The sequence below is a fragment of the Pseudomonas triclosanedens genome, from assembly GCF_026686735.1.
Lineage (GTDB): Bacteria > Pseudomonadota > Gammaproteobacteria > Pseudomonadales > Pseudomonadaceae > Pseudomonas > Pseudomonas triclosanedens.
Genome location: NZ_CP113432.1, coordinates 4,661,024 through 4,888,653, shown reverse-complemented (window position 1 = coordinate 4,888,653; position 227,630 = coordinate 4,661,024). Strand labels below are relative to the sequence as shown.

General features: G+C 64.7%; 202 protein-coding genes, 1 tRNA gene and 5 pseudogenes (2 of these 208 running past the window's edge). 120 read left to right on the top strand and 88 right to left on the bottom strand.

The window, feature by feature from the left end; genetic code table 11:
* The 19 genes and pseudogenes from OU419_RS22600 to OU419_RS29075 all read right to left on the bottom strand — a co-directional run.
* A protein-coding gene (locus OU419_RS22600; protein WP_254470524.1) for a mannose-1-phosphate guanylyltransferase/mannose-6-phosphate isomerase crosses the window boundary here: on the bottom strand, positions 1-221 show its start. It extends 1,222 nt beyond the left edge of the window; only the first 221 of its 1,443 coding nucleotides appear in the window; the start codon lies at positions 219-221; the stop codon falls past the left edge of the window.
* 182 nt (positions 222-403) lie between these two features.
* On the bottom strand, positions 404-1,054 hold the full coding sequence (locus OU419_RS22595; RefSeq protein WP_254470525.1) for an alginate O-acetyltransferase AlgF: 651 nt from the start codon (positions 1,052-1,054) through the stop codon (positions 404-406).
* A gap of 81 nt (positions 1,055-1,135) precedes the next feature.
* Positions 1,136-2,311: an alginate O-acetyltransferase gene (locus tag OU419_RS22590; protein WP_254470526.1), complete on the bottom strand. Its 1,176-nt coding sequence runs from the start codon at positions 2,309-2,311 to the stop codon at positions 1,136-1,138.
* Between the two features lie 13 nt (positions 2,312-2,324).
* A complete protein-coding gene (locus OU419_RS22585) occupies positions 2,325-3,887 on the bottom strand; it encodes an MBOAT family O-acyltransferase (RefSeq protein WP_254470527.1) in 1,563 nt (520 codons plus the stop codon).
* Between the two features lie 324 nt (positions 3,888-4,211).
* Complete coding sequence (locus tag OU419_RS22580) at positions 4,212-5,324, bottom strand: mannuronate-specific alginate lyase (RefSeq protein ID WP_254470878.1); 1,113 nt, start codon at positions 5,322-5,324, stop codon at positions 4,212-4,214.
* A 36-nt stretch (positions 5,325-5,360) separates the two neighbouring features.
* Positions 5,361-6,773, bottom strand: coding sequence for an alginate O-acetyltransferase (locus OU419_RS22575; RefSeq protein WP_254470528.1), 1,413 nt, complete (start codon positions 6,771-6,773; stop codon positions 5,361-5,363).
* 12 nt (positions 6,774-6,785) lie between these two features.
* Positions 6,786-8,417 (bottom strand): mannuronan 5-epimerase AlgG, encoded by a 1,632-nt coding sequence (algG, locus tag OU419_RS22570; protein ID WP_254470879.1) that lies wholly within the window; start codon positions 8,415-8,417, stop codon positions 6,786-6,788.
* A gap of 161 nt (positions 8,418-8,578) precedes the next feature.
* Positions 8,579-10,012: an alginate export family protein gene (locus OU419_RS22565; protein ID WP_254470880.1), complete on the bottom strand. Its 1,434-nt coding sequence runs from the start codon at positions 10,010-10,012 to the stop codon at positions 8,579-8,581.
* Positions 10,013-10,113: 101 nt separating this feature from the next.
* The gene (gene algK, locus OU419_RS22560) at positions 10,114-11,511 is read right to left on the bottom strand and encodes an alginate biosynthesis TPR repeat lipoprotein AlgK (RefSeq protein WP_254470529.1); all 1,398 of its coding nucleotides are present in this window, start codon (positions 11,509-11,511) and stop codon (positions 10,114-10,116) included.
* Between the two features lie 13 nt (positions 11,512-11,524).
* Complete coding sequence (locus tag OU419_RS22555; protein ID WP_254470530.1) at positions 11,525-12,694, bottom strand: PilZ domain-containing protein; 1,170 nt, start codon at positions 12,692-12,694, stop codon at positions 11,525-11,527.
* 36 nt (positions 12,695-12,730) lie between these two features.
* Complete coding sequence (gene alg8, locus OU419_RS22550; protein ID WP_254470531.1) at positions 12,731-14,212, bottom strand: mannuronan synthase; 1,482 nt, start codon at positions 14,210-14,212, stop codon at positions 12,731-12,733.
* 213 nt (positions 14,213-14,425) lie between these two features.
* Positions 14,426-15,736 (bottom strand): GDP-mannose 6-dehydrogenase, encoded by a 1,311-nt coding sequence (gene algD / locus OU419_RS22545; protein ID WP_254470532.1) that lies wholly within the window; start codon positions 15,734-15,736, stop codon positions 14,426-14,428.
* A 957-nt stretch (positions 15,737-16,693) separates the two neighbouring features.
* Positions 16,694-17,473, bottom strand: a complete 780-nt coding sequence (gene yaaA / locus OU419_RS22540) for a peroxide stress protein YaaA (protein ID WP_254470533.1) — start codon at positions 17,471-17,473, stop codon at positions 16,694-16,696.
* 100 nt (positions 17,474-17,573) lie between these two features.
* Positions 17,574-18,209 (bottom strand): DUF2931 family protein, encoded by a 636-nt coding sequence (locus OU419_RS22535; RefSeq protein WP_254470534.1) that lies wholly within the window; start codon positions 18,207-18,209, stop codon positions 17,574-17,576.
* An 11-nt stretch (positions 18,210-18,220) separates the two neighbouring features.
* Positions 18,221-18,859, bottom strand: coding sequence for a DUF2931 family protein (locus tag OU419_RS22530; RefSeq protein ID WP_254470535.1), 639 nt, complete (start codon positions 18,857-18,859; stop codon positions 18,221-18,223).
* Positions 18,860-18,870: 11 nt separating this feature from the next.
* The gene (locus OU419_RS22525; RefSeq protein WP_254470536.1) at positions 18,871-19,503 is read right to left on the bottom strand and encodes a DUF2931 family protein; all 633 of its coding nucleotides are present in this window, start codon (positions 19,501-19,503) and stop codon (positions 18,871-18,873) included.
* 11 nt (positions 19,504-19,514) lie between these two features.
* A complete protein-coding gene (locus OU419_RS22520; protein ID WP_254470537.1) occupies positions 19,515-20,147 on the bottom strand; it encodes a DUF2931 family protein in 633 nt (210 codons plus the stop codon).
* A complete protein-coding gene (locus OU419_RS29080) occupies positions 20,144-21,295 on the bottom strand; it encodes a phospholipase effector Tle1 domain-containing protein (protein WP_408004965.1) in 1,152 nt (383 codons plus the stop codon). Before OU419_RS29080 ends, OU419_RS22520 begins: the two co-directional genes overlap by 4 nt.
* 372 nt (positions 21,296-21,667) lie before the next feature.
* Positions 21,668-23,707: pseudogene (locus OU419_RS29075) on the bottom strand (type VI secretion system Vgr family protein); the annotation flags it as partial.
* Between the two features lie 449 nt (positions 23,708-24,156).
* Here OU419_RS29075 and OU419_RS22510 point away from each other — a divergent pair.
* From OU419_RS22510 to ubiT, 10 genes are all read left to right on the top strand, one after another.
* Complete coding sequence (locus tag OU419_RS22510) at positions 24,157-25,548, top strand: PhoH family protein (RefSeq protein ID WP_254470539.1); 1,392 nt, start codon at positions 24,157-24,159, stop codon at positions 25,546-25,548.
* Between the two features lie 198 nt (positions 25,549-25,746).
* Positions 25,747-26,232: a cyclic pyranopterin monophosphate synthase MoaC gene (gene moaC / locus OU419_RS22505; RefSeq protein ID WP_254470540.1), complete on the top strand. Its 486-nt coding sequence runs from the start codon at positions 25,747-25,749 to the stop codon at positions 26,230-26,232.
* Positions 26,229-26,477 (top strand): MoaD/ThiS family protein, encoded by a 249-nt coding sequence (locus OU419_RS22500; RefSeq protein WP_254470541.1) that lies wholly within the window; start codon positions 26,229-26,231, stop codon positions 26,475-26,477. The genes moaC and OU419_RS22500 overlap by 4 nt, the downstream gene beginning before the upstream one ends.
* 4 nt (positions 26,478-26,481) lie before the next feature.
* Positions 26,482-26,934: a molybdopterin synthase catalytic subunit MoaE gene (moaE, locus tag OU419_RS22495; RefSeq protein WP_254470542.1), complete on the top strand. Its 453-nt coding sequence runs from the start codon at positions 26,482-26,484 to the stop codon at positions 26,932-26,934.
* 221 nt (positions 26,935-27,155) lie between these two features.
* Complete coding sequence (locus OU419_RS22490; protein WP_254470543.1) at positions 27,156-28,670, top strand: C69 family dipeptidase; 1,515 nt, start codon at positions 27,156-27,158, stop codon at positions 28,668-28,670.
* A gap of 113 nt (positions 28,671-28,783) precedes the next feature.
* Positions 28,784-29,338 carry a molybdenum cofactor biosynthesis protein B gene (gene moaB, locus OU419_RS22485; RefSeq protein WP_254470544.1) on the top strand — a complete coding sequence of 185 codons (555 nt, stop codon included), beginning with the start codon at positions 28,784-28,786 and terminating at the stop codon, positions 29,336-29,338.
* Entirely contained in the window at positions 29,335-30,570 is a 1,236-nt protein-coding gene (locus tag OU419_RS22480) for a molybdopterin molybdotransferase MoeA (protein WP_254470545.1), read from the top strand. The genes moaB and OU419_RS22480 overlap by 4 nt, the downstream gene beginning before the upstream one ends.
* 55 nt (positions 30,571-30,625) lie before the next feature.
* Positions 30,626-31,621 carry a ubiquinone anaerobic biosynthesis protein UbiU gene (gene ubiU, locus OU419_RS22475; protein ID WP_254470546.1) on the top strand — a complete coding sequence of 332 codons (996 nt, stop codon included), beginning with the start codon at positions 30,626-30,628 and terminating at the stop codon, positions 31,619-31,621.
* A gap of 10 nt (positions 31,622-31,631) precedes the next feature.
* Positions 31,632-32,522 (top strand): U32 family peptidase, encoded by an 891-nt coding sequence (locus OU419_RS22470; RefSeq protein WP_254470882.1) that lies wholly within the window; start codon positions 31,632-31,634, stop codon positions 32,520-32,522.
* Positions 32,516-32,989: a ubiquinone anaerobic biosynthesis accessory factor UbiT gene (ubiT, locus tag OU419_RS22465; RefSeq protein WP_254470547.1), complete on the top strand. Its 474-nt coding sequence runs from the start codon at positions 32,516-32,518 to the stop codon at positions 32,987-32,989. The genes OU419_RS22470 and ubiT overlap by 7 nt, the downstream gene beginning before the upstream one ends.
* A gap of 136 nt (positions 32,990-33,125) precedes the next feature.
* On the opposite strand, the gene OU419_RS22460 is transcribed toward ubiT, so the two are convergent.
* The 3 genes from OU419_RS22460 to OU419_RS22450 all read right to left on the bottom strand — a co-directional run bounded on the left by OU419_RS22460 (position 33,126) and on the right by OU419_RS22450 (position 36,283).
* A complete protein-coding gene (locus OU419_RS22460; protein WP_254470548.1) occupies positions 33,126-33,494 on the bottom strand; it encodes a putative zinc-binding protein in 369 nt (122 codons plus the stop codon).
* Positions 33,495-33,770: 276 nt separating this feature from the next.
* Entirely contained in the window at positions 33,771-34,424 is a 654-nt protein-coding gene (gene narL, locus OU419_RS22455; RefSeq protein ID WP_254470549.1) for a two-component system response regulator NarL, read from the bottom strand.
* Complete coding sequence (locus tag OU419_RS22450; RefSeq protein ID WP_254470550.1) at positions 34,421-36,283, bottom strand: histidine kinase; 1,863 nt, start codon at positions 36,281-36,283, stop codon at positions 34,421-34,423. The genes narL and OU419_RS22450 overlap by 4 nt, the downstream gene beginning before the upstream one ends.
* A 173-nt stretch (positions 36,284-36,456) precedes the next feature.
* Here OU419_RS22450 and OU419_RS22445 point away from each other — a divergent pair, with 173 nt between their 5' ends.
* The 9 genes from OU419_RS22445 (at position 36,457) to OU419_RS22405 (ending at position 49,634) form a co-directional block, all read left to right on the top strand.
* Positions 36,457-37,758, top strand: coding sequence for a nitrate/nitrite transporter (locus OU419_RS22445; RefSeq protein ID WP_254470551.1), 1,302 nt, complete (start codon positions 36,457-36,459; stop codon positions 37,756-37,758).
* Positions 37,759-37,770: 12 nt separating this feature from the next.
* Positions 37,771-39,174: a NarK family nitrate/nitrite MFS transporter gene (locus OU419_RS22440; RefSeq protein WP_254470552.1), complete on the top strand. Its 1,404-nt coding sequence runs from the start codon at positions 37,771-37,773 to the stop codon at positions 39,172-39,174.
* Positions 39,175-39,312: 138 nt separating this feature from the next.
* The gene (locus tag OU419_RS22435) at positions 39,313-43,092 is read left to right on the top strand and encodes a nitrate reductase subunit alpha (RefSeq protein ID WP_254470553.1); all 3,780 of its coding nucleotides are present in this window, start codon (positions 39,313-39,315) and stop codon (positions 43,090-43,092) included.
* An 11-nt stretch (positions 43,093-43,103) separates the two neighbouring features.
* The gene (narH, locus tag OU419_RS22430; RefSeq protein ID WP_254470554.1) at positions 43,104-44,639 is read left to right on the top strand and encodes a nitrate reductase subunit beta; all 1,536 of its coding nucleotides are present in this window, start codon (positions 43,104-43,106) and stop codon (positions 44,637-44,639) included.
* A gap of 5 nt (positions 44,640-44,644) precedes the next feature.
* Positions 44,645-45,397, top strand: a complete 753-nt coding sequence (narJ, locus tag OU419_RS22425; protein WP_254470555.1) for a nitrate reductase molybdenum cofactor assembly chaperone — start codon at positions 44,645-44,647, stop codon at positions 45,395-45,397.
* A gap of 2 nt (positions 45,398-45,399) precedes the next feature.
* Positions 45,400-46,086, top strand: a complete 687-nt coding sequence (gene narI / locus OU419_RS22420) for a respiratory nitrate reductase subunit gamma (RefSeq protein WP_254470556.1) — start codon at positions 45,400-45,402, stop codon at positions 46,084-46,086.
* 102 nt (positions 46,087-46,188) lie between these two features.
* A complete protein-coding gene (locus OU419_RS22415) occupies positions 46,189-47,007 on the top strand; it encodes a peptidylprolyl isomerase (protein WP_254470557.1) in 819 nt (272 codons plus the stop codon).
* 115 nt (positions 47,008-47,122) lie between these two features.
* Complete coding sequence (gene moaA, locus OU419_RS22410; RefSeq protein WP_254470558.1) at positions 47,123-48,109, top strand: GTP 3',8-cyclase MoaA; 987 nt, start codon at positions 47,123-47,125, stop codon at positions 48,107-48,109.
* A gap of 748 nt (positions 48,110-48,857) precedes the next feature.
* Positions 48,858-49,634: an ABC transporter substrate-binding protein gene (locus OU419_RS22405; protein ID WP_254470559.1), complete on the top strand. Its 777-nt coding sequence runs from the start codon at positions 48,858-48,860 to the stop codon at positions 49,632-49,634.
* A 398-nt stretch (positions 49,635-50,032) separates the two neighbouring features.
* Here OU419_RS22405 and OU419_RS22400 read toward each other — a convergent pair whose 3' ends face one another.
* From OU419_RS22400 to OU419_RS22360, 9 genes are all read right to left on the bottom strand, one after another.
* Positions 50,033-50,662: a helix-turn-helix transcriptional regulator gene (locus OU419_RS22400; protein ID WP_254470560.1), complete on the bottom strand. Its 630-nt coding sequence runs from the start codon at positions 50,660-50,662 to the stop codon at positions 50,033-50,035.
* An 84-nt stretch (positions 50,663-50,746) separates the two neighbouring features.
* A complete protein-coding gene (locus tag OU419_RS22395; RefSeq protein ID WP_254470561.1) occupies positions 50,747-51,877 on the bottom strand; it encodes an NAD(P)/FAD-dependent oxidoreductase in 1,131 nt (376 codons plus the stop codon).
* Positions 51,878-51,890: 13 nt separating this feature from the next.
* Positions 51,891-52,835, bottom strand: coding sequence for an ornithine cyclodeaminase family protein (locus OU419_RS22390; protein ID WP_254470562.1), 945 nt, complete (start codon positions 52,833-52,835; stop codon positions 51,891-51,893).
* A gap of 240 nt (positions 52,836-53,075) precedes the next feature.
* Entirely contained in the window at positions 53,076-55,034 is a 1,959-nt protein-coding gene (locus tag OU419_RS22385; RefSeq protein ID WP_254470563.1) for a methyl-accepting chemotaxis protein, read from the bottom strand.
* 295 nt (positions 55,035-55,329) lie between these two features.
* The gene (gene rhlB, locus OU419_RS22380; protein WP_254470564.1) at positions 55,330-56,865 is read right to left on the bottom strand and encodes an ATP-dependent RNA helicase RhlB; all 1,536 of its coding nucleotides are present in this window, start codon (positions 56,863-56,865) and stop codon (positions 55,330-55,332) included.
* A gap of 128 nt (positions 56,866-56,993) precedes the next feature.
* The gene (locus tag OU419_RS22375) at positions 56,994-58,151 is read right to left on the bottom strand and encodes a dipeptidase (protein ID WP_254470565.1); all 1,158 of its coding nucleotides are present in this window, start codon (positions 58,149-58,151) and stop codon (positions 56,994-56,996) included.
* Between the two features lie 89 nt (positions 58,152-58,240).
* Positions 58,241-59,179: a GGDEF domain-containing protein gene (locus tag OU419_RS22370; protein WP_254470566.1), complete on the bottom strand. Its 939-nt coding sequence runs from the start codon at positions 59,177-59,179 to the stop codon at positions 58,241-58,243.
* Positions 59,180-59,330: 151 nt separating this feature from the next.
* Positions 59,331-61,223: an acyl-CoA synthetase gene (locus OU419_RS22365; protein ID WP_254470567.1), complete on the bottom strand. Its 1,893-nt coding sequence runs from the start codon at positions 61,221-61,223 to the stop codon at positions 59,331-59,333.
* A 30-nt stretch (positions 61,224-61,253) separates the two neighbouring features.
* Positions 61,254-61,907 (bottom strand): alpha/beta hydrolase, encoded by a 654-nt coding sequence (locus OU419_RS22360; RefSeq protein WP_254470568.1) that lies wholly within the window; start codon positions 61,905-61,907, stop codon positions 61,254-61,256.
* A gap of 578 nt (positions 61,908-62,485) precedes the next feature.
* On the opposite strand from OU419_RS22360, the gene OU419_RS22355 reads away from it, so the two are divergent.
* The 5 genes from OU419_RS22355 (at position 62,486) to pcsA (ending at position 67,947) form a co-directional block, all read left to right on the top strand.
* The gene (locus tag OU419_RS22355) at positions 62,486-63,514 is read left to right on the top strand and encodes an amino acid ABC transporter substrate-binding protein (RefSeq protein WP_254470569.1); all 1,029 of its coding nucleotides are present in this window, start codon (positions 62,486-62,488) and stop codon (positions 63,512-63,514) included.
* 120 nt (positions 63,515-63,634) lie between these two features.
* Positions 63,635-64,819, top strand: a complete 1,185-nt coding sequence (locus OU419_RS22350) for an amino acid ABC transporter permease (RefSeq protein ID WP_254470570.1) — start codon at positions 63,635-63,637, stop codon at positions 64,817-64,819.
* 10 nt (positions 64,820-64,829) lie between these two features.
* On the top strand, positions 64,830-65,930 hold the full coding sequence (locus tag OU419_RS22345) for an amino acid ABC transporter permease (RefSeq protein WP_254470571.1): 1,101 nt from the start codon (positions 64,830-64,832) through the stop codon (positions 65,928-65,930).
* A gap of 272 nt (positions 65,931-66,202) precedes the next feature.
* Positions 66,203-66,979 carry an amino acid ABC transporter ATP-binding protein gene (locus OU419_RS22340; RefSeq protein WP_192435274.1) on the top strand — a complete coding sequence of 259 codons (777 nt, stop codon included), beginning with the start codon at positions 66,203-66,205 and terminating at the stop codon, positions 66,977-66,979.
* A 251-nt stretch (positions 66,980-67,230) separates the two neighbouring features.
* The gene (pcsA, locus tag OU419_RS22335) at positions 67,231-67,947 is read left to right on the top strand and encodes a phosphatidylcholine synthase (RefSeq protein WP_254470572.1); all 717 of its coding nucleotides are present in this window, start codon (positions 67,231-67,233) and stop codon (positions 67,945-67,947) included.
* Positions 67,948-68,041: 94 nt separating this feature from the next.
* Here the strand turns inward: pcsA and OU419_RS22330 are convergent, their stop codons facing one another.
* Complete coding sequence (locus tag OU419_RS22330; protein ID WP_254470573.1) at positions 68,042-69,025, bottom strand: GlxA family transcriptional regulator; 984 nt, start codon at positions 69,023-69,025, stop codon at positions 68,042-68,044.
* A 112-nt stretch (positions 69,026-69,137) separates the two neighbouring features.
* On the opposite strand from OU419_RS22330, the gene OU419_RS22325 reads away from it, so the two are divergent.
* The 4 genes from OU419_RS22325 (at position 69,138) to OU419_RS22310 (ending at position 71,693) form a co-directional block, all read left to right on the top strand.
* Positions 69,138-69,620, top strand: coding sequence for a nuclear transport factor 2 family protein (locus OU419_RS22325; protein ID WP_254470574.1), 483 nt, complete (start codon positions 69,138-69,140; stop codon positions 69,618-69,620).
* Between the two features lie 73 nt (positions 69,621-69,693).
* A complete protein-coding gene (locus OU419_RS22320; protein ID WP_254470883.1) occupies positions 69,694-70,395 on the top strand; it encodes a glutathione S-transferase C-terminal domain-containing protein in 702 nt (233 codons plus the stop codon).
* Positions 70,392-70,694 (top strand): GIY-YIG nuclease family protein, encoded by a 303-nt coding sequence (locus OU419_RS22315; protein WP_254470575.1) that lies wholly within the window; start codon positions 70,392-70,394, stop codon positions 70,692-70,694. Before OU419_RS22320 ends, OU419_RS22315 begins: the two co-directional genes overlap by 4 nt.
* Before the next feature lie 63 nt (positions 70,695-70,757).
* Positions 70,758-71,693, top strand: coding sequence for a glutathione S-transferase family protein (locus OU419_RS22310; protein ID WP_254470576.1), 936 nt, complete (start codon positions 70,758-70,760; stop codon positions 71,691-71,693).
* Here OU419_RS22310 and OU419_RS22305 read toward each other — a convergent pair.
* From OU419_RS22305 to OU419_RS22295, 3 genes are all read right to left on the bottom strand, one after another.
* On the bottom strand, positions 71,674-71,907 hold the full coding sequence (locus OU419_RS22305; protein ID WP_254470577.1) for a DUF4344 domain-containing metallopeptidase: 234 nt from the start codon (positions 71,905-71,907) through the stop codon (positions 71,674-71,676). The genes OU419_RS22310 and OU419_RS22305 overlap by 20 nt on opposite strands.
* 127 nt (positions 71,908-72,034) lie before the next feature.
* Complete coding sequence (gene yejK, locus OU419_RS22300; RefSeq protein ID WP_254470578.1) at positions 72,035-73,042, bottom strand: nucleoid-associated protein YejK; 1,008 nt, start codon at positions 73,040-73,042, stop codon at positions 72,035-72,037.
* A 118-nt stretch (positions 73,043-73,160) separates the two neighbouring features.
* Positions 73,161-74,525 carry a TAXI family TRAP transporter solute-binding subunit gene (locus tag OU419_RS22295; protein WP_254470579.1) on the bottom strand — a complete coding sequence of 455 codons (1,365 nt, stop codon included), beginning with the start codon at positions 74,523-74,525 and terminating at the stop codon, positions 73,161-73,163.
* A 133-nt stretch (positions 74,526-74,658) separates the two neighbouring features.
* On the opposite strand from OU419_RS22295, the gene sbcD reads away from it, so the two are divergent.
* The 4 genes from sbcD to OU419_RS22275 all read left to right on the top strand — a co-directional run bounded on the left by sbcD (position 74,659) and on the right by OU419_RS22275 (position 80,577).
* On the top strand, positions 74,659-75,879 hold the full coding sequence (gene sbcD, locus OU419_RS22290) for an exonuclease subunit SbcD (RefSeq protein ID WP_254470580.1): 1,221 nt from the start codon (positions 74,659-74,661) through the stop codon (positions 75,877-75,879).
* Positions 75,876-79,325, top strand: a complete 3,450-nt coding sequence (locus OU419_RS22285) for an AAA family ATPase (protein WP_254470581.1) — start codon at positions 75,876-75,878, stop codon at positions 79,323-79,325. Before sbcD ends, OU419_RS22285 begins: the two co-directional genes overlap by 4 nt.
* 38 nt (positions 79,326-79,363) lie before the next feature.
* Positions 79,364-79,783 carry an aminoglycoside 6'-N-acetyltransferase gene (gene aac(6'), locus OU419_RS22280; RefSeq protein ID WP_408004964.1) on the top strand — a complete coding sequence of 140 codons (420 nt, stop codon included), beginning with the start codon at positions 79,364-79,366 and terminating at the stop codon, positions 79,781-79,783.
* A 146-nt stretch (positions 79,784-79,929) separates the two neighbouring features.
* The gene (locus OU419_RS22275; protein WP_268172238.1) at positions 79,930-80,577 is read left to right on the top strand and encodes a Dps family protein; all 648 of its coding nucleotides are present in this window, start codon (positions 79,930-79,932) and stop codon (positions 80,575-80,577) included.
* 67 nt (positions 80,578-80,644) lie between these two features.
* Here OU419_RS22275 and OU419_RS22270 read toward each other — a convergent pair whose 3' ends face one another.
* Entirely contained in the window at positions 80,645-80,914 is a 270-nt protein-coding gene (locus OU419_RS22270; RefSeq protein WP_254470583.1) for a YheV family putative zinc ribbon protein, read from the bottom strand.
* Complete coding sequence (gene prlC, locus OU419_RS22265; protein WP_254470584.1) at positions 80,914-82,959, bottom strand: oligopeptidase A; 2,046 nt, start codon at positions 82,957-82,959, stop codon at positions 80,914-80,916. Before prlC ends, OU419_RS22270 begins: the two co-directional genes overlap by 1 nt.
* 90 nt (positions 82,960-83,049) lie before the next feature.
* Between prlC and OU419_RS22260 the strand changes: the two genes are divergently transcribed.
* On the top strand, positions 83,050-83,592 hold the full coding sequence (locus OU419_RS22260; RefSeq protein WP_254470585.1) for a gamma carbonic anhydrase family protein: 543 nt from the start codon (positions 83,050-83,052) through the stop codon (positions 83,590-83,592).
* Positions 83,593-83,622: 30 nt separating this feature from the next.
* Here OU419_RS22260 and OU419_RS22255 read toward each other — a convergent pair whose 3' ends face one another.
* Together OU419_RS22255 and OU419_RS22250 are read right to left on the bottom strand one after the other, a co-directional pair.
* On the bottom strand, positions 83,623-84,441 hold the full coding sequence (locus OU419_RS22255; RefSeq protein WP_254470586.1) for a PA3715 family protein: 819 nt from the start codon (positions 84,439-84,441) through the stop codon (positions 83,623-83,625).
* Positions 84,442-84,461: 20 nt separating this feature from the next.
* The gene (locus OU419_RS22250; protein WP_254470587.1) at positions 84,462-85,697 is read right to left on the bottom strand and encodes a dienelactone hydrolase family protein; all 1,236 of its coding nucleotides are present in this window, start codon (positions 85,695-85,697) and stop codon (positions 84,462-84,464) included.
* 153 nt (positions 85,698-85,850) lie between these two features.
* On the opposite strand from OU419_RS22250, the gene OU419_RS22245 reads away from it, so the two are divergent.
* Positions 85,851-86,396 carry a hydrolase gene (locus OU419_RS22245; RefSeq protein ID WP_254470588.1) on the top strand — a complete coding sequence of 182 codons (546 nt, stop codon included), beginning with the start codon at positions 85,851-85,853 and terminating at the stop codon, positions 86,394-86,396.
* Positions 86,397-86,547: 151 nt separating this feature from the next.
* Positions 86,548-86,937: a hypothetical protein gene (locus OU419_RS22240; RefSeq protein WP_254470589.1), complete on the top strand. Its 390-nt coding sequence runs from the start codon at positions 86,548-86,550 to the stop codon at positions 86,935-86,937.
* Here the strand turns inward: OU419_RS22240 and rlmF are convergent.
* The 5 genes from rlmF to OU419_RS22215 all read right to left on the bottom strand — a co-directional run bounded on the left by rlmF (position 86,846) and on the right by OU419_RS22215 (position 92,525).
* Complete coding sequence (gene rlmF / locus OU419_RS22235) at positions 86,846-87,832, bottom strand: 23S rRNA (adenine(1618)-N(6))-methyltransferase RlmF (protein WP_254470590.1); 987 nt, start codon at positions 87,830-87,832, stop codon at positions 86,846-86,848. The genes OU419_RS22240 and rlmF overlap by 92 nt on opposite strands.
* Before the next feature lie 59 nt (positions 87,833-87,891).
* Positions 87,892-88,470 carry a VTT domain-containing protein gene (locus OU419_RS22230; protein WP_254470591.1) on the bottom strand — a complete coding sequence of 193 codons (579 nt, stop codon included), beginning with the start codon at positions 88,468-88,470 and terminating at the stop codon, positions 87,892-87,894.
* Between the two features lie 10 nt (positions 88,471-88,480).
* Positions 88,481-88,777 carry a winged helix-turn-helix domain-containing protein gene (locus OU419_RS22225; protein WP_254470592.1) on the bottom strand — a complete coding sequence of 99 codons (297 nt, stop codon included), beginning with the start codon at positions 88,775-88,777 and terminating at the stop codon, positions 88,481-88,483.
* A 22-nt stretch (positions 88,778-88,799) separates the two neighbouring features.
* A complete protein-coding gene (locus tag OU419_RS22220) occupies positions 88,800-90,629 on the bottom strand; it encodes an SLC13 family permease (RefSeq protein WP_254470593.1) in 1,830 nt (609 codons plus the stop codon).
* Between the two features lie 240 nt (positions 90,630-90,869).
* Positions 90,870-92,525 carry a thiamine pyrophosphate-binding protein gene (locus tag OU419_RS22215; RefSeq protein WP_254470594.1) on the bottom strand — a complete coding sequence of 552 codons (1,656 nt, stop codon included), beginning with the start codon at positions 92,523-92,525 and terminating at the stop codon, positions 90,870-90,872.
* A 239-nt stretch (positions 92,526-92,764) separates the two neighbouring features.
* Here OU419_RS22215 and OU419_RS22210 point away from each other — a divergent pair, with 239 nt between their 5' ends.
* Complete coding sequence (locus OU419_RS22210; RefSeq protein ID WP_254470595.1) at positions 92,765-94,669, top strand: M14 family metallopeptidase; 1,905 nt, start codon at positions 92,765-92,767, stop codon at positions 94,667-94,669.
* 62 nt (positions 94,670-94,731) lie between these two features.
* Here OU419_RS22210 and OU419_RS22205 read toward each other — a convergent pair whose 3' ends face one another.
* The 4 genes from OU419_RS22205 to OU419_RS22190 all read right to left on the bottom strand — a co-directional run bounded on the left by OU419_RS22205 (position 94,732) and on the right by OU419_RS22190 (position 100,220).
* The gene (locus OU419_RS22205) at positions 94,732-97,581 is read right to left on the bottom strand and encodes a valine--tRNA ligase (protein WP_254470596.1); all 2,850 of its coding nucleotides are present in this window, start codon (positions 97,579-97,581) and stop codon (positions 94,732-94,734) included.
* Between the two features lie 194 nt (positions 97,582-97,775).
* Positions 97,776-98,144 (bottom strand): DNA polymerase III subunit chi, encoded by a 369-nt coding sequence (locus OU419_RS22200; protein WP_254470597.1) that lies wholly within the window; start codon positions 98,142-98,144, stop codon positions 97,776-97,778.
* A 19-nt stretch (positions 98,145-98,163) separates the two neighbouring features.
* Positions 98,164-98,592, bottom strand: a complete 429-nt coding sequence (locus OU419_RS22195; RefSeq protein ID WP_254470598.1) for a DNA polymerase III subunit chi — start codon at positions 98,590-98,592, stop codon at positions 98,164-98,166.
* A gap of 140 nt (positions 98,593-98,732) precedes the next feature.
* The gene (locus tag OU419_RS22190) at positions 98,733-100,220 is read right to left on the bottom strand and encodes a leucyl aminopeptidase (RefSeq protein ID WP_254470599.1); all 1,488 of its coding nucleotides are present in this window, start codon (positions 100,218-100,220) and stop codon (positions 98,733-98,735) included.
* A gap of 190 nt (positions 100,221-100,410) precedes the next feature.
* Here OU419_RS22190 and lptF point away from each other — a divergent pair, with 190 nt between their 5' ends.
* Both lptF and lptG read left to right on the top strand, forming a co-directional pair.
* Complete coding sequence (gene lptF / locus OU419_RS22185) at positions 100,411-101,535, top strand: LPS export ABC transporter permease LptF (protein ID WP_254470600.1); 1,125 nt, start codon at positions 100,411-100,413, stop codon at positions 101,533-101,535.
* Positions 101,528-102,595 carry an LPS export ABC transporter permease LptG gene (gene lptG / locus OU419_RS22180; RefSeq protein WP_254470601.1) on the top strand — a complete coding sequence of 356 codons (1,068 nt, stop codon included), beginning with the start codon at positions 101,528-101,530 and terminating at the stop codon, positions 102,593-102,595. The genes lptF and lptG overlap by 8 nt, the downstream gene beginning before the upstream one ends.
* A 58-nt stretch (positions 102,596-102,653) precedes the next feature.
* On the opposite strand, the gene OU419_RS22175 is transcribed toward lptG, so the two are convergent.
* Positions 102,654-103,166 (bottom strand): RDD family protein, encoded by a 513-nt coding sequence (locus tag OU419_RS22175; RefSeq protein WP_254470602.1) that lies wholly within the window; start codon positions 103,164-103,166, stop codon positions 102,654-102,656.
* A 184-nt stretch (positions 103,167-103,350) separates the two neighbouring features.
* On the opposite strand from OU419_RS22175, the gene OU419_RS22170 reads away from it, so the two are divergent.
* Positions 103,351-104,901 carry an EAL domain-containing protein gene (locus OU419_RS22170; RefSeq protein WP_254470603.1) on the top strand — a complete coding sequence of 517 codons (1,551 nt, stop codon included), beginning with the start codon at positions 103,351-103,353 and terminating at the stop codon, positions 104,899-104,901.
* 590 nt (positions 104,902-105,491) lie between these two features.
* On the opposite strand, the gene OU419_RS22165 is transcribed toward OU419_RS22170, so the two are convergent.
* Positions 105,492-105,578 (bottom strand) — tRNA-Leu (locus OU419_RS22165).
* A gap of 109 nt (positions 105,579-105,687) precedes the next feature.
* On the opposite strand from OU419_RS22165, the gene queA reads away from it, so the two are divergent.
* From queA to OU419_RS22135, 6 genes are all read left to right on the top strand, one after another.
* On the top strand, positions 105,688-106,731 hold the full coding sequence (queA, locus tag OU419_RS22160; RefSeq protein WP_254470604.1) for a tRNA preQ1(34) S-adenosylmethionine ribosyltransferase-isomerase QueA: 1,044 nt from the start codon (positions 105,688-105,690) through the stop codon (positions 106,729-106,731).
* A 12-nt stretch (positions 106,732-106,743) separates the two neighbouring features.
* Positions 106,744-107,862 (top strand): tRNA guanosine(34) transglycosylase Tgt, encoded by a 1,119-nt coding sequence (gene tgt, locus OU419_RS22155; protein WP_254470885.1) that lies wholly within the window; start codon positions 106,744-106,746, stop codon positions 107,860-107,862.
* 36 nt (positions 107,863-107,898) lie between these two features.
* Positions 107,899-108,240, top strand: coding sequence for a preprotein translocase subunit YajC (gene yajC, locus OU419_RS22150; RefSeq protein WP_254470605.1), 342 nt, complete (start codon positions 107,899-107,901; stop codon positions 108,238-108,240).
* Positions 108,241-108,305: 65 nt separating this feature from the next.
* Positions 108,306-110,168 (top strand): protein translocase subunit SecD, encoded by a 1,863-nt coding sequence (gene secD, locus OU419_RS22145; RefSeq protein WP_254470606.1) that lies wholly within the window; start codon positions 108,306-108,308, stop codon positions 110,166-110,168.
* Positions 110,169-110,178: 10 nt separating this feature from the next.
* Positions 110,179-111,096, top strand: a complete 918-nt coding sequence (secF, locus tag OU419_RS22140; protein ID WP_254470607.1) for a protein translocase subunit SecF — start codon at positions 110,179-110,181, stop codon at positions 111,094-111,096.
* Positions 111,097-111,255: 159 nt separating this feature from the next.
* On the top strand, positions 111,256-111,792 hold the full coding sequence (locus tag OU419_RS22135) for a glycine zipper 2TM domain-containing protein (RefSeq protein WP_254470608.1): 537 nt from the start codon (positions 111,256-111,258) through the stop codon (positions 111,790-111,792).
* A 106-nt stretch (positions 111,793-111,898) separates the two neighbouring features.
* Here OU419_RS22135 and suhB read toward each other — a convergent pair whose 3' ends face one another.
* Positions 111,899-112,714, bottom strand: coding sequence for a type III secretion system regulator SuhB (gene suhB / locus OU419_RS22130; protein WP_254470609.1), 816 nt, complete (start codon positions 112,712-112,714; stop codon positions 111,899-111,901).
* A 147-nt stretch (positions 112,715-112,861) separates the two neighbouring features.
* Here suhB and trmJ point away from each other — a divergent pair, with 147 nt between their 5' ends.
* From trmJ to OU419_RS22025, 21 genes are all read left to right on the top strand, one after another.
* Positions 112,862-113,641 (top strand): tRNA (cytosine(32)/uridine(32)-2'-O)-methyltransferase TrmJ, encoded by a 780-nt coding sequence (trmJ, locus tag OU419_RS22125; protein WP_254470610.1) that lies wholly within the window; start codon positions 112,862-112,864, stop codon positions 113,639-113,641.
* Entirely contained in the window at positions 113,634-114,410 is a 777-nt protein-coding gene (cysE, locus tag OU419_RS22120; protein WP_254470611.1) for a serine O-acetyltransferase, read from the top strand. Before trmJ ends, cysE begins: the two co-directional genes overlap by 8 nt.
* Positions 114,411-114,549: 139 nt before the next feature.
* Positions 114,550-115,041, top strand: a complete 492-nt coding sequence (iscR, locus tag OU419_RS22115) for a Fe-S cluster assembly transcriptional regulator IscR (protein ID WP_254470612.1) — start codon at positions 114,550-114,552, stop codon at positions 115,039-115,041.
* Positions 115,042-115,069: 28 nt separating this feature from the next.
* Positions 115,070-116,284 carry an IscS subfamily cysteine desulfurase gene (locus OU419_RS22110; protein ID WP_254470613.1) on the top strand — a complete coding sequence of 405 codons (1,215 nt, stop codon included), beginning with the start codon at positions 115,070-115,072 and terminating at the stop codon, positions 116,282-116,284.
* A 27-nt stretch (positions 116,285-116,311) separates the two neighbouring features.
* On the top strand, positions 116,312-116,698 hold the full coding sequence (gene iscU / locus OU419_RS22105) for a Fe-S cluster assembly scaffold IscU (protein WP_009616164.1): 387 nt from the start codon (positions 116,312-116,314) through the stop codon (positions 116,696-116,698).
* Positions 116,699-116,726: 28 nt separating this feature from the next.
* Positions 116,727-117,050 carry an iron-sulfur cluster assembly protein IscA gene (iscA, locus tag OU419_RS22100; RefSeq protein WP_254470614.1) on the top strand — a complete coding sequence of 108 codons (324 nt, stop codon included), beginning with the start codon at positions 116,727-116,729 and terminating at the stop codon, positions 117,048-117,050.
* An 8-nt stretch (positions 117,051-117,058) separates the two neighbouring features.
* Positions 117,059-117,580, top strand: a complete 522-nt coding sequence (gene hscB, locus OU419_RS22095; protein ID WP_254470615.1) for a co-chaperone HscB — start codon at positions 117,059-117,061, stop codon at positions 117,578-117,580.
* A gap of 45 nt (positions 117,581-117,625) precedes the next feature.
* On the top strand, positions 117,626-119,485 hold the full coding sequence (hscA, locus tag OU419_RS22090) for a Fe-S protein assembly chaperone HscA (RefSeq protein ID WP_254470616.1): 1,860 nt from the start codon (positions 117,626-117,628) through the stop codon (positions 119,483-119,485).
* A gap of 6 nt (positions 119,486-119,491) precedes the next feature.
* Positions 119,492-119,830, top strand: coding sequence for an ISC system 2Fe-2S type ferredoxin (gene fdx / locus OU419_RS22085; RefSeq protein WP_254470617.1), 339 nt, complete (start codon positions 119,492-119,494; stop codon positions 119,828-119,830).
* 14 nt (positions 119,831-119,844) lie between these two features.
* A complete protein-coding gene (gene iscX / locus OU419_RS22080; protein WP_017522288.1) occupies positions 119,845-120,045 on the top strand; it encodes a Fe-S cluster assembly protein IscX in 201 nt (66 codons plus the stop codon).
* A 250-nt stretch (positions 120,046-120,295) separates the two neighbouring features.
* On the top strand, positions 120,296-120,727 hold the full coding sequence (gene ndk, locus OU419_RS22075) for a nucleoside-diphosphate kinase (protein WP_015478499.1): 432 nt from the start codon (positions 120,296-120,298) through the stop codon (positions 120,725-120,727).
* A gap of 27 nt (positions 120,728-120,754) precedes the next feature.
* Positions 120,755-121,903: a 23S rRNA (adenine(2503)-C(2))-methyltransferase RlmN gene (gene rlmN, locus OU419_RS22070; protein WP_254470618.1), complete on the top strand. Its 1,149-nt coding sequence runs from the start codon at positions 120,755-120,757 to the stop codon at positions 121,901-121,903.
* Positions 121,904-121,918: 15 nt separating this feature from the next.
* Positions 121,919-122,677, top strand: coding sequence for a type IV pilus biogenesis/stability protein PilW (pilW, locus tag OU419_RS22065; RefSeq protein WP_254470619.1), 759 nt, complete (start codon positions 121,919-121,921; stop codon positions 122,675-122,677).
* Positions 122,674-123,690 (top strand): RodZ domain-containing protein, encoded by a 1,017-nt coding sequence (locus OU419_RS22060; RefSeq protein ID WP_254470620.1) that lies wholly within the window; start codon positions 122,674-122,676, stop codon positions 123,688-123,690. Before pilW ends, OU419_RS22060 begins: the two co-directional genes overlap by 4 nt.
* 1 nt (position 123,691) lies before the next feature.
* Positions 123,692-124,804, top strand: coding sequence for a flavodoxin-dependent (E)-4-hydroxy-3-methylbut-2-enyl-diphosphate synthase (ispG, locus tag OU419_RS22055; RefSeq protein ID WP_254470621.1), 1,113 nt, complete (start codon positions 123,692-123,694; stop codon positions 124,802-124,804).
* A gap of 18 nt (positions 124,805-124,822) precedes the next feature.
* Positions 124,823-126,112 (top strand): histidine--tRNA ligase, encoded by a 1,290-nt coding sequence (gene hisS, locus OU419_RS22050; RefSeq protein WP_254470622.1) that lies wholly within the window; start codon positions 124,823-124,825, stop codon positions 126,110-126,112.
* A 25-nt stretch (positions 126,113-126,137) separates the two neighbouring features.
* Entirely contained in the window at positions 126,138-126,782 is a 645-nt protein-coding gene (locus tag OU419_RS22045; RefSeq protein ID WP_254470623.1) for a YfgM family protein, read from the top strand.
* Between the two features lies 1 nt (position 126,783).
* A complete protein-coding gene (gene bamB / locus OU419_RS22040) occupies positions 126,784-127,926 on the top strand; it encodes an outer membrane protein assembly factor BamB (protein ID WP_254470624.1) in 1,143 nt (380 codons plus the stop codon).
* A gap of 83 nt (positions 127,927-128,009) precedes the next feature.
* The gene (gene der / locus OU419_RS22035; RefSeq protein WP_254470625.1) at positions 128,010-129,497 is read left to right on the top strand and encodes a ribosome biogenesis GTPase Der; all 1,488 of its coding nucleotides are present in this window, start codon (positions 128,010-128,012) and stop codon (positions 129,495-129,497) included.
* A gap of 81 nt (positions 129,498-129,578) precedes the next feature.
* A complete protein-coding gene (locus OU419_RS22030; RefSeq protein ID WP_254470626.1) occupies positions 129,579-130,727 on the top strand; it encodes a pyridoxal phosphate-dependent aminotransferase in 1,149 nt (382 codons plus the stop codon).
* Entirely contained in the window at positions 130,715-131,509 is a 795-nt protein-coding gene (locus OU419_RS22025; RefSeq protein WP_254470627.1) for an amidohydrolase, read from the top strand. Before OU419_RS22030 ends, OU419_RS22025 begins: the two co-directional genes overlap by 13 nt.
* Before the next feature lie 127 nt (positions 131,510-131,636).
* Here the strand turns inward: OU419_RS22025 and OU419_RS22020 are convergent, their stop codons facing one another.
* Positions 131,637-132,590 carry an aldo/keto reductase gene (locus tag OU419_RS22020; RefSeq protein ID WP_254470628.1) on the bottom strand — a complete coding sequence of 318 codons (954 nt, stop codon included), beginning with the start codon at positions 132,588-132,590 and terminating at the stop codon, positions 131,637-131,639.
* A 333-nt stretch (positions 132,591-132,923) separates the two neighbouring features.
* Between OU419_RS22020 and dapA the strand changes: the two genes are divergently transcribed.
* Both dapA and OU419_RS22010 read left to right on the top strand, forming a co-directional pair.
* The gene (gene dapA, locus OU419_RS22015) at positions 132,924-133,790 is read left to right on the top strand and encodes a 4-hydroxy-tetrahydrodipicolinate synthase (protein ID WP_254470629.1); all 867 of its coding nucleotides are present in this window, start codon (positions 132,924-132,926) and stop codon (positions 133,788-133,790) included.
* A gap of 65 nt (positions 133,791-133,855) precedes the next feature.
* The gene (locus OU419_RS22010; RefSeq protein ID WP_254470630.1) at positions 133,856-134,188 is read left to right on the top strand and encodes a DUF5629 family protein; all 333 of its coding nucleotides are present in this window, start codon (positions 133,856-133,858) and stop codon (positions 134,186-134,188) included.
* A 133-nt stretch (positions 134,189-134,321) separates the two neighbouring features.
* On the opposite strand, the gene OU419_RS22005 is transcribed toward OU419_RS22010, so the two are convergent.
* The gene (locus OU419_RS22005) at positions 134,322-134,798 is read right to left on the bottom strand and encodes a hypothetical protein (RefSeq protein ID WP_254470631.1); all 477 of its coding nucleotides are present in this window, start codon (positions 134,796-134,798) and stop codon (positions 134,322-134,324) included.
* 89 nt (positions 134,799-134,887) lie between these two features.
* Positions 134,888-136,558, bottom strand: a complete 1,671-nt coding sequence (gene leuA / locus OU419_RS22000; RefSeq protein WP_254470632.1) for a 2-isopropylmalate synthase — start codon at positions 136,556-136,558, stop codon at positions 134,888-134,890.
* A gap of 397 nt (positions 136,559-136,955) precedes the next feature.
* On the opposite strand from leuA, the gene OU419_RS21995 reads away from it, so the two are divergent.
* The 5 genes from OU419_RS21995 (at position 136,956) to OU419_RS21975 (ending at position 142,233) form a co-directional block, all read left to right on the top strand.
* Positions 136,956-137,408: a DUF2946 domain-containing protein gene (locus OU419_RS21995; protein ID WP_254470633.1), complete on the top strand. Its 453-nt coding sequence runs from the start codon at positions 136,956-136,958 to the stop codon at positions 137,406-137,408.
* Between the two features lie 107 nt (positions 137,409-137,515).
* On the top strand, positions 137,516-139,612 hold the full coding sequence (locus OU419_RS21990) for a TonB-dependent copper receptor (protein WP_408004906.1): 2,097 nt from the start codon (positions 137,516-137,518) through the stop codon (positions 139,610-139,612).
* A 69-nt stretch (positions 139,613-139,681) separates the two neighbouring features.
* Entirely contained in the window at positions 139,682-141,052 is a 1,371-nt protein-coding gene (locus OU419_RS21985) for a PepSY-associated TM helix domain-containing protein (protein WP_254470635.1), read from the top strand.
* 129 nt (positions 141,053-141,181) lie between these two features.
* Positions 141,182-141,670 carry a copper chaperone PCu(A)C gene (locus OU419_RS21980; protein ID WP_254470636.1) on the top strand — a complete coding sequence of 163 codons (489 nt, stop codon included), beginning with the start codon at positions 141,182-141,184 and terminating at the stop codon, positions 141,668-141,670.
* A gap of 2 nt (positions 141,671-141,672) precedes the next feature.
* Complete coding sequence (locus OU419_RS21975; protein ID WP_254470637.1) at positions 141,673-142,233, top strand: GNAT family N-acetyltransferase; 561 nt, start codon at positions 141,673-141,675, stop codon at positions 142,231-142,233.
* Between the two features lie 49 nt (positions 142,234-142,282).
* Here the strand turns inward: OU419_RS21975 and OU419_RS21970 are convergent, their stop codons facing one another.
* The 4 genes from OU419_RS21970 to xseA all read right to left on the bottom strand — a co-directional run bounded on the left by OU419_RS21970 (position 142,283) and on the right by xseA (position 145,968).
* On the bottom strand, positions 142,283-142,690 hold the full coding sequence (locus tag OU419_RS21970) for a ribosomal maturation YjgA family protein (protein ID WP_254470638.1): 408 nt from the start codon (positions 142,688-142,690) through the stop codon (positions 142,283-142,285).
* Complete coding sequence (locus tag OU419_RS21965; RefSeq protein WP_254470639.1) at positions 142,690-143,526, bottom strand: M23 family metallopeptidase; 837 nt, start codon at positions 143,524-143,526, stop codon at positions 142,690-142,692. The genes OU419_RS21970 and OU419_RS21965 overlap by 1 nt, the downstream gene beginning before the upstream one ends.
* 300 nt (positions 143,527-143,826) lie before the next feature.
* On the bottom strand, positions 143,827-144,582 hold the full coding sequence (locus OU419_RS21960) for a M15 family metallopeptidase (RefSeq protein ID WP_254470640.1): 756 nt from the start codon (positions 144,580-144,582) through the stop codon (positions 143,827-143,829).
* A 6-nt stretch (positions 144,583-144,588) separates the two neighbouring features.
* Positions 144,589-145,968 (bottom strand): exodeoxyribonuclease VII large subunit, encoded by a 1,380-nt coding sequence (gene xseA, locus OU419_RS21955; protein WP_254470641.1) that lies wholly within the window; start codon positions 145,966-145,968, stop codon positions 144,589-144,591.
* Between the two features lie 207 nt (positions 145,969-146,175).
* Here xseA and guaB point away from each other — a divergent pair, with 207 nt between their 5' ends.
* The 5 genes from guaB to OU419_RS21930 all read left to right on the top strand — a co-directional run bounded on the left by guaB (position 146,176) and on the right by OU419_RS21930 (position 153,167).
* Positions 146,176-147,645 carry an IMP dehydrogenase gene (gene guaB / locus OU419_RS21950; protein ID WP_254470642.1) on the top strand — a complete coding sequence of 490 codons (1,470 nt, stop codon included), beginning with the start codon at positions 146,176-146,178 and terminating at the stop codon, positions 147,643-147,645.
* An 82-nt stretch (positions 147,646-147,727) separates the two neighbouring features.
* Positions 147,728-149,305 carry a glutamine-hydrolyzing GMP synthase gene (gene guaA / locus OU419_RS21945; RefSeq protein WP_254470643.1) on the top strand — a complete coding sequence of 526 codons (1,578 nt, stop codon included), beginning with the start codon at positions 147,728-147,730 and terminating at the stop codon, positions 149,303-149,305.
* 312 nt (positions 149,306-149,617) lie between these two features.
* Positions 149,618-151,021 carry a multicopper oxidase family protein gene (locus tag OU419_RS21940; protein WP_254470644.1) on the top strand — a complete coding sequence of 468 codons (1,404 nt, stop codon included), beginning with the start codon at positions 149,618-149,620 and terminating at the stop codon, positions 151,019-151,021.
* Complete coding sequence (tadA, locus tag OU419_RS21935; protein ID WP_302328844.1) at positions 151,009-151,542, top strand: tRNA adenosine(34) deaminase TadA; 534 nt, start codon at positions 151,009-151,011, stop codon at positions 151,540-151,542. The genes OU419_RS21940 and tadA overlap by 13 nt, the downstream gene beginning before the upstream one ends.
* Before the next feature lie 368 nt (positions 151,543-151,910).
* Positions 151,911-153,167: an aromatic amino acid transport family protein gene (locus OU419_RS21930; protein WP_254470645.1), complete on the top strand. Its 1,257-nt coding sequence runs from the start codon at positions 151,911-151,913 to the stop codon at positions 153,165-153,167.
* Positions 153,168-153,229: 62 nt separating this feature from the next.
* On the opposite strand, the gene mltF is transcribed toward OU419_RS21930, so the two are convergent.
* Positions 153,230-154,702: a membrane-bound lytic murein transglycosylase MltF gene (gene mltF / locus OU419_RS21925; protein ID WP_254470646.1), complete on the bottom strand. Its 1,473-nt coding sequence runs from the start codon at positions 154,700-154,702 to the stop codon at positions 153,230-153,232.
* A 289-nt stretch (positions 154,703-154,991) separates the two neighbouring features.
* Between mltF and purL the strand changes: the two genes are divergently transcribed.
* The 3 genes from purL to OU419_RS21910 all read left to right on the top strand — a co-directional run bounded on the left by purL (position 154,992) and on the right by OU419_RS21910 (position 159,764).
* The gene (gene purL / locus OU419_RS21920; RefSeq protein ID WP_254470647.1) at positions 154,992-158,888 is read left to right on the top strand and encodes a phosphoribosylformylglycinamidine synthase; all 3,897 of its coding nucleotides are present in this window, start codon (positions 154,992-154,994) and stop codon (positions 158,886-158,888) included.
* An 86-nt stretch (positions 158,889-158,974) separates the two neighbouring features.
* A complete protein-coding gene (locus OU419_RS21915; protein WP_254470648.1) occupies positions 158,975-159,247 on the top strand; it encodes a CDGSH iron-sulfur domain-containing protein in 273 nt (90 codons plus the stop codon).
* 199 nt (positions 159,248-159,446) lie between these two features.
* The gene (locus OU419_RS21910; RefSeq protein ID WP_254470649.1) at positions 159,447-159,764 is read left to right on the top strand and encodes a Nif3-like dinuclear metal center hexameric protein; all 318 of its coding nucleotides are present in this window, start codon (positions 159,447-159,449) and stop codon (positions 159,762-159,764) included.
* A 50-nt stretch (positions 159,765-159,814) separates the two neighbouring features.
* Here OU419_RS21910 and OU419_RS21905 read toward each other — a convergent pair whose 3' ends face one another.
* Positions 159,815-160,315 carry a L,D-transpeptidase family protein gene (locus OU419_RS21905; protein WP_254470650.1) on the bottom strand — a complete coding sequence of 167 codons (501 nt, stop codon included), beginning with the start codon at positions 160,313-160,315 and terminating at the stop codon, positions 159,815-159,817.
* Between the two features lie 52 nt (positions 160,316-160,367).
* Positions 160,368-160,919: an NUDIX hydrolase gene (locus tag OU419_RS21900; protein ID WP_254470651.1), complete on the bottom strand. Its 552-nt coding sequence runs from the start codon at positions 160,917-160,919 to the stop codon at positions 160,368-160,370.
* Positions 160,920-161,058: 139 nt separating this feature from the next.
* On the opposite strand from OU419_RS21900, the gene OU419_RS21895 reads away from it, so the two are divergent.
* From OU419_RS21895 to OU419_RS21875, 5 genes are read left to right on the top strand one after another with little or no spacing between them, the layout of a single operon-like run.
* Positions 161,059-161,655, top strand: coding sequence for a CoA pyrophosphatase (locus OU419_RS21895; protein WP_408004905.1), 597 nt, complete (start codon positions 161,059-161,061; stop codon positions 161,653-161,655).
* Between the two features lie 41 nt (positions 161,656-161,696).
* On the top strand, positions 161,697-162,224 hold the full coding sequence (locus tag OU419_RS21890) for a gamma carbonic anhydrase family protein (protein ID WP_254470652.1): 528 nt from the start codon (positions 161,697-161,699) through the stop codon (positions 162,222-162,224).
* On the top strand, positions 162,217-162,405 hold the full coding sequence (locus OU419_RS21885) for a DUF1289 domain-containing protein (protein ID WP_254470653.1): 189 nt from the start codon (positions 162,217-162,219) through the stop codon (positions 162,403-162,405). The genes OU419_RS21890 and OU419_RS21885 overlap by 8 nt, the downstream gene beginning before the upstream one ends.
* A gap of 37 nt (positions 162,406-162,442) precedes the next feature.
* Positions 162,443-163,624, top strand: a complete 1,182-nt coding sequence (purT, locus tag OU419_RS21880; RefSeq protein WP_254470654.1) for a formate-dependent phosphoribosylglycinamide formyltransferase — start codon at positions 162,443-162,445, stop codon at positions 163,622-163,624.
* Positions 163,621-164,349, top strand: coding sequence for an SGNH/GDSL hydrolase family protein (locus OU419_RS21875; RefSeq protein WP_254470655.1), 729 nt, complete (start codon positions 163,621-163,623; stop codon positions 164,347-164,349). The genes purT and OU419_RS21875 overlap by 4 nt, the downstream gene beginning before the upstream one ends.
* Before the next feature lie 39 nt (positions 164,350-164,388).
* Here OU419_RS21875 and OU419_RS21870 read toward each other — a convergent pair whose 3' ends face one another.
* From OU419_RS21870 to OU419_RS21860, 3 genes are all read right to left on the bottom strand, one after another.
* Positions 164,389-165,702, bottom strand: a complete 1,314-nt coding sequence (locus OU419_RS21870; RefSeq protein ID WP_254470656.1) for an MFS transporter — start codon at positions 165,700-165,702, stop codon at positions 164,389-164,391.
* Positions 165,703-165,988: 286 nt separating this feature from the next.
* Positions 165,989-167,284, bottom strand: a complete 1,296-nt coding sequence (locus tag OU419_RS21865; RefSeq protein ID WP_254470657.1) for an HlyC/CorC family transporter — start codon at positions 167,282-167,284, stop codon at positions 165,989-165,991.
* A 49-nt stretch (positions 167,285-167,333) separates the two neighbouring features.
* Complete coding sequence (locus OU419_RS21860; RefSeq protein ID WP_254470658.1) at positions 167,334-168,134, bottom strand: cytochrome C assembly family protein; 801 nt, start codon at positions 168,132-168,134, stop codon at positions 167,334-167,336.
* A 221-nt stretch (positions 168,135-168,355) separates the two neighbouring features.
* On the opposite strand from OU419_RS21860, the gene ffh reads away from it, so the two are divergent.
* The 6 genes from ffh (at position 168,356) to OU419_RS21830 (ending at position 172,368) form a co-directional block, all read left to right on the top strand.
* Positions 168,356-169,729, top strand: coding sequence for a signal recognition particle protein (gene ffh / locus OU419_RS21855; RefSeq protein ID WP_254470659.1), 1,374 nt, complete (start codon positions 168,356-168,358; stop codon positions 169,727-169,729).
* Between the two features lie 142 nt (positions 169,730-169,871).
* A complete protein-coding gene (rpsP, locus tag OU419_RS21850; protein WP_192291507.1) occupies positions 169,872-170,120 on the top strand; it encodes a 30S ribosomal protein S16 in 249 nt (82 codons plus the stop codon).
* Positions 170,121-170,134: 14 nt separating this feature from the next.
* Positions 170,135-170,662 carry a ribosome maturation factor RimM gene (gene rimM, locus OU419_RS21845; protein WP_254470888.1) on the top strand — a complete coding sequence of 176 codons (528 nt, stop codon included), beginning with the start codon at positions 170,135-170,137 and terminating at the stop codon, positions 170,660-170,662.
* Between the two features lie 3 nt (positions 170,663-170,665).
* The gene (trmD, locus tag OU419_RS21840) at positions 170,666-171,409 is read left to right on the top strand and encodes a tRNA (guanosine(37)-N1)-methyltransferase TrmD (RefSeq protein ID WP_254470660.1); all 744 of its coding nucleotides are present in this window, start codon (positions 170,666-170,668) and stop codon (positions 171,407-171,409) included.
* Between the two features lie 44 nt (positions 171,410-171,453).
* Positions 171,454-171,804, top strand: coding sequence for a 50S ribosomal protein L19 (gene rplS / locus OU419_RS21835; protein WP_045210463.1), 351 nt, complete (start codon positions 171,454-171,456; stop codon positions 171,802-171,804).
* A gap of 150 nt (positions 171,805-171,954) precedes the next feature.
* Positions 171,955-172,368, top strand: coding sequence for an acyl-CoA thioesterase (locus OU419_RS21830; RefSeq protein WP_254470661.1), 414 nt, complete (start codon positions 171,955-171,957; stop codon positions 172,366-172,368).
* Between the two features lie 47 nt (positions 172,369-172,415).
* Here OU419_RS21830 and OU419_RS21825 read toward each other — a convergent pair whose 3' ends face one another.
* Both OU419_RS21825 and OU419_RS21820 read right to left on the bottom strand, forming a co-directional pair.
* Positions 172,416-173,093: a hypothetical protein gene (locus tag OU419_RS21825; protein ID WP_254470662.1), complete on the bottom strand. Its 678-nt coding sequence runs from the start codon at positions 173,091-173,093 to the stop codon at positions 172,416-172,418.
* A 97-nt stretch (positions 173,094-173,190) separates the two neighbouring features.
* Entirely contained in the window at positions 173,191-175,035 is a 1,845-nt protein-coding gene (locus OU419_RS21820) for a cation:proton antiporter (protein ID WP_254470663.1), read from the bottom strand.
* Between the two features lie 98 nt (positions 175,036-175,133).
* On the opposite strand from OU419_RS21820, the gene xerD reads away from it, so the two are divergent.
* The 5 genes from xerD to OU419_RS21795 all read left to right on the top strand — a co-directional run bounded on the left by xerD (position 175,134) and on the right by OU419_RS21795 (position 180,296).
* Entirely contained in the window at positions 175,134-176,030 is an 897-nt protein-coding gene (xerD, locus tag OU419_RS21815) for a site-specific tyrosine recombinase XerD (RefSeq protein WP_254470664.1), read from the top strand.
* A gap of 160 nt (positions 176,031-176,190) precedes the next feature.
* Complete coding sequence (locus OU419_RS21810) at positions 176,191-176,919, top strand: DsbC family protein (RefSeq protein ID WP_254470665.1); 729 nt, start codon at positions 176,191-176,193, stop codon at positions 176,917-176,919.
* A gap of 173 nt (positions 176,920-177,092) precedes the next feature.
* Positions 177,093-178,397 (top strand): homoserine dehydrogenase, encoded by a 1,305-nt coding sequence (locus tag OU419_RS21805; protein WP_254470666.1) that lies wholly within the window; start codon positions 177,093-177,095, stop codon positions 178,395-178,397.
* A 51-nt stretch (positions 178,398-178,448) separates the two neighbouring features.
* A complete protein-coding gene (thrC, locus tag OU419_RS21800) occupies positions 178,449-179,858 on the top strand; it encodes a threonine synthase (protein WP_254470667.1) in 1,410 nt (469 codons plus the stop codon).
* Between the two features lie 156 nt (positions 179,859-180,014).
* Positions 180,015-180,296 (top strand): DUF3509 domain-containing protein, encoded by a 282-nt coding sequence (locus OU419_RS21795; protein ID WP_254470668.1) that lies wholly within the window; start codon positions 180,015-180,017, stop codon positions 180,294-180,296.
* 55 nt (positions 180,297-180,351) lie between these two features.
* Here OU419_RS21795 and OU419_RS21790 read toward each other — a convergent pair whose 3' ends face one another.
* The gene (locus OU419_RS21790) at positions 180,352-181,551 is read right to left on the bottom strand and encodes a CaiB/BaiF CoA transferase family protein (protein WP_254470669.1); all 1,200 of its coding nucleotides are present in this window, start codon (positions 181,549-181,551) and stop codon (positions 180,352-180,354) included.
* Between the two features lie 258 nt (positions 181,552-181,809).
* Here OU419_RS21790 and OU419_RS21785 point away from each other — a divergent pair, with 258 nt between their 5' ends.
* The 7 genes from OU419_RS21785 (at position 181,810) to OU419_RS21755 (ending at position 188,764) form a co-directional block, all read left to right on the top strand.
* A complete protein-coding gene (locus tag OU419_RS21785) occupies positions 181,810-182,988 on the top strand; it encodes a GGDEF domain-containing protein (protein WP_254470670.1) in 1,179 nt (392 codons plus the stop codon).
* A gap of 73 nt (positions 182,989-183,061) precedes the next feature.
* Positions 183,062-183,601 carry a YaeQ family protein gene (locus tag OU419_RS21780; protein WP_254470671.1) on the top strand — a complete coding sequence of 180 codons (540 nt, stop codon included), beginning with the start codon at positions 183,062-183,064 and terminating at the stop codon, positions 183,599-183,601.
* A gap of 144 nt (positions 183,602-183,745) precedes the next feature.
* A complete protein-coding gene (gene recJ, locus OU419_RS21775) occupies positions 183,746-185,461 on the top strand; it encodes a single-stranded-DNA-specific exonuclease RecJ (RefSeq protein WP_254470672.1) in 1,716 nt (571 codons plus the stop codon).
* 192 nt (positions 185,462-185,653) lie between these two features.
* Complete coding sequence (locus tag OU419_RS21770; protein WP_254470673.1) at positions 185,654-185,974, top strand: transcriptional repressor; 321 nt, start codon at positions 185,654-185,656, stop codon at positions 185,972-185,974.
* A gap of 90 nt (positions 185,975-186,064) precedes the next feature.
* Entirely contained in the window at positions 186,065-187,171 is a 1,107-nt protein-coding gene (locus OU419_RS21765) for an NADH:flavin oxidoreductase/NADH oxidase (RefSeq protein WP_254470674.1), read from the top strand.
* Positions 187,172-187,315: 144 nt separating this feature from the next.
* Positions 187,316-187,645, top strand: coding sequence for a hypothetical protein (locus tag OU419_RS21760; protein WP_254470675.1), 330 nt, complete (start codon positions 187,316-187,318; stop codon positions 187,643-187,645).
* An 81-nt stretch (positions 187,646-187,726) separates the two neighbouring features.
* The gene (locus tag OU419_RS21755) at positions 187,727-188,764 is read left to right on the top strand and encodes a zinc-dependent alcohol dehydrogenase family protein (protein WP_254470676.1); all 1,038 of its coding nucleotides are present in this window, start codon (positions 187,727-187,729) and stop codon (positions 188,762-188,764) included.
* A 15-nt stretch (positions 188,765-188,779) separates the two neighbouring features.
* Here OU419_RS21755 and OU419_RS21750 read toward each other — a convergent pair whose 3' ends face one another.
* From OU419_RS21750 to OU419_RS21700, 12 genes and pseudogenes are all read right to left on the bottom strand, one after another.
* Complete coding sequence (locus tag OU419_RS21750; RefSeq protein ID WP_254470677.1) at positions 188,780-188,998, bottom strand: hypothetical protein; 219 nt, start codon at positions 188,996-188,998, stop codon at positions 188,780-188,782.
* A gap of 778 nt (positions 188,999-189,776) precedes the next feature.
* The gene (locus OU419_RS28935) at positions 189,777-190,607 is read right to left on the bottom strand and encodes a cache domain-containing protein (protein WP_408004963.1); all 831 of its coding nucleotides are present in this window, start codon (positions 190,605-190,607) and stop codon (positions 189,777-189,779) included.
* 33 nt (positions 190,608-190,640) lie between these two features.
* Positions 190,641-190,931: pseudogene (locus OU419_RS29070) on the bottom strand (methyl-accepting chemotaxis protein); the annotation flags it as partial.
* Between the two features lie 205 nt (positions 190,932-191,136).
* A complete protein-coding gene (locus OU419_RS21740) occupies positions 191,137-191,613 on the bottom strand; it encodes an ester cyclase (protein ID WP_254470678.1) in 477 nt (158 codons plus the stop codon).
* An 86-nt stretch (positions 191,614-191,699) separates the two neighbouring features.
* Positions 191,700-193,562, bottom strand: a complete 1,863-nt coding sequence (locus OU419_RS21735) for an FAD-dependent oxidoreductase (RefSeq protein WP_254470679.1) — start codon at positions 193,560-193,562, stop codon at positions 191,700-191,702.
* Between the two features lie 343 nt (positions 193,563-193,905).
* Positions 193,906-195,330, bottom strand: a complete 1,425-nt coding sequence (locus tag OU419_RS21730) for a gamma-aminobutyraldehyde dehydrogenase (protein WP_254470680.1) — start codon at positions 195,328-195,330, stop codon at positions 193,906-193,908.
* A gap of 104 nt (positions 195,331-195,434) precedes the next feature.
* Entirely contained in the window at positions 195,435-196,241 is an 807-nt protein-coding gene (locus OU419_RS21725) for an ABC transporter permease (RefSeq protein WP_254470681.1), read from the bottom strand.
* Positions 196,231-197,181, bottom strand: a complete 951-nt coding sequence (locus OU419_RS21720) for an ABC transporter permease (protein ID WP_408004904.1) — start codon at positions 197,179-197,181, stop codon at positions 196,231-196,233. Before OU419_RS21720 ends, OU419_RS21725 begins: the two co-directional genes overlap by 11 nt.
* Position 197,182: 1 nt before the next feature.
* Positions 197,183-198,211 (bottom strand): ABC transporter ATP-binding protein, encoded by a 1,029-nt coding sequence (locus OU419_RS21715; RefSeq protein WP_254470682.1) that lies wholly within the window; start codon positions 198,209-198,211, stop codon positions 197,183-197,185.
* Between the two features lie 190 nt (positions 198,212-198,401).
* A complete protein-coding gene (ydcS, locus tag OU419_RS21710; protein ID WP_254470683.1) occupies positions 198,402-199,547 on the bottom strand; it encodes a putative ABC transporter substrate-binding protein YdcS in 1,146 nt (381 codons plus the stop codon).
* Between the two features lie 120 nt (positions 199,548-199,667).
* Positions 199,668-201,122, bottom strand: a complete 1,455-nt coding sequence (locus OU419_RS21705) for a gamma-aminobutyraldehyde dehydrogenase (RefSeq protein ID WP_254470684.1) — start codon at positions 201,120-201,122, stop codon at positions 199,668-199,670.
* A 270-nt stretch (positions 201,123-201,392) separates the two neighbouring features.
* A complete protein-coding gene (locus tag OU419_RS21700; protein ID WP_254470685.1) occupies positions 201,393-202,304 on the bottom strand; it encodes a LysR family transcriptional regulator in 912 nt (303 codons plus the stop codon).
* 264 nt (positions 202,305-202,568) lie between these two features.
* On the opposite strand from OU419_RS21700, the gene OU419_RS21695 reads away from it, so the two are divergent.
* From OU419_RS21695 to OU419_RS21680, 4 genes are all read left to right on the top strand, one after another.
* Positions 202,569-203,285, top strand: a complete 717-nt coding sequence (locus OU419_RS21695) for a tellurite resistance TerB family protein (protein ID WP_254470686.1) — start codon at positions 202,569-202,571, stop codon at positions 203,283-203,285.
* A gap of 140 nt (positions 203,286-203,425) precedes the next feature.
* Positions 203,426-204,154, top strand: coding sequence for a DUF533 domain-containing protein (locus tag OU419_RS21690; protein ID WP_254470687.1), 729 nt, complete (start codon positions 203,426-203,428; stop codon positions 204,152-204,154).
* Positions 204,155-204,284: 130 nt separating this feature from the next.
* Positions 204,285-204,767, top strand: a complete 483-nt coding sequence (gene eco, locus OU419_RS21685) for a serine protease inhibitor ecotin (RefSeq protein ID WP_254470688.1) — start codon at positions 204,285-204,287, stop codon at positions 204,765-204,767.
* 84 nt (positions 204,768-204,851) lie between these two features.
* A complete protein-coding gene (locus OU419_RS21680; RefSeq protein ID WP_254470689.1) occupies positions 204,852-205,397 on the top strand; it encodes a DUF4256 domain-containing protein in 546 nt (181 codons plus the stop codon).
* A 5-nt stretch (positions 205,398-205,402) separates the two neighbouring features.
* On the opposite strand, the gene OU419_RS29065 is transcribed toward OU419_RS21680, so the two are convergent.
* The 6 genes and pseudogenes from OU419_RS29065 to OU419_RS21655 form a co-directional block, all read right to left on the bottom strand.
* Positions 205,403-206,107 carry a methyl-accepting chemotaxis protein gene (locus OU419_RS29065; protein ID WP_408004962.1) on the bottom strand — a complete coding sequence of 235 codons (705 nt, stop codon included), beginning with the start codon at positions 206,105-206,107 and terminating at the stop codon, positions 205,403-205,405.
* Positions 206,108-206,308: 201 nt separating this feature from the next.
* Positions 206,309-206,365 (bottom strand): annotated as a pseudogene (locus tag OU419_RS29060) (hypothetical protein); the annotation flags it as partial.
* A gap of 1,467 nt (positions 206,366-207,832) precedes the next feature.
* The gene (locus OU419_RS21670; protein ID WP_254470691.1) at positions 207,833-208,300 is read right to left on the bottom strand and encodes a BRO-N domain-containing protein; all 468 of its coding nucleotides are present in this window, start codon (positions 208,298-208,300) and stop codon (positions 207,833-207,835) included.
* A gap of 273 nt (positions 208,301-208,573) precedes the next feature.
* Positions 208,574-208,699 (bottom strand): annotated as a pseudogene (locus OU419_RS21665) (LysR family transcriptional regulator); the annotation flags it as partial.
* Positions 208,700-208,773: 74 nt separating this feature from the next.
* Positions 208,774-208,899, bottom strand: a pseudogene (locus OU419_RS21660) (LysR family transcriptional regulator); the annotation flags it as partial.
* Positions 208,900-208,973: 74 nt separating this feature from the next.
* Positions 208,974-209,879, bottom strand: a complete 906-nt coding sequence (locus OU419_RS21655; RefSeq protein WP_254470692.1) for a LysR family transcriptional regulator — start codon at positions 209,877-209,879, stop codon at positions 208,974-208,976.
* 124 nt (positions 209,880-210,003) lie between these two features.
* Here OU419_RS21655 and OU419_RS21650 point away from each other — a divergent pair, with 124 nt between their 5' ends.
* The 3 genes from OU419_RS21650 to OU419_RS21640 all read left to right on the top strand — a co-directional run bounded on the left by OU419_RS21650 (position 210,004) and on the right by OU419_RS21640 (position 214,104).
* Positions 210,004-211,668 carry a GMC family oxidoreductase gene (locus OU419_RS21650; RefSeq protein WP_254470693.1) on the top strand — a complete coding sequence of 555 codons (1,665 nt, stop codon included), beginning with the start codon at positions 210,004-210,006 and terminating at the stop codon, positions 211,666-211,668.
* Between the two features lie 388 nt (positions 211,669-212,056).
* Positions 212,057-213,679, top strand: a complete 1,623-nt coding sequence (locus tag OU419_RS21645; RefSeq protein WP_254470694.1) for an MFS transporter — start codon at positions 212,057-212,059, stop codon at positions 213,677-213,679.
* Positions 213,680-213,819: 140 nt separating this feature from the next.
* Positions 213,820-214,104, top strand: coding sequence for a hypothetical protein (locus OU419_RS21640; RefSeq protein WP_254470695.1), 285 nt, complete (start codon positions 213,820-213,822; stop codon positions 214,102-214,104).
* A gap of 71 nt (positions 214,105-214,175) precedes the next feature.
* On the opposite strand, the gene OU419_RS21635 is transcribed toward OU419_RS21640, so the two are convergent.
* From OU419_RS21635 to OU419_RS21625, 3 genes are all read right to left on the bottom strand, one after another.
* Positions 214,176-214,562: a hypothetical protein gene (locus OU419_RS21635; RefSeq protein WP_254470696.1), complete on the bottom strand. Its 387-nt coding sequence runs from the start codon at positions 214,560-214,562 to the stop codon at positions 214,176-214,178.
* Between the two features lie 68 nt (positions 214,563-214,630).
* Positions 214,631-216,253, bottom strand: coding sequence for a methyl-accepting chemotaxis protein (locus OU419_RS21630; protein ID WP_254500510.1), 1,623 nt, complete (start codon positions 216,251-216,253; stop codon positions 214,631-214,633).
* Positions 216,254-216,410: 157 nt separating this feature from the next.
* Positions 216,411-216,848 (bottom strand): YqaA family protein, encoded by a 438-nt coding sequence (locus OU419_RS21625; RefSeq protein WP_254470698.1) that lies wholly within the window; start codon positions 216,846-216,848, stop codon positions 216,411-216,413.
* Positions 216,849-217,037: 189 nt separating this feature from the next.
* Between OU419_RS21625 and OU419_RS21620 the strand changes: the two genes are divergently transcribed.
* From OU419_RS21620 to lysS, 9 genes are all read left to right on the top strand, one after another.
* Positions 217,038-218,657 (top strand): methyl-accepting chemotaxis protein, encoded by a 1,620-nt coding sequence (locus OU419_RS21620; protein WP_254470699.1) that lies wholly within the window; start codon positions 217,038-217,040, stop codon positions 218,655-218,657.
* A complete protein-coding gene (locus OU419_RS21615) occupies positions 218,632-219,144 on the top strand; it encodes a chemotaxis protein CheW (RefSeq protein ID WP_254470700.1) in 513 nt (170 codons plus the stop codon). Before OU419_RS21620 ends, OU419_RS21615 begins: the two co-directional genes overlap by 26 nt.
* Positions 219,141-220,397 (top strand): CheR family methyltransferase, encoded by a 1,257-nt coding sequence (locus OU419_RS21610; RefSeq protein ID WP_254470701.1) that lies wholly within the window; start codon positions 219,141-219,143, stop codon positions 220,395-220,397. The genes OU419_RS21615 and OU419_RS21610 overlap by 4 nt, the downstream gene beginning before the upstream one ends.
* Positions 220,390-221,076, top strand: a complete 687-nt coding sequence (locus tag OU419_RS21605; RefSeq protein WP_254470702.1) for a chemotaxis protein CheW — start codon at positions 220,390-220,392, stop codon at positions 221,074-221,076. The genes OU419_RS21610 and OU419_RS21605 overlap by 8 nt, the downstream gene beginning before the upstream one ends.
* Positions 221,073-223,349 carry a hybrid sensor histidine kinase/response regulator gene (locus tag OU419_RS21600; protein WP_254470703.1) on the top strand — a complete coding sequence of 759 codons (2,277 nt, stop codon included), beginning with the start codon at positions 221,073-221,075 and terminating at the stop codon, positions 223,347-223,349. Before OU419_RS21605 ends, OU419_RS21600 begins: the two co-directional genes overlap by 4 nt.
* Positions 223,346-224,353 carry a chemotaxis response regulator protein-glutamate methylesterase gene (gene cheB / locus OU419_RS21595; RefSeq protein ID WP_254470704.1) on the top strand — a complete coding sequence of 336 codons (1,008 nt, stop codon included), beginning with the start codon at positions 223,346-223,348 and terminating at the stop codon, positions 224,351-224,353. Before OU419_RS21600 ends, cheB begins: the two co-directional genes overlap by 4 nt.
* Before the next feature lie 8 nt (positions 224,354-224,361).
* Positions 224,362-225,384, top strand: coding sequence for a response regulator (locus tag OU419_RS21590; RefSeq protein ID WP_254470705.1), 1,023 nt, complete (start codon positions 224,362-224,364; stop codon positions 225,382-225,384).
* A 141-nt stretch (positions 225,385-225,525) separates the two neighbouring features.
* Positions 225,526-226,621 (top strand): peptide chain release factor 2 gene (prfB, locus tag OU419_RS21585; protein ID WP_254470706.1). Its coding sequence is split into 2 segments (ribosomal slippage): positions 225,526-225,597 and positions 225,599-226,621, totalling 1,095 coding nucleotides; the frame shifts between segments, so codons are not numbered across the junction.
* Between the two features lie 81 nt (positions 226,622-226,702).
* Positions 226,703-227,630 carry the 5' portion of a lysine--tRNA ligase gene (gene lysS / locus OU419_RS21580; RefSeq protein ID WP_254470707.1) on the top strand. It continues 593 nt past the right edge of the window, so the window shows 928 of its 1,521 coding nt (coding positions 1-928); it begins with the start codon at positions 226,703-226,705; its stop codon lies beyond the right edge, outside the window.

Sequence of the window (227,630 nt, the reverse complement as noted above, 5' to 3'; positions counted from 1 at the left end):
GTCTTGAGGCTCAGCGCTTCAAGCTGCTCCTGGACGATGAAGCGGTGTTCCAGGTTGCTGACCACTACCGGCGCTTCCATGCCGTCGAAGACCAGGCGTTCGAGGGTCTGCTGGAACAGGGTGTGCTCGCCGGTAAGAGCGAGGAACTGTTTGGGATACTGCTTGCGGGAAAGAGGCCAGAGTCGCGAGCCGCTGCCACCGGAAAGGATTACTGGGATCATCGGGTTTCTCCTAAAGCGTTTGCGTACTGTGGGCCGGACCGCTTCATGCGGACCGGCGTACCGTTTGGGTGACCTCTCCTGTGCATGCCGTGGTTGCGGTGCACGGGTCTTGCTGCCGGTGTGGGGCCGGTCTTGTTGTTCTCTCGGGGGGCGTACTGCGGTGCCGCTCCCGTAGGCTTGGATCAGTCCGCCTTCACCGGACGCTTGACCCACACCGGGTTCAGCTTGGCGCCCTCGCCGGTGATGTAGAGGCAGACCACTTCGCCGCGCTCCAGGGTGACTGGCTTGAGATCGCTGACTTTCTTCGCGCCGTCGAACAGCGCCAGGTTCACTTTCACCGGGTTGATCTCGCGGTCGCCGTGGGTCTGCGGGGCGACATTGCTGACCACTTCGGTCTTGCCGTCGGCGGTCTTGAGGGTCAGTGCCTTGCCGCTGAGGTTCTGCACGCGGACCAGGGCCTTCTGCTTGTTGCGGAACGGCGGCTCGGGCACCAGGCGCGGCTGGCCGCCGGGTTGGCTGACGAGGGTGTAGTAGGCATCCGGGTCGAGCTTCACCGGCAGGCTCTGGCTGCCGACCTTGGCGGTGTAGTTGCCCGGCGGAAGGAACTTGAAGTCGCTGGACCCCAGCGGCGAGACGTCGTTCAGAGTGGCATTGCCAACCGCGACCGACAGCTCGGAGCTGCCTGCGTTGTAGGCCCGCACGAAGGCCGAGCCCTTGGGTGCCTGCGGCCCGTAGAGCGCGCCTTCACCGCCGGCGAAGGCGCCGAGGGATGCACTGCCCAGGGCGAGGGCGAGGGCGGACGACGTCAGGGTGCGAATGGTCAGTCGGTTCATGGTGTGGTACCTCCGTCTTTTCTCTCGTATGGGCACGGCAGGTGCCCAGTTCCGGCGCGCGATGCGCCGTGGATGTTGCGATCAATGACCGGCCTGGTTGGCGGCCAGGCGTTCGTCTCGGTTGCCCTCCGCGCGCAGTTGCGCCAGCCAGTCCTGGTTGAACTGGCTGAGGTCGCTGTGCATCGGCAGGTAGCGTTCGGGGAATTCCCAGACCAGAAGCCGCGCGGGCTTTCGCTTGAAGCCTTCGTCCTGGAGGAGTTCGAGCATCGGTTCCAGCGGACCTTTGCCTTCCTTGGCGTAGTTGATGACATCCGCCGATAGCGCCTGCTTCAGCGCGCCGGCGAAGTTCCAGTTCGGGTTGGCGCTGTAACTGGTGCCGACCAGCGCCACCTGCGGCTGGGCGCTGTCGCCGAAGAGGTCGCCGTCGGCCGCAGGGGCCGCTTCCTCGGCGGGATGGGTCTGGCGTTGCTGCAACTGGTCCTGGGGCGGCAGCAGGCTGGTGAACAGCGGGTCCAGCGGCAGGAAGGTCAGCAGGTCTCCCTTGTGCTGCCCGGTCTTGCCGGCTTCGGTCACGAATGCCTGGACGGGCAGGTCGGCGCCCTGGCCGTTGCGGATGCTCTCGCCCAGGCGCTGGGCCACGGCTTCGGCGCCCAGTGGGGTCCAGTGAGTGTCGGTGCGCAGGAATACCTGGCCGTTGTCCTTGGCGCGTTCCAGGGTTTCCAGCAGTTCCGGTGCTGCCATGCCGGCCTGGCGGGCGCGCTGGAGGAAGTCGGCATAGAGCGTCGCGTGCAGGGTCGCCGGCTGTTCCTTGCCGAGGTATTCGGGGTAGAGGCGGGTCTTGGCCGGGATGATCGCCAGCACCAGCTTAACGCCACGGCGCTCCAGCTCCTGCTGCACGCCGCGCACCAGCGCCCAGTTGTCTTCGAGCTGGCTGGCGCTGGGTTCGGGCTTGAACTCTTCGTCGGTGAACAGCCAGCCGTCCTTGCCGATCACCACGCCGGGCCGGCCTTCGTCGAAGACGGTGTAGTCCAGCGCGGCCCAGAGGTTGGTGCCCAGGCGCTTGATGGGGAATTGGTCGTCGTAGTGGCCTTCGAAGGCGTGGGCCAGCTTGCCGTTGAGCACGGTGGTGCCCTCGGCGGCGGAGAAGCTCGGGAAGGACTTCAGCGACCACCCGGAAAGGCCCAGCAGCAGGCCGCCGAATGCGGCGATGTAGGCGTACTGGAGAGGTTTGGCGATTCTCTTGGTATCTACTGGCATGGTCGGGCCTCGCTCAGAACTGGAAGTAGAGGAACGGCGAGTAGCTCTGCGCCGAGAGCTTGAGCACCGAGGCAGCGAATAGCAGGAGCAGGGCCAGGCGGGTCGCCAGCACCGGCAGGCGGGTCATCCAGTGCGGCTGGTAGACGGCGGCGCCGCCGGGCGAATAGGCGATGGCCGCCGGATCGTCCTGGGCCGCCGCCGGTGGGCGCGGCTGGGCGCTGGCCGGGCCATCGGCCTCGACCTGTTCGGCCTTCGCCGCCGCCTTGGGCGCCTTGTCCTGCATCGGCTGGTTGTAGAACTGGCGGATGCCGAAGTACGCCAGCACGAGGTAGGCGATGATCAGGGTGCCGACTTGCAGGCCGGTGAGGTTGGCGCGGCCCTGTTCGGAAAGGCTCCAGTCACCGAAGCTGAACATGGCGTCGTACATGCGCCAGGCGACGTGCAGGTTCTCTGCGCGGAAGATCACCCAGCCGACGATCACCAGCAGGAAGGTGAATGCCCACTTCAGCGGGTTGAGCACGCGCGGAGCCGCGTTCACGCCCAGCGCGCGCTCGATGGCCAGCCACACGCCATGCCAGGCGCCCCAGATGATGTAGGTGACGTTCGCGCCGTGCCACAGGCCGCCCAGCAGCATGGTGAGGATCAGGTTGCGGTAGGTCTGGAAGGTGGTGCCGCGGTTGCCGCCCAGGCTGATGTACAGGTAGTCGCGCAGCCAGGTGGACAGGCTGATGTGCCAGCGCCGCCAGAACTCGGTGATGGACTGGCTGATGTAGGGCTGGTTGAAATTCTCCATGAAGCGGAAGCCCATCATCAGGCCCAGGCCGATGGCCATGTCGCTGTAGCCGGAGAAGTCGAAGTAGAGCTGTGCGGTATAGGCCAGGGCACCGAGCCAGGCGTCACCGGTGCTGGGGTTCTGCAGGGCGAAGCAGTGGTCGGCCACCGCCGCCAGGGTGTCGGCGATGAATACCTTCTTGACGAAGCCCTGCATGAAGCGCGTACAGCCTTCGGCGAACTTGTCCACGGTGTGGGTACGGTGGTTGAACTGGTCCACCAGGTCGCGGAAGCGCAGCACGGGGCCGGCGATCAGGTGCGGGAAGATCGCCACGAACGCCGCGAAGTCGATCAGGTTGTGCGTGGCCGGGGTGTCGCCGCGGTACACGTCGATGATGTAGCTGATCGACTCGAAGGTGTAGAAGCTGATGCCGATCGGCAGCAGGATGTGGGTCAGCACGAAGGGCTGCATGCCCAGCGAGGTGATGATCTCGTTGAGGCTCTCCACGCCGAAGTTGGCGTACTTGAAGTAGCCCAGCACGCAGAGGTCGACCATCACGCCGAGGATCAGCCAGCGCTGCGCGGCCTTGGTGCGCACGCCGGCGGCGCCGATGCGCAGGCCGATCCAGTAGTTGAACACGGTGACGCCGGCGAACAGCAGGAGGAAGTCCACCCGCCACCAGGCGTAGAAGATGTAGCTGGCGACCAGCAACAGGAGGTTCCGGTAGCGGTTCCCGCTCAGGTAGTACAGGCCGAGGAATATCGGCAGGAACAGGAACAGGAACACGTTGGAGGAAAAGACCATTCCGCGTCTCTCTCTGGAGCTTCAAATCAAGGACCGCTCCAGCCCTTCCGGCGTCTTCTCGACGCCCTGAGGAAAGGCCGGGGCAACCCGCCAATTCCTCCCCTGGTATTGCTCAATCTGCTGCGCCCGCCCGCGTCTTTGTTGCGTGGGTCGGGTGGTGTTTCTCGCCGAGGCTTCGGCGTTGGGGGCCACTGCGGACTCCCTGTTCTGGTAGGGCGAATAACGCGAAGCGTTATCCGCCGTGCTGTGGTGCCAGCTCCTTCGGCGGATAACCGCAAGCGGTTATGCGCCCTACGTGAAGCTCCTACGGGGACGGGCGCTGCTTCAGCTCCCCGTCCCCTGACGGGTGAAAACCTTGGTCACTTCACCCCCCAGGCGGAAGCTGTTGAACGGCTCCATCTTCTTCTTCCAGTCCTGGGTCTTCGGCGCGCAGCTATAGAGCGCGCAGTACGGCTCCAGCCAGGCGAACTTGCTGTTCTCCTTCAGGTCGCCCATGTCCTGGTCGTTGCCGGTCTTCTCGTCGAAGGCTTCCTGGTCGTCCACGCCTTCCATCACGCGGTTGGCCAGGCGCTGCAGGGCGCCGTTGTTTTCCTGGCGCAGGTCGACGCCGTTCACCTGGGCGAAGGCGGCGATCATGGTCAGCGGCGGCAGCGAGTAGTTGTGGTACGACAGGGCGCGCTGGCGGCGCTTGAGTTCGTTGGGCAGGTAGCCATCGGCGTCCACCTGGTTGGCGGCGACCTTGAACTCCTGCACGGACCAGTCGAACAGGTCGCGGCGGTTGGTCACCACGGCGGTGGACATCACTGACCAGGCGGCCCAGTAAGAGTGGTTGTTGATCTTCTTCAGCGGCAGGTCGCTCCAGTCGCGCACCACCTGGCTGCCGAGAGTGCTGAACCAGTTCTCGATCTCCCGCGACTGCTCGCCGTAGCTGGCCAGCGGGCGGCTGCTGGAGAACTTCAGGCGCATGTAAGACGACGACAGGCTGCCCAGCGCCCATTTGCGCATGGACTTGCCGGTGTGGTTGTAGTCGGTGCTTTCCAGCGCGCCGGCTTCAGCCCAGGACGTCAGCCAGTTCATCGCGCAGTCCAGGTCGCCCTTGTTGCCGCTGCGCATGTACTGGGTGATCAGCTTGCTGGTGCCGCGCTCCATGTCGGTGATGTCCTTGATCTGGCTGCGGAACTCCTTTTCCGCATCCGCATTCAAGGTCGCGCGCGCCGAGTCCGAGCCCTTGTACTTGCTGGTAAACACCAGGCTGCCGGTATAGGGCGTGGGGGTGGCCGGGCAGCTATCGGAATCCTTCTTGCTGCCCTTGTCGCCCACGGCGCCGAAGTAGCCCGGCGGTGGTACGAGGTCGGCAGCGTGCGTCGTCTGTCCGCCGAATAGGGCGCCGAGCACAGCGACACCCAGGCCGATGCGGGCGATGGTGGGAGTCTTGATCTTGCGTAGGATGGGCATGGCTTTCGTCCTCCGCTATCAGTTGGCGGCCACGGAGGCCGACTTGGCGCCGGGCGTCGGGCAGAGCTTGGCCTCGACCTCCAGGCCCGCCGGCATGTCGTCCGGTGCCTCGATTTCCAGAGAGAGGAACTGCTGGTTCGACCAGTCCTCGTCGTTGCGCAATTCGAAGACGTAGCGTCCGCCGGTATCGACGGCCTTGGACTGCTCGATCTTCAGTTGCTCGCGGCGCCCGTTCATGTACCAGATGGTGTTCTTCAGCTCGTGGATGCCGGGGTCGGAGTAGGTGACATCGGCGGTGTAGCCGCCCGAGCGGATCGGCAACGCGCCGCTGTTGATCAGCACTTCGTTGCTGCCAGGGTGCAGCTTGACCTTGCGTACCAGCGCCGGCTTGCCGTTGGCGCAGCCGTTGTCCACCAGTGGCATGGCCTGGCGGTAGAAGCTCTTCTGCGCCATGTCATAGTGGGTGGCGAATTCCCAGATGAGGATCTTTGGCGGCTTGTCGTGGAATTCCTTGCTGCTCATGTAGGCCAGCAGCGAGCTGTCGAAGCCGCCGCCGGAGACCGCGTTGTTGAGGATGTCGACCTTGCCGAACTCTTCGAGGAAGCCGGCGAAGTTGTATGCCGGGCCGCTGTTGGAGGTGCCGACCAGTGCTACCTGCGCATCGCCGCCTTCACCGAACAGGTCGCCGCCGCCGGAGTCGCCCACCGGCTCGGTCTCGAAGCGGTCGACGTACTGCGGTGCGTAGCTGCTGCCGCACAGCTGCGCGGCGGCCTTGTGGAAGGTGCCCAGCTTGGACAGCAGGCCCACGCGCTTGCTCTCGAATTCCTTCTTGGGAATGTCGTTGTAGGCGGGGATTTCCTTCAGCGTCTGGGCGACGATCTTCGCGCTGCGCATGGCGCCGTACGGGGTCCAGTGGTGGTCGCCCTTGAAGTAGTAGGGATGTTCTTCCTTCTCGTCGAACAGCGGGGAGAAGTCCGGGGTGTAGATGCCCGCCTTGCGGAACTGGGCGATGGTCGCCTGGTAGTTCTTCTTCGCCAGTTCGAAATTGAAGCTGGCCTTTTCCTGCGGGTTGAGCTTCTCGCGGTTTACCAGGCCACGGGTGGGCTGGTAGACGACGACGAGGTCGATGCCCTTGCGCTTGAGTTCGTCGCGCAACTGCTTGAGCTCGCGCCAGCCTTCGGGCGTGGTGCCGAAGTCGGTGCGCAGGTCGTAGGTGGTACGGAACAGCCAGTCTTCCTGGGCCGGCACCAGGTGGGTGAAGAAGCCCAGGTACTTGGTGTTGTAGGCCGCCTCGTTGGCGGCGGTCGGGCACAGCCCGGCGGCCGGCTGAGCGGTATAGCTCGGCGCATCGGCGGCCCAGCCCTGGTGGGCGAGCAGCAGGCCGGCGGTGAGACCCGACAGGCGAAGCAGGTGGTTGGTCAGTCGTTTCATGATCGCGCGTCCTCAGTTCTGCAGTTCGGCCTGGCTTTCCACCGGGTCGATCAACACGGCCTTCTGCTGGCGCACCAGCAGGTCGAAGATCTGGTCCTGCTTCTCGCCCAGTACGCCGTTGAAGGAGATGCCGGAGGATTTGGTCGGGCCGAGCATGGCCACCTTGTAGAGTTCCAGCGACAGCGGCGAATCCACCGACAGCGGGCCCGATCCGTTACCGGCCAGCTTGCCGCCGACCACGATCAGAGAAACCTTGGTGTCGAAGGGATCGAGGTCGATGTTGCGGTCGGTATTGGAGAGGTCCTTGATGTGGCCGTACACGCCGATGAGCTGGTTGCCCGCGGCCAGGTTCTCGTACAGGCGGATGTTCACGCTGTTGCGCACGCGGATGCCGTGGCGCCGGTTGGCCAGCACCTGGTTGCCGTAGATGAGGTTGTCGCCCGATTCGTAGAGGGTGATGCCGTCGGACTTGTTGCGGTACACCTCGTTGTAGGCCACCAGATTGCGCTCGGAATTACGGTCGAGGACGATCCCGGAGAGATGGTTGTCGTAGCTCTTGTTGTGGAAGATCCAACTGTCGTTCACCTCGCGCGAGGCGATGATGCCGTGCTTCTTCTTCGTCCCGTGGACGATGTTCTCGGCGATGATCAGGCGGTGTGAGCGGTCGTGCGGGTCGATGCCGTAGACGATGTTGTCCTTGTAGGTATTGCCGCGTACCACGAGGTCGTCGGCCTCGTAGCAGTAGAAACCGTACCAGGCGTCGATGAAGGTCGAGCCGATCACCCAGCCCTTGGGACGCGGGCGCTTCATGGTCTTGTCCATGCCCGGGCTGTACTGCGAGATGGAGATGCCGTAGGCCTTCGAGGCGTTGTAGCCGAAGCTTGTGAACGTGCTGTTGACCAGGTAAGCCTCGGCTCCGCCCCAGGAGACCAGGAAGGGGCGGAACTCGTTGGGCGTCCTGAACCAGGCCGGCTCGTTCTTCGCTTCGTTCCAGGCGGTGACCTTGGTATCGCGCACGAACAGCTTGCCGTCGTTGACCAGGAACGAGCCGCGATCCTGGGACAGGCGCAGCTCCTTGACCTTGCCGTCGATTTCCAGCGTCGCGCCCTGGCTCACCACGATGGGCAGGCGGGCGATGAAGATGCCGGGCTCGACCTGTTCCAGTGCGGTTTTCGGCAGCTTGCCCAGCAGTTCGCCGAGGCTGACGTAGCCACCTTCGATGAAGATCGCCTGGGGCATCTGGCGCTGGCGCTTCACCCACTCGGCAAGGCGGTTCTTGCCACCGGTGAACTCCTTCAGCGGCTGCTGCTGCACCATGCGCTGGACCACGGCCTTGCCGTGCTTGCGGCGGTCGATCTTCTTCGCCACGGCCTCGGCGGTGTAGCCGGAGAGATCGGGCAGCTTCGGCGCATCCAGGTGCAGCGGTTCGCTGGGCGCCGCGGTCACGGTGTAGTTGCCGGACTGCTTGAGTGTCTGGGTGTGGCCGGGTTCGCTGGCCGGGCTCTGCGGTGCCGGGTTTTCCTGGCCGGAGCTGGCGTCGGCCTTGGTTGCAGGCGGCAAGGCCCAGGCTGGCGCGCCGGCACTGAGCAGCCCGCCGAGCAGCAGTGCGGTGAGTGGCAGAGCGTGTAACGAATGACGGTTCATGGCCGTTGTCTCCTTGCGGGCGCCGGAGTGGCTCGCGGGGCATGCGGGTTCAAGGGCGCGACGCAGGAGCAGGGCGATGCCGGGCGTACCCGTCATGTCTGCCTTGTCGCCATGCCCGCGAACGCCGGGCGCCTGCTGCAAGCTGCCCATCGCCAGAGTCCTCAGAAGCGCCAGATCACGTCGATGAAGGCGTGGTGCATGGTCGAGTCGACGTGGCTGCCATAGGCATCGCCGGGCTTGAACACGCCGCCGCGCAAGCGGATCAGCGCCGACGGTTCGTCGATCGCCTGGCTCATCGAAGCCGGCAGCAGGCCCTGTTTGAAGTACTTGGTGACGACCAGGTCGACTTCCTGGCCGATGTCCTTGGAGTCGTTGACCAGCGGTGCGTTGATGCCGCTGTTGCCGATGTCCGAGTCGCTGTCCACGCGGCGGAACTTGTTGTAGATGACGCTGGCGTCGTAGTCGTCGCGCAATTGCCAGGAGCCGAACAGGGTAGCCGCCTCGAGGTTCGACAGCTCGCCACGGAACGCCTCGCCGAAGCGGTGTGCGCGGGCGCGGGTGCCGGTGAAGTTGGAGCGGTTGCTTTCCAGGCCGGTCTGTTCGAACTGGTCTTCGCCATTCTTGCCGCCGCCGCTGCCGCGGGCATAGGCGCCGCCGACGCGCCATTGCTCGTCGATGTTCCAGCGCAGGCCCAGGTCGGCACCGTAGGCGTCCACGTCGCCACTCTGCTTGCCGGTGGCGATGCGCTCGCCGTTCACCGGGACGGTGGTCAGGCGGTCGCGGTTGCCGGTCAGCCAGGTGGCGCTGGCCCAGTAGTTGATGGGCATCTGCGAGCGCCAGTTGTAGCCGTCGCCGTTGGCCTCGATACCGACCCAGGTGAGGTCGCCGGTGGAGCGCTTGTCCAGCGAGTCCACGGTGTCGCCCGGGTCCGGCAGGCTGCCGCTGTCGTCGGAGTGGTGCAGGCGCAGGCCGACCCAGTGCTGCGGCATCCATTGCGTGGAGATATCGCCGAAGACGTGGGTGCGGTCCTTGTCCTCCGGCGCGAGGTCGGTGATGTCGGTGCGGTAGTCGGAGAAGCGCTGGGCGGCGCCGAGGTGGGCGCGCAGCAGGGTGGTGTCGAAGGTCCAGTTCAGCGCCTCGATATTGGTGTCCTGCCACATCCCGCTGTCTTCACGCAGGCGCTGGCGGCCGAAGCGCAGATGCTCGCCGGGGTACTGGGTGAGGCCGGCGTAGTCCACCCAGAATTCGCGCAGGGCGAGGTAGGCGTCGTCGGGCTCGCGCTTGTTGTCGCCGCGGCCGCTGCCGGTGTTGTTGACGTCGTCGCTCTGCAGGGTGTCGGTCTGGATGGTGTCGGTGGCGGCGACCGCCTGGCCCATCACATACGCGCTCCAGTCGCCCCACTGGCCGAAGGCCCAGGGGCGCAGGTCCAGGCCGATGCCGTTGAGGTCGCCGCCACGGGCGGTGCCCAGGTCGCGGTCATCCTCGGATTCGGCGGTCACCTTGATGTCGATGCCGAAGTTCTTGGGCGGTTCTTCGGCGGCGTGGGCGAGGCTGCCGAACAGGGTGCCGGCCAGGCTCAGGCCAACGCCGAACATGGCGGGGAACAGGCGGGCGCGGCGGACAGCGGAGGCCAGGGCACGCGGCTGAACTCCATCGACGAGAGCGAACAGCGGGGTGGTCATCGGGTCGGTGCGCTTCATAGGTTTTCCTGTTCCTGGTTGTTCTGCAGAAGGCTGACGGTGGCCTGCCAGTTGGCGCCGCGAGTCTGTTCCTCGCGCTTGAGCAACTGCTGGGCCGCACTGCGGTCGGCCGGTTGGATCTGCGGTTCGATCTGTGCCATCAGGTCGCTGGCGGTGGGGACCTGCTGGCGCTGGGCGAGCTGGCCGAAGACGTAGGCGTTGACCAGGTTCGGGCGGATGCCGCGACCCTGCGACCACAGTTGCGCCAGTGCCATGTCGGCGCTGGCCTGGCCGGCGCGCGCGGCAATCAGCAGGTGGTCCACGGCCTTCTGCGGGTAGACCTGGCCGAGGAAGCCGCGGCGGTAGATCTGCCCGAGGTAGTAGTGCGCCTGGGGCTCGGTGGCGGCGGCCTTGAGCAGGTGCTTCTCGGCCTTCTGCGGTTCCTGCGGGGCCCACTTGCCGTCGTAGTAGAGGCGGCCCAGCAGCAGTTCCGCGCGTGGTTGTGCGGCGTCCTGGGCTTTTTTCAGGTAGTCGAGCATCTGGTCGAGGTCGCCCAGGTCCGGGTTGTCGTACTGCAGCTTGGCCAGGCTCACCCAGGCGGCCGGATAGCTCGGTGCGATCTCCGTCAGCAGCGCCTGCGCGGCTTGCGGGTCGGCGGTGCCGATGTTCGGGTCGGCCAGCACGCCGGCCACCGAGTCGACGCGCTCGGAGGGTACGCGGCCCGCCTTCCAGCCGGCCTTGAGCGCTTCGATATGAGCCTTCTGCTTATCGGTGTTGCCCTGCTTCTGGTACACGGTGGCCAGTTCCATCCAGCACACGTCCATGCGGCTGAGCCAGCGCTGGCAGACCTGCTCGACTTCGGTGAGGTGCTGGTCGTAGGTACCCTGGGTGCGGTACAGGATGATCTGCGCCAGATCCGCCTGCGGCAGGCCCTGGGCGCGCCACTGGTCGATGCGTTGCTGCGGGTTCACGTTCGGCCACGCCTGCGGGTATTGCAGGTAGAGGACGATCAGCGGCACCAGCGCGCTGTCTTCGCCTTCCTCGAAGGCGCGGGTCAGCAACTGCTCGGCTTCGCGGTGCTCGGCGTCGGTGCCGCCGGGCTTGGCGGCCAGCCACTTGCCGAGGCGGGCGCGGGCGCGCGGGGAGGTCTCGGCGGCTTCGCGGTAGAGCTTCTCGGCGCGGGCCTGCTCGGCGGGGTCGCCGGTGGCGGCCTGCATGTCGGCCAGTCCGACCTGTGCGTCGGCGTAACCCATGGTGGCCAGGGCCTGGAAGTTGGCCTGGGCCGTGGCGACGTCGCCACGCTCCAGGGCTTCCTGGGCCAGGCGCTGGTCGGGCAGGCCGGCGCAGCCGGAGGCTGCGGCGATGGCCAGCGCCAGTGCCAGATGTGGGGCAAGTCGGGTGGCTGGTCGGTTCATGACGGGCCTCCTGTCAGCGGGCGGTGGCCAGGGCCATCGCCTTGTTCAGCAGGGTACGGCCCGGCAGGCCGCCAATGCTGACTTCTGTGGGACGCCCGGCGAGCTGGCTGTCCAGCGGTTGGTCGGGCTGGATCTGCACGCGGATTTCCGAGGCCAGGTCGCCGTCCACCGGAGCGGTGCGGATGATGCGTCCGCCGCGGACTTCGCTGTCGCCGGCGACCTGGAAGTTCACCAGGGTGCCCGGCGAGAGTTCGGCGGCGTTGCGGTACGCGAAGCGCGCTTCGACGGTGGCGGTGCTGTCACGCGGGGTCAGGGTGAAGATCACATCGCCCTTGTTGGCGAACTGGCCGTTGGCAACGCGCTGCTCGACCACGCGGCAGTCGCACGGGCTGGTCAGGGTGCCCTTCATCTGGTGGCCGAAGAGCTTCTCGATGTTGCCCGGGTTGAGCTGCTCCTCGGTCAGGTTGCCCTTGAGCAGATCCAGCAGGTTGGCGGAGAAGGTGGCGATAGGCGCGCCCTTGGCGACTTCCGCGCCAGCCTCCACCAGGCTTTCCACGGTGCCTTCGCGAGGCATGGTGATCTGCTGGTTGGCGACGTTGACCACGCCGGAGTCCGCGTGGGTGACGAAGTACAGGTTGTACAACTGGTTGAGGATCACCGCGAAGGCGCCGACGCCGACCACGAAGATGGCGGTGCTCAGGGTCACCGCGCGGACGCGGCCGAAGAAGCCCATGCCGCCGTTGCCGATGCCGTGCTTGCGGGCCTTGGTGAAGTTCTCGCGCTGCAGGGTGTTGAGCATGTCGCCCACGCTGATCACTTCACCGGCCAGGAACGAGGTGATCAGATAGCGCAGGGCGGCGACCTCGCGCGGCTTCAGGTGCTGGAATTCGCAGCCGACGCGGCGGCTCTCGGGGTCGAAGGAGCGCACCTGGAAGTCCACTTCCAGCGAAAAGCTGATGCTGTCGATCTGGAACAGCAGCTTGCCCTTGTGCAGGTCGCCGACCTGGATCGGCGCGTCGCTGGCGGTATAGGCGAAGCCGCCGGCGGAGATGTCCAGCAGGCGCGCATCGACGCCTTCGCGGTTGTTGCCGATGTAGCGGATGCGCGCGGGCAGCTTGACCCGTGCATGCTGGCGCTGGGCTTCGGATTCGTGCACGACATTGACATTGACGGCGGTATTCATGAGGTCGAGTCCTGTTCGTAGCTAATAGGAGGTCGGTCAGACGATGGTCAGCAGCACGGCAACGAATACGCTGGCTGCGGAGAAGGTCATGGCGCGCGATGACCAGGTGTTGAACCAGCGCTGGAAGCTGGCCAGTCCGCGGTCGAGCTTGGTGTTCTGGCGGGTCCACGACTGCTGGTCGAGGCGGAAGAACACGTAGATCTTCACCAGGGCACCGACGATCTGGTTGTAATAGAGGATCAGCGGATAGGCCGGCCCGATGTGGTGACCCGAAAGCGACAGCAGGATGGTCAGCACGAAGCGGGTTATGCCGATCCACAGCAGGTAGATGAGCAGGAAAGCGATGCTGTACTTGATGCTGGCGATGATCGCGGCGACCAGGCCGAGCAGGCAGGTCCACATCGACAGGCGCTGGTCGAACAGCACCACGCTGGTGAACCAGCCCAGGCGTTGCGGGCCGAGTGCCAGGGCGCGGGAGTTTTGCCGCAGGTTGTTGCCGTACCAGCGGAACATCAGCTTGCGGCTGGCCTTGATGAAGCTCTTCTCCGGCGGGTGCTCGACCGTGTTGATCGCCGCATCGGGCACGTAGAAGGTGTCGTAGCCCAGCCGCATCAGGCTGTACCAGCTCGACTTGTCGTCGCCGGTGAGGAACTGGAAACGGCCCAGGCGCCAGTGATCCAGGTGGTCGCTCTCGACGTCGCTGATGAAGTCCGGGTCGGTGACCACGGCGGCGCGGAACACCGACATGCGCCCGGTCATGGTCAGCACGCGCCTGGACAGGGCCATCGAGCACATGTTGATGTGGCGCTGGGCGAAGCGCAGCTTGTGCCACTCGCTCATCACGTAGCTGCCCTGCACTTCGCAGAATTCGTTGGTGGTCAGGCCGCCGACGTTGGGGAAGAGCTTGAACCACGGCACGGTCTTCCTCACCACGCCCGGCTCCAGCACGGTGTCGCCGTCGATCACCGCGACCACTGCATGTTCGTCCGGCAGATGGCGGGAGATGGCGCGGAAACCGTGGGCCAGGCCATCGCGCTTGCCGGTGCCGGGGATGCGCACGAAGTCGAGCTTCACGCGCTCCGGCGGGTTGAGCTTCTGCCACTGCTGCTTGATCAGCACCTCGTCGGACATCTCGACGATGGAGCACACCACGGTGGTGGGGAAGCCACAGGCGATGGCTTCCTCGATGACCGAGCGATAGACCATCGAGGTAGTCAGCGCGTCGATGCGAAAACTGGTGACCATCAGGTACACGTGGGACGGATCGGCCGCTTCGCCGAGCTTGCGGACCTTGCGGCGGTAGTGCGGATAGACCACGTAGAGGAACAGCATGCCGCGCAGGAAATGCAGGCCGCCCATCGAATAACGCCAGATGCCGACCGCGCCGATCAGCAGCAGGAAGTCCTTGGAGTCGGCGTCGAACACGGTTCGCGGCACCAGCAGCGCCAGCGCCATCAGCAGGCTGAGGAAGAGCAGCCAGCCCGTGGCTTCACCGATTACTCGTTTGTAGGTTTCCATCGTCGTCTATCCGTCTGGTGGGGCTTGGTTACCGACCCGCCGGGGCGGGCCGGTAACCGGCGCTTTGGGGTTCTGAAGGCATGGAGTCGATTGAGCGGGCTAGAGTCCGGTCAGGCGGAGAGGAGCGAGGAAGCGGAATTCATGCTGGCGAATGAGCATTTCCGAGTTCCTTTCCAACGTCTCCGGGCCAACGCGCAGCCAATCGAAACCCGGCTACCAGCAGATGCCTTCGGCGCGATCGTCGGTAACGCTCGGCATGAAGCCGATCAGGTCCACGACCTTCTTGCCTTCGGGCGCCTTCTTCACCACGTCGACGAACAGCTCATCGCCGTTGCCCAGCACCAGCACGTCAGAGGACTTCACGACGGCGTCCAGGTCCGAAACCAGCAGCGAGGAAACGTGGGGAATCTTCGACTCGATGTATTCCTTGTTCGCCCCGTGGACGCGGGCGTACTCGACGTTGCGGTCGAAGATCTGCAGCTCGTAGCCCTTGCCGATCAGCATCTCGGCCAGTTCCACCAGCGGGCTTTCGCGCAGGTCGTCGGTGCCGGACTTGAACGACAGGCCGAGCAGGCCGACCTTGCGGCTGCCGTGGGCGGTAATGATGTCGAAGGCTTTCTGCACCTGGTGCGCGTTGCTGCGCATGATCGAACCGAGCATCGGGTGTTCGATGTCCAGTTGGCTGGCGCGGTAGGTGAGGGCGCGTACGTCCTTGGGCAGGCAGGAGCCGCCGAAGGCGAAGCCGGGCTTCATGTAGTAGCGCGACAGGTTCAGCTTGCGGTCCTGGCAGATCACATCCATCACCTCGCGGCCATCGACGCCGACGGCCTTGGCGATGTTGCCGATCTCGTTGGCGAAGGTGACCTTGGCGGCGTGCCAGACGTTGCAGGTGTACTTGATCATCTCGGCGACTTCGATCGACTTGCGGATGATCGGCGCGTCCAGTTCGCGGTAGATCTCTTCCAGCAGGTCGCCGGTCTGGGCGTCCAGCTCACCGATGACGGTCATGGGCGGGAAGTCGTAGTCCTTGATCGCGGTGGATTCGCGCAGGAACTCTGGGTTGGTGCCCACGCCGAAGTCGGCGCCGGCCTTCTTGCCCGAGCAGTCCTCGATGATCGGAATCACCACGTTGTTCACCGTGCCCGGCAGCACGGTGCTGCGCACCACCACGGTGTGGCGTTCCTTCTTCTCGCGGATGGCGTAGCCGATCTCGCGGCAGACCGACTCGATGTAGCCCAGGTCCAGGTCGCCGTTCTTCTTGCTCGGGGTGCCGACGCAGATGAACGACACATCGGTATCGAGCACGGCCTTCTTGAAGTCGGTGGTGCCCGACAGGCGACCGGAACGGATGCCCTGCTCCAGCAACGGCTCCAGACCGGGTTCGACGATGGGCGATTTCCCTTTGTTGATCAGATCGATCTTGGTGGTGGAAACGTCCACCCCGACGACTTCGTGACCTCGTGCGGACAGGCAGCCGGCACATACTGCGCCAACGTACCCAAGACCAAAGATGCTGATTCGCATCGCATTCACCTCGTTCAATTGTCGAGCTGTTTAAGTTGCCCCTTGGGGCGGTTTAATTCAGGTTGCCCAGTAGGGCTTTTATTCAGGTTGAAAGAGTCCGCGGAAGGCACTTTCAAGTGTCCTCCGTACTTCCTCCGGTCAGGCAGGGAATATGCTGCTAGGCTTTGAAGCACTATCTTCGGGCAAACTTCAAAGGCTTGCCCTGTTATGTTTCAGGCGGATTTCAATTTTGGTGCGTCACCCGCGCTGGCGTGCTCCAATCTGGGTAGATGATTGCCTTCTCATCCAAAAAGTTCATTTTTTTCAGTGGCTTGTGAGTTCTCAATATCAATAGGTAATTACCCTTAGAACAAACAGGCTCATTCCACCGATGCGTTTGCACGTTTATCGATGGTCGTTGCGCAAATAGGATTTTTTCAAATTGCCGTTAGTTCCTTCCGCTCATCCTGCGCCTGAAATGTTTTGAAATATCCAAATGACATCATTTGATACTGCGGTAATGGCAAATTACGAAATAATCTTCCGTCGCCGCCGCAGTGCAATCTGCAATGTCGCCGAAAGTTCAATTTAAATTTTCGTTAAAAACGACCGTGTAGCGTCGTTGTGACATTCGTTCAGCTCCCGTTCAGCTTTCTTCATTGCAAGTTGCAATCGTGAAATGCACGTCATGGCAATGGGCTGTTAATGGCCAATGGATTACAGGCGCGTTCTAAAATCGGGAAGGCTGGTACGAAAGGAGCAGCGATTGGCGGAAGTAAAAAAATCTCACGAATTTCCATGAAGCGGACGAGCGGTCATAAAGCCCCTTTTTCGCGTGAGGTCTTGGCAGGGCTTTTTGCTCAATAAACATACAGCCGAACGCCCGCCGACGGGGCGGATTGATGGGCGATGGCTTACAGGCGACTTGGTATCAGGCGGAAGCGGGAGCCAGGGCTGGCTCCCGCAATGGTGCGGGGATCAGTCTTGCGGATGGTCGCGCAGGAACACCAACTGGTCTGCCGTGGACTGCTCGGCGCTGTAGGCGTAGCCCGCGTAGCCGAAGTCCTTCAGGCCCTCGGGGTTGGTCAGGCGCTCCTTGATCACGTAGCGCGCCATCATCCCGCGGGCCTTCTTGGCGTAGAAGCTGATGATCTTGTACTGGCCGTTCTTCAGGTCCTTGAACTCGGTATCGATCACCCGTGCATTCAGCGCCTTGCGCTTCACCGCGCCGAAGTACTCGTTGGAAGCCAGGTTCAGCAGCACGTCGTCGCCCTGTTGCGCCAGGGCATCGTTCAGCCAGCCGCTGATACGCTCGCCCCAGAAGGCGTAGAGGTCCTTGCCACGGGCATTGCCCAGCCGGGTGCCCATTTCCAGGCGGTACGGCTGCATCAGGTCCAGCGGCCGAAGCACGCCATAGAGGCCGGAGAGCATGCGCAAGTGGCGCTGGGCAAAATCGAAGTCGCCCTCGCTGAAGTCCTCGGCCTGCATCCCGGTGTACACGTCGCCCTTGAACGCCAGCAGCGCCTGCTTGGCGTTGGCCGGAGTGAAATCCGGATGCCAACTGCCGAAGCGCGCGGCGTTCAGCCCGGCCAGCTTGTCCGACAGGCTCATCAGCTCGGCGATCTGTGCCGGAGTCAGCTCGCGCAGGATGCCGATCAGCTCCTGGGCATCGTCCAGGTGCTCGGGCAGGGTGAAGCGCTCCGTCACCGGTGCGGTGTCGTAGTCCAGGGTCTTGGCGGGGGAAATCACCATCAGCATCGTGCGGTCTCCTTGAAGCGAACAGCGATTGTAAGGAGTCGCGGTCGATGGCTCCAGCTATCGGAACGATAGGGGCGGGGCCTTCGGGTTTCTCTGGTGTTCACCACGAGCCGTAGGGGATGCCGTGTTTCTGGATATAGGCTTTGGACTCGGGCTCAAGATCGGGCCATGCATATTTGCCGTCTGTCCTGCCTTGTGAGGGACCGAGTTTTTCAATCTGCCCCTGGAAGCGGCCAATCTCCTTGAGCCCCAGGCACGGCCCACCCAGCCAGACCTTTGCAATTCCTCCGGGGGCCATGCCGATGGTGACGGAGTTGCGATAGTCGTCAACCCATTGCTCGCCCCAACGGCAGTAGGCTCTCTGGGGCCTGACCATCTCATCGCGAACCCACTGCGGAATATCGATGCGCACGTTGTAGGTCTGGGGTTCCACCAGGGATTGCCAGCGCACGAAGATGATCCCTGGGAGATCGACGCCGGGAATAGGTTTGACCTTTCCCCATCCGACAACGTGCCAGCCCTCAGTTCTATCGGAGTAACTAACAACGCCGCCATGTACACGTTTGAAGCCCAGATTACGCATATCGATAACATCTACGCTTTCTACCCACACCTCCATGTACTCAGGTGCCGCAAGTCCGATAAGCCAGTTGTCGTACGGCAGCTTCGTGCGGCTCTGAGCGGTAGAGCAGCCAGCCAGCGTCAGGGCCAGCAGGCAGATCAGCAGATGTTTCATTTCCGGCATCCTCACCACGAGCCGTAGGGGATGCCGTGTTTCTGGATATAGGCTTTGGACCCGGGCTCAAGATCGGGCCATGCGTATTTGCCGTCCGTCCTGCCTTGTGATGGACCGAGTTTTTCAATCTGCCCCTGGAAGCGGCCAATCTCCTTGATTGGTGAGCAGGTGCCGCCCACCCAGGCTTTGGCGATCCCACCAGGTGCCATAGCGATGGTGATGATCTTCATGAAATCCACTTCCTGCTTTTTGGTGGCAATACAGTAGGCCTGATTGGGTTTGATCATTTCATCGCGAACCCACTGCGGAATATCGATGCGCACGTTGTAGGTCTGGGGTTCCACCAGGGATTGCCAGCGCACGAAGATGATTTCTGGGAGGTCGATGCCGGACATGGGTTTTCTTGAACCGCCCCCCCAGCGGATGTTCCAGCCGCTGGGTTGGCTGGTGTACCCGACGACGCCTCCATGTACGTGCTCGAAGGCCAGTAGCCTCAGGTCGACGACATCGACGCTCTCTACCCAGACTTCCATGTATCTCGGGGCAGCCAGAGCTATTTCCCAACTGTCATAGGGCAGCTTCGTACGGCTCTGAGCGGTAGAGCAGCCAGCCAGTGTCAGGGCCAGCAGGCAGATCAGCAGATGTTTCATTTCTGGCATCCTCACCACGAGCCGTAGGGGATGCCGTGTTTGTCGACATAGTCCTGAGCTTCTTTCTTGAGCGGACGGTAGTACTTGCCGCCGGAGGTGCCTTGATAGGGGCCGAGCTTTTCAATCTGTCCCTGGAAGCGGCCGATCTCCTTGAGCCCCAGGCACGGCCCACCCAGCCAGACCTTTGCAATTCCCCCAGGGGCCATGCCGATAGTGATGGAGTTGCGATAGTCGTCAACCCATTGCTCGCCCCAACGGCAGTAGGCTCTCTGGGGCCTGACCATCTCATCGCGAACCCACTGCGGAATATCGATGCGCACGTTGTAGGTCTGGGGTTCCACCAGGGATTGCCAGCGCACGAAGATGATTTCCGGGAGGTCGATGCCGGACATGGGTTTCGAAGCTCCCGGCCCTTTGAAATTCCATCCTTCCGTCTTGTTGGAGTAGCTGGCAACGCCTCCATGCACGTGCTCGAAGGCCAGTAGCCTCAGGTCGACGACATCGATGCTCTCCACCCAGACCTCCATGTACCGTGGCGCTCCAAGGCCGATGTACCAGTAGTCGTAGGGCAGCTTCGTGCGGCTTTGAGCGGTAGAGCAGCCAACCAGCGTCAGTGCCAGCAGGCAGATCAGCAGATGTTTCATTTCCGGCATCCTCACCACGAGCCGTAGGGGATGCCGTGTTTGTCGACATAGTCCTGAGCTTCTTTCTTGAGCGGACGGTAGTACTTGCCGCCGGAGGTGCCTTGATAGGGGCCGAGCTTTTCAATCTGCCCCTGGAAGCGGCCAATCTCCTTGAGCCCCAGGCACGGCCCACCCAGCCAGACCTTCGCAATTCCTCCGGGGGCCATGCCGATGGTGATGGTTTTGCGATAGTCGTCCCTCCACTCCTGCCGCCATGGGCAGTAGGCTCTCTGGGGCCTGACCATTTCATCGCGAACCCACTGGGGAATATCGATGCGCACGTTGTAGGCCTGGGGTTCCACCAGGGATTGCCAGCGCACGAAGATGATTTCCGGGAGGTCGATGCCGGACATGGGTTTCGAAGCTCCCGGCCCTTTGAAATTCCATCCTTCCGTCTTGTTGGAGTAGCTGGCAACGCCTCCATGCACGTGCTCGAAGGCCAGTAGCCTCAGGTCGACGACATCGATGCTCTCCACCCAGACCTCCATGTATCGTGGCGCTCCAAGGCCGATGTACCAGTTGTTATAGGGCAGCTTCGTGCGGCTCTGAGCGGTAGAGCAGCCAACCAGCGTCAGTGCCAGCAGGCCGATCAGCAGACTTTTCATTCCGGGTATCCTTCCTGAGGTTTGTTGTCGAATTTGAGGCGGCTCTTTGGTGCAGGCTTGCCCAGCATCAGGCCGGAAGTGGGGGTCCAGTTGGCGGACAGGTGGATATAGCGGCTGCGCAGGAACCGGTAATCCTCGTGGGTCAGGGGACTCGAGCCGTTTCGGGCGTCGGCAAGGATTTTTTCGGCGATGGACTTTAAGTCTTCGGGTATCTGAAAGCGGCGATCTGTATCGCTGAGCTCGTCGAGCGGCACGTCATTTTTCAGTGACACTTCATGCATGGCGCGCAGCGCCACCTTGGCCAGGTCGCCATAGACGGTGCGCTGAATCGCCACGCTGACCAGCAACTGCTCGCTGTCATGCCCGTCCCGGCCTTTCCGGGGTTGGGCCGCTTCCCAGTAGGTCGGGCGCATTACGCCTTTGCCCGGCAGGCCCTGGCGTTCCAGGGCCCAGGCATCGGCTTCGGCCTGGCGCCAGATGGCCGTGCTCTCCAGTGGCCTGTTGCGGGTGACGACGACGCACTGGGGCCTGGTCAGCAGCAGCTTTTCGGTCATTTGTGGGGGGTAGCCGCCACCGATATCGGAGTGCACGCCGGGCAGGCCGATTTCCTGGTGTTGCGGGGCTACGCTGTTGAGGGCGAAGAACAGGCGCTGTTCATCACGGGCGTGGAACTGGATGACCTTGCGGGCGCAGCCGGCGGGCAGGTAGAGGTTGACGCCGGGGTTTAGCTCGTTGGCCGGGCTCATGTCGCCCCGCAGTGGGTCGACAATGGCCGCCACGGTATCGAAGAGGCCGATGAAGTTGATCCTGGTGTGGGCGGACCAGTCGAAACCTTCAACGACACCGTTCTGCCCGCCAACAAACAGTCCGTCCAGCACACCGCCATCGGGTTTCAGGACTTCATTGGCAAAGTGCCGGGCAGCGGCTGCTCCCCGGCTGAAGCCGAAGATGTCGAACTCGATTGCTTGAATTCGGCTGTTTGGATTAGTGCCATTAAAGGCATCTAGTTGTTCCAGTAGCACCGCTGGTGACTGCCTAACTCGGCTCACCACCCCAGTAGCCCCTGTACCAGTCCCCTGCGAGACCGTGGAGTCCTCTTCTCCACTGGTCGTACCGATACCTTCCAGATACAGCTTCACGTACCCCATTTCCGCACCAGGCTGCATTGCGACGATTGAGTCGTCGGCGTACAGCTCATGCAGCAACGCCACATTGCTCTCCGCATTGCCGTAGCTGTTGTTCGGCGTGCTGCTGAATACGCCGCTGGCGTCGAGGTCCTTGAAGCCGTACTGGCCGCAGTGTTCGACGATGCTGCTCAGGGTGGCGGTGTCGAACTGTTCGCTGTCGGTGCGCATGCAGGCGGCGGTGAGTGCGGAGTTGGCGGCGTTGTTGCCGGTGCCGTCGAAGAACACGCCGATGCGCAGGACGATGCCCTGTTCCTGTTCCTGTTCCTGTTCCTGTTCCTGTTCCGCTTCCTGCAGTTCTTCTTCCTCTTCCTCCTCTTCCAGCGGCTGCGCCGCCCGCGCTTTGAGCAGTGGCGCGCCGGGGAGCGCGCCAGCGGTAGCGCCGGGGAGCAGCGGGGCCAGGATGCGCAGGCCGCTGCCCTTGCCCGGCTTGCCGCCGCTGTTCATTTTCACCGTGGCGCCGTTGAGGATGACGCCGCAGGCGTCGAGCCTGATCCAGCTACCGCCGCCCTTGGCGGTGATCTCCATGCCGGCGTCGATCACCACCTTGTCGCCGGCGTGGTAGTGGATTTCGTTCCCGGTTTCGACGAACTGGCCGGTGCCGATCTTCACGTGCTGGTTGTGGGCGACGGTCAGGTGGTCGTCGGCGCGCAGCTCGGTCTTGCGGTCGGCATGGGTGGTGCGGTGTTCCTCGGCCTTGAATTCGCTGTAGGTGTTCGACTCCACGGTGTCGTGGCGTTGGTGGCCGATACGGATGCGCTGGTCGTGCTCGATGTTCTCGTCCCAGTCGCGCTGGGCGTGGAGGAATATCTGCTCCTGGCCCTTGCGGTCTTCGATGCGCAGTTCGTTGTAGCCATTGCCGCCGGGGTAGCTGTTGGTCTTGAACACGCTGCGGGTCTTGTTGGCTGGCAGCGCGTAGGGCACCCGGTTTTCCGAGTGGTAGAGGCAACCTGTGACCAGCGGCTGGTCCGGGTCGCCTTCGAAGAAGTCCACCAGCACTTCCATGCCCACGCGCGGGATGGCGATGCCGCCGTAGGCGTTGCCGGCCCAGCCGCTGGCGACGCGCAGCCAGCAACTGGTGCGGGCGTCGGCCTGGCCGTGGCGGTCCCAGAAGAACTGCACCTTCACCCGGCCATGCCTGTCGCAGTGGATTTCCTCGCCGGCCGGCCCTGTGACCACGGCGCTCTGGCTGCCAAGCACCCTGGGTTTGGGATGTTCGAGCGGCGGGCGGTACGGGGTGTCCCAGCGCGTGGCGAGGAAGCGGTTGCGATAGCCCTGGCGCATGGCCTCACCGTTCCAGCGCGCGTCGCTCAGGCGCAACGGCAGGTGCCAGTCGAGGGGATTGTCGGTGTCGTCGAGCCAGGGTGTGGGAGGAGTGCCGTCGGACTCGCCGTGTTCTTCCAGCACCTGTGGCTGGCGCCCCTGGTGCAACACGGTGCGCAGCAGCCAGAGGTCGTTGCAGCCCGGAACCGGGTGCCCCGATAGCGGCAGCAGGTAGCCGCTGCTGAGGCTGGCGTCGCTGCGGCCTTCGGCCAGTTCGTAGTCGCTGCGCAGGCGCTCCAGGGTGTTGCGCGCCAGCTTGCGGCCACGCTCGCGGTCGGTGAATCGGCCGGGATAGCTGTAGTGCTCCAGTGCCGGCCTGGCGCCGCCGTTGACGCCGGACTCCATGAGCACGCCGGTTTTTTCGAAGTGATAGTCGCGCAAGGCGGCTGCGCTGCTGCGGGTTTCCAGGCGCACATCGAAGGCACGGACCACGGCGTGTTCGGCGGCGAGCCCGCTGTCCTGGCGATAGCGCTGCTGGCCGAGCCCCGGGAAGACGCTCTGGTCGTCGCCGAACACCAGCACGTGGGCGTCGCTGCGGTGCTGGAAGTGATAGCTGAGCGCCTCTTCTTTACAAAGACGCTGGATGAAGTGCAGGTCGCTCTCGTCGTACTGGGAGCAGTATTCACGTACCGGGCAGGGCCGGGAGAGCTGGAAGCGATGGGTGTCGGCGAGGATGCCGTGGCCGGCGAGTACCTGGCTGATGATTTGCGGCACGCTGAGCTGCTGGAAGATGCGCTGGTCGTGGCGGTGGCGCAGGTAGGCCAGCCGTGGTACCAGTTGCACGCGGTAGTGGGTCAGGCGCTTGCCGCTATCGCCTTGTTCCACCCGCCCGAGCAGGCCGTGCACGTTGCGCCCGTCGGGGCCGAAGCGCAGGAGGGCGCTCTGGTGCAGCAGCGCGTCCAGATCGAGGTCGGCGCGCTCGCTGACGAGCTGGATATCGAAGCGGAACGGCTGGTTGAGAGCTTCGATGCCTTCGAAGGCAAGCACCTGGAAGTCATTGGCAAGGCCGGGTATTTCCAGGGTGATATGCGGTTGGTTGGCTGCTCCGTGCATCTGCTGGTGTCCCTGTGAGGAAGGAACGCAGATCGCAACAGCTCGGCAGGAAATGCCCCATTAGGCGGCGCCTGAAACACCGGTAGGACTAATCGCAGGATGCGGGCGGGATGCTTCCCGGCACAGGCGTCGTTCCCGCAGGCCGGGGGAGGGGTAGGGGAGACGGGAGGTGGGACTCCTAAAATTAGCCCTCCATGAAGCCCTCGCCAAGGTATTTCGTCGTAGGACGAAAAAAAGGTTCTTGAGAAGGAAAAAGACTTTTTATCGTCATGTTTTTTCCTGTATTTCTGGAGTCGTAGACCGCCGAACCCTGCAGACAGGTGGCGGCCCCGGCCCGTCCCTTGCTTGCAGACCTCTCGAGCCCCGGCATCGAGAGCAGGTGGCTCACCGCACGGCGGAGCGCTGTTCCGGCATTCCGTCGTAACGCTCCCATAAGAGGTGACCCGCGTATGGATGACCACGGACGCTCCAGCCCCACTCAGCCCACCCTGTACGTCCTCGACACCAACGTCCTGATCCACGATCCCAACGCCTTGCTGAATTTCCAGGAGCACCACGTCGCGATCCCGATGACGGTGCTGGAGGAGCTGGACAAGCTCAAGACCGGCAAGCACACAGTGGCTGCGGAGTGCCGCCAGGCGATTCGTCTGATCGATTCGGTGCTGGGCGAAGCCACACCCGAGCAAGTGGAGGATGGCGTTCCCATCCAGCGCGGCAAGAGCGGCCCGTGCGGCAGCCTGTCGATCCTGATGAGCAAGCGCGCCGAGCCGATCACCTGGCTTCCCGAACACCTCAACGACAACAAGATCATCAATCAGCTGGTGGAGCTGAAGAGCCGTCATAGCGCGATGCGCGTGGTGCTGGTGACCAAGGACATCAACATGCGCCTGAAGGCGCGTGCCTGCGGGATATTCGCCGAGGACTACCACACCGACCAGTTGGTCGATGACGTCAACCTGTTGTCGCGCGGCTACCACTCGCTCTCCGGGTCCTTCTGGGATCGCGTGAGCAAGGTGGAAACCCGCCAGGATCACGGCCGCACCTGGCATCGGGTGCAACTGACCGACAACCTGCCGGCGGTTCACATCAACGAGTTCATCGTCGACGAGCAGGGGTTCGTTGGCTGGATCAAGGGCATCCAGCAGGACGAGCTGCTGATCCTCGACCTGCACCAGGAGCCGCTGCTGCACCAGGAGGCCTGGGGCCTGCGTCCGCGCGATGTCTACCAGGCGCTGGCGCTGTATGCGCTGCTCGACCCGGATATCCACCTGGTCAACCTGTCCGGCGCCGCGGGTTCGGGCAAGACCATCCTGGCCCTGGCCGCGGCCATCGAACAGACGATGGTGAACAAGCGCTACCGCCGCATCATCGCTACCCGCAGCGTGCAGGGGCTGGACGAGGACATCGGCTTCCTTCCCGGCACCGAGGCGGAAAAGATGGAGCCTTGGCTCGGCGCGATCACCGACAACCTGGAGGCGCTGCATTCGGACGACGAATGTACCCACGGCAGCGTCGACTACATCCTCAGCAAGGTGCCGTTGCAGTTCAAATCGCTGAATTACATTCGCGGCCGCAGCTTCCAGCAGAGCCTGATCCTCATCGACGAGTGCCAGAACCTTACCCCGCACCAGATGAAGACCATCATCACCCGTGCGGGCAGCGGTTCGAAGGTGGTGTGCCTGGGCAACCTGGCGCAGATCGACACGCCGTACCTGTCGGCCACCAGTTCCGGCCTGACCTACCTGACCGAGCGCTTCAAGGACTTCCCCCACGGCGTGCACGTGACCCTGCAAGGGGTGCCGCGCTCGGTGCTGGCGGAGTTCGCCGAGGCGCATCTGTAAACCGGGATCGGCTCGCCAGGCACGCGTGGCGAGCCGAGTGGAATGTGCAAAAGGCCCGCTGCCCGGCGGGCCTTTTCTTTCCCGACCTGTATACCTCTTTTTGTATACAATCCTTCCTCCAACGCGCCGTCCGGTGAACTGCCGGCTGCGCCTGCCGGGGTTACACTGTTCCCCTGATCTTCCGGAGAGTTCCAGTCCGTGCTGACCCATCTCGATTCCCAAGGCCGCGCCAACATGGTCGATGTCACCGAAAAAGCCGTGACGTCCCGCGAGGCGGTGGCCGAAGCCCGGGTGCGCATGCTCCCGGACACCCTGACGCTGATCCAGGATGGCGGCCATCCCAAGGGCGACGTGTTCGCCGTGGCGCGTATCGCCGGTATCCAGGCGGCGAAGAAGACCCATGAGCTGATCCCGCTGTGCCATCCGCTGCTGCTCACCAGCGTCAAGGTCGAACTGTCCGCCGAAGGCAATGACACCGTGCATATCGTTGCGCGCTGCAAGCTGGCCGGGCAGACCGGTGTGGAGATGGAGGCACTGACCGCCGCCAGCGTCGCCGCCCTGACCATCTACGACATGTGCAAGGCGGTGGACCGTGGCATGACCATCGAGAGCGTGCGCCTGCTGGAGAAGCTCGGCGGCAAGAGCGGCCACTATGTGGCGGATGCCGCGGGAGACACCCCATGATCCGCGTGCAGTACTTCGCCCGCTACCGCGAAGCCCTCGGCCTGGACGGCGAGCAACTGAGCTGGAGCGAGAACCTGGCCAGCCTTGACGACCTGCGGCGCCTGCTGCTGGCGCGCGGTGGTGCCTGGAGTGTGCTTGGCGAGCAGAACCTGATGTGCGCGCGCAACCAGGAGCTGTGCTCCCTCGACGAGCCCCTCGCCGATGGCGACGAGGTGGCGTTCTTCCCCACCGTTACCGGAGGCTGAGCTAATGGCGATCCGCGTCCAGTCGGCGGCGTTCGATCCCGGCGCCGAAGTCAACGCGATGCACGCCGCCAACGTCGGTGTTGGCGCGGTGGTCGCATTCGTTGGCTACGTGCGTGACTTCAACGATGGCCGCGAGGTCGGCGGCATGTTCCTGGAACACTATCCGGGCATGACCGAGAAGGCGCTGGAGAAGATCGCCACCGAGGCCAGCGAGCGCTGGCCGCTGCTGCGCCTGGAGATTCTCCACCGCATCGGCCGGCTCGATCCGGGCGAGCCGATCGTCTTCGTCGGCACCGCCAGCGCCCACCGCCAGGCAGCCTTCGATGCCTGCAACTTCGTGATGGACTACCTCAAGACCCGCGCGCCTTTCTGGAAGAAGGAAGACACCACAGAAGGCCCGCGCTGGGTCGAAGGCCGGCGCAGCGACCAGGCTGCCGCCGAGCGCTGGAACGGCTGAAGCCGAGCTGCGTCCGACGCACTCCGGCACTGGGGCCTTTCGTCGCGCCCAACGTCTGGCCCGGGCACGCTGGCTGCGCTTGTCTATGCTCAGGTGCGATGCCAGGGAGGTAGCGTTGCTCCACGCCAAGGAAGCGTCCCGCTGCGCGTTGTACATCTCCTGGCTCCAGCGTCGCGTCGGCACCTGCCGCCGCGACGGGACCGCAAGCCGAGGAGACATCAATGAACAAGCCACATTTCGCGCTGAAGGCGCTCGCCGCTGCCATGCTGGTTGGCGGCTTCAGCCAGGGCGCGCTGGCCTGCACCACCATCATTGCCGGACGCAACGCCACTGCCGACGGTTCGGTGCTGGTCGCGCGGCTGGAAGACTACACCTACAACAACCACGCCAAGCGCTTCGTCGTGGTGCCGCACCAGGAATACAAGGACGGCGACAAGCTCAGCTTCGACAACGGTGTCAGTGTGCCCGCGCCCAAGGTCGGCCTGCGCTACACCGCGATGCGTGACTGGAACGGCGACCAGCTCGGCGCCCTCGGTCCGTGGAGCGAGTTCGGCGCCAACGAAGCCGGGGTGATCCTCTCCGCCACCAATAGCACCGAGCCCAACGAGAAGGCCGCCAAGGCCGACCCGCTGGTGGCCGACGAAGGCGGCGTGATCGAAGCCATCCTGCCGGACCTGATCCTGGCCCAGGCGAAAAGCGCCCGCGAAGGCGTGGAACTGCTCGGCAAATATGTGGAGACCCTTGGGGCTGGCGAAACCAACGGCATCCAGATCGCCGACGACAAGGAAGCCTGGCTGTTCGAGATCGGCTCGGGGCACCACTGGATCGCCGTGCGCGTGCCGGACGACGGCTACGTGGTGATGGCCAACGGCATGCGCGTGCATGACGCCAACCTCAACGACAAGGCCAACGTCCTGAGCAGCGCCGGCATCGCCGAGTTCGTCGAGAAACACCAGTTGCTGGACAAGGTCGACCCGGCGAAATTCAACTTCGCCAAGGCGTTCGGTATCGTCGGCGATGCCTACAACGTCGACCGCGAATGGCTGGTGCAGAGCAAGCTGGAGCCCGCGCGCAAGCAGGACATCCGCCAACAGCAGTACCCCTTCTATACCAAGCCGGAGAAGCCGATCAGCGTCGAGCAGGTCGCATCGATCCTGCGCATCGACAGCTACGCCGGCACGCCGCTGGACGGCAAGAAGCCGGATGGCGGGCAGAAGCAGCGGCCCATCGCGATGGAGCGCAACGTCGAGGCGCACATCCTGCAGGTCCGGCCGGCGATGCCCAAGGGGCTGCAGGTGCTGTCCTGGCAGTCGCTGGGCAATGTGCGCGACGGCCTTTTGCTGCCGTATTACCTGGAGAGCCTGCGCAGCACGCCACGGGTATTCCAGCAGGGTACCGATGACTTCGACGAGCATTCCGCGTGGTGGACCTTCCGCAGCCTGACTTCCCTGGCGCATGCCAACGACAAGAAGTACATGCCGTTGCTGCATAGCTGGCGCGATCGCCTGGAAAGCAGCCTGCACGCCGCCCAGCCAGCCCAGGACGAGATGCTCAAGACGCTCGCGCAGAAGGACGGCGAGGCCGCCCGCGCCGCCGCAGAGCGCTTCAGCAACGGCACTGCACTGTGGGCTCTGGATCAGGCGGGTGTACTGCGCTCAGGCTTCCTCACCGACCTGACCAAGTCCACCGAGCAGAACTACAGCGCGGACGAGCTGGACAAGATCAAACACCTCTGACGCCGTGACCGACGGTAGTGCCCCGCACGCGCCGGGGCGCTACCTCTTCCGGGGAATGGGCGGCGGCCGTCTGCGAGCGCAGGCTGGCGCCAGCCAATTTTCGGAAGCCCGTCATGAGCCATTTGAGCATCCAGGAATTCCAGGCGCTGGAGATCGCCGTCCTCACCGTCAGCGATACCCGCAGCCTGCACAACGACACCTCCGGCCAGGCGCTGGTCACCTCCCTGCAGCGCGCCGGCCATGCCCTTGCCGAGCGCCAGTTGGTGACCGACGACATCTACCAGATCCGCGCCGTGGTTTCGGCCTGGATCGCCGATCCCAAGGTACAGGTCGGTCTGATCACCGGCGGCACCGGCTTTACCGCCCGTGACAACACTCCGCAGGCCGTTGCGCCGCTGCTGGAGCGCACGGTGTATGGCTTCGGCGAGCTGTTCCGGCAGATTTCCCGCGAGGAGATCGACACTTCCACCATCCAGTCCCGCGCTATCGCCGGTATCACCAACGGAACGCTGATCTGCTGCCTGCCCGGTTCCACCGGCGCCTGCCTGACGGCCTGGGAAAGGATCCTCGTGCATCAATTGGACAGCCGCACCCGCCCGTGCAACTTCGTTCCCCATCTCAAGCGCCTGCCCGAGCGCCCGGTGCTGGCCTGCGGTACCCGCTCATGAACGGCTGCGGATGTTCCGGCGCTGGCTTGCGCCCGGTCGACGAGGCCATCGCCGCGCTGATGGATTTCGTTCCGCCACCGCCGCCGGTGGTGCGGGTCGACCTGGAACAGGCCTTGGGGCGGGTTCTCGCCGAAGACATCCGGTCGCCGCTGGACCTGCCGCTGTGGGACAACAGCGCGATGGACGGCTATGCCCTGCGCGCCGCCGATACCGGCGCCGACGGCGCGCGTTTGCGGGTCGCCGGCTGTATTGCAGCCGGGCAGTCCAGCCAGGTCGAGTTGCAGCCCGGCGAGACCATGCGCATCTTCACCGGCGCGCCGTTGCCGCCGGGGGCCGACTGTGTGGTCGCCCAGGAAGACTGCCAGGCCGATGGGCAGTGGTTGCAGGTGCCGCGGGTCGACAAGGGCAACCATGTGCGTCCGCGCGGCGAGGAGGTCTGCGTGGGGGACCCGCTGCTGGCCCCCGGCAGGAAGCTGCGCGCCCAGGAGCTTGGCCTGCTGGCCAGCGTGGGCTTCGACAGCGTGGCGGTGTTCCGGCGATTGCGGGTATGCCTGCTGAGCAGTGGCGACGAACTGCGCGAACCGGGCGAGAGCCTGGCGCCGGGACAGATCTACAACGCCAACCGATTCAGCCTCGGCGCGCTGCTGCGTAGCTGGGGCATGGAGGTGCACGATTACGGCGTGCTTGCCGACACCCTGGCGGCCAGCCGCGATGCGTTGAGCCTCGCGGCTTCCGAATGGGACGTTCTGGTCACCAGCGGCGGTGTGTCGGTGGGCGATCGCGACTGCCTCAAGCAGGCGATCCGTGAGCTTGGCGAGTTGCACCTGTGGAAGCTGAATATGCAGCCGGGCAAGCCGCTGGCGTTCGGCAGCATTTCCGGCAAACCTTGGATCGGCCTGCCGGGCAACCCGGCCGCCGCGCTGGTTACCGCACTGGTGGTGGCGCGACCGTTCCTCTGGCGTGCCCAGGGCCGCGATGCGGTAGAGGCCTTGCCGGCAACCTTGCCGGCAGGGTTCGACTGGCCTGCGCCCAACTCGCGCCGCCAGTACCTGCGCTCGCGCGTGGAGCTGGATGCCCGCGGCTTCGCCTGCATCACTCCGCACCCGCAGCAGGGTTCGGCCATGCTGCGGACGGCGAGCTGGGCCGACGGCCTGGCGATAGTGGAGGCCGGGCGCACCCTGCGCGCCGGCGAACCGCTGCCGTTCCTGTCATTCAGCGAACTCGGCGCCTGACGCCGTTCCCGGCTGCCGGCTGGGGCCGGCGGCCTTCGAAGTGTCCGGGGGAAACATGCAACTGGTCTGCCCGGCGGGGAGCCTGCCCGCCCTGAAATCGGCCCTGCGCGAAGGGGCCGATGCCATTTATGTCGGCTTTCGCGACGACACCAATGCTCGGCACTTCGCCGGTCTCAACCTCGACGAGCGCCAGTTGCGCCAGGGGGTGGAGCTCATCCATGCCGCCGGCAGACAGATGTACGTGGCGGTCAACACCTATCCCGGCGCTGCCGGCTGGGCGCGCTGGCAGCGCGCGGTGGATCACGCCGCCGAGCTGGGGGTGGACGCACTGATCGCCGCCGACTGCGCGGTGCTTGGCTACGCGGCCAGGCGCCATCCGAACCTCGCGCTGCATCTCTCGGTGCAGGGCTCGGCCACCAACGTCGAGGCGCTGGCGTTCTACCACGAGCGCTACGGCATTCGCCGCGCGGTGCTGCCACGTGTGCTGTCGCTGGCACAGGTGCGCCAGGTGGCGGCGAACAGCGCGGTGCCGATCGAAGTCTTCGCCTTCGGCAGCCTGTGCATCATGGCCGAGGGGCGCTGCCATCTGTCGTCCTATGTCACCGGCGAATCGCCGAACCTCTGTGGCGTATGCTCGCCAGCCAGGGCCGTGCGCTGGAGCGAGGAGCCGGAAGGGCTGACCTCGCGTCTCAACGACGTGCTGATCGACCGCTATGCGCCGGGCGAAGCGGCCGGCTACCCGACCCTCTGCAAGGGCCGCTTCGTGGTCAACGGCGAGCGCTTCCATGCGCTGGAGGAACCCACCAGCCTGAACACCATCGACCTGATTCCGCAGTTGGCGGAGATCGGTGTGGCGGCGGTGAAGATCGAAGGCCGCCAGCGCAGCCCGGCCTATGTCGAGCAGGTCACGCGAGTCTGGCGCCGGGCGCTGGACGCATGGAGGCGTTCACCCCAGCAATACCGCGCGCTGGCGCAATGGCAGGAAGCCCTGGACAAGCTTTCCGAAGGCCACCAGACGACCCTGGGTGCCTACCATCGTTCCTGGCAGTGAGGGGCTCATGATGAAACTCAGCCTGGGGCCGGTGCTGTTCTACTGGGACCGCCGGACACTCCTGGACTTCTACGCGCAGATGGCCGAACAGCCTCTGGATGCCATCTACATCGGCGAGACGGTCTGCTCCAAGCGCCGCGCCCTGTCGCTGGACGACTGGCTGGGGCTGGGGCGCGAACTGGCGCAGCAGAGCGGGGCGCAGATACTGATCTCGGGCCTGGCGCTGATCGAGGCGGCATCCGAGTTGTCTTCGTTGCGCCGCCTGTGCGCCAACGGCGAGCTGCAGGTCGAGGCGAACGACATGGGCGCGGTGCAGATGCTCGGCACCCTCGGTGTCGAGTTCACCGGCGGCCCCGCGCTCAATGTCTACAACGGCCACACGCTGCGGGAGCTGCGCGAGGCGGGTTTGCGCCGCTGGGTGCCGCCGGTGGAATGCTCCGGCGAGCAGATCCGTGGCGTGGTCGAGCAGGCGCGGGAGCTGGGCGTGAACGATGTGGAGACCGAGGTGTTCGCCTACGGTCACCTGCCGCTGGCCTATTCGGCGCGCTGCTTCACCGCCCGCGCGGAAAACCGGCCCAAGGACGACTGCCAGTTCTGTTGCCTGAACTACCCGGAGGGCCTGTCGATGCTCAGCCAGGAGGGCATGCCGCTGTTCACTCTCAACGGCATCCAGACGATGTCCGGCGAGGCCAGCAACCTGCTGGCGGACTACGCCTCGCTGCGGGAGTGCGGCGCCGACCTGCTGCGCCTGAGCCCGCGTGCGCAGGGCATGGTCGAGGTAGTGCGGGCCTTCGACGAGGTACGCAAGGGGGCTACGCCGCCGCTGGCGGTGAATGGCTGCAATGGCTACTGGCATGGCCGCCCGGGCATGCTGCGCAGCGATGAGGTGAGCCTGTGCTGAATCTGCGAACCGGCGCCCTGCGCGCCGTCGATCATGTACTGCCGTTGGCCGCGCGGGTGCCGCCGGGCCTGCAGCGCGCAGTGTTGCAGCGGGCCGCCAATCGCCTGTTCGCCGATCCGCTGGCACAGGGCGCCTTCGATGTTCTCGACGGGCATTGGCTGCGCCTGGAGGTCAGCGATCTCGGGTTGGGCTGGAGCCTCACCCGTGGCCACGATGGCTTGCGCTTCGCCGATGCGTGCGTCGCGAGCGTGACCATTCGAGGGTGTTGGCGCGATTTCCTATTGCTGGCGGCGCGTGAGGAAGATCCCGATACGCTGTTCTTCCGTCGCCGCCTGGTGATTGAAGGAGATACCGAACTGGGGCTGGCGGTGAAGAACCTCATCGACAGCCTCGACCCCGACAGCCTCCCTGCGTGGCTATGGAGCGCCATGCGTCGCGCCAGCCGGGTGGTGCAGGAGAGGGCCTGAACCGTTCACCGTGGGATGGGTGGAACTTGCGATACCCATGCTGTGCCGCGCGCCAATCGATGGGTATCGCTTCGCTCCACACCATCCTGCGTCTGGAGCGTCCATTGGCTTCGTGTCTGGCCTGGGAGAAGAAGGCTCAGGGCTGGGCGCGCACGAGGAACCGCAGCTCTTCATAGAGCATCTCGAAGTCCTGTACCGGCGCATCCTGGCGATAACGCTTCTTCAGGCCGTACTCGGTCAGCGTCACCTCGTGCGTGGCCTTCACGCCGTGGTTCGCCAGGCAGCCTTGCACGCAGTGCAGATGGCAGCCATCGAGGGCGATGATCTCCCGGCCTGAACGGGCCTTCTTCACCAGTGCCGGAACGTTGCCGCCAACGCCTGCTATGCAGGACATCTCCGCAAGGCCGTCGCGATCCAGGCGCAAGGCAAGGTCGTTGGCCAGTTGGGCGAGGTTGGAGCAGCCGGAGCAGGAGTACACGATGGGTAATTCGGTCGTCGATGACATGGGAACCTCCGGGGTGAGTCCGGCAGTGTCCGGCGACGCCGAGCAGGCGCGACATGATCTGAATCAAATGCCGCGCAGGACTACTCCAACGGAGGTAGTGAGGTAGTGAGGTAGTGAGGTAGTGAGGTAGGGCGAATAAAGCGCAATGCTTTATCCGCCGTCCAGATCGGCCGGCGGATAACGCCTGTGGCGTTATGCGCCCTACGGGGCTGATCCGTGGAGCTCGTTCGCGAGCAAGCTCGCTCCTACAGGTACGGTCATCTTCGGTGCGGGCGGTCAGACCAGATGGTTCTCCACCGCCCACACCGCCGCCTCGACGCGCGAGCGCATGCCCAGCTTGTGCAGCACGCGCTTGACGTGAACCTTCACGGTGCCTTCGGTGATGTCCAGCTTTCGCGCGATCATCTTGTTGCTGTAGCCGTGGGCGAGCTGGCGGAGGATCTGCCGTTCGCGGTCGGTAAGCTCTTCGATACCCTTGGGCCGGTCGTCGCCGCGCAACGCCTGGGCCAGTACCTGGGTGAGCTGAGGGCTGATGGCGAGCTGGCCGGTGGCGGCCTGGCGAATGTGCTCCAGCAGGCGCTCGGGCTCCATGTCCTTGAGCAGGTAGCCGTCGGCGCCAGCGCGCAGCACATTGATCACGTCGTGGCGATCATCGGAGACGGTGAACACTACGATACGCGCGTCCACGTCGTTCTCGCGCATCGCCCGCAGCGTGTCGAGGCCGGTCATGCCCTTCATGTTCAGGTCCAGGAGGATCATGTCCGGCTCCAGCTCCCTGGCCAGGCGCAGGGCTTCCTCTCCGTTGCCGGCTTCGCCTACCACACACAGGTCGTTCTCGAACTCCAGCAACTGGATGACTCCCTTGCGCATCATCGGGTGGTCGTCCACGAGCAGAATGCGAGCGCGGTCATCGGTGGAGGTGGCCGTCATGGGGTGGTCTCCGGGTATTGCGACAGGGGTTTGTGGGTGAAGCGTACGGTTACGCGGGTGCCGTGGGGCGCGCGCGGAGCGATGCTGAAATTGGCTCCCAGGGTCTGGCTGCGCTCGTGCATGATGCTAAGCCCGTAGTGGCCATTGCGATCGTGCGCTGGGTCAAAGCCGATTCCGTCGTCCTCGATGCAGATGCTCACCTGGCCGTCGGCTTCTTCGGCCAGGCTCACTTTCGCGTGGCTGGCGCGGGCGTGGCGGACCACATTGGAGAGCGCCTCGCGGACGATCTGCAGGATGTGGATTTCCTCGTTGGGGTTGAGCGGGATGTGCGCCAGACGGTTGTCCAGCTCGACGGCCAGGCCGCCGCGCTCGCCGAACTCTTCCACCGTCTTCGCCAGCGCGGCTTCCAGGCTCGACTGCTCCAGGCTCAGGCGGAATGTGGTCAGCAGCTCGCGCAACTGGCGGTAGGCGTTGTTGAGGCCCTCGCGCAGCTCGTCGAGGGTTTCGTCGATCTTCTGCGCGGACGCTTCGCGCTTGAGCAGCGTGCTCAGCCGGCTGACCTGGATCTTCAGGTAGGACAGCGACTGCGCCAGCGAGTCGTGCAGCTCGCGGGCGATGGTGCTGCGCTCGGCCAGCAGCGCCAGGCGGCTCTCCTGCTCCTGTTGCAAGGACAGGGCGAAGGTGCGCGCGATGTTGTCGCAGAAGGCTTCGATGAACTGGCGCTGCCAGTCTTCCAGGCGGCCATCGACGGTTTCGATGAACAGCTCGCCGAAGCGGTGTTCGCCAATGCTCAGCGGCTGGATCAGCAGTGGGTTGAAGGTCTTGACCGGCTCGCTGCAATGCTCGGCCTGGGCGCGGCAGGCGCCGCATTCGCCGCTCATGCAGAAGCCGCCCGTGGTGCCGTTGGTGACGAGCGAGGTGTAGGCGCGCTCGACGCCGTCCTTGTTCAGGCAGAGGGTCACCTTGCCGGCCTGCAGCACGCTTTCGAGCTGGTTGAGCAGCGGTTGCAGGGTTCGCTGGTCGTACGGGTCCTGGCCGAGCCTGCGGGCGCTGGCGTAGAGCAGCTCCAGGCGCTGGTGGCTGTGGGAGAGGGCGCGGGTCTTGTCGGCGACCCGCTCTTCCAGGTCGCCATAGATGGCCTGCAGTTCCTCGGCCATCTGGTTGAAGCGTTCCCCGAGCTGGCTCAGCTCGTCCTCGCCGCTGCTGCTGACCCGCGCGGCCAGGTCGCCGAGTCCCAGGCGACGGGCGATGCCGGTCAGTTCACGCAGCGGGCCGACCACGTGGTAGCTCAGGTCGTAGAGGCTGATGAACACCACCAGCAGGCTGAGGAACAGGCACAGCCCCTGCACCGTGCTGAGCATCTGCGAGCGCTGTTCGGCATTGCGCTGCAGGGTGCCGACGAAGGCGTCGATGTGGCTGACGAAGGTGTCGAGGGTTTCCAGTTCCGGGGTGGGCTGGATGTCCAGTTGCGCCAGTTCGCGGCGCAGTTGCTCGTGCTCCTGGCGCAGCGGCGCGTCGGTGTCGGCGCGTTGCAGCAGATGAAGGATTTCCGGGCTTTCCAGGCGTGAACTCAGGGTCGTCTGCAGCGACTGGCGATTGAGCGGCGAAGGGTCCAGCGCCAGCCGGTAGGTGAGCATGCGCAGAGAACCGGCCTGGTTGATCACTGCCGCGTCCTGGTGCGAATAGTCGGCGAAAAGCAGGGCGCTGAACATGCCGGCCAATGCCAGGGACACCAGCAGGGTGAGGTAGCAGCCGAAGCGCAGAACGATGGATTTCCGCAAGGCGGCGGGTCCGGGGGCGGCACTACCTCCAAAGAGTCGGTCGTTTGCGGGAGACTCCGAAGAGTGCGCTTTCTTCATTAAAAATGCCTTTATAAACAAATGGTTAAGTGCATTTTTCTGGCGTACCACCAAGGAGGTAGCGGCGCGCATCTGCTCATGAAACGCCCTTTGGCTCATTGATGACGGTCAAGAGAAGACGCTTAGGCCTTACCTAACGTGCGGGCAAAGGCTGTCAGGAAGTGAGCTTAGCCATGTTGTCCCATCGTCAGAAACAGTACTCCGTGCTCGGCATGAGCACACTGGCGTTCGCCGTGAACTTCGCGGTCTGGACGATGTTTTCGATCATCGGTATCCGCATCAAGGAGGACCTGGGACTGTCCGAGTCCCAGTTCGGCCTGATGGTGGCGCTGCCGATCCTTACCGGTTCGCTGGTGCGCCTGCCGCTGGGGCTGATCACCGACCGTTTCGGCGGCCGCATCGTGTTCTTCATCCACATGCTGCTGGTGGCCATCCCGATCTACGGCCTGGCTTTCGCCAGCGTCTACTGGCACTACCTGGTACTGGGCCTGTTCGTCGGCCTTGCCGGCGGCTCCTTCGCGGTAGGTATTGCCTATACATCGGCGTGGTTCGAGAAGGAGCGCCAGGGCACCGCGATGGGCATCTTCGGTGCCGGTAACGCTGGCGCGGCGATCACCAACCTGGTGGCGCCGATGATCGTGGTCGCCTTCGGCTGGCGCATGGTGCCGCAAGTCTACTCGGTGGCGATGCTGGTCACCGCGGCGCTGTTCTGGTTCTGCACCTGGCCGGACCCGGCCCACGCCAGGGGCGGCGATGCCGAGCCGAGCCGGCCGCGGCCGAGCCTGGCCAGGCAACTGGCGCCGCTGGCAGAGCTGCGCGTGTGGCGCTTCGGCCTGTACTACTTCTTCGTCTTCGGCGGCTTCGTGGCCCTGGCCCTGTGGCTGCCCAAGTACTACATCGCCGAGTACGGCCTGGACCTGCGCACCGCGTCGTTCATCACCATGCTGTTCACCTTGCCGTCGGGCCTGGTCCGCGCCCTGGGCGGCTGGTTCAGCGACAGCTACGGTGCCCGCGCGGTGAACTGGGGCGTGTTCTGGATCTGCCTGGTCTGCCTGTTCTTCCTCTCCTATCCGCAGACCACCATGACCATCCACGGCATCAACGGCGACGTCAGCCTGGGCGTTGGCCTGAATGTCTGGCTGTTCACTTTCCTTGTGTTCGTCGTCGGCATCGCCCAGGGCTTCGGCAAGGCCAGCGTGTACCGGATCATCCACGACTACTACCCGCAGAACATGGGCACCGTTGGCGGGATGGTCGGGGTCATCGGCGGCCTCGGCGGCTTCTGCCTGCCCATCCTGTTCGGCTACGCCGCCGACCACATCGGCGTGCGTTCCTCCTGCTTCATGTTGCTGTTCGGCCTGACCGTGGTGTGCATGGTCTGGATGCACTACGCGATCAGGCAGCAACAGCGTCTTGATGGCAAGGCCCGCATGGCCGATGTCGACGCTCCCCCGATTCCTTCCAGCCATTCCTGAGGTAGTGCCGCCATGGGCATGATCAACACCCGACTCAAAGCTGCCAGCGGTCCGCTGCTGATCGACTGGCGCCCGGAGGACCCGGAGTTCTGGGCCCGGTCAGGCAAGCGCATCGCCGCGCGCAACCTGTGGATCTCGATTCCCGCGCTGCTGCTGGCCTTCGCCGTATGGATGATCTGGAGCACCGTCACCGTGCGCCTGAACGCCGCCGGTTTCAGCTTCAGCAACGAACAACTGTTCCTGCTCGCGGCGCTGCCGTCTATCTCCGGCGCTACCTTGCGAGTGTTCTATTCGTTCATGGTGCCGGTGTTCGGCGGTCGTCGCTGGACCGCGCTGTCCACCGCCTCGTTGCTCATCCCGTGCCTGTGGCTGGGCTTCGCCGTGCAGGACCCGGCCACGCCGTATTGGGTGTTCGCCGTCATCGCCCTGCTGTGCGGTTTCGGCGGCGGCAACTTCGCTTCCAGCATGTCCAACATCAGCTTCTTCTATCCCAAGAACCAGCAGGGTACCGCGTTGGGCCTGAACGCCGGCCTGGGCAACCTGGGTGTGTCGGTGATGCAGTTCGCCGTGCCGCTGGCGGTTGCCGGCGGCCTGTTCGGCACCTTCGGCGGCGAGCCGGAGACGCTTTCCGACGGCAGCCGCCTGTGGCTGCAGAACGCAGGCTGGATCTGGGTGCCGTTCATTGCCGTGGTATCGATCACCGCCTGGTTCGGCATGAACGACATCGCCGATGCCAAGGCTTCGTTCCGCGAGCAATCGGTGATCTTCAAGCGCAAGCACAACTGGCTGATGTGCTGGCTGTACGTGGCCACCTTCGGCTCGTTCATCGGCTTCTCCGCCGGTTTCGCCATGCTCAGCAAGACCCAGTTCCCGGATATCAACCCGCTGCAATACGCCTTCCTCGGCCCGCTGGTGGGAGCCCTGAGCCGGCCTCTGGGCGGCTGGCTGGCGGACAAGTTCGGTGGCGCGCGCATCACCCTGTGGAACTACGCGGCGATGATCGCCGGCGTGTTGGCGGTGATCAGCTTCCTGCCGGGTGCGAATGGCGCGGGCAGTTTCTTCGGCTTCCTCGGCTCCTTCATTGCGCTGTTCTTCTTCGCCGGCATCGGCAATGGCAGCACCTTCCGCATGATCCCGGTGATCTTCCGCAACGAGTGGGCCGCGCGTCTGCGGCAGGGCGTCTGCACCCAGGCCCAGGCCGCCAGGAACGCCAGCATGGAGTCCGCCGCGGTGATCGGCTTCTCCGCCGCCATCGGCGCCTTCGGTGGCTTCTTCATCCCCAAGGCGTTCGGTACCTCGCTGGCCATGACCGGCAGTGCCGAGGGCGCCCTCTATGTGTTCGTCGCGTACTACCTGAGCTGCATCGTCGCCACCTGGTGGTGGTATGCGCGCAAGGGGGCCGAGAGCCCTTGCTGAGTCCCTCGGCGGATAACGCTGCGCGTTATGCGCCCTACGCATTGCCCTGGCGCAGGGCGGATGAGCTCCACCATCCGCCGCAGAGCGCCTGCCTGATTGAGCTTGAACGCCCGGCACAGACCGGGTGAGGAGATACCGATGAGTTACCTGCTCGACCGCCTGCAATTCTTCAAGAAGAAGCAGGGTGAATTCGCCGATGGTCATGGCGAGGTTACCAACGAGAGCCGTGCCTGGGAAAACAGCTACCGGCAGCGCTGGCAGCACGACAAGATCGTACGCTCCACCCACGGGGTGAACTGCACCGGGTCCTGTTCCTGGAAGATCTACGTGAAGAACGGCCTGATCACCTGGGAAACCCAGCAGACCGACTACCCGCGTACCCGCCCGGACCTGCCCAACCACGAGCCGCGCGGCTGCCCACGTGGCGCCAGCTATTCCTGGTACCTGTACAGCGCCAACCGGCTGAAGTATCCCAAGGTGCGCAAGCCGCTGCTCAAGCTCTGGCGCGAAGCGCGCGCCGCGCACAACGACCCGGTGGACGCCTGGGCCAGCATCGTCGAGGACAAGGCCAAGGCGAAAAGCTACAAGAGCGAGCGCGGCCTGGGCGGCTTCGTCCGTTCGAGCTGGAACGAAGTCACCGAGATCATCGCCGCCGCCAACGTCTACACCGCCAAGACCTACGGCCCGGACCGCATCATCGGCTTCTCGCCGATCCCGGCCATGTCCATGGTCAGCTATGCCGCCGGCGCCCGCTACCTGTCGCTGATCGGCGGCGTCTGCCTGTCCTTCTACGACTGGTACTGCGACCTGCCGCCCGCATCGCCACAAATCTGGGGCGAGCAGACCGACGTGCCGGAATCGGCCGACTGGTACAACTCCAGCTACATCATCGCCTGGGGCTCCAACGTCCCGCAGACCCGTACCCCCGACGCGCACTTCTTTACCGAGGTCCGCTACAAGGGCACCAAGACCGTGGCCGTCACCCCGGACTATTCCGAAGTGGCCAAGCTCACCGACCTCTGGCTCAACCCCAAGCAGGGCACCGATGCCGCGCTGGGCATGGCCTTCGGTCACGTCATCCTCAAGGAATTCCATCTCGACAAGCCCAGCGCCTACTTCGTCGACTACTGCCGCCAGTACACCGACATGCCGATGCTGGTGCTGCTCGAAGCGCACGAAGGTGGCGTGCTCAAGCCGACCCGCTACCTGCGCGCGGCGGACCTGGCGGACAACCTCGGCCAGGACAACAACCCCGAGTGGAAGACCATCGCCCTGGACGAACTCACCGGCGAGCTGGTCTCGCCGACTGGCGCCATCGGTTACCGCTGGGGCGAATCGGGCAAGTGGAACATCGAGGAAAAGGAAGGCGGCGAGCAGCGTGAAACCCGCCTGGCCCTGACCCTGATCGACGGCCCGGAAAATGCCTGCGACGTGGCCTTCCCGTACTTCGCCGGGCAGGAGCACCCGCACTTCAAGGGCGTGGCCAACGACGAGGTGCTGGTGCGCCGCGTGCCCTTCCGCGAAGTGACCGGCGCCGACGGACAGCCCCTGCGCGTCGCCACCGTGTACGACCTGCAGATGGCCAACTACAGCGTCGACCGTGGCCTGGGTGGCCGCAACGTCGCGGCCTCCTACACCGACGCCGACGTGCCCTACACCCCGGCCTGGCAGGCGCGCATCACCGGCGTGCCGGCGGCGCGCGCGATCCAGGTGGCCCGCGAGTTCGCCGACAGCGCCGACAAGACCCACGGCAAGGCCATGGTGATCATCGGCGCGGCGATGAACCACTGGTACCACATGGACATGAACTACCGTGCGGTCATCAACATGCTGATGATGTGCGGCTGCATCGGCCAGAGCGGCGGCGGCTGGGCGCACTATGTGGGCCAGGAGAAGCTCCGTCCGCAGACCGGCTGGGTTCCGCTGGCCTTCGGCACCGACTGGAGCAGGCCGCCGCGGCAGATGAACGGCACCAGCTTCTTCTACCTGCACAGCTCGCAGTGGCGCCACGAGAAGATCTCGATGCACGAAGTCCTCTCGCCGCTGGCCGACACCCGGCAGTTCCCCGAGCACGCGCTGGACTACAACATCCGCGCCGAGCGCATGGGCTGGCTGCCGTCCGCCCCGCAACTGAACCGCAACCCGTTGCACATCGTCGCCGACGCCGAACGCGCAGGCATTCCGGTGCAGGACTACGTGGTGCGCGAACTGAAGGCCGGCAACCTGCGCGTTGCCAGCGAGCAACCGGACGATCCGCAGAACTTCCCGCGCAACATGTTCATCTGGCGCTCCAACCTGCTCGGCTCCTCGGGCAAGGGCCACGAGTACATGCTCAAGTACCTGCTGGGCGCGAAGAACGGCGTGATGAACGACGACCTCGGCAAGGCCGGCGGCCCCTGCCCGGGCGAAGTGGACTGGGTCGACGACGGCGCCGAAGGCAAGCTGGACCTGGTCACCACCCTGGACTTCCGCATGTCCTCCACCTGCATGTACTCGGACATCGTCCTGCCGACCGCGACCTGGTACGAAAAGGACGACCTCAATACCTCCGACATGCACCCCTTCATCCACCCACTGTCGGCCGCCACCGACCCGGCCTGGGAAGCCAGGAGCGACTGGGAAATCTACAAGGCAATCGCCAGGAGGTTCTCCGAAGTTTCCGTCGGCCACCTGGGCGTGGAGAAGGACCTGGTCACTGTGCCGCTGCTGCACGACACCACCAACGAACTCGCCCAGCCGTTCGGCGGCAGCGACTGGAAAACCGGTGAGTGCGAGCCGATCCCGGGCCGCACCATGTCGACCCTGCACGTGGTCGAGCGCGACTACCCGAACACCTACAAGAAGTTCACCTCCCTCGGCCCGCTGCTGGACAAGCTGGGCAACGGCGGCAAGGGCATCGGCTGGAACACCGACAAGGAAATCAAGCTGCTCGGCGAGCTGAACCACAAGGTCACCGAACCGGGTATCAGCGAAGGCCGCCCACGCATCGAGAGCGCCATCGATGCCGCCGAGGTGATTCTCGCCCTGGCGCCGGAAACCAACGGCCAGGTCGCCGTGAAGGCCTGGGAGGCGCTGTCGAAGTTCACCGGCCGCGACCACACCCACCTGGCGCTGCCCAAGGAAGAAGAGAAGATCCGCTTCCGCGATGTCCAGGCGCTGCCGCGCAAGATCATCTCCAGCCCCACCTGGTCGGGCCTGGAAGACGAGCACGTGAGCTACAACGCCGGCTACACCAACGTCCACGAGATGATCCCGTGGCGCACGCTCACCGGGCGCCAGCAGTTCTACCAGGATCACCCCTGGATGCAGGCCTTCGGTGAAGGTTTCGTCAGCTATCGGCCGCCGGTCAACACCCGCAGCACCGACAAGCTGTTCAACAAGAAGCCCAACGGCCACACCGAAATCACCCTGAACTGGATCACCCCGCACCAGAAGTGGGGCATCCACTCCACCTACAGCGACAACCTGCTGATGCTCACCCTGTCGCGCGGTGGCCCGATCATCTGGATGAGCGAGAACGATGCGAAGCGCGCCGGCATCGAGGACAACGACTGGGTCGAGGTCTTCAACGCCAATGGCGCCGCCACCTGCCGCGCGGTGGTCAGCCAGCGCGTGAAGGACGGCATGGTGATGATGTACCACGCCCAGGAACGCATCGTGAACCTGCCGGGCAGCGAGACCACCGGCACCCGCGGCGGACACCACAACTCGGTGACCCGCGTGGTTCTCAAGCCCACCCACATGATCGGCGGCTACGCGCAACAGGCGTGGGGCTTCAACTACTACGGCACGGTGGGTTGCAACCGCGACGAGTTCGTCGTGGTGCGCAAGATGAACAAAGTCGACTGGCTCGACGAGCCGGAGCACGGCGGGCTGGGCGGTGACGCCCTGCCGCAACCGCTGCCCCAGGACATTTGAGGAGAGACGCCATGAAAATTCGTTCGCAAGTCGGCATGGTGCTGAACCTCGACAAATGTATCGGTTGCCACACCTGCTCCATCACCTGCAAGAACGTCTGGACCAGCCGCGAAGGCGTCGAGTACGCCTGGTTCAACAACGTCGAGACCAAGCCCGGCATCGGTTACCCGAAGGAGTGGGAGAACCAGGAGAAGTGGAAGGGCGGCTGGAAGCGTAACGCCGACGGCTCCATCGTTCCGCGCATCGGCGGCAAGTTCCGCGTGCTGGCGAACATCTTCGCCAACCCGGACCTGCCGGAAATCGACGACTACTACGAGCCGTTCGACTTCGACTACCAGCACCTGCACACCGCGCCCAAGGCCCAGCACCAGCCGGTGGCCCGGCCGCGCTCGCTGGTTTCCGGCCAGCGCATGCAGAAGATCGAGTGGGGGCCCAATTGGGAGGAAATCCTCGGTACCGAGTTCGCCAAGCGGCGCAAGGACAAGAACTTCGACAAGGTCCAGGCGGACATTTACGGCGAGTACGAAAACACCTTCATGATGTACCTGCCGCGCCTGTGCGAGCACTGCCTGAACCCGGCGTGCGTGGCCTCGTGCCCGAGCGGTGCGATCTACAAGCGCGAGGAAGACGGCATCGTCCTGATCGACCAGGACAAGTGCCGCGGCTGGCGCATGTGCATCAGCGGCTGCCCGTACAAGAAGATCTACTTCAACTGGAAGAGCGGCAAATCCGAGAAGTGCATCTTCTGCTACCCGCGCATCGAGGCCGGCCAGCCGACCGTCTGCTCGGAGACCTGCGTGGGCCGCATCCGCTACCTCGGCGTGCTGCTGTACGACGCCGACCGCATCCACGAAGTGGCCACCTGCGAGAACGAGCGCGAGCTGTACCAGAAGCAACTGGAGATCTTCCTCGACCCGTTCGACCCGAAGGTGATCGAGCAGGCCCGCAAGGACGGCGTGCCGGACAGTGTCATCGAGTCCGCGCAGAAGTCGCCGGTATACAAGCTGGCGATGGACTGGAAACTGGCCCTGCCGCTGCACCCGGAATACCGCACGCTGCCGATGGTGTGGTACGTGCCGCCGCTGTCGCCGATCCAGAACGCCGCCGCCGAAGGCCATATCGGCAGCGACGGGGTGATCCCGGACGTCGAGTCCCTGCGCATTCCCGTGCAGTACCTGGCCAACCTGCTCACCGCCGGCGACACCGCGCCGGTGCTGCTGGCCCTCAAGCGCCTGCTGGCCATGCGCGCCTACAAGCGTGCCGAGCACGTGGAAGGCAAGCAGGACCTGGACGTGCTGAAAAAGGTCGGCCTGAGCGTGAACCAGGTGGAAGAGATGTACCGCTACCTGGCCATCGCCAACTACGAAGACCGCTTCGTCATCCCCACGGCGCACCGTGAAGAGGCGCTGTCGGATGCCTTCGCCGAGCGTTCGGGGTGCGGCTTCAGCTTCGGCAACGGTTGCTCGGGCAACTCCGGCGTGAACCTGTTCGGCGGCAAGGCCGTGGACAAGCGCAACGTCATCCAGACCGTGCAGATACAGGAGTGACTGCGATGGGAATCTCCCTTGAGAAGCACAGCCAACTGCTAAAACTCAGCGCGCTGCTGCTGGACTACCCGCGCGTCGAGCTGCGCGAGGAAAGCCTGGCGCTGCATGCCCTGATCCGCACCTGTGACCTGTCCGAAGCGCAGCGCGACGGCCTCGCCGCGCTGCTCAACGAACTGTGCCAGGGCGACATCCTCGACGTGCAGGCCCGCTACGACGGCCTGTTCGAGCGTGGCCGCTCGGTCTCGCTGCTGCTGTTCGAACACGTGCACGGCGAATCCCGCGACCGTGGCCAGGCGATGGTCGACCTGATGGATCGCTACACCCAGGCGGGCCTGGTGATCGACGTCAACGAACTGCCGGACTACCTGCCGCTGTACCTGGAGTTCCTCGCCCTGCTGGACGCCGAGTCGGCGTGTGCCGGGCTGGTGGAAGTCGCGCACATCCTCGCGTTGCTCGCGCTGCGCCTGGAGGAGCGCGGCAGCGCCTATGCGGCGGTCTTCCACGGCCTGCTGGAGCTGTCCGGCGAGCGTCCCGACTTCGGCGCGCTCAAGCGCGACCGCGAACAGGAAGTGCGCGACGACAGCCTGGAAGCCATCGACAAGGCCTGGGAGGAAACCCCGGTGAGCTTCACCGAGCCCGCCGCCGGTTGCCCGTCCACCAGCGCCCGGCGGATTTCCTCCGCCGCAGAACAACCCATGCAGTGGGTCGCCCAGCCGGTGCCGCAGATGCAGTACCGGGCGGCCAGAGAAGGAGTCTGAACATGTCCCTCGATCTTCTAGCGTTCGGGATCTACCCCTATGTCGCGCTCGCTATCTGCCTGGTCGGCAGTTGGGCGCGCTTCGACCTCTCGCAATACACCTGGAAAGCCGGCTCCAGCCAGATGCTGAGCAAGAAGGGTATGCGGGTCTACAGCAACCTGTTCCACGTCGGCGTACTGTTCATCCTCGCCGGCCACTTCGTTGGCCTGCTGACCCCGCACTCGGTCTACGAGCACGTCATCAGCACCGAACAGAAGCAACTGCTGGCGATGGTTTCCGGCGGCTTCTTCGGCATCCTCTGCTTCATCGGCCTGACCGGCCTGATCCTGCGCCGCCTGACCAATGACCGCGTGCGTGCCACCGGCAACGCGTCGGACCTGATGATCCTGCTGGTGCTCTACGTCCAGTTGATCCTCGGCCTGTCCACCATAGTCGCATCGACTCATCACCTGGACGGTTCGGTGATGGTCATGCTGGCCGACTGGGCGCAGTCCATCGTCACCTTCCAGCCGCTGGCCGCCGCCGAGGCCATCGCGCCGGTGTCGCTGGTCTACAAGCTGCACGTGACTCTGGGGCTGACCCTGTTCGTGCTGTTCCCCTTCACCCGCCTGGTGCACATCGTCAGCGCCCCGGTGTGGTACTTCGGCCGCCGCTACCAGGTGGTCCGCACCAAGCGTCGCGCGCTGTGATGAGGCGGCGGATAACGCTGGCGCGTTATTCGCCCTACCCGAACCTCGAACCGTAGGGCGGATAGCGCCACCGGCGTGATCCGCCATCCGGAGGTAATCGAAATGAGTTGCTCCCACTACGAAGCCAAGGTCGAACACGTCGACCTGCCTGCCATCTCCGTCAATGGCGTCGCCATCGCCGAGGACGAACTGGCTCGCGAGCTGCAATACCACCCTGCCGCCAGCCATGCCCAGGCGCTGTACTCCGCCTGCCGCGCGTTGGTCGTACGCCAGTTGCTGGTGCAGCGCGCCGACGCGCTGGGCCTCGCGGCCGACGCGGAAGAGGGCGAGGCCCCGGAAGAAGCGCGCATTCGCGCCCTGATCGACCGTGAAGTCGGCGTGCCCGAAGCCGACGAGGCCAGTTGCCGCCAATGGTACGAAACCAACCCCTCCCGCCTGACTTCGCCGTGGCGCATGCGTCTGCGCCACGTGCTGCTGGGTTGCGCACCGGACGACCTGGAAGGCCGCGCCAAGGCCCGCGAACAGGCCGAGGAACTGCTGGCCGAACTGCGTGGACATCCCGAGCGTTTCGCCGAGAAGGCCATGCGCTTCTCTGACTGCCCGTCGAAAGACGACGGAGGGGACCTGGGCTGGATCGAGCCGGGGCAGACCGTCCCCGAGTTCGAGAAACGCCTGCTGCAACAGCAACCCGGCCTGCTTGGCCATCCGCTGGAAAGTCGCTACGGCCTGCACGTGGTCGAGCTGATCGAGCGTGATGGCGGCGAGCCGCTGGACTTCGCACAAGCGCGTCCGCGCATCGCTGGCTACCTGCGCGCCCAGGTGCTGCAGCGTGCCGTCAGCCAGTACATCAGCGTGCTGGCCGGTGAAGCACAGATCGATGGCTTCGTCTTCGACGCTGCGGAGTCGCCGCTGGTGCAGTGAACCGGTTCCGGCCCCCTCTCTCCCTATTCCTCCCCCAGGGCAGGGAGGGGCTTCGGAAACGGCCATGAATATCGGCCTTCGCCGCGGATGGCGAGGGTCGGCCGGAGTGAAAACCATGTCCGAATGGATCGACGGCCACGGCCGCAAGATCGACTACCTGCGTCTTTCGGTGACTGACCGCTGCGATTTCCGCTGCGTCTACTGCATGGCCGAGAACATGAAGTTCCTGCCGCGCCAGCAGGTGCTGACCCTGGAAGAGATCGAGCGGGTGGCGCGGATCTTCGTCGAGCGCGGCGTGAAGAAGCTGCGCCTTACCGGCGGCGAACCGCTGGTGCGTCCCGGCATCGTCGGTCTTTGCGAGCGCCTCGCCGCGCTGCCCGGCCTGCGCGAGCTGTGCATGACCAGCAACGGCTCGCAGCTCACCCGCTACGCGCGCGACCTGCGCAGCGCAGGGCTGTCACGACTGAACGTCAGCCTCGATACCCTCGACGCGCAGCGTTTCGCCGCCATCACCCGCACCGGCCGCCTTGGCCAGGTGCTGCGGGGGATCGATGCCGCGCAGGAGGCCGGCATCGAGCACATCAAGCTGAACTGCGTGGTGATGACGGGACGCAACGCCGACGAGGTGCCGGCGCTGGTGGACTATGCCATCGCCCGTCGGCTGGACATCAGCTTCATCGAAGAAATGCCCCTGGGCCAGGTCGGCCGCGAACGCGAGGAGAGCTTCTGCTCCAGCGACGAGGTACGTGCGCTGATCGCCGAACGCCATGAACTGCTGGACAGCACCGAGCACAGCGGCGGACCGGCGCGCTACATGCGCCTGGCCCAGCATCCGGGCACCCGCATCGGCTTCATCTCGCCGCATTCGCACAACTTCTGCTCCGCCTGCAACCGCCTGCGCCTGACCGCCGAAGGCCGCCTGCTGCTGTGCCTGGGCCACGAACACTCCCTGGACATGCGCAGCCTTCTGCGCCGCCATCCGCTGCACGACGAACCGATCCTTGACGCGCTGCATGGCGCCCTGCAGCGCAAACCGGCGCGCCACGATTTCACCGTTGGCGACGTGCAGGTGCTGCGCTTCATGAACCTCAGCGGCGGCTGAGACAGACCTCCCCTGGCGGGCAATATGCCCGCCGCGTGCCTTGCGTCTCCACTGGACCCGGAGGGCGAATAACGCGCGGCATTATCCGCCGCTTCGGTGTGCGCTTTCGATTCGTGCAGGCTATCCGGTTTCGTGTAGGCGCAAGCTCGCTCCTGCAAAAGACCGCAATGCGAGCACAAAAAAGCCCCCGCGACATGAGCGTATCGCGGGGGCTTCGGCATCTGCCAAAAAGTATAGCCGTGGAAGGTGCGGTCAATCATGCGAATGAATCGTTTCGGGTCCTCCTCGGGATCACATCGGAGCGGCTCCAGACTAAGCCGGCAGCCCGGCGCGCGACATTCCTCCGAAGGAGTAGCGCAGGGCTCGCAAAGGGGAGTGTGCCGTGCGATCGCCGGGCATGCCGGGCAACCCGTAGGGCGCATAAAGCGGAACGCTTTATCCGCCGCCTCGGCGCCGGGCGCCGGGCGCTGGCGATGGCGGATGAGGCCAGAGGCGTTATACGCCCTACGATCGGCGTCTGCACCGGGGCGATTGACGTTGTGTACTTTTTAGTCCAGATTGGATTTTAAGTTTACGCGAGACCCTGCGTGAACGGACCAGAACAAGAAGTCGTTCGCCTGAGTGAGGGCAAGGCAATGCCGCTGCGACCTTCCGCGTCGCGTCCCCGGACGAACCAGGATATGCCGTACTCACTGCCAAGACGTACCGGCCGGCGCTCCCCCCGGCGACCACACAACGGAGTTCATCGATGAATCGCAAAGCCCTGCTGGGCGGCCTGCTGCTGGCCACCTTCGCCACCTTCTCCCATGCCGACGACAAGCCGCTGCGCATCGGCATCGAAGCGGCCTATCCGCCCTTCGCCTACAAGACCCCCGAGGGCGGCATTGCCGGCTTCGACTACGACATCGGCAACGCCCTGTGCGAGCAGATGAAGCGCAAGTGCCAGTGGGTCGAGCAGGAATACGACGGCCTTATCCCGTCGCTGAAGGTGCGCAAGATCGACGCCGCGCTGTCGTCCATCACCATCACCGACGAGCGCAAGCGTTCGGTGGACTTCACCCACAAGTACTACTTCACCCCGGGCCGCCTGGTGATGAAGGAAGGCTCGCAGTTGGACGACCAGTTCAGCCAGCTCAAGGGCAAGAACATCGGCGTGCAGCGCTGCTCCACCGCCGACCGCTTCGCCACCGAGGTACTGGGCAAGGCGGGCGCCAACGTGGTGCGCTACACCAGCCAGGACGAGATCTACCTGGACCTGGTCGCGGGCCGCCTGGATGGCACCTTCGCCGACTCCATCCCGCTGCAGATCGGCTTCCTGGATACTCCGCGCGGCAAGGGCTTCGCCTTCATCGGGCCGGAGTTCAAAGACCCGAAATACTTCGGCGAGGGTGCCGGTATCGCGGTGCGCAAGGGCAATACCGAGCTGGTTGGCGAGTTGAACGCCGCCATCGATGCGCTGCGCGCCAATGGCAAGTACAAGGAAATCGAAGGCAAGTACTTCAAGAGCGATATCTACGGGGACTGATCCCTCCGTCGAGCTGTAGCAAAGGCCGCCTTCGGGCGGCCTTTTTCGTTGCGCCGGCGTCTCCCTGTAGGAGCGAGCCATGCTCGCGATCGTCGGCAGGGCCGACGCTTGTCTCGGCTCTTATGGTGCTGGCTTTTACTGCTTCGGCTTGGGTATTTCTGCGCCGCTTTGGCGTACGCACGGACTTCCTGTTTCGCCCCCTCGGGCGACCCACTTTGGCAAACGCCCCAAAGTGGGCAAAGGTCTTGCCCCAATCATCCGGTTTTTCGCTTGGGGCGAAAAATACCCTCGTTGAACGGGGCATTCGGCGCGTGCGGACATTTTTCTGAAAGTCCCTAGGAGCCAGAGCCAGAACGTAGGATGCGTTCGCCGGGGAAGTCGGAGTCAGGGCTTGCTCCTCAGACTTCCTCCTTCAACTCCTTCAGGTGCTTGTACACCGTTGCCCGCCCCATGTTCAGTACGTTGGCTACGTAGTTCGCCGCGCTCTTGCCCTTGAACGCGCCTTCGGCGTGCAGGGCCAGGACCAGTTCGCGCTTGTGGTCGCGGCTGAGGGTGGAGAGGCTCAGTTGCCGCTGCCGCAGCCAGGCGTGAAGGAAGGTGTTGATGCGCTCCTGCCAGTCGTCGCGGAACAGCGCGTCGGGTTGCGGGATCAGCTTGTTCGAGGAAAGGAACAGGTCCAGCGCTGCCTTGGCCGTCTCGAACAGGGTGATGTTGAGGTTGATGCACAGCACCGCCAGGGGCTCGCCCCGTCCATCGCGCAGCACGGTACTGATGGAACGGATTTTCTGCCCGTCCCAGTTGAGCTTCTCGTAGGGGCCGATGTTGCGTGAGTCGCCGTCGCCGTCGCCTTCGAGCATGTCTTCCAGCGCCGAGTCGTCGCCGATCTCGCGCTTGGATATGTTGTTGGCGAGATAGGCGACCCGCTGCGTGCGCAGGTCGTGGATGACCACTTCGGCGTGGGGGAAGAACAGCATGGCGATGGCGTCGGCAATCGCCTTGTAGTTGTCCAGCGGGTCTGCAACGGTCATGGTCGTGGCTCTCGGAGCGGTAGGCCGGGCGGGCGCTGGCGAGTGTGCCGCAAGCGCCCGCGGGCTGTCACGATCGGCGGCTCGTCAGTTCGCGAGCAGGCGCGCCGGCGATAGCATCGCCTCGCTCAGACCGTGGCGGGAGAGGTGCTCGGGCAGTGCTTCGCCGCGGATCAGCGCGGCGCTGGCTTCGCCCATTGCCGCCGAGGTCTGGATGCCGTAGCCACCCTGGCCTGCCACCCAGTAGAAGCCGGGGGTGACGGGGTCGTAGCCGGAAACCAGGTCGCCATCGGCGAAGAACGAGCGCAGCCCGGCCCAGGTATGGCTTGGCCGGCGAATACTCAGGGTGGTGTGCTCCTCGATCTGGTAGATACCCATCGCGATGTCCAGTTCTTCGGGCTGCACGTCGTGGGGCTCCACCGGGTCGGCGTTGGCGGGGGAGCCGAGCAGCATGCCGGCGTCGGGCTTGAAGTAGAAGGATTCATCCAGGCTCACCAGCACCGGCCAGGCGTGGCTGTCCACGCCCTCGGGCGGGCTGAACAGGAAGGCTGCGCGACGCTTGGGCGTGAGGCCCAGTGGAGTGACGCCGGCCAGTTCGGCGATCTTGTCGCTCCAGCCGCCTGCGGCGTTGACCAGTACCGGCGCCCGGTAGCTCTGGTGTGCGCAACGCACCTCCCAGATACCGTCGACGCGGCCGATGGCCAGGACTTCGTTGTCCAGGTGCAGATTGCCGCCGTTGCGCCGGATGCCGCGCAGGTAGCCTTGCAGCAGGCCGTCGGTGTCGATGTCAGCGGCGCTGGGGTCGAGCATTGCGCCGTGGACCTTCTCGCGGCGCAGCACGGGGACGATGGCGCAAGCTTCGTCGGCGTCCAGCAGACGCATTTCCGGCACGCTGTCGCGGGCGCTTTCGAACTGGCGCTGGAGTTCTTCCGGGTTGCCTTCGAAGTCCACGGTCATTTCGCCGCGCGGGGTGAGGATCGGGTGTTCGGCGAAGCCTTCGGGCGGGCTGTCGAAGAATGCACGGCTGGCGGCGGTCAGCGCGCGCACCTGCGGCGTGCCGTAGGCCACGGTGTAGAGCGCCGCCGAGCGACCAGTGGAGTGGTAGCCGGCGTGGGATTCGCGCTCCAGCACGGCAACCTTGCCGTGGCGGGAGAGGAAGTAACCGGTGGAGGCGCCGGCAATGCCGCCGCCGATGATGAGGAAGTCGACTTCGATCATGCTCATTTCCGGGTCAGGCGTTGTGCAGGTGGTAGAGGGCATTGGCCAGGGCGACGTCTTCCAGGCCCAGGCCGATGGAGCGGAAGAAGACGTGGCGCTGGTAGCCCGGCCTGGCCGCGCTGCCGCTCACCAGTTCCGGCAGGTCGCCGCGGATGCTCGTCGTGTCCCAGCCATGCTCGTCGCGGGCCAGGAGCATTTCGCCGGCGGAGGCCGGAGTGGTGGCGCGGTAGTCGCAGTACACGTCCATCTGCGCCAGCGACTGCGGCGGCACTTCATGGGCGCGGGCGACATTGGTGCTGATGGAGGTGATCAGCGCGGGCCGGGTGAGCTGCGCCGGATCCAGCACCGGGGTGCCGGAGGAGGTGCACAGCAGCACTACGTCGGCATCGGCCACGGCGGCTTCAAGGCTGCTGGCGGCCTGCGCGCGGGCGTCGATGGCGGCGAACCGGGCCAGCGCGTCGGCATTCAGGTTGGGCGAGTAGACGCGGATGCCTTGCCAGTCCCGCAGGCCGGCGGCATAGCGCAGGTGCGCGCGGGCAACCGGGCCACTGCCGATGATGGCCAGGGTCCGGGCATCGGTGCGGGCCAGCTCCTGCACCGCCAGAGCGGTAGTGGCAGCGGTGCGCGCCGTGGTCAGGCTGCCGGCGTCGCACAACAGCAGGGGCTGGCCGGTTTCCATCGACATCAGCAGGCTCCACGCGGTGACCAGTGACTTGGGCTGGCGCACGATGTACGGCGAGGTCTTCACGCCGTAGACGTTCTGCGAAGCGAGTACGCCCAGGTAGTTGATAAAGTCGCCGCCGCCATTGGGGAACTCCACCAGTTGCTGCGGCGGTTGCACCGCACTGCCGGCGGCCAGTTCACGGAACATGTCGCGCATGGCCTGGAGTACATCGACCTGTTCGAGCAGGCGCTCGGCGTCGGCCTGGTTGAGCGTGAGGGGCGTGGTGGCGGACATGGCGAGGCTCCAGTTTGGATTAATTTTTCCATTCTGGACTTAGTTGTCTTGATCGGCAAGCGCGTGTGGTCGGGTGGATCAATGCTATTGCGGGGGCGGACCTGCACGCGATCACCGCGCAGGGGGAGATTGGCCAGGATGCCGGTCGCAGGATCCCCCGCGGGAGGATGGCGGGGGCCGTTCGGGGGAAGCGAAGCGTTCCTGCGGGCTCCTGCAGCCTCCGAACGGGCCTGTGGGGAACTACAGCTTGAACTGCGCGACCAGTGCTTGCTGGCTGCCTGCCACGCGGCGCAGGTGTTCGCCGCAGTCGCGGGTGTGCGCGGCGGTCTTGCGGTTTTCCGCGGTCATGTCGTTGAGGCGATGCATGTGCTGGTTCACTTCCTGGGTGGTCGCCGCCTGTTGCTCGGCTGCCGCGGCTATCTGGAAGGCCATTGCGTGCACACCCTGCAGCGAGTCGTCCAGCGCTCCGAGGGCTTCGAGTACCGCCTGGGTATCCTGCTCCAGGGTATGGGCCTGCTCGCTGGCCTCGCTCATGCTGCTCTGGGCCTGGGCGGATGAGTCGCCGAGAGTTCCGACGATGGCGACGATCTCGTCCGTGGCGCTGCGGGTACGCTGGGCGAGGTTGCGTACTTCGTCGGCGACCACGGCGAAACCGCGACCCGCTTCGCCGGCGCGGGCAGCTTCGATGGCGGCGTTGAGGGCGAGCAGGTTGGTCTGTTCGGCGATGGAGCGGATGACGTCGAGCACCGAGCCGATCTGCTGGCTCTCGCCGGCCAGGGTCTGTACCACGCCATCGGCCTGGCGCAGGCCTGCCAGCAGTTGGTCCTGGCGGCCGATCATGTGTTGCAGGGTGTCCTGCATGGCGACGAAGGCCTTGCGGGCGGCGGCGCTGCCATCGGCGCTGCGGCTGGCGCTGCCGGCGATTTCCTGCACGGTGGCGGCCATCTGGTCGACGGCACTGACGACCATCTCCAAGGCTTCCTGTTGCTGGTCGAGGTGGCTGCTGGTACGCCCCGCGGCGTCGAGGATATCGCCGCTGGCATCGCCCACGGCTTCGCTGGCCTGACGCAGGCGCTCGACCACCTGGCGCCAGGCGCTGGTCATTTCACCCAGTGCCTGCATCAGGCCGCTGCTGGCGGCGGCGCCGTCGCCCAGGCGCAGCTCGCCGCTGGCCAGGCGCTGGGCGAGGGCGGCCATGTTCGCTGGCTCGCCACCCAGCGGCCGCATCACGCTGCGGCTGACCAGCACGGTACCGGCGGCGACGCCCAGCAGGGTCAGTACGCCGAGCACGAGGATCTGCCACATCAGCTTGCGCACCGGGGCGAATGCCTGGTCCTGGTCCATTTCCGCCACGAGGGCCCAGTGCAGGCCGTCCAGGTTCAGGGGGACGAAGGATTTCAGCGCCGGCTGGTTGCTCAGACCGGTTTCGGAAAGACGCCCCTGTTCGCCGGCGAGGGCTTTCTCGCTGGCCTGGCCGGGCAGCGGCACCGGGCTTTCCTTGTCACGGCGGACATGGTGATCGGCGAAGCGAACCGAGTCCGAGCGCAGGCTGCCGTCACCGCCCACCAGGTAGGTTTCCCCGGACTCGCCCAGGCCCTGGCGGCTTTGCATGACGTCGTTGATCGCCGTCAGCGGCAATTCCAGTACCAGCAGCAGTTGCAGCTTGCCGTTGTCCTTGATCGGCGCGGCGAGCCACTGCACGGGCTGCTGGTCATCCAGCGCAGGCTCCAGGTCGCTGATGCTCGCCTTGCCGCTATCCAGCGCGGAGCGGACGAAGCGGCCGAAGGGTGTATCCCGCCAGTTCGGCGCGCCGATGTTCTGCTGGTACTCGACGCCGCGCCCGAGGCTGAACACCACGGTGCCATCGCCTTTCACCAGACGCAGTTCGCGGTAGCCGAAGGTCTTGATGAAGTTCTCGAACACCGGTTTGTCGTAGTTGGCAGTGGTCACCAGCGACTCGCTGTCGAGGCCGGCGTAGTTGTTGCCGAGGTTGGTGGCGAGGCTGCTGAGCTGGTCGTTGCGTGCTTTCCAGGCGTCCATCAGTTGCCGCTGCTTGATGCTGGCGACCGCTTCCAGGGCGTTCAGGCTCTGGTCTTCGAGGGCGCGGCTGGCCTGGAGATAGACCACGATGGCCATTACCAGGACGGGAATGAGGCCGATCGAAAGGAAGCTGAGTGCAAGTTTGGCGCGCAAGGGCATGGGAGGATTCCGGCGAGGTTTCTTGGAATTGTTCTCGCGTGCTGTGCAAGAAGCGTGCGAATTATTTTACGGATGTAAATAAAACCGATCGGACTGGCTGCCAGGGCAGGCCGATGTACCGATAGATGGCGCGTTGCCATTGTTCGCAGGGAATGCCGTACGGTCGTCCCGGCGGGTCCGGCGGGACAAACGGGAGGCTCTGGAGCGCGGGATGCGTCACCGGACGTAACGCCAGGTGGAAACAAAAAAGGCGAAGCCGGGTGGCTTCGCCTTGTTCTGGAGCGGGGCGCGGGGATCAGTGCTTGCGCGGCACCGGCTTGAGCAACTCGGCCGGCGGCATTTCGCAGTTGATCTTGCGGCCAAGCAGTTCTTCGATCGGCGGCAGGGCGAAGGCGTCGTCCTCGCCGGCGAAGCTGATGGAAGTACCGGTGGTGCCGGCGCGGCCGGTACGGCCGATACGGTGCACGTAGTCGTCCGGGTCTTCGGGCAGGGTGAAGTTGATCACGTGGCTGATGCCGTCGACGTGGATGCCGCGGCCGGCGACGTCGGTGGCGACCAGGACGCGGATCTTGCCTTCACGGAAGCCTTCGAGAACCTTGATGCGCTTGTGCTGCGGTACGTCGCCGGACATCTGGGCGGCGCTGATGCCGTCCTTGGTCAGGCGCTCTTCGATGCGCCGCACTTCGTCCTTGCGGTTGGCGAAGACCATCACGCGGGTCCAGTCGTTCTGCGCGATCAGGTTGTACAGCAGCTTGTACTTGTCGCTGCCCGCAACGGCGTAGACGTGCTGCTCGACGGTGTCGCTGGCGACGTTTTCCGGTTCGATCTCGACGATGGCCGGATCGACGGTCCACTGCTTGGCCAGGTTCATCACGTCATCGGTGAAGGTGGCGGAGAACAGCAGGGTCTGGCGCTCGCCCTTGTACGGGGTCTGGCGGATGATCTGGCGGACCTGTGGGATGAAGCCCATGTCGAGCATGCGGTCGGCTTCGTCCAGCACCATCACCTCGACCATGTCCAGGTGCACTTCGCCGCGCTGGTTGAAGTCCAGCAGGCGGCCGGGAGTGGCCACGAGGATGTCGCAGAAACGGGACTCAAGGGTCTTGAGCTGCTTGTCGAAGTCCATGCCGCCGACGAAGCTCATGACGTTCAGGCCGGTGTATTTGGCCAGGCCGATGGCGTCCTTGGCGATCTGCACCACCAGCTCGCGGGTCGGCGCGATGATCAGCGCGCGCGGCTCGCCCATGTAGCGCTCTTTCGGCGGCGGGGTCTGCAGTAGCTGGGTGATGATCGAGATGAGGAATGCGGCGGTCTTGCCGGTACCGGTCTGGGCACGGCCGATGGCATCCTGGCCCTTGAGGGTGAAGCCCAGCACCTGCGCCTGGATCGGCGTGCAGTACGGGAAGCCCAGGTCGTGGATGGCGTGCATCAGGCGCGGGTCAAGGTTGAAGTCGTGGAAGCGGGTCTTGCCTTCGGCAGGTTCCACCACGAAGTCTTCCAGCTTCCAGTTGTCCACCACCGGCGGACGCGGCTTGCGCTCGCGGCGCGGTTTGTCGGCCTTCGGTTCGCGCGGCTTGTCGGCGCGCTCGGTCTTTTCAGCCTTTTCGCCGCGTTCGGCTTTGTCGGAACGTTCGGCGCGGGGTTTGTCGCCCTTCGGAGCGCGGGCCGGCTTCTGGGCGGCTTCGCCTTCCGGACGCGGATTGCGCGGTTTGCGCGGGCGCTTTTCGCCGCTCGGAGCGGGCTGAGAGGCAGCGGGAGCGGGGGCTGCCGGCGTGGCGACGGGCTGTTCGCCATCGCCCTTGCTGAAGATTTTCTTGAGTGCTTTGAGCACGGTGGTCTCGTACTGGTTAAGGAATGAACGGCCGTCAGTGTAATGCAAGATGCCCGCAGGGCGAAGTGCCACAGGTTTTCCACGGCGGGGATGCCGTTCCGGCGCGTCTTGCCGAAACGGCGAAGGGCTCAGGGCAGGGTGTCGAGCAGTAGCCGGCGGACGTTGCCGCCCATGATCGCGGCGATATCCGACTGGCTGAAGCCCGCTTCGGCTAGACCCTGGGTGAGTTGCGCCAGGCCGCTGGTGTCGAAGGGCGTGTTCACCGCGCCATCGAAGTCCGAACCCAGCGCGATGTGCTCGACACCGATCTTGTCGGCGGCGTAGCGGATGGCCTTGACGATGGCCTTGACCGAGGTGTCGCAGACCGCGCCGTCCCAGTAACCGATGCCGATCACCCCGCCGGTGGCGGCGATGCGCTGCAGATGGGCGTCGGTCAGGTTGCGCACGCCTGGGCAGGTACCTTCGACACCGGTGTGGGAGACCAGCACCGGGCGCGTGGAGATGGCCAGCACGTCGTCGATCAGCGCGCGGGATGCGTGGGCGAGGTCGACGAGCATCTTCTTCTGTTCCAGGCGGGCGATCACCTGGTGGCCGAACGGCGTCAACCCGCCCTTCTCCAGGCCATGGGCGGAGCCGCCGACCTCGTTATCGAAGAAGTGCGTCAGGCCCATGATGCGGAAGCCGGCGTCGTACATGCGATCGATGTTTTCCAGCTTGCCTTCCAGTGGGTGCAGGCCCTCGGTGGCGAGCACGGCGGCGACCTGATTCGGGTTTGTCTTCCAGGCGGCAAGGTAGCGGGCGAAGTCGGCGCGGTTGCGCACCAGAGTCAGCTTGCCGTGGCTGCCGGCGGCGGCTTCTTCGAGCATCCGGCCCTGGTAGAGGGCGCGTTCGAGCAGACTGGTCCAGGTTTCACGGGGCCAGCGCTGGGCGATCACCAGCGGCGTGATGTTGTCGGTGTCCGCGCCGTTGCGTTCGTAGTTGAGGCCGCGGGGCGTCTTGGTGACAGTGGAGAACACCTGCAGGCCGACGTGGCCTTCCAGCAGGCGCGGCAGGTCGCTGTGGCCGTAGTCGTGGCGTTCCAGCAGGTTGCGGTCCCAGAGCAGTGCGTCGTCGTGGAGGTCGGCGACGAACAGGGTCCTGTGCAGGGCGGTAGCCGAATCGGAAGCGGGGTAGGGGGCCGGTGTGGCTACCGTGTTCATCCGACGGTCGAGGTAACCCGGCAGGTTGAAGAAGATCCCCAGGCCAACGGCCACCAGCAATAGTAGAGCGATCAGGAGATTGCGCATGTCAGCTTCCCGGCTGTCTTGTTGTAGTGCGCCGACTCTAGCAAAGGAAGCCGCGCGAAGGCTCGGGAAATCCGTGGACGCGGTGTGGGTCAGCCGACCAGGCGGTTGCGTCCTTCCTGCTTGGCCCGGTAGAGGGCGCCATCGGCCCGCAGGATCAGGCTCGGCAGGTTCTCCTGGTAGTTCATCTGGGCCAGCCCCAGTGAGACGGTGACGCCGGGCAGCACGCCCACCGGTGAATAGAAGGAGGTGATCTGCTCCAGGCTCTGGCGCAGCCGGTTGCCGATGCGCCGGGCTTCGTCCGCGGCGATTTCCGGCAGGAGGATGACGAACTCTTCGCCGCCGAAGCGCGCCATGCTGTCCTTGGGCCGCAACTGGCTGCGCAGGGTGTGGGCGACGAGGCAGAGGGCGTAGTCGCCGGCCAGGTGGCCGTGCTCGTCGTTGTAGTCCTTGAAGTGGTCGACGTCCAGCATGAGCATGCACAGCGGCTGTTCGTTGAAGGCGCAGCGCGTGCTTTCGCGGTCGTAGATGTGCTCCAGCCAGCGCCGGTTGAACAGGCCGGTGAGGGTGTCGATGTTGGCGTTCTGCTCGGTGTCGAGGATGATCCGGTTGCCCTGGCGCACCCGTTCGCAGAGGACTTCCAGCAGGTTGTGCATGATCTGCGGGGACTGCTGGAACAGGCTGATCAGGGCTTCGCGGTGCAGGCGCAGGACGGTGGTGGCTTGGGTGGCGACGACGTAGGCGGAGGGGTGGTCGTTGTCGATGAAGCTGATTTCACCGGCGCAGTCGCCGGGGTGGAGTGTGGTTACCGGCTGGTTGTCGAGGGAGCCCAGATACACCTTCAACTGGCCTTCGAGAACCATATAGAGGAAGTGGTTGCGGTTGAACGGCGAAAGCAGGATTTCGCCATCTTCCAGTTCACAAGCGCGAAAGTCCTTCAGCAACTGTTGCAGGTTGGCCGCAGCCACGTTCTGGAACAGGCGAAGGTGCTGGAGTTGCCGAATGTCTTCCTTCCAGTGCGCGGGTTTCATGGTGCGCCGGAAGAGAGGGAAGAACTGATGATGTGCACGACCGACTCTCCCTGTAGTCCTCTTCGCACATTGAGCCATCAGTATTAATCAGATTTGGATACTGGCAATCTAGCGGCATACCGGGCCGACCGGCGGTCGGCCCGGTGTTTCATCAGCTTTCCAGCCACTCGATATGGACCGCGTAGCCGCCCAGCCGGCTGGCCAGCGCGGCGCGTGAGTCAAGGTCGAGGGTGCCGACGCAGAGGCGGGCCTTCTGCCCGTGGCGGTCGTCGGCGATCACTTCGACGCTCGGGCGTGGCTGCAGGTGGCGGACTTCGTCTTCCAGTACGCGACGAATGGCATCCAGGCGCAGCGCCGGCTTGAAGGTCTTGCCCACCGCGGTGAGCGGAATCGCATCCAGTAACCAGACATCCTTGGGGACCGCCGCGCGTTCCGGCACGTGCCTGGCGGCATGCTCCAGCAGTTCTTCCTCGCTGGCCCGCATGCCCGGCTTGAGCTGGATGTACACCACCGGCAGTTCACCGGCCTTCAGGCAGGGCTTGCCCACGGCGGCGGCCATCGCCACGGCGGGGTGGCGGTGCAGGGCTTCCTCGATCATCTGCGGGTCGATGTTGTGGCCGCCACGGATGATCAGGTCCTTGCTGCGCCCGGTGAGCCAGATGTAGCCGTCGGCATCGATGCGGCCGAGGTCGCCAGTGTTGAACCAGTCGCCGTCGACCCAGATGTCCTTGTTCTTGCTGGCTTGCAGGTAGCCCTTGAACACGGTCGGGCCGCGCAGGCAGATAGTGCCGATCTCGTCGACGGCGGCGTCGCGCAGGTAGTTGCCGGTGCTGTCGAGCACCGCCGACTTCACCTGGCAGTACGGCAGGCGCAGGCCGATGGAGCCGGGGCGCCGTTCGCCGCCCCGCGGGTTGCAACTGGTGCCGCAGGTGCCCTCGGTCATGCCGTAGCCTTCGATGATCGAAAGCCCGGTCTTTTCCTCGAACTGGCGGATCAGCTCCACCGGCATCGGCGCCGCCCCGCACAGCGCGAAGCGCAGGCTGGAGAGGTCGTGGCCCGCGCTGGGCACCTGCAGCAGCGCGGCGTAGATGGTCGGTACGCCGCTGAAGCTGGTAACCCGGTAGCGCTCCACCAGTTTCCAGAAGTCCTTGATCAGCGTCGGGTTGCGGTAGCCCTGCGGGCCGGCCAGCAGAACCTGGGCGCCGCGCATGAACGGCGCAAGGCCGGTGACCATCACGCCGTTGACGTGGAACAGCGGCAGGCCGCAGAGCAGTACGTCCTTGCCGTTGTAGTCGGCGTTCAGGCCCATGATTTCGGCCATCGCTACTTCGTTGCCGTGGCTGTGCGGCGCAAGCTTGGGCGTGCCGGTGGTTCCGCCGGTGTGGAAGTAGGAGGCGACTTCGTCCGGATCGATGCTGCGGCCGCTTTCCAGGTGGTCGTCCGGGCACTGGGCGAGCAGTTCGTCGAAGTCCAGTACGCCTTCGGGGAGCGCGCCGCGTTGAGCCTTGATCGCCGAGCGTTGCGGTTCGGGCAGCAGGTTGGCGATGTCCACGGTGACGATCGCATTCAGCTCCGGCAGCTCGTCGCGCAGGGCGGCGACCTTGTCCCACAGGTCGGTCCCGGGGAAGGGCGCCAGCGTTACCAGCACGCGCGAGTCGGCGGCGCGCACCAGTTCGGCGATGTGCTCGGGATCGAGCAGCGGGTTGATCGCGTTGACGATCCCCGCCGCTTCGCCGCCCCAGATCACGTAGTGGGTTTGCGGCAGGTTCGGCAGCAGGAACGACACCGCGTTGCCCGGCCGCACGCCCAGGCGGTGGAAGGCGTTGGCGGCCTGGGTGACGCGGGCGAACAGTTCGGCGTAGCTGACGCGCAGTGGCTCCTCTGCGGCCGAACCTTGCAGCAGGAAGTTCAGGGCGGTGTCCGGGCCGAAGCGCTGTGCCGAGCGGCGCAGCAGTTCGTAGGTGCTGGAGGGCAGGTCGCGCGCCTGCAGCGGTGTCCGCTCCAGGGCTTCGACGTCACGCAGGCTGGTGATCGGGGCGTTCATGCTTGTTGTTGTTCTCCGCGAGGATGGTAATTACAGGCGTTCCCGCAGCCAGGCGCCGATGTCGCCGATCTCCTCGTTGCTCACTTCATGGCTCATCGGGTAGGTGCGCCACTGCGCCGGGACTCCGTTGGCCAGCAGGAAATCGTAAGCGGCACGGCCCAGTTCGGGCGCCACCACGTCGTCGAAACTGCCATGCAGACACAGCGCCAACAGTTGTCTTTTTGTAGCGGGCAGGCTTATGTCTTCGCTGAATGTCGGGCCATAGGTGGAGAGGGCCATGACTCCGCCCAGTTCGCCCTCCCAGCGCAGGTAGCCGGTATGCAGCACCACCGCGCCGCCCTGGGAGAAGCCGGCGAGGATGATGCGCCGCGGCGCGATACCCTGGCCGATCTGCTCCTGGATCAGCGCGATCACCGCATCGGCGGAGGCTTCCAGTTGCGCTTCGTCGATGGCGCGTGCCGGGGCCATTGCGAGGATGTCGTACCAACTCGGCGCGGGCATGCCGTTGAACACGGTGACCGGTCGGGTCGGCGCCTGCGGCAGGATGAAGCGAGTGGTGTCGAACGAGCGTTGCAGCATTCGTGCTACCGGTTCGAAGTCGTAACGGTCTGCCCCCAGTCCATGCAACCAAATGACGCAGGAGTCGGCGGGACGGGAGGGTTCGAGGATCAGTGGCTGGTTCATTGAGGCTCCAGGATGGGGCAGGCGCTCTAGGAGGGGGCGCTGCGGTTGGAATGTTGTCGGGGGGCGATGCAAGAAGATGTCGCATGGCCATAACTTGCCGGGCTTGACGGCGTGAATTTCCGCTGTGTGCGGCGCGCTGGTACGGCCCTTGCTATCACAGCTTCCAGGCCGTGCGGCCCCACTTCCGGTAACACTCTACCGACCCCATCCGGAAAGCTGTACCGGAAGTGGCGCCGCAACCGGCCTGGGGCCGCTTCAGGGCCCGTCGTCGTCGGCCGCGGTCAACGGTTGGCACGACGGGCCTTCGCCTTCATACGCATGATCTGCCGCCTCTCGGCGGTTCCTGGAAGCCTTGGCCGTAACGATGTACCAGCGCGTGCGTCCATTCTTCCAGATACCCGTTCCAGCGAGCATCACCTGCTCGCCAGGGGTGGGTCGGCGGTATCCGGTGCGGATTTCCGGAGCCGACTAGACTCACCTTCAGGTCTCCATCCCGTTAGATGTCTTGCTTGTGCCTCACGAGGGTACGGCGGTGGAACCGGGACTCCAAAACACTAAAAAAGCAACGGAGAAGATCGATGAAGATGGTGAAATCCACCCTGGCTGTGCTGACTACCGCCGTCGTGTTCGGTATCAGCGGCCTCGCTCACGCGGGCGCCACCCTGGATGCAGTGAAGAAGAAAGGCTACGTGCAGTGCGGTATCAGTGACGGACTTCCGGGCTTCTCCTATGCCGACGCCAAGGGGCAGTACAAGGGCATCGACGTCGATGTCTGCCGTGCCGTCGCCGCCGCCGTGTTCGGTGACGCCAACAAGGTCAAGTACAGCCCGCTGACCGCCAAGGAGCGTTTCACCGCGCTGCAGTCCGGCGAGATCGACATCCTCTCGCGCAACACCACCTGGACCAGTTCCCGCGACAGTGCGATGGGCCTGAACTTCATCGGCGTGACCTACTACGACGGCCAGGGCTTCCTGGTGAACAAGAAGCTCGGGGTTTCCAGCGCCAAGGAACTCGATGGCGCCACCGTGTGCATCCAGGCCGGCACCACCACCGAGCTGAACCTGTCCGACTACTTCCGTTCCAACAATCTCAAGTACACCCCCATCACCTACGACACCTCCGATGAGAGCGCCAAGTCGCTGGAATCCGGCCGCTGCGACGTGCTGACCTCCGACCAGTCGCAGCTCTATGCCCAGCGCATCAAGCTGGCCAAGCCCGACGACTACGTGGTGCTGCCGGAGGTCATCTCCAAGGAGCCGCTCGGCCCGGCCGTGCGCCAGGGTGACGAGGAGTGGTTCGACATCGCGCGCTGGACGCTCTTCGCCATGCTCAACGCCGAGGAACTGGGCGTGAACTCGAAGAACGTCGAGGAGACCGCGAAGAGCACCAAGAACCCGGACGTCGCCCGCCTGCTCGGCGCGGAAGGCGACTATGGCAAGGATCTGAAGCTGCCCAAGGACTGGGCCGTGCAGATCGTCAAGCAAGTGGGGAACTACGGCGAGATCTTCGATCGCAACGTCGGCGACAGCAGCGACCTGAAGATCAAGCGTGGCCTCAATGCCCTGTGGAACAAGGGCGGTCTGCAGTACGCACCGCCGGTGCGCTGACCGTTCCCGTGCCCGGTGCCCTGATGGCGGGCGCCGGACCTGTTTCGGATGACGTGAAGCCTCCGGAGGCGGCGCGGGCGTGGACCCGTGCCCGCCCCGGAGCCTTCCGAGAGGGCTTACATGCAAAACTCCATCAAAGCCCAGCGCCTGCGGGGGATTTCGCTCAGCGATCCCGATCTGCGCGCCTGGGCCTTCCAGGTCATCGCCGTGATCGCTGTCGTGGCGGTCGGCTGGTTTCTTTTCGATAACACCCAGACCAACCTCGAACACCGCGGTATCCAGTCCGGCTTCGGGTTCCTCCAGCACAGTGCCGGCTTTGGCATCTCCCAGCACCTGATCGACTACAGCGAGAGCGACACCTACGGAAGGGTGTTCCTGGTCGGCCTGCTCAATACGCTGCTGGTGACCGTCATCGGCATCTTCTTCGCTACCGCCATCGGCTTCATTCTCGGTGTGGCGCGGCTGTCGCCCAACTGGCTGATCCGCAAGCTGGCGACGCTGTACATCGAGACTTTCCGCAACATCCCGCCGCTGCTGCAGATCTTCTTCTGGTACTTCGCGGTGCTCGGGCCGCTGCCCGGTCCGCGGCAGAGCATCAGCTTCGGCGGGCTGTTCTTCGTCAACAACCGTGGCCTGCAGATGCCCGCACCGATTGCCGCCGACGGCCTCGGTCCGTTCATCGTCGCGGTGATCCTGGCTCTCGTCGCCTGGGTGGTGCTCTGGCGGTGGGCCAGGGCTCGTCGCCATGCCACCGGCAAGACTTTCCCTGTGTTCCTCACGGGGCTGGCGCTGTCGATCCTGCTGCCGGCCCTGGTCTCTCTGGTGGCCGGCGCACCGTTCCACTGGGACGTGCCGGTGCTGCAGGGCTTCAACTTCCGTGGCGGCTGGGTGGTGATCCCGGAGCTGGTGTCGATCATCCTCGCGCTGTCGGTCTATACCGCCGCCTTCATCGGCGAGACGGTGCGCGCCGGCATCCAGGCGGTCAGTCATGGCCAGACCGAAGCGGCCGGTTCCCTGGGCCTGCGCCCGGGGCAGACGCTGCGCCTGGTGATCATTCCGCAGGCGATGCGGGTGATCATCCCGCCGCTGACCAGCCAGTACCTGAACCTGGCGAAGAATTCGTCGCTGGCGGCAGCCATCGGCTACCCGGACATGGTCTCGCTGTTCGCCGGCACGGTGCTCAACCAGACCGGCCAGGCCATCGAGACGATGGCCATTACCATGAGCGTCTATCTGGCCATCAGCATCAGCATTTCGCTGCTGATGAACTGGTACAACAAGCGCATCGCGCTGGTCGAGCGATAGGGAGTGGACTATGGCAACGCATACCTTCAAGCCCGACCTGCCGCCGCCGGCGATGAGCGTCGGGCCACTCGCGTGGCTGCGCGCCAACCTGTTCTCCAGTTGGTTCAACGCTCTGCTGACACTGGTGGGGCTGTACCTGGTCTACCTGATCCTGCCGCCGCTGCTGGAGTGGGCGATCATCAAGGCCGACTGGGCCGGCACTACCCGCGCCGACTGTTCCCGCGAGGGCGCCTGCTGGGTCTTCATCGGCTCGCGCTTTGGCCAGTTCATGTATGGCTTCTACCCCGAGGAACTGCGCTGGCGGGTGGACCTCACCGTGCTGTTCGTGGTGTTCGGCGCGGCGCCACTTTTCCTCAAGCGCTTCCAGTACAAGTTGAAGTACGGCCTGTGCTTCCTCGTGGCGCTGCCGCTGGTGGCGTACTGGCTGCTGCACGGTGGCTTCCTCGGCCTGGACACCGTGCCCAGCAGTGCCTGGGGCGGGCTGATGCTCACCGTGGTGATCGCCGCGGTCGGCATCTGCGGGGCGATGCCGCTGGGCATCCTGCTGGCGCTGGGGCGGCGTTCGAAAATGCCGGCGATCAAGGTCATCTGCGTGACCACCATCGAGTTCTGGCGCGGTGTGCCACTGATCACCGTACTGTTCATGTCGTCGGTGATGCTGCCGCTGTTCCTGCCCGAAGGGATGAACCTGGACAAGCTGCTGCGGGCGATGGTGATGGTGGTGCTGTTCGAGGCCGCCTATATCGCCGAAGTCGTGCGCGGCGGCATGCAGGCCATCCCCAAGGGGCAGTACGAAGCCGCGGCCGCGATGGGGCTGGGCTACTGGCGGACGATGGGGCTGGTGATCCTGCCCCAGGCGCTCAAGCTGGTTATCCCCGGCATCGTCAACACCTTCATCGCGCTGTTCAAGGACACCAGCCTGGTGATCATCATCGGCCTGTTCGACTTCCTCAACAGCATCAAGCGCGCCACCGCGGACCCGGCCTGGCTGGGCATGGCCACCGAAGGCTATGTGTTCGCCGCGGTCGTCTACTGGATCTTCTGTTTCGGCATGTCCCGCTACTCCATGCACCTGGAGCACAAGCTGGACACCGGTCACCGTAGGGCCTGATGACGCTTGATCGTGGCCGCGACGAAATCCCATTTTTGCGCAGGGCAAGGCGCGAGGAGAGAAGTTTGATTTTCCCAAATGAACGACGAGTAACGCAGCGCTGCGCAAAATGGGACATCGTCCCGGCGGGTTGCGCGGCAAATCACGCCAGCCTGCGTTGCAGGACTGGACAAGGGAATGCCATTGCCGGCGTCCTGCGCCTTGTCTGGCGTGATTTGGCGCAGCAACGCGGCGCACGAGCAAGCGTCATCAGGCCCTATTAGGAGTTCATCATGTCTGAAGCCACCAACAAGACCGCACAGCCGGCCATCGGCGATCACGTGATGATCACCATGAAGGGCGTGAACAAGTGGTACGGCCAGTTCCACGTGCTCAAGGACATCAACCTGGAGGTCAGGCAGGGCGAGCGCATCGTGCTCTGCGGGCCGTCCGGCTCTGGCAAGTCCACCACCATCCGCTGCATCAACCGTCTGGAGGAACACCAGCAGGGCAGCATCGTGGTAGACGGTACCGAGCTGACCAACGACCTCAAGCAGATCGAGGCGATCCGCAGCGAAGTCGGCATGGTGTTCCAGCACTTCAACCTGTTCCCGCACCTGACCGTGCTGCAGAACTGCATCCTGGCGCCCATGTGGGTGCGCAAGATGCCCAAGCGCCAGGCGGAAGAGGTCGCCATGCACTATCTGGAGCGCGTGCGCATTCCCGAGCAGGCCAACAAGTTTCCCGGCCAGCTTTCCGGCGGCCAGCAGCAGCGCGTGGCCATTGCCCGCGCACTGTGCATGAAACCCAAGATCATGCTGTTCGACGAACCGACCTCGGCGCTCGACCCGGAAATGGTGAAGGAAGTGCTCGACACCATGATCGGCCTGGCGCAGAGCGGCATGACCATGCTCTGCGTGACCCACGAGATGGGCTTCGCCCGCACCGTGGCGAACCGGGTGATCTTCATGGACAAGGGCGAGATCGTCGAGCAGGCGCCGCCGGACCAGTTCTTCGACAATCCGCAGTCGGACCGCACCAAGCTGTTCCTCAGCCAGATCCTGCACTGAGGCCGTGCACGCCTCTCGCCGTCGCGGCGAGGGGCTTGGCTGCGGTACCGGGCGCACTCGTCTCCCTCCGATGGCAAGCTCCCGCCGCTCCGGCGTATGCTGGCTTACTCCACCGTATTCGTGGCGGCATCGAGGCAAAACCGGCTGAACTCGGCCGCCCCATCGATGTTCCCATGTGCAGTGGTTTGTCAGGGATGGGCTAACGTTTGAAGTAGCTCGCCTGCAACGCCGTCCGAAGGAAGAGAGCCGACGTGAACCTGATCCTATCGCCATTGAACCTGAGCAAAGCCAAGGCCTGGAGCGCCCATGCGGTGACCTCCAGCGGTGTCATTCTCGCGCTGCTGGCGCTACTGGCGCTGGTGGACAACCGCCCCCAGGCCTGCCTGCTGTGGCTGGGCGTTGCGCTGCTGGTAGATGGGCTGGACGGCACCCTGGCGCGCAAGTTCGACGTCAAGGCGGTGCTGCCGCACTTCGACGGCTCTACTCTCGACCTGGTGATCGACTACCTCACCTATGTCTTCATTCCCGCCATCTTCATCTACCGCTACGTGCCGTTGCCGGTACACACCGAACTGCTCGCGGTGGGGGTGATCCTGGTGTCCTCGCTGTTCTGCTTCTGCAACGTCAACATGAAGAGCAAGGACAACTATTTCGTCGGCTTCCCGGCGGCCTGGAACGTCGTTGCGGTGTACTTCTACGTGCTGGCCCTTAACCCCTGGGTGAGCTTCGTCACTGTGCTGGTGCTGGCGGCGCTGACGCTGACCCGGATGAAGTTCCTGCACCCGTTCCGCGTCCGCCAGTTCATGCCGCTGAATATCGCCGTCACCTTCGTCTGGATGTTCAGCAGCGCACTGCTGATCCTCCAGCAGCCGGTCGACCAGCCCTGGCTGCTTGGCCTGTGGTTCGCCGCGTCGGCCTACTTCGTCGGCGTCTGCGTCTGGCGCACGGCGATGGAATGGTTCCACTGATCGTCCCGGATTCGCGGTCGTCATCCATCCAGAATGGCGGGGAGCGAAGCGATACCCATCGATAGCCGTGCACACGAGCCGCATGGGTATCGCATTACGCTACTGCACCCTTTCGGATCTCCTGCGCCTGCCGCCCCAACAGCCTTTGCCTGAACGCGCCCGGCGTCTCCCCGCAGAGTTGCTTGAACAGCCGTGCAAAGCTCGCCCGGTCGGCATAGCCGATGTCGCTGGCGATGCGCTCCAGCGAGCGCGCCGGATCGCCCAGCGCCTCCTGCGCCGAGGCGATGCGCAGGCGCTGCACATAATCGTTGGGCGTCATTCCCAACTGTTCGCGGAAGCGCCGCAGCAAAGTCCGCGTCGAGCAGTGCACGCGTTGTGCCAGGGCCGACAGGTCGAACGGCTGGGCGTAGTTGTCGTCCAGCCACTCCAGCAGCGGCGCCAGCGGCGAACCCTCGGGCAGCGGGTCGGGCAGCAGCGGCGTGAAGCGTCGCTGGCGGCCACGGCCATGCTCGAATACCAGGGTGGCCGCGGCGCGCCGTGCCAGCGCCGCGCCGGCGTGGCGTTCTATCAGATACAGGCACAGGTCCAGCCCGGCCTGCGCGCCGCCGGAGCAGAGGCGGCCGCCGTCGTCGGTGCACAGGGCGTCGATATCCAGCTCTACCTGTGGATAACGTTCCCGGAAGGTCTCTTCCAGCGCCCAGTGAGTGGTGGCGCGGCGGCCATCCAGCACGCCGGCCTCGGCCAGCAGGAAGGCGCTGCTGCACAGGCTGCCCAATTGGACGCGCGGCGGGCTGCGGCGTAGCCAGGCGAGCAGGGGCTGGTTGGCGGCGATGGTGGCGGCGACGTCGGACCCGGTGGCGGGAATCAGCAGCAGGTCGCACTGTTCGGCGAGTTGCAGGTCGCCTTCCACTTCGATGCGGCCGAAGGAAAGCTCCACCGCCGCGCCACTGGCGCTGACACGGTGCACCTCGAACAGCCGCCGGCCGGCGAGCCGGTTTGCCAGATGGAAGGCGTCCATCGCCAGGCCAAGGCTCGAACACAGGGTTTGCGGGCAGACGAACAGGGCTATCCTGAACATGGCGTCTCATTGCAATGTTGGCGATATCGATCATAATTTTGTCGATATTGCCAATCGTGTCCAGTCGTGGCGCCATCGATACTGCGCTCCACCCTTGCGCACGAGCGCCACCATGACCCATCCGAACGCCCAGCTCATAGAACGCTTCTACCAGGCTTTCCAGCGCCTCGATGGCGAGTGCATGGCCGCCTGCTACAGCGCCGACGCGCAGTTCAGCGACCCGGTGTTCCCCGCTCTGCAGGGCGCACAGATCGGCGACATGTGGCGCATGCTCAGCAGCCGCGCCAAGGATTTCTCGCTGAGTTATGCCAGCATCGAGGCCGACGGAGACCGTGGCCGCGCGCGCTGGGTGGCGTCCTACACCTTCACCCGGACCGGGCGGCGGGTGGTCAATCACATCCAGGCACAATTCGAATTCCGCGACGGCCTGATCTGCCGGCACGTCGACTCGTTCGACCTGTGGGCATGGTCGCGCCAGGCCCTCGGAGCCAGGGGAATGCTGCTGGGCTGGGCGCCTCCGGTGCAGGCCGCGATTCGTGCGCAAGCCGCCAGCGGGCTCGCGAGCTACCGCGCACAACGGGAGGCGAAGGCCTGATGGCATGCTGCCGGGCTCGCTCGCGAGGGACGGATAGGCTTAAATGACAGGCGACTCCGAGCAGGACGCCGCCATGATCACTCTTTTCCAGTTCCCGCCCGCCTTCAACGTGCCGAACGTCAGCCCCTTTTGCCTGAAGCTGGAGACCTTCCTGCGCCTGGCCGGGCTGGAGTATCAGGTCAAGCACGTCCAGGATCCGCGCAAAGGTCCGAAGGGCAAGCTGCCGTTCGTGACGCTCGACGGCAAGCCCATCGCCGACACAGCGATCATCATGCGCACGCTGCAGCAGTACTACGAATTCGACCTCGACGCCGGGCTCGACGCCCGTGGCCGTGGCTGGGCTGTGTCGATCACTCGCCTGTGCGACGAGCATCTGGTGCCGTTGCTGGTGTACTTCCGCTGGCTCGACGAGCCGGGCTTCCGCCAGGTCAAGGACGTGATGTTCCGCGGCATTCCCGCGCCGTTGCGGCCGGTGGCGGGTGTCGTCATGCAGCGCAAGATCCGTGGCGACCTCAAGGGCCGCGGGCTGATGCGTCACAGTCGCGACGAACTGCTGAGTTTTGCCCGTGACGACCTCGAAGCGCTGGACGGGATGCTCGGCGACCTGCCGTACTACGGCGGCGCCCAGCCCTGCAGCGCCGACGCGGCTGCCTACGGAGTGCTCGCCAACCTGGTGTTGAGCACGCTGGAAACCCCGCTCAACGACATGGCGCGCAGCTACGAGCGTCTTGTGGCCTACTGCGAGCGCATGCAGGCCCGGGTCTGGGCTTCGTGACCGCCGCAACCGCCAAGCCCTGGTTCGTCTACCTGGTGCGCGCCGAAAATGGCGCGCTCTATTGCGGCATCAGCGATGACCCGCAGCGGCGCTTCGAAACCCATCGGTCCGGCCGTGGTGCGCGCTTCTTCCACTCCAGTCCGGCACAGGCGCTGGTCTATGTCGAGGCCTGCCCCGGCAAGGGCGACGCCCTGCGCCGCGAGCGGGCGATCAAGGCGCTGACCAAGAAGGCCAAGGAGCGCCTGGTACATGACAGTTCGGCCATCAGTGCCGTGGATGTCGCCCTATCCGGGAGATGAGGTAGGCCGCCGCCTTCGCGCGGGTTAAGCTGCCGGTCCACTCTCCGGCCCTTGGAGCCCGTGATGTCCGAGTTGATCCTGCACCACTATCCGACCTCGCCCTTCGCCGAAAAGGCGCGCCTGATGCTGGGCTTCAAGCAGCTTTCCTGGCGTTCGGTGACCATTCCTCCGGTGATGCCCAAGCCGGATCTGATGGCCCTGACCGGCGGCTACCGCAAGACACCGGTGCTGCAGGTCGGTGCCGACGTCTACTGCGACACGGCGCTGATCGCCCGCCGCCTTGAGCAGGAAAAGGCCGTTCCGGCGCTGTTCCCCGAGGGCCGGGAATTCACCGTCGCGGCCTTCTCCCAATGGGCAGACTCGGTGATCTTCCAGCATGCCGTCAGCCTGGTGTTCCAGCCCGAGTCCATCGCCCTGCGCTTCGGCAAGCTGCCGCCGGAGTTCCTCAAGGCGTTCGTCGCCGACCGCAGCCGGCTTTTCAGCGGCGGCACCACGAGCAAGCTGCCGGCGGAGCAGGCGAAGCACCAGTGGCCGGTCTATGCGGCGCGCCTGGAAGAGCAACTGGGCCGCGAAGAGGGCGACTACCTGTTCGGCGAACCTTCCGTCGCTGACATCTCCCTGGCCCACTGCCTGTGGTTCCTCAAGGGCACGCCTGTCACCGCGCCGCTGGTGGACGACTATCCGGCGCTGAGTGCCTGGCTCGACCGCGTGCTGGGCTTCGGCCACGGCGCAGCGAGCCCGATGAGCGCGGAAGACGCCATTGCCGTTGCCCGCGACAGCCAGCCGGCGGCATTGCCGGACGAGGCGTTCGCCGATCCCAATGGCTTCCAGCCCGGCCAGCACGTGGTGATCGCCGCAACCGACTACGGTTGCGACCCGGTGCACGGCGAGTTGCTGCATGCCGGCCGCGAGAGCCTGATCCTGCGCCGCGAAGACCCGCGGGCCGGTACTGTCCACGTGCACTTCCCACGGCTGGGGTTCAGCATCCGCCCGGCCTGAACCCGGCAGGCCCGGGGCACTGCCGCGTCACCGGTGTACGCAGGCGCGGCAGGTTCTCGGCCATCTCCCTGAAATGCTGCAGGCGCGCGTAGCAGAGCGCCATTTCCCCGCTGTTGCTGTTGTACCAGGCATCCGGTGCGCCGCAGGTGACCAGCCGCAGCGTGAGCGGCCGAGGTGGGCGGAACTCGTGGAAGACGCTGTTGACCAGATGCATCGATGGGCATCGCTGCGCTCCACTTATCCTGCGAAGATCTTCACCTGTCAGGAACGAGCGTGTTCGCGAACCGCCTGTACCCACAAAAAAGCCCATCGGACGATGGGCTTATTCATTTCAGTGGCCGTCAGTTCTTGCGGCGCTTGAGCTGGTCGTGCAACTGGGTCGGCAGGCCGCGGATGATCAGCATGTCGCGTTCCTCGTCGTACTCCACCTTGCTGCCCAGCAGGTGCGCTTCGAAGCTGATCGACAGCCCTTCGGCGCGGCCGGTGAAGCGGCGGAACTGGTTGAGGGTGCGCTTGTCCGCCGGGATTTCCGGCGACAGGCCGTAGTCCTTGTTGCGGATGTAGTCGTAGAAGGCGCGCGGCGCCTGGTCGTCCATCAGCTCAGAGAGTGCGTCCAGGGCCATCGGCTCGCCGATCTTCGCCTGGCTGGTGGCGTAGTCCACCAGCACGTCGGTCTTCTCGCGGGCCTGTTCTTCGGGCAGGTCCTCGCTCTCCACGAAGTCGCTGAACGCCTTGAGCAGGGTGCGGGTTTCGCTCGGGCCGTCGACGCCCTCGGTGCAGCCGATGAAGTCGCGGAAGTAGTCCGAAACCTTCTTGCCGCCCTTGCCCTTGATGAACGAGATGTATTGCTTGGACGTCTTGTTGTTGCGCCACTCGGAAATGTTGATCCGTGCGGCCATGTGCAACTGGCCCAGGTCGAGGTGGCGCGACGGGGTGACTTCCAGCGACTCGGTCACCGCCACGCCCTCGCTGTGGTGCAGCAGGGCGATGGCCAGGTAGTCGGTCATGCCCTGCTGGTAGTGGCAGAACAGCACGTGGCCGCCGGTGGAGAGGTTGGATTCTTCCATCAGCGTTTTCAGGTGCTCCACCGCCTGCACCGAGAAACCGACGAAATCCTTCCCGCCATCCAGGTACTCGGTCAGCCAGCCACTGAACGGGTAGGCGCCCGACTCACCCTGGAACAGGCCCCAGGCTTTGTTCGGCTTGGCGTTGTAGCTTTCGTTGAGGTCGGCCATGAGGTTCTCGATGGCCTGGGAGTCGCCCAGCTCGGCTTGCCGCGCGTGCAGCGTGGCGGGGTTGCCGTCGGGCTTCTTGTCGATCAGGTGGACGATGGCGTGGCGAATCGGCATGGCGGACCCGGAAGTTCAGTGCCGGCCGCGCCGCCTGCATCGAAGCGGCGGCGGGGCGGGCGGAGGATTGGAAAACGCCAGAGTTTACCCGACCCGGCGATGGGATGCGCGACACCGATCAGTCCGCCACTGGCAGCGGCCCCTCGTCGCGCTCGCGGCGGTTGCGCCGTAGCTGGCGCAGGCGGCGGATCACGTAGTTCAGGTGCAGGTGCAGTTCGTACAGCTCGTTGTAGTACGACAGCGGCACCTCGACCTTGGCCAGTTCCGCCTCCAGTTGCTCCAGGCGTTCGATTTCCGTGCTCAGTTCGGCGCTGCCGGTGCACTCGTCCAGGCGCCGGTCGATCTCGCGCAGGTAGCGGTACCAGCGGTAGATACGCGCGCGGATGCGCCAGCGATACAGTGGCCCGATGGACTTCATCAGCGGGATGAGTATGGCGATGAAGGGGATCAGCAGGATGATGTAGCGGTCGGCCAGCGAGGCGATACGGAACGGCAGGAAGCGTTGCAGCAACGGCAGGCCGCTCTTGTAGTAGCGCTCGGCGTCGCTTTGTAGCGTCAGGGTGCGCGGCTCGGCACTGGGGAAGGCGCCCGGCGGGTCGAGCAGCGTGCCGCCTTTCATCACTTCGCGGGCGGCTTCGAGGATCAGGGGCGTCAGCGCCGGGTGGAAGTCGTCGTTGATGACCAACGTGGCCACCGGCGAGAGCGTCGCCAAGTCCTGCTCGGGGACGTTCTGTGCCAGGTTCAGCAGCCCTTCGCTGACCTCCACCCGCTTGAGGAACGGAATCCGCGCCTCGTAGGCATGGGCGCGGCGGAAGCCTGCCAGCTTCAGTTCCGGGCTGGCCGCCAGGCGCTGGATCAGCGGGTTCTCCGCCGGGCCGACGAAGAACGCCGCGTCAAGCTCGCCGGCCAGCAGCTCGTTGGCCACCGCGTTGCCGCCGCGCGCCTGCCAGGTCGCCGGCAGCGACTCGCCGGGGATGCCGTTGGCCTTGAGGATCGCCTCGGTCACCGCCCCGGTGCCGCTGCCTGGCGTGCCGATGGCCAGCCGCAGCGGCAGCAGGTCGGCGACACGGTCGATGTTCACCTCGCGGCGCTGGAACAGCCACAGCGGCTCCTGGAACATCGCTCCCAGGCTGTGCAGGCGGGCGCGCTGGGCCGGTTCCAGTTGCTGCTCCTGGCCGCTCTGCACCAGCCCGATGTCCACGCCGTCGCTGCCGTCCAGAAGCTTGTCGAGGTTCTGCTTCGAGCCTGCGGTTCGCACCAGCTTCAGCTCGAAGCCCTGCCTGGCCAGTTCCTCCTTCAGGCGTTCGGCGAATACCGCGTAGCCGCCGCCCGGCGCGCCGGTGGCGATGGTTGCGCTCATCGGCGGAGGCGGTGCGACGAAGTAGAAGACCGCCGCCACCAGCGCAGCCAGCACCGGCACCAGCCAGAGGTTGGCGCGCACCAGGATGGCGAGGTCCTTGAGCATGTTGATAAGGCGTTGCATGGGGAGTCCTTGTTGAAACCTGCATTCCTGAAAAGATAGCCAGCCTGCGCGTGCGTGGCCGGCGAATCCGCCGGGGCGGGGCGGAAGCCGCTATCATCCCTGCCTTTGGCACACGGCTTCGGATTTCATCGGCATGCGCATTCTCCACACCTCCGACTGGCACCTGGGCCAGCACTTCATGGGCAAGAGCCGCGAGGCCGAGCATCAGGCGTTCTGTGCCTGGCTGATCGAGCAGGTACGCGAACGCGAGGTGGACGCGGTGATCATCGCCGGCGACGTGTTCGACACCGGCGCACCGCCCAGCTACGCCCGCGAGCAGTACAACCGCTTCATTGTCGATTTGCGCGAGACCGGTGCGCGGCTGGTGGTGCTCGGTGGCAACCATGACTCTGTGGCCATGCTGGAGGAATCCCGTGGTTTGCTGGCGTGCCTGGATACCCAGGTGATCGCAGCCGTCGGGGCCGATCTCGATGCGCAGTTACTGGTGCTTGCGCAACGTGACGGCCAGCCCGGCGCCATCCTCTGCGCGATCCCGTTCATCCGCCCGCGCGATGTGCTCACCAGCCAGGCCGGGCAGAGCGCGCAGGACAAGCAACTGGCGCTGCAACAGGCGATCCAGGCGCATTATCGGCAGCTCTTCGAGCGTGCCGAGGCACAGCGTGCGGCCCTGGGACGGCACCTGCCGATAATCGCCACCGGGCACCTGACCACCGTTGGCGCCAGCGCCAGCGAATCGGTGCGGGAAATCTACGTCGGCAGCCTCGAAGCCTTCCCGACCAGTGCATTCCCGCCGGCTGACTACATCGCCCTGGGACACATCCATCGACCCCAGAAAGTGGCGGGGCTGGAGCACATTCGCTACAGCGGCTCGCCCATCGCGCTGAGTTTCGACGAGGCAACCCAGGGCAAGGAAGTGCTGCTGGTGGACCTGGATGACAGCGGCCTGCGTGGTATCACCGCGCTGCCGGTGCCGTGTTTCCAGCCGATGAAATCGGTATCCGGCAGCCTTGCCAGCCTGCCCGCCGAACTGGAGCGCGCAGCCCGCGATGGCAGCACCGAGCGGCCGGTATGGCTGGAGGTGCTGGTGCATACCGACGACTACCTCAGCGACATCCAGTTGCGCGTCGAGAAACTTTGCGAAGCGCTGCCTGCCATCGTCCTGCGCACCCGCCGCGAACGCGGCACGGCGCAGGCCTCGCTGTTCAGCCAGACGAAGGAGACGCTGGACGAGCTCAGCCCGGAAGACGTGTTCCGCCAGCGCCTGGATGCCGAGGATCTGGAGGCGCCGTTGCGCGAACGGCTGACCGGGCTGTACCGGCAAGTGGTCAGCGAACTGCAGGAGGAGCGCCCGTGAGAATCCTCAGCCTGCGACTGAAGAACCTCAACTCGCTCAAGGGCGAGTGGAAGATCGATTTCACAGCCGAGCCCTTCGCCGGCAATGGCCTGTTCGCCATCACCGGCCCCACCGGCGCTGGCAAGACCACGCTGCTCGACGCCATCTGTCTCGCGCTTTACCACCGCACACCGCGCATGAGCGTGCTGTCGCAGAGTGGCAACGAGCTGATGACCCGGCACACCGCCGACTGCCTTGCCGAGGTGGAGTTCGAGGTGAAGGGCCAGCCCTACCGTGCTTTCTGGAGCCAGCGTCGCGCCCGTGACAAGGCCGACGGCGCGTTGCAGGCGCCGAAGGTGGAACTGGTGCGGATCGACCGCGCCACGGGCGAAGGCAAGATCGTCACCGAAAGGATCAACGACAAGCTCAAGTACACCGAGACTCTCACCGGACTCGATTTCGAGCGCTTCACCAAATCCATGCTGCTCGCCCAGGGAGGCTTCGCTGCGTTCCTCGAAGCCAGTGCCAACCAGCGCGCCGAGTTGCTGGAGGAACTCACCGGCACGGAGATCTACGGGCTTATTTCCCGGCGCGTATTCGAGCGCACCCGTGAGGTGCGCAGCGCGCTCGACCAGTTGCGTGCACGCGCCGAGGGTTTCGAGCTGCTCGGCAATGAGCAGCGCGAGGCCCTGGAAGAACAGGCGCGGCAGGCGGTGCTCCAGGAAGCCTCGCTGCAGGGCCGGCAGATCACTCTGCAAGCCCAGCGCCGCTGGCGCGAAGACCTCGAACGTGCCGAGCTGCTGGCTCGACAGGCTGCTGAAAGGGAGGGCGAAGCCCGCCAGGCGCTCGCCGATGCCCAGCCCGACCTGCAGCGCCTGGCCGCCAGCGAACCCGCCGCTCGCCTGCAGCCGCTGCATCAGGCCTGGCGCGCCAGCCAGGACGACGTGGCGCAAGACCTCGCCGCGCTGGAGGACAACCGCACCCAGCAGGCTCTTGCGCGGCGGCAGATCGCCGAGGCGCTGTGGGGCGCCAGGCAGTCGGCGCAGCGCTTGAGCGACGCCCGCCAGGCCGAGTCGAGTGCGCTGGGCGAACAGCGCCAGGCACTGGAGGCGCGCCTTGCCCGGCAGCCGCAGCGTGCCCGGCTGGGTGAGCTGCTCGGCGGCTGGCGCGCGCAGTTCGTCCAGCGCGACCGCCTGGCTGCGAGTATCGCCGAGGGCCAGCGCCAGTCCGAGCTGGCCGTGGGAGCGTTGGGCGATGCCGAAGCGCGTCGCGCGACGCTGCTCGCCGCTGTCGGCGCCTGTGAGCGGCGGCTGGGCGATGCACGGCGGCACGAAGCCGAATGCCGTCAGTCGCTCGATGGTCTGCTGGCCGGGGCGACCGAGGCGCAACTGCGTGAGCGCACGCAGCAGATGCAGACGCTGGCGCGTGGTTTCGATCGCCTGGAGCAGATCGCCCGGGAACGTTCCCAGGCTGTTGCGCAGGTCGCTCGCTGGCAGCCGGAACTCGCCACGCTGCGACAGCGCAAAGGCGAGCGCGATGGCGCCATCGTCGCCTTGCGTGAGCGCTACAAGTCGGTGCAGCAGCAGGTCGCCGACAAGGAGAGGCTCTTGCAGCAGGAGCAGCGCATTCACCAGCTCGAACACTGGCGCGCGCAATTGCAGCCGGGTGAGGCGTGCCCGCTGTGCGGCTCCCACGAGCACCCGGCGGTGGCCGCGTACCAGGCGCTGGATGTGTCCTCGACTCAGGCGGCGCTGGAACGCAGCCGGCAGTCGCTGGCGGAACTGGAGGCCCAGGGCATTGCCCTGCGCGGCGAGCTGGCTGAACTGGATGCGAGGATTCTCCAGGGCCAGCGACAGCTCGACGAAAGCGAGGCCACGCTGCGCCAGCAGCAGGACGCCTGGCAGCAGCAGTGCGTGATGCTGAACCTGGCAATGGCGGATGAGGCGCAACTGGCAGCCGAGCGCCAGCGCCACGAGCTGGAGCTGGTCGGTTTGCAGCAGCAACTGGCTGCGCTGGAAACGCACAAGACGCAAGTGCAGGATGCGCTTCAGGCGCGGGTCGATGCTGAGCGCGCGCACAGCGAGGCAACCCAGCAACTGGCACTGTTCGAGGGCGAGCAGCAGTTCGCCCGGCAGCGTCAGGACGAGCGCGCGCAGCAGCTTGTCGCCCAGCGCGCCGAGTTGCAGCAACAGGAGCAAGCGCTGGCCGATGCACTCTCCGGGTTGGGCTACACGCTACCGGACGACAGCGAGCAGTGGCTGGCCGAGCGCACGTCGGAGTGGCAGGGCTGGCAGCAGGATCAGCAACTGCGCCAGCAACTGGCCGACGCCGAGCGTGATGCGGCCCAGGCCGCGACGATGGCCCGTGACCTCGCGCAGCAGTGGCAACAGCGCTGGCAGGCGGCCGGCTTCAAGGCACTGGCGGAGCTGCCGGCAGGCGACGATCCGCAGGCGGCGCTGCTCTCCGCTGAATCCCGGCTGAGCACCGCGCAGCGCCAGGCCGACGCCTTGCTGGGGAGCGAGCAAACCCTGCTGCAACGCCTAGAACAGGAGCAGGTGCGCCTTGCGCAATGTCTGGCCGCCTGGCAGCAGGCGTTGGTGCAGAGCCCGTTCGCCGACGAGGCCGCTTATCTCGCGGCACTGCTGGACGACACCCAACGCAGCGAACTCGGCGCACTCAAGCAGCGCCTGGAGAACGCCATTACCGAAGCCGTGACCCTACGTGCGGCGGCGTTGCAGGATGTCGAGCGCCTGCAAGCCGAACCGCATGGCGAGCTGTCGCTGGAGGAACTGAGCCAGCAGTTGCTGAGCCTCAACGCCGAACTGCGTGAGCTGGGCCAGCGCCAGGGCGAAATCCGCGCTCAACTGCAGGGCGACGATGCTCGCCGCGCCAGTCAGCAGAGCCTGTTCGAGGAGATCCGCCAGCAGGAAGAAGAACACGATATCTGGCAACGCCTGAACAGTCTGGTGGGGTCCGCCGATGGCGCGCGCTACCGGCGCTTCGCCCAGGGCCTGACCCTCGATCACCTGGTGCATCTTGCCAACCGCCAGTTGCAACGCCTGCATGGCCGTTACCAGTTGGCACGGCGCGATGACGGCGAACTGGAGCTGGAGGTGATCGACACATGGCAGGGCGACACCGCGCGCGATTGCAAGACGCTGTCCGGCGGCGAGAGTTTCCTGGTCAGCCTTGCACTGGCGCTGGCACTTTCCGACCTGGTCAGCCACAAGACCAGCATCGACTCGCTGTTCCTCGACGAAGGCTTCGGCACGCTCGATGGCGAGACGCTGGAGGTGGCGCTCGATGCCCTCGACAGCCTCAACGCCAGCGGCAAGACCATCGGCGTGATCAGCCATGTGGAAGCGCTCAAGGAGCGCATTCCAGTGCAGTTGAAGGTGCGCAAGGGCGTGGGCATGGGCTACAGCGAACTGGATGCACGTTTCCGTTTCACTCCGGAGAAGAACTGATGGACCAACTGCAGGTACGACACGCGGCGGCAGCCGACATGCATGACTGGATCGCCCTGCGCCTGGCACTGTGGCCGGGGGATCACGCGGCGCAGTTCCGCGACGATGCCGCGGACATCCTCGCCCAGCCGCAGCGCTACTGCGCCTTTCTCGCCCGCGACCGCTCCGGTGCCGCGCTGGGGCTGGTGGAGGCGGCGGTGCGCACCGATTACGTGAACGGCACCGAGCATTCGCCGGTGCTGTATCTGGAAGGCATCTACGTGGCCGAGCGGGCGCGCCGGCAAGGTATCGCCAAGGCATTGGTCCGCGCGGTGCAGGCGTGGGGCGTTGCGCGCGGCTGTCTGGATTTCGCCTCCGATGCGGCGCTCGACAACCATGCGAGCCATGCCTTGCACCGGGCGCTGGGATTTGTCGAGACCGAGCGCGTGGTGTTCTTCCGCAAGGCGCTGGACGATTGATCCGGGTCATGGGGAACGCCTGCCGGCCATTGATGTCGACTTGCAATCGACGCTGAGCGATATAGGCTCAAAACCGCGTTAGCCAGCCACATCCCGTACGGGAAGGCACCCACAGGTACTGTGATCTTTCGTAGAGGTGATTTGTGATGAAGAAATCCGCATCGGCTCCGAAGAAGCCTGCCGCGGCAAAACCCGCAGCGAAGCCGGCTGCGAAAGCGGTCGCCAAACCCGCTGCCAAGCCGGCCGCAAAGGCGGCAGCCAGCAAACCCGCCGCCAAGCCCGCTGCGCGTCGCGCACCGGCCCTGGCTACTCCTTCGGACCTGAGCAAGGACGCCACGCGAGATCTTTCCGCAGCGCTCAACCGTCTGCTTGCCGACGTCTTCGCGCTGTACCTGAAGACCAAGAACTTCCACTGGCATGTCAGCGGTCCGCATTTCCGCGACTACCACCTGCTGCTGGACGACCACGCCACCGAAATCTTCGCGATGACCGACGCCATCGCCGAACGCACCCGCAAGATCGGCGGCAACACCATTCGCTCCATCGGCCACATCGCCCGTGACAAGCGCATCCTCGACAACGACGCCGAGTTCGTGCAGCCGCTGGACATGCTGGCCGAGCTGCAGGAGGACAACAAATCGCTGACCTCCTACATGCGCGAGGTCCATGACCTGTGCGACGAGTACCACGACATCGCCACCGCCAGCCTGATCGAAAACTGGATCGACGAGACTGAGCAGCGCACCTGGTTCCTCTTCGAGACCAGCCGTCGCGGCGACAATACCGGGCACTGATTTCCCGCCCATGAAAAAGGCCGTTTCTCCTTCCGGGGAAACGGCCTTTTTCATGGGGTGCGTGGTTCTATTCCTGAGGCTTCTTCAGCTTTGGGTTGGGGAAGAACTGCACGCTCTGGACCTTCGGGTCGGCGGGCTTTTTCAGCGCGCTGTCATTCACCCGGGTGGGCAACTCCCTGGGCACCGACTGGCCCTGCGCGTTGAGGGTGTCGACATAGCCGCAGGCCACGCATTCGCGATGCGGCACACCGTCCTCTTCCCACATGACGATCTTGTCCTGCTCGCTGCACGCTGGGCATACCGCTCCGGCGATGAAGCGCTTCTTCACTTCGCTCATCACGCTGCCTCCTCGGAAAGGCCCGAGTGGCGCAGCAGTGCGTCGATGGACGGCTCGCGGCCACGGAAGGCCACGAACAGCGCCATCGGCTCCTGGGAGCCGCCCTTGGCCAGGATCGCCTCGCGGAACGCGGCGCCGGTCGCCGGGTTGAGCACACCTTCTTCCTCGAAGCGCGAGAAGGCGTCGGCGGACAGCACCTCGGCCCACTTGTAGCTGTAGTAACCGGCTGCGTAACCGCCGGCGAAAATGTGCGCGAAGCTGTTGGCGAAACGGTTGTACGCCGGCGGACGCATCACCGCGACTTCATCGCGCACGCTTTCCAGTACGTCGAGGACGCTGCGGCCGTCGCCGTGGGTGGCATGCAGCTCGAAATCGAACAGCGAGAACTCCAGTTGGCGGACCATCATCAGGCCGGACTGGAAGTTCTTTGCGGCGAGCATTTTTTCCAGGAGGTCCTGCGGCAGCGGCGCTCCGGTCTCGAAGTGGCCGGAAATCAGCGCGAGGCCGTCCGGCTCCCAGCACCAGTTCTCCATGAACTGGCTGGGCAGTTCGACGGCATCCCAGGCCACGCCATTGATGCCGGAGGCGCCGGCGTGTTCGACGCGGGTGAGCAGGTGGTGCAGGCCGTGGCCGAATTCATGGAACAGGGTGGTGACTTCATCGTGAGTCAGCAGCGCCGGCTTGCCATTCACCGCCGGGGTGAAGTTGCACACCAGGTAGGCCACCGGCGCCTGCAACTCGCCGCCCGCGGTGCGGCGACGGTCGCGCGCGCCGTCCATCCAGGCGCCGCCACGCTTGTTGGCGCGGGCGTAGAGGTCGAAGTAGAAGCGGCCGACGTGCTGGCCGTTTTCCTCGATCTCGAACAGGCGAACGTCCGGGTGCCAGCGCTCGAAGTCGCTCAGCTCGCGGATCTGGATGCCGTAGAGCTTCTGCACGATGGCGAACAGGCCGGAGAGCACTTTGTCGATCGGGAAGTAGGCGCGCAGGGCCTCCTGGGAGACGCTGTAGCGCGCTTCGCGCAGCTTCTCGCCGTAGTAGCTGGCATCCCAGCTCGACAGGTCCGGGCAGCCCTGTTCGGCGGCGTAGGCCTTGAGCTGCGCGAGATCCTGTGCGGCGAACGGCTTGCTGCGCACGGCCAGGTCGCGGAGGAAGTGCAGGACCTGCCCGGGCGACTCGGCCATCTTGGTGGCCAGCGACAGCTCGGCGAAGTTCTTGAAGCCCAGCAGTCGTGACAGTTCCTGGCGAAGGTCGAGGATTTCCTGCATCACCGGGCCATTGTCGTTCTGCCCGGCGTTGGGGCCCTGGTCGGAGGCACGGGTGCAGTAGGCGGCGTAGACTTCTTCGCGCAGCGCGCGGTCTTGCGCGTAGGTCATCACCGCGTAGTAGCTGGGGAATTCCAGGGTGATCAGCCAGCCGTCCAGCTCCTTGGCTTGGGCGGCGGCCTGCATCTGCGCCTTGGCCGAGTCGGTCAGGCCCGCCAGCGCGGCTTCGTCGGTGATGTGCTTGGTCCACGCCTGGGTGGCGTCCAGCAACTGGTTGGAGAAGCGGCTGCCCAGCTCGGACAGGCGCGTCTGGATCTGGGCGTAGCGCTGCTGCTGATCGGCCGGCAGGTCGATACCCGACAGGCGGAAGTCGCGCAGGGCGTGTTCGAGGATGGTCCTCTGGGCGATATCGAAATTCGCCGCCTCGGGGCTTGCGGCCAGCGATTCGTAAGCCTTGAACAGCTCGCGGTTCTGGCCCAGTTCGGTCCAGTAGGCGGACAGCAGCGGCAGGCAGCCTTCGTAGGCTTCGCGCAGCTCGGCGCTGTTGCACACGGCGTTGAGGTGGCTGACCGGGCTCCAGGCCTTGCCCAGGCGGTCGTGCAGCTCGTCCATCGCCAGCACCAGCCCGGCCCAGGTCGGGGTGCCGTTCTGCTGGGCGAGGATGCGCGCGATGGCGGCGCGGTTGTCGGCGAGGATCTGCTCGATGGCCGGCTTCACGTGTTCCGGGCGGATGGACGAGAAGGGCGGCAGGTCATAGCTCTGCAGAAGAGGATTCGCGCTCACGGTGGCACCTTGGTTGAAGAAACACTCGGCCATCTTAAATACAATCTGGCCGGCACGCAGCTTGATGCTTACGTTGGGAGAGCAGTTATCGTGACGATTAGAACCTATCAGGGCAAAACGCCAGCGCTGGGCGAGCGCGTGTTCGTCGACGCCAGCGCCGTGGTCATCGGCGACGTGGAGATCGGCGCCGACAGCTCGGTGTGGCCGCTGGTCACCATTCGCGGCGACATGCACCGGATCCGCATCGGCGCGCGTACCAGCGTGCAGGACGGCAGCGTGCTGCACATCACCCATGCCGGGCCGTTCAACCCGGATGGCTTCCCGCTGACCATCGGCGACGAGGTGACCATCGGCCACAAGGTGCTGCTGCACGGCTGCACCATCGGCAGCCGCATCCTGGTGGGCATGGGCTCCATCGTGATGGACGGCGCGGTGATCGAGGACGAGGTGATCCTCGGCGCCGGCAGCCTGGTGCCGCCGGGCAAGGTACTGGAAAGCGGCTTCCTCTACGTCGGCAGCCCGGTGAAGAAGGCCCGCCCGCTGACCGACAAGGAGCGCGCCTTCTTCGGCTATACCGCCGGCAACTACGTGAAGCTCAAGGACCAGCACATCGCCGAGGGCTATGAGCAGTAGCCGTTCCGTCCGGAACAGCCGCTCGGCGAATCAGTGCTCGCCTGGCGGCTGGCTCTGCCAGAAGGTGGAGAACTCCTCGAACGGGTAGCGCTTGCCGTCGTAGCTGACGGTGGTGCGCACGGTTTTCGCCGCGCCGATGTCCTCGCCCTGCTCCTCGCGCTGCACCTTCGAACTGACGACCAGGTCGGCGAAGCCGTGGTGGCTGTCGTTGCCCATCGCCAGGGTGAGTTGCGAGCGCTCGATCACGACACGTCCGCCGGTGCCGCAGACCACGCCTTCCAGCGTCGTCCATTGCCGCAGATAGGTGCGGAACACCTCGTTGAGCCTGTCGCCCTGGGGCGCGTAGAGGCTGAAGTCGTCGTAGGACCAGGCGTCCGGGCAGCTCGCGCCGCGCGCCACGCTGCCGATGATCAGGCCGAAGCCGCGCACGTCCGGCGCCAGGCGATAGCGCGCGGTATCGATCCACAGGCTGGCGCTATCGATCTCGACCATCGCGTCTTCTTCGATGCTGCCGTCGAAACGGGTACGCAGCGTGCCGCTGGTGCTGTCCAGTTGTCCTACCAGCAGGCTCAGGCCGCGTTCGCCGGGCTCGGCGCTGTCGCCGGCCTCGGTATAGGCGACGGCGACCACTTGCAGAGCCGGGTCGTCCGGCCAGGGTTTGCAGGCGGCGGCGACCACCGGCGTCGCCGCGCCGGACTCCGGCGCCTGCCAGCCCGTCTGGCCGAGCAGCTTCGCCAGCGCCTGCAAGGTCTCGCCGGCGCACGGCTGCTGCGTGCGTTGCGCCGCGCCGGCACCGCTGGCGGCGAGGGCCAGCAGGGCGGCGCAGGTCCATTTCCCTATGGGGTGCATCGGTTGCTCCTGTGTGGGGCTCAGCGGCCTTCGCTGTCCTTCCATCGGTTCATCAGGGTGTTCGAGACAAGGCTCTCGTCGAGCAGCTTCTTCGCTGTCTCCACGCCGGCCACCGGCAGTCCGGCGGGGTCGAGCAAGCCGATCTGCACCAGCACGCTGGCCTGGTCCCAGTAGATGTGTTCGTGGCACAGCTTGTCGCCACGGAAGCGGATCACGCCGAGCATGGGGATTTCCACGTACTTGCCGGTAGGCGGCACGCCGGGAAGCATCCAGTCGATTTCGGTGCTGTGGGTGAAGCACATGACGAACTCGTCCACTACCTGCAGCGCGCCGACGGTGCGGGAGATCGGCACCAGCTTCATGTCCGGCGGATTGCCGTGGACGAAGTGGTTGCGGTAGAAGCGCGCCAGTTCATCCTGGCCGACACCGCCGGTCATGGTGGGAATATGGTTGACGTAGGGCTGGGCGACCATCGTGGCCATCGTGGCGGGGACGTCGCGGGCGGCGAATTCATGGTGAATGTGGTCTTCCCACAGCTTCGACAGGTCGAAGTCCGGGCCGATCTCGCGCTTGAGCGCGCCGATGCTGCGCTCATGGGCCATCAGCGCGGCGGGCTTGTCGAAGTGCATGCCGTTGGGCCGTGCGAAGGCATGGTCGACGCCGGGATAGCTGTAGATTTCCGCCTTCGGCAGTTTGCCCAGGACCTCGCCGATGGCAGCGCGGGCGTTGGCGTCGCAGTAGACATCCTGCTCGGCGAAGTGCAGCACCAGGCGGCCCCGGATGTTCTGCGCCTCGTCGAGCAGGTGCTCGATGCCCATGCCGTAGTAGCCCACCGAACAGGCGGCGTCGGTGCGCGCGGCGGTGAGGTAGGCGAGCTTGCCGCCCAGGCAGAAGCCGACATAGCCGATACCGCGATCGGCGACTTCCGGGAAGGCGCGCAGGGCGTCCATTGCGGCGGCGATGTCGTCCACGCCCTTGTCCACGTCGAAGCGCTGGAACAGCTCGATAGCCTGGCCGAATTCGGCCTCGCTGTAGCCCAGTTCCAGGTTTGGCTGCAGGCGCCAGAACAGGTCGGGCACCAGTGCCACGTAACCTTCCTCGGCATAGCTGTCGGCGATGCTGCGCATGTTGGCGTTGACGCCGAAGATTTCCTGGCCGATCACCACGCCGGGGCCGTGCCCGCTGGCCGGTACGGCGAGATAACCGCTGAAGCTGCCACTGCCGTCACGCGCGGCGATGCTGATGCTCTTGCCCATGTTTGTCTGTCTCCAGGCTCGTTGTGGTGTTGTTCTGGCGCCGCATAGGGTGCGTGCTGGCGCGCCGCCTGCCAAGTGGTCGATGGTGCGATGGCGGTTGACAGTGCGCCGCCGGGAGGCCACAACTCGGCTTCGAACGCAAGGAGGAAGCCCATGACGCAGCTGCGCGCCCAGCTCTCGACGCTGTTGATCATCGATATCCAGGAACGCCTGTTCCCGGCCATTCACGACAATGAGTCGGTTCTCGAACACAGCGCCTGGTTGCTGGCCATCGCTCGCCGCCTGGGCGTGCCGGTGCTGGCCACCGAACAGTATCCCAAGGGCCTGGGGCCGACCCTGCCGGCATTGCGCGACGGACTGGCAGAGGCCGAGGTGCTGGAGAAGATCGCCTTTTCCGCTGTCGCCGACCCCGGCCTGTTGCAGATGCCCGGTGGCGAGCGCCGGCAGTTCGTGGTGGGCGGAACCGAGGCGCACGTCTGCGTGTTGCAGACTGTGCTCGGGTTGCTTGCGGAAGACCGCGAGGTGTTCGTGGTGGAGGAGGCGGTGGGGTCCCGCCAGCCGCGCGACAAGGCGCTGGCGCTCAAACGCATGCGCCAGGCCGGCGCGGTGATCGTCTCGCGGGAGATGGTTGCCTTCGAGTGGCTGGAGCGAGCCGGGACCGAGTCCTTCCGCGAGATCAGCAGGCAGTTCATTCGCTGAATGTTGGTCGGCGTTCTTCAGCGGGTGACGAACAGGCGCCCGCCGAGAACATCGAGGAGTACCCGCAGCTTCAGCGGCATGCGCCGCCCCGCGGGCCACAACGCATGGAAGCTGCCCCGGTGCACCGTATGCCCGGCCAGCGAGCCTGGTTTTGCTGGCGCTGTTCATCGTCCTCGAGCGCCCGTTGCTGGAACTGCCGCTGTTCGCGCGCTGGCGATTCGTTGGCGTGCAGCTTGTGGCGGCATCGCCCGCGTTCGCTTATGTCGTGCTGATCGTGCTGATGCCGGGGCGTTTCATCGGTATCGAAGGGCAGAGCGCGCTGCAGGCCGGCTGGGTCATGCTGGCGCTGTCGGCGCCGTTCCTGGCGGCGCTGCTGGCCCGGCATTCCAGCGCGGGCGTCACGCTGTTGGTGGCTGCGCTGGTCTATCTGCTGCTGGGCCGCCAGCGCATCAGCGGCGGCGGTGTTCGGGCTCCAGGAAGGTCCAGGCGACGAAGCGGCTCTGCTTCTGCCCCTGGGCCATGTCCACGGTGCGGATGGTGATGGCGCCGGCCTTCTTCAGTGCACGGCGGAATTCGTCGAGGTTGCCGGCCTTGGACACCAGCGAGCTGAACCAGCGCACCTGCTCACCCACTTCCGCGCTTTCCGCCGCCAGCTTGCGCAGGAAGGCGATTTCTCCGCCTTCGCACCACAGCTCGTTGCTTTGCCCGCCGAAGTTGAGCGTGGGCAGTTTGCGCGATGGGTCGAGCTTGCCGAGGTTCTTCCACTTGCGCCGGCTGCCGCTGCTGGCTTCGTCCGGCGAGGCGTGGAAGGGCGGGTTGCACAGCGTTGCGTCGAAACGTTCATCGGTGCCGAGCAGGCCGTGGAAGATGTGCCGCGGGTCGTGCTGCAGGCGCAGTTCGATGGCTTCGTTCAGGCCCGGATTGCCGTTGAGGATGGCGCGGGCGGAGGCCAGGGCGGCTGGCTCGATGTCTGAGCCGAGGAAGCTCCAGCCGTAGTCGCGATGGCCGATCAGCGGGTAGATGCAGTTGGCGCCGACGCCGATGTCCAGCACGCGTACATCCGGTCCGCGCGGCACGTTGCCGCCATTCTCCTCGGCGAGCAGGTCGGCCAGGTAGTGCAGGTAGTCGGCGCGGCCGGGAATCGGTGGGCAGAGGAAGCCGGCGGGGATGTCCCACTGGGCGATGCCGTACTGCATCTTGAGCAGCGCACGGTTGAACACGCGTACTGCGTCCGGGTTGGCGAAGTCGATGCTCGGTTTGCCATAGGGGTTGGTAATGACGAAGCGCCGCAGCTCCGGGCTGCTGTCGATCAGTGCCGGGAAGTCGTAGTGGCCCTGGTGCCGGTTGCGCGGGTGCAGCAGGTTCGGCCGCTTGGCGGCGGGGTCGCGCAGCGCGGTGGCGGGTTTGGCGGCGGGGCGTTTCGGGGGCTTGGGCATGGCGGACGGCGAAGCTGGAAGGCGGGCGGCGATTTTCCCACAGTTGGGCGGGCTGCGCCTCAGCCGAGCAGCACGTCCGCCAGTTGGTCGAACAGCAGGCAGCACAGCAGCAGGGGCAGCGGCAGGCCGAGCAGGGTGCCGAGCATATAGGGCGCGAAACCGATGCCGGAGAGCGCCAGGCTGTAGTTGAGCGTCGGCGAGGTGATGAAGGCCAGGCGCAGGAGGAACACGCTGCTGGCCGGGCGCAGGTCGAGATGGCTGAACACCGCGCGGGTCAGGCGATTGTTGAGCAGGCGCAGGCCGTTGCCGCCCAGCGCACGTACTACCAGGAAGGTGAAGCCGCAGGAGACCAGTGCCGCGACATAGGTGATCAGGCCGCCCCACAGCTTGCCCAGGGTGACCACCGCGGCGGCGAGGAACAGCAGGCCGGGAATGTGCAGCAGGTTGCCCAGGGCGAACAGCAGGACGAACAGCAGCAGGCCGCTGAGGCGGTTGTCCTGCAGTTCGTTGCGCAGGTAGTCGAAGCTGAACTCCTGGTGCAGTCCGCTGGCGCGATAGAACGCCACCAGCACGCAGGCGAAGGCGGCCAGGACGATCAGGCGGCGGAAGCGCCACAGCAGTGGGAAGGGCGAAGGCATGTGGTTGTGCTCAGGGATACTGCAGAACGCCCTTGATCTGCGAAAGGTGTGCGGCGATCCAGCGTGGATCGATGGCGCCCCAGTCGCGGATGCGGTAGTGCCCGGCGTTGTTGCGCTCGCCATCGTGCTGCTCGAAGGCGCAGTCGATATCCAGGTCGGCCAGCGCAGCCAGGGTGTCCTGGGCGGTGCGCCGTGGCATGCCGGTGGCGTCCATCAGGGCCGGAACGCTGGTGGCGGCGCCGCTGTCGATCAGCCAGGCGACGTAAAGGCGGCGGTAGAAACTGCTTTTGGTCTTGCTCACTTCCATCGAGACATTCCTTGTTGGGCTGCTACAGCGGCAATAGCCAGGGTACCAGCAGAACGCTGACGATCATCACCAGAATCGTGAAGGGTACGCCAACCTTGACGAAATCGCCGAAGCGATACCGTCCCGGCCCCAGCACCAGGGTGTTCACCGGCGAGGAAATCGGGGTCATGAAGGCGGCCGAGGCGGCCAGCGCCACGATCATTGCGAAGGGCTGTGGCGATGCGCCGAGCGCCTTGGCGGTGGCGATGGCCACCGGAGCCATCAGCACGGCGGTGGCGGTGTTGGAGATGAACAGCCCGGTCAGTGCGGTGAGCAGGAACAGGCAGGCGAGGATGGCATGGGGGCCGGCGTCGCCCAGCAGGCTGACCAGGCCGTTGACGGCCAGGTCGATACCGCCGGTCTTCTGCAGGGCGAGGGCGAAGGGCAGCATGCCGACGATCAGCAGCAGGCTCTGCCAGTGGATGGAACGGTAGGCGCTGTCCATGTCGATGCAGCGGAACGCGCCCATCAGCAGGCAGGCGATCAGCGCGGCCATGACGTTGGGCACTAGGCCGCTGACCATCAGGATCACCATCACCGCGAGGCTGAACAGTGCGTGCGGGGCCTGGCTGATGGCGGGCGCCGCTTCGTCCACTTCCGCCGGCAGGCTGAGTACCAGGAAGTCGCGGCCGCGGGTCTGCAACTGGCGGATATCCTTCCAGGCGCCGATCACCAGCAGCGTGTCGCCGACCTTCAGCTTCGCGTCCAGCATTCCCTCCACCAATGCCTCGCGGTTGCGTCGCAGACCCACGACGTTGAGCCCGTACTGGCTGCGGAAGCCCAGTTCCAGCACGCTCTTGCCCAGCAGCGCGGATTCCGGCGGCAGCGTCACTTCGGCCAGCCCCACTTCGTGGGCGCGCTCGGTGAAGTAGTCGCCCTGCAGGCTCAGTGGCTCCAGGCCGTATTCGTGGTACATGCCGAGCAGGTCGCTGCGCTCGCCGTAGATGTCCACCAGCAGCACGTCGCCGGCGTGCAGGACGACGTTGGCGCCGGGGCCGAGGATCTTCAGGCGGAAGTGGGTCATGCGTTCGATGGCCACCACATTGGTGCCGGCGCGGGCACGCAGTTCGACATCGCCCAGGCTCATGCCCACCAGTTGCGAATCGTTGCGGATGCGCAGGCGGCGTTCGCGGCCCGCCAACTGATAGTCGCGGATCAGGTCGCGGAAGGTCCGGCGCTTGGCGTTATGGCCGGCCTCGTCGTCATCACCGCCCAGCCAGCGGCGCGCCACGAGCATGTAGCCGACCCCCAGGGCGAGCACGACCAGGCCGAAGGGCGTGAAGCTGAAGAAGCTGAAGCCCTCGGCACCTTCGCGCACCAGTTCGCTGTGCACCACGACGTTCGGCGCGGTGGCGACCAGGGTAAGCATGCCGCTGATAAGGCCGGCGAAGCTCAGCGGCATCATCAGCCGGCGAGGGGAGACATGCAGGCGCGCGGCGATGCTCAGCACCACGGGAATGAAGATGGCGACCACCCCGGTGGAGCTCATCACCGAGCCCAGCCCTGCCACCGCGAGCATCAGCAGCACCAGCAGGCGGGTTTCGCTGGCGCCGGCGCGGCGTGTCAGCCATTCGCCGATACGGAAGGCGACCCCGGTGCGCACCAGGGCCTCGCCGATGACGAACAGCGCGGCGATCAGTATCACGTTCGGGTCGGCGAAGCCGGCCAGCGATTCCTGGACGCTGAGCACCCCGGACAGCGGCAGGGCGACCATCACCAGCAGCGCGACGACATCCATGCGCGGCCGGTTGACGACGAACAACGCCACGGCGGTGGCGAGCAGGAACAGGACCCAGATCAGTTGCAGGCTCATGCGTTTCCCTAGCTGAAGAGCCTGTTTACGATCTGTTGCGCGTCGGCATAGCTGCGTTAAAACAGGCTCGGATTGCTCATTTACAGTTCGTAAACTCCGCATCCTCGCCTGTTTCTGCCTTGTTCTGCTCTAGCTCGCAAGATTGCAAACAGGCTCTGAGAGCGGCCGGCATTGTGCCCGGGCGAGGGACACAATGCCTTGATCCGATGCAGCTTAGCGAAGCCGGCGAGCCTTTGGGGCTCAGTTGAGCCGCGCTTGCGGGGTGATCTGCCGTGGGTCGGTGCGCAGTTCGATCAGCGCCGGCATGCCGCTGGCCTGGGCGCGCAGGAAGGCAGCGGCGAAGTCCTCGGTGCGCTCGACCAGTTCGCCGTGGGCACCGAAGGCCCGGGCGAGGGCGACGAAATCGGGGTTGTGCAGTGCGGTGGCGGATATACGCCCCGGATACTCGCGCTCCTGGTGCATGCGGATGGTGCCGAGCATGCCGTTGTTGACCACGATGACGATGAGCGCTGCACCGAACTGCACGGCGGTGGCCAGCTCCTGCGGGTACATCATGAAGCAGCCGTCGCCGGCGAAGCACACTACGCTGCGGTCAGGGTCGCGCAGCTTGGCGGCAATCGCGGCGGGGAAGCCATAGCCCATCGCGCCGTTGGTGGGGGCGAGTTGGCTGCGCGGGCTGCGGTAGCGGTAGAAACGGTGCACCCAGACGGCGTAGTTGCCGGCGCCGTTGCTGATCACCGCGTCGTCGGGGAGGGTCTGGCTGAGGTGGTGCACGACCTGCGCCAGGTCTACTCCGTCCAGCGGCACGGGCGTTTGCGCCGCAGTGGAGTAGGCGAGGTAGTCGGCCCGTGCGGTGCTGGTCCATTGCGCCCAGGGCCGTTCGGCGAGCGGTTCGAGATCGGCCAGGGCGGCGGCGATCTGCGGCATGCCGGCCTGGATCGGCAGGTCGGCCCGGTAGACCCGGCCTAGCTCACTGGCGTCTGCGTGCACATGGATCAGTGCCTGCCGCGGCTGCGGGCTTTCCACCAGGGTGTAGCCGGCGGTCGGCGTTTCGCTCAGGCGCGAGCCGAGCACCAGTAGCAGGTCGGCATCGCGGACGCGCTCGGTGAGGCGTGGCGAGGCGCCGAAACCGAGCTGGCCCACGTAGTGTTCGTCGCGGTTGTCGAACAGGTCCTGGCGGCGGAACGATGCTGCCACCGGCAGCCCGTTGGCCGCCGCGAAGCGCTGCAGCGCCTTGCAGGCTTCGGCGTTCCAGCCGGTGCCGCCGACGATCAGCAACGGGCGCTCGGCCCTGGCCAGGCGCTCGCGCAGTTCGGCCAGCGCGGCGTCCGCCGGGGCGCTGGCGATGGTGCGCGCGGGTGCGCAGTCGGCCACCGTGGCGGTGCCGAACAGCACTTCCTCCGGTAGGCCGATGACCACTGGGCCGGGGCGCCCGGACTGGGCGACGGCGAAGGCGCGGGCGACGATTTCCGGTATGCGCCGGATGTCGTCGATCTCCGTGGTCCATTTGGCGAGGCTGCCGAACATCTGCCGGTAGTCGACTTCCTGGAAGGCTTCGCGGCCCTTGAAGGCGCTTTCCACCTGGCCGATGAAGAGGATCATCGGTGTCGAGTCCTGCATCGCCGTGTGCACGCCGTTGGCTGCGTGGGTGGCGCCCGGCCCGCGGGTGACGAAGCAGATGCCGGGCCTTCCGCTCAGCTTGCCGTAGGCGTCGGCCATGTTCGAGGCGGCGCCTTCGTGGCGGGTGACGATGGTGCGGATGCTCCGCGCGTCGTGCAACGCGTCGAGCACCGGCAGGTAGCTTTCGCCGGGGATGCAGTAGACGGTATCCACTGCGTGCTGCAGCAGGGCATCGACGAGGATCTGGCCGCCATTGCGGAGCGGGGTCTCGGACATGGACATCGGGTTCCTGGTGGGTGGAAGCGGGACGCTGCGGTGCGCTGATCTTCGAACAACTGCCACGGGGAACCAAGCGAGCATTCTTCGGGAGGTCATTCCGCCGTGGAATGAATCAGCCGCAGCGAGCGGGCGGGCGCGACGACGAACCGCGCTGGCATTTCCCCGGCGTTGACTATGGTTGATGCACGGGCGCGGACGTGCCCGTAGGACGATTTGCTGCAAAAGGAGAATCTCCCATGCACCACCTCCCATCCCGGGCCCTGCTCGCCGGTCTGTTCGCCACTTCCAGCCTGCCCTTGTATGCCGCCTTGCCTTCGGCGCCGGGGTATATCGATGACAGCGGCTATTCCGCCGCCGCCAAGACCCGCATCCTGCCGCCAATGTTCGAGCAGAAGCTCGCTAGCACGCGCTACATCGCCAAGCCGGACAACCCGTTGATCACCCTGGCCGAGTCCAGCAGCTTCAAGGAGACCTCCGACTACCACCAGACGCGTGCCTGGCTGCAGAAGCTGGCAGAGGCCTCCGGTGGCGCCATCAGTCTCAGCGATCTGCCGGAGAACAGCGCCACTGGCGAGCCGATGCTGCTGGTCACTGCGTCCCGCGAGGCCGACAAGTCGGCGGCGGGGCTGAACAAGTCCGGCAAGCCGACCATCTTCGTCGAAGCGGAAATCCACCCCGGCGAGGCAAACGGCAAGGACGCGATGTTCATGCTGCTGCGCGACATGACCACCGGCGACAAGCCGTTGGCCGGTCTGCTGGACAAGGTGAACATCCTGTTCATCCCCACCGTGAACATCGATGGCGACCTGCGCCGCAGCCCCTACGGGCGGATCAACCAGAATGGCCCGGAAGTCACCGGTTGGCGGGTCAACGGCCTGAACTACAACCTCAACCGCGATTTCACCAAGCTCGACAGCGCGGAAATCCGCAACGTCGCCGCGGTGTTCAACCAGTACGACCTGAGCTTCTTCGCCGACACTCATTCCACCGACGGTGCCATGTACCCCTACGACAGCTCGTACTGCCACAACGGCAATGGCTGGTCGCCCGCTTCCAGCGAGTGGATGGACAAGGTCATGCGCGCTCCGGTGTACAAGGAGCTGGAAGGTGACGGCCACGTGGTCCACGAGTGCATCAGCCTCAACGACAACCAGGATCCGACCAAGGGCTATTACCCGTATCGCACGGACCTGGCGCGCTTTTCCAACCAGTACGGTGACATCCGCAACGTTCCGTCGATCCTCATCGAACAGCACGCCCTGCATCCCTACGAGACCCAGGTGCTGGGCAACTACGTGATGCTCAAGGCGATGTTCCAGGTGATCGGCGACAACGCCGATTCGCTGAAGCAGGCCATCGCCAGCGACCGCGAGCGCCTGGCTGCGCAGAAGGAGGTGATTCTCACCTGGAAGCCGGGCAAGGAGCAGCACACGCCCTTCACGGTCGGGGACTATCGCTACGAGGTATCGCCGATCACCGGGGCGAAAACCATCGTCTGGAGCAACAAGCCCAAGCAGTTGAACGTGCTGATCACCGATAACTCGGTTCCGGACCTGGTGGTGAAGCGGCCGAAGCAGTACGTGGTGCCGGTACAGTGGAGCGAGGTGATCGCGCGCCTGAAGTCCCACGGCATTCAGATGAAGACGCTGGACAAGGCCACGCCCATCGAAGTGACGATGTATCGCATGGACGACATCAAGCTGGCCGGCGGCTTCGAGCCGGATCGCGCCGCCGCCAACGAGATTCCCGGCTACGAGGGGCATCTGCTGGTGAGCGGCACTGGCAAGCCGTTCCAGCGCCTGCAGACCTATCCGGCCGGTTCGGTGGTGATCGACACCGACCAGCCGCTGGGCGTGCTGGCGATCAACTTGCTGACGGCGGAGAGCCCTGATTCGTTCTGGTCCTGGGGTTTCTTCAACTCGACCCTGGTATCTGCCGAGGAGCCGGAGGAGTACGTGATGGAGCCGATGGCGCGCAAGATGCTCGCCGAGGACCCGAAGCTGAAAGCCGAGTTCGAGAAGAAACTCAAGGATGACAAGGCCTTCGCCAAGGACCCGCAGGCGCGCCTGCAATGGTTCTATCAGCGCACGCCGTTCTATGACGTGAATGCCTATGTGTACCCGGTGGGGACGGTGTACTGAAGCCCGCCCGGCAGAAATGACAACGGCGCCCGAGGGCGCCGTTGTTTTTACCTTTCCAGGCCTTACAGGCTGGCGATCTTCTCGCGCTGCTGGATCAGGTTGGTCACGGCCTGCTCGGCTTCAGCCAGCTTGGCGCGTTCCTTTTCGATCACATCGGCCGGTGCCTTGGCGACGAAGCCTTCGTTGGTGAGCTTGCCGCCCACACGCTTGACTTCGCCTTCCAGGCGCTGGATTTCCTTGTCCAGGCGCGCCATCTCCGCGGCCTTGTCGATCAGGCCGGCCATCGGCACCAGCACCTGCAGGTCGCCCACCAGCGCGGTGGCGGACATCGGCGGCTCTTCGCCTTCGTCCAGCACGCGGATGGTTTCGAGCTTGGCCAGCTTCATCAGCAGCGGCTCGTTGTCGGCCAGGCGCCGGTGGTCTTCGGGCGATGCGTTGTTCAGCACCAGGTCGATGCGCTTGGCCATCGAGATATTCATCTCGCCGCGAATCTGGCGGATGCCGAGCATCAGTGCTTTGACCCACTCGATGTCGCCTTCGGCGGCGGCGTCGACCTTCGCTTCATCGGCGATCGGCCAGGGCTGCAGCATCAGGGTCTCACCGGACTTGCCGGCGGCGCCCTTGATGCGCTGCCAGATTTCCTCGGTGATGAACGGCATGAACGGGTGAGCCAGGCGCAGGGCGGTTTCCAGCACGCGGACCAGCGTACGGCGGGTGCCGCGCTGTCGCTCGATGGGAGCGTTTTCGTCCCACAGTACCGGCTTGACCAGTTCCAGGTACCAGGCGCAGTACTCGTCCCAGATGAACTCGTAGAGGGCCTGGGTGGCCAGGTCGAAGCGGAAGGCGTCGAGCTGGCGCGCGACTTCGATCTCGGTGCGTTGCAGGGCGGAGATGATCCAGCGGTCCACCGAGGACAGCTCGACCGGCTCGCCATTCACGCCGGTGTCCTTGCCATCGGTGTTCTCGATGACGAAGTTGGCGGCGTTCCACAGCTTGTTGCAGAAGTTGCGGTAGCCCTCGACGCGGCCCATGTCGAACTTGATGTCGCGACCGGTGGAAGCCAGCGAGCAGAAGGTGAAGCGCAGGGCGTCGGTGCCGAAGCTTGCGATGCCTTCGGGGAACTCGGCGCGGGTCTGCTTGGCGATCTTCTCGGCGAGCTTGGGCTGCATCATGCCGCTGGTGCGTTTTTCCAGCAGTTCGTCGAGGGTGATGCCGTCGACGATGTCCAGCGGGTCGAGCACGTTGCCCTTGGACTTGGACATCTTCTGGCCCTGGCCGTCGCGCACCAGGCCGTGCACGTAGACGGTCTTGAACGGAACCTGCGGAGTACCGTCCTCGTTCTTGATCAGGTGCATGGTCAGCATGATCATGCGCGCAACCCAGAAGAAGATGATGTCGAAGCCGGTTACCAGCACGTCGGTGGGGTGGAAGGTTTTCAGGAATTCGGTCTGCTCCGGCCAGCCGAGGGTGGAGAAGGTCCACAGGCCCGAGCTGAACCAGGTGTCCAGTACGTCTTCGTCCTGGCGCAGCGGCTGATCGCCCAGGTTGTGCCTGGCGCGTACTTCGGCTTCGTTGCGGCCGACGTAGACGTTGCCCGCTTCGTCGTACCAGGCCGGGATGCGGTGGCCCCACCACAGTTGACGGCTGATGCACCAGTCCTGGATGTCGCGCATCCAGCTGAAGTACATGTTCTCGTACTGCTTGGGCACGAACTGGATGCGGCCGTCTTCCACGGCGGCGATGGCCGGTTCGGCCAGCGGTTTGGTGGAGACGTACCACTGGTCGGTCAGCCACGGCTCGATGACGGTGCCGGAACGGTCGCCCTTGGGCACTTTCAGCGCGTGGTCGTCGATCTTCTCCAGCAGGCCGATGGCTTCGAAGTCGGCGACGATGCGCTTGCGCGCCTCGAAGCGGTCGAGGCCGGCGTAGGCTGCGGGGAGGCTGGCGTCGAGTTCGGCGTTGACGCTGCCGTCGAGCCTGAATACCTGGGCGGTGGCCAGGATGGCTGCGTCCTTGTCGAAGATGTTGATCAGCGGCAGGTCGTGACGCTTGCCGACTTCATAGTCGTTGAAGTCGTGGGCCGGGGTGATCTTCACGCAGCCGGTGCCGAATTCGCGATCAACGTAGTCGTCGGCGATGATGGGGATGCGGCGGTCCACCAGCGGCAGCTCGATGAAGGTGCCGATCAGCGCCTGGTAGCGCTCGTCCTCCGGGTGCACGGCGACCGCGCTGTCGCCGAGCATGGTTTCCGGGCGCGTGGTCGCGACGATCAGGTGGTCCTTGCCGTCGGCGGTCTTGTGACCGTCGGCCAGCGGGTAGCGCAGGTGCCAGAGGTGGCCCTTCTCGTCGTGGTTCTCCACTTCCAGGTCGGAAATGGCGGTGTGGAACTTGGTATCCCAGTTGACCAGGCGCTTGCCGCGGTAGATCAGGCCGTCTTCATGCAGGCGCACGAAGGCTTCCTTCACCGCTTCGGACAGGCCATCGTCCATCGTGAAACGTTCGCGCGACCAGTCCACGGAGGAGCCCAGACGGCGAATCTGGCGGGTGATGGTGCCGCCGGACTGCTCCTTCCACTCCCAGACCTTCTCCAGGAACTTCTCGCGGCCCAGGTCGTGGCGGGCGATGCCCTGCGCGGCCAGTTGGCGCTCCACCACCATCTGGGTGGCGATGCCGGCGTGGTCGGTACCCGGCTGCCACAGGGTATTGCGGCCCTGCATGCGGCGGTAGCGGATCAGCGCGTCCATGATGGCGTTGTTGAAGCCGTGCCCCATGTGCAGGCTGCCGGTGACGTTCGGCGGCGGGATCATGATGGTGTACGGCTCGCCGGAACCCTGCGGGGCGAAGTAGTTGTTCTTCTCCCAGGTGGGGTACCAGTGGGATTCGATGGCGTGGGGCTGGTAGGTCTTGTCCATGAGCGCGGCGGGACCCTGATAAGGCTAGACGGAAAACCGGTGAGTATAACGGTGCGTGAGGCCGGCAAGCCACCGGCGCGGTTGGCGGTGCGCCCGATGGCGGTGTGGCGGGATGGCGCGGCGGGGGTTCGAGGCGCCTTTCATCGGGAACTCCGCCTTTTCAGACGGCGCTAGCGCGACATGCGTGGCGTACTTCAGCTCTTGCGCTGGGCCAGCAGCCGTTGCAGGCGGGCCTCCAGGCGGCGTTGCAGTTCTGCCTCGATCTGCGGCACGAAATCATCGATGACGTCCTGCAGGATCAACTGGGCGGCGGAACGCAGCTCCAGGTCCAGCCGATCGAGCCCGGCGGGGGGCGGGTTGCCGGTCGGGGCGGGCGCCACCGTGGCAGGTTCCGGCGCGCGCGGGGCAGGGGCGACGACATCAGAGAGCAGCGGGATGTTGTCCGGCTCGAAGGATTCGGTGAGCAGCGGCGGCTCGTTGTCCGACTCGCCCAGTAATTCGCGGATCGACTTGAGGTCGTCCATCAGGTGGTCGGGGTCTTGCGGGGGCTTACGGCTATCCATGATCTTCGCTGAAGCATTCTCAGGGGCGCGGCAGGCGATGGTCTTGCAAAGGATAGCCCTGCTCGCGGTATTGACGGAAATTCTCCCGGGCGGCCTGACGAATCGCCGGCTCTTCGATCACCAGTTCGGCGACCCGGCTGAAACGCGCGACGAAGTCGGGAATGGCGAGCGTCAGGTTGATCAGCAGGTCGCGGTGGCTCTCCGGGGCTTCGCCCAGGCCGAGCACCACCGGCGAGTCGGCGTCCTCTTCCACCGCGTTGTGCGGGATGAAGGTCTCGCCACGGAAACTCCACAGGCGGGCATCCAGTGTTTCGCGCTGGGCTTCGTCGGTGCACAGCACGAAGACCCGCATGCCTTGCCGCCAGGCCTTTTCGGCCAGGCGGCAGGCGATGGTCAGGCGTGCGTCGGGATCGGCGCTGGGAATGACGTAGAAGTCTACCCGGGTCATTTTCTGGCCCCAAAGCGGTTGCGTTTGCTCATGCAGCGTTGAAAACCTGCGCAAATTGCTCGTTTACAAAGCACGAACCGCGCATTTGCGCAGGCGCTCGCAACGCCTGGGAAACCAGAAAACATGCCTGTGTCACTCCGTTACTTGGCGCGGTCCAGCAGGTACTGGGTCAGCAGCGGAACCGGGCGGCCAGTGGCGCCCTTGTCCTTGCCACCGCTGATCCAGGCGGTGCCGGCGATGTCCAGATGCGCCCAGTGGTACTTCTTGGCGAAGCGCGACAGGAAGCAGCCGGCGGTGATGGTGCCGGCTTTCGGCCCGCCGATGTTGGCGATGTCGGCGAACGGGCTGTCCAGTTGCTCCTGGTACTCGTCGAACAGCGGCAGTTGCCAGGCGCGGTCGTCGGCGACTTCGCCGGCCTTGAGCAGTTGCCGCACCAGAGCGTCGTTGTTGCCCATCAGGCCCGAGGTGTTGGAGCCCAAGGCGACGATGCAGGCGCCGGTCAGGGTGGCGATGTCCACCACCGATTGCGGCTTGAAGCGTTCGGCGTAGGTCAGCGCGTCGCACAGCACCAGGCGGCCTTCGGCATCGGTGTTGAGAATCTCGACGGTCTGGCCGCTCATGGTGGTGACGATGTCGCCGGGGCGGGTGGCGCCGCCGCTGGGCATGTTCTCTGCACAGGCCATCAGGCCCACCAGGTTGATCGGCAGTTGCAATTCGAGCACGGCACGGAAGGTGCCGAACACGCTGGCGGCGCCGCACATGTCGAATTTCATCTCGTCCATGCCCAGGCCGGGCTTGAGGCTGATGCCACCGGTGTCGAAGGTGATGCCCTTGCCGACCAGCACGTGGGGAGCTTCGTCCTTCTTGCCGCCGTTGTACTGCAGGACGATCAGGCGCGGTGGCTGGTCGCTGCCCTGGGCTACCGCCAGGAACGAGCCCATGCCCAGTTCACGCAATTTCTTCTCATCGAGGACTTCGACCTTCAGGCCTTTGTATTCCTTGGCCAGGTTCTTGGCCTGCTCGCCGAGGAAGGTCGGGTGGCAGAGGTTCGGGGGCATGTTGCCCAGGTCGCGGGTCAGGGCCATGCCGTTGGCGATGGCCTGGGCCTCCCGGGCACCCTGTTCGACAGCAGCGGCATCGGCCTTGTCGACCAGCAGGGTGATCTTCTTGAGCTTGAGCGCATCGACTTTCTGGCTCTTGAAACGATCGAAAACGTAGGTGCCGTCGGCCAGGGTCTCGACCAGCAGGCGAGCCTTGCCGTGGGCATTGCGGCCCTTGAGCGCCAGGTCGCCCAGCGCCAGCACGGCGTCGCCGCCGCCCAGGCTCTTCAGATTGCCGAGGACGGCGGAAACCAGTTTGCGGTAGGCGCGGTCTGAAAGTTCGCGCTCCTTGCCCGCGCCGACCAGCAGTACGCGTTCGGCCTTAAGCTTGGGTAAATCCTGCAGGAGTAGTGTCTGGCCGACCTTGCCCGCCAGGTCGCCGCGCTTGAGCAGGGCGCTGATGGCGCCACCGGTGACTTCGTCGACGGCCTTGGCGGTCGCACCGAGCTTGCGGCCTTCGCCAACGGCGATGACCAGGGTGGCGGTTTTCAGGGTTTCCGGACGTACGCTTTTTACAAGGAATTCCATGACTTGGTGTCCCCGGGACAAAGGGCAAGGTGGTCTGCGAGGTTCAGGCAGACTGCGCAGTGACAGGTCTGGCGAATCGCAGGATAATGCCGGCTATTTTCGCTGGATCGCGCTTGCGCGGGCCGGCAAGGCTTCACGGCGGCTAGTTTGAGCGTAGCCGCCTGAACGTGACAACCCTGGAGTGTCCGGTTTGATTGTCTTCCGTTATCTGTCCCGTGAAGTGCTGATCACCATGAGCGCGGTGAGTGCCGTGCTGCTGGTGATCATCATGAGCGGCCGTTTCATCAAGTACCTGGCGCAAGCCGCCCAAGGCATGCTCGATCCGGGCTCGCTGTTCATGATCATGGGGGTGCGCCTGCCGGGTTTCCTCCAGTTGATCCTGCCGCTGGGCCTGTTCCTGGGTATCCTGCTGGCGTATGGCCGCCTGTACCTGGACAGCGAGATGACGGTGCTGACTGCCACCGGCATGAGCCAGCAGCGCCTGCTCACCTATACCTTGGCCCCGGCGCTGCTGGTGGCGCTGATCGTTGCCTGGCTGAGCCTGCTGCTGGCACCGCAGGGCATCACCCAGATGCAGTTGCTGCTGAACAAGCAGGACGCGATGACCGAGTTCGACACCCTGGCGCCCGGGCGCTTCCAGTCGATGCGCGACGGTTCGCGGGTGACTTATACCGAGACGCTGGCCAACGAGCGCACCCAGCTTGGCGGTGTGTTCATTTCCGACAAGAACCCCCCGCGCAATGGCAAGGATGGCGGTGTGTCGCTGCTGGTGGCGACCAGCGGCGAGCAGCAGATCCACGCCGACGGCAGCCGCTACCTCATCCTCAAGGACGGCTATCGCTACGATGGCACGCCAGGACAGGCCGATTACCGGGCGATCAAGTACGACACCTACGGTGTCCTGCTGCCCAAGCCGGAAGTCAGCAGTGAAATCGACGATCGCGATGCCATCCCGACTTCCGAGCTGTTCGCCAGTGATGACGTGCGCATGAAGTCCGAACTGCAGTGGCGGCTTTCCATCCCGCTGCTGGTGTTCGTCGTGACAGTGCTGGCCGTGCCGCTGTCCAGAGTGAACCCGCGCCAGGGCCGCTTCCTCAAGCTGTTGCCCGCGGTCCTGCTCTACATGACCTACCTGGCGCTGCTGATCGCCGGTCGCGGAATGCTCGACAAGGGCAAGATTCCGCTCATCCTGGGGCTGTGGTGGATCCACGCGCTGTTCCTGGCGATCGGCCTGTTGCTGCTGTACTGGGAGCCGCTGAGGCTGAAACTGGCCGCCGCGCGGGCGAATTCTGGGCGGGAGCCGAAGCATGCGTAAGCTGGATCGTTACATCGGTACTACCGTCTTCGTCTCCATCCTGGCAGTGCTCGGGGTGATCCTCGGGCTGGCCGAGCTGTTCGCCTTCGTCGACCAACTGGGGCAGATCACCGAGACCTATACCCTTACTGACGCGCTGACCTTCGTGGCTCTGACCGCGCCCAGCCGTGGCTACGACATGCTGCCGATGGCCGCGCTGATCGGCTGCCTGGTGGGCCTGGGTTCCCTGGCCAGCAACAGCGAACTGACGATCATGCGTGCTGCCGGTGTGTCGCTGCAGCGCATCGTCTGGGCCGTGATGAAGCCGATGCTGGTGCTGATGTTCGCCGGCATCCTGGTCGGCGAATACGTGGTGCCCTACACCGAGACGATGGCCCAGAGCGGCCGCGCCCTGGCCCAGAGCGGCGGTGGCGCGCAGAGTTCGAAGTCCGGCCTGTGGCACCGCCAGGGCCGTGAGTTCATCCATATCAACGTGGTGCGCCCTGACGGTGTGCTGCTGGGCGTGACCCGCTACGACTTCGACGACGCCCATCGCCTGCAGACCGCCAGCTTCGCCAGGACCGCGACCTTCCGGGATAACCAGTGGGTGCTGGAAGAGGTGACTACCACCGTGCTGCATGCGGAGCAGAAGCGCAGCGAGGTGGTGACCGCTCCTACCGAAGTCTGGAACATCCAGCTCAGCCCGCAGTTGCTCAACACCGTGGTGATGGAGCCGGAGGCGCTGTCGATCACCGGGTTGTGGAGCTATATCCACTATCTGCAGGACCAGGGCCTGAGTTCCAATCGTTACTGGCTGGCGTTCTGGACCAAGATCCTGCAGCCGGCCGTGACCGCTGCGCTGGTGCTGATGGCGATCTCCTTCATCTTCGGCCCGCTGCGCAGTGTGACCCTTGGTCAGCGTGTGTTCACCGGCGTGCTGGTGGGCTTCACCTTCCGCATCGCCCAGGACCTGCTCGGCCCTTCCAGCCAGGTGTTCAACTTCCCGCCGTTGCTGGCAGTGCTGGTACCGGCTGCGATCTGTGCGTTCCTCGGTACGCTGCTGCTCAAGCGAGCAGGCTAGCGACGTACTTTCCGAATGCAGAAAAAGCCGGCAATCGCCGGCTTTTTTCGTTTTGGGTTCAGCTCCGACCCTGGGTCGCCTTGCGCACCGATTTGGGAATCTGGATCACCACGCTCTCCGAGTAGCGATCCTGCCAGGTGCGCTTGTCCTTGTCCCAGAGCATCCAGAGGAAGCCGAGCCCCAGGCAGCCCCAGGAACCGATGGAGATGATGAAGCGCAGCAGCGCCTGCAGCAGGCTGATGCGCGAGCCGTCGGTGTTCTGCACGCGGATGCCCCAGACCTGCATGCCGAGGGTCTGGCCGTTGTGGGTCCAGAACTTCGCGAAGAAGGCGAACAGGCTGATGAACAGCAGGCTGGAGAGCAGCGGATCACCGATCAGGCCACCCTGATCGGCCAGTTGCTTGAGTTTTTCGCTGCCGTAGATGAGCCGGAGCAGGCCCTGCTGGTAGGCCAGTGTCACCACCATCAACAGTGCCACGCAGAGCAGGAAGTCGTAGAACATCGCGGCAAAACGGCGGATGAGCGTGGCGGGCGGGTAGTTGCCCGCGGGCTGGAGCTGCGGCTTGGACATGGCGTCTTCTATGGGCAATCGTGGGTGGCAGGGCATGGCCCCGGATGGATGGGGCTGGATTATACGGCTTCCCGCCATCTTCGGCGTTCGTTGGGCCAGCCTGTTCTAAGCTCAACGCAGCCAAGCCCGCCGGGGGCGAGGCGATACGCCGCAGGTAGTGGCGTCGCTACAGCAGGGAACAAGGATGCCGTTACGCAACTATGCCCGCCGCAGGCTGGTGCCCCGATTGGTGTTTGCCCTGTCGTTGGCGGCGCTGCCGCTGCTCCTGGGAAGCGCGATCATCTATTGGCAGACCTTGCGCGGGTTGTCCGCCGAGGCGCGTACCGCCACGCACGAGGCTGTGCGGCTGTTCGACCTGATGCTCGGCAACGCCGAGGGCGCGGCCAGGGTGGCGCTCTCGCACCGCGGGCAAACCTGCGCCGACGTGACATTGGTGCTGCGCGAGCAGGTGGCGGTAGTTCCCTTCGTGCGCTCGGTCAACCTTACCCACGGCGACGACATTTACTGCACCTCGCTGTTCGGCGAATCCAAGGCGTCGCTGGAGCGTTCGCTCTATGTGAATGGCCGCCTGCGCCTGATGGCGGGCAACCCGATTACGCCGGATGTCGGCCTGCTGATCCTGCGGCGCGAGGAGGGCGAGTATGGCGCGCTGGCAACCGTCGATGGCCGTTACCTGAGCAGCACGCTGCAACTGGTCGACCAGCGCAGCGACCTGCAACTGCTGGTGGGCGGAGAGTGGATGGATGAGGAGGGCAACGTCTCCCAGGGCGAGCCCGTGCCCTTGCCGGTCGGGCATGTACGGATCGACTCCGAGCGCTTTCCCTACTCTGTGGTCGGTGGGTTCGCCGAAGGTTCGCAATGGCGCCATATACGCGAGGAAGCGTTGCCGCTCGCGTCGCTGCTGATCGCGCTCGGCCTGATCTCGGGTGTGGCCTGCTACTGGCTGTGGGGGCGCTCGGCGACGCCCAGTCTGGAGCTGGAGCGGGCGCTGATGGCGGGTGAGTTCGTTCCCTACCTGCAACCGCTGGTGGACGCGCGGGACGGCCACTGGACTGGCGCGGAGGTGCTGATGCGCTGGAAACACCCCCGCGAAGGCATGGTCGGCCCCGATTTGTTCATACCTCTGGCCGAGCGCTCCGGCCTGATCGTGCCGATGACCCGCGACCTGATGCACCGGGTCGGCGAGGGTCTGGCGCCCTACGGAGAACTGCTTGGCGAAGGTTTCCACCTGGGAATCAACATCAGCGCGGTGCATTGCAGTGACCCTTCGCTGTTCGATGATTGCTTGAGCCTGCAGGCTCGCTTCCTGCCTCATCGGCCGGTTCTGGTGCTGGAGTTGACCGAGCGTGAGCTGCTCGCCGCAAGCGAGGCGACTGACAGGTTGTTCAGTCGCCTGGATGCCCAGGGCATTCGTTTGGCCATCGATGATTTCGGTACCGGCAATTCGAGCCTGGCCTATTTGCACCGCTTCAAGGTGGACGCGCTGAAGATCGACAAGAGCTTCGTCACCATGATCGGCGTGGACGCGCTGTCCCGGCACATACTCGACAGCATCGTCGAGCTGTGCGGAAAGCTCGATCTGATGATCATCGCCGAGGGCGTGGAGACCGAGGAGCAGTGGCGCTATCTGGCTGAGCGGGGAGTGGGTGTGCTGCAGGGCTATCTGTTCGGCAAACCGATGCCGATGGAAGACTTCCTGCTGGCGATGCGTGAGAGAAACGGCGGGGCCCACTGATGATTGTCCCTGAGGCGCCGAAGAGAATGCCTTTCTCCATCGTCGTTTCCCTGCCCGAGGTGGTACCGGAGTTTTTCATGATCACTACGTTGGATCTCAACTTCAGATCACCCGGCAAGAGTTCGTCGAGGGTGCTGGCCTTGGCGTTCGAATAGATCCGCCAGGCCGCGGCGGATTCGCTCTTGATGTGGTGTTTGGCGGAAGCGATACCACGACGGCTTCATCTTGGCTGTAGATCGTTGCCCAGTGTGGCGTGAGCTCGGTCTCGATATCCAACGCGCTGGCGTACGCTGCCATTTCAAGCTCCGATCCATGGAGAATGAGGGCTGTCGGGATTTGCCCTCGGGAGAGGGGCGCCCATCCATGCCGGAGCGTAGGCGGATGATTCGAGGCGCCTGGCAAGAAGGTCTACTCGCGGTCACTCGATCCATGCCCTCGGGGCATGAGGCAAGATCGAACTCCCGTTGAGCATGCCCCGCGGAACCTGAGGCTTACGTGGAAGGGATGGAAATCCCGGGCAACAAAAAACCGGCCAGAGGCCGGTTCGTCGTGGGTTTCGGGATTTCCCGGGAAGTCCTGAAACAATGTGATGGTGCCTCGGGAGAGACTCGAACTCTCACTCTGTCGCCAGAAACGGATTTTGAATCCGCCGCGTCTACCGATTCCGCCACCGAGGCAATGGCGGCGCAGTATAGGGAGGTGCTCTGCTGCGGTCAATCCGCTCGAATGGTCAGAATTTGGCAATTCCAGTAAGATAATCGGCCCTTCGAGATAGCTCTCCCCCCAATGCGCGTCGCTGACTTTCATTTCGATCTGCCCGAGACGCTGATCGCTCGTCACCCCCTCGCCGAACGCCGTGCCAGCCGCCTGCTGGTACTGGACGGCCCGAGCGGTGAACTCGGCCATCGGCAGTTCGCCGATATCCTGGGCTACCTGCAGCCCGGCGACCTGATGGTGTTCAACAACACTCGGGTCATTCCTGCCCGCCTGTTTGGCCAGAAGGCCTCTGGCGGCAAACTGGAAATTCTGGTGGAGCGCGTGCTGGACAGCCACCGCGTGCTGGCCCACGTACGCTCCAGCAAGTCGCCCAAGCCGGGTTCGAAGATTCTCATCGATGGTGGCGGGGAGGCCGAAATGCTGCAGCGCCATGACGCGCTGTTCGAGCTGGGTTTCAGCGAGGAAGTGCTGCCGTTGCTGGAGCGCGTCGGCCATATGCCGCTGCCGCCCTACATCGACCGGCCGGACGAGGAGTCGGATCGCGAGCGCTACCAGACCGTCTATGCCGAGCGCGCCGGCGCCGTGGCGGCGCCCACGGCGGGCCTGCATTTCGATGAGGCGCTGCTGGAGGCGATCCGGGCCAAGGGCGTCGAGACCGCATTCGTGACTCTGCACGTCGGTGCCGGCACGTTCCAGCCTGTACGCGTCGAGCGTATCGAAGATCACCACATGCACAACGAGTGGCTGGAAGTCAGCCAGGAGGTGGTCGATGCGGTGGCTGCGTGCAAGGCGCGAGGTGGCCGCGTGGTCGCCGTCGGCACTACCAGCGTGCGTTCGCTGGAGAGTGCGGCCCGCGATGGCGAGCTGAAGCCTTTCAGTGGCGATACGGACATCTTCATCTACCCCGGGCGACCGTTCCATGTGGTCGACGCTCTGGTGACCAATTTCCATTTGCCCGAATCCACGCTGCTGATGCTGGTATCGGCCTTCGCCGGCTATCCCGAGACCATGTCCGCCTACGCGGCGGCGGTGGAGCAGGGGTACCGTTTCTTCAGTTACGGCGATGCCATGTTCATCACCCGCAATCCCGCGCCGCGCGGGCCCGAGGACTGATCCATGAGTTTCATGAAATTCGAACTGCTGGCCACCGAGGGCAAGGCTCGGCGCGGCCGCCTGACCTTCCCGCGTGGTGTCGTGGAGACGCCGGCGTTCATGCCGGTGGGCACCTACGGCACGGTGAAGGGCATGCTTCCTCACGATATCGAGGGTATCGGTGCGCAGATCATCCTCGGCAATACGTTCCACCTGTGGCTGCGCCCGGGGACCGAGGTGATCAGGAAGCACGGCGACCTGCACGATTTCATGCAGTGGAAGGGGCCGATCCTGACCGATTCCGGCGGTTTTCAGGTGTTCAGTCTCGGTGCGCTGCGCAAGATCAAGGAAGAGGGCGTCTATTTCGCCTCTCCGGTAGACGGCGCCAAGGTATTCATGGGGCCGGAAGAATCCATGGCGGTACAGCGTGCGCTGGGCTCGGATATCGTGATGATCTTCGACGAGTGCACGCCGTATCCGGCGGAGTTCGACGTGGCCAAGCGCTCGATGGAGCTTTCGCTGCGTTGGGCCAAGCGCTCGAAGATAGCCCACGGCGACAGTCCGTCGGCCCTGTTCGGCATCGTTCAGGGTGGCATGCACGAAGAGCTGCGCATGCGCTCGCTGGAAGGTCTGCAGGAAATCGGCTTCGATGGCCTTGCCATCGGCGGCCTGTCGGTGGGCGAACCCAAGGACGAGATGATTCGCGTGCTCGACTTCCTGCCGTCGCACATGCCGGCTGACAAACCTCGTTACCTGATGGGTGTGGGCAAACCGGAAGACCTCGTGGAAGGTGTGCGCCGGGGCGTCGACATGTTCGACTGCGTCATGCCGACCCGCAACGCACGCAATGGTCACCTTTTCGTTGACACCGGGGTGATCAAGATCCGCAATGCGGTGCACAAGCATGACGAATCGCCGCTGGATCCTACCTGCGATTGCTACACCTGCAAGCACTTCTCCCGCGCCTATCTCTACCATCTCGACAAGTGTGGGGAAATGCTCGGCAGCATGCTCAATACCATCCATAACTTGCGGCATTATCAGCGGCTTATGGCTGGTTTGCGCGAGGCAATCCAACAGGGTACATTGGCGAACTTTGTCGATGCCTTCTATGCCCGGCGCGGCCTTCCCACGCCGCCCCTGGCCGATTGACCTTTCATCGAAAAAGCCCTGTGACAGGAGTTTCCAATGAGCTTTCTAATTCCCGCTGCCTACGCTGACGCCGCGGCCCCCGCCGCCGCTGCTGGTCCGGCTGGCACCGGCTTCGAGTGGGTGTTCCTGGTCGGTTTCCTGGTCATCTTCTACCTGATGATCTGGCGTCCCCAGGCCAAACGTTCCAAAGAGCACAAGAACCTGCTCGCCGGTCTGCAGAAGGGTGACGAAGTAGTCACTTCCGCTGGTATTGCCGGCAAGGTGACCAAAGTGGCTGACGACTTCGTAGTGGTCGAGGTATCCGACAATGTCGAGCTGAAGTTCCAGAAGGGCGCGATCGCCGCGACCCTGCCGAAAGGCACGCTCAAGGCCATCTGATCCAACCAACTAGAAACCCAATCGACGGGGCGCATGATGCGCCCCGCGTTATAACGGGCGGTGTCATGCTCAACAAATATCCCCTGTGGAAGTATCTGCTGATCCTGGCGGTCCTGGCCGTCGGTTTCATCTATTCCGCACCCAACCTATATCCGGATGACCCGGCTGTGCAGATCAGTGGTGCGAGCACTGCGCTGCAGGTATCCCAGGCCGATCTGGACAAAGCCAGCAAGGCGCTGGCCGATGCGGGGATCGCCGTCAAGGCGGACTCCCTCGGCAAGAACAGCGGCCTGATCCGCCTGGTCAAGCAGGAAGACCAATTGCCGGCCAAGGACATCGTCCGCCGCGCACTCGGCGACGAATACGTGGTTGCCCTGAACCTGGCGCAGACCACTCCCGGCTGGCTGCGCAAGCTGGGCGCCAGCCCGATGAAGCTGGGCCTGGACCTGTCCGGTGGTGTGCACTTCCTGCTGGAAGTGGACATGGACAAGGCTGTCGAAGCGCGCATGAAGGTCTACGAAAGCGAGATCAAGAGTGCCCTGCGCAAGGAGCGCGTGCGCTACCGCAGTCTGCCGGCACAGGACGGCGGCATCCAGTTGGGCTTCACCGAGGAAGGCGACCTGGACAAGGCCAAGTCGTTGATCGCCAAGGACTATCGTGACTTCGAAGTCACCCAGAGCGAGCGCACCGGCATGCAGGTGCTGCGCCTGGCGATGACTCCAGCCAAGCTCGCGGAGATCCGCGAGTATTCGATCAAGCAGAACCTCACCACCGTCCGCAACCGTGTGAACGAGCTGGGCGTTTCCGAGCCGCTCGTGCAGCGCCAGGGCGCCAACCGTATCGTCGTCGAGCTGCCGGGCGTGCAGGATACCGCCGAGGCCAAGCGTATCCTCGGCAAGACCGCCAACCTGGAATTCCGCCTCGCGGCGGAGCCGGATGCGATCAAGTCCGCCACCGAGACCTTCGAGTTTCGTGAGCCGCGTCGTCCGCCGGCTACCCTGGAACGTGGCGTAATCATCACCGGTGACCAGGTTACCGATGCCAGCGCCAGCTTCGATGAGAACGGTCGTCCGCAAGTGAACATCCGTCTGGATGGCCACGGCGGCGAGCTGATGAACCGAGCAACCCGCAACAATGTCGGCCGCAGCATGGCGGTGGTGTTCATCGAGCAGAAGCCGATCACGCGCTACGCCAGGCAGGTAGTCGATGGCGTCGAGCAGGATGTCGCCGTTCCGGCGTTCAAGGAAGAGAAGAAGATCATCAGCCTGGCGACCATCCAGTCGCCGCTGGGCAACCAGTTCCGCATCACCGGCCTGGACGCTCCGGGCGAGTCCTCCGAGCTGGCCCTGCTGCTGCGCGCCGGTGGCCTGGCTGCGCCGATGTACTTCGCCGAAGAGCGCACCATCGGCCCGAGCCTGGGGGCGGACAACATCGCCAAGGGTATCGATGCTTCCCTGTGGGGCATGGTCTTCGTTTCTCTGTTCATTATCGTGATCTACCGCTTCTTCGGCGTTATCGCGACCGTCGCACTGGCCTTCAACATGGTCATGCTGGTGGCGCTGATGTCTGTCCTCGGTGCGACCCTTACCCTGCCGGGTATCGCGGGTATCGTTCTGACGATGGGTATGGCGGTGGACGCCAACGTGCTGATCTTCTCGCGTATCCGCGAGGAGCTGGCGGCGGGAATGTCCGTGCAGCGGGCGATCCATGAAGGCTTCAATCGCGCCTTCACCGCGATCCTCGACGCCAACCTGACCTCGCTGCTGGTCGGCGGCATCCTTTACGCCATGGGCACCGGCCCGGTGAAGGGCTTCGCCGTGACCATGTCCCTCGGCATCATTACCTCGATGTTCACGGCCATCATGGTCACCCGCGCGATGGTCAACCTGATCTTCGGCGGCCGCGACTTCAAGAAGCTGTGGATCTAAGGGGTCTGCGATGAATATCAAGATCGGTACTATCAACTTCATGGGCGTACGCAACGTTGCGTTCGCCTGCACCCTGATCCTGACCCTGATCGCCCTTGGTAGCTGGTTCATCAAGGGCATCAACTTCGGCCTCGACTTCACTGGCGGTACGTCGATCAAGCTGACCTACGAGCAGCCTGCCGACCTCGCCAAGGTGCGTGAGCAACTGGTTGCCGCCGGTTACGGCGAAGCCGTGGTGCAGAGCTTCGGCGATACTCGGGATGTGCTGGTGCGTATGCCCAGTGAAGACCCGGAGCTGGGCAAGAAGGTTGCCAGCGCGCTGCAGAAGGCCGACTCGTCCAATCCGGCGCGCGTGAATGGCGTCGAGTACGTCGGTCCGCAGGTCGGTGAAGAGCTCCGTGACCAGGGTGGCCTCGGTATGCTCCTGGCGCTTGGTGGGATCCTGTTGTACGTGGGCTTCCGCTTCCAGTGGAAATTCGCGCTGGGCGCGATCCTCTCACTGATCCATGACGCCATCATCGTGATGGGTGTGCTGTCGTTCTTCCAGATCACCTTCGACCTGACCGTGCTGGCCGCGGTGCTGGCGGTGGTGGGCTATTCGTTGAACGACACCATTGTGATCTTCGACCGGGTGCGCGAGAACTTCCGCGTGCTGCGCAAGGCCAGCCTGATCGATAACATCAACATCTCGACCAGCCAGACCTTGCTGCGGACCATTGCGACGTCAGTGTCGACCCTGCTGGCGATCGCCGCCCTGTTGTTCTTCGGTGGCGACAACCTGTTCGGCTTCTCGATCGCTCTGTTCGTTGGTGTGATGGCAGGTACCTACTCATCCATCTACATCGCCAACGTGGTGCTGATCTGGCTGAATCTGTCCAGCGAGGATCTGATTCCGCCGCCGAGCAAGGAAGCTGACGAGCGCCCGTGATAGAGCGCTTCAAGGCCTGTCAAGAGAACTCCCGCCTAGGCGGGAGTTTTCATTTGTGTGATTTGTCACTCGATCTCAAGGGAACTTTCTTACAAATTTCGCCTTCCAAGGCAAGGTAAAGGGCAGAGCCCGAACGAGACGAAAGACCAGGAGGTTTATGTGAACAAGTCGTTGCTCATCGGTACCGTGCTGGGCGCTGTAGGCGTGACTGCCGGTGGCGCCGTGGCTACCTACAGTCTGGTGGATCGCGGGCCGGAATACGCCGAGGTGCTCGCTGTCCAGCCGGTCAAGGAAACCATCAAGACGCCTCGCCAGGTCTGCAAGGATGTCGCAGTTACTCACCAGCGTCCGGTCAAAGACACTCATCAGATCGCCGGTACTGCTATTGGCGCCATCGCTGGCGGCCTGCTGGGCAACCAGATCGGTGGTGGCAACGGCAAGAAGATCGCCACCGTGGCAGGTGCCATTGGCGGCGGTTATGCCGGGAACAAGGTGCAGGAAGGCATGCAGGAGCGTGATACCTACACCACGACTGAAACCCGCTGCAGTACCGTCAATGACACCAGCGAGAAGGTCGTTGGCTATGACGTGAAGTACCTGCTGGATGGCAAGGCCGGTCAGGTTCGCATGGATCGCGATCCGGGTTCGCAGATTCCTGTCGACAAAAGCGGTCGATTGATCCTGGGTCAGCAATAAGCATTCGCCAGGAGTAGAAGAAAAAGGCGCCCATCGGGCGCCTTTTTCTTTGCTCGGAGGTGCGGGTATGAAAAAGCCCGGCATTGCCGGGCTCTTTCATGAGGGATCAGCGCTTGAGCGACGGTGGCAGGTGCGGCTGGATGCTGGTCAGCAGAGCCTTGAAGCACTTGGTGTTGCCCGCCACGATATGGCCCTTCTCAAGGAACTCATGACCGCCAGTGAAATCGCTCACCAGGCCGCCCGCTTCCTGGATCAGCAGTGCGCCGGCCGCCATGTCCCATTCGGACAGGCCGAATTCCCAGAATGCGTCGTACCGACCGGCGGCGACATAGGCCAGATCGAGGCTGGCGGCACCGGCGCGGCGGATGCCTGCGGTCTGGCCGACCAGGCTGCGGAACATGCCCAGGTAAGCGTCGAGATTGTCCAGTTGGCTGTCGCGGAACGGGAAGCCGGTGCCCAGCAGTGCGCCTTCCAGGCTCTTGCGGTTGCTGACGCGCAGGCGGCGGCCGTTCAGGGCTGCGCCGCGGCCACGGCTGGCGGTGAATTCTTCCTGGCGAATCGGATCGAGCACAACGGCGTGTTCGAGTCGGCCGCGGTATTTGCAGGCAATGCTGATAGCGAAGTGCGGGACGCCGTGGATGAAGTTGGTGGTGCCGTCCAGCGGATCGATGATCCACAGGTAATCGGCGCCTTCGCCGCTACCTTCCAGCATGCCGCCTTCTTCGCCCATGATTCCGTGGTTCGGGTAGGCCTTGCGCAGTGCGGTGACGATGGAGAGCTCGGCGGCGCGGTCGACCTCGGTGACGTAGTCCTTGGCCTCTTTCTCGTTGACCGAGAGGGTGTCCAGGCGTTCGATGGAGCGGAAGATCAGTTCACCGGCGCTGCGAGCGGCGCGCAGGGCGATATTCAGCATAGGCTGCATGGAGAGGTCACCTGGGTCGTTAAAGAAAGCCGGCCATTCTAGCAGAAAACTGCGATGGTCATAGAGTGACCTGTCGGCTGCGTGGCGCAAGACCCACCGCTGCGGTAGGATTCCCTCCCTTTCGCTTTAAGTGTGGAGTCGCTGGCGTTGCTCGACAGAATTCGCGTGGTGCTGGTCAATACCAGCCATCCCGGCAATATCGGCGGCGCGGCCCGTGCGATGAAGAACATGGGCCTGTCGCGCCTGGTGCTGGTCGATCCGATGGATTTCCCCAGTGGCGAAGCGCGCGCGCGGGCTTCCGGTGCCGATGACATCCTCGATGCCGCCGTGGTCGTACCGACCCTGGAGGAGGCGCTCGCCGGTTGTAGCCTGGTGCTCGGTACCAGTGCGCGTGATCGTCGCATTCCCTGGCCTCTGCTCGATCCTCGCGAGTGCGCTACTACCAGCCTGCAACATGTGGCGCAGGGTGGGGAGGTCGCTCTGGTTTTCGGTCGCGAATACGCAGGTTTGACCAATGAGGAATTGCAGCGATGTCAATTCCATGTGCATATCCCGGCCAATCCCGAGTTCAGCTCGCTGAACCTGGCGACTGCGGTACAGGTGCTGGTTTATGAGGTGCGCATGGCCTGGCTGGCTGCACAAGGCCAGCCAACCAAGCAGGAGAAGGTGGAAACCACGGCGATGCTCAACAGCCTGCCGGTGACGGCGGATGAGTTGGAACGCTTCTACTCGCACCTGGAGTCCACGCTGGTGGATATCGCCTTCCTCGATCCGCAGAAGCCCCGGCATCTCATGTCACGCCTGCGGCGCCTGTACGGTCGCAGCGGCATCAGCAAGCTGGAGATGAATATCCTGAGGGGTATTCTCACCGAAACACAGAAGGCTGCTCGTGGGGAGCTTTCCAAGCGGAGTGATCAAGATGTTTGAGCGTGTACGCGAAGATATCCAGAGCGTATTTCATCGTGACCCGGCGGCGCGCAATGCGTTCGAGGTGCTCACTTGCTACCCCGGCCTGCATGCTGTCTGGTTGCATCGCCTGGCGCATGCGCTGTGGACCTCCGGCTGGAAGTGGCTGGCGCGCCTGGTGTCGAATTTCGGTCGCTGGATGACCGGCATCGAGATTCATCCCGGGGCGAGGATCGGTCGGCGCTTCTTCATCGACCACGGCATGGGGATCGTCATTGGCGAGACTGCCGAGATTGGTGATGACGTGACCATCTATCAGGGGGTGACCCTGGGTGGTACCAGTTGGAACAAGGGCAAGCGCCACCCGACGCTGGCTGATGGCGTGGTCGTGGGGGCTGGTGCCAAGGTGCTTGGTCCGTTCACCGTTGGGGCTGGCGCCAAGGTCGGCTCCAATGCCGTTGTGACCAAGGAAGTGCCGCCAGGCGCTACCGTGGTCGGTATCCCCGGCCGCATCATCATGAAGGATGACGCCGAACTGCAGGCCAAGCGCCAGGCTATGGCAGAGAAGCTGGGCTTCGATGCCTATGGTGTCAGTCAGGACATGCCGGACCCGGTGGCGCGCGCCATTGGTCAGTTGCTTGATCATCTGCAGGCCGTGGATGGCCGCCTCGAAGGCATGTGCAAAGCGCTGACTGCCTTGGGGAGCGACTACTGCGCCAAGGATCTGCCGGTTCTGCGTGAGGAGGACTTCGCGGGCGTGAAGGATTTGGAAGGCAAGTCGGCGCAGTGATGCGCCGACGATGGCCCTCTGCTAGAATACCGCGCCGCCCGCTGGTTAATTCCGACTAAAGTAATAGGTCTTATAGTTGACTTAAATACTCGGAAAAGAGCATACTTTCCCTAAACCAGCGATTCTTTCGGAAATTCCCATGCGATTGACCACCAAAGGCCGCTATGCCGTCACCGCCATGCTCGATCTGGCGTTGCACGCCCAGCGTGGTCCGGTTTCTCTCGCCGATATCTCCGAGCGTCAGGGTATCTCCCTGTCCTATCTCGAACAGCTGTTCGCCAAATTGCGCCGTGGCAATCTGGTGGTCAGCGTGCGTGGTCCGGGCGGCGGCTACCAATTGTCGCGTGACATGACCGGCATTCACGTCGCTCAGGTGATCGATGCGGTCAACGAGTCGGTGGATGCCACTCGTTGCCAGGGGCAGGGTGACTGCCATTCCGGCGACACCTGTCTGACCCACCACTTGTGGTGTGATCTCAGTCAGCAGATTCATGAGTTCCTCAGCGGCATCAGTCTCGCCGACCTGGTCGAGCGCCGCGAAGTTCAAGAGGTGGCCCAGCGCCAGGATGAGCGCCGCTGTTCGGGCAAGACGCCGCGCCTCGACAAGATTGAAGCGTCCGCCATCGATTGAGCGAACGCCCGCCTGTAGGAGTTACCTGATGAAATTGCCGATTTACCTCGACTATTCCGCCACGACCCCGGTTGATCCGCGTGTCGCTCAGAAAATGGCTGACTGCCTGCTGGTGGACGGCAACTTCGGCAACCCGGCCTCGCGCTCGCACGTCTTCGGCTGGAAGGCCGAGGAGGCTGTCGAGAACGCCCGTCGCCAGGTCGCCGAGCTGGTCAATGCCGATCCCCGCGAGATTGTCTGGACTTCCGGCGCCACCGAGTCAGATAACCTGGCGATCAAGGGGGTTGCGCACTTCTATGCCGGCAAGGGCAAGCACATCGTCACCTCGAAGATCGAGCATAAGGCCGTGCTGGATACCACTCGCCAGCTCGAGCGTGAAGGTTTCGAAGTGACCTACCTCGATCCGACCGAAGATGGTCTGATCACTCCGGCCCAGGTCGAAGCGGCTCTGCGTGAGGACACCATTCTGGTGTCGATCATGCACGTGAACAACGAAATCGGCACCATCAACGATATCGCTGCCATCGGTGAATTGACTCGCTCCCGTGGTGTGCTGTTCCATGTGGACGCCGCCCAGTCCACCGGCAAGGTGGATATCGACCTGGAGAAACTCAAGGTCGATCTCATGTCGTTCTCTGCGCACAAGACCTATGGCCCGAAGGGTATTGGCGCCCTCTACGTGCGCCGCAAGCCGCGCGTGCGCCTGGAAGCCCAGACCCACGGCGGCGGCCACGAGCGTGGCATGCGTTCCGGTACCCTGGCCACTCACCAGATCGTCGGCATGGGCGAAGCCTTCCGCATTGCGAAGGAAGAAATGCACCAGGAAAACGAGCGCATCCGCGCCCTGCGTGACCGTTTCTACGCGCAGCTGGAAGGTCTGGAAGAGCTGTACATCAACGGCAGCCTGACCCAGCGCGTGCCGCATAACCTGAACGTCAGCTTCAACTACGTCGAAGGCGAGTCGCTGATCATGGCCCTGAAAGACCTCGCGGTCTCCTCGGGCTCAGCGTGTACCTCTGCTTCCCTCGAGCCGTCCTACGTCCTGCGTGCCCTTGGCCGCAACGACGAACTGGCGCACAGCTCCATACGTTTCACCTTCGGCCGCTTCACTACTGAGGAAGAGGTCGACTACGCCGCCAAGCAGGCGGTGGAAGCCGTTTCCAAGCTGCGCGAGCTCTCGCCGCTGTGGGATATGTTCAAAGAGGGTGTCGACCTGTCCAAGGTCGAATGGCAGGCCCACTGACCCGCCCCGTAGAAGTGAGGATTAGCCATGGCATACAGTGACAAGGTCATCGACCACTACGAAAACCCGCGCAACGTCGGCAAGCTCGATGCTGAAGATCCGGACGTCGGTACCGGTATGGTCGGTGCACCGGCATGCGGCGACGTTATGCGTTTGCAGATCAAGGTCAATGAACAGGGCGTGATCGAAGACGCAAAGTTCAAGACCTACGGCTGTGGTTCGGCCATTGCCTCCAGCTCCCTTGCCACCGAGTGGATGAAAGGCAAGACCCTGGATGAGGCCGAATCGATCAAGAATACCACCATCGCAGAGGAACTGGCCCTGCCGCCGGTGAAGATCCACTGCTCGGTACTCGCCGAGGATGCCATCAAGGCGGCCGTGCGCGACTACAAGCAGAAGAAAGGTCTTCTCTGATCTGCGATTCGTTGAGTAAGGAGTTCCCATGGCCATCAGCATGACCGAAGCCGCCGCCAACCATGTTCGCCGCTCCCTCGAGGGGCGCGGCAAGGGCGAGGGTATTCGTCTTGGCGTGCGCACCACCGGGTGTTCCGGGCTGGCCTACGTGCTGGAGTTCGTCGATGAGCTGGCGGCCGAGGATCGGGTGTTCGAGAGCCACGGCGTGAAGGTTATCATCGACCCGAAGAGCCTGGTCTACCTCGACGGTACCGAGTTGGACTTCGCCAAGGAAGGCCTCAACGAGGGCTTCAAGTTCAACAACCCGAACGTGCGCGGTGAGTGTGGCTGCGGCGAAAGCTTCAACGTCTGAGGTCGGGTGTGGGTAGTCCCTGTCACTTCGCGCTGTTCGACCTGCAGCCGGGCTTCCGAATCGATCTGGAAGCGCTTGGCAGCCGCTATCGCGAGCTGGTGCGCAGCGTGCACCCGGATCGTTTCGCCGATGCTTCCGAGCGCGAGCAGCGGCTGGCGCAGGCCAAAGCCGCCGAGCTCAACGATGCCTACCAGACGCTGAAAAGCGCTCCGCGCCGTGCGTTGTACCTGCTGGCTCTGCGTGGCAATGCGCTGCCGCTGGAGGCGACGGTGCAGGATCCTGAGTTCCTTCTGCAGCAGATGCAGTTGCGCGAGGATCTGGAAGACCTGCAGGACAGCGCTGATCTGGATGGCGTTGCGCAGTTCAAGCGACAGTTGAAATCGGCCCAGCAGCAGTTGGAAACGGATTTTGCCGACATCTGGGACGATGCTTCCCGTCGCGATCTGGCGGAGCGCCTGGTGCGCCGCATGCAGTTCCTCGACAAGCTGGCGCAGGAAGTGCGCCAGTTGGAAGAGCGACTCGACGATTAATTCGCGTGGCCCCAGGCCGCGCCCGATAGCCTGATTAGAAACCGCATGGCCCTATTGCAGATCGCCGAGCCCGGCCAGACTCCCCAGCCACACCAGCGTCGCCTGGCCGTGGGGATCGACCTGGGCACCACCAATTCCCTGGTTGCCGCTGTGCGCAGCGGCATCACCGCGCCGCTGCCCGATGAACATGGCGAAGTGATTCTGCCGTCGGCGGTGCGTTATCTCGCTGATCGCACCGAGGTAGGGGAGAGTGTTCGTGCCAATGCCTCCCAGGATCCATTGAATTCCATCATCTCGGTCAAGCGCCTGATGGGGCGTGGCCTGGAAGATGTGAAGCAGCTTGGCGGCCAACTGCCGTATCGCTTCATTCAGGGCGAGTCGCACATGCCCTTCATCGAGACCGTCCAGGGCGCCAAGAGCCCCGTGGAAGTCTCGGCGGAAATCCTGCGAGCGCTGCGCCAGCGTGCCGAATCCACCCTCGGCGGTGAGCTGGTCGGTGCGGTGATTACCGTTCCCGCGTATTTCGACGATGCCCAGCGCCAGGCTACCAAGGACGCTGCGCGTCTGGCAGGCCTGCATGTACTGCGCCTGCTCAACGAACCTACTGCCGCGGCGGTCGCCTACGGGCTGGACAAGAACGCCGAAGGCGTCGTCGCGATTTATGACCTGGGTGGCGGTACTTTCGATATCTCCATCCTGCGCCTGACCCGCGGTGTCTTCGAGGTGCTGGCTACAGGCGGCGACACCGCCCTGGGGGGGGATGATTTCGATCATGCCATCGCTGGCTGGATCATCGAGCAGGCCGGTCTCTCGGCTGACCTCGATCCCGGCGCCCAGCGCAGCCTCCTGCAAGCTGCATGCGCAGCCAAGGAGGCGTTGACCGACAGCGCGAGCGTGCTCGTGGGCTACCAAGGCTGGTCCGGTGAGCTTACTCGTGCGCAACTGGAATCGCTGATCGATCCGCTGATCCAGCGCAGTCTCAAGGCTTGCCGCCGTGCCGTGCGCGACTCCGGCGTGGAGCTGGAGGAAGTCAGTGCCGTAGTCATGGTTGGCGGGTCCACCCGTGTCCCACGCGTGCGTGAGCTGGTGGGTGAGTTGTTCGGACGCGAGCCGTTGACCGATATCGATCCGGACCAGGTGGTCGCCATCGGTGCGGCCATCCAGGCCGATGCGCTTGCCGGCAACAAGCGCGGCGAAGAGCTGCTGCTGCTGGACGTGATTCCTCTGTCGCTTGGCCTGGAAACTATGGGTGGGCTGATGGAGAAGGTGATTCCGCGCAACACCACCATTCCGGTGGCTCGCGCCCAGGAGTTCACTACCTACAAGGATGGCCAGACGGCCATGATGATCCATGTGCTGCAGGGTGAGCGTGAGCTGGTCAAGGATTGCCGCTCCCTGGCGCGCTTCGAATTGCGCGGTATCCCGCCGATGGTGGCGGGTGCGGCGAAGATCCGGGTGAGTTTCCAGGTCGATGCCGATGGCCTGCTGGGAGTTTCTGCCCGCGAACTGTCGTCAGGCGTCGAGGCCAGCATTCAGGTCAAGCCGTCCTATGGCCTGACCGATGGCGAAATCGCCCGTATGCTGCAGGACTCCTTCCAGTATGCCAGTGACGATATGGCAGCCCGCGCCCTGCGCGAGCAGCAGGTCGAGGCGCAGCGCCTGCTGGAGGCTGTGCAGTCGGCCCTGGACGTCGACGGCGAGCGCCTGCTGGATGCCGACGAGCGCGCGGTCATCGATGCTGGCATGGAGGCCCTCCGCGAGCTGGCTGTCGGTACCGACACCGTGGCTATCGAGCAGCAGGTCAAGCGCCTGTCCCAGTTGACCGACGCTTTTGCCGCGCGCCGTATGGACGCCACCGTAAAAGCCGCATTGGCCGGTCGCCGGCTCAACGAAATCGAGGAATGAACCAAGATGCCGCAGATTGTATTTCTGCCGAACGCCGAACATTGCCCTGAGGGTGCGGTGATCGAGGCCCAGCCGGGCGAAACCATCATCAAGGCTGCGCTGCGCAACGGCATCGAGATCGAGCACGCCTGCGAGATGTCCTGTGCCTGCACCACCTGCCATGTGATCGTGCGTGAAGGCTTCAGCTCCATGGAGCCTTCCGACGAGCTGGAAGACGACATGCTGGACAAGGCCTGGGGGCTGGAGCCGGATTCGCGCCTGTCTTGCCAGGCGGTGGTCGGCGACAAGGATCTGGTGGTGGAGATTCCGAAGTACACCATCAACCAGGTGTCCGAAGGTCACTGAGCGGAGCGTCAGCGATGAGTCTGAAATGGGTTGATGTGCTCGAAATCGCCATCCAACTGGCCGAATCCAAGCCGGATGTCGATCCGCGCTACGTGAATTTCGTCGATCTGCACCGCTGGGTGCTGGCTTTGCCGGAGTTCAGCGACGATCCTTCGCGCGGCGGCGAGAAGGTCCTGGAGGCCATTCAGGCGGCCTGGATCGAAGAGGCGGACTGAAGGTGCGGCTCGAGTGAGCCGCGTACCCATTTGTCCTGAACCCGCGTATAATTCGCGGGTTTTATCTTTAGGTGAGCTCTGAAAAAATCCCGCGGGATTTCCAGAGCCGCCGGTCCTGCCGCAGTTGGGGCCGGCCCCGCGCCCGCCGTGTCTTCGCACGTCGCTTGCGGCAACCCCTTGAATCTCGGGAGCTCCTGGCCTTGTCAGGGGCTTCTTGGCTTTACCAACCTTGCTTTCCGGAGTTATTTCCATGGCCCTGCAACGTACCTTCTCCATCATCAAGCCCGACGCTGTTGCCAAGAACGTCATCGGCGAAATCCTGACCCGCTTCGAAAAAGCCGGTCTGCGCGTCGTAGCTTCCAAGATGGTCCAACTGTCCGAGCGCGAAGCCGGTGGTTTCTACGCCGAGCACAAAGAGCGTCCCTTCTTCAAGGATCTGGTTGCCTTCATGACTTCCGGTCCGGTCGTCGTCCAGGTTCTGGAAGGCGAAGACGCCATTCTGCGCAACCGTGAGCTGATGGGCGCCACCGACCCGAAGAAAGCCGACGCCGGCACCATCCGTGCCGACTTCGCCGTCTCCATCGACGAGAACGCCGTACACGGTTCCGACTCGGAAGCTTCCGCTGCTCGCGAAATCGCTTACTTCTTCTCCAGCACCGAGGTGTGCGAGCGCATCCGCTGATTAAGGCGAGTGTGCGAGGGTGAATCCATGACTGATACCGCTGTAAAGGCCAACCTGCTGGGCATGACCAAACCCCAGCTCGAGGAATTCTTCGAGTCCATCGGTGAAAAGCGCTTCCGCGCCGGCCAGGTGATGCAATGGATTCACCACTTTGGCGCCGTCGATTTCGACGCCATGACGAACGTCGGCAAGGCCTTGCGCGAAAAGCTCAAGGCCGTTGCCGAAATTCGCCCTCCGGAGATCGTCAGCCAGGACATTTCCTCTGACGGTACCCGCAAGTGGGTGGTACGCGTGGCCTCGGGCAGTTGCGTCGAGACCGTGTATATCCCGCAGGGCGGTCGCGGCACTCTGTGCGTATCGTCCCAGGCCGGTTGCGCGTTGGACTGCAGCTTCTGCTCCACTGGTAAGCAAGGCTTCAACAGCGACCTGACCTCCGCCGAGATCATCGGCCAGGTGTGGATCGCCAACCAGTCGTTCGGAACCGTTCCAGGCAAGATCGACCGTGCCATCACCAACGTGGTGATGATGGGCATGGGTGAGCCGCTGCTGAACTTCGACAACGTCGTGACAGCCATGAGCATCATGATGGAGGATCTTGGCTACGGCATTTCCAAGCGCAAGGTGACCCTGTCCACCTCTGGCGTAGTGCCGATGATCGACAAGCTTGCCGAAGTGACCGACGTGTCCCTGGCCCTGTCGCTGCACGCACCGAACGACGAGTTGCGTAACAAGCTGGTGCCGATCAACAAGAAGTACCCGCTGGAGATGCTGCTCGACTCCTGCTATCGCTACATCACGCGCCTGGGCAAGGAGCGCGTGCTGACCGTCGAATACACGTTGCTTGCCAACGTCAACGACCAGCCCGAGCACGCCGAGCAGTTGATCGCGTTGCTCAAGGATTTTCCTTGCAAGATCAACCTCATTCCGTTTAATCCGTTCCCGCACTCTGGTTACGAGCGGCCGAGCAACAATGCCATTCGCCGTTTCCAGGACATGTTGCACAAGGGCGGTTTCAACGTGACCGTACGCACCACTCGCGGCGACGATATCGACGCCGCCTGTGGACAACTGGTGGGGCAGGTGATGGACCGCACCCGCCGCAGCGAGCGCTATATCGCCGTTCGACAGTTGGCCACCGAGGCCGAGCCTGCGACCAGCGCTGCCAACCGAAACTGACCCGGGAGGATTCCTATGACCCTGCGCGCCGCGCTGTTCTTACTGTTGGCAACCGTGCTGACGGGTTGCGTGACGACTGGCAAACAGGATCCCATGAAAACCGACAAGGGCCGGAACGAGGCGCGCGACGCCTATATCCAGCTCGGTATCGGTTACCTGCAGATGGGCAATACCGAGCAGGCCAAGGTGCCGCTGCGCCAGGCGCTGGAAATCGACTCGTCCAGCGCTGACGCCCATGCCGCTCTGGCTGTGGTCTACCAGACCGAGATGGAGCCCAAGCTCGCCGAGAGCGAGTTCCGCAAGGCATTGTCCTCGCGTTCCGGCGACGCCCGCATTCTCAATAACTACGGTAGTTTCCTGTTCGAGCAGAAACGCTACAAGGAAGCCTACGATACCTACATGAAGGCCACCGAAGACGGCCTCTACTCCGAGAGGTCGCGTATCTTCGAGAACCTTGGCCTGGTCAGTCTGCAACTGAAGGATCGCGCGCAGGCCAAGCAGTTCTTTGAAAAGGCCATTCGCCTGAATCGCAACCAGCCCGGTGCGCTGATCGAGATGGCCGACCTGAGCTATCAGGATCGCGAATACGTACCGGCGCGCGCCTACTACGGCGAGTACCTCAAGATCGGGCCGCAGACCGCGCGCAGCCTCTTGCTGGGGATTCGACTGGCAAAGATTTTCGATGACCGGGATACCGCCGCCAGCTTCGGGCTGCAACTCAAGCGCCTGTATCCCGCTTCTCCTGAATACCAGGCATACCAGGCGGAAAAATGATGAACACGTCGCAGTCCGATGTCATCGGCACGACCCGCGCCAACCCTGGCGAGACACTGCGTCAGGCACGCGAGAGCAAGGGCTGGAGCACCGCGCAGGTCGCGGGGCAACTGAATCTGACGGAAAACGCCCTGCGCCAGTTGGAGCAGGGTTCGTTCGAGCAGTTGCCGGGCCACACCTTTGCGCGCGGCTACATCCGCGCCTACGCCAAGCTGTTGGGCATGGATCAGGCCCAGATGGTCACCGCCTTCGACCAGTACACCGGCACCGATGCAACCGGCAGCAACGTGCAGAGCCTTGGTCGCGTAGTCGAGCCGGTGCGCCTGTCGCGCAACCTGCTGCGCCTGTTCAGCCTGGTGTTGCTCGCGCTGCTGATCGCCTTCGGTTACTTCTGGTGGCAGGAACGCTCGGCCCGACCGCAGGAAAGCGGCAATCTCAGCATGGAGCATGTCGAGGTAGAGAGCGCTGACGGCACCACCGAAATTCATACCCTTGACGAGCCTGAAGACCAGGCTGTCGCCGAGGATCAGGCCAATACCCCGGCTGCCCCTGCCGAGCCGTTGAGCGACGACGCGGTTGCCGAGGCTCCGGTCGAGGCCGCACCGCCTGCCGCATCGGCTTCGCCTGGTGTACCGGCCTCCGCCGCCGCGCCGGCCGTTCCCGCTCCGGCCGCACCGGTCGCAGCGGTTCCTCCGCAGGCGACCGTGGCTCCTGCTACCCCGGCAGTTCCAGCCGAGTCCACCCCTGCAGCTCCGGTTGTCGCCGCGGCCGGTCAGGGTGTGGTCAAGGTTCAATTCACTCAGGACTGCTGGACCCAGCTCACCGATGCCGATGGCAAGGTCCTGTTCAGCGCGCTCAAGCGCAAGGGTGATTCCCTGGAGCTGGCCGGCAAGGTGCCGATGGAGCTGCGCCTGGGCTTCGCCCGTGGCGTTCAGGTCAGCTATAACGGCCAGCCGGTCGATGTGACCCCGTCCCGGGGCGAAACCGCACGCCTGAAGTTGGGTGGACAGTAAGATGCATTGCGAGTCTCCGATCAAACGTCGCCTATCCCGCAAGATCTGGGTGGGCAATGTGCCGGTGGGTGGGGATGCCCCCATCGCCGTGCAGAGCATGACCAACACCGATACCCTGGACGTTGCCGCCACTGTCGCCCAGATCCGCCGTCTCGAGGAGGCTGGCGCCGACATTGTGCGCGTCTCCGTGCCGGATATGGACGCCGCCGAGGCATTCGGCAGGATCAAGCGGCAGGTGAATGTCCCGCTGGTGGCGGATATTCACTTCGACTACAAGATTGCTCTGCGCGTAGCCGAGCTGGGCGTTGATTGCCTGCGCATCAACCCTGGCAATATCGGGCGCGAAGACCGCGTGAAAGCCGTGGTGGACGCCGCCCGCGAGCGCAATATCCCGATCCGCATCGGCGTCAACGCCGGCTCGCTGGAGAAGGATCTGCAGAAGAAATACGGCGAGCCGACTCCCGAGGCCCTGCTGGAATCGGCCATGCGCCATGTCGACTACCTCGACAAGCTGGACTTCCAGAACTTCAAGGTCAGCGTGAAGGCTTCCGATGTCTTCATGGCCGTGGCTGCCTACCGCCTGCTGGCCAAGGAAATCGAACAGCCCCTGCACCTGGGCATCACCGAAGCCGGTGGGTTGCGTTCGGGGACGGTGAAGTCCGCGGTTGGCCTGGGCATGCTGCTCGCCGAAGGTATCGGCGACACCATTCGCATTTCCCTGGCCGCCGATCCGGTGGAAGAGATCAAAGTCGGCTTCGATATCCTCAAGTCGCTGCGCCTGCGCTCCCGTGGTATCAACTTCATTGCCTGCCCGAGCTGCTCGCGGCAGAACTTCGATGTGGTGAAAACCATGAACGAGCTTGAAGGTCGCCTCGAAGACCTGCTGGTTCCGCTGGATGTCGCCGTGATCGGTTGCGTGGTGAACGGCCCAGGCGAGGCCAAGGAAGCGCATATCGGCTTGACCGGCGGTACGCCGAGCAACCTGATCTACATCGACGGCAAGCCTGCGCAGAAGCTGCAGAACGAAAATCTGGTGGATGAGCTGGAACGGCTGATCCGCGAAAAGGCGGCCGAGAAGGCCGAGGCCGACGCAGCACTGATCGTGCGCGGCTGATCGCAACAAGGACCCTACGTGAGCAAGTCCCTGCAAGCCATTCGTGGCATGAACGATATCCTGCCGGAGCAGACCCCGGCCTGGCGCTATCTGGAGCGTACCTTCGCCGGCCTGCTGGACGGTTACGGCTACAACGAAATTCGACTGCCGATCCTGGAGTTCACCGAACTCTTCGCCCGCGGTATCGGTGAAGGCACCGACGTAGTCGACAAGGAGATGTACACCTTCCTCGACCGCAACGGTGAATCCCTGACCATGCGTCCCGAAGGGACCGCAGGTTGCGTGCGTGCCGTGCTCGAACACGGCCTCAGTGGCGGCGGCCAGGTACAAAAACTCTGGTACACCGGCCCGATGTTCCGCTACGAGAAGCCGCAGAAGGGCCGCTATCGCCAGTTCCATCAGATTGGCGTGGAAGTCTTCAACCTGCCTGGCCCGGACATCGACGCCGAGCTGATCATCCTTACCTGGCGCCTGTGGAAGAAGCTGGGCATGGCCGATGCAGTGACCCTGCAACTCAATACCCTGGGCTCCAGCGAAGCTCGCGCGCGTTATCGTGACGACCTGGTCGCCTACCTGCAGGATCGCTTCGATCAGCTCGATGAAGACAGCCAGCGTCGCATGACCACCAATCCGCTGCGCATTCTCGACAGCAAGGTCGAAAGCACCCAGGCCCTTCTGGTCGGCGCGCCGACCCTGCACGACTACCTGGATGAAGAGTCGCTCGCCCACTTCGAGGGCCTGAAAGCTCGCCTCGATGCGGTCGGCCTGCGCTATGAAATCAACCAGAAGCTGGTTCGCGGCCTGGACTACTACTGCCGTACCGCTTTCGAGTGGGTCACCGACAAACTCGGCGCCCAGGGTACTGTGTGTGGCGGTGGTCGTTACGACGGACTGGTCAGCCAGTTCGGCGGCAAGCCGACTCCCGGTGTCGGCTTCGCGATGGGTGTGGAGCGCCTGGTGCTGCTGCTGGAGACCCTCGGCGTAGTACCGGATGAACTCAATCGCCCGGCGGACCTCTATCTGTGCGCCTTCGGCGAGGCTTCCGAGCTGGCTGGTCTGGCACTGGCCGAGCGTCTGCGCGATGCCATCCCCGGCATTCGCCTGCTGGTCAATGCCGGCGGCGGCAGCTTCAAGAGCCAGTTCAAGAAAGCCGACAAGAGCGGTGCACAGTTCGCAATGATTCTGGGTGACGACGAACTGGCCAATCGCGTGGTAGGTTTCAAGCCCCTGCGTGGCGAGGGCGAACAACAGAATATCGCCTGGGACGCTCTGCCCGAGCACCTGGCAGCCTGTCTGCAGCAGGCCTGAGAAAAGACCGAATAGGAGTATTGGGGTGAGCACGCGTACCGAAGAAGAACAACTGGCGGACATCAAGGACTGGTGGCAGCGCAATGGCATGCCCCTCCTGACTGGCGCGGCATTGGCGCTGGTAGTGGTGTTCGGCTGGCAGGCCTGGAAAAAGTACCAGACCAACCAGGCCCAGGGCGCCTCCGTGGTCTACCAGGCCCTGCTGGAAACCGCACTGAACCCAACGGGCAAGCCGGATACCGCCAAGGTCGCCGAGCTGGCAGGCAAGCTCACTACCGAATATGCCGGGACTCCGTATTCCCAGTATGGCCGCCTGTTCGTCGCCAAGGTCGCCGTGGAGAGCGGCAAGCTGGATGACGCTGCACTTGAACTCAAGGCGATCGTCGACAAGCCGGTCGATGCCACCCTCGGCGAACTGGCGCGTCAGCGTCTGGCCCGGGTGATGGGTGCCCAGGGCAAGGCTGAGGATGCGCTGAAGCTGCTCGACGCAAAGGTAGAGAAGGCCTATGTCGCCACACGCGAGGAACTGCGTGGCGATCTGCTGGTGCAGCTCAAGCGTGAAGGCGAAGCCCGTGCCGCCTATGAAAAGGCCAAGGCCGCGCTGCCAGAGGATGCCGCTGTCGGCGCTCTGCAGATGAAGCTCGATGACCTGGCCAAGGGAGACGCCTGACATGCTGCGTTGGAAGCACGCCGCGCTGCTCGCGCTGACTCTGTTGGCCGTAGGTTGCAGCAGCAACAGCAAGAAAGAACTGCCGCCGGCGGAACTGACCGATTTCAAGGAAGAGGTTCGCCTGGAGAAGCAATGGAGCCGCTCGGTCGGCGACGGCCAGGGCGAGCTCTACAACCTGCTCGAACCGGCGGTGGATGGCCAGACCATCTACGCCGCGTCCGCCGAAGGCCGGGTCATGGCGATCCAGCGTGAAAGCGGCGATGTACTCTGGAAAAAAGACCTGGACCTGCCGGTTTCCGGCGCGGTTGGCGTAGGCAACGGCCTTGTTCTGCTCGGCACCCTGCGTGGCGATGTGATTGCCTTGGACGCGGGTTCCGGCGAGCAGAAATGGCGCGCCAAGGTCACCAGCGAAGTGCTGGCCGCTCCGGCCACCAACGGTGACGTGGTGGTGGTGCAGACCCAGGACGACAAACTGGTCGCTTTCGATGCCTCCACCGGTAACCAGCGCTGGCTCTACGAAAGCACTGTCCCCGTGCTGACCCTGCGCGGTACCGGCGCTCCGCTGATCGCCGGCCGCCTTGCGCTGGCCGGCCTGGCCAGCGGCAAGGTCGTTGCAGTGGATGTGCAGCGTGGCCTGCCGGTCTGGGAGCAGCGCGTAGCTATTCCTCAGGGCCGCTCCGAGCTGGATCGCGTGGTCGATATCGACGGCGGCCTGCTGTTGGTCGACAACGTTCTCTACGTCGCCAGCTACCAGGGGCGTGCCGCAGCTCTGGACGTAAGCTCGGGCCGAGTCCTGTGGCAGCGCGAAGCGTCGAGCTATGTCGGCGTGGCCGAAGGCACCGGCAGCGTATTCGTCGCCCAGGCCAGCGGTACCGTGGAAAGCCTTGATTCCCGTGGTTCGTCCTCGCTGTGGAGCAACGACGCCCTTGCTCGCCGCCAGTTGTCGGCTCCGGCAGTGTTCTCGAGCAACGTGGTGGTCGGTGACCTGGAGGGTTACGTTCACCTGCTGAGCCAGGTGGATGGTCGTTTCGTTGGCCGCGAGAAGGTCGATGGCGACGGCGTGCGGGTTCGCCCGTTGGTAGTCGGCAGTTGGATGTACGTGTTCGGCAACAGCGGCAAGCTGGTCGCCTACACGCTCCGCTAAGCTGGGTGTTACTGCCGGCCGCTGCCGTAGATCACGGCAGCGGCCGTCGTGTTTTCTGAAAATCAAATTTCCTGGAGAGCCGCATGGTTCCCGTAATAGCCCTGGTGGGCCGCCCCAACGTCGGCAAGTCCACCCTGTTCAACCGCCTGACTCGCACCCGCGACGCTATCGTTGCCGAGTACGCGGGTCTGACCCGCGACCGCCAGTACGGCGAGGCCAAGTGGCAGGGCAAGAAATTCATCGTCATCGACACTGGTGGTATATCCGGTGACGAAGAAGGTATCGATGCCAAGATGGCCGAGCAGTCACTGCAGGCCATCGAGGAGGCTGACGCTGTCCTGTTCATGGTCGACTCCCGCGCGGGCCTGACCGCCGCCGACCAGATGATCGCCGAGCACCTGCGCAAGCGGAACAAGCGCAGCTTCCTGGTGGCGAACAAGGTCGATACCGTTGATCCTGACATCGCCCGCGCCGAATTCAGCCCGCTGGGCCTTGGCCACGCGATTCCCATCGCCGCGGCCCACGGTCGCGGCATCACCCAGATGCTCCAGGAAGCCCTGGGGGACATGTTCACTCCCGAGCCCGAGGCGCCGGAAGACAACGACCTGCCCGGCGAACTGGAAGAAGTTGCCGAGGGTGAGGAAGCCAAACGCATCCCCGGTCCGAGCGAGAAGGATGGCATCAAGATCGCCATCATCGGCCGCCCTAACGTTGGCAAGTCCACCCTGGTCAACCGCATGCTCGGCGAAGAGCGTGTGATCGTCTACGACCAGGCCGGCACTACCCGCGACAGCATCTATATCCCCTTCGAGCGTAACGAAGAGAAGTACACCCTCATCGATACTGCCGGCGTGCGCCGCCGCGGGAAGATCTTCGAGGCTGTGGAGAAGTTCTCCGTGGTGAAGACCCTCCAGGCGATTCAGGACGCCAACGTGGTCATCTTCGTCATGGACGCCCGCGAAGGTGTGGTCGAGCACGACCTTAATCTGCTGGGCTTCGTGCTGGAGACTGGCCGTGCGCTGGTGATCGCGCTGAACAAGTGGGATGGCATGGAATCGGCCGAGCGCGATTATGTGAAGACCGAGCTGGAGCGCCGGCTGATGTTCGCCGACTTCGCCGACATCCATTTCATCTCCGCGCTGCACGGCACCGGGGTCGGCCACCTGTACAAGTCGGTACAGGATTCGTTCCGTTCGGCCGTGACCCGCTGGCCTACCAGCAAGCTCACGCAGATCCTCGAAGACGCCATCCAGGTTCACCAGCCGCCGATGATCAATGGCCGCCGCATCAAGCTGCGTTATGCTCACCTGGGCGGTGCCAACCCGCCGCTGATCGTGATCCACGGGAACCAGGTAGATGCCGTGCCCAAGGCCTACACCCGTTACCTGGAGAAGACCTACCGACGTGTACTCAAGCTGGTCGGTACGCCGATCCGCATCGAGTACAAGGGCGGCGACAACCCCTTCGAAGGCAAGAAGACCCAGCTCACCGAACGCCAGGTCAACAAGAAGCGCCGGCTGATGTCGCACCACAAGAAGGCCGAGAAGAAAAAGAAAGACAAACGTAAATAACGTCTTTCGTACTTCTGGCGCCCGGCTGCAGGCGATAGAGTAGGAGCCCTCCACCTATCGTCCGCAGCCTGTAGTCACGCCATGCTCACCAGCAAACTGCCGAACGTCGGCACGACCATTTTTACCCGCATGTCCCAGCTCGCCGCCGAATGTGGTGCGCTGAACCTCTCTCAGGGTTTCCCCGACTTCGATAGCCCCGCGCCCTTGCTCGAAGCCGTCGCCCGCCACGTAATGGCCGGGCACAACCAGTACAGCCCGATGACCGGCTTGCCGGCCTTGCGCGAACAGGTCGCGGCCAAGGTCGCCAGCTTCTATGGTCGCAACGTCAGCGCAGACGCCGAGGTGACCATAGTTCCCGGTGCGACCGAGGGGATCTTCTGCGCGGTACAGGCGCTGATCCGCGCTGGTGACGAGGCCATTGTCCTTGACCCCTGCTACGACAGCTACGAGCCCTCGGTGGAACTGGCCGGCGGTCGCTGCGTGCATGTGCCGCTGAGCCTTCCGGACTTCCGCATCGACTGGCAGCGCATGGCTGACGCCATCACCCCGCGTACCCGCCTGATCTTCCTCAACAGCCCGCACAATCCCAGCGGCGCGCTGATCGACCGTGCGGACCTCGACCGCCTGGCGGCGCTGATCCGCGACCGCGAGATCTACCTGATCAGTGACGAGGTCTACGAGCACCTGATCTATGACGGCGTGCAGCATGCCAGCGTGCTGGCCCACGACGAACTGTACCCACGCGCCTTCGTCATCAGCTCCTTCGGCAAGACTTACCACGTGACCGGCTGGAAAACCGGCTATGTGGTGGCGCCGCCGACGCTGTCGGCGGAGATGCGCAAGATTCACCAGTACGTGAACTTCTGCGGCGTGACTCCACTGCAGTGGGCGCTGGCCGACTTCATGGCGGCGCACCCTGAGCACCTGCGCGAGCTGCCAGGCTTCTACCAGGCCAAGCGCGACCTGTTCTGCGACCTGCTGGAAGGCTCGCGCTTCCGTTTCCGGCGCGCCGCCGGCACCTACTTCCAAGTGGTCGACTACTCGGTGATCCGCCCGGACCTCGACGACGTGGCCATGTCCGAATGGCTGACCCGCGAACACGGCGTGGCCGCCATCCCTGTCTCGGTGTTCTACCAGCAGGCCCCGGCGGACATGCGCCTGGTGCGTTTCTGCTTCGCCAAAAAAGAGGAGACGCTGCGTCAGGCGGCGGAAAGACTATGCGCGATCTGAGCCAACTGCCCGACCTCAAGCTGGCTCTGGTGCAGACCACCCTGGTCTGGCACGACGCCAAGGCCAACCGCGAGCGCTTCGACGCGCTGCTGGAGAACGCTCGCGGCGCGGATCTGGTGATTCTGCCGGAGATGTTCACCACCGGCTTCTCCATGGACTCCGAGGCGCTGGCCGAGGCGGAGGAGGGCGAGACCTACACCTGGCTGCGTGGCCAGGCCGCCAAGCTCGATGCCGTGGTCTGCGGCAGCGTGATCATTCGCGCCGCCGACGGCAGCCATCGCAACCGCCTGCTCTGGGCGCGCCCGGACGGCGAGGTGCAGCACTACGACAAGCGCCACCTGTTCCGCATGGCGGGCGAGCACAAGCACTACACGCCGGGCGAGCAGCAGGTGCTGCTGGAGTGGAAGGGCTGGCGGATTCGCCCGCTGGTCTGTTACGACCTGCGTTTCCCGGTGTGGAGCCGCGATGCACAGGACACCGACCTGCTGCTCTATACCGCCAACTGGCCGGCCGCACGCCGCCAGCACTGGAACCGTCTGCTGCCGGCGCGGGCCATAGAGAACCTGTGCTACGTCGCGGCGGTCAACCGCGTGGGCGAGGATGGCAAGGGCCATGCTTACTCCGGCGATAGCCAGGTGCTCGATTTCCAGGGCGACAGCCTGCTCGCGGCGGGTGATGCCGACGGCGTGTTCCATATCTCCCTCAGCGCCGCCGAGCTGGCCGCCTACCGTGAGCGCTTCCCGGCCAATCTGGATGCGGACCGGTTCAGCATCGAGCCGTAACGGCGCTTGCCTGTAGGAGTGTGCCACGCGCCTGGCGCGCTCCTGCGCGGAGTTTCAGGTCGGCGCGTTACCCATGCTGTCGTTGCCGCCATTGATGCCACGCGGTCTGGCGTTCCCTATAGTTTCCTCAGTAGGCGCTGGCCGTGTTCAGGCGCTGCATGGCCTCCTCGTTGAGCTTGAGCTCGACCGCCGCGATCAGGTCCGGCAACTGCTCCAGCTTCGACGCGCTGACGATGGGGGCTGTGATGCTGGGGCGTGCCATCAGCCAGGCCAGCGCCACCTGTGCCGGTGTTGCGCTCAGCCCGCCCGCTACCTCTTCCAGGGCATCGATGATGGCGAAGCCGCGCTCGGTCATGTAATTCTTCACTTTGTAGCCGCGCACGCTGCTCTTGCCCAGGTCCGCTTCGCTACGGTACTTGCCGGTGAGGAAGCCGGCAGCCAGGGAGTAGAAGTTGATGACGCCTAGCCCCAGCTCCTTCACGGTTGGCTCCAGCCGCGTTTCGTAGTCGCTGCGATCATAGAGGTTGTAGTTGGGCTGGAGGCTTTGGTAATGCGGCAGCTTCAGGCGGTCGCAGACTTCCCGGGCTTCGCGCAGGCGCTTGGCGTCGAAGTTGGAGGCGCCGATGGCCCGGACCTTGCCGCGCTCCACCGCCTCGCCGAAGGCGCCCATCGTTTCCTCCACGGAAGTGTGCGGGTCGTCGCAATGCGACTGATAGAGATCGATGTAATCGGTCTGCAGCCGCTTCAGCGAACGCTCCAGCGCTTGCTCGATGTACACCGCTGACAGGCCCTTGTGGCCATTTCCCATGTCCATGCCGGCCTTAGTGGCGATCAGCACCTGATTACGCTTGCCGGTTTTCTTCAGCCACTTGCCGATCAGGGCTTCCGATTCGCCGCCGACATGTCCGGGCACCCAGCGCGAATAGACATCGGCGGTATCGATGCAGTTGATCCCGGCATCCAGCAGGGCGTCCAGCAGGCGGAACGACATGGCTTCGTCGGCGGACCAGCCGAACACGTTGCCGCCGAACACCAAGGGCGGAATGACCAGCCCCGACTGGCCCAGTTCGCGACGCTTCATTTCACATCTCCAAGACTGCGTTGTCGTTGATCCAGCATAGACGCTGGTGCCTGGTTGACAGCCTGAGGCGAGCCTGCGCACTATCAGGACCTGATTCGCATACCGGATTGCCCATGCTTGCCAACCTCGATCATTCGCTGCCACTGCCGGGCTTCTCCGCCCTGGCTGGCGCATGCATCGTCGTTGCCAAGAAATCGAAGAAACAGTCGCTCATTTGACCGGGGCGTGCTGTCCCGTCAGATGGGCTGACAGGACACACAAGGCGCTCTTCCGCGTGATTCCCACAGCCCTCCCTGACGGCGACCAGACGGTCAGCCACAAGGAGTTTTTTGCATGTCTACTTTTCGCGGAATCTGGATTGCCCTGGCCACGCCATTCCGAGGCGGGGAGATCGATTTCCCTGCCTTGCACACCCTGGTAAGCCGACTGCTGGAAGATGGCGTCAGGGGCTTCGTGGTGTGCGGTACTACGGGCGAAGCGGCGGCGCTCAGCCATGACGAACAACTCGCAGTGCTCGACGCAGTACTGCAGTGGGTACCGCCACACCAGGTGATCATGGGGCTGGCTGGCAACAATCTGCGTGAGCTGCTGGCGTTCCAGCAGCAGATCCAGAGCCGTCCACTGGCTGGCGTGCTGGTTCCGGCGCCTTACTACATCCGGCCGTCCCAGGCAGGGCTGGAGGTGTTCTTCCGCACACTGGCCGATGCTTCCCGTGTGCCGCTGGTGCTCTACGACATTCCCTATCGCACCGGGGTGCGCATCGAGCGTGAAACCCTGCGCCGCATTGTCCGCCACCCTCGCATCGCCGCGATCAAGGATTGTGCAGGCGACATCGAAACCACCCTCGCGCTGATCGCCGATGGCGAGGTCGAAGTGCTGACGGGGGAGGATCTGCAGATATTCAGCAACCTGTGCCTGGGTGGCGCCGGGGCGATTTCCGCCTCCGCCCACATACGCGCCGATCTTTTCGTGCGTATGCAGCGCCAGGTGGACTCTGGTGATGTGTCTGCCGCAAGAGGCACCTTCTACCGCCTGCTGCCTTGGATCCAGGCGGCCTTCGCCGAGCCGAACCCGGCGGCGATCAAGGCGGCGCTGGCCTTGCAGGGGATGATTGCCGATGAGCTGCGCGAGCCGATGCAGTCGTGCGCTCCGGCGACGGTCGAGCGACTGCGCAGGGTTTTGGAAGCGTTGGGCGATTAGGAGAGGAGGGGACGGCGATGGGTTTTGCTCTATCATGACGGCCTGCCCATTGCCGAGTGCCTGCCATGACCACGACTCCCTACCTGCTGGATCAACTGGAGACCGCCGACATGTTGTTGATCGACGGTCTGCATGCCTGGCAGTTCGAGCTGAACGAGTCGCTGCTGGACCAGGCAGATGCCGCTGCCCACGCGGACCAGCCCTTCGCCAGCGACGAAATGGTGCTGCGCATCGAGTCCATCGATGGCCGCGACCGGCGAGAGTGGCGCTTCACCTACAACGAGGTGATGGAGGCGCGTTACCAGTCCGAGGAGGAGAGCTGGCTGGTCCACGCCGGCGGCCAGGAGCACCGGCTCTGCTGCCTTGGTGCCGTCAGCGCAAGCGGCGACGACGAATGAAGTGAGAAGGCCCCGAGCGGGGCCTTCTTCATTTCCGGGCCGCCGATCTAGCCAGAATAGGGTATGGCGGGGCCAGCAACACACAGACACTCCCTGTGGAGGGAGCCTCCAGGCGAGCCTGCGCAGGGTGAAATCAGATGAAGCCGAGCAGGGATAGGATGAAGACGCTTGCGAAGAGTGCGGCCAGGACGCCGAGCAGGATCAGCAGGCTGACGCCGAAGGCGCGCCAGTTCGAGCGCCACTGGCCGCCACCGGCGAGGTGTCGCTCCAGTGCTACGCCAAAGCTCTGCTTGGCGAACTGGTACATGCCGAAGACAGAAGCGATAGCGATGGGCGTTCCGGAGATGTTGTCCGGCAGGAAGTAGCCGAGCAGGAAGATGCCGAGGGTGAGGCCGATGCCCATCAGCCAGGCGTTGCGGGCTTCATGGCCACGGCGCAGTGCCTTGAGGTTCTGCACAATGACCCAGGCGCCGGCAATGGGCGTGCCGAAGAAAGTGGCAATGCCAACGGCGGCGAGGCGATATAGAGGCTCGTCGGTATCGGTGGTGGCCGCGTCCTGGAGAATGGCAGCGGGAGTCTGGAAGGGATTGCCTTGCGAGGTGTCCGTCACGATTTCGCTCCTTCGAAATTCGAAAACAGCCCCGGACGCACAAGGCGTCCGGGGCAAAGGGACTTCCAGATTACTGTGGCTTGCGTGGCTTAGGCGGCCTTTGCTTGCCCCAGTGTCACGGCGCGGTTCAAAGCGCTGAACAGCGCCCGGAAGCTCGCGGTGGTGATGTTTTCATCGATACCGATGCCGTGCAGCGAACGACCACCCTCGACACGCAGTTCGATGTAGGCCGCCGCGCGAGCGTTGGTACCGGCGCCGATGGCATGCTCGTTGTAGTCCATGATCTCGACGTCAACCGGCAACGAAGCGACCAGGGCTTCCAGGGTGCCCTTGCCCTTACCGTGCCAGCGGTGCTGCTCGCCCTTGTGGGTTACGTCGATATCGATGGCGCAGATGCCGTTCTCTTCCTGCAGGCGGTAGTTCTTCAGGCCGAACGGAGAGACGGCCTGCAGGTATTCGGTCTGCAGCAGGGTGTAGATCTGCTCGGCGGTCATTTCCAGGCCGAGACGGTCGGTCTCGTTCTGTACTACCTGGCTGAACTCGATCTGCATGCGGCGCGGCAGGCTGATGCCATATTCCTGCTCCAGCAGGAAGGTGATGCCGCCCTTGCCGGACTGGCTGTTCACGCGGATGACAGCCTCGTAGCTGCGGCCGATGTCCGCCGGGTCGATCGGCAGGTACGGCACTTCCCATACGGCGTCGTCCTTCTGCTGGGCGAAGCCCTTGCGGATGGCGTCCTGGTGAGAGCCGGAGAACGCGGTGTGGACCAGGTCGCCCACGTAAGGGTGGCGCGGATGCACCGGAATCTGGTTGCACTCTTCGACGACCTTGCGCACGGCATCGATGTCGGAGAAGTCCAGTTCGGGGTCGATGCCCTGGGTGTACATGTTCAGCGCCATCGTCACCAGGCACAGGTTGCCGGTGCGCTCGCCATTGCCGAACAGGCAGCCTTCCACGCGGTCGGCGCCGGCCATCAGCGCCAGTTCGGATGCAGCCACACCGGTGCCACGGTCATTGTGGGTGTGCAGGCTGATGATCACGCTGTCGCGCTTGTCGATGTGGCGGCCGAACCATTCGATCTGGTCGGCGTAGTTGTTCGGGGTGGCGCACTCGATGGTTGCGGGCAGGTTCAGGATCAGGCGGTTGGCCGGGGTCGGCTGGAACACGTCGATCACCGCGTTGCACACCTCGACGGCGAAGTCGGTCTCGGTGGAGCTGAAGACTTCCGGCGAGTACTCGAAGCCCCACTGGGTTTCCGGCGCGGCGGCGGCCAGGCGCTTGATGGTCTTGCCGGCGGCGATGGCGATCTGCTTGACGCCTTCCTTATCCTGGTTGAAGACGATCTTGCGGAAGCTCGGCGCACAGGCGTTGTAGTAATGGACGATGGCTTTCTTCGCGCCCTTCAGCGACTCGAAGGTACGCTCAATGAGATCATCGCGGGCCTGGGTCAGCACCTGGATAGTGACGTCATCGGGAATGTGGCCGCCTTCGATCAGTTCGCGAACGAAGTCGAAATCGGTCTGCGAGGCGGACGGGAAGCCCACTTCGATTTCCTTCAGACCGACCTGAACCAGGCACTTGAAGAAGCGCATCTTCTTCTCTGCGTCCATCGGCTCGATCAGCGACTGGTTACCGTCGCGCAGGTCGGTGGACAACCAGATCGGTGCCTTGTCGATGATCTTGTCCGGCCAGGTGCGATCCGGCAGGGAAATCTGGGTGAACGGACGGTACTTCTTCGACGGGTCTTTCAACATGCTCATGAGCGGAGTCCTTGTTCTCTGCGGCCTGCTGGGCCTGCGCAAAAAAACTGAATGTAGCGATACCGGGGAAGGGGGGCTCAGCCACGCAGTCGCGGGCTGACCAGGCGCAGGCAGGCGTGTTGGCGAAGCAGAATGAGGGTGTGTGCGGTTTTCATGACTGCCAACCTAATGCCGTTGGATGGCTATGGCAAGCATTGATAAAAAATTGGTAGAAAAACGCGAAAGGGTGTTTTTTGCGGTTTTTTATTGCTGTGTATTTGTCTTTGCGGCAATTTATTTTCAGGCATTGGTCTGTGCTTAACTGATTCTGCGGCCACTTGCCGCAGCGGAGTGAGATAGCTCCGTGCGATCATGACGCCCCCGCCCCAGGCGGGTTATCCAATCCCAAGGACATTTCGTGACCCGTCGCACTCGACAAGGCGTAGGTACCTGGCTGGCGTTGTTCGCCATGCTGATGATCTATGTCGGCCCGCTGGTATCCCAGTCGCTGCCGATGGATCACCCTATGCCGATGGATCACGCCATGCCGATGCAGCATGGCAAGACCATGCAGCATGGCGACGTACTGGCCAGCCTGGCCGAACTGGCCTGTTCCGATGCTCAGCGGGAACATCACGCGGTTATGATGTCCCACGGCGAGCAGCCACTGACCGCCGATTCGTTCATGGAGAAGTGCGGCTATTGCAGCCTGCTTATCCACAGCCCGCCACTGACGACTCCGCCCGTCCTGCTCGATCACGGCCTGTCCGGTGCCCGCGCGCCAGTCAGCTCATTCGCCACTTCCGCCATTCCCGCCTCGCCGGTCTTCCCCGGCGCCCGCTCTCGCGCTCCCCCACTCCTGATCGGCTGATTCCACTTCCCAGTCCACCGAACCGCAGGCGCGGCTAAACGCATTTGCCTGCGCACCGTGCGTGTCCGCGTGGATCGGGCGTATTCACCGATCATGGAAAAAATGGAATGTCCCGCATGCAAATTCGTCGTCGGCAGCGTGCCGTCGGCTTGCGCGCCCTGTGTGCGCTGACCGCCCTTGGCGGCCTCAACAGTGTCTCGGTCCTGGCCGAGGAAGAGGATCACTCCGCACACGCGGTGGCGCTGGAGCCCAGCGTCATCACCGCCGTGGCGCAGAGCTCGCCGCTCACCGTGGTGACCGATCCAAAACAGCCGCGTCAGCCGATTCCGGCCAGCGACGGCGCCGACTACCTCAAGACCATCCCCGGCTTCTCCGCCATCCGCAACGGCGGCACCAATGGCGACCCGGTACTGCGTGGCATGTTCGGCTCGCGGCTGAACATCCTCACCAATGGCACCACCATGCTCGGTGCCTGTCCGGCGCGGATGGACGCTCCGACCTCCTATATCTCGCCGGAAACCTTCGACAAACTCACCGTGGTGAAAGGGCCGGAAACCGTGATCTGGGGCCCGGGCGCCTCCGCCGGGACGATCCGCTTCGACCGTGAGCCGGAACGTTTCGGCGAGCTTGGCTCGCGTATCAACGGCAGCCTCGTGGCGGGTTCCAACGGTCGCTTCGACCGAGTGCTGGATGCCGCCGCCGGCGGCCCCGACGGCTACCTGCGTTTCACCGGGAACAAGTCCCAGTCCGATGACTACGAAGACGGTGCAGGCGATACCGTGCCCTCGCGCTGGAACAAGTGGAATGGCGACGTCGCCGTCGGCTGGACGCCGGATGCCGACACCGTGGTCGAGCTGACCGCGGGCAAGGGCGACGGCGAGGCGCGCTACGCCGGGCGAGGCATGGATGGATCGCAGTTCAAGCGCGAGAGCCTTGGCCTGCGCTTCGAGAAATCCAACATCGGCGAGGTACTCGATACGCTGGAGGCGCAGGTCTACTACAACTACGCCGACCACGTAATGGACAACTACAGCCTGCGCACTCCGTCCGGCACCGGAATGATGGCCGGTCCCATGGCATCCAATGTCGACCGTCGCACCCTCGGCGGGCGCCTCGCCGCGACCTGGCGCTGGGACGATTTCAAGCTGATCTCCGGTGTCGACGCCCAGACCAACGAGCATCGCCAGCGCAGCGGCATGGGCATTGGCACCTACGACGATCAGCCCTGGAACAAGGATGCGGTATTCCACAACTACGGCGCCTTCGGTGAACTGACCTGGTACGCCGCAGAGCGCGACCGCCTGATCGGCGGTGCGCGCCTGGACCGGGCTTCGGCCAAGGACTACCGGCAGACCACCGGCTCGGGAATGATGACTCGTCCCAATCCGACCGCCGATGACACTCGCTCCGATACGCTGCCCAGCGGTTTCGTGCGCTACGAGCACGACCTGGCCGACACGCCCGCCACGCTGTACGCCGGCCTCGGTCATGTGCAGCGCTTCCCCGACTACTGGGAGCTGTTCTCGCCCAAACGGGGGCCGACCGGCTCGGTCAACGCCTTCGACAGCATCAAGCCGGAGAAGACCACCCAACTGGACTTCGGCGCGCAGTACGAGGACGAGAAGCTCAAGGCCTGGGCTTCCGGCTATGCCGGCGTAATCCGCGACTACATCCTGTTCGAGTACAGCACCGGCGGCATGATGGGCTCCACGTCCCAGGCGCGGAACGTCGATGCGCGGATCATGGGCGGCGAACTGGGGGTGGCCTACGCCCTCACCAGCAACTGGAAGACCGACGCCACCCTGGCCTATGCCTGGGGCAAGAACACCACCGACAACCGCGCGTTGCCGCAGATGCCGCCTCTGGAAGCGCGTTTCGGCCTCACCTACGAGCAGGACGACTGGAGCGCCGGCGGTCTGTGGCGCGTGGTGGCCAGGCAGGGGCGTGTCGCGGAAGGACAGGGTAACGTGGTCGGTTACGACTTCGATGAAAGCCCAGGCTTTGCCGTGTTCTCGCTCAATGGCGCATACAAGCTGAGCCAGCACTTCAAGGTCAGCGCCGGCGTCGACAACCTGTTCGATAAGGACTACGCCGAGCACCTGAACCTGGCGGGTAACGCTGGCTTCGGCTACCCCGCGGACAACCCCGAATCGATCCACGAGCCGGGGCGCACGCTCTGGACCAAAGTGGACTTCTCGTTCTAATCGCAGGGTCTTCAGACCCTGACACCGGCCCCCGCCAGTAGGGGGCCTCCTTGTGTGAGGAGATAACGAATGCGGAAGAAGACATTCGATTTCTACAACCTGGCCTGGCGCTGGCACTTCTATGCCGGGCTGTTCGTCGCACCGTTCATGATCCTGCTGTCGCTCACCGGGATCATCTACCTGTTCAAGCCCCAGCTCGATCCGCTGATGTACAGCGACCTGCTGCAGGTGAAGCCAGGCGAGGTGCGGCTGTCCGCTGACGAACAACTGATGCACCTGCATCACCAGAGCCCGAAGCTGCAGGTCAGCCAGTACCTGCCGGCACCGGCCGCCGACCGCAGCGCCCAATTCGTTGCACAACTGGACGGGCGCGAGGTCAACGCCTTCGTCGATCCCTACAGCGGCAAGCTGCTCGGCGTGCAGGACGCCAAGTCCAACCTGCAGGCCGTGGCTCGTGCTCTGCACGGCGAACTCATGATCGGCATCGCAGGCGACCGCCTGATCGAGCTCGCCGCTGGCTGGGGCATCGTGCTGGTGGTTTCCGGTCTTTATCTCTGGTGGCCGCGCGGGCGTTCATTGCGGGTGCTGGTGTGGCCCAACTGGTCGCGCCGTGGCCGCGCGCTGTGGCGCGAACTGCACGTGGTGCTCGGTTTCTGGGGATCGCTGCTGATGCTGTTCATGCTCCTCACCGGCATGACCTGGACCGGCTTCTGGGGCAAGTCCTTCGCCGATGTGTGGAATCGCTTCCCGGCGGCCATGTGGAACGAAGTGCCCAAGTCCGACCTTGAGGCACGCACGCTCAACGAAGCTCATCGCCAGACCATCCCGTGGGCGATGGAAAACACGCCGATGCCGATGTCCGGCGGCGCCCACGCCGAACACATGAGGCAAGGCTCCGGCGGCATGGCCATGCCGCAGATCAGCCTGCAGCAGGTGGTGGATATTGCCGAGAGGGCCGGCGTGACGCCCGGCTACGCCATCGCCCTGCCCAAAGGCGCGGAAGGCGTGTTCACCGTGTCGGTATTCGCCGACGACTCGCGCAACGACGCCACCCTGCATATCGACCAGTACACCGGCAAGGTGCTCGCCGATGTGCGCTGGAAGGACTACGGGCTGGTGGCCAAGGGGGTCGAGTCCGGCGTGATGCTGCACGAAGGCAAGATGTTCGGCCTGTTCAACCAGCTGCTGATGCTCGCCGTCTGCCTGATGATCCTGCTCAGCGCCGCCAGCGGCCTGTGGATCTGGTGGAAGCGGCGCCCGCGGGGACGTCTGGGCGTACCGCCGATGCCCGATGCGCTGCCGGTCTGGAAGGGTGGGGTGGCGATCATGATCATTCTCGGCGTCGCCTTCCCACTGGTGGGCGCATCGCTGTTGCTGGTGTGGGCGCTGGACTGGGCGGTGCTGTCGCGGATCAAGCCGCGCAGTCCGGCTCTGGGCTGATGCGTGCGTTGTTTCAACCTGACGCCTGCCGCGAGGCAGGCTATGCTGCGGCGCGATCGTTGCGCCCGCGGCCCGATGGATTGCCGCCATCCCGGCGGACCCGATCACAAGCCAACTGGAGTCTCGAACATGCGTAAAACCCTGCTCGCCTTCGCTGTCCTGCTGGGCTTCTCCGGCGCCGCACTGGCCCATGAATACGAGGCTGGCAACCTGCACATCGACCACCCGTGGTCGCTGCTGCTGCCGGCCAACTCGGTGAATGGCGCGGCCTACTTCATCGTGCAGAACCACGGCAAGGAGCCCGACCGCCTGCTTGGTGCCGACACCGACCGTGCGGCCAGCGCGGAGATCCACGAGCACGTGGAGAAGGACGGCATGATGAAAATGCAGAAGGTCGAAGGTGTGGACATTCCCGCCGGTGGCAAGGTGGTCTTTGCCCCTGGCCAGTACCACCTGATGCTGTTCGGCCTGAAGAAGCCGCTGGCCGATGGCGAGCGCTTTCCGCTCACCCTGCATTTCCAGAAGGCCGGCGACGTGAAGGTCGAGATTGCCGTGCAGAAGGATGCGCCGAAGGGAACGGACATGGGCCACGACATGCACGACATGAAGATGAACTGAGCATGACTGACTTGCGCCTGCGTCCACTCGACTGGGCGCAAGATGGCGAGTGGCTGCTGGCCTTCGACGGCAGCTACTCGACCGATTCGATCCTGCTGATCGACCCGGTCGTCGATGGCTTCGTCCTTCGCGAGGCGCGGTTGCCGGAGAGGTGTACCAAGCGCTATCACTTCGCCGACCTGCGGGACGACGTGGAGGCGGCGGACTGGACCGCCGTGGCCATCGACGCCACTGGCGAGCGCCTGGGGTTCTGCATCGCCCACTACGAAATCTGGAACCGCCGCGCGGTGCTGGACGACCTGTTCGTCCTGCCGGGCGCGCGCGGGCTCGGCATCGGCAAGTGCCTGCTGGAAACCAGCCTGGCCTGGGCGCGTGGCACCGAAGCGCGGCACCTGTGGCTGGAAACCCAGAACCTCAACCTGCCAGCGGTGAACTTCTATCGTTCCCGAGGCTTTGTTCTCAGCGGTCTGTCCACCGACCTCTATGACCCGGCGCAGGTGCTGCCCGGGGAGATGGCATTGTTTTTCAGCTATCCGCTGAGTCCTGCCGGACACCGCCCGTAAGGCATCGGAAAGCGCCTCGGGCTGCCTATCCCTGCGGTCGTTTCGACTTCTACGGCTTCAACTGGCGGGACCGTGAACGAGCCCTGAGGCTCTGGTGCATCCATCGCGTCGCGAGGATCAGCGCGAAGCCGATGAAGTAGGCCAGCACATCCAGCCAGTCGGGCGTTGCGCCCAGCACGACGCGTAGCACACGGTTGCCGACCTGCCAGTGCAGCGTGGCGGCGAGGAATTGCGCGAGCTCGATAACCAGCCCGCAGGCCAGCGCAGTACCGGCCAGCCGGTGCGCGGGGGCGTCGAGCGCGGCGCGCAGCAGGCAGTACAGCCAGATCACTGCCAGCACGTCGCCACCCAAACCGCGCAGCCAGCCAAGATGGGCGCCAGCCGTGGCAAGCCACGCCAGCACCGCGAACCAGAGCAGCGCGAAGATCGCGCAGCGCGAATCGAAGCGCAGGCGCATCAGGGTTTGAAGGCGCCGATGAATATCGCCGGGTCGACGCGGGTGTCGTTCAGGCTGACGTTCCAATGCATGTGCGGCCCGGTGGCCCGGCCGGTGGCGCCGACGCGGCCGACCACGCCACCGCGCGGCACGGCGTCGCCGAGTTTCACGTCGATCTTCGACATATGGCAGAACATGCTGATGAAGCCCTGGCCGTGGTCGACGAATACAGTGTTGCCATTGAAGAAATAGTTGCCGATCAGGATCACCTTGCCGGCGGCCGGTGACTTGATCGGGGTGCCGGCGGGTACGGCGAAGTCGAGGCCCGAGTGTGGATTGCGTTCCTCTCCATTGAAGAAGCGGCGCAGGCCGAATGGGCTGGAGAGCGGCCCGTTTACCGGTTTGTCCAGCACCAGATTGCTTGGCGTGCCGGGGCTGAAAGTGCGGTAGGCGGCGGTCTGCTCGGCCAGTTCGCGGTTGATGCGCTTGAGGTCCTCGGGCAGCGGATTCACCTGGCGGGTGTTCTTCAGGGTGATGCGCTGCTCCTTGTAGTGCTTGCTGCCCACGCTGAAGCTGAGGTTGCGGTTGGTACCGGCCTGCTTCACGGCGATCTGCTGGCTGCCGGCCTTGGCGGTCAGCGGAATGCCCACGATGGCGATCCAGTCGCGGCCCTCTTCGCGTACCACCAGCACCGGCTTGCCCTGGTAGCTGGCCGTGGGAACGGCGGCGTCCTGGCCCAGTTGCACCACGGCGACGCCACCGGGGACCGGCTTGTGCAGCGTGCGGCTGATGAAGCCTTCGGCTTGGGCGGAGAGGGTGAACAGGCTGGCGATGAGCAGGCAGATGAGTCGGAGCATTTCGCAGTCCGTGGACGTGTCGGCGGATGAAGCGGGCAGTCTACACGGGGCGGCCTGGCGGGCGAGGCGATTTCGTCGAAAGCGGAACCGGGCTGTTCTTCTGGGAGCCAATGCCTTTGGCCACCCTTGTTTCGGCTGGCCTCGATTCCCGTATGTGGCGCTTTTGCAGGAGCGAAAGCTACCGGGGTTGGCCTTCGAGGGCGGACGTAGGATGGGTGGAGCTTGCGATACCCATCACCCCGATCACACGACGCTCGATGGGTATCGCGTCGCTCTACGCCATCCTGCAAGAGCCGGTTTCTATCGGCGCAGGCCTTCGAGCTGTTGGCGCCACAGCTGTTCCAGCGGCAGGACATGCGCCGGACCATAGATGGCGTGGGGCTTGCCGAGGTGGGCGGCCCACAACTGGTCGCCATAGTCATAGTGCCACCACTCGCTGGACAGGTTGCTGAACCCGGCTGCGCTCATGGCGTTGAACAGCATCCGGCGATTGTCGCGAGCGAGCCGCTGGGCCTCGTCGGGCTGGGCGATCTCTTCGTAGTGACGGGTATAGGAGCGTGGCGTCGCCTCGTCGAACAGGCTGCCCATCTCCAGCCAGCGGCCGTCGCGGTCGCACAGAGTGAGATCGATGGCGCCGCCGGTGAGGTGCGGGCTGGGCGATTCGGCGCGAGTGCTAGGCGGGGCGACGAACTCCCGGGTGCGCCGGGTCAGCTCGGCGGGATCGGCGTCCGGTTCGTGCTGGCGGAGGATGTCGTAAAGCGTGTCGTACAGGTGCTGCTGCACCGCGAACGGGCGCCAGGCGTCGAGGATCACCAGACGGATGCCGTCCGGCAACAGGCTGGCGGCATGGAGCAGGCGTTCGAAGATCTCGCTGCGCGCATGGCACTCGGGGAGCGCATTGGGCACGCCGAGCCGATGGTAGGCGGGCCATACCGCGAAGCCTGTGGCAATACCCAGCGCTTGCAATGGCTGGCCGCATTCGACGATGGGTACGCGAAAGGCTTCGGCCCAGTCCGGGTCGGGTTGCGGCAGGATCGGCGCGAACAGGTCGGTCATCGGCAATCAGTCCAGCAGTGAAAGGGTGACGGGCGCCTGGTGGTTGTCCTCCACCCGCACTTCCAGCTCGCCTTCGCCCAGGCGGGCCTTGAGGCGCTGACCGTTTTTCGTCTGCGAGGCGCTGCGGATCGCCAGGCCTTTGTCGTCGAGCAGGATGCTGTAGCCGCGTCCGAGGGTCGCCAGGGGGCTGACGATGTGCAGCGTCTGCATCAGTGTGTCGAGGCGCTGGCGTTGTTCGCGCAGGATGGCGTTGGTGGCGCGCGGCAGGCGTGCGCTGAGGTTGTCCAGGCGCTGGCGCAGCAACGCCAGGGTGCGCCCCGGATGCTGGGCGGCGAGGCGAGTGTCGAGGCGGGCGAGGCGTTCCTGGCGAACCTGCATCTGCCGCTCGAAAGCGCGGCGCATGCGCATGTCCAGGTCGTCCAGACGCTGGGATTGCTGGCGCAGGCGCTCGCCAGGGTGGCGCAGGCGCCGGGCGGTGCCTTCCAGGCGCAGGCGCTCGCGAGTCAGGCGATCCTGGATGCGCAGGATCAGCCGGCGGCGCAGGCCGTCCAGGCGTTGCTGCAGGTCGCCGCTATGGGGCGCCAGCAGTTCGGCAGCCGCTGAAGGCGTGGGCGCGCGCACGTCGGCGACGAAATCGCTGATGGATACGTCGGTTTCGTGGCCCACCGCACTGACGATGGGCGTCACACAGGCGGCGACGGCACGGGCAACGGCCTCTTCGTTGAAGCACCAGAGGTCTTCCAGCGAGCCGCCGCCACGGGCGAGGATCAGGGCGTCGAAGCTCTGGGCATCGGCCAGCTTCAGTGCGCGTACGATCTGTGCGGTGGCCTCGCGGCCCTGGACGGCGGTTGGGATGAGGGTCAGCTCGACCTGCGGCGCGCGGCGGCGGAACACGCTGATGATGTCGCGGATCACCGCACCGGTCGGCGAACTGACGATGCCGATGCGGCGCGGATGGGCAGGCAGCTCGCGCTTGCGCTCGGCGGCGAACAGTCCTTCGGCGGCCAGCTTTTCCTTGAGCGCCTCGAAGGCCAGGCGTAGCGCGCCGTCGCCAGCAGGTTCGACGGCGTCGGCGATCAGCTGGTAGTCGCCGCGGCCTTCGAACAGCGAGACCTTGCCGCGCACACGCACCGCCAGGCCGTCGCGCAGCGCCTGGCGCACGCGCAGGGCGTTCTGCCGGAATAGCGCGCAGCGTACCTGAGCGTTGCTGTCCTTGAGGGTGAAGTACATGTGGCCGGACGCCGGGCGGGCGAGGTTGGAAATCTCGCCTTCGACCCACACCTGCGGGAACACGTCCTCCAGCAGGTGGCGGGCGCGTTGGTTGAGCTGGCTGACGGTCAGCACCTCGCGGTCGAGGCCCAGCCGTTGGAAGGGATCGTTATGCATGGCGAAGGATGATAAGCGGGCCGGCGGAGCGGGGCCAGCGCGTAGGCCCGAGAGTAGCCGGCGGCGTGCCCGGACCTGGTGCCGAAATTGGCAGGGTGAACCATCGGGGCGAGTCGCTGTATTCAGATCGTCCGGTTGCGTTGAGCCGCGCCCCCTAGCTGGGATATAATGCCGCGCTTCCATTTTTCCCGATCGGGAGCCCCCGCCATGCTGCGCATCAGCCAAGAAGCCCTCACTTTCGACGACGTCCTCCTGATTCCGGGTTATTCGGAAGTTCTACCCAAGGACGTGAGCCTGAAGACCCGCCTGACCCGTGGCATCGAGCTGAACATTCCGCTGGTGTCCGCCGCGATGGATACCGTGACCGAAGCCCGTCTGGCGATTGCCATGGCGCAGGAAGGCGGCATCGGCATCATCCACAAGAACATGAGCATCGAGCAGCAGGCTGCCGAGGTTCGCAAGGTCAAGAAGCACGAGACCGCCATCGTTCGCGACCCGGTCACCGTGACCCCGTCGACCAAGATCATCGAGCTGCTGCAGATCGCCCGCGAATACGGTTTCTCCGGCTTCCCGGTAGTGGAAGAGGGTGAACTGGTCGGTATCGTCACCGGCCGCGACCTGCGCGTGAAGCCGAACGTCGGCGACAGCGTGTCGGCGATCATGACCCCGAAGGACAAGCTGGTCACCGCCCGTGAAGGCACCGCCCTGGAAGAGATCAAGGCTGCCCTCTACGAGAACCGCATCGAGAAGATGCTGGTGGTCGACGAGAAATTCCGCCTGACCGGCCTGGTGACCTTCCGTGACATCGAGAAGGCCAAGACCTATCCGCTGGCGTCCAAGGATGACCTGGGCCGCCTGCGCGTCGGCGCGGCCGTCGGCACTGGCGCCGATACCGGCGAGCGCGTTGCCGCGCTGGTTGCCGCTGGTGTCGACGTAGTCGTCGTCGACACCGCCCACGGCCACTCCAAGGGCGTTATCGACCGCGTGCGCTGGGTGAAGGAAACCTTCCCGCAGGTACAGGTCATCGGCGGCAACATCGCCACCGGCGAAGCCGCCAAGGCACTGGCTGACGCTGGCGCCGACGCCGTGAAAGTCGGCATCGGCCCGGGCTCCATCTGCACCACCCGTATCGTCGCTGGCGTCGGCGTGCCGCAGATCTCCGCCATCGCCAACGTCGCCGCCGCCCTCGAAGGCACCGGCGTTCCGCTGATCGCCGACGGCGGCATCCGCTTCTCCGGCGACCTGGCCAAGGCAATGGTCGCTGGCGCCTACTGCGTGATGATGGGGTCGATGTTCGCCGGCACCGAAGAGGCCCCGGGCGAGATCGAACTGTTCCAGGGCCGTTCCTACAAGTCCTACCGTGGCATGGGTTCGCTGGGCGCGATGGCCGGCTCCACCGGTTCTTCCGACCGCTACTTCCAGGACGCCTCCGCTGGCGCCGAGAAGCTGGTGCCGGAAGGCATCGAAGGCCGCGTACCCTATAAAGGCCAACTGACCGCCATCGTTCACCAACTGATGGGTGGCCTGCGCGCCGCGATGGGCTATACCGGCAGTGCCGACATCCAGGACATGCGCACCAAGCCGCAGTTCGTGCGCATCACCGGCGCCGGCATGGCCGAGTCCCACGTCCACGATGTGCAGATCACCAAGGAAGCCCCTAATTACCGCGTAGGTTAAGGGTTCTTCGGTAAATGAGTCGGACACGGGGCTGGTTGATACAGCCCCGTGTCGTTTGAGAATTTCGCTACGAGAGATGGTCATGGCCCAAGACATTCACGCTCACCGGATCCTGATCCTGGACTTCGGCTCCCAGTACACCCAACTGATCGCCCGCCGTGTTCGCGAGATCGGCGTGTACTGCGAGATCCACCCGTTCGACATGTCCGACGACGAGATTCGCGCCTTCGCTCCGCGCGGCGTCATCCTGGCCGGCGGCCCGGAGTCGGTGCACGAGGCAAACAGCCCGCGCGCGCCCAAGGCGGTGTTCGAACTCAATGTGCCGCTGTTCGGCATCTGCTACGGCATGCAGACGATGGCCGAGCAGATGGGCGGCAAGGTGCAGGGTTCCGACCTGCGCGAGTTCGGCTATGCCCGCGTCGATGTGGTCGGCAAGGCGCGCCTGCTGGATGGTATCGAGGATCACGTCGATGAAGACGGTGTGCTCGGCCTCGATGTGTGGATGAGCCATGGCGACAAGGTCACCGAGATCCCGGCTGGCTTCCACATCCTCGCCAGCACCCCGAGCTGCCCGATTGCCGCGATGGCCGATGATGTCCGTGGCTACTACGGCGTACAGTTCCACCCGGAAGTGACCCATACCAAGCAGGGCGGTCGTATCCTCTCCCGCTTCGTGCTGGACATCTGCGGCTGCGAAGCCCTGTGGACTCCGTCCAACATCGTCAACGACGCCATCGCCACCGTGCGCGCCCAGGTCGGTTCGTCCAAGGTGCTACTGGGCCTGTCCGGCGGTGTGGACTCCTCGGTGGTCGCGGCGTTGCTGCACAAGGCGATCGGCGACCAACTGACCTGTGTGTTCGTCGACAATGGCCTGCTGCGCCTGCACGAGGGCGACCAGGTGATGGCCATGTTCGCCGAGAACATGGGCGTGAAAGTGATTCGCGCCAATGCCGAAGACAAGTTCCTCGGCCGCTTGGCCGGCGTCGCCGATCCGGAGCAGAAGCGCAAGATCATCGGCAAGACCTTCATCGAGGTCTTCGACGAGGAAGCCACCAAGCTGCAGGACGTGAAGTTCCTGGCCCAGGGCACCATCTACCCTGACGTGATCGAGTCGGCTGGCGCCAAGACCGGCAAGGCCCACGTGATCAAGTCGCACCACAACGTCGGCGGCCTGCCGGAAGACATGCAGTTCGAACTGGTCGAGCCGCTGCGCGAGCTGTTCAAGGACGAAGTCCGCAAGATTGGCCTGGAACTGGGCCTGCCCTACGACATGGTCTACCGCCACCCGTTCCCGGGGCCGGGCCTGGGTGTGCGCATCCTCGGCGAGGTGAAGAAGGAGTACGCCGACCTGCTGCGCCGCGCCGACCACATCTTCATCGAAGAGCTGCGCAACTTCGACTGGTACCACAAGACCAGCCAGGCCTTCGTGGTGTTCCAGCCGGTGAAGTCCGTCGGTGTGGTCGGTGATGGCCGTCGTTATGCGTGGGTCGTTGCCCTGCGTGCCGTGGAAACCATCGACTTCATGACCGCACGCTGGGCACACCTGCCGTACGAGCTGCTGGAGAAGGTCTCGAACCGCATCATCAACGAGATCGAAGGCATCTCCCGCGTCACCTACGATGTGTCGAGCAAGCCGCCGGCAACCATCGAGTGGGAATGATCGGGGCTGCTTGAAACCTGATGACGGGGCACTGCGCGAGGCGTCCCGGCTCCCGAGTGTGAGATCGTGCACAGGTTTTAACATCCCCTTAACGAAGCGGGCGGCAAGCTTGCCGCTTTCTTCGGCAGGCGAGGGCGGATGTGCGTCCGTCCTTGACCTGGCGCATGAGAGGCGTTCGCATCCTCATGCACTGTTGCCCCTGCAGTAGATCAGCGAGCAGCCAGCCAAAAGAGCTGGCGCCGGGCGCAGATTGCGCCGATTCCGTGAAAGCCGATGGGGTTGCATGTCCCTTGTTCGAGGAGTCTGGATCCCATGTCGTTTACCCGTAGACAAGTACTCGGCGGCCTCGCCGGCCTGGCCGTTGTCGGCCTGGGCGCCGGTGGTGCGCGCATCTGGCTGGCGCGCCCGCAGGTGGCTGCCGAGCATGACTATGAATTGATCGCCGCGCCGCTCGATCTGGAGCTGGTGCCAGGCCACAAGACTCCGGGGCTGGCCTATGGCGGGCAGGCGCCGGGCGTGGAGATTCGTGCGCGCCAGGGCGACTGGCTACGCGTTCGCTTCACCAACAAGCTGGACCAGCCGACCACCATTCACTGGCATGGCATCCGCCTGCCGATCGAAATGGATGGCGTACCCTACATTTCCCAGCCGCCGGTACAGCCGGGCGAAAGCTTCATCTATCAATTCAAGACGCCAGACGCCGGCAGCTACTGGTATCACCCGCACCTGATGAGCAGCGAGCAACTGGGGCGCGGCCTGGTAGGCCCGCTGATCATCGACGAGCGCGAGCCGACCGAGTTCGCCAGCGAGAAGGTTCTCAACCTGAAGACCTGGCATGTGGATGAGGAGGGGGCTTTCACGCCGTTCAGCGTTCCGCGCGAGGCGGCGCGGGAGGGCACGCGCGGGCGCCTGTCGACCATCAATGGTGAGCATCTGCCGGTGATCGAACTGCCGGCGGGCGAGATCGTCCGCGTGCGTATCCTCAACCTCGACAACACCGTGACCTACCGCCTGAACCTGCCGGGAGGCGAGGCGAAGATCTACGCCATCGACGGCCATCCGGTGGAACCGCGTCCCTTCGGTGCCAGCGCCAAGGATCAGTACTGGATCGGGCCGGGCATGCGCCTGGAGCTGGGGGTGCGCGGTCCGGCGGAAGATACCGAGCTGTCATTGCGTAACGGTCCGGTGCGCCTGGCGACCATCCGCGGCGTGGCCAATCCCAAGGCGCCCACCGCCAATTGGCCGGCGCCGCTGCCGCACAATCCGGTGGCCGAGCCGGACATGGCCAATGCCGAAACCATCAACTTCAAGTTCGAGTGGGTCGGCGCCATGTCCGACTACTCCAAGGGCCAGTCGGCGCCTTCGCTGTGGCAGATCAACGGCGTGGCCTGGCAGGGCGGTGAGGAGCACAAGCACAACGCGCCGCCGCTGGCCAAGCTCAAGGAAGGCAAGAGCTACATCTTCGTGCTGCGCAACATGACCCAGTACCAGCACCCGATCCACCTGCATGGCATGGCATTCAAGGTGCTGGACTCCGATCGTCGGGACATCATTCCGTATTTCACCGATACCTACCTGCTGGGCAAGAATGAGACGGCACGTGTGGCGCTGGTGGCGGATAACCCCGGCTTGTGGATGTTCCATTGCCACGTGATCGATCACATGGAGACAGGACTGATGGGAACCATCGCGGTGGGTGAGGCATGGTGCGGCTGACCAACAGCAAGGGGCATCCGACCGTGAAGGGGCTGCGGCCGGTCATTGACCGCAGTCAGGACATCCCCTTCATGCGCGAGGCCATGTTGCTCGCCGAGCAGGGCGCAGCCCTGGGCGAAGTGCCGGTGGGCGCCGTGCTGGTGCTGGATGGCAAGGTGATCGGCCGAGGCTTCAATCGGCCGATCACCTCCCACGACCCCAGCGCCCATGCCGAGATGGTCGCCATCCGCGAGGCCGCTGCTGCCACGCAGAACTACCGGCTGCCAGGCGCCACGCTGTACGTGACCCTCGAACCCTGCAGCATGTGCGCCGGGCTGATCGTCCACTCGCGCATCCAGCGCGTTGTATACGGTGCCACCGAGCCGAAGTCGGGCGTTGCGGTCAGCCGTGGAGCCTTCTTCGAGCAGGACTTTCTCAACCACCGGGTGCTGGTGGAAGGTGGGGTACTGGGCGAGGAGTGCAGCGCGATGCTGTCGGCCTTCTTTAAGGCGCGGCGTGCAGCAGCTCGTTTGGATGATTGAGGTGTTCGAATCGGTGAACGGCTCCGTTTCTCGCTTCGCTGCTGCGATCTGTTGGGTATTCCTTTTATTTCAGTAACTTGCTGTAAAGATTAAGCGCCTGTTTCTACGCCTAAAGTCTTAGTTGTGGTTCCGGCTGCTGGTTTTTCGTGTGTTATTTTGCACGCCCGCCCTCGTGGCGGCGCTGACAGGCGCGCAAGTCCAACAACAAAAGCCAGGACGCCTGCGGCACTCCAACGATTCATGCTGCCCATGAACGACCCGGAGGCGTCCCTGTTCCTCGCTGTTCTGCAATGCCGTTGCCCTGTAGGTCATCAGCACGCTGAAGCTGGTCGCCCCGGTGCTCGTCATTAACATGTAGAGGACTTGTTATGAGCCAATCCGGGAACACGCCGTTCCAGGGCACCATCGCCAGCGAGGCGGTGGATTCGTCAGGCCTTGAGGTCAAGCGCCTGAGCTTCCTCGAAGCCGTGGCGATGATCGTCGGCACCAACATCGGTGCGGGCGTTCTGTCCATGGCCTACGCCAGCCGCAAGGCCGGCTTCATGCCACTGCTGCTGTGGCTGGCGGTAGCGGGCATCTTCACCACCATCTCGATGCTCTACGTCTCCGAGACAGCCCTGCGTACCCGCACTCACAATCAGTTGAGCGGACTGGCGCAGCGCTATGTCGGCTCCTTCGGTGCCTGGGCGATCTTCCTGTCGGTAGCGGTCAACAGCATCGGTGCGCTGATTGCCTACATGAGCGGCAGCGGCAAGATTCTCGCGGCGTTCTTCGGCATCAGCCCGGCACTGGGCAGCCTGCTGTTCTTCGTTCCCGCCGCCGCCGTGCTCTACATGGGCCTCGGGGCCATTGGCAAGGGCGAGAAGTTCATCAGCATCGGCATGGTCACCATGATCGTGATTCTGGTCGCCGCTACCCTGCTGAACGACAACACCGAGTTCCAGCGCCTGCTCGAAGGCGACTGGATCTACATGGTGCCGGTGTTCAACATCGCGGTGTTCTGCTTCTCCGCCCAGTACATCGTGCCGGAGATGGCGCGCGGCTTCAGCCATGCGCCCAGGCAACTGCCCAAGGCGGTTATCACCGGGATGCTGACGACTTTCATCCTGCTGAGCATCGTGCCGATGTCGGTGATTGCGCTGACCGGCCTGGAGAACCAATCCGAGGTCGCGACCCTGGCGTGGGGCAAGGCGTTGGGGCAATGGGCGTTCTTCACCGCCAACACCTTCGCCCTGTGTGCCATGCTCACATCCTACTGGGGGCTAGGCGGCAGCTTCCTGACCAATATCTTCGACAAGTTCCACAAACTCGGCCCGGAGAACCAGCCCAGGACCCGCCTGCTGGTGCTGGCCATCGTGGCGCTGCCGCCATTCGTGCTGGCCTATAGCGGTCTGGTCGGCTTCGTCAACGCGCTGTACTTCGCCGGTGCCTTCAGCGGTGTGATTCTGTCGATCATGCCGATCCTGATGCTGCGTTCGGCGCGTAAGAATGGCGACTTCGAGCCTGCCTGGAAATGCGGCTGGATCGCCAACCCGGCAATCCAGGCGGTGATCGTGCTGATCTACCTGTCCAGCGCCGTCTACGCGATCTGCAGTGCGCTGAACCTGCTGCCCTCGGGTTGGTAGCGCGCTGTCCTGCGAAACGAAAAAGCCCGGCTGATGCCGGGCTTTTTCATGTCCGTGGTCCGCTAGAGCTTTTCATCCTGCGGGTTGTCCTGGGGCTTGTTCTTGTTCACCCCCGGCAGGTGCAGGCCGCTCTCGGCGAGCTGGCTGCCTTCCATCTGCGGCTGGGTCACCCAGGTGAGGATGTCGTAGTAGCGGCGCACGTTCTGCACGAAGTGCACGGTCTCGCCGCCACGCGCGTAGCCGTAGCGAGTCTTGCGATACCAAGCCTTCTGCGACAGGCGCGGCAGCATCTTCTTTACATCGAGCCACTTGTTCGGGTTCAGTCCTTCCTGTTCGGCCAGCTTGCGTGCGTCGTCCAGATGGGCGCCGCCGATGTTGTAGGCGGCCAGGGCGAACCATGTGCGGTCCGGGTCCTTGATGCTCTCGGGCAGTTCGTCCTTGATCTGGATGTAATACTTGCTGCCGCCCTGGATGCTTTGCTTGGCGTCCAGACGATTGGCCACGCCCATCGCCTGTGCGGTGCGGTTGGTCAACATCATCAGGCCGCGTACGCCGGTCTTGGAAGTCGCGTCGGGCTGCCACATGGACTCCTGGTAGCCGATGGCCGCCAGCAGGCGCCAGTCGGCCTCGAGCTTCTGGCCGCTCTGGCGGAAGTGCGGTTCGTACTTGGGCAGGCGTTGCTGCAGGTGCTGGGCGAAGGTGTAGGCACCGACGTAGCCGAGTACGTCGACATGCCCATAGTAGCGGTCCTTCAGGCGTTGCAGCAGGCCGTCCTGCTTGGCCTTGTCGAGGAAGGCGTTGACCTTGTCGATCAGGCTGTTGTCATCTCCGGCGGGCAGCGCCCAGGCCAGACCGCGGGAGTCGCCAAGGTCGAAGGCTACGCGCACGTTGGGGAAGTAGACCTGGTTCATCGCCAGTTCGTTTGAGTCCACCAGAGTCAGGTCGATCTCGCCGACATCCACCATGCGCAGCAGATCGACCATTTCGTCGGCGTCCGACTCGCGGTATTCCAGCTTCGGGAACTGCTTCTTCAGTTCGGCCAGTTGCGCGGCGTGGCTGCTTCCCTTGAGCACGACTATGCGCTTGCCGACCAGGTCTTCCGGGCGGGTGGGGCGTTGTGCGCCGTTGCGATAGACGACCTGCGGGGTGACATCGAGGTAGGAGTGCGAGTAGCGCACCTGACCGCTGCGATCGCCGCCGGGGGTCAGGCCCGCGGCGGCGAGGTCCGGGCCGCCATCGTGACCGAGCTGGTCGTAGAGATCCTCGATGTTGTCGGCGGTCTCGATCTCCAGCTTCACGCCCAGGCTGTCGGCGAAGCGCTTGGCCAGCTCGTATTCGAAGCCGGTGTCGCCGTTGCGGTCCTGGAAGTAGGTAGCGGGGCTGTTTCGGGTGATCACGCGCAGGACACCGTCCTTCTGCACGCGCTCAAGGGCCGTCGGGACTTTCGCCTCGGTACAGCCGGAGAGCAGCAGAAAGATACAGGTCGCCAAGAACCAGGCGGTGCAACGCACGCGGGACACAGTCAGGGCAAGCATCGGGGCAGTATACGCAAAGGCAGTTGTGCGCCATATCTCGACAGGTTGCTGCATCTCTGCTAGCTGATCTGCCGTTCGTCGGCATCCTTGCAGCGGAAGGCCGCGCCACGGGGGCTCGCTCCAGGCCGCTCGAAGCCGTTCGAAGATGAATGGGCCGATCCGCGGGAGCAACGGCGAGGATGCTGCTGGAATGGTGCCGTCGCCCTGCTGTTTACGATAGAATGCACGGCCTCTGTGGGCCGCCCCGTCCGGCCCGCACACTTCCCCGTCTCCAGAGGCTGTTCCGACAATGCTGATCCTGCGCGGTGCTCCCGCCCTTTCCGCTTTCCGCCACGGCAAACTGCTCGACCTGCTGACTCAGCAGGTGCCCGCCGTCACCGGGCTGTATGCCGAGTTTGCGCACTTCGCCGAGGTCACCGGAGCCCTCAACGCCGAGGAAGAACAGGTTCTCGCCCGCCTGCTCAAGTATGGCCCTAGCGTACCGGTGCAGGAGCCCAGCGGTCGCCTGTTCCTGGTGGTGCCGCGCTTCGGCACCATCTCGCCGTGGTCGAGCAAGGCATCGGATATCGCCCGCAACTGCGGCCTGGCGAAGATCGAGCGTATCGAGCGCGGCATCGCCTATTACGTCAGCGGCGAGCTGAGCGAGGCCGACGTGCAACAGATCGCGGCGCGCCTGCACGACCGCATGACCCAGCTTGTACTCAATGAGCTGGAAGAAGCTTCCGCCCTGTTCAGTCACGCCCAGCCCAAGCCGTTGACCGTGGTGGACATCCTCGCCGGCGGCCGCGCCGCGCTGGAGAAAGCCAACCTCGAGCTGGGCCTGGCCCTGGCCGAAGACGAGATCGATTATCTGGTGAAAAGCTTCGTCGAGCTGGGCCGCAACCCGCACGATGTCGAGCTGATGATGTTCGCCCAGGCCAACTCCGAACATTGCCGCCACAAGATTTTCAACGCCAGTTGGGACATCGACGGCCAGGCTCAGGAGAAGAGCCTGTTCGGCATGATCAAGAACACTTATGAAATGCACCGCGAAGGCGTGCTGTCCGCATACAAGGACAACGCCGCGGTCATGAAGGGCTACGTCGCCGGCCGCTTCTACCCGAATGCGGACACCCGCGAGTACGGTGCCAGCGAGGAGCCTGTACACATCCTGATGAAGGTGGAGACCCACAACCACCCGACCGCTATCGCACCGTTCCCCGGCGCCTCCACCGGCTCCGGCGGCGAGATCCGCGACGAAGGCGCGACCGGCCGTGGCGCCAAGCCCAAGGCGGGCCTGGTCGGCTTCACCGTGTCCAACCTGAACATCCCCGGTTTCGAGCAGCCGTGGGAAGTGCCCTACGGCAAGCCCGAGCGCATCGTCACTCCGCTGGACATCATGATCGAAGGCCCGCTGGGCGGCGCCGCGTTCAACAACGAGTTCGGCCGTCCGAACCTGGCTGGCTACTTCCGTACCTTCGAGCAATCCATCGCCACCCCGCGCGGCGATGAAGTTCGCGGCTACCACAAACCGATCATGATCGCCGGCGGCATGGGCAACATCCGCGAAGACCACGTGCAGAAGGGCGAGATTTCGGTCGGCGCCAAGCTGATCGTGCTCGGCGGCCCGGCCATGCTCATCGGCCTGGGCGGCGGTGCCGCCTCGTCGATGGCCACTGGCGCTTCCGCCGCGGACCTGGACTTCGCCTCGGTGCAGCGCGAGAACCCGGAAATGGAGCGCCGCTGCCAGGAGGTCATCGACCGCTGCTGGCAGATGGGCGACAACAACCCGATCAAGTTCATCCACGACGTGGGCGCGGGCGGCATCTCCAATGCCCTGCCGGAACTGATCAACGACGGTGGCCGCGGTGGCCGCTTCGAGCTGCGCGCCGTGCCTAACGACGAGCCGGGCATGAGCCCGTTGGAAATCTGGTGCAACGAATCGCAGGAGCGCTATGTCCTGTCCGTGGACGCCGCCGACTTCGAAACCTTCAAGGCTATCTGTGAGCGCGAGCGTTGCCCGTTCGCCGTAGTTGGCGAGGCCACCGAGGAGAAACAACTGACGGTTGCCGACAGCCACTTCGGCAACAAGCCGGTGGACATGCCGCTCGACGTGCTGCTCGGCAAGCCGCCGCGCATGCACCGTTCGGTCAGCCGCGAAGCCGAACTGGGCGACGATTTCGCCGCCGCCGGCCTGGACCTCACCGAGTCCACCCAGCGCGTGCTGCGTCACCCGGCCGTGGCGAGCAAGAATTTCCTGATAACCATCGGCGACCGCACCATCACCGGCCTCGTCGCCCGCGACCAGATGGTCGGCCCGTGGCAGGTCCCGGTGGCCGATTGTGCCGTCACCGCCACCAGCTTCGACGTCTATACCGGCGAAGCGATGGCGATGGGAGAGCGTACGCCGCTGGCGCTGATCGACGCGCCGGCCTCCGGCCGTATGGCGATTGGCGAGACCATTACCAACCTCGCCGCTGCCAGTATCGACAAGATCTCCGAGATCAAGCTCTCCGCCAACTGGATGGCTGCTGCCGGCCACCCGGGCGAGGATGCGCGCCTTTACGACACCGTCAAGGCCGTCGGCATGGAGCTGTGCCCGGCGCTGGGCATCACCATCCCGGTGGGCAAGGACTCCATGTCCATGAAGACCCGTTGGCAGGATGGCGACGCCGAGAAGAGCGTGACCGCGCCGATGTCTCTGATCATCTCCGGCTTCGCGCCGGTCAATGACATTCGCAAGACACTCACTCCGCAACTGCGCCTGGACAAGGGTGAAACCGACCTGATCCTGATCGACCTGGGCCGTGGCAAGAACCGCATGGGCGGCTCGATTCTCGCGCAGGTCAACGGCCAGATCGGCCGTGCCGCACCGGACGTCGACGATGCAGAAGACCTGAAAGCCTTCTTCGCCGTAATCCAGGGCCTGAACGCCGATGGCCACCTGCTGGCCTACCACGACCGCTCCGATGGCGGCCTGATGGCCACCGTGGCCGAAATGGCCTTTGCCGGCCATTGCGGACTGGATCTGCGCCTCGACGCGTTGGCCGATAGCCGCGAAGAACTCATCGCCGTCCTGTTCAACGAAGAACTCGGCGCGGTGATCCAGGTGCACGAAGGCGCCACGCCGGAAGTCCTGGCCCAGTTCAGCGCTGCCGGTCTGGAAGATTGCGTGGCAGTCATCGGTCAGCCGGTGAATGGTGCCGATATCGAGCTGTCGTTCAACGGTGAGCGCGTATTCGCTGACCAACGCCGCAACCTGCAGCGTATCTGGAGCGAAACCAGCTACCGCATCCAGCGCATGCGCGACAACGTCGACTGCGCCGACCAGGAATTCGACGGCCTGCTGGAAGAAGACAATCCGGGGCTCTCGGTGAAGCTCAGCTTCGACGTCAACGAAGACATCGCCGCACCGTACATCAAGAAAGGCGTGCGTCCGCAGGTTGCGATCCTTCGCGAGCAGGGCGTCAATGGCCAGGTGGAAATGGCCGCGGCCTTCGACCGCGCCGGCTTCGCGGCGGTGGACGTGCACATGAGCGATATCCTGTCCGGCCGGGTCAGCCTGGAGCAATTCAAGGGCCTTGTGGCCTGCGGCGGCTTCTCCTACGGTGACGTCCTCGGCGCTGGCGAGGGCTGGGCCAAGTCGATCCTGTTCAATGCCCGTGCCCGCGAAGGCTTCCAGGCCTTCTTCGAGCGCAAGGACAGCTTCGCCCTGGGCGTGTGCAACGGTTGCCAGATGATGTCCAACCTGCACGAACTGATCCCCGGCACCGAGTTCTGGCCACACTTCGTGCGCAACCGCTCCGAGCAGTTCGAAGCGCGCGTGGCGATGGTTCAGGTGCAGGAGTCGCAGTCGATCTTCCTGCAGGGCATGGCCGGTTCGCGCCTGCCGATCGCCATCGCCCACGGCGAAGGCCATGCGGAGTTCGAAAGCGAGGAGGCGCTGCTGGAGGCCGACCTGTCCGGCACTGTGGCGATGCGCTTCGTCGACAACTACGGCAAGGTTACCGAGTCCTACCCGGCCAACCCCAACGGCTCGCCGCGCGGTATTACCGGCCTGACCAGCCGCGACGGCCGTGTGACCATCATGATGCCGCACCCGGAGCGTGTGTTCCGTGCCGTGCAGAACTCCTGGCGTCCGGACGAGTGGGAAGAGAACGGCGGCTGGATGCGCATGTTCCGCAACGCCCGCGTCTGGGTAGGTTGATTCACGGCGCGGGCGTCAGCCTGCGGCAATGAGCGAGGGGAAAGCCGGGGAAACCGGGCTTTCCCCTTTTTCATGGCGGATCGGAAATGAGCGACGAAGAGCGCGTGGTACAGGTGTTGCCGGAGGTCCGTAGCGTCCGCCCTGGCGATCGGTTGCGGCTATGCCGTTGCGGTCGTTCGGCCTGCCTGCCGGATTGCCGGGATGGCTGCGAGGCGGCGCTGGAGCTTGAGGTTCGGCGTGAGCGTCATCTGTTGCTGTGCCGTTGCGGACGCTCGGCCAGGTTGCCGTATTGCGATGGCGCGCACGCACCCGATGCTCGGAGCTTCAGAGAGCGCTTGCAGCGTTTCTTCGGACGTTGAGCTGAGATAAGAACGATGCCGTTCACATTTTTCAGACAAAGTGCCGTTCAAGCGAAGCAGTGCCTCCTGGGCGGTCGAACTTTCCCGATGACTCGCAAGTCATAAGAGGCAATGTGCCACTATTTGTGGCAGCATTTGTCACACGTGGCATCAATTGCCAGCATTCCTCTGTTTCGATCTCCCTGATTCGGAGCATCTGATGTACAAACTTTGCTTTTATGTTCCAGAGAGTCATCTGGAACCGGTCAAGAAGGCGGTATTCGCTGCTGGTGCAGGGCGCATCGGGGCCTATGACAGTTGTTGCTGGCAGGTTCTGGGGCAGGGACAGTTCCGGCCGCTGCAGGGTAGCAATCCCTTCATCGGTCAGGCCGGTAGTATCGAGCAGGTCGCGGAGTGGAAGGTCGAGATGGTCGTCGCCGACGAGTTGATCCACGACTCGGTGAAGGCGCTGAAAGCTGCCCATCCCTATGAAACACCGGCCTTCGAGGTTTGGCGATTGTCGGACATGGTGTTTTGACCGACATTAAAAAAGGCGCCTTCGGGCGCCTTTTTCGTTTCTGGAGATGGTCAGGGACGGATTTCGATCAGCGTACCGTCCTTGACCAGGCTCCAGACCTCGCGCATGTCTGAATTGGTCATGGCGATGCAGCCGTTGGTCCAGTCCAGGGTGGAGAAGTACCACTCCGGGTAATCGTCATCCATCGGCGTACCGTGGATCATGATCATCCCGCCCGGTGACAGGTTCTTTTCGCGGGCCTTCGCCACGTCGCGCGCGTTGGGGTAGGAAATGTGCATGGAGAGGTTGTACTTGTCGCTGGTCTTGCGCCAGTCGACCCAGTAGAAGCCTTCCGGCGTGCGATTGTCGCCCTCGGCGAGCTTCGGGCCCTGCGGGCGCTTGCCCAGGGACACCCGGTAACTCTTGAGAATCTTGCCGTTGCTCAGGAGGTGCAGCTTGCGCTCGGACTTGAGCACGAGAATCTTGTCGATCCGACCGTCGAGCGTAGGCGTCGCATTGGCGTGTGAGAACGCTGCGAAGGTCAGACAGAGTACGGCGATCAGCCAGCGCATCGAAACGTGTTCCCCAGTGATCCTAATGCCTTGGAGGCGGTATTCAGGTCTTTTAGTTCTTTTTCTGTGCCAGCATCGGTGCGATGGCTTCATTGCGTACCGGGAAGCTCCGTTCGAGCCGGTCCGCGAAGTAGCATTCTAAGGTACGGCCCACCGTGGGGAAAGCCAGCTCGCTCCACGGGACGTCGGATTCTTCGAACAAGCGAACCTCCAGGCTTTCCTCGCCGGCGGCGAAGTCGGCATCGGTCAGTTCGGCACGGAAGAACATGTACACCTGGCTTATGTGGGGCAGGTCGAAGAGGGTATAGAGCTGCAGGCTGTGGACTCGTGCGCAGGCTTCTTCGAGGGTTTCCCGGGTGGCGGCCTGTTCGAGGGTCTCGCCGTTCTCCATGAAACCGGCGGGCAATGTCCAGAAGCCCTGGCGAGGCTGGATGGCGCGGCGGCAGAGGAGGATGCGCCCATCCCAGACCGGCAGGCATCCGGCGACGATCCGAGGGTTCTGGTAATGCACGGTATGGCACTGGTCGCAGACGTAGCGCGGACGATTGTCGCCGCCGGGGATGCGCAAGCTCACGCTGGCGCCGCATTGACTGCAGAATTTCATGCCGGTTCCTTGTTCTGATATTGGCGCATCTTGCGCGCTGCGCCTTGTTAGCAGCAAGGGGCGGGGCTTGGGCAGTTCAAGCTTTCGTGCCATGATCCTTCAATTAGAAGAATCGGCCCTTTCCCGCAGGATGTTCGGCATGCTGGACCAGCTGCGCCAACGCATACAGGCGCACACGCCTCGCGATCTCCAATCGGACCACAGCTTCCCGGAAGCGGCGGTCCTGCTACCCATCACTCCCCATGAAGAGCTGGTGCTCACACTCCGGGCGACGGGATTGTCCACCCACAGCGGCGAGGTGGCGTTTCCGGGTGGCCGGCGCGATCCCGAGGATGTCGACCTGATCCACACCGCCCTGCGCGAGGCGGAGGAGGAGATCGCCCTGCCTCCGGGGCTGGTGGAGGTGGTCGGCCCGCTGAGCACCCTGGTTTCCCGGCACGGCATCCTGGTCAAGCCATTTGTCGGTTTCGTCCCCGATTTCGTCGAGTATCGCCCCAACGACGGCGAGATCGCCGCGGTATTCAAGGTGCCGCTGGAATTCTTCCGTGCCGATCCTCGGGAAACCACCCATCGCATCGATTACTTCGGTCGCAGCTGGTACGTTCCAAGCTATCTCTACGAGGGATACAAGATCTGGGGCTTGTCCGCGATCATGCTGGTCGAGCTGGTAAACCTTCTGTACGACGCCCGCATCGATCTTCACCAGCCGCCGGCGCAGTTCATCAAGCTGAGCTGAGCTTCCCATAACAATGAGCGGCCCCGCCTGAGGAGAATTCCATGAAATACCGCCTGGGCTCGTCCCGAGTCGAAACCCATCCGGAAAGCTGGGTCGCACCCAATGCCACCCTGGTCGGCAAGGTGCGGCTCGATGCCGGCGCCAGCGTGTGGTTCAACGCCGTGCTGCGCGGCGATAACGAGCTGATCCACATCGGCGAGCACAGCAACGTGCAGGATGGCACCGTGATGCACACCGACATGGGCTTCCCCCTGAACATCGGCAAGGGTGTCACTATCGGTCACAACGCCATGCTTCACGGCTGCTCGGTGGGCGACTACAGCCTCATCGGCATCAACGCGGTGATCCTCAACGGGGCGAAGATCGGCAAGTACTGCATCATCGGCGCCAATGCACTGATTCCCGAAGGCAAGGAAATTCCTGATGGCTCGCTGGTCATGGGCTCGCCCGGCAAGGTCGTGCGTGAACTGACCGAGCCGCAGAAAAAGATGCTTGAAGCCAGTGCCGCCCACTACGTGCACAACGCCCAGCGTTACGCACGCGATCTGGCCGAGCAGGAAGATGACTGAAGAACGTCCCGTGGCGTCGCCCTGCGTGCATGTCTGCGCGCTGGACGACGCCGATATCTGCCTGGGCTGTCAGCGCAGTGCCGACGAGATTACCCGCTGGGGGCGCATGGCCAACGCCGAGCGCCGCGAGGTACTCAGGCGTTGCGAACAACGCGCCCGCGAATCGGGCGTGCTGAGTTAGCCCGCCTGCCGAATTCCTGATGCTTGAGGTTCATGCAATGCCCCGTATTGGAACGCCCCTGTCGCCCAGCGCGACCCGTGTACTGCTCTGTGGCTCCGGCGAGCTGGGCAAGGAAGTGGTGATCGAGCTGCAACGTCTTGGCTGCGAAGTGATCGCCGTCGACCGCTACGAGAATGCTCCCGCCATGCAAGTGGCTCATCGCAGTCACGTGATCAGCATGCTTGACGGCGCGGCCCTGCGCTCGGTGATCGAGCGGGAGAAGCCGCACTACATCGTGCCCGAGATCGAAGCCATTGCCACCGCGACCCTGGTGGAGCTGGAGAGCGAAGGCTACACCGTCATCCCCACCGCCCGCGCCGCGCAACTGACCATGAACCGTGAGGGCATCCGCCGTCTGGCTGCCGAGGAACTGGGCCTGCCAACCTCGCCATACCACTTTGCCGATACTTACGACGAGTACGCCGCCGGCGTTGCCGCAGTGGGCTATCCGTGCGTAGTCAAGCCAATCATGAGCTCCTCGGGCAAAGGCCAGAGCGTGCTGAAGTCCGACGCCGACCTGAAGGCTGCCTGGGACTATGCCCAGGAGGGCGGCCGCGCCGGCAAGGGGCGGGTCATCGTCGAAGGCTTCATCGACTTCGACTACGAGATCACCCTGCTGACCGTGCGCCACGTCGTTGGCACCACGTTCTGCGCCCCTATCGGGCACCGTCAGGTGAAGGGTGACTACCACGAATCCTGGCAGCCGCAAGCCATGAGCGCGAAGGCGCTGGCCGAATCCGAGCGCGTCGCCCGGGCGGTCACCGAGGCGTTGGGCGGCCGTGGCCTATTCGGTGTGGAGCTATTCGTGAAGGGCGATGACGTGTGGTTCAGCGAGGTATCGCCCCGTCCGCACGATACTGGCCTGGTGACGCTGATTTCCCAGGATCTCTCGGAGTTCGCGCTGCATGCCCGCGCCATCCTCGGCCTGCCGATACCGGTGATTCGCCAGCTCGGCCCGTCGGCCTCGGCGGTGATTCTTGTGGAAGGCAAGTCCGACCAGGTTACCTTCGGCAACCTTGGCGCGGCCCTGAGCGAGCCCGATACCGCGTTGCGCCTGTTCGGCAAGCCGGAAGTCGACGGTCAACGGCGCATGGGCGTTGCGCTGGCGCGCGACGAGTCCATCGAGGCCGCGCGTGCCAAGGCGACTCGCTCGGCCCTGGCGGTCAGCGTCGAGCTGTGAGGCGCTGGGCGGGGCTGGTCTGGTGGGTGGCGGCAACGCCTCTGCTGCCGCTGGTCCTGCCCCTGGCCGTGCACACCCGGCGCACGGCCTTGCGTTTGTCGCCCGCAGCCGGCGTGGTCAGTGGGCGTGCCGGTGACGAACATGCCGGCGAGGCGATGCGCGTGCTGCTGCTTGGCGAGTCCACGGTCGCGGGGGTCGGTGTGTCCTGCCTGGAGTTTGCCCTGGCAGGCCATCTGGCTCGTGGGCTGGCCGGGCGCCTGCGGCGTCCGGTGGCATGGCATGCGCTGGGCGAAAACGGCATCACCGCCGGCCAGGCGTGCCAGCGGCTCCTTCCGCTGACGCCAGAGCCGCTGCCGGACCTGGTTGTGCTGGTGTTCGGCGTCAACGACACCACCGGCCTCAGCTCGTCCCGAGTTTGGCTGGGCGCGGTCGGGCAACTGATCGATCACTATCGCCGCTCGGGGGTTCGGGTTGTCTGTACGGCGGTGCCGCCGTTGCAGCATTTCAGTGCCTTGCCCTGGCTGCTGAGGCAGTTGCTGGGTTGGCGTGCCAGCCTGCTCGATCGTGAGCTTCGCCAACTGGCGGAGGAGCAGGGAGCGGGGCATTGCTCGATCGGCCTGCCGATGCAGCCCCAATACCTCGCCATCGACGGCTACCATCCTTCCGCGCTGGGTTACCAGGTCTGGGGCGAGCATCTGGCGGAGTGGCTGGTCTCCCGGAACTGAGTGTGCCGGAGGGGCCTTCTCCAGCACGTATCGGGAACCTCAGCGGATCTCGTTCAGATCCTGTTCACGGGTCTCGCGCAGGCACAGCACCGCCAGCAGGCTGAGCGCCGCGGCCACCGAAACGTAGCCGCCCACCCAGCTCAGACCGCCCATGCCGACCAGTTTCTGCGCGATGTACGGGGCTACCGAGGCGCCGAGGATGCCGCCCAGGTTGTAAGCCGCCGATGCGCCGGTGTAGCGCACGTGCGTGGGGAACAGTTCCGGCAGCAGTGCGCCCATCGGGGCGAAGGTCACTCCCATCAGGAACAGCTCCAGCGACAGGAACACCGCGACCTCCACCGGCGAGCCCTGGCTCAGCAGCGGCTGCATGGCGAAGCCGGAGAGAATTGCCGCGATGCAGCCGACGATCAGCACCGGCCTGCGTCCGTAGCGGTCGCTCAGCCAGGCGGAAAGCGGTGTGGCGGCAGCCATGAAGAGCACGGCGAAGCACAGCAGGCCGAGGAATTCTTCGCGGCTGTAGCCCAGGCTGCCCACACCGTAGCTCAGCGAGAACACCGTGGAGATGTAGAACAGCGCGTAGCACACCACCATTGCCAGAGCACCCAGCAGAGTCGGGCGCCAGTGCCTGGAAAGAAGTTCAGCGATCGGCAGGCTGGAGCGTTCCTGGCGCTCCATCGCCTTGGCGAATACCGGCGTTTCTGCCAGTTTCAGGCGGACGTACAGGCCGACGATCACCAGCACGGCGCTGAGAATGAAGGGAATGCGCCAGCCCCAGGCGCGGAACTGCTCTTCGCTGAGCAGCATGGCCAGGCAGAGGAACAGGCCGTTGGCGGCGAGAAAGCCGATTGACGGGCCCATCTGCGGGAACATGCCGAACCAGGCCCGGCGATGCTTCGGCGCGTTCTCAGTGGCCAGCAGCGCGGCGCCGCCCCATTCGCCACCCAGCCCGAGACCCTGGCCGAAGCGCAGGACGCAAAGCAGAACCGGAGCCCAGGCGCCGATGCTGTCATAGCCGGGCAGCAGGCCGATCAGGGTGGTGGAAATGCCCATCAGCAGCAGTGAGGCCACCAGTGTCGACTTGCGCCCGATGCGGTCGCCGAAGTGGCCGAACAGAGCCGAACCCAGCGGGCGGGCCAAGAAGGCGATGCCGAAGGTGAGGAAGGCGCTGAGCGCCTGCGCGGTCCCGGAGGTCTGCGGGAAGAATACCGGCCCGATCACCAGCGCTGCGGCGGTGGCGTAGACATAGAAGTCGTAGAACTCGATGGCAGTGCCGATGAAGCTGGCGACCGCCACGCGGGTGGTGGAGTTGGCCTGTTCCGCTGGCTGGGCGGCGTCGAGGGTGGCGCTGGTCATGCGAGGCATTCCCCTGGCAGTCATGGCTGGCGACGACTCTGGCGGTCGTGTCCGGCGTCATAGGAGGCATCGCCTTGGCGCGAGACGGAAGCGCGGCCCTGGGTCGGGGCAGGGGAGGCGCGGCTCGCGGCGGGTCTGGGCGATGCCGGCTGCTTCGCAAGGCAACGACGTGGCGTCGAGGCTCGGCGGGCGTGCGATTGACTGGCCAGCAACACGGCGCGGATAGCGGCGGCGGCTGGCGGGAGGCTGGGTAAGCCGCCCGGATTATAGGCGCGCGCGGGGCGGCTCAGGCAAGCTCGTCGCGGTACGATGCGGGAGGCGTGGGAATGCCAGGCAGCCAGACACGCACGCTCTTCACCCGGTTTTCCCCGGACTGGAGGATTTCCAGGCGATAGCGGCCGATCTTCAGGCATACCGCGCAATCGGGAATCTGCTCCAGCGCCTCGGTGATGAGGCCGTTGAGGGTTTTCGGGCCATCGCTGGGCAATTGCCAGCCCAGGGTGCGGTTGAGGTCGCGCAGGTTGGCCGAGCCGTCGATCACGTAGGTGCCGTCGGACTGCGGGTGGATATCGGGGTTGCGCAAGGCATCCTGGTTGCTGAACTCGCCGACGATCTCTTCGAGGATGTCTTCCAGAGTGATGATACCGATGACTTCGCCGTACTCGTCGACGACAATGCCGATGCGCCGCTTCTGTTTCTGGAAGTTGATCAGTTGGGTCGAAAGCGGAGTGCTTTCCGGAACGAAGTAGGGCTCCAGGCACGCCGCCTTCAGGCTGTCCTTGGTCAATTGATTGTGTGTCAGCAGGCGCGCTATCTGGCGCATGTGAACGATGCCTTCGACCTGGTTGATGTCGTTGCGGAACACCGGCAGGCGGGTGTGCGTGGTGTTGCGCAACTGGCCGATGATGGTCTCCAGCTCGTCGTCCAGGTCGATGCCCTGGACCTCGTTGCGCGGGATCATCAGGTCGTTGACCGTGATTTTTTCCAGGTCGAGGATGCTTAGCAGCATGTCCTGGCGATTGGCGGTGAGCTTCTCGCTGGAATCGGTGACAACGCTTCGCAGCTCGTCGTTGCTGAGGGGCTTGTTGGTCCGCAATGTCGGGTCGAGGCCGAAGGCCCGCAGCAGCATGTTGCTCACGCCGGTCATCAGCCAGAGCAGCGGGCTGAACAGTTTCTGCAGCCACAGGAGCGGCAGGCTGGCGGGGAAGGCGACGCGCTCGGGGCGCAGGGTGGCGTAGGTCTTGGGGGTTATTTCGCCGAAGATCAGCAGCACCAGGGTCAAGGCGATGGTGGTCGGCGCGACGGCGGACTCTCCCCATAGGCGCAGAGCCAGCAGGGTGGCGAGTGCCGAGGCGACGACGTTGACGAAGTTGTTGCCGATCAGGATGGTGCCCAGCAGGCGGTCGGTGCGCAGCAGCAGCCAGGAAGTGCGCCGTGCACCACGGTTGCCCTGCTTGGACAGGTGGCGCAGCCGATAGCGGTCGAGGCTGAGAACGCCAGTCTCTACGCTGGAGAAGAATGCGGAACAGAACAGCAGGAAAACCAGCAGGCCGATCAGATAGCCGGGATGGATGTCGCCCATGCGTCGGGTTCCTTCAGCGTTCTGCGGCGGTTCGGCACCGCCGCCGGCTTCAGATGTGCAGGATGAATTCCTTGACCAGCTTGCTGCCGAAATAGGCCAGCATCAACAGGCAGAAGCCCGCCAGTGTCCAGCGGATCGCCTTGTGTCCGCGCCAGCCTAGCTGGTGGCGGCCCCATAGCAGCACGGCGAACACGACCCAGGCGAAGCAGGACAGGATGGTCTTGTGCGCCAGGTGCTGGGCGAACAGGTTGTCTACGAACAGCCAACCGGAAATCAGTGACAGCGAGAGCAGCGACCAGCCGCCCCACAGGAAGCCGAACAGCAGGCTTTCCATTGTCTGCAGCGGAGGGAAGTTGCGGATCAGGCCGGACGGATGCTTGTGCTTGAGCTGGTGGTCCTGGATCAGCAGCAGCAGGGCCTGCACCACCGCGATGGTCAGCAGGCCGTAGGCCAGGATCGACAGCAGGATGTGAGCGAGGATGCCCGGCTGCTCGTTGATCGGTTCGATGGTGCCGTGGGGCATCAGCGCCGCCAGCAGGGTGGTCAGTGCGCCGAGCGGATAGAGGACGATCAGCAGGTTCTCTACCGGGATACGCAGACAGGCCAGCAGCGTCAGGGCGGTGACGGCGGCGGAAATCAGGCTGGCGGCGTTGAAGAAATCCAGCACCAGGCCGCCGGTCGACAGCAGCTCCATCGACAGGCTCCAAGCCTGGCCGAGAAGAGCGATCAGGCCAAGCAGAAGGAGCAGGGGTTTCTGCGGCGGGGTGCGACGGGCCAGGCTTGCGCCGTGGTAGGCGGTGGTGCCGAGGTAGAGGACGGCGGCGATCAGGCTGGGCAGCAGAGGTTGCATAAGTCCTTGGAACAGTCCTTGGAAGGGGGACCCGAAAGGTCGTGAGTGTGGCATAGAACGGTTGCGCCTAGAAAGTCGCCGGGAGCAGTTCGCTTCTGGCGGCAAGAGCGGTGTATCACGGAGGGATCATCGGCGGTGTTGGCGCTGGCCGCACTTCGCTATAATCCGCCGCCTGCTGACAAGCCAAACCCTGACCCGACCGGGTCTGATTAGGAACGCGCATGTTCGAAAACCTTACAGATCGCCTCTCGCAAACGCTGCGCCACGTCACCGGCAAGGCCAAGCTGACCGAGGACAACATCAAGGACACGCTCCGCGAAGTCCGCATGGCTCTGCTGGAAGCCGACGTGGCCCTGCCGGTGGTCAAGGACTTCGTCGCCAAGATCAAGGATCGCGCGGTTGGCACCGAGGTGTCCAAGAGCCTGACCCCGGGCCAGGCATTCGTGAAGATCGTCCAGGCCGAACTGGTCGACCTGATGGGCGCGGCCAACGAGGACCTGGACCTCAATGCCGCCCCGCCAGCGGTCATCCTGATGGCTGGTCTGCAGGGCGCGGGGAAAACCACCACCGCCGGCAAGCTGGCGCGCTTCCTTAAAGAGCGCAAGAAGAAGTCCGTGCTGCTGGTGTCCGCCGACGTTTACCGCCCGGCGGCTATCAAGCAACTGGAAACCCTGGCCAATGACCTGGAAGTGACCTTCTTCCCGTCCGATACCAGCCAGAAGCCGGTGGCAATCGCCGAAGCGGCGATCCGCGAAGCCAAGCTGAAGTTCATCGACGTGGTGATCGTCGATACTGCTGGTCGCCTGCACATCGACGCCGACATGATGGACGAGATCAAGCAGGTCCACGCGGCGATCAAGCCGGTGGAAACCCTGTTCGTGGTCGATGCCATGACCGGCCAGGATGCCGCCAATACTGCCAAGGCCTTCAACGATGCGTTGCCGCTGACCGGCGTGGTCCTGACCAAGGTAGACGGCGATGCCCGTGGCGGTGCTGCGTTGTCGGTGCGCGCCATCACCGGCAAGCCGATCAAGTTCCTCGGCATGGGCGAGAAGAGCGAAGCGCTCGATCCGTTCCATCCGGACCGCGTGGCCTCGCGCATCCTCGGCATGGGCGACGTGCTGAGCCTGATCGAGCAGGCCGAGCAGAACATGGACCGCGAGAAGGCCGAGAAGCTCGCGAAGAAGATCAAGAAGGGCAAGGGCTTCGACCTCGAAGACTTCCGTGACCAGTTGCAGCAGATGAAGAACATGGGTGGCCTGGGCAGTCTGATGGACAAGCTGCCGATGCTCGGTGGCGTCAACCTGTCGCAGATGGGCAATGCGCAGAATGCGGCGGAAAAGCAGTTCAAGCAGATGGAAGCGATCATCAACTCCATGACGCCCGCCGAACGCCGTGACCCCGAAGTGATAAGCGGCTCGCGCAAGCGCCGCATCGCTCTCGGCTCCGGTACCCAGGTGCAGGATGTAGGCCGTCTCATCAAACAGCACAAGCAGATGCAGAAGATGATGAAGAAGGTCACCGCCAAGGGCGGTATGGCCAAAATGATGCGCGGCATGGGCAGCATGTTCCCTGGCGGCATGCCGAAGATGTGATCCGGAGGCCCGCCCGGCTGGCTGGCCGACGTGCTGCGGCTTGCGGCGCGGGGCTTTAGCTCATAGAATATGCGGCCTTTCGGGCTATGTGCCCGAGGGCTGCATTTATTTTTTGCAAGCAAACCATAGGAACAACGTACGCATGGTAACCATTCGTCTGGCTCGTGGCGGCTCCAAGAAGCGCCCGTTCTATCACCTGACCGTGACCAACAGCCGCAACGCTCGTGACGGCCGTTTCGTCGAGCGCGTCGGCTTCTTCAACCCTGTCGCCACTGGCGCCGAAGTCAAGTTCTCGGTCAACCAGGAGCGTCTGAACTACTGGCTGAGCCAAGGCGCTCAACCGTCCGAGCGTGTTGCTCAGCTGATCAAGGAAGCCGCCAAGGCTGCCTGAGATCGATGAACACGATGCCTGCTCCCGCCGAGGAGATGATAGTTCTCGGCAAGATTGTTTCGGTGCACGGCATCCGTGGTGAGGTGAAGGTATATTCCTTTACCGATCCGTTGGACAACCTGCTGGACTACCGTCGCTGGACGCTCAAGCGTGGCAACGAGGTTCGACAGGCTGAGCTGGTCCAAGGTCGCGTGCAGGGCAATGTCCTGGTCGCGAAGCTGAAGGGGCTGGATGATCGCGAGATCGCCCGTACCTTCGCTGACTTCGAAATCCTGGTTCCGCGCAGCGAGCTGCCGGTGCTGGACGATGGCGAGTTCTACTGGAGCCAGTTGGAAGGTCTCAAGGTGATCGACCAGAACGGGCAACTGTTCGGGATTCTCGACCACATGCTGGAGACCGGCGCCAACGATGTGATGGTAGTCAAGCCCTGCGCAGGCAGCCTGGACGACCGTGAACGCCTGTTGCCCTATACGGACCAGTGCGTGCAAGCGGTAGACCTGGAAGCTGGCGAGATTCGGGTGGACTGGGACGCGGACTTCTAATCCATGTGGATAGGAGTTATCAGCATCTTTCCCGAGATGTTTCGCGCCATCAGCGATTATGGCATCACGAGTCGCGCGGTAAAGCAGGAGCTGATACGGCTCGAATGCTTCAACCCGCGGAGCAACACCGAGGACCGTCACCAGACGGTGGACGACAGGCCTTTCGGCGGTGGTCCCGGCATGGTGATGAAAATCAAACCGCTCGAAGGCGCACTGGGCGATGCCCGGCAAGCCGCAGGCGGACCGGCGAAGGTGATCTATCTCTCGCCGCAAGGTCGCAAGCTGACGCAGGCGGCCGTGAAAGAACTGGCGAACGAGGAACGTCTGATCCTGATCGCCGGGCGTTACGAAGGCATCGATGAGCGCTTCATTGAGGAGCATGTCGATGAGGAGTGGTCGGTTGGCGACTACGTGTTGTCCGGGGGTGAGCTTCCGGCAATGGTGTTGATCGACGCGGTGACGCGGCTGTTGCCCGGTGCATTGGGCCACGCGGATTCCGCAGAGGAGGACTCCTTTACGGATGGCCTGCTCGACTGTCCGCACTACACCCGCCCTGAGGTGTATGCAGACAAGCGTGTTCCTGAGGTGCTGCTAAGCGGCAACCACGAACACATCCGGCGCTGGCGTTTGCAGCAGTCCTTAGGCAGGACCTGGGAACGACGTGCCGATCTTCTGGATTGCCGCTCGCTTTCTGGAGAAGAGAAGAAGCTGCTGGAGGAATACATCCGCCAGCGGAACGATAGTTAACGTATCGATGGCGAGCGCCGAGCGCTTGTCTTAGGAGCACTGAAATGACCAACAAGATCATTCAGCAGATCGAAGCTGAACAGATGAGCAAAGAGATTCCGGCGTTCGCCCCCGGCGACACCGTAATCGTCCAGGTTAAAGTGAAGGAAGGCGACCGTCAGCGTCTGCAGGCCTTCGAAGGCGTTGTCATCGGCAAGCGCAACCGCGGCCTGAACAGCGCGTTCACCGTTCGCAAGATCTCCAACGGTGTAGGTGTAGAGCGTACCTTCCAGACCTACAGCCCGCTGGTAGACAGCGTTTCCGTCAAGCGCCGCGGCGACGTGCGCAAGGCAAAGCTGTACTACCTCCGCGAACTGTCCGGCAAGGCAGCACGCATCAAGGAAAAACTGGCCTAATTCGCCAGTGCTTCCCGAAAAAAGCAGCCCAAGGGCTGCTTTTTTCATATCTGGCGTCCGGTAACCACCGGGCCCTTTCCCGTTTCAGCGCAGAACAAGTACAAGAGCACACGCGGCACGGGCCACCTTCGTGCATCAGGTAGCAGTGGCATGAGCCCCAGAGAGCAAGAAATCCTCCGACGCACCGCACTGTCGGAAACCCGCGTGACCAAGGCGATCTTCCCGCCGACTACCAACCATCACAACACCCTGTTCGGCGGAACTGCGCTGGCCTGGATGGATGAGGTCTCGTTCATCGCCGCTACGCGCTTCTGTCGCCTGCCACTGGTGACCGTTTCCACCGACCGCATCGACTTCAAGTATCCGATCCCGGCGGGCTCCATCGTCGAACTGGTAGGCCGGGTTGTGAAGGTGGGCAACACCAGCCTGAAGGTCGAGGTAGAAGTGTTCGTTGAAAGCATGTCTGCAGATGGCCGTGAGAAGGCAATCCACGGCCTGTTCAGCTTTGTCGCGATCGATGACGAGAAGCGGCCGGTGCCCGTGCTGCCAGGTTTTGAGGATTGAAACGAATGAAGGCGCCTAATGGCGCCTTCACTCCGTTCGGGCGGGGTTCAGTGTCGCAGGCTGATTTTCAGCGAGGCCTGGGACAGGTCTATGTTCTGCAGACTCAGATTACCCATGCTCTGGGTCTTTGGCGCGCCTGCGACGCGGATGTTGTCGAAGCGCATTTCGCCGATGGAACTGGGCAGCCGCACATTGATAGAGCCATCCGGGTTGACGGTCGAGGACATGTGCTGGGTGTCGTAGCGGACGTCCCGCATCGATGTCTCGGCGTCCAGACTGTCGACCACCGGCATTACCAGGCGCGCCAGTTGCTTGACTGTACCAACACCATCGCCGCTTTCGGCGCTAACCAGCAGACTCTGCAGGGTATCGTCGAAACCTTGGGCACTGACGCCGCTCATTTCGTGATCGCTGAGTGGCTTCAGGCCCTTGGGGGCTTCGTGGCGAGTGATGCTGGCCGGCGCCGGGCGTTGCACATCGGCGCTGGCCAACTGGAATGGGCTGAGCAGCGCGGCGACCAGTGTTGCGGCCAGCCGCAGGTTGTTCTGCTTCTTCAGTGCCCTGCCGAGCTGGCGCTCGCTGATCCAGCCCTGCCGGATCAGGGTTTCGCCCAGGCGCAGTCCATTGGTGAGCTGGAGTTGGATGGCCTTATCCAACTGTTGGGAGGTAATCAGACGCTTGCTGACAAGGATCTGGCCGAGGCGGGAGTTCTGTTGACTGGGCATGGACTGAGCTTCGTGGGACGCAATGATGGCGTGGTGCAATCATTGTCTGTCAGACCGATTCTGTCACCAGCCTAAAGATAGGCAGACGAGCCGGTCGTCAGGTTGTCGCCGTTTCCGCCGCCTCGTTCGGCCTGAATTTGTTTCCGGACGGCTCCTCAACCAGCGCGATCAGTGTCCAGCCGGTAGCCGGCTTGAGAGGCTGCTCGGGTGTGGCGACCTGCAGCCGGCCACTGGGGTCGCGGGCGAACAGCAGGGTCGCTCGGTCGCCGTGCAGTGCCTGGTAATCCTCCCAGCCGAAGTTTTCGCTGAGCAGGGTGCTGCGAATTTCCGCGCCACGGGTCAGCAGGCCGGCCGCCTGCGGGTAGGTCAGCAGGCGCTGCCCCAACGACTGACCACGGTGCCGCTCGCTGACGCGATGCTTGTCGGTGCGGCGGGTCTCACTGCCGCTGAGCAGCGTGTACAGGTGTCGTATGCCGAATTCGTGGCGGAAGCGCATGCAGGCCAGCGTGTTCAGTTCGGCTGCTGGCGACAGCGCCAGCAAGTGACCGAGCCCCACCAGGTCCAGATGCGCTTCGGCATGTTGCGATGCCGGGTTGCCGAAGTAGGTCGGCAGGTTCTCCATACGAGCTGCGCGGATGTTCTCCCAGCTGGAATCGGTTAACAGCACGCGTGTTCCCGAGTTCTGCAAGGCCTGGCCGATGGCGCGCGCAACCGGGTTGGCACCGATGATCAGGAAGCCCGTGGGGGCCGGCTCGGCGACTTTGAGCAAGCGCGCCAGCGGACGGGCGGTGGCGCTCTGCAGGATCACGGTACCGATGATTACCAGGAAGGTCAGCGGCACCAGCACCTCGGCCTGCGTATGGCCGGCTTCGGCCAGGCGAATGGCGAAGATCGCCGAGACCGCTGCTGCAACGATGCCGCGCGGGGCGATCCAACTGAGCAGAGCGCGCTCGCGCCAATTCAGTGGCGAGCCGGCGGTGGAAATCATGATGTTCAGCGGCCGGGCGACGAACTGGATGACCAGCAGCACGAGCAGGGCTGTCGGGCCCAGGCCCATCAGCGCCGCGAGGTCGAGACGCGCGGCGAGCAGGATGAACAGCCCGGAAATCAGCAGGACGCTGAGGTTCTCCTTGAAGTGCAGGATCTGCCGGACATCCACGCCACGCATGTTGGCCATGCGCATACCCATCAGCGTGACGGCCAACAGCCCCGACTCCGACATCACATTGTTCGACGCGATGAAAATTCCCAGCACCGCGGCCAGGGAGGCGAGATTGTGCAGGTAATCCGGCAGCCACTGGCGGCGCAGGACCACGCCCAGTGTCTGGCCGCCGACCATGCCGAAGACGACGCCACAGGCGATGACACTGATAAATGTCTGCAGGCTGTCCAGCCAGCCCAGGCTTTCACCGCTGGCGGCGATGAAGCTATAGACGACGACAGCGAGCAGCGCGCCTATCGGGTCGATGACGATGCCTTCCCAGCGCAGAATGTTGGCAATGGTGGATTTCGGGCGCACCACGCGCAGCATTGGCACGATCACCGTCGGGCCGGTAACCAGCGTCAGTGCGCCGAACAGCGAGGCCATTTCCCAGGTGAAGTCGAGGAAGTAGCGTGTCGCCAGCGCGATCACGCCCCAGGTGGCCAGTGCGCCCCAGGTCACCATGCGGCGGACGACCGTGCCGATTTCCTTCCACTCGCCCAGATGAAGCGTCAGGCTGCCCTCGAACAGGATCAGCGCGACCGACAGGGAAACCAGCGGGAACAGCAGAGGTCCGAACAGCCGTTCCGGGTCCAGCAGCCCGAGCACCGGGCCGATCAGGATGCCACTCAGCAGCAGGAACAGGATCGCCGGAAGACGCAACCTCCAGGCGAGCCACTGACTGAACAGCGCGGCGCCGCCGATGCCGCCGAGAGCGAGGAGCGTGCTGTGTTCATCCATGCAGGGAAATCCTTGAAACGAAAGGGAAAGGGCTGGAGAGGTCAGTGTTGCCTATGGAAGACTAGCTGCGCCTCTGGTCGTTTTCGAAGTCCTTATCCATGACTCCTGTTGCAAATGTGCTGATTGATCGTTTTCTCGATGCGCTCTGGCTGGAAAAGGGGCTGTCGGACAACACCCGCAGCGCCTACGGCAGCGATCTGGCGCTGTTCAACGGCTGGCTCAGCGAGCGCGGTGTGGCGCTCGAGGCGGCTGGCCGCGAGGTCATACTCGATCACCTGTCCTGGCGCCTGGGCGAAGGCTACAAGGCACGCTCCACCGCGCGGTTTCTCTCCGGCGCGCGCGGCTTCTACCGTTACTGTCTGCGCGAAGGGCTGATCAGCGAGGATCCAACCTTGCTGATCGATCTGCCGCAACTGGGCAAGCCATTGCCCAAGTCGCTATCGGAGGCGGACGTCGAAGCGCTGCTGGCCGCGCCGGAGACGGATGATCCGCTGGGCCTGCGCGACCGCACCATGCTCGAAGTGCTGTACGCCTGCGGGCTGCGGGTCAGCGAACTGGTCGGCCTGACGCTCGAGCAGATCAACCTGCGCCAGGGCGTCGTGCGTGTCTTCGGCAAAGGCAGCAAGGAACGCCTCGTACCGCTGGGAGAGGAGGCCATCGCGTGGATCGAACGCTACCTGCGCGAGGCCCGTGCCGATCTGCTGGCCGGTCGCCCGAGCGATGTGCTGTTTCCCAGCCTGCGCGGCGAGCAGATGACCCGCCAGACCTTCTGGCATCGCATCAAGCTGCACGCCAAGGTCGCCGGGATCGGCAAGAGCCTCTCGCCCCATACACTGCGCCATGCCTTCGCCACGCATCTGCTCAACCACGGGGCGGACCTGCGGGTAGTGCAGATGCTGCTGGGGCACAGCGACCTGTCCACTACCCAGATCTACACCCACATCGCCCGCGCGCGGTTGCAGGACCTCCACGCCCAGCACCACCCCAGGGGGTGAGCGCCGTGGCGGCGGCAGTCGGGCGACGATCGCGGCCGGCGGTTCGAAAACTTTCGAACTCGTTCTTCCTGCAGCACCGGAAGCTTTCAGCTACAAGCCCACGGCTCGGCCTTGTCGGTGCGGTGTGGTAGTCTTCGCCGACCGACTTCAGGAGTTCTCCATGCGTTTGTCCCGACTTCTGGCTGGTGTGGCCGCAGGCCTCGTCAGCACTCTTGCCCTGGCCGCAGAGCCCAACCAGGCGATCCGCAGCACCCTGCAGTCCCTGCAGCCCGACCTGCCCATCGAATCCATTTCCGCCAGCCCGCTGCAAGGTGTCTACCAGGTGCAGCTCAAGGGCGGCCGCGTACTCTACGCCAGCGCCGATGGCCAGTTCGTCGTCCAGGGCAACATCTACCAGGTGAAGGATGGCAAGCCGACCAACCTTACCGAGGAAGCCGAAAGCGCCGGTGTTGCCAAGACCATCAATGCCATTCCGGCCAGCGACATGGTGGTCTTCCCTGCCAAGGGGGAAACCAAGGCGCACATCACCGTCTTCACCGACACCACCTGCCCGTACTGCCAGAAGCTGCATGCCGAAGTACCCGAGCTGAACAAGCGTGGCATCGAAGTGCGCTACCTGGCTTTCCCGCGTCAGGGGCCGAACTCTACCGGTGACCAGCAACTGCAGGCCGTTTGGTGCTCGAAGGACCGCCAGGCCGCGATGACCGACATGTTCCACGAGAAAGACGTGAAGGCCGCCAAGTGCGACAACCCGGTCAACAAGCAACTGGAACTGGGCCAGATGGTCGGCGTGCAGGGCACTCCGGCGATCATTCTGGCAAACGGCCAGATGCTGCCGGGCTACCAGCCCGCCGGGCAAATCGCCAAGTTGGCCCTGCAGGCCAAGTGAATCGGGCCTTGCGCTTCGATTGACTAATAAAGAACCGCTTCGTAATGTGCGGTTCCTTTTGACAATGGGCCGGGCGACAGCCCGGTCCGATTCTGGTGCCTGCCCCTGTGCCCGCCTTGTTGCGGGCACGGTGCGTCAGGTACCCCGTGCTGCGATGATTGGGGAGTTTCAGCGTGAAACCGGTGAAAGTGGGAATCTGTGGGTTGGGGACCGTCGGTGGCGGTACCTTCAATGTACTCAAACGCAACGCCGAGGAGATTGCCCGCCGTGCCGGGCGTGGTATCGAGGTTGCGCAGATTGCCGCCCGTCGCCCCAATCCGAAGTGTGAAACCGGTAGCACCCCCATTACTGCCGATATCTTCGACGTGGCGAACAACCCGGAAATCGACGTGGTCATCGAGCTGATCGGTGGCTATACCCTGGCCCACGAGCTGGTGCTCAAGGCCATCGAGAACGGCAAGCATGTGGTTACCGCCAACAAGGCGCTGATCGCCGTGCACGGTAACGAAATATTCGCCAAGGCCCGCGAGAAGGGCGTCATCGTCGCCTTCGAAGCCGCTGTGGCCGGCGGCATCCCGGTGATCAAGGCGATCCGCGAGGGCCTGGCCGCCAACCGCATCAACTGGCTTGCCGGCATCATCAACGGCACCGGCAACTTCATCCTCACCGAAATGCGCGAGAAAGGCCGTGCCTTCGCCGATGTACTGAAGGAAGCTCAGGCGCTGGGCTATGCCGAAGCCGATCCGACCTTCGACGTCGAAGGCATCGATGCCGCGCACAAGCTGACCATCCTGGCATCCATCGCCTTCGGCATCCCGCTGCAGTTCGACAAGGCCTACACCGAAGGCATCACCCAGCTCACCACCGCCGACGTGAACTACGCCGAAGCGCTGGGCTACCGCATCAAGCATCTGGGCGTCGCCCGTCGTACCGACAAGGGCATCGAACTGCGCGTGCACCCGACCCTGATCCCGGCCGACCGCTTGATCGCCAATGTGAATGGCGTCATGAACGCCGTCATGGTCAACGGCGACGCCGCTGGCTCCACGCTGTTCTACGGCGCGGGCGCTGGCATGGAGCCCACCGCATCCTCGGTGGTCGCCGACCTGGTGGACGTGGTTCGCGCCATGACCGCCGACCCGGAGAACCGCGTACCGCACCTGGCCTTCCAGCCGGACGCACTCTCCGACCACCCGATCCTGCCGATCGACGCCTGCGAAAGCGCCTACTACCTGCGCATCCAGGCCAAGGACCATCCGGGCGTACTGGCCCAGGTGGCGACCATCCTCTCCGAGCGCGGCATCAACATCGAATCGATCATGCAGATGGAAGTCGAAGAGCATGACGGTCTGGTGCCGATGATCCTGGTTACCCACCGCGTGCTCGAGTCGCGCATCATCGAAGCCATCGCCGCGCTGGAAGCGCTGGATGACGTGGTCGGCAATGTCGTACGCATCCGCGTCGAACAACTGAACTGAATCGAACGCGGCGGCGCTCCGGCGTCGTCGCCAACCCGAAGGTTTCACACCATGCGTTACATCAGTACCCGCGGCCAGGCGCCCGCGCTGAACTTCGAAGACGTGCTGCTGGCTGGCCTGGCCAGCGACGGCGGCCTCTACGTGCCGGAAAACCTGCCGCGCTTCACCGTCGAAGAGATCGCCTCCTGGGCCGGCCTGCCTTACCACGAGCTGGCCTTCCGCGTGATGCGCCCGTTCGTCGCCGGCAGCATCTCCGACGCTGACTTCAAGAAAATCCTCGAAGAGACCTACGGCGTCTTCGCCCATGACGCCGTGGCGCCGCTGCGCCAGCTCAACGGCAACGAATGGGTGCTGGAGCTGTTCCACGGCCCGACCCTGGCCTTCAAGGACTTCGCCCTGCAACTGCTCGGCCGCCTGCTCGACCACGTGCTGACCAAGCGCGGCGAGCGCGTGGTGATCATGGGCGCCACCTCCGGCGATACCGGCTCGGCCGCCATCGAAGGCTGCAAGGCCTGCGAGAACGTCGACATCTTCATCATGCACCCGCACAACCGTGTGTCCGAAGTGCAGCGCCGTCAGATGACCACCATCCTCGGCGAGAACATCCATAACATCGCAATCGAAGGCAACTTCGACGACTGCCAGGAAATGGTCAAGGCCAGCTTCGCTGACCAGGGTTTCCTCAAGGGCACCCGTCTGGTGGCAGTGAACTCGATCAACTGGGCGCGGATCATGGCCCAGATCGTCTATTACTTCCATGCCGCCATCCAGCTCGGCGCACCGGCGCGCTCCATTGCCTTCTCGGTGCCTACCGGCAACTTCGGCGACATTTTCGCCGGCTACCTGGCGCGCAACATGGGCCTGCCGATCAGCCAACTGATCGTCGCGACCAACCGCAACGACATCCTGCATCGCTTCATGTCCGGCAACCGCTACGACAAGGATACGCTGCACCCGTCGCTGTCGCCGTCGATGGACATCATGGTCTCCTCCAACTTCGAGCGCCTGCTGTTCGACCTGCATGGCCGCAACGGCAAGGCCATCGCCGACCTGATGGGCAACTTCAAGGCCACCGGCAAGCTGTCTGTCGAAGACGATCGTTGGACCGAAGCCCGCCGCCTGTTCGACTCCCTGGCCGTGGACGACGTGCAGACCTGCGAAACCATCGCCCAGGTCTACGCCGAATGCGACGAACTGCTCGACCCGCACACGGCCATTGGCGTGCGCGCTGCCCGTGAATGCCGCCGCAGCCTGTCCGTGCCGATGGTCACCCTGGGCACCGCGCATCCGGTCAAGTTCCCGGAAGCGGTGGAGAAGGCCGGCATCGAGACCGTCCCGGCATTGCCGGCACACCTCTCCGACCTGTTCCAGCGGGACGAGCGTTGCACCGTGCTGCCGAACGAACTGGCCAAGGTTCAGGCCTTCGTCAGCGCCCACGGCAACCGTGGCAAGCCGCTCTGAGCCGGACCTGATCGATGAAAGAGCCCGCCAACATGGCGGGCTTTTTCATGGCCGCGGTCTTTCTCTTATGGACCGGCGGTACTAAGCGTGGCGAACTTAATCGCCAATCGTGCTGTCTTTTCTCCAGGTTTTCATTTCGCAACAAGGAGATATGACATGGATCGGCTGAGTACACTGCTGACCGAGACCTTCGCTCCCTACATACCGTCCCTCGGTCCGGCCAGGCCTGATGGCGGCCGAATCCTGACCCTCACCCGGGACGATGGCGAGATCATGCTGCGCCGGGTGATCGAAGGCCAGCACCTGGCCGACCATCAGAGCAGCGAAGCGGCGGTGCAGTCGATCCGGCGCGATCTGCTGATCCAGGAAGGGCGGATGGAAGACGATGTCATTATCGCCCTGCGCCAGCGCGCACAGGTGCTCAGTTACGGAACGTGATGCAGGTATGAAAGAACGCCGCCCTGAGAGGCGGCGTGCGCGTTTCTGGCGAGCCCTACACCGCCCCCTGCCGCCGCAGCTCGGCAATGGCCGCCGCGTCGTAGCCAAGGCCGCCGAGCACCTCGTCCGTATGCTCGCCCAAGCCCGGGCCGATCCACTCGGCCGAACCGGGCGTGTCGGACAGCTTGGGCACGATGCCAGGCATACGGAAGGGCTTGCCGTCCGGCAGCTTCGCCGAGAGGAACATCTCGCGGGCGAGGAACTGCGGATCGGCGAACATATCCTCGGCGGAGTAGATGCGGCTGGCCGGCACCTGGGCCTCGCCCAGCACCTCAAGCACCTTTTCCAGGGGCGTTGCGCGCGCCCAGCGGTCGATAATGCCGTAGAGCTCGTCGCGCCGCGCATCGCGGCCGGCGTTATCGGCCAGCAGCGGGTCTTCTGCCAGGTCGACGCGGCCAATGGCCAACATGAAACGGCGGAAGATCGCGTCGCCGTTGGCCGCGATCTGCACGTGCTTGCCGTCGGCGGTGGTGTGTACGGAAGAGGGCGTGATGCCCGGCATGATATTGCCAGTGCGCTCGCGGATGAAGCCGAATACATCGAACTCCGGCACCATCGACTCCATCATCGCGAATACCGCCTCGTAGAGCGCCACGTCCACCACCTGGCCTTGTCCGCCGTTCACCTCGCGGTGGCGCAGCGCCATGAGCGCGCCAATCACGCCCCACAGCGCGGCGATGGAGTCGCCGATGGAGATGCCGGTACGCACCGGCGGGCGATCCTCGAAACCGGTGATATAACGCAGACCGCCCATCGATTCGCCCACCGCGCCGAAGCCCGGCTGGTCCTTGTACGGGCCGCTCTGGCCGAAACCGGAAAGGCGCACCATCACCAGCTTCGGGTTCAGCGCATGAATCACGTCCCAGCCCAGGCCAAGCTTCTCCAGCACGCCGGGGCGGAAGTTCTCGATCAGGATGTCCGCTTCCGCCAGCAGCTTCTTCAGCACCTCGCGGCCTGATTCATGCTTGAGGTTCAGCGTCAGCGAGCGCTTGTTGCGCGCCTGCACGAACCACCATAGCGACGTGCCCTCGTAGAGCTTGCGCCACTTGCGCAACGGGTCGCCGCCATCGGGAGACTCCACCTTGACCACCTCGGCGCCGAACTCCGCGCACAGGCGCGAGGCGAAGGGGCCAGCTATCAAGGTTCCGAGTTCGATGACCTTGAGGCCGGCGAGAGGTTTGGCGGTGCTGTTCATCGATCGATCCGTTCGGCGGTTGGTCGCCGGACTCTACCCCCTGCGCGGCCGTTCGAACAGGCCGCCCGGCTGCTCGTCGGACATCGGAGCTTTGCGCGGGCTATGGGCACGCGTAGAGTAACGGGACCCGAAGACTATTCTTTGAGCTCGTCTCACCCTGGACAGGGTAATTCCGATGCGTGTGTTACCGTCATTCCAATTTTCCTGCCCTCCGGTGTCGCTACCGGGACGCACGCAGGTGGATGGCGAGGAGGGGGCATGACGCTCAGCCTGCCAACCCTGGTCGTAGTCGATCTCTACGTGCTCACCCTGGTCGGCGTGCTGATGGCGTTCGCCTGGCATGGCGGCCGCCGCGACCCGACCCTGGGATACATGAGTGCGATGCTTCTGCTCGGCGCTCTCGGCACCTTTCTGGGCTCCCTGCGGGGTATGGGCATCGACCTGGTGCCGATCCTGCTGGGGAACATCGGGCTGTACCTGTGCGCAGCAATGAACTGGACCGCCATGCGCGTGTTCGCCGGCCGCCGCCCGCACTGGCCGCTGATCGGTGCAGGCGCAGCCTTCTGGGCCCTGCTGTGCCTGTGGCCGGCGTTCTATGAATCGCTGGCGGCACGCATATTCGTCAACACCTCGATTACCATCGTCTATTGCCTGGCCGCCATCAGCGAGCTGCTGCGCAGCCGCCGCAAACTGGAGGTCGAACTGCGCCCCACGCTGGCGCTGATGGTGTTTCACACCGGTTTCTACTTGGTGCGCCTGGTGGTCGACCGCGGCATGCCGTTCGAGAGCGTGAACAGCCACGGCCAGGGCAGCACCTTCTTCACCCTGCTGGTTTTCGAAACCATGCTTTATGCCATCGGCATCTCCTTCGCCACCCTGTCGATGGTCAAGGAGCGCGCCGAGCTTCAATTCCGCAGCGCAGCCCTGAGCGACCCGCTGACCGGAGTGGGCAACCGGCGCGCCTTCATGGACTCCGGCGAACGCTTGCTGCGGTTGTGCGCCGAGCGCGGCGAGCAGGCGTCGCTGCTGCTATGCGACCTCGACAACTTCAAGCGTCTGAACGACTCCTTCGGGCACCCGGCGGGCGATCGTGTGCTTGTCGAATTCAGCCGTATCACCGCCTCGCGCATGCGCAAGCAGGACCTGTTCGCCCGCATTGGCGGCGAAGAGTTTGCCTGCCTGCTGGTGAGCGCCGATACCGAAGGCGCCTGCCAGGTGGCCGAACGCATCCGCCGCGAGTTCGCCGAACTGCCATTCATGGCCGATGGCCAGCTCAGCGTCAGCATCGGCATTGCCACCACTCGCGAAGCCGGCCACGAACTGGTGCGCCTGCTGTCACTGGCTGACCAGGCGCTCTACGCCGCCAAGGCAAAGGGTCGCAATCGCATCGAACTGGCCGCCCCGGAGCCAGGTGCCGACCGTCGTACCCGCGGCTGAGCACTCGTTGGCGGGCCCCTGGTCGACGCTTTCGCGGTAGACTTGCCGCCTTCAAAAATCGCCGGGAACCGCTATGGCCCTGTCCGCCACGCCCTACAAAGCCGATATCAGCCTGACCGACCTCGACCGTGGGGTCTACGAGACCCTGCGTTTCACCGTCGCCCGCCATCCCTCCGAGACCGAGGAGCGCCTGGCGGTGCGTCTGCTTGCCTACGTCATCTGGTACAGCGAGCAGCTCGCATTCGGCCGAGGCCTGTCGGACGTGGAAGAGCCTTCCTTGTGGGAAAAGAGCCTGGACGACCGCGTGCTGCACTGGATCGAAGTCGGCCAGCCCGACGCCGAGCGCCTGACCTGGTGCTCGCGCCGCTGCGAAAAGCTGACCCTGGTTGCCTACGGCAACCTGCGCGTGTGGACCACCAAGGTGCTCGACACCGTGCGCCACCTGAAGAACCTCAACGTCGTCGCCATGCCACAGGAGCCGCTGGAGGAAATCTCCCGCGACCTGCCGCGCTCGATAAACTGGACCGTGATGATCAGCGAAGGAACCATCTTCGTCACCGACGAGCGCGGCCAGCATGAGCTGCAGGTGGAATGGCTGATGGGCGAACGCTGATCCGGGGCTGCTGCGTGCCTGCCGGACGGGCTCGCTCATTTACCGCTCTGCTGCAAACTCCGTCATCCAGGCCCGCCGCAGCCTTGCCCGGCTCCAGATCGCAAGCTCCGGACGAAATCTAGACAAGCTACAACTGGAACACCCATGCGCATCGAATCCCGCCCGCTCCCGGAAAACCTGCCCAACCTGGGCGACCTGCCACCTCTGCTGACCCGCCTCTACGCCGCACGTGGCGTACAGAGCGCCGCCGAGCTGGACAAGGGCCTGGCGCGGCTGATCCCCTACCAGCAGCTCAAGGGGGTGGATGCGGCGGTGGAATTGCTCGTCGATGCGCTGGAGCGCGGCCAGCGCATCCTCTACGTCGGCGACTTCGATGCCGATGGCGCCACCGCCAGCAGCGTCGGCGTGCTGGCCCTGCGCATGCTCGGCGCCGCCTGGGTCGACTACCTGGTGCCGAACCGCTTCGAATATGGCTACGGGCTGACCCCCGAGATCGTCGCCGTGGCGCTGGAGAAACGCCCTGAGCTGCTGGTGACCGTCGACAACGGCATCTCCAGCATCGAAGGCGTTGCCGCAGCCAAGGCCGCCGGCCTGCGCGTACTGGTCACCGACCACCACCTGCCGGGCCCGGAGCTGCCGGCCGCCGATGCCATCGTCAACCCCAACCAGCCCGGCTGTGACTTCCCCAGCAAGGCAATGGCCGGGGTCGGTGTGATCTTCTACGTCATGCTTGCCCTGCGTGCCCGCCTGCGCGAGCGCGGCTGGTTCGCCGCCCGGGGCATCGCCGAACCGAACCTCGCAGAGCTGCTCGACCTCGTCTCCCTCGGCAGCGTTGCCGATGTTGTGCCGCTGGATGCCAACAACCGCATCCTCGTCCACCAGGGGTTGGCGCGCATCCGTGCCGGCCGCGCCCGTCCGGGGCTGCGCGCGTTGCTCGAAGTGGCGGGGCGCGACTGTCGGCGGATCACCTCCACAGACCTCGGCTTCATCCTCGGCCCGCGCCTGAACGCCGCCGGGCGGCTGGACGACATGTCCCTGGGTATCGAACTGCTGTTGTGCGAGGACGAAAACCTCGCCCGCGACATGGCCGCGCAACTCGACGGTCTCAACCAGGACCGCAAGGCCATCGAGCAGGGCATGCAGCGCGAAGCGCTCGCCCAGCTCAAGGAGCTGCCGGTAGAGGAAATGCCTTTCGGCCTGTGCCTGTTCGACCCCGAATGGCACCAGGGCGTGATCGGTATCCTCGCGTCGCGCCTGAAAGAGCGTTACCACCGCCCGACCATCGCCTTCGCCGACGCAGGCGACGGCACCCTCAAAGGCTCGGCGCGCTCGGTGCCGGGCTTCCACATCCGCGACGCGCTGGACGCCGTAGCGGCCCGCCATCCGGGGCTGATCAGCAAGTTCGGCGGCCACGCGATGGCCGCCGGCCTGTCGTTGTCGCAGGAAAACTTCGGCGCATTCTCCGCCGCCTTCGATGCCGAAGTGCGCCGCCAACTGGACGAAGACGACCTCACCGGCCGTCTGCTTTCCGATGGGCAACTGGGCGCCGAAGAGTTCCACCTGGAACTGGCGCGGGCGATTCGCCAGGCCGGCCCGTGGGGGCAGCACTTCCCCGAACCGCTGTTCCACGGCGTATTCCAGATCGTCCAGCAGCGCATCGTCGGCGAGCGCCACCTCAAGCTGGTGCTCAAGACCGAGTGCGGATCGCAGCAGCTCGACGCCATCGCCTTCAACATCGACCGCGACATCTGGCCCAACCCCACCGTGCGCTGGGCCGAAGTGGCCTACAAGCTCGACGTCAACGAGTTCCGTGGCAACGAGAGCGTGCAGTTGATGGTTGCCCACATCGCCCCGCGTTAAGCCCCTTGTTCGCATCGGGAAACATGCCGATGCGAAATCCCTTTGCAGGTTTTGCCCCGCTCATTCGTCTTGTTAATTGAGAGCGTGCGTTCCGCCCCGTACGAGGCGCGCGCAGACGATAAGAACGGAGGCCCGAATGTCTGTTCCCCCTTGCTGCGAATCCGCGCGTGCCATCCCGGCGGAGGTGCGCCCATGACGGCTGTTGCCGAACTCTCCGCCCGCCGCAGCCAGCGCCGTTCCCGTCAACTGCTTGAACTGGCCGGCCTGCGCTGCAGCCTGCCGCGCCTCAAGCTGCTCGATGCCCTGTCGGTACTGGGCAGCAGTACCGCCGCCGAGTTGCACGCGCACCTGCAAGGCCCCGGCCCGTCGATCGGCCTGGAGAGTGTCAGCCAGAGCCTGCGGCGTCTGCACCAGAGCGGCATGCTGGTGCGCGACGAGCGCAAGCGCTATAGCCTCGATCCGGCCTTCGACGGCGCCATGCCAGCTAAGGAAGCGGCACTGGCGGACGGCTGAATACCCTGCCGGGCGACGATTGCCAGCGTCGCCCGGCGATCCCGGTCTACAGTTCAAGTACACGTTCTGAAGACCAGAGGGAGTTCCGCCATGAGCCAGTTGTTCGAGCCCTTGACCCTGCGCCAACTGACCCTGCCTAACCGCATTGCCGTCTCGCCCATGTGCCAGTACTCCGCCCAGGACGGCCTGGCCAACGACTGGCACCTGGTCCACCTGGGCAGCCGCGCCGTGGGTGGTGCGGGCCTGGTGATCGTCGAAGCCACCGCTGTCGCTCCGGAAGGGCGCATCAGCGCCGAAGACCTGGGCATCTGGAGCGACGAACAGATCGAACCGTTGCGCCGCATCACCCGCTTCCTCGAAACCCAGGGCGCGGTTGCCGGCGTGCAACTGGCTCACGCCGGACGCAAGGCCAGCACCTGGGCGCCGTGGCTGGGCAAGCACGGCTCGGTGCCGATCAACGAAGGAGGCTGGACGCCCGTGGCGCCGTCGGCCATCGCCTTCGACCCGCAGCACACCTCGCCCATCGCCCTGAGCGAAGAGCAGATGGCGAGCATCAGGCAGCAGTTCGTGCGCGGCGCCGAGCGCGCCCTGGCCGCCGGCTTCAAAATCGCCGAAGTGCATGCCGCCCACGGCTACCTGTTGCACCAGTTCCTGTCGCCTCTGTCCAACCAGCGCCGCGACAGCTACGGCGGCTGCTTCGAAAACCGCATTCGCTTCCTGCTGGAAGTCACCCAGGCCGTGCGCGCGGTGTGGCCGCAGGAACTGCCGCTGTTCGTCCGCCTCTCCGCCACCGATTGGGTGGAAGACGGCTGGAACCCCGACGAAACCGTGGAACTGGCGCGCCGCCTGAAAGACCTGGGCGTCGATCTGATCGACGTATCCTCCGGCGGCACCGCCGTGAACGCCGAGATCCCGGTAGGGCCGGGCTACCAGACGCAGTTCGCCGAGCGCGTGCGCAAGGAGGCCGCCGTCGCCAGCGGCACTGTCGGCATGATCACCGAGCCGGTGCAGGCCGAGCACATCTTGCGCACTGGCCAGGCCGATCTCATCCTGCTGGCCCGTGAACTGCTGCGCGACCCTTACTGGCCGCTGCATGCCGCCGATGAACTGGGCGGCCAGCCGGTGCCCTGGCCCGCGCAATACCTGCGTGCGGCCCAGCGCGGAACGCCACGGCGCAAGGCTTTCGGCGAGGCGTGACAGGTATCGGGTCACGCGGCGCAGTCCGCGTGACCTGTCGGTCAGAGAAAGAATGGAAATGTGACAGTTATCGCAAAGTGGCAATGTGATGCTGTTCTCGCCGAGCCCGCGCAATGGATTGCGCACCCGACCTCTGGAGCACGCATGGACGCACCTGCATCGCCCGCCGTCATCCCGCAATCGGAAATCGCCCTGCTGGCGAACATCCTTGCACTCGCCACCCGCAACATGTCCAGCCTCAGCACGCTGATCACCCGCCTGTCGGTGGAGCTCAGCCATTGCCCGGACCCGCACCTGCAACGCGTCGGCCAGCGCAGCCTGAGCGATGTCGATGAATTGTCGCGAGCGCTGGACACCCAGTGGGAGCTCATCGGCAGCCTCTCGCGCTTTTGTCCGCTGCTCTCGCGTACGCCGTTGGCGAGGCCGGCGCTGGTCACCGAAATCCACATCACCGAGTTGCCGGACCGCCACTGACCGCTACCGTTGATCGGAGTCAGACCGCCTGTGCGGCGGTGCGCCTAGCCTTGTCGGATCAATCCGCACAGGAGCAGGACCATGAAAGCGCTGGTATATCGCGGTGTCGGCGACATCGCACTGGAAGATCGGCCCGATCCGCAACTGCAGCAGCCCGGCGACGCCGTGGTGCGGCTGGTGAAAACCACTTTGTGCGGCACTGACCTGCACATCATCAAGGGCGACGTACCCACCTGCACGCCAGGCCGCATCCTCGGCCACGAAGGTGTGGGCGTGGTTGAACAGGTCGGCGCGGCGGTCAGCCAGTTCAAGCCCGGCGACCGCGTGCTGATCTCCTGCATCAGCGCCTGCGGCAAGTGCGACTTCTGCCGCAAGGGCATGACCTCCCACTGCCGCACCGGCGGCTGGATCCTCGGCCACACCATCGACGGCACCCAGGCCGAGAAAGTACGTATTCCCCACGCCGATACCAGCCTCTACCACCTGCCCGCCGGGGTGGAAGAAGAGGCGATGGTGATGCTAAGCGACATCCTCCCCACCGGTTTCGAATGCGGGGTGCTCAATGGCCGGGTGCAGCCCGGCGGCACCGTTGCCATCGTCGGTGCCGGCCCGGTGGGCCTGGCGGCGCTGCTCACCGCGCAGTTCTACTCGCCGACGCGGATCATCATGATCGACCTGGACGACAACCGCCTGGAAGTCGCCCGTGGTTTCGGCGCTACCAACTGCATCAATGCCGGCGACGCACAGGTGGTCGAGAAAGTCATGGCGCTGACCGGCGGGCTGGGCGTGGACAGCGCCATCGAGGCGGTAGGCGTCCCGGCGACCTTCACCCTCTGTGAAAACCTCATCGCGCCCGGTGGCGACATCGCCGTGCTCGGCGTGCATGGCGCGCCGGTAGAGCTGCATCTGGAGCGCCTGTGGTCGCACAACATCACGCTGCGCACGCGGCTGGTGGACGCGGTGACGACGCCCATGCTGCTCAAGAGCGTGGAAGCGGGGAAACTGCGCCCCGAGCAGTTGATCACCCACCGCTTCGCGCTTGCGGACATCCTCGATGCCTACGCCACCTTCGGCAAGGCGGCGCAGAACAAGGCATTGAAGGTGATCATCGAGGCGTAGGGACTGCGCGGCGCGTCAGCCCTTGTGGCGCGCCGCGTCGTAGAGTTCGGCGGCGTCCTTGAGCAGCAGCTCCAGGCCGGAAAGCGCGCCGGCCAGCAGGTCGCCGTCCGGGCAGCCCAGGTCGCGGGCGCTGGCCAGCAGAGCCAGGGCGTTGCGCGCGGCGGTCTGACGCTTTTCGGCGGCGTCGAAGAGTTCGAGGGATGTTGCGTTTTCACGAATCACGAAGGGAGTCATGGCAGTCTCAGATTGAGTGCCTGAGCGTTTCCGCTCGCCCAAACGCCAATCTGGGAGAGCGGGCCGTACAGGTTGGCGTGCCGGTCGTGATTACCCGGTGCATCCGAAGATGCCCTGCACGGCCCGCCCATAACACAGACGCAACCATGCGGACGCGTACCTTGCGGTGCGCGCCGATCACGGAGCCGGGACGCCAATCCCGTGCCACTCGGTTGAGCGGCTGGGCAACGGTAAGGGCTGGGTAGCGGAAGGTCAATCAGGGTGTTCTGACGGGGCAGGGTTGCTCACGGGCGATCTTTTGGAGCTGTGTGGGGTGGGCGTGTCGTTGGTGCTGTTCGTGGCTTTCCTGGCGGTGCTTTCTTGTGGGATGGCTAGGCGTGGCTTCTGTGTGGGCGGGGGCTTTTTGTTTTGCCCTTCTGGGGGAGTCCCTTTTGCCAAACGTTGGATAGCCTCCGTCCCAAAAGGAACCCAAAGGTCTCGTTCCGGCATCCGGGTATTTGCTTCGCTCAGACTGCCCTCGCTCCGCTCCGAGGGTCGGCCCTGGCCCTTCGAGCCTCTCGCGGAACCCATGCCGCTCGCCCCTCTGCGCAACATCTCCACTCAGCTTTCTGAAGGGACTCTGTGCGCGCCAGGGGTTTGGTCGCCGGTATCGGGTGCCAGGGTTGGGGACGGCTCTTCGTAGGATGTGTATCGCTGCGCTCCACCCATCCTACGAACGCAGTTCTTTCGTGCTGAGGCATCGGGTGCGCACAGAGCCCGTCGGAGCCCGGCAAAGGCTCTACTCCACAGCCTTCGCCAGCTCGAAGCTCATCATCAGCGCCCACGGCGCGTCGCTGTCGCCCACGTGGATGGGCTGCAACAGCTCCGCGCGCTGGCCCTTGACCTGCTCCCACGGTTTGCCCCGGGCAATGGCAGCGCGCGCCTCGCCGGGCAGCTCGCTGGCCTTGTCGCCCAGGCGGCGGGCATCGGGATGGGTGACGTAGACGCCCGCGTTGGAGAGCAGCGCGTAGCGGCCATTGCCCATCGGGGCGAGCTTGCCGAGGCTTTCCTGCAACTGGTGCAGGGTGTAGTCGGCACCGAGTATGCCGAGGAAGCGGCCATTGGCAGTCATCGGCGACATGAACGAGGTCATCAGCACGGTGCTGCCGGCGACGCTGTATTCATAGGGCTCCATGAACACATCGCGGCCCTTGTCGCGGGGGATCTGGTACCAGTCGCCGCTGCCATCGGCCTTGTCGTAACCGACCAGGCATTCGCGCTGGACTACGCCATTGCCGCGGTGCCAGTAAGCCATGATGCGGCCGCTGGCGTCGTGGCCCGGCGCTGCGCTGAACTCGCTGTCGCGGCCATCGAAGGCGTTGGGTTCGCAGCCGCAGGCAAAGGCCAGCAGGTCAGGGTTGCGGACCAGGTATTCGTGCATCACGGCGTCTATCTGCTCGCGCTGCGGGCCGAGGTTGCGGGCCTTCATGCCGATCAGGAAGTTCTTCAGGCCATAGAGCGCGGTGGCCATCACGGCGAAGCGTGCTTCCAGCCGCTGCGCCTCGCTGGCCAGCACCACGCGGGCGGTGTCGAGCAGGCTGGAGTGCTCGGCCTGTTCGACGTCGGCCAGGGCCTTGGCGCTTTCGCTCTTGATCGAGGCGACGACGTTGCCGATGTCGGCGGTGGCGTTGGCCGACTGGGTGGCCAGGCGGCGTACTTCATCAGCGACCACGGCGAAGCCGCGCCCGCTTTCCCCGGCGCGGGCAGCCTCGATGGCGGCGTTGAGCGCAACGAGGTTGGTGTTCTTGGCGATCTGCTTGATGACTTCGGAGACTTTGCTGATCTGGGTCCAGCGCACATTGAGGTCGGCGATCAGTTGCTTGACCTGGTCGATGGTGGAGCGGGTGCTGGAGCTGTCTTCGGCCGTCTCGGGCCGTTGTTCGAGTGTTGGCATGGCTGGGCACACTGCAATGGCGGGTGAGGGCAGGGGTAGGCGAGGGTTTGTCTTCTTCTTATGTCAGTCGTGCCAGAGGCGCGGCTGTTTTGCAGGACGCTGGTCGTAGGATGGGTGGAGCGCAGCGATACCCATCGCTCCTTGCATACACAGCATGGGTATCGCTGTGCTCCACCCATCCTACAAAGGCGCTACCGGATGTCGCTTACCAGCCGAGCTGTTTGTGCAGGCCGAGGGCGTCGTAGTAGTCGCCCTGGTAGACGATCTTGCCGTCCTTGACCTTCACGTAGCTCACGCCGTCGAACGACAGCGGCTTGTTGGTGGCCGGGGTCTGGGCGTCCCAGGCGCCGGTGTTGGTGCCGCTGAAGGTCCACTGGAAGGCGATGCCGTCCTTGTCGACGATCGGCTTGCCGTTCATCTTCCACTTGAGGTCCGGCACGGCCCCCACGAACACCTTGATCACATTGTCGCGCGCGGCTTCACGGCCTTTCTGCGGGGTGCCGACGGTGACGTCGAAGTACTCCGCGTCCTTGGCCAGGTAGCTGGCGGCCTTCTCGGCGTCGTGGGCGTTCCACGCAGCCATGTAGGCGTCGACTATCTGTCTGGGCGACTCTGCGGCCTGTACAAGGCCGGCAAAGGTGAACAGCGACAGCAGGTAAAACGCTCTGACGAGGTGACGCATGCTTGCCTCCGTTGCGGGCGTGCCCGCGGGTTTCGGCCGGATGGCCATTACAGGCGGCGCCACGCAGGGGCGTGGCGCCGGGTGCATCAGGACAGTTCGCCCACCGCGCGCCAGGCTTCGTCGATGGCCGCGTGGGCATAGGCGTCCCAGGCGGCGTCGGAGTTGGCGATGGTGACGTTGCCGACTCTGGCGCGGGCCAGCTTCATCAGTTTTTCGCTCTCATCCTCATCATCGAAGAGGCTGTTGGAGAAGTACGAATAGCCGTGCGACCAACGGTTGATGGTGATCGCCTGGATGTCCTTCTGGTGGTCGAAGCCCGCCGGGCCGAGCATGGCCTGCAACTGGTCGCGGATCATGCCTTCCATCTGCTCGAAGCTCATGGCGTAGAGCTTGCCGCGGCCGACGCGGGCCTGGGTGCGTGCATCCATGCCTGCGTTGGGGCTGGTGGGCACGTAGACCATGTGCAGGCCGATGGGCCGGTTCGGGTCGCGCGGGTGGCTGTAGCCGCCGATGTCCACCGGGTAGTCGAGCTTCACGCGGCTGTAAGGCTGGTTCGGCGCGTAGATTTCGTGTACGCCCAGCTTCATGAAGCTCTGCCAGTTGCGGATCACCACCTTGGTGTACACCAGCGGGAACTTAACGTTCTGCGCCAGGGCGTGGCTCTGCTCGGCGGAAAGGTCGCGCAGGATGTAGGGGATGATCATGTTGTAGCAGGCCAGCACGCAGTGCTTGCCGCGCACGCGGTGCAACTGGCCGGCTCGGCTGTAGCCGACGTCCACGCCGCCGTCGCGGTTCTTCACGCTTACGGCGGTGCTGTTCAGGCGCAGGCGCACGGCGTTCTTCGGCTGGTCGAGTTTCGAGTAGTCGAAGGTGGCCAGGACGATGTCGTTCATGTCCTTGCCCGGCGCCACACCGGGAATCAGGCCGCGCACCAGCAGGCGGGCCAGCGAGGCGTTGCCGTCGGGGAAGTGGTAGATGTACGGCTCCTCCATCTCGGCCTTGGCTTCCTCGCTGATGGGCGAGAGGTTCATGCCGGCGAAACCGGGGAAGCCGACGGAGTAGGCGGAGTCGGCCGAAACGGCGTCGATGCTCAGCGCGGAGAAGTCGTTGGTACGGCTGAGGAAGTAGCGGGTTGCCGCTTCGCTCAGGCCGACGTCCTTGCGCAGGAAGTCCTGGTAGCTGGTCTTGGCCAGGTACGCTTCCTTCTCTTCGCGGGTCTTGCCGGCGAGGTAGTCCCTGGGGGCCTCGTGCAGGTCGATCAGCGCCTGGCGGTCGGCCTCGGGCAGCGGGAAGTCGCCGATGAAGGCGCGCCAGCTACGGGCATTGAGTTTTTCCGGGGCGATGTCGTCGGCCACCATCGGGGTCGGGTCGCCGCTGACCATCTTGGCTTCGCCGAAGCCGGCCTTGTCGAAGAACACGCCGCGCGACAGGCCAAGGCTCGGATAGAAGTCGCGGTCGAAGGCGGTTTCGAAGCGGTCGACGTCGACATTGAGCTGCTTGAGCAGGCCGTTGACGGTGTCGCTGTAGAGGTGCTTGGGCGACTGGAAGGCTTCGCTGCCGCCGTAGCCTAGGATCATCCGGCCGCCGACCTGGAATTCGTTGCGCTTGGCGTGGCCGCCGAAGTCGTCGTGGTTCTCGATGATCAGCACACGCGCGTTGGGGTGCTTCTGGCGGTAGAACCAGGCCGCGGAGAGGCCGCTGATGCCGCCGCCGACCACCACCAGGTCGTACTGCTCCTCGATCTTCAGGCCATCGGTGTCGAACACCTTCTTCTCCCAGCCCATCTGGTGCGCGACCTCGAACGCGCCGGGATGGCTGCCGCGCATGCCGGTGAGGGCTGGCGGGTAGTAGCGGCCGGAAGGTGCGGCCTGGAGCAGTTGCAGCGGGGTAAGACCGGCGCCGATGGTGAGGGCTACGCCGTTGAGGAAGTCGCGGCGGGTGATGGTCATGGGGTGTCCTTGCAAGGTGATGGCCCGGGGCATGGGCTGTCGTGGTTTTTCCCTTCCATCCGGAAGGGTTTGCGGCATTCGTGGCCGCGCGGCGGTCCCGGTCGAGCGGGGCGCCGTTTTGAAGATTTGGATCTTTACGATGTTGCGAGGAGCCAACGACCGCGCGAGCTAGAGCAGGACGAGGCGGAAACGGGGGCGGGCCCAGGAGTTTACGAGCTGTAAATGACTGGGCCCGTCCCCGTTTGACTCGCTTCGCTCGCCCTGCGGGCCAGCCGTTGGCTGTTACTTCGCTGCGCTACGTTTCAACGCAGCTCCGCCGACGCGCAGCAGGCCTTACTCCCAATCAGTGTTTGATCATTACGTGGCGGATCGCTGTGTAGTCTTCCAGGCCATACATGGACATGTCCTTGCCGTAGCCCGACAGCTTCATGCCACCGTGGGGCATCTCGGTGGTCAGCATGAAGTGCGTGTTGACCCAGGTGCAGCCGTACTGCAGGCGGGCCGACAGGCGATGGGCGCGGCCGATGTCGCTGGTCCACACCGAGGAGGCCAGGCCGTAGTCGGAGTCGTTGGCCCAGGCCAGTGCCTGTGCTTCGTCCTCGAACTCGGTGACCGAAACCACCGGGCCGAAGATTTCGCGACGGACCACTTCGTCGTCCTGGCGGGCGCCGGCGAGTACGGTCGGCTCGAAGAAGAAGCCCGGACGGTCGGCACGCTTGCCGCCGGTGACCACTTCGATGTGCGGCACCTGGCGGGCACGCTCGACGAAGCCGATGACGCGCTCCAGATGCTGCTCGGTGATGACCGGGCCCAGCTCGGTGTTGGGGTCGTCCTGCTCGCCGTACTGGATGCTGGCCACCGCTTCGCCGAGCTTCTGCACGAACTTGGCGTAGATGCCCTTCTGTGCATAGATGCGGCAGGCGGCGGTGCAGTCTTGCCCGGCGTTGTAGAAGCCGAAGGTGCGGATGCCTTCCACGGCGGCGTCGATGTCGGCGTCGTCGAAGATCAGCACCGGGGCCTTGCCGCCCAGTTCCATGTGCATGCGCTTAACGGTGTCGGCGGTACCGGCGATGATGCGGCTGCCGGTGGCGACCGAGCCGGTCAGCGAGACCATGCGCACTTTCGGGTGGGTGGTCAGCGGCTCGCCGACGCTCGGGCCACGGCCGAACACCAGGTTGACCACGCCGGCGGGGAAGATTTCAGCCATCAGCTCGGCCAGGCGCAGGGCGGTCAGCGGAGTCTGCTCGGAGGGCTTGAGCACCACGGTGTTGCCGGCGGCCAGGGCCGGGCCGAGTTTCCACGCCACCATCATCAGCGGGTAGTTCCAGGGTGCGATGGAGGCGACCACGCCCACCGGGTCGCGGCGGATCATCGAGGTGTGGCCCGGCAGGTATTCGCCAGCGGCGGAACCTTGCATCACGCGGCAGGCACCGGCGAAGAAGCGGAACACGTCGGCCACGGCCGGCAGTTCGTCGTTCAGTGCGGCGGAGTAAGGCTTGCCGCAGTTGTTGGACTCCAGGCGGGCCAGTTCCTCGGCGTTGGCGTCGATGGCGTCGGCCAGTTGCAGCAGGAGCAGGGAGCGGTCTTTCGGCGCGGTCTGCGACCAGCTTTCGAAGGCGGCATCGGCGGCCAGCACGGCGGCATCGACCTGGGCCGGAGTGGCTTCGGCGATCTCTACCAGAGTGGAGCCCAGGGAGGGATTCAGGACGGCGAGTTTTTCGCCTTCGCCAGCGACCAGTTGGCCGTTGATCAGCAGTTTGGTTTGCATGGTGTGGTCCTCTAGTTCAGGAGCGTGGTGCAAATTCGTTTCGGTTCTTTCTTTTTAGGGGCCTGCCGGCGAGTGGGCCGGCGGGCCTGAGGGGTTCGGTTGCCTTACTTGCCGCTGCCCGCCACGCCTTCGCCACCCTTGGTCAGGTAGTAGGCGCCGAGGATCGGCAGCATGGTCACGATCATCACCAGCATGGCGACCACGTTGGTCACCGGAACGTCGCGCGGACGGCCCAGCTGGTTGAGCAGCCAGATCGGCAGGGTGCGTTCGTGGCCGGCGGTGAAAGTGGTGACGATGATCTCGTCGAACGACAGCGCGAACGCCAGCATGCCGCCCGCCAGCAGCGCCGAACCGAGGTTCGGCAGGATCACGTAGCGGAAGGTCTGCCAGCCGTCGGCGCCCAGGTCCATCGAGGCTTCGACAAGGCTGTGCGAGGTGCGGCGGAAGCGCGCGATGACGTTGTTGTAGACGATCACCACGCAGAAGGTGGCGTGGCCGATGACGATGGTCATCATGCCCGGCTCGATGCCCAGGGTCTTGAACGCGGACAGCAGCGCGATGCCGGTGATAATGCCGGGCAGGGCGATCGGCAGGATCAGCATCAGCGAGATGCCTTCCTTGCCGAAGAAGTCGCGGCGATACAGCGCGGCCGCGGCCAGGGTGCCCAGCAGCATGGCGATCACGGTGGCGATGCTGGCGACCTTCACCGACAGTTCGATGGCTTCGAGCACGTCCTGGCGGGCGAAGGCGACGCTGAACCAGTGCAGCGTGAAGCCCTTGGGCGGGAAGCTGAACGCGGCGTCTTCGGTGTTGAAGGCGTACATGAAGATGATCAGGATCGGGAAGTGCAGGAACACCAGCCCGCCCCAGGCGGCCGCTTTCAGGCCGAAAGAAGCTTTCTCAGAGTGCATCGAAGGCCCCCAGGCGTTTGACGATGGACAGGTACACGGCGATCAGCACGATGGGCACCAGGGTGAAGGCGGCGGCCATCGGCATGTTGCCGATCGCGCCCTGCTGGGCGTAGACCATGCTGCCGATGAAGTAGCCCGGCGGGCCTACCAGTTGCGGCACGATGAAGTCGCCCAGAGTCAGGCTGAAGGTGAAGATCGAGCCTGCCGCGATGCCGGGGATCGACAGCGGCAGGATCACCTGCATGAACGTCTGGCGCGGGTGCGCGCCGAGGTCGGCCGAGGCTTGCAGCAGCGACGGCGGCAGGCGTTCCAGCGATGCCTGGATCGGCAGGATCATGAACGGCAGCCAGATGTAGACGAACACCAGGAAGCGCCCGAAGCTGGAGGTGGACAGAGTGTTGCCACCCACGCCCGGAATGCCCAGCAGCAGGTTCAGCACGGGCTCCAGGCCCAGGTGCTGGACGAACCACATCGCCACGCCGCCCTTGGCCAGCAGCAGGGTCCAGGCGTAGGCCTTGACGATGTAGCTGGCCCACATCGGCATCATCACGGCGATGTAGAAGAACGCCTTGGTCTTGCCGGTGGTGTAGCGCGCCATGTAGTAGGCGATGGGGAAGGCCACCGCACCGCTGGCGATGGACACCGCGACCGCCATCAGCACGGTGCGCTGGATGATGTCGAAGTTGGAACCACTCAGCAGCGAGCCGAAGTTTGCCCAGGTCAGGTCCGGCGTCACCGTCATGGTGAAATCGTCGAAGGTGTAGAAACCCTGCCACAGCAGCGTCAGCAGCGAGCCGAGATAGATGGCGCCGAACCACAGCAGCGGCGGAATCAGCAGCAGCGAGAGGTACAGCGTCGGCTTGCGGTAGAGCAGGTTGGACAGGCGGCGCAGCGGGCCATTGCTGGCCGCGGGCACCGGCGCGTTCATCGTCAGTTCCATGTCACGCGCCCTCGTTCAGCACCACCATCGCCTCGCGCGCCCAGCGAGCGGTCACGCGCTGGCCCGGCTGGTGGGCTAGGTCGGTGTCGGCCCACTGGCTGTTGGCCTGGCTGAGGCAGAGGTTCTGGCCGTTGTCGAGGCGGATCTCGTAGCGGGTTGCCGAACCCTGGTACTGGATGTCGTGCAGCAGGCCGCTGATTTCCACGTCCGACGCGCCGCGCTCACCCTGGGCGAAGCGGATGTGTTCCGGGCGAATGGAGAACGGCTGGGCGTTGCCGGTGAGGGACTGGGCGATGTCGCCGCGCAGTACGTTGGAGGTGCCGACGAACTCCGCTACGAACGGGGTCGCCGGCTTCATGTACAGGTTGCGCGGGGTATCCACCTGTTCGATGCGGCCTTTGTTGAACACCGCCACGCGGTCGGACATGGACAGTGCTTCGCTCTGGTCGTGGGTGACGAAGATGAAGGTGATGCCCAGTTGGCGCTGCAGCTTCTTCAGCTCGCTCTGCATCTGCTCGCGCAGCTTCAGGTCGAGTGCGCCGAGGGGTTCGTCCAGCAGCAGCACGCGCGGGCGATTCACCAGGGCGCGGGCCAGGGCCACGCGCTGGCGCTGGCCGCCGGAGAGCTGCACCGGCTTGCGGGTGCCGTAGCCGCCCAGGGCGACCATGCTCAGCGCTTCTTCGGCGCGCTTGAGGCGCTCGCTCTTGCCGATGCCCTTCACTTTCAGGCCGTAGGCGACGTTCTCCAGCACGCTCATGTGCGGGAACAGCGCGTAGTCCTGGAACACCGTGTTGACGTCGCGCTGGTAGGGCGGAAGGCCGGCGGCCTCCTCGCCATGAATGCGGATGGAGCCTGCGGTGGGTTGCTCGAAGCCGGCGATCAGACGCAGGCAGGTGGTCTTGCCCGAACCCGACGGGCCGAGCATGGAGAAGAATTCGCCGTCCTTGATGTCGATGGACACCCGGTCAACGGCCTTCACCTCGCCGAACTGGCGGGAGACCTGGGTGAATTGAACAGCGGGGGTGGTCATGGTGCACGCTCCAAGGGGCAGGAATCAGGCGTAGCAGAACCCTGCCCGTAAATCTGAAATACGGGTGAATCGGTACGGAGAAGAGGCAACGGCCGTACAGGCAGCGTCGCGGGCGGCGCTCGGGAACCGTGACGGTTTCGAGCGCTGCCCGGGCGCGGATCAGGGCCGCGCAGTAGCTACCTGTTGGCGTTTAGCGGCCGCCCATGATCCCGATATAGTCCTGGGTCCAGCGGCTGTACGGGACGAACTTGCCGCCCTCGGCCACCGGGGTCTTCCAGAACGCGATCTTGTCGAACTGGTTGTAGCCGTTGGTGGCGCAGCCCTCGCCACCCAGCAGGGCGCTGGCCTTGCAGCCTTCGGGTACGGCCGGCACCGAGCCGAACCAGGCGGCGACGTCGCCCTGCACCTTGGGCTCCAGCGACCAGTTCAGCCACTTGTAGGCGCAGCTCGGGTGCTGGGCTTCGGCGTGCAGCATGGTGGTGTCGGCCCAGCCGGTGACGCCTTCCTTTGGGAAGACGGTGGCGATTGGCTGACCTTCGGCCTTCAGGGCGTTGGCCTGGTAAGGCCAGGCGCTGGAAGCGGCCACCCCTTCGTTCTTGAAGTCGCTCATCTGCACGGTGGTGTCGTGCCAGTAGCGGTGGATCAGGTCATGCTGCTTGCGCAGCAGTTCGACCACGGCGGCGTACTGCTTCTCGTCGAGCTGGTAGGGGTCGGTGATGCCCAGTTCCGGCTGGGTGGCCTTCAGGTACAGCGCCGCATCGGCGACGTAGATCGGGCCGTCGTAGGCCTGCACGCGGCCCTTGTTCGGCTTGCCGTCGGGCAGGTTCTGCGCATCGAACACCACTTTCCAGCTATCCGGCGCGGTGGGGAAGACCTTGGTGTTGTACATCAGCAGGTTCGGGCCCCACTGGTACGGCGCGCCGTAAGTCTTGCCGTTGACCACGTACCAGGCGGCATCCTTCAGGCGCGGGTCGATGTTCTTCCAGTTCGGGATCAGCGACGGATCGATGGGCTGCACGCGCTTGCCGTAGATCAGGCGCAGGGACGCGTCACCCGAAGCGGTGACCAGGTCATAGCCGCCCTTGGCCATCAGGCTGACCATCTCGTCGGAGGTGGCGGCAGTCTTTACGTTGACCTGGCAGCCGGTGTCCTTCTCGAACTGGGTGACCCAGTCGTAGTTCTTGTCGGACTGGCCGCGTTCGATGTAGCCGGGCCAGGCGATGATATCCAGGCGGCCTTCGCCTTTGCCGACCTCTTTCAGAGCCTCGGCGGCCTGCACGCTGGCACTGGCCAGCAGGGCGGTGGTGATGGCACTGAGCAGTGCTGTCTTGCGCATTGGGTGTCTCCCTCTCGTTGTTGTCTCTATTGCTGGGGCAGGATCAATCGAGCAACAGCCCTCGCGCGGCGTACCGCCGGGGCGTTTCTTATGTGCCGGCGGGCGGCCCCGCCGGATGGTTCAATCCAGTTGCTGCCCGTGGCGCGCCATGATGTGGCGCACCACGCTGTAGTCCTGTAGCGAGTCGCTGGACAGGTCCTTGCCGTAGCCCGAACGCTTGAGCCCGCCGTGGGGCATCTCGCTGGCGAGCATGAAATGGGTGTTGATCCAGGTGCAGCCGTACTGCAGGCGGTTGGCGATCTGGAATGCCTTGTCGAGGTTCTGCGTCCACACCGAGGAAGCCAGGCCGTACTCGGAGTCGTTGGCCCAGTCCACCGCCTGTTCCAACTGTTCGAAGCGGGTCACGGTGACCACCGGGCCGAACACCTCGCGCTGGACGATCTCGTCCTGCTGCTTGCATCCGGCCAGCAGGGTCGGCTGGTAATAGAAACCGGGGCCCGAATGCACGGCGGCGCCGGTGACGCGCTCGATATGCGGCTGGCCAAGGGCTCGTTCGACGAAGCTGGCCACGCGGTCGCGCTGGCGGGCGCTGATCAGCGGGCTGATCTCGTTGTCGGCGTCGCGCTTGCGGGCAAAGCGAATGCTCGCCACGGCGTCGCCCAGCTCCGCCACCAGGCGATCATGGATACCGGCCTGCGCGTAGATGCGGCAGGCTGCGGTGCAGTCCTGGCCGGCGTTGTAGTAACCGTGGGTGCGCACGCCCTGGACCACCGCGTCGAGGTCGGCGTCGTTGCAGACGATCACCGGGGCCTTGCCGCCCAGCTCCAGATGGGTGCGTTTGAGGGTGCGCGCGGCGGCCTGGAGAATCTTCTGCCCGGTCACGATGTCGCCGGTGAGCGAAACCATGCGCACCTTCGGGTGGCTGACCAGGTGGCTGCCGACACCCTCGCCGCCGCCACAGACGATGTTGATCACGCCTGCCGGGAGGATTTCCGCCAGCGCCGGAGCCAGCGCCAGGATGCTCAGCGGAGTGTGCTCGGATGGCTTGAACACCAGCGTGTTGCCGGCGGCCAGCGCCGGGGCGATCTTCCACGCCGCCATCATCAACGGGTAGTTCCACGGCGCGATGGACGCGACCACGCCAACCGGGTCGCGGCGCACCATGCTGGTATGGCCGGGTACGTATTCGCCGGCGAGCTGGCCCTGCTGGCAGCGCACGGCGCCGGCGAAGAAGCGGAACACATCGGCGGTGGCCGGGATGTCGTCCTGGCGTGCGAGATGCAGCGGCTTGCCGCAGTTCAACGACTCCAGCTGGGCGAGATCGTTCGCGCGCCTTTCGATGGCGTCGGCGATGGCGAGCAGGGCAGTGGCGCGTTGCGCGGGTGTGGTGCGGGCCCAGGCCGGGAAGGCGCGGTGCGCAGCGGCGATGGCCTGCTCGACCTGATCGATGGAACCGTCGGCGATGCTGACGATGGTTTCGCCAGTGGTGGGGTTGATGATCGGCTCGGCAATGCCTTCGCCGGCGACCAGTTGGCCGTCGATCAGCAAGGCGGTATGCAGGGTTGCGCCAGTCATCTTGGAAGCTCGTCGTTTGTCTGTCTTGTTTTCAGGGACCATGTGCGTGCTCCGACTGGGGGGCGATGTCCGGAGCTGGCCCTTTTGTATGGAGGCAGAGACTAGATTCCGGGCGTGGGGTCTACAAATTCTAATTACTGAAAGCGGCGTTCGATTTAATCGAATACTGGGTCTCTCGTGGCAGGGCGCATACGCCACAGGCGATATGCGCAGCAGATTCAGTCTCCAACCATAGCGGCGGATAACTGCACGCGGTTATTCGCCCTACGTCTAGATCGACAGCTTCTTCGCGTTGGGCTGCTCGCGGGCCACGGTGAGGAATGGGTCCACCAGTGGCGGGCGTGCCGTGCCGCGACGCCAGGCGAGGCCGACGTCCAGTGGCTCGGACAAGTCCACCAGCGGTCGCGCCTCGATGATGTCGCCCTCCAGCGACCACGGACGGTAGGTCATGTCCGGCTGGATCGACAGGCCCAGTCCCGCCGCCACCAGGCTTCGCACCGCCTCCACGGACGCCGTGCGCAGCGTCACCTGCGGCACCAGCCCGGCGCGCGACCAGATGCGCTGGGTGTGCAGGCCCATCTCGTCGGCGTTCAACTGGATCAAAGGCTCACCGGCCACATCGGCCAGGCCGATGCTGTCGCGCTCCAGCAGCGGGTGCTGCGCCGGCAGCCACAGGCGGTGCGGCGAGTGCGTCAGCACCTCCGTTTGCAGGGCGTGGCGGTCTTCCAGGTTGGAGAGAATCAGCACGCCCACGTCGATCTCGCCGCTCACCAGCAAGTGCTCGATATACGGACGTTCGTCCTCCACCACGCGGGTCTGCACGTTGGGGTAGGCGCGCTGGAAGCGGTTGATCAGGTCCGCCAGGTAGTAACCGGCTACCAGGCTGGTCACCCCGATGGTGAGGCTGCCGGCGACCTTGTCGGTGCTCTGCTGCAGGCTGCGCTTGGCGTTCTCAACCGTCGCCAGGATCAGGTGCGCCTGGCGCAGGAACTGGTGGCCCTGGTGCGTCAGGGTCATGCCCTTGGCGTGGCGGTCGAACAGGCGCACGCCGATTTCCTCCTCCAGTTGCTGGATGGCGAGGGTCAGCGTGGACTGCGAAATGAACACGGCCTGGGCGGCGGCGGAAATCGAGCCGGTCTCGGCGACGGCAATGAAGTGGCGGATCTGGCGGAGCGTCATCATGGGCGGTGGACCGCTTGCGAATCGGTGGAGCACGCGAAGCCGCAGTCTAGAGCGCTATCCAGGCGCGGCAGGGTGCTATTCATTGTTGATTATCGAAAATCTATAGGAGCATTCTTTTAAATAGAATGGAAGGCGGCCATCGCGCTGCGGGCCCGCCGGGAAAGGCCCGCAATATTCGGAAGCACACTGCCGCTCCGCCTGAATCCGGCTACGGGCTAGAGTCGGAATCCACAGTTTTCGAATCGCCAGACAGTGGAGATCGCCATGAACACACGCGGCCTGCTCGACCAGTTGCTCAAATCCGGCCAGGAACTCATGCAGAACAAGGGCCTTGCCCAGCAAGGTGGCGGCCAGCCGGCCCAGGGCAGCAAGGGCGGGCTGGACCTGGGCAGCCTGCTTTCCGGCGCGGGCGGTGGCGCCCTGGCCGCCGGTGCGCTGGGCCTGCTGATGGGCAGCAAGAAGGCCCGCAAGGTGGGCGGCAAGGTCGTCACCTACGGTGGCCTCGCAGCGCTCGGTTTGCTCGCTTACAAGGCCTACGGCAACTGGCAGCAGAAGCAGGCCAGCGCCCCGCGCGGCGAGCCGCAGACCGTCGACCGCCTGCCGCCGGCCCAGGCCGAACAGCACAGCCACGCCATCCTGCGGGCCATCGTCGCCGCCGCGAAAGCCGACGGACACATCGATGACCGCGAACGCCAGTTGATCGACGGCGAAATAGCCAAGCTCACCGGCGACATCGAACTGCAGGGCTGGCTCGACCGGGAGCTGGCCAAGCCGCTCGATCCGGCGGAAGTCGCCCGCGCCGCCACCAGCGAGGAAATGGCCGCCGAGATGTACCTGGCCAGCCTGCTGATGATCGACGAAACCAACTTCATGGAGCGTGCCTACCTCGACGAACTGGGCCGCCAGCTCAGCCTCGATGCCGGCCTCAAGGCCGAGCTGGAAGCGCAGGCGGCAAAAGCCTTGCAGGCGGTGCCGGCCTGACGGACCGCCCCGGTGGCTGACGCGGCCCGACGAGGCGCGCGGCACTGGCATCGGCGCCGGCCCGGCGAACGGCGCTGGCGCATCGGTGTGGTGGGACTATCGTTGCCCAACGCACTGCGCGCGTTGGCGAGGGCCATCCCATGAACACAACCGATCTGCTGGAACAACTGCTGCGAGCCGGACAAGGCTCCGCGGCGCAACAAGGGGGCGGCGCCGCAGGCCTGGGCGGCCTTGGCGGTTTGCTGGGTGGCCTGCTCGGCGGCGGCGGTGGCGCGGGCGGCCTCGGTGGGCTGGGTGGCGTGCTCGGCAGCATGCTCGGCGGTGGCAGCAGCGGTGCTGGTGTGCCGCAGGGGCGTTCCGGCTCCGGTGGCGGCGTCAACTACGCCATGCTCGCCTCCCTGGGCATGATGGCCTTCCAGGCGTACCAGAACTGGCAGCGCCAGCAGCAGGCCAGCGCTCCCCAGCAGGCGCCGGTCACCGTCGACCAGCTTTCCGGCGACGACGCCGAAGCCCACAGCCACGCCATCCTCATCGCGCTGATCGCCGCCGCCAGGGCCGACGGCCGCATCGACGACAAGGAAAGGCAGGCCATCTACGCCGAGATTTCCCGCCACGCCGGTGAGCCGGAACTGCAAGCCTGGCTCGATGCCGAACTACAGAAGCCACTGGACGCCAGCGACGTGGCGCAGGCCGCGCAAGGCGATGCCGGCATGGCCGCCGAGATGTACCTGGCCAGTGTGATGCTGGTGGACGACCAGCAGGACAGCGAACGCAACTACCTGGACGAACTGGCCTACAACCTCGGCCTCGCCCCGGAGCTGCAGGCTCACCTCGAACAGCAGGCCAAGAGCGGCGGCGAAGTGGCTTGAACCGGAACACCGTGCCCTGAAACATTTTGCGACCGTGCGTGCGGGAGCATTCGCCCGCACGCGCGGTCCAACCGGCTCAGTCAGCCCGGACGGGCGCACCCCGTGGGGCGCTCGCCAGCAAGGAGGCTTCATGCCCTTTACCCGCACCACCCTCACCACCGCAATGCTGCTCGCCGCTACCGTCACCCAGGCCAACGCCGCCAAGCTCGAAGACGTAGCCCCCTATCCCAAGGCCGAGGCAGGCTTCGTCCGCCAGGTCATCCACCTGCCCAAACAGGCCCACGAAGAAGACTTCAAGGTCGAAGTCCTGGCCGGCAAGACCCTCTCCGTCGACTGCAATCGCCAGCGCCTGGGCGGCACCCTGGAAGAGAAAACCCTGGAAGGTTGGGGCTACTCCTACTATCGCCTGGACAAGGTCAGCGGCCCGGCCAGCACCCTGATGGCCTGCCCGGACGGCAAGACCACGAAGGAATTCGTGGCGGTGGTCGGCGATGGCTTCGTGCTGCGCTACAACAGCAAGCTGCCCATCGTGATCTATGCGCCCAAGGACATCGAAGTGCGCTACCGCATCTGGTCGGCGTCCGACAAGGTCGAACACGCCCGCGCCGAGTAACGCCGCGTCCGTGGAGCTCGCTCTGGCGGGATGGGAACGCCGCCTGCCGCGCCATGCCAACCGCCAGATCGCCAGGAGCCGCCGATGAACGCCAAGCAACGCGCCGAACTGATCGCCGTACTGCAAGCACGCTTCGAAAAGCACGCAAGCCGCCACCCCGCCATCGACTGGGCCAAGGTCCGGGCACGGCTGGAGTCCAAGCCGGAAAAGCTGCGGGCGCTGGCGGAAATGGAAAGCACCGGCGGCGAGCCGGATGTGGTCGGCTTCGATGAGACGAGTGGCGAGTACCTGTTCGTCGACTGCTCCGCGGAAAGCCCCGCAGGCCGTCGCAGCCTCTGCTTCGACCGCCAGGCGCTCGACGCCCGCAAGGAAAACAAGCCCGCCGGCAGCGCGCTGGAACAGGCCGAGGCGATGGGCATCGAGCTCTTGAGCGAAGCGCAGTACCGCGCCTTGCAGCAGCTCGGCGAATTCGACGCCAAGACCTCCAGTTGGGTACAGACGCCCCCGGCCATCCGCAAGCTCGGCGGCGCGCTGTTCTGCGACCGCCGTTACGACACCGTGTTCGTCTACCACAACGGTGCCCAGTCCTATTACGCCGCGCGCGGCTTTCGCGGCGCGTTGCGGGTCTAGCCTGCCTAGACCCTGAACTGATCCATCAGGCGCTGCTGCTGGTTCGCCAGATTGTTCAGCGCCTGGCTCACCCGCGCCGACTCGTTGGCCTGGCCGGTGAGCGACTCGGTGACATCGCGGATATTCGCCACGTTGCCGTTGATCTCATCGGCCACCGCGCTCTGCTCTTCGGCCGCGCTGGCGATCTGGTGACTCATATCGGTGATCACCGACACCGCGCTGCCGATCTGCTGCAGCGCCACCACCGCCTGGCTGACCTGCTCGACGCTCTCCTGTGCCTGGCTGTGGCTGCTGCCCATCGAATCCACCACCTCGCGGGTGCCGGTTTGCAGTTGCTCGATCACCAGCCGGGTTTCCTCCACCGATTCCTGCGTGCGGCGTGCCAGGTTGCGCACCTCGTCGGCCACCACCGCAAAACCACGCCCGGCTTCGCCGGCGCGGGCCGCCTCGATGGCCGCGTTGAGCGCCAGCAGGTTGGTCTGCTCGGCGATGCCGCGAATGACCTCGAGTACCGAACCGATCCGCTCGCTGTTGCTGGCCAGGCCCTGCACCTCGCTCATCGCCTCGCTCATGCCGGTGGCCAGGCGGTGGATGCTCTGGGTCGTCGTATCGATCACCGACAGCCCGTGGCGCGCCGCCTGGTCTGCCTCGCGGGCCGCCTGCGCCGCCTGGGCCGCGCTGCGCGCCACCTCCTGGGCAGTGGCGCTCATCTCGTGGAAGGCCGTCGCCACCTGGTCCACCTGCTTGTACTGGCGCTCCATGCCGGCGCTCGTCTGGGTGGCGATGGAGGCCGACTGGTCAGCGGTACCACGGGCGTCCTGCACCGAGCTTTTCACCTCGGCGATCACCGGTTGCAGCTTGTCCAGAAAACGGTTGAACCAGCCGGCCAGGCGGCCCAGCTCGTTGCGCTTGTCGTAGGCCAGGCGGCGCGTCAGATCGCCCTCGCCACTGGCGATGTCCTCCAGCATGTGTGCCACCCCGAGAATCGGCCGGGTCACGCCCAGCGCCATCAGCCACACCAGCACCAGGCCCACCACCGCCGCCAGCAGGCCGAGGCCCAGCTCCAGCAGCGTGCCATTGCGGTTGCGCTGGTTCAGCTCCGCCTTCAGTGCTTCGGCGGGGCCAACCAGCACCGCTTCCGGCACGCTGAGCAGCACATTCCAGGGCCGCGCGCCGGGGATCGGGTTGAACGACGCGAGAATCTTCAACTGACCGTCACTATGCAGCTTCTGGTCGCCATCGCCCCGTTCCAGCAACGCCAGCAGGCCCGCATCGCTGCCTTCCGCCGTTTGCGCAAAACGCCGGCCCAGTTGCCCGGCATCGCCGCTGTGGCCGGCCACCACACCCTTGGCGCTGAGAATGCTCACCGTCGTCTGGCCCTGGTAGAGGCGCGCGCTGGCCTGCTGGCTGAGCGCCTGCAGGCTGCCCAGGTTGATGTCCACCGACAGCGACGCCACCAGCTTGCCATCCGCCATCAGCGGCAGCGCGATGCTCGTCATCAGCACCTGCTGGCCGTTGATCGCATACAGGTACGGTTCGATCACACAGGGCTTCTGCGTCGCGCGCGGGCAGGCGAACCAGGCGTTGGCCGGCTCGCCGCTGGGGCCGGCGGTGCTGTCGGTCAGGTCGGCTTCGCCCAGCAGTTGCAGCGTCAACTGGCCCGGTGTGGGCTGCGACCAGTAGACCGAGTAGCGCCCCGAGTCATTGCCGCCCCGGCTCGGTTGGTCGACGAAGCTTGCATCCTCCCCATCCAGCGCGCCCTGTTCGAATGTCACTGCCAGGCCGAGCAGCGCGGGGTTGCGCTGCACGGCGGCCTTGGCCAGGTTGGTCAGGTCCTCGCGCACCTGCGTTGCGTCCAGCCCGTTCTTGCGCGCCTGCTCGCGCAACAGCAGCACCTCGCGGGCAAAACCGTTGCCGTACAGATAGGCCTCGGTGAACTGCCGGCCAATGTCCATCGCCTGCGCCTCGCCCTGGGCCTCGATGCGCAGCTCCGCCGTTTCGTTGAGCATGCGGCTGCTGGACGTTTTCACGTAGTCCGAATTGCGCTCCATGCCGAACAGCGACAAGCCCACCAGCAGCGAGACGATGCCCAGCAGGCAAACCCCCGCGAGCAGGGTGACCTTCCACTGGATGGAAATCTTGTTGAGGAACATGGCTGCAGTCCTTGGCATGAAGGCGGAGGGACGGACGAAGCAGCCAAACGAAGGCGCCAGGCGATGCGGAGCTATGGCAGGCGCCGCCGCGCGAGCGGGGATGGTCGATGCGTCCGGGAGAGTGGCGCATCGCCAGCACTTTTTGTGCCAGTATTCAACTGATTGATTTATAAAGGCTTTAATTTTTGCTTCGGATTTTCTGTGGGCAATCCTGCCCATCATCGCTGCAAAAACGCAGCACCACGAAGGCGCCCCGCGGCCACCGCCACGGGGCGCGGCAACTCACCCCAGGCGCAGCACCTGCGGCAACTCCGGCAACGGCACCCACACCTGCCCTTGCCAATCCAGAACGCTCAACTGCTGCCGCTCCCAGCGCAGCAGGCGCCGGCGTGGCCGCTCATCCGTCGCGCTGACGCCTTCGCGCAAGCTCGGCACCACCGTCTGGGTGATCCATTGGCGGATGCAGCGGTTCTCCGGATGGTGGAAATGAATCAGCACGGCATACACGCCCGATTCGCTGATCAGCTCCAGCTCCTCAGCCAGCCCGTGGTCGCCCTCGATGGCAAGGCGGCACACCTGATCCGCATCGAGATTGCGCGCGACGCGGTCTTCCAGAAAGGCATTCATCAGCTTGGCGAGGTCACGCACGGAGAACCACGGCTGCCCCTCGATCAACAGGGCGCGCAGGCGGCGTTTGTGGCGGAAGAAGTGGGTGGGGGTGAGTGGGGATTGGTTTGTGGAAATGGACATAGATATGGCGTCCTTCTAGAAACGCTCCATGCTGACGGGCATGTATTCCGCCGCGAGGGTGTGTTCAGCACCGTGCTGGGGACGTTAGATACGAGGCTCAAGCGGGGCAACGGAGATATGCTGAATTCTGAGTAGGAAAAAGCTAGGCACTGGAAGTTGGCTATGCTCGATTCCGGGCGCTCTCCACGAAATGTGCTCAGCACGTAGGGCGGATAACGCCCCAGGCGTTATCCGCCATTTGCCCGGCGGATAAAGCGTCCCGCTTTATGCGCCCTACGCAGGCACTCCGGATTTTCCTTCCACCAATACTCCTTGTTCCCGCCCGCAAACCTCCATCAAGAAATCCCACACCAATCTCAACCTTACCGACCGGTGCAGTTCCCGCCGCGTACACATCCAGCACGTAGGGCGGATAACGCCCCAGGCGTTATCCGCCATTTGCCCGGCGGATAAAGCGTTCCGCTTTATGCGCCCTACGCAGGCACTCCGGATTTTCCTTCCACCAATACTCCTTGTTCCCGCCCGCAAACCTCCATTAAGAAATCCCACACCAATCTCAACCGCACCGACCGGTGCAGTTCCCGCCGCGTACACATCCAGCACGTAGGGCGGATAACGCCCCAGGCGTTATCCGCCATTTGCCCTGCGGATAAAGCGTCCCGCTTTATGCGCCCTACGCAGGCACTCCGGATTTTCCTTCCACCAATACTCCTTGTTCCCGCCCGCAAACCTCCATCAAGAAATCCCATACCAATCTCAACCGCACCGACCGGTGCAGCTCCCGCCGCGTACACATCCAGTACTCCCGCTCGATGAATTCCTCTGGCAGCACCGGCACCAGCAGTGGGTCATGCAGGCCCATGAACTGCGGAAGGATGGCGATGCCGATGCCCGCCTGGGCGGCCTGTTGCTGGGCGACGACGCTGGTGCTGCGGAACACCACCTGCGGGTGGCGGCAGAAGCTGTGGTGGAACATCAGTTCCTGGCTGAACAGCAGGTCGTCCACGTAGCCGATCCACGGGTGTTTGCAGAGGTCTTCGCGGTCGCGCAGGGGCGGGGCTTTTTCCAGGTAGGCGGGGCTGGCGAACAGGCTCAGGCGGTAGCGGGTGAGGCGGCGGCTGATCACCAGGTCGGCGCTGGGGCGTTCGAGGGTGATGGCGATGTCGGCCTCGCGGTTGGTGATGCTGACGAAGCGCGGCACCGACACCAGTTCCACTTCCAGCCCCGGATAGCGCTGCATCAGTTCGCCCATGCGCGGGGCGAGGAACATGGTGCCCAGGCCTTCGGTGACGCCGATGCGGATTTGCCCGAGCGGCGAGATGGCCTGGCTCATTTCTTCCTGGGCGAGCAGGGCGGTGTTTTCCATCGCCTCGGCGTGTTTGAGCAGCGCCTGGCCGGCGGGGGTGAGCTGGTAGCCGCCGGTGTGCTGGGCGAACAGTTGGGTGCCGAGGTCGCGCTCGATGTTCTCGATATGCCGCGCCACGGTGGCGTGGGTGGTGTTGAGGCGCTTGGCGGTGGTCAGCAGGCGGCCACTGCGGTGCAGTTCCAGGAAGTAGCGCAGGTCGTTCCAGTCGAACATCGTGGCGGCTCTCGTTGTTAGAAAACGCACAGCGGGTGACTCAAAACGTTCGTATTTTTATCGCGAACGAACGACTAGGCTCAATCGTCATACCAAAAAGAACAAGAACGACGAGGTACTTTCCATGCCCCAGGCACTGGATGCTTATGACTACCTGATCGTCGGCGCGGGCCCAGCCGGCTGCCTGCTGGCCAATCGTCTATCGGCCGACCCCGCCAACCGTGTGCTGCTGCTCGAAGCCGGCGGCCCGGACAACTATCCCTGGATTCACATTCCCGTCGGCTATCTCTATTGCATCGGCAACCCGCGCACGGACTGGTGTTTCGACACCGAACAGGTGCCGGGGCTGAATGGCCGGGCGATCAGGTACCCGCGCGGGCGCACGCTGGGCGGCTGCTCGTCGATCAACGGGATGATCTACATGCGCGGCCAGGCGCTGGATTACGACGGCTGGGCTGCAGAGGGTAATCCCGGCTGGAGCTGGAGTGAGCTTCTGCCGCTGTTCATCAAGATGGAAGACCACTTCGCCGGCACCAGTGAACTGCATGGTTCCGGTGGCGAATGGCGGGTGGAGAAGCAGCGGCTGTCGTGGGCGATTCTCGATGCTTTCCGCGAGGCGGCGGCGCAGTCGGGCATCCGCCCGGTGGAGGATTTCAATGGTGGCGACAATGAGGGCTGCGGCTACTTCCAGGTGAACCAGCGCAGCGGTGTGCGCTGGAATGCGTCGAAGGCGTTCCTGCGGCCCATCGCCAATCGCCCGAACCTGACGGTGCTGACCAACGTGGAGGCTCATCGCGTGCTGCTGGAGGATGGCCGCGCGGTGGGGCTGGAGGTGGACTGGCAAGGCGCGCGGCGCCAGTTGCGGGCGCGGCGCGAGGTGGTGCTTTGCGCGGGGGCGATCAATTCGCCGGTCCTGCTGCAACGCTCGGGTATCGGCCCGCGCGACCTGCTGGAGAGGCTGGGCGTCGGTGTGCGCCATGAGCTCTCCGGCGTTGGCGGCAACCTGCAGGATCATTTGCAGTTGCGGCTGATCTACCGCATGAGCGGTGCGCCGTCGCTGAACCGGATTGCGTCGAGCCTGTGGGGCAAGATGGGCATGGGCCTGGAGTATCTGTTCAGGCGCAGCGGCCCGCTGTCGATGGCGCCCAGCCAGCTTGGGGCGTTCGCCAAGTCCGATCCGTCGCAGCGTTCGGCGAACCTGGAATACCACGTGCAGCCGCTGTCGCTGGAGCGCTTCGGCGAGCCGCTGCACAGCTTTCCGGCGTTCACCGCGTCGGTGTGCGACCTGCGGCCGCTGAGCCGGGGGAGTGTGTCGCTGCGCTCGCTGGACCCACGCGACAAGCCGGTCATCCAGCCCAATTACCTGAGCCACCCGCAGGACTTGCGGGTGGCCGCCGATGCCATCCGCCTGACCCGGCGCATTGTCGCGGCTCCGGCGCTGGCACGCTTCCGCCCGGAGGAGTTCAAGCCGGGGCCGGACTACCAGACCGAAGAGGATCTGCACCGCGCCGCCGCTGAGATCGGCACGACGATCTTCCACCCGGCGGGCACCTGCCGCATGGGCCAGGGCGCGGGGGCGGTGGTGGACAGCCAGTTGCGCGTGCATGGCATTCCCGGCCTGCGCATTGCCGATGCGTCGATCATGCCGAGCCTGACGTCCGGCAACAGTTGTTCGCCGGTGCTGGTGATCGCGGAGAAGGCCGCGCAGATGATTTTGAACGAACCCTCACGCGCACCGGAGGTCATCCCTTCCAGTGGGCGCGCGCAGGAGCAGGTGCCGGTGGCGTGAGGCCAGCGCGCATTTTGCAGGTCAGGCCCCGCGTTCGCGTGGATGAGGTTGAGGGAGCGCAGGAGTTTCAGCTCGCCAGTCACGCGTGAGCGAGTTCGGTGTTGCGTCTTTCGCAGGATGGGTGGAGCAGAGCGATACCCATGCGGTTGGTGCATGGAGTCGATGGGTATCGCTGCGCTCCACCCATCCTACGGGCTTGGGCTTTGGCGTTTGCGGGGTGTGCGCTTATCTCGTCATTTCCGCGAACGCGGGAGTCCGGTGTCATTGGTTTCATCGATGCAAGCCGCTCCTACAGGAGCGGCGAAAGAACGCTATCGCGTGGCGTGACAACCACGGCAGTCGAGGCTGACAACAACAAGAGCCCCCAGAAGGGGCAGGAGAGCCCGCAATGACCGATGTAGCGCAGTCCAGTTCCTACGAGCGGCATGTGTCGTCACGCCGCGAAGAGCGCAAGGTGATCTTTGCCTCGTCGCTCGGTACGGTGTTCGAGTGGTACGACTTCTTCCTCTATGGCGCGCTGGCGGCGGTCATCAGCAAGCAGTTCTTCGCCGGGGTGAACGACACCACGGCCTTCATTTTCGCGCTGCTGGCCTTCGCTGCGGGCTTCCTGGTAAGGCCCTTCGGAGCGCTGGTGTTCGGCCGCCTGGGCGACATGATCGGGCGCAAGTACACGTTCCTCGCGACCATTCTGCTGATGGGCCTGTCGACCTTCTGCGTCGGCCTGCTGCCGTCCTACGCAACCATCGGGGTGGCGGCACCGATCATTCTCATCGTGTTGCGCATGCTCCAGGGGCTGGCGCTGGGCGGCGAGTACGGCGGGGCGGCGATCTATGTGGCGGAGCACGCGCCGGCCAACAAGCGCGGCAGCTACACGAGCTGGATCCAGTCCACCGCCACCGGCGGCCTGCTGCTGTCGCTGCTGGTGATCCTCGCCTGCCGTTACTTCACGGGCGACGAGTTCGAGACCTGGGGCTGGCGCCTGCCGTTCCTGCTGTCGATCGTGCTGCTGGGCATCTCGACCTGGATTCGCCTGTCGATGCAGGAGTCGCCTGCGTTCCTGAAGATGAAGGCGGAGGGCAAGACCAGCAAGTCGCCGCTCAAGGAGTCGTTCACCAACTGGAAGAACCTGAAGATCGTGCTGACGGCGCTGTTCAGCATCAACGCCGGGCAGGCGGTGACTTTCTATACTGCGCAGTTCTATGTGCTGTTCTTCCTGACCCAGGTACTGAAGGTGGATGGCGCGCTGGCCAACGAGCTGCTGATCGTCTCGCTGATCATCGGTGCGCCGTTCTTCGTGGTGGCCGGCTGGCTGTCGGACAAGATCGGCCGCAAGCCGGTGCTGCTGGCGGGGCTTGCGCTGGCGGCGGTGTTCTACTTCCCGCTGTTCAAGGCGCTGACCCACTACGCCAACCCGCAGATCGACCAGGCCACGCGCACCGCGCCGATCACTGTGATGGCGGACCCGGCGACCTGCACTTTCCAGTTCGATCCGGTGGGCAAGGCCAAGTTCGACAGCCCCTGTGACCAGGTGAAAACCCTGCTGGTGAAGAGTGGCGTGCCCTACAGCACCCAGGCTGCACCGGCTGGCAGCGGCGTGGTGGTGACGGTGGGCGAGAAGCGCATCGAGGGCTTCGATGCCGCCGCGTTGAGCGCTGCGGTGAAGGACGCGGGCTACCCGGTCAAGGCGGATTCGTTGATGGTCAACAAGGGCATGGTGATCGCCATTCTGGTGGCGCTGGTGCTGATTTCCTGCCTCTGCTATGGCCCGCTGGCGGCGCTGATGGTGGAGCTGTTCCCGACGCGTATCCGCTATACCTCGCTGTCGCTGCCGTACCACATCGGCAACGGCTGGTTCGGCGGCCTGCTGCCGACGTTGTCGTTCGCGCTGGTGGTGTACACCGGGGATATCTTCTATGGCCTGTGGTACCCGGTGCTGATCGCGGCGGTGAGCCTGGTCTGCGCGCTGCTGTTCCTGCGCGAGACCCGGCACAATGATATTCACGCCGATTGATCTGCCGATGAGGGGCGCCCCGTGCGCCCTTCATGCCCGACCGCCCGGCTTTCGGGCTCGCCTGGAGGGCCGCGCTGGAATAACCTGACGGCCTTTTTCCGGCGCACCTGACGTCGGAGTCTTCTGGAGAGTCTTCGAGCATGAAACAGGAAATCGCCACTGTGACCGTCAGCGCCGAGCATTGGGGCCGCGAGGCTGAAGCGGTGGACAACGCCCGCGTCACGGTGAGCCTCAGCGCTCCGGAGGAGGGCGTGATCGAGCTGCGTTTCAGTGGCCAACTGGACGCGCCGCAAGAGCCGACCCACGTGTGCGTGACGCTGGAGAACGGGCTCTCGTACTACGGTGAGATCCAGGGCGGCGAGGCGAACGATGCCGGCGGCTGGATTCGCTTCGAGGGCGAGCTGATCGACCTGGACGGTTTCTGATCGGGGCAGCCTGCGCATCTACGAAAAAGCCGGCCACACGGGCCGGCCTTTTCGTTTCTGGCAGTCACGCTTCAGCGCGCGATCATGCCTTCGATGCGCTTGGCGAAGGCATTGGCGAGGTCGCCGTCGGCGAGCAGCAGCAGGTAGTCGTGCTCGGACTTGGCCGCCGGCGCGATGCGGTACTTGAGCGTGCCGCTGGCCACCTGGCCGACCACCGGCACCGACAGCGTGCCGACGCATTCCAGCACGCCGCTGTCCGGGTCTTTCTCGATGATCGCCACATCTTTCAGCTCGGCCTTGCTCAACGCGTCGGTCTGGCTGGAGAGCGAGCCGCTCAGGAAGATCCTGACCAACTGGTTCTTCACGTCGTCCGAACCGCAGACCTTGGCCTGGTTGCCGCCGCAGGCGCTCAACAGCGCCGCCGCGGCCAGTACGGCCGACAATTTCAACACGTTCATCTATCCACCCCGTGGCGTTCCATGATGGCCATTGGATACGCCGATGTAGGAAAAATTCCCTAACCGGTTTACACCACGAAACGCGCCACCATGCCGTTGAGGTTCACCGCCAGGCGCGACAGTTCCTGGCTTGCCGCGCTGGTCTGGGTTGCGCCCGCCGATGTCTGGGTGGCTAGGTCGCGGATCAGCAGCAGGTTGCGGTCCACTTCGCGGGCGACCTGGGCCTGCTCCTCGGTGGCGCTGGCGATCACCAGGTTGCGCTCGTTGATCTGCGACATGCGTTCGAGGATGACCTCCAGCGAGGCGCTGGCTTCTCCGGTGCGGGCGACGGTACGCTCGGCGTGGGCGGTGCTGCTGAGCAGAGCGGCCACGGTCTGGTCGCTGCCGTTCTGGATGGCCGATACCAGTTCTTCGATTTCCCGGGTGGAGCTCTGGGTGCGTTGCGCCAGCGAGCGGACTTCGTCGGCGACCACGGCGAACCCGCGCCCGGCCTCGCCGGCCCGCGCCGCTTCGATGGCGGCATTGAGCGCCAGCAGGTTGGTCTGCTCGGCGACGCTGCGGATGACTTCCAGCACCTTGCCGATGTCCTGCGCCTGGTTGGCCAGCGCTTCGGCCTGCTGCGAGGCGCTGCCGACTTCACCGGCCAGCACGCCGATGGAGCTGGAGGTTTCGCTGACGCGCCCCTGGCCGGAACGCGCCGCCTCGATGGCCTCGCGGGAGGCGGCGGAGGTGGAGGCGGCGTTGCTGGCGACTTCGTCCACGGCGGTGGTCATCTGGTTGACTGCCGTGGCGGCCTGCTCGATCTGGTCGCTCTGCTGTTGCAGGGCGCGGGTGCTCTGTTCCATCACGCTGCTCATTTCCTCGGCGGCGGAGGCGAGCTGGCTGGCGGAGTTGCCGATGCCGCGGATGGTTTCGCGCAGGTGGCCCTGCATGTCCGCCAGGGCGTTGAGCAGTTGCGCCGGTTCGTCGCGGCCCTCGATGCTCAAGCGCTGGCTTAGGTCGCCTCCGGCGATGGTCTGCGCGACGCGCACGGCCTGGGCGAGGGGGACGACGATGCTGCGGGTGAGCTGCCAGGCCAGCAGCAACGTCAGCGCCACGCTGAGCACGAGGATGCCGCTGACCACCAGCCGGCCGCTCTGGAATTGTTCTACGGCGCGCTCGGCCGCGGCTGCGGCGCCGTCGCGGTTGAGGTCGATCAGGGCGGTGAGGTGTTTGCCCAGCTCGGCGCCCTGCTGGGTGATGCTGCCGTTGAGCAGGAGCCGGGCGCCATCGATGTCGTTCTGGCGGGTCTTCTCGACCAGTTGATCGACATACGCAAGGTAGGTGTCGAGGCTGCGGGTCAGCTCGTCGGCGCGCTGCTGTTCTTCGGCGCCGAGGATGAGCCGGGAGTATTCGCGCAGGACTTTGTCCTTGTCCTGCCGTGCGTCGGCGATCAGGCCCAGGCTGTGCTGGCGCGCGGTCTCATCCTGGTTGACCAGCAGGCGCATCGACTCCAGGCGGATGCGGGCGATGTCGCTGGATAGCTGGTTCATGTGGTTGATGCTCAGCAACCAGTTGTTGTCGATTTCCTCCGAGGCGGCACGCAGGGTCGAGAGTTTGTAGAGCGAAAACAGTCCGAGGAACACCAGCAGGACGCCCATCAGGGCAAAACCCAGGGTGGCGCGACGGCCAATACTCATGTTTCTGAACATCGTGAATGTCCCTTTGAATCATCCATTGTTTGCCGGCAGCCGTACTGGCCGCGCCATATCGATGATGGCGTAGTGATATTATTGACGCCAATTTTCCACGCAGTGGCAAAACAGGACGAACGGACGAAATACTTGTCCGCTTTTGGCGCTGGGCGATTCAGCCCAGCGTGAGCCAGGCGAGGATTGCGTAGCGGCCGACCTTGGCCAGCGTCACCAGCAGCAGGAAGCGCCAGAGCGGTTCGCGCATGACGCCGGCGATGAGCGTTAGCGGATCGCCGATGACCGGTGCCCAGCTCAAGAGCAGCGACCAGCTACCGAAGCGCTGGTAGCGCGCCTGCGCCTTCTCCAGCGTTTGTGCGCTGACCGGGAACCAGCGGCGGTCACGCCAGCGCTCGATGCCGCGCCCCAGCACCCAGTTGACCAGCGAGCCGAGGACGTTGCCCAGGCTGGCTGCCAGCAGCAGCGTCCACACGGAGTACTGCCCGCCCAGCAGCAGGCCCACCAGCACGGCTTCCGATTGCAGGGGCAGCAGAGTGGCGGCGCCGAAGGCGGAGAGAAAGAGGCCGGCGTGGGCGGCCAGGGCAAGGGACAGCATGGAGGGTTTCGGTACTTCCGAAGGTGAGGTGCAGGGCTGGAGTTCTGGAATAAAAGAGGCGCTGTTTGAGCGTGTCTGGATACTATATGTCCTATCTTGCTGAGGACCTGGCAGGAATTTACATTCGCGGCGTGGGCTTGCCCGAATGGATCGTCCTCGGCACGTCTCGATCATCTTCTGGGGAAGGCTGTGAAGAACTGGACTCTACGCCAACGCATCCTGGCGAGCTTTGCCGTCGTCATTGCGATCATGCTGCTGATGGTGGTGATTTCCTATGTCCGCCTGCTGGGCGTCGAGGCCAGCACGCAGCGGGTCAGCCGCGATGCGATGCCAGGCACTTACGCGCTGACCACCGTGCGTTCAGCCTGGACTGACAACATCCTGATGGTTCAGGTACTGGTCGGCCTGAGCGAGGGCAAGGCGCTCGATGCCGCCGGCCGCCAAGCGTTCCGCACCAACCACGATGCACTGATCGAGCGCGTGTCGCAGTACGAGGCGACCATCCACGAGGAGCGTGACCGTCAGTTGCTGGGCCGCTTCAAGCAGGAGGCGCAGACCTACGAGGCGTTGCTGGCGCAGGTGCTGGATATCTACGGCAAGGATCGCGAGGGCGCACGCCGGCTGTTGCTGGAGCAACTGGAGCCATCCTGGGAAACCGGCCGCAAGACGCTCAATGAGTTGATCAGCATGAACAAGGAAATCGCTGATTCGGCGTCCGGGGATATCGTCAGCGAAGTGCAACTGGCCAAGGTCACCATGCTGGTGTCGCTGCTGCTCGCTATCATCGCTGCGGCGGTATGCGGCTTGCTGCTGATGCGTGCCATCACCGAGCCGGTGCGCCAGGTTGTGCGCGGCCTGGGCGCGATGGGCGGCGGCGACCTGACCACCCGCCTGGCGCTGGAGCGCAACGATGAGTTCGGCGTCATCGAGACCGGTTTCAACGGCATGGCCGAGGAGATCAAGGCGCTGGTATCGCAGGCGCAGCGTTCGGCGATCCAGGTCACCACGTCGGTCACCGAGATCGCCGCGACTTCCAAGCAGCAGCAGGCCACCGCTACCGAAACCGCGGCCACCACCACCGAGATCGGCGCCACCTCGCGGGAGATCGCCGCCACCTCGCGCGACCTGGTGCGCACCATGACCGAGGTGTCGTCGGCGGCGGAGCAGACTTCCACCCTGGCCGGTTCCGGCCAACTGGGGCTGGCACGCATGGAAGAAACCATGCATCACGTGATGGGCGCCGCCGAGCTGGTCAACGCGAAGCTGGCGATCCTCAACGAGCGCGCCGGCAACATCAATCAGGTGGTCACCACCATCGTCAAGGTCGCCGACCAGACCAACCTGCTGTCGCTCAACGCCGCCATCGAGGCGGAGAAGGCCGGCGAGTATGGCCGTGGCTTCGCCGTGGTGGCCACCGAGGTGCGCCGGCTGGCCGACCAGACCGCCGTGGCTACCTACGACATCGAGCAGATGGTGCGCGAGATCCAGTCCGCCGTGTCCGCTGGCGTGATGGGCATGGACAAGTTTTCCGAAGAAGTGCGTCGTGGCATAGCCGAAGTCGGCCAGGTCGGCGAGCAGCTCTCGCAGATCATCCAGCAGGTGCAGGCGCTGGCGCCGCGCGTGCAGATGGTCAACGAAGGCATGCAGGCCCAGGCGACCGGCGCCGAGCAGATCAACCAGGCTTTGGTGCAGCTCGGCGAGGCCACCGGGCAGACAGTGGAATCGCTGCGCCAGGCCAGCTTCGCCATCGATGAACTGAATCTGGTGGCCAACGGACTGCGTAATGGCGTCTCACGCTTCAAGGTCTGATTCCGCTGTAGCGGGCAGGCTCTATCTGCAGTTCCGCCTTGGCTCGGACCGTTACGCGCTGGACGTGCACGACGTGGTCGAGGTGCTGCCGTTGCCGGCGCTCAAGCGTCTGCCGGAGGCTCCGGCCTGGGTCGCGGGGCTGTATGCCCATCGCGGTGAGTTGCTGCCGGTGCTGGACCTCAGCCAGCTCGCCTTCGGCCACAGTGCTCCCCGGCGCACCAGCACGCGCCTGGTGCTGGCGCGCTACCGCGCGGGTGGCGAGGGGCCGCAGCAGAACCTCGGGCTGATCCTGGAACAGGCCACCCATACCCTGCGCCGCGATCCGGCGGCATTCCGTGACTACGAGCTGGACAACGGCAGCGCGCGGTACCTCGGCCCGGTGCTGGAGGATGAGCAAGGCTTGCTGCAGTGTGTGCGTGTCGACCAGTTGCTCACCGACGAGGCCCGCGAGCGCCTGCTGTGCGGTGCTGGGAGTGCGCCGGCATGACCGACCCGCGCGTGGCCCGCCTGCTCAAGGAGCGCATCGGCCTGGATGCGGAGTCGATTGGCGAGGTGGTGATCGGCCGGGCCGTGCGCCAGCGCAGTGCCAAGGTCGCTGGCGGCGATGTCGAGCGTTATTGGGCGTGCCTGCAGGCCTCCGCCGAGGAAGTGCAGGCGCTGATCGAGGCGGTTATCGTCCCGGAGACCTGGTTCTTCCGTTATCCCGAATCCTTCGCCGCGCTGGCCCAACTGGCTGGCCGGCGCGTGCTGGAACTGGCCGGTTCGCGGCCCTTGCGCCTGCTCAGCCTGCCGTGCTCTTCCGGCGAAGAACCCTATTCGATGGTCATGGCGCTGCTCGACGCCGGGCTGGCACCATCGACCTTCGAGGTCGACGCGCTGGATGTCAGCCGTTCTGTGCTGGAGCGCGCGGCGCTGGAGCGCGCGGCGCTGGGGCGCTACGGGCGCAACTCCTTCCGTGGCACTGACCTGGGCTTCCGCGACCGCTATTTCGCGGGAGCGGAGGGCGAGCAGCAACTCTGCGAGGCGGTACGGGCGAAGGTGCAGTTCCGCGTGGGCAACCTGTTGTCGCCGACTCTGCTGGCTGGCGAGGCGCCCTACGACTATGTGTTCTGCCGCAACCTGCTGATCTATTTCGACCGTCCGACCCAGGAGCGTGTGGTGGATGTTCTGCGCCGCCTGGCGCGGGAGGATGGCGTCCTGTTCATCGGCCCGGCCGAGGCCAGCCTGCTGTCGCGCCAGGGGTTGCGGCCGTTGGGCGTGGCGCAATCCTTCGCGTTTCCGCTGGATGGCGAGGCCGCGCCGGTGCGCCCGTCGCTCGCCCCGCCCGCGCCTCGACCTGCGCCAGTGCCACCGCCCAGGGCCAGCACGCCGAACGTGCCTGCGCCGCGCCCGCGCTATCCGAAGCCGGAGGCGCCGCCTGTCGAACCGGCCGCTGCCAGGCTGGCGGAGATCGCCCGGCTGGCCGACTCCGGGCAGGCTGCCGAGGCGCGCGGACTATGCGAGGCGTTGCTCGCCGAGCAGGGGCCGAACGCCGAAGCCTTTTACTGGCTGGGCCTGCTCAGCGATGCCCAGGGGCAGGGTGCCCAGGCTCAGGGGTATTACCGCAAGGCGCTGTACCTGCAACCCGATCATCAGGAATGCCTCCTGCATCTGGCCGCGCTGCTTGCCGCCCAGGGCGACCTGGAGGGAGCGCGGCGCCTGCAGGAGCGCGCTGCGCGAGGAGTGAAGCGCAATGCCTGAACGTGGCTACGAACTGGAACTGGACAGCCGCGCCGAGCCAGTGGATGACTGCTGGAACCGTATCGGCGTGCGCGGCGACAAGTCCTGCGCGCAACTGTCCGAACATATCCATTGCCGCAACTGCCCGGTCTATGCGGCGGCGGCGATCCGTCTGCTGGACCGCTATTCGCTGGGTGACGAGTCCCCCGTGCTCGCCCCGGCGGCCGAAGATGCGGCACCCGAAACCGGGCATGCCCACCTGATCTTCCGTCTGGGCGATGAGTGGCTGGGGCTGCCGACCCGCGCCCTGGCCGAGGTTGCTTCCGAATGTGCGGTGCATTCGCTGCCGCACCAGCGTTCGCCGGCGCTGCTGGGCGTGGCGAACGTGCGCGGCACGCTGGTGGCCTGCGTGTCGCTCGGCGAACTGCTCGGGCTGGACCGTCGCGTGGCTGCGGGCGAAGGCGCCCGCGTGGTGCCGCGCATGCTGATCCTGGCCGCTCCGGGCGGGCCGGTGCTCTCGCCAGTGGATGAGGTGGATGGCATTCATGCGCTGGACGCGGCGGCGATGATTGCGTCTTCCGGGCAGTCGCTGGCGGCCACCGATCGATTCACCCACGGCGTGGTGCAGTGGAGCGGCCGCAGCGTCCGTCTGCTGGATCACGAGGCGCTGCTGGATGCGGCCACCCGGAGCCTCGCATGACCCCGGACCAGATGAAGGATGCCTCGATGCTGGAGCTGTTCCGCCTCGAGGCGGAAGCCCAGACCCAGGTTCTCAGCCAGGGACTGCTGGCGCTGGAGCGCAACCCGACCCAGGCCGACCAGCTCGAAGCCTGCATGCGCGCCGCGCATTCGCTCAAGGGCGCGGCGCGGATCGTCGGCCTGGACGCCGGCGTGCAGGTCGCCCATGTGATGGAGGACTGCCTGGTCGGCGCCCAGGAAGGCCGGCTGCTGCTGGCACCGGAGCACATCGACGCGCTGCTGGCGGGCACCGATATCCTGCTGCACATCGCCGATGCCCAGGCCGAGCGCGCCGCCCGGGCACAGCAGGGCGTGCCGGTGCTGGTGGAGCGCCTGCAGGCGCTGCTCGCCGGTCGCGCGCCTTTGCCGACGGCGCTTGCGCCGCTGGCGCCCGCGCCGATCGAGGCGCCGCAGGTGGACCCGCAAACCGCTTCCGACACGGTGGCCGATAACACGCTGCGCCGCCGCTCCAGCGATGGCGACGAAAGCAGCGACCGGGTCCTGCGAGTCACCGCCGAACGTCTGAATCAATTGCTCGACTACTCCAGCAAGGCACTGGTGGAATCGCAGCGCCTGAAGCCGCTGCTCGATTCGCTGCAGCGCCTCAAGCGCATCCAGGCCAGTGCCAGCCGCGTGCTGGACGGTGTGCGGGACGCGGCCAACACGGCCAGTCTGGACCCCGAGGCGCAAGCTTATCTGGCTGACGCGCGGCGTCTGGTCGGCGAGTGCCAGCAGGTGCTCAGCGAGCAGATCGCCGAGCTGGACGAGTTCAGCTGGAAGGCCGGCCAGCGGGCACAGTCGCTCTACGACACGGCGCTGGCCTGCCGCATGCGGCCATTCTCCGATGTGCTCGGCGGGCAGGCGCGCATGGTGCGCGACCTGGGGCGCTCCCTGGGCAAGAGCGCGCGCCTGGAGGTGCAGGGCGTTTCCACCCAGGTGGACCGTGAGGTGCTGGAGAAGCTCGAGGCGCCGCTTACCCATCTGCTGCGTAACGCCGTGGACCACGGCATCGAGTCTCCCGAGGCTCGGCGCCAGGCCGGCAAGCCGGAGGAAGGCTGCATCCGCCTGCTGGCCCGGCACCATGCCGGCATGCTGGTGCTGGAACTGCAGGACGACGGTGCCGGTGTCGATCTGGATCGCCTGCGCGACGCCATCGTGCGCCGCCAGCTCTCCACTGCGGAGACCGTGGCGCGGCTGACCGAGGATGAGCTGCTGAGCTTCCTGTTCCTGCCGGGCTTCAGCATGCGCGAGCAGGTTACCGAGGTTTCCGGCCGTGGCGTTGGCCTGGATGCCGTGCAGCACATGGTGCGCCAGCTACGCGGCGGCATCCGCATGGAGCAGGTGCGCGGGCAGGGCGCGCGCTTCCACCTGGAGGTGCCGCTGACGCTTTCGGTGGTGCGCAGCCTGGTGGTGACCATCGGCGGCGAGGCTTATGCCTTCCCGCTGGCGCATATCGAACGCATGCGGCGCCTGGCGCCGGAGGAGATCGTCCAGCTCGAAGGCCGCCAGCAGTTCTGGCACGAAGGCCGGCATGTCGGCCTGGTGTCGGCCAGCCAGTTGTTGCAGCGCCCGGATGGCAGCAACAGCGAGGATGAGATCGCCGTGGTGGTGATCCGCGAGCGCGATATGGCCTACGGCGTGGCGGTGGAGCGATTCATCGGCGAGCGGACCTTGGTGGTGCTGCCGCTCGACCCGCGCCTGGGCAAGGTGCAGGATGTATCCGCCGGGGCGCTGCTGGACGATGGAACGCCAGTGCTGATCCTCGATGTCGAGGACATGCTGCGTTCGGTGGAAAAACTGCTGATGACCAGCCGCCTGGAGCGCATTGACCCCACGGGCCGCCTCACTGGCCCGCAGCGCAAGCGCGTGCTGGTGGTGGACGACTCGCTCACCGTGCGCGAGCTGGAGCGCAAGCTGCTGCTCGGGCGCGGCTACGACGTCGCGGTGGCGGTGGATGGCATGGATGGCTGGAATGCGCTGCGCTCGGAGCATTTCGATCTGGTCATCACCGACATCGACATGCCGCGCATGGACGGCATCGAGCTGGTCACGCTGATCCGCCGCGACAGCCGCCTGCAGTCGCTGCCGGTGATGGTGGTTTCCTACAAGGACCGCGAAGAGGACCGCCGGCGCGGGCTCGACGCAGGTGCCGACTATTATCTGGCCAAGGCCAGCTTCCACGACGAGGCCCTGCTGGATGCGGTGGTCGACCTTATCGGAGGTGCACAGGGATGAAAGTGGGTATCGTCAACGACATGCCGTTGGCGGTGGAGGCGATGCGCCGTGCGCTGGCCTTCGAGCCGGCGCACCGGGTGGTCTGGGTGGCGGCCAACGGCGCCGAGGCTATCGAGATGTGCGCCGCGCAGAAGCCCGACGTCGTGCTGATGGATCTGCTGATGCCGGTGATGGATGGCGTCGAGGCGACGCGCCGGATCATGGCGCAGAGCCCCTGCGCGATCATCGTGGTGACCGTCGACCTGGAGCAGAACATGACCCGCGTGTTCGACGCGATGGGGCATGGCGCGGTGGACGCGGTGAATACGCCGGCAATCGGTGCCGGCGATGCCTACGAGGCGGCCCGGCCGCTGCTGCGCAAGCTGCAGAACCTGGCCTGGCTCAACGCGCCGCGCGATGCCCGGCCGAGCACCAATGTCGCGCCGCCGCGCAAGGCCAGCGGCGCGCGACAACTGGTTGCCATCGGCTCGTCGGCGGGCGGCCCGGCGGCGCTGGCCGAGCTGTTCGCCCAGTTGCCGGAAACCTTCCCCGCCGCCATCGTCGTCGTGCAGCACGTCGATGAGGTGTTCGCCGCCGGCATGGCCGAGTGGCTTTCTACCCAGTCGCGCATCCCGGTGCGCCTGGCCCGCCACGGTGAGCCGCCGCAACCGGGCTGCGTTCTGCTGGCCGGCACCAATCACCATATCCGGCTGCTCAGGAGCGGCGAGCTGGCCTATACCGCCGAGCCGAGCAGCCACATCTATCGCCCATCCATCGACGTATTCTTCGACAGCGTGGTGGAGAACTGGAGCGGCGACGCCGTTGGCGTGCTGCTCACCGGCATGGGGCGCGACGGCGCCGAGGGGCTCAAGCACATGCGCGAGCGCGGCTTCCTCACCCTTGCCCAGGACCAGGGCAGCAGTGCCGTCTACGGCATGCCCAAGGCCGCGGCGGCGATCGGCGCCGCAGTGGAGATTCGCGCGCTGGGCGACATCGCCAGCCGCCTCGCCGATGTCTGCGGCTAGGAGCTTTCATGAACCCGACACAGAGTAATTACCCCGTGACCACTCCAGGCGAATCCGCCGTGATGGTGCTATTGGTCGATGACCAGCCGATGATCGGCGAGGCCGTGCGCCGCGCGCTGGCGGATGACCCCAGTATCGATTTTCACTTCTGCTCGGACCCGCAGCAGGCCATCGCCGTGGCGATCCAGATCAAACCGACGGTGATCCTCCAGGATCTGGTGATGCCTGGCGCCGACGGCCTGGCACTGGTGCGCGACTACCGCGCCAATGTCGCTACCCGCGACATCCCGATCATCGTCCTGTCGACCAAGGAAGAACCCTCGGTGAAGAGCGCGGCGTTCTCCGCCGGGGCCAACGACTATCTGGTCAAGCTGCCCGATGCCATCGAGCTGGTGGCGCGCATCCGTTATCACTCGCGCTCCTATCTCGCGCTGCTGCAGCGCGACGAGGCTTACCGCGCGCTGCGGGAAAGCCAGCAGCAGTTGCTGGAGACCAACCTGGTGCTGCAACGGCTGATGAACTCCGACGGCCTGACCGGGCTGTCCAACCGCCGCCACTTCGACGAGTACCTGGAAATGGAGTGGCGCCGCGCCCAGCGCGAGCAGAGCCAGCTATCGATCCTGTTGATCGACGTGGACTTCTTCAAGGCCTACAACGACACCTTCGGCCATGTGCAGGGCGACGAGGCGCTGCGCCAGGTGGCGGCGGCGATCCGCGCCAGTTGCAGCCGTCCGTCGGACCTGCCGGCGCGCTACGGCGGCGAGGAGTTCGTCCTGGTACTGCCGGGCACTTCTCCAGGTGGCGCGCGCCTGCTGGCGGAAAAGCTGCGGCGCTCGGTGCAGGACCTGGGCATCGCCCACGAGTTGCCGCGCACCGGCGCGCCGCTGACCATCAGCATCGGCGTGGCCACGCTGACCCCGCAGGTCGGCCAGCCCTATCGCCAACTGATCGAACTGGCCGATCAGGCGCTCTATAACGCCAAGCATGGCGGCCGCAACCAGGTGGGGATCGGCGATCCGTCCGGCGCCTGAAGCGGCGGGCGTATTCCGACGGTGCGGGTTCTCCGCGCCACCACCGGCGAGCGTACAGTCCGCTGACGTAGTGCAGATCAACCGTGCGGTTCTCGGGTATACTTGCCGGCTTTTCGACGCCCTTTACGAGTGATGCCCGCCATGGAAATTCAACCGATCCTCAACAGCATCAAGGACCTCTCCGACCGTACCCAGTCCATTCGGGGGTATCTTTGACTACGATCTGAAACATGATCGTCTGATCGAAGTAAACCGCGAGCTGGAAGACCCAGCGGTCTGGAACAAGCCCGAATACGCCCAGAACCTCGGCCGCGAGCGCGCCATGCTGGCGCAGATCGTCGAGACCCTCGACGAGCTCACTGGCGGCCTGGCCGATTCCCGCGACCTGCTCGACATGGCCGTCGAGGAGAACGACGAAGGCGCCGTCGGCGACGTCGAGACCGAAGTCCAGCGCCTGCGCGAGATCCTCGAGAAGCTGGAGTTCCGCCGTATGTTCAGCGGCGAGATGGACCCCAACAACGCCTACCTGGACATCCAGGCCGGCTCCGGCGGCACCGAAGCCCAGGACTGGGCCAACATGCTGCTGCGCATGTACCTGCGCTGGGCCGACAAACACGGCTTCAGTGCGGAGATCGTCGAGCTCTCCGAGGGTGAAGTCGCCGGTATCAAGGGCGCCACCGTGCACATCAAGGGCGAGTACGCCTTCGGCTGGCTGCGCACCGAGATCGGCGTGCACCGCCTGGTGCGCAAGAGTCCGTTCGACTCCGGCAACCGTCGCCACACCTCGTTCACCGCAGTGTTCGTCTCGCCGGAAATCGACGATAACATCGAGATCGAGATCAACCCGGCCGACCTGCGCATCGACACCTACCGTTCCTCGGGCGCGGGCGGTCAGCACGTGAACACCACCGATTCCGCGGTGCGTATCACCCACGTGCCGACCAACACCGTGGTGGCCTGCCAGAACGAACGCTCCCAGCACGCCAACAAGGACACCGCCATGAAGATGCTGCGGGCCAAGTTGTACGAGCAGGAGATGCAGAAGCGCACCGCCGCCTCGCAGGCGCTGGAAGACTCCAAGTCCGACATCGGCTGGGGCCACCAGATCCGTTCCTATGTGCTCGACCAGTCGCGCATCAAGGACCTGCGTACCGGCGTGGAGCGCAGCGATTGCGACAAGGTGCTGGACGGCGATCTGGACGAATACCTGGAAGCCAGCCTGAAGCAAGGCCTGTAAACAGCACCGCCGCGGGGCGGACCGAGCGGCCCGCCCCGCCAGTAACCCCTATTGATCAAGACGCCAGGCAGATAGACGACCATGAGCGACCAACAACTCGACCAGCACGCAACTGTTCAAGACGACGGGCAACAGGAAGAAAACAAGCTGATCGCCCAGCGCAAGGAAAAGCTTGCCGCCGTGCGTGCAGCCAGGGCCATCGCCTTCCCCAACGACTTCCGCCGCGAGAACTACTTCGCGGACCTGCAGAAACAGTACGAAACCGCGACCAAGGAAGAGCTGGAAGCAGCCGCCATCCCGGTCAAGGTCGCCGGTCGCATCATGCTCAACCGCGGCTCCTTCATCGTTCTGCAGGACAGCAGCGGCCGCCTGCAGGCCTATGTGAACCGCAAGACCCTGCCTGAGGAAACCCTGGCCGAGATCAAGACCTGGGACCTGGGCGATATCATCGGCGCCGAAGGCACCCTGGCCCGTTCCGGCAAGGGCGACCTGTACGTCGAGATGACCAGCGTGCGCCTGCTGACCAAGTCGCTGCGCCCGCTGCCGGACAAGCACCACGGCCTGACCGATACCGAGCAGCGCTATCGTCAGCGCTATGTCGACCTGATCGTCAACGAGGAAACCCGCCACACGTTCCGCGTGCGTTCGCAGGTGATCGCCCATATCCGTCGTTTCCTCAGCGACCGCGGTTTCCTCGAAGTGGAGACCCCGATGCTGCAGACCATCCCCGGCGGCGCGGCGGCCAAGCCCTTCGAAACCCACCACAACGCGCTGGACATGGCCATGTTCCTGCGTATTGCCCCGGAGCTGTACCTCAAGCGCCTGGTGGTTGGTGGCTTCGAGAAGGTCTTCGAGATCAACCGCAACTTCCGTAACGAAGGCGTTTCGACCCGGCACAACCCCGAGTTCACCATGCTCGAGTTCTACCAGGCCTACGCCGACTACGAAGACAACATGGACCTCACCGAAGAGTTGTTCCGCGAGCTGGCCCAGGCCGTGCTCGGCAGCA

Excerpts from the sequence above, each read along its gene's own strand:
- OU419_RS22565 (WP_254470880.1), bottom strand. The coding sequence starts at position 10,012 with ATGTTCGGCGTTGGCCTGAGCCTGGCCGGCACCCTGTTCGGCAGCCTC.
- OU419_RS21635 (WP_254470696.1), bottom strand. The coding sequence starts at position 214,562 with ATGAACGTGTTGAAATTGTCGGCCGTACTGGCCGCGGCGGCGCTGTTG.
- OU419_RS21770 (WP_254470673.1), top strand. The coding sequence starts at position 185,654 with ATGACGGCTGTTGCCGAACTCTCCGCCCGCCGCAGCCAGCGCCGTTCC.
- OU419_RS21760 (WP_254470675.1), top strand. The coding sequence starts at position 187,316 with ATGGACGCACCTGCATCGCCCGCCGTCATCCCGCAATCGGAAATCGCC.
- OU419_RS21640 (WP_254470695.1), top strand. The coding sequence starts at position 213,820 with ATGAAACAGGAAATCGCCACTGTGACCGTCAGCGCCGAGCATTGGGGC.
- cheB (WP_254470704.1), top strand. The coding sequence starts at position 223,346 with ATGAAAGTGGGTATCGTCAACGACATGCCGTTGGCGGTGGAGGCGATG.
- OU419_RS29065 (WP_408004962.1), bottom strand. The coding sequence starts at position 206,107 with ATGAGCGCCACTGCCCAGGAGGTGGCGCGCAGCGCGGCCCAGGCGGCG.
- OU419_RS22470 (WP_254470882.1), top strand. The coding sequence starts at position 31,632 with ATGAAACTCAGCCTGGGGCCGGTGCTGTTCTACTGGGACCGCCGGACA.
- OU419_RS21615 (WP_254470700.1), top strand. The coding sequence starts at position 218,632 with ATGGCGTCTCACGCTTCAAGGTCTGATTCCGCTGTAGCGGGCAGGCTC.
- xseA (WP_254470641.1), bottom strand. The coding sequence starts at position 145,968 with ATGCATAACGATCCCTTCCAACGGCTGGGCCTCGACCGCGAGGTGCTG.
- recJ (WP_254470672.1), top strand. The coding sequence starts at position 183,746 with ATGCGCATCGAATCCCGCCCGCTCCCGGAAAACCTGCCCAACCTGGGC.
- OU419_RS22435 (WP_254470553.1), top strand. The coding sequence starts at position 39,313 with ATGAGTTACCTGCTCGACCGCCTGCAATTCTTCAAGAAGAAGCAGGGT.
- OU419_RS22255 (WP_254470586.1), bottom strand. The coding sequence starts at position 84,441 with ATGCACCCCATAGGGAAATGGACCTGCGCCGCCCTGCTGGCCCTCGCC.
- OU419_RS22500 (WP_254470541.1), top strand. The coding sequence starts at position 26,229 with ATGATCCGCGTGCAGTACTTCGCCCGCTACCGCGAAGCCCTCGGCCTG.
- OU419_RS21965 (WP_254470639.1), bottom strand. The coding sequence starts at position 143,526 with ATGCTCCGACTCATCTGCCTGCTCATCGCCAGCCTGTTCACCCTCTCC.
- OU419_RS21625 (WP_254470698.1), bottom strand. The coding sequence starts at position 216,848 with ATGCTGTCCCTTGCCCTGGCCGCCCACGCCGGCCTCTTTCTCTCCGCC.
- OU419_RS21680 (WP_254470689.1), top strand. The coding sequence starts at position 204,852 with ATGAACGCCAAGCAACGCGCCGAACTGATCGCCGTACTGCAAGCACGC.
- OU419_RS21930 (WP_254470645.1), top strand. The coding sequence starts at position 151,911 with ATGAGCCAATCCGGGAACACGCCGTTCCAGGGCACCATCGCCAGCGAG.
- OU419_RS21600 (WP_254470703.1), top strand. The coding sequence starts at position 221,073 with ATGACCCCGGACCAGATGAAGGATGCCTCGATGCTGGAGCTGTTCCGC.
- OU419_RS22210 (WP_254470595.1), top strand. The coding sequence starts at position 92,765 with ATGCACCACCTCCCATCCCGGGCCCTGCTCGCCGGTCTGTTCGCCACT.
- OU419_RS22175 (WP_254470602.1), bottom strand. The coding sequence starts at position 103,166 with ATGTCCAAGCCGCAGCTCCAGCCCGCGGGCAACTACCCGCCCGCCACG.
- OU419_RS21975 (WP_254470637.1), top strand. The coding sequence starts at position 141,673 with ATGACTGACTTGCGCCTGCGTCCACTCGACTGGGCGCAAGATGGCGAG.
- OU419_RS22020 (WP_254470628.1), bottom strand. The coding sequence starts at position 132,590 with ATGAAGCGTCGCGAACTGGGCCAGTCGGGGCTGGTCATTCCGCCCTTG.
- ydcS (WP_254470683.1), bottom strand. The coding sequence starts at position 199,547 with ATGCGCAAGACAGCACTGCTCAGTGCCATCACCACCGCCCTGCTGGCC.
- OU419_RS22230 (WP_254470591.1), bottom strand. The coding sequence starts at position 88,470 with ATGCCTTCGCCCTTCCCACTGCTGTGGCGCTTCCGCCGCCTGATCGTC.
- OU419_RS21650 (WP_254470693.1), top strand. The coding sequence starts at position 210,004 with ATGCCCCAGGCACTGGATGCTTATGACTACCTGATCGTCGGCGCGGGC.
- OU419_RS21940 (WP_254470644.1), top strand. The coding sequence starts at position 149,618 with ATGTCGTTTACCCGTAGACAAGTACTCGGCGGCCTCGCCGGCCTGGCC.
- der (WP_254470625.1), top strand. The coding sequence starts at position 128,010 with ATGGTTCCCGTAATAGCCCTGGTGGGCCGCCCCAACGTCGGCAAGTCC.
- OU419_RS22310 (WP_254470576.1), top strand. The coding sequence starts at position 70,758 with ATGTCCGAGTTGATCCTGCACCACTATCCGACCTCGCCCTTCGCCGAA.
- OU419_RS21755 (WP_254470676.1), top strand. The coding sequence starts at position 187,727 with ATGAAAGCGCTGGTATATCGCGGTGTCGGCGACATCGCACTGGAAGAT.
- purT (WP_254470654.1), top strand. The coding sequence starts at position 162,443 with ATGCCCCGTATTGGAACGCCCCTGTCGCCCAGCGCGACCCGTGTACTG.
- OU419_RS22200 (WP_254470597.1), bottom strand. The coding sequence starts at position 98,144 with ATGGATAGCCGTAAGCCCCCGCAAGACCCCGACCACCTGATGGACGAC.
- OU419_RS21825 (WP_254470662.1), bottom strand. The coding sequence starts at position 173,093 with ATGCCCAGTCAACAGAACTCCCGCCTCGGCCAGATCCTTGTCAGCAAG.
- pilW (WP_254470619.1), top strand. The coding sequence starts at position 121,919 with ATGACCCTGCGCGCCGCGCTGTTCTTACTGTTGGCAACCGTGCTGACG.
- OU419_RS21890 (WP_254470652.1), top strand. The coding sequence starts at position 161,697 with ATGAAATACCGCCTGGGCTCGTCCCGAGTCGAAACCCATCCGGAAAGC.
- OU419_RS21910 (WP_254470649.1), top strand. The coding sequence starts at position 159,447 with ATGTACAAACTTTGCTTTTATGTTCCAGAGAGTCATCTGGAACCGGTC.
- OU419_RS22250 (WP_254470587.1), bottom strand. The coding sequence starts at position 85,697 with ATGGGCAAGAGCATCAGCATCGCCGCGCGTGACGGCAGTGGCAGCTTC.
- OU419_RS22525 (WP_254470536.1), bottom strand. The coding sequence starts at position 19,503 with ATGAAACATCTGCTGATCTGCCTGCTGGCACTGACGCTGGTTGGCTGC.
- algD (WP_254470532.1), bottom strand. The coding sequence starts at position 15,736 with ATGCGAATCAGCATCTTTGGTCTTGGGTACGTTGGCGCAGTATGTGCC.
- fdx (WP_254470617.1), top strand. The coding sequence starts at position 119,492 with ATGCCGCAGATTGTATTTCTGCCGAACGCCGAACATTGCCCTGAGGGT.
- thrC (WP_254470667.1), top strand. The coding sequence starts at position 178,449 with ATGCGTTACATCAGTACCCGCGGCCAGGCGCCCGCGCTGAACTTCGAA.
- OU419_RS21700 (WP_254470685.1), bottom strand. The coding sequence starts at position 202,304 with ATGATGACGCTCCGCCAGATCCGCCACTTCATTGCCGTCGCCGAGACC.
- leuA (WP_254470632.1), bottom strand. The coding sequence starts at position 136,558 with ATGAGCATGTTGAAAGACCCGTCGAAGAAGTACCGTCCGTTCACCCAG.
- xerD (WP_254470664.1), top strand. The coding sequence starts at position 175,134 with ATGACTCCTGTTGCAAATGTGCTGATTGATCGTTTTCTCGATGCGCTC.
- OU419_RS22490 (WP_254470543.1), top strand. The coding sequence starts at position 27,156 with ATGAACAAGCCACATTTCGCGCTGAAGGCGCTCGCCGCTGCCATGCTG.
- purL (WP_254470647.1), top strand. The coding sequence starts at position 154,992 with ATGCTGATCCTGCGCGGTGCTCCCGCCCTTTCCGCTTTCCGCCACGGC.
- OU419_RS21810 (WP_254470665.1), top strand. The coding sequence starts at position 176,191 with ATGCGTTTGTCCCGACTTCTGGCTGGTGTGGCCGCAGGCCTCGTCAGC.
- OU419_RS21605 (WP_254470702.1), top strand. The coding sequence starts at position 220,390 with ATGCCTGAACGTGGCTACGAACTGGAACTGGACAGCCGCGCCGAGCCA.
- OU419_RS21885 (WP_254470653.1), top strand. The coding sequence starts at position 162,217 with ATGACTGAAGAACGTCCCGTGGCGTCGCCCTGCGTGCATGTCTGCGCG.
- iscX (WP_017522288.1), top strand. The coding sequence starts at position 119,845 with ATGAGTCTGAAATGGGTTGATGTGCTCGAAATCGCCATCCAACTGGCC.
- OU419_RS21905 (WP_254470650.1), bottom strand. The coding sequence starts at position 160,315 with ATGCGCTGGCTGATCGCCGTACTCTGTCTGACCTTCGCAGCGTTCTCA.
- bamB (WP_254470624.1), top strand. The coding sequence starts at position 126,784 with ATGCTGCGTTGGAAGCACGCCGCGCTGCTCGCGCTGACTCTGTTGGCC.
- OU419_RS22360 (WP_254470568.1), bottom strand. The coding sequence starts at position 61,907 with ATGAACCAGCCACTGATCCTCGAACCCTCCCGTCCCGCCGACTCCTGC.
- OU419_RS21820 (WP_254470663.1), bottom strand. The coding sequence starts at position 175,035 with ATGGATGAACACAGCACGCTCCTCGCTCTCGGCGGCATCGGCGGCGCC.
- OU419_RS22460 (WP_254470548.1), bottom strand. The coding sequence starts at position 33,494 with ATGTCATCGACGACCGAATTACCCATCGTGTACTCCTGCTCCGGCTGC.
- hscA (WP_254470616.1), top strand. The coding sequence starts at position 117,626 with ATGGCCCTATTGCAGATCGCCGAGCCCGGCCAGACTCCCCAGCCACAC.
- secD (WP_254470606.1), top strand. The coding sequence starts at position 108,306 with ATGCTCAACAAATATCCCCTGTGGAAGTATCTGCTGATCCTGGCGGTC.
- OU419_RS22440 (WP_254470552.1), top strand. The coding sequence starts at position 37,771 with ATGGGCATGATCAACACCCGACTCAAAGCTGCCAGCGGTCCGCTGCTG.
- OU419_RS22340 (WP_192435274.1), top strand. The coding sequence starts at position 66,203 with ATGTCTGAAGCCACCAACAAGACCGCACAGCCGGCCATCGGCGATCAC.
- eco (WP_254470688.1), top strand. The coding sequence starts at position 204,285 with ATGCCCTTTACCCGCACCACCCTCACCACCGCAATGCTGCTCGCCGCT.
- tgt (WP_254470885.1), top strand. The coding sequence starts at position 106,744 with ATGAAATTCGAACTGCTGGCCACCGAGGGCAAGGCTCGGCGCGGCCGC.
- OU419_RS22325 (WP_254470574.1), top strand. The coding sequence starts at position 69,138 with ATGACCCATCCGAACGCCCAGCTCATAGAACGCTTCTACCAGGCTTTC.
- iscU (WP_009616164.1), top strand. The coding sequence starts at position 116,312 with ATGGCATACAGTGACAAGGTCATCGACCACTACGAAAACCCGCGCAAC.
- ffh (WP_254470659.1), top strand. The coding sequence starts at position 168,356 with ATGTTCGAAAACCTTACAGATCGCCTCTCGCAAACGCTGCGCCACGTC.
- ispG (WP_254470621.1), top strand. The coding sequence starts at position 123,692 with ATGCATTGCGAGTCTCCGATCAAACGTCGCCTATCCCGCAAGATCTGG.
- OU419_RS22305 (WP_254470577.1), bottom strand. The coding sequence starts at position 71,907 with ATGCATCTGGTCAACAGCGTCTTCCACGAGTTCCGCCCACCTCGGCCG.
- sbcD (WP_254470580.1), top strand. The coding sequence starts at position 74,659 with ATGCGCATTCTCCACACCTCCGACTGGCACCTGGGCCAGCACTTCATG.
- lptG (WP_254470601.1), top strand. The coding sequence starts at position 101,528 with ATGCGTAAGCTGGATCGTTACATCGGTACTACCGTCTTCGTCTCCATC.
- OU419_RS22585 (WP_254470527.1), bottom strand. The coding sequence starts at position 3,887 with ATGGTCTTTTCCTCCAACGTGTTCCTGTTCCTGTTCCTGCCGATATTC.
- OU419_RS22365 (WP_254470567.1), bottom strand. The coding sequence starts at position 61,223 with ATGAACGCCCCGATCACCAGCCTGCGTGACGTCGAAGCCCTGGAGCGG.
- OU419_RS21785 (WP_254470670.1), top strand. The coding sequence starts at position 181,810 with ATGACGCTCAGCCTGCCAACCCTGGTCGTAGTCGATCTCTACGTGCTC.
- moaE (WP_254470542.1), top strand. The coding sequence starts at position 26,482 with ATGGCGATCCGCGTCCAGTCGGCGGCGTTCGATCCCGGCGCCGAAGTC.
- OU419_RS21715 (WP_254470682.1), bottom strand. The coding sequence starts at position 198,211 with ATGACCACCCCCGCTGTTCAATTCACCCAGGTCTCCCGCCAGTTCGGC.
- OU419_RS21990 (WP_408004906.1), top strand. The coding sequence starts at position 137,516 with ATGTCCCGCATGCAAATTCGTCGTCGGCAGCGTGCCGTCGGCTTGCGC.
- OU419_RS22330 (WP_254470573.1), bottom strand. The coding sequence starts at position 69,025 with ATGTTCAGGATAGCCCTGTTCGTCTGCCCGCAAACCCTGTGTTCGAGC.
- OU419_RS21765 (WP_254470674.1), top strand. The coding sequence starts at position 186,065 with ATGAGCCAGTTGTTCGAGCCCTTGACCCTGCGCCAACTGACCCTGCCT.
- OU419_RS22030 (WP_254470626.1), top strand. The coding sequence starts at position 129,579 with ATGCTCACCAGCAAACTGCCGAACGTCGGCACGACCATTTTTACCCGC.
- OU419_RS21750 (WP_254470677.1), bottom strand. The coding sequence starts at position 188,998 with ATGACTCCCTTCGTGATTCGTGAAAACGCAACATCCCTCGAACTCTTC.
- cysE (WP_254470611.1), top strand. The coding sequence starts at position 113,634 with ATGTTTGAGCGTGTACGCGAAGATATCCAGAGCGTATTTCATCGTGAC.
- OU419_RS21960 (WP_254470640.1), bottom strand. The coding sequence starts at position 144,582 with ATGACCGACCTGTTCGCGCCGATCCTGCCGCAACCCGACCCGGACTGG.
- OU419_RS22320 (WP_254470883.1), top strand. The coding sequence starts at position 69,694 with ATGATCACTCTTTTCCAGTTCCCGCCCGCCTTCAACGTGCCGAACGTC.
- OU419_RS22510 (WP_254470539.1), top strand. The coding sequence starts at position 24,157 with ATGGATGACCACGGACGCTCCAGCCCCACTCAGCCCACCCTGTACGTC.
- suhB (WP_254470609.1), bottom strand. The coding sequence starts at position 112,714 with ATGCAGCCTATGCTGAATATCGCCCTGCGCGCCGCTCGCAGCGCCGGT.
- yejK (WP_254470578.1), bottom strand. The coding sequence starts at position 73,042 with ATGCCGATTCGCCACGCCATCGTCCACCTGATCGACAAGAAGCCCGAC.
- OU419_RS22445 (WP_254470551.1), top strand. The coding sequence starts at position 36,457 with ATGTTGTCCCATCGTCAGAAACAGTACTCCGTGCTCGGCATGAGCACA.
- OU419_RS22520 (WP_254470537.1), bottom strand. The coding sequence starts at position 20,147 with ATGAAAAGTCTGCTGATCGGCCTGCTGGCACTGACGCTGGTTGGCTGC.
- alg8 (WP_254470531.1), bottom strand. The coding sequence starts at position 14,212 with ATGGAAACCTACAAACGAGTAATCGGTGAAGCCACGGGCTGGCTGCTC.
- OU419_RS21655 (WP_254470692.1), bottom strand. The coding sequence starts at position 209,879 with ATGTTCGACTGGAACGACCTGCGCTACTTCCTGGAACTGCACCGCAGT.
- OU419_RS22220 (WP_254470593.1), bottom strand. The coding sequence starts at position 90,629 with ATGAGCCTGCAACTGATCTGGGTCCTGTTCCTGCTCGCCACCGCCGTG.
- OU419_RS22170 (WP_254470603.1), top strand. The coding sequence starts at position 103,351 with ATGCCGTTACGCAACTATGCCCGCCGCAGGCTGGTGCCCCGATTGGTG.
- OU419_RS22345 (WP_254470571.1), top strand. The coding sequence starts at position 64,830 with ATGGCAACGCATACCTTCAAGCCCGACCTGCCGCCGCCGGCGATGAGC.
- secF (WP_254470607.1), top strand. The coding sequence starts at position 110,179 with ATGAATATCAAGATCGGTACTATCAACTTCATGGGCGTACGCAACGTT.
- OU419_RS22355 (WP_254470569.1), top strand. The coding sequence starts at position 62,486 with ATGAAGATGGTGAAATCCACCCTGGCTGTGCTGACTACCGCCGTCGTG.
- yaaA (WP_254470533.1), bottom strand. The coding sequence starts at position 17,473 with ATGCTGATGGTGATTTCCCCCGCCAAGACCCTGGACTACGACACCGCA.
- ubiU (WP_254470546.1), top strand. The coding sequence starts at position 30,626 with ATGCAACTGGTCTGCCCGGCGGGGAGCCTGCCCGCCCTGAAATCGGCC.
- OU419_RS22535 (WP_254470534.1), bottom strand. The coding sequence starts at position 18,209 with ATGAAACATCTGCTGATCTGCCTGCTGGCCCTGACGCTGGCTGGCTGC.
- OU419_RS22450 (WP_254470550.1), bottom strand. The coding sequence starts at position 36,283 with ATGAAGAAAGCGCACTCTTCGGAGTCTCCCGCAAACGACCGACTCTTT.
- OU419_RS22195 (WP_254470598.1), bottom strand. The coding sequence starts at position 98,592 with ATGACCCGGGTAGACTTCTACGTCATTCCCAGCGCCGATCCCGACGCA.
- OU419_RS22225 (WP_254470592.1), bottom strand. The coding sequence starts at position 88,777 with ATGGAAGTGAGCAAGACCAAAAGCAGTTTCTACCGCCGCCTTTACGTC.
- narJ (WP_254470555.1), top strand. The coding sequence starts at position 44,645 with ATGGGAATCTCCCTTGAGAAGCACAGCCAACTGCTAAAACTCAGCGCG.
- OU419_RS22275 (WP_268172238.1), top strand. The coding sequence starts at position 79,930 with ATGAAGAAATCCGCATCGGCTCCGAAGAAGCCTGCCGCGGCAAAACCC.
- OU419_RS22025 (WP_254470627.1), top strand. The coding sequence starts at position 130,715 with ATGCGCGATCTGAGCCAACTGCCCGACCTCAAGCTGGCTCTGGTGCAG.
- rpsP (WP_192291507.1), top strand. The coding sequence starts at position 169,872 with ATGGTAACCATTCGTCTGGCTCGTGGCGGCTCCAAGAAGCGCCCGTTC.
- OU419_RS22480 (WP_254470545.1), top strand. The coding sequence starts at position 29,335 with ATGAACGGCTGCGGATGTTCCGGCGCTGGCTTGCGCCCGGTCGACGAG.
- ndk (WP_015478499.1), top strand. The coding sequence starts at position 120,296 with ATGGCCCTGCAACGTACCTTCTCCATCATCAAGCCCGACGCTGTTGCC.
- OU419_RS22295 (WP_254470579.1), bottom strand. The coding sequence starts at position 74,525 with ATGCAACGCCTTATCAACATGCTCAAGGACCTCGCCATCCTGGTGCGC.
- OU419_RS22205 (WP_254470596.1), bottom strand. The coding sequence starts at position 97,581 with ATGGACAAGACCTACCAGCCCCACGCCATCGAATCCCACTGGTACCCC.
- OU419_RS21870 (WP_254470656.1), bottom strand. The coding sequence starts at position 165,702 with ATGACCAGCGCCACCCTCGACGCCGCCCAGCCAGCGGAACAGGCCAAC.
- OU419_RS22555 (WP_254470530.1), bottom strand. The coding sequence starts at position 12,694 with ATGAATACCGCCGTCAATGTCAATGTCGTGCACGAATCCGAAGCCCAG.
- OU419_RS21795 (WP_254470668.1), top strand. The coding sequence starts at position 180,015 with ATGGATCGGCTGAGTACACTGCTGACCGAGACCTTCGCTCCCTACATA.
- OU419_RS21590 (WP_254470705.1), top strand. The coding sequence starts at position 224,362 with ATGAACCCGACACAGAGTAATTACCCCGTGACCACTCCAGGCGAATCC.
- OU419_RS22590 (WP_254470526.1), bottom strand. The coding sequence starts at position 2,311 with ATGCCAGTAGATACCAAGAGAATCGCCAAACCTCTCCAGTACGCCTAC.
- rlmF (WP_254470590.1), bottom strand. The coding sequence starts at position 87,832 with ATGCCCAAGCCCCCGAAACGCCCCGCCGCCAAACCCGCCACCGCGCTG.
- rplS (WP_045210463.1), top strand. The coding sequence starts at position 171,454 with ATGACCAACAAGATCATTCAGCAGATCGAAGCTGAACAGATGAGCAAA.
- trmD (WP_254470660.1), top strand. The coding sequence starts at position 170,666 with ATGTGGATAGGAGTTATCAGCATCTTTCCCGAGATGTTTCGCGCCATC.
- OU419_RS22245 (WP_254470588.1), top strand. The coding sequence starts at position 85,851 with ATGACGCAGCTGCGCGCCCAGCTCTCGACGCTGTTGATCATCGATATC.
- OU419_RS22060 (WP_254470620.1), top strand. The coding sequence starts at position 122,674 with ATGATGAACACGTCGCAGTCCGATGTCATCGGCACGACCCGCGCCAAC.
- rlmN (WP_254470618.1), top strand. The coding sequence starts at position 120,755 with ATGACTGATACCGCTGTAAAGGCCAACCTGCTGGGCATGACCAAACCC.
- OU419_RS21610 (WP_254470701.1), top strand. The coding sequence starts at position 219,141 with ATGACCGACCCGCGCGTGGCCCGCCTGCTCAAGGAGCGCATCGGCCTG.
- OU419_RS21670 (WP_254470691.1), bottom strand. The coding sequence starts at position 208,300 with ATGTCCATTTCCACAAACCAATCCCCACTCACCCCCACCCACTTCTTC.
- OU419_RS21695 (WP_254470686.1), top strand. The coding sequence starts at position 202,569 with ATGAACACACGCGGCCTGCTCGACCAGTTGCTCAAATCCGGCCAGGAA.
- mltF (WP_254470646.1), bottom strand. The coding sequence starts at position 154,702 with ATGCTTGCCCTGACTGTGTCCCGCGTGCGTTGCACCGCCTGGTTCTTG.
- queA (WP_254470604.1), top strand. The coding sequence starts at position 105,688 with ATGCGCGTCGCTGACTTTCATTTCGATCTGCCCGAGACGCTGATCGCT.
- OU419_RS21895 (WP_408004905.1), top strand. The coding sequence starts at position 161,059 with ATGCTGGACCAGCTGCGCCAACGCATACAGGCGCACACGCCTCGCGAT.
- OU419_RS21790 (WP_254470669.1), bottom strand. The coding sequence starts at position 181,551 with ATGAACAGCACCGCCAAACCTCTCGCCGGCCTCAAGGTCATCGAACTC.
- OU419_RS21970 (WP_254470638.1), bottom strand. The coding sequence starts at position 142,690 with ATGCGCCTGCGCTTCGATTCGCGCTGCGCGATCTTCGCGCTGCTCTGG.
- OU419_RS22400 (WP_254470560.1), bottom strand. The coding sequence starts at position 50,662 with ATGACCGTTGCAGACCCGCTGGACAACTACAAGGCGATTGCCGACGCC.
- OU419_RS22270 (WP_254470583.1), bottom strand. The coding sequence starts at position 80,914 with ATGAGCGAAGTGAAGAAGCGCTTCATCGCCGGAGCGGTATGCCCAGCG.
- OU419_RS22110 (WP_254470613.1), top strand. The coding sequence starts at position 115,070 with ATGAAATTGCCGATTTACCTCGACTATTCCGCCACGACCCCGGTTGAT.
- narI (WP_254470556.1), top strand. The coding sequence starts at position 45,400 with ATGTCCCTCGATCTTCTAGCGTTCGGGATCTACCCCTATGTCGCGCTC.
- OU419_RS21830 (WP_254470661.1), top strand. The coding sequence starts at position 171,955 with ATGAGCCCCAGAGAGCAAGAAATCCTCCGACGCACCGCACTGTCGGAA.
- OU419_RS21705 (WP_254470684.1), bottom strand. The coding sequence starts at position 201,122 with ATGACTGGCGCAACCCTGCATACCGCCTTGCTGATCGACGGCCAACTG.
- OU419_RS21725 (WP_254470681.1), bottom strand. The coding sequence starts at position 196,241 with ATGCACTCTGAGAAAGCTTCTTTCGGCCTGAAAGCGGCCGCCTGGGGC.
- iscA (WP_254470614.1), top strand. The coding sequence starts at position 116,727 with ATGGCCATCAGCATGACCGAAGCCGCCGCCAACCATGTTCGCCGCTCC.
- OU419_RS21735 (WP_254470679.1), bottom strand. The coding sequence starts at position 193,562 with ATGACCATCACCCGCCGCGACTTCCTCAACGGCGTAGCCCTCACCATC.
- OU419_RS21860 (WP_254470658.1), bottom strand. The coding sequence starts at position 168,134 with ATGCAACCTCTGCTGCCCAGCCTGATCGCCGCCGTCCTCTACCTCGGC.
- tadA (WP_302328844.1), top strand. The coding sequence starts at position 151,009 with ATGGTGCGGCTGACCAACAGCAAGGGGCATCCGACCGTGAAGGGGCTG.
- OU419_RS22190 (WP_254470599.1), bottom strand. The coding sequence starts at position 100,220 with ATGGAATTCCTTGTAAAAAGCGTACGTCCGGAAACCCTGAAAACCGCC.
- OU419_RS21730 (WP_254470680.1), bottom strand. The coding sequence starts at position 195,330 with ATGCAAACCAAACTGCTGATCAACGGCCAACTGGTCGCTGGCGAAGGC.
- guaA (WP_254470643.1), top strand. The coding sequence starts at position 147,728 with ATGGCCCAAGACATTCACGCTCACCGGATCCTGATCCTGGACTTCGGC.
- OU419_RS21985 (WP_254470635.1), top strand. The coding sequence starts at position 139,682 with ATGCGGAAGAAGACATTCGATTTCTACAACCTGGCCTGGCGCTGGCAC.
- OU419_RS22215 (WP_254470594.1), bottom strand. The coding sequence starts at position 92,525 with ATGTCCGAGACCCCGCTCCGCAATGGCGGCCAGATCCTCGTCGATGCC.
- OU419_RS22350 (WP_254470570.1), top strand. The coding sequence starts at position 63,635 with ATGCAAAACTCCATCAAAGCCCAGCGCCTGCGGGGGATTTCGCTCAGC.
- OU419_RS22370 (WP_254470566.1), bottom strand. The coding sequence starts at position 59,179 with ATGAAACCCGCGCACTGGAAGGAAGACATTCGGCAACTCCAGCACCTT.
- iscR (WP_254470612.1), top strand. The coding sequence starts at position 114,550 with ATGCGATTGACCACCAAAGGCCGCTATGCCGTCACCGCCATGCTCGAT.
- OU419_RS22375 (WP_254470565.1), bottom strand. The coding sequence starts at position 58,151 with ATGCGCAATCTCCTGATCGCTCTACTATTGCTGGTGGCCGTTGGCCTG.
- guaB (WP_254470642.1), top strand. The coding sequence starts at position 146,176 with ATGCTGCGCATCAGCCAAGAAGCCCTCACTTTCGACGACGTCCTCCTG.
- OU419_RS22415 (WP_254470557.1), top strand. The coding sequence starts at position 46,189 with ATGAGTTGCTCCCACTACGAAGCCAAGGTCGAACACGTCGACCTGCCT.
- narL (WP_254470549.1), bottom strand. The coding sequence starts at position 34,424 with ATGACGGCCACCTCCACCGATGACCGCGCTCGCATTCTGCTCGTGGAC.
- OU419_RS21780 (WP_254470671.1), top strand. The coding sequence starts at position 183,062 with ATGGCCCTGTCCGCCACGCCCTACAAAGCCGATATCAGCCTGACCGAC.
- rimM (WP_254470888.1), top strand. The coding sequence starts at position 170,135 with ATGCCTGCTCCCGCCGAGGAGATGATAGTTCTCGGCAAGATTGTTTCG.
- narH (WP_254470554.1), top strand. The coding sequence starts at position 43,104 with ATGAAAATTCGTTCGCAAGTCGGCATGGTGCTGAACCTCGACAAATGT.
- OU419_RS21865 (WP_254470657.1), bottom strand. The coding sequence starts at position 167,284 with ATGGGCGACATCCATCCCGGCTATCTGATCGGCCTGCTGGTTTTCCTG.
- yajC (WP_254470605.1), top strand. The coding sequence starts at position 107,899 with ATGAGCTTTCTAATTCCCGCTGCCTACGCTGACGCCGCGGCCCCCGCC.
- OU419_RS22010 (WP_254470630.1), top strand. The coding sequence starts at position 133,856 with ATGACCACGACTCCCTACCTGCTGGATCAACTGGAGACCGCCGACATG.
- OU419_RS22385 (WP_254470563.1), bottom strand. The coding sequence starts at position 55,034 with ATGCCCTTGCGCGCCAAACTTGCACTCAGCTTCCTTTCGATCGGCCTC.
- OU419_RS22530 (WP_254470535.1), bottom strand. The coding sequence starts at position 18,859 with ATGAAACATCTGCTGATCTGCCTGCTGGCCCTGACACTGGCTGGCTGC.
- OU419_RS21720 (WP_408004904.1), bottom strand. The coding sequence starts at position 197,181 with ATGGAACTGACGATGAACGCGCCGGTGCCCGCGGCCAGCAATGGCCCG.
- OU419_RS21980 (WP_254470636.1), top strand. The coding sequence starts at position 141,182 with ATGCGTAAAACCCTGCTCGCCTTCGCTGTCCTGCTGGGCTTCTCCGGC.
- OU419_RS22595 (WP_254470525.1), bottom strand. The coding sequence starts at position 1,054 with ATGAACCGACTGACCATTCGCACCCTGACGTCGTCCGCCCTCGCCCTC.
- OU419_RS21690 (WP_254470687.1), top strand. The coding sequence starts at position 203,426 with ATGAACACAACCGATCTGCTGGAACAACTGCTGCGAGCCGGACAAGGC.
- OU419_RS22575 (WP_254470528.1), bottom strand. The coding sequence starts at position 6,773 with ATGAAACGACTGACCAACCACCTGCTTCGCCTGTCGGGTCTCACCGCC.
- dapA (WP_254470629.1), top strand. The coding sequence starts at position 132,924 with ATGTCTACTTTTCGCGGAATCTGGATTGCCCTGGCCACGCCATTCCGA.
- OU419_RS21630 (WP_254500510.1), bottom strand. The coding sequence starts at position 216,253 with ATGTTCAGAAACATGAGTATTGGCCGTCGCGCCACCCTGGGTTTTGCC.
- algK (WP_254470529.1), bottom strand. The coding sequence starts at position 11,511 with ATGAACCGACCAGCCACCCGACTTGCCCCACATCTGGCACTGGCGCTG.
- algG (WP_254470879.1), bottom strand. The coding sequence starts at position 8,417 with ATGAACCGTCATTCGTTACACGCTCTGCCACTCACCGCACTGCTGCTC.
- moaA (WP_254470558.1), top strand. The coding sequence starts at position 47,123 with ATGTCCGAATGGATCGACGGCCACGGCCGCAAGATCGACTACCTGCGT.
- OU419_RS21915 (WP_254470648.1), top strand. The coding sequence starts at position 158,975 with ATGAGCGACGAAGAGCGCGTGGTACAGGTGTTGCCGGAGGTCCGTAGC.
- moaB (WP_254470544.1), top strand. The coding sequence starts at position 28,784 with ATGAGCCATTTGAGCATCCAGGAATTCCAGGCGCTGGAGATCGCCGTC.
- OU419_RS21740 (WP_254470678.1), bottom strand. The coding sequence starts at position 191,613 with ATGCGTCACCTCGTCAGAGCGTTTTACCTGCTGTCGCTGTTCACCTTT.
- OU419_RS21645 (WP_254470694.1), top strand. The coding sequence starts at position 212,057 with ATGACCGATGTAGCGCAGTCCAGTTCCTACGAGCGGCATGTGTCGTCA.
- OU419_RS22390 (WP_254470562.1), bottom strand. The coding sequence starts at position 52,835 with ATGTCCGCCACCACGCCCCTCACGCTCAACCAGGCCGACGCCGAGCGC.
- OU419_RS22395 (WP_254470561.1), bottom strand. The coding sequence starts at position 51,877 with ATGATCGAAGTCGACTTCCTCATCATCGGCGGCGGCATTGCCGGCGCC.
- OU419_RS22405 (WP_254470559.1), top strand. The coding sequence starts at position 48,858 with ATGAATCGCAAAGCCCTGCTGGGCGGCCTGCTGCTGGCCACCTTCGCC.
- OU419_RS29080 (WP_408004965.1), bottom strand. The coding sequence starts at position 21,295 with ATGGGGTACGTGAAGCTGTATCTGGAAGGTATCGGTACGACCAGTGGA.
- OU419_RS21900 (WP_254470651.1), bottom strand. The coding sequence starts at position 160,919 with ATGAAATTCTGCAGTCAATGCGGCGCCAGCGTGAGCTTGCGCATCCCC.